We start from the raw sequence: 228461 nt of genomic DNA, 5'->3' as shown, positions 1-228461 counted from the left end.
CGCGACCTGGGCCCCGGCCGCGATCGCGGCCACGGCCAGATCGGTCGGACGTCCCGGCGCGGCCAGGTTGCCGGCCGCGGTGCCGCGGTTGCGCACCTGCGGGTCGCCGTTGGCGGCGGCGGCCTGGGCCAGGGCTGGGTGGGCGGCGCGGACCCGCGGGTCGCCGGCCAGGTCGGCCAGCAGCGTCAGCGCCCCGATACGCAGGCCGCCGCCGGGCATCGTGGTCACACGCGCCAGGCCCGGCAGACGGCCGATGTCGATCAGCAGGGCGGCCCGGTCCGCGCCGGTCTGCAGATCCACCAGCAGGCTCTGTCCCCCGGCCAGCAATCGCGCCCCGGGGTTGGCCGCCAGCAACTCCACCACCTGGGCCGCGCCGGCGGGCACCGCGTACGCGAACGGCGTGGTGATCATCGGATCGCTCCCTGCTGCACCTGAGCCCGCACGTGCCCCTGCGGGTCGTGGGGGGCCTGGGGGTCCTGCGGGTCATCGGGGTCCTGGTCGCGCTGGTTCAGCCGCCGCCAGACCTTCTCTGCGGTGAACGGCATGTCGATGTGGGTTACCCCGTGGTCCTTCAGCGCGTCGCACACCGCGTTGGCCACCGCCGCAGCCGGCGGCACGGTGGCGATCTCGCCGGCGCCCTTGAGGCCCAACGCGTTGTGCGGCGAGGGCGTCACCGTGCGGTCCAGCTCGAAGAACGGCACGTCCACCGCCCGCGGCAGGGCGTAGTCGCGTAGGTCCGCCGAGATCAGGCGGCCCTGCTCGTCGTAGATGGCGGCCTCCATCAACGCCTGGCCCAACCCGTGCACGATGCTGCCCTCGATCTGCCCGGTCACCACCAGCGGATTGCCCACCGTGCCGGCGTCGTTGACCGCGATGTAGCGCACCACCTCGACCTGCCCGGTGTCCTGGTCGACCTCCACGACCGCCACATGGACCCCGAAGGGGTAGTTGAAGTCCGGAGGGTCGAAGTACGCGGTCTCATCCAACGCCGGCTCGATCTCCCGCGGCAGGTCCCAGCCATACCACAGGGCCATCGCCATCTCCGCGAACGTCTTGACCTTGTCCGGGTCCCCCGGCACCGACACCACACCGTTCGCATACACCACCTCGGTCTCCTTGACCGCGAACATGTGCGCTGCCGCCTTGCGGATCTTGTCCTTGACCTTGCCCGCCGCCAACGCCACCGCCGGCCCGCCGACACTGTAGGAGCGGCTGCCGTACGTGCCCTGCCCGTAGGGCGCCTTGGTGGTGTCCGAGTGCAGCACCTGCACCGTGGCCGGGTCGATGCCCAACTCCTCGGCGGCGATCTGCCCGAACGTGGTCTCGTGGCTCTGCCCGGTGGACGCCGAACCGATGATCACGGTGACCTCACCGGTGGGATGCACCCGGATGTTCGCGCTCTCCCACGTGCCCCCGAGCATGCCCTCCTTCGACATCCGGGTCGAGGGACCCACCCCGCAGATCGCCACGAAACAGCCCAGGCCCACCCCCAGCAGCTTGCCGCGCGCAAGCGCCTCCACCCGCGCGGCCTCGATCTCGCCGTAACGGGCCAGCTCCAACGCCCGGTCCAGCGCCGGCTCGTAGTTGCCCGAGTCGTACGTCCAGCCCAGGCCGTTGTCGTAGGGGAACGCATCGGGCGGCACCAGGTTGATCCGGCGCACCTCGGCTGGGTCCATGCCGATGGTGGCCGCGAACCGGTCCACCAGCCGCTCCACCAGAAAGGTAGCCTCCGCACGCCCCGAACCGCGCTGCGCGCCCAGCGGCACAGTGTTGGTGAACGCCGCATACACCTCGCAGAACGCGTGCTCGATGCGGTACATGCCGCTGATCGAGCGGCCCATCAACGCGGTGGCCACCCCCGGCCCGATCGTGGAGGGATACCCGCCCAGGTTCGCGTAACTGGTGCACCGCAACGCGGTGATACGCCCGTCCCGGGTACCGGCGATGGTGCCGTGCTGGCGGTGGTCACGGCCCTGGACGGTGGAATTCATCAGCCCGGTGCGGGTGTCGACCCACTTGACCGGCCGCCCCAACTCCTTGGCCAGCACAAGCACCAACGGCATGTCCGGATACAAGTAGCCCTTGGTGCCGAAACTGCCCCCCACCGTCGGCGCGATCACCCGTAGCTTGTTGAACTCGATCCCCAACACCAACGCCGCCAGCAGGAACCGGTGGTTGTGCGGAGACTGCGTGGTGGCCCACAGCGTGTACTCGCCCGAGACCGCGTCGAAACTGCCCACCGCCGCGCGCGGCTCCATCGGGTTGTTGATGGTGCGCTGGTTGTACAAGTCCAACTCCACCACCACCGGCGCCGCCGCAAGCGCCCGATCGGTACCCTCCCGGTCACCACACGTCCAGTACGCGTTCAGGTTGTTCGGCACCGCCTCGTGCAACTGCGGAGCCCCAGCGGCCACCGCCTCATCCGCGCGCACCACCGCCGGCAGCACCTGGTAGTCCACCCGGACCGCCGCCAGCGCCGCACGGGCCTGCGCGGGCGTCTCCGCCACCACCGCCACCAACGGATCCCCCACATGGCGAACCCGGTCCCCGGCCAACACCGGCCGTGCACCAGGCACCCCGTAGGGATGCGGAGGGAAATGACTCTCCGCGCCACCGGGAATCCACACACACGGCAACGGCATCACCTTGCCCTCCAAGTCCGCCGCGGTCACCACCCGCAACACCCCGGGCATCGCTGCCGCCACCGCCGTATCGATCCCACGCACCAGTGCATGCGCGTGCTCACTACCCAGCAACGCCATATGAGCCATACCAGGCAAAGACAAGTCAGCCGTATACACAGCCTCCCCGCGCAACAACGCGGGATCTTCGCGAGCCGGCAGCGCCGCACCCAAGATCTTGGAATCCACCGTGATCCTCCTCCATCACCTCACTCAGCCTCAGACAGCCACGGACACGGCAGCGCAACCAGCACAAACCACACCCGCACCACCAACAGCGGGGGCAGGGGCAGGGGCAGGGGCAGCGGCGGCGGGAACAGCAACTGCAACGTCCAGGCCGATGCCAACGACGCCGTCAGCAACAGGTGCGGCAGCCGCGGGCGCACCGGCGGGTACGGCAGCGCCATCGGTGCCGTCGGCGCTGGGGGCGACAGGATCGGGCGCGTCGCTGCCGTCGGCGGCGGGCGCGGCAGGATCGGAAACACCGCCGACCGGCACGAGGTCAGCCGCGGCACCCGTACCCGGCCCGCCTGGCACAACACCCCCGGCGCCGACACGCTGAACCGCGCGCACCACACTCTGGTAACCCGTGCACCGGCACAGGTTCCCCGTCAACCACGAACGCACCTCACCCTCCTGGGGCTGCGGACAACGCTCCAGCAACTCCGAGAGCGCCATCACCATCCCCGGCGTGCAGAACCCACACTGCGTGCCGTGCTCCAACCGCAACGACTCCTGCAACGCAGTCAACTCCCCAGGCGCGCCCACCCCCTCGATCGTGGTCACCACCTGCCCGTCCGCCTGCACCGCCAACATCAAGCAACTCTTGACCGAACGGCCTCCCACCTGCACCACACACGAACCACACTGACCCGTGTCACACCCCACCTTCGTCCCGGTCAACCCCCGATCCTCACGCAGGAACTCCACCAAAAGACGCTCCACCCCAACCCGGACATCCACCCCGGCCCCGTTCAACTCCATCGAGATCTCCACAACAGGTCCTTCCTCCTCCAAAGACGCCGAGTCCACGGACGCCACCAGACGCGACACCCGCCCAACACAACACAGCTCGATGGTGCGGGTGCGATGGTGCGGTGCGGGTTAGTGTGGGGCGTCGGCGCGCAGCGCCGCGTGTGCCTGTTCGGCGGTCAGCGGGTGGTTGTAGACCGCGCTGCCGGGCTGCTGGCGCACACTGCCGCCGTGCAGCGCGCCGGTGTCGACCACCACGAAGCCCAACGACTCGATCAGCGTGGCGACCTGGTCCTTGGCCGCCTGGTCGTCACCGGCCACATAGTGCGCCAGCCGCGCATCGCCGCTGCGCATCGCCGAGGCGCCCAGAGTCTTGAAGTTCATCGTGTTCAGCGCCTTGACCACCCGCGCCCCCGGATACCAGGCCGCCACCAACTCACTGGAACTGGGCCCGGCCCCGGCACCCCGGCCGCCGCCCGCTCCGTAGGCGTTGGTCGCGTCCACCAACACCTTTCCCGCCACCGCATCTGCCGCGAACAGATCCTTGACCTGCCCGAATGGCACCATCAACACCACCAGGTCACCCTCACGCGCCGCCGCCTCAGCCTCCCGGGCCTCGGCCGCCGGGCCCAACTCGGCCACCAGGGGCGCCAATGACTGCGGACCACGTGCGTTGGCCAGCAACACCTGATGACCCGCACCGACCAGCAAACGAGCCAACACCGACCCGATATGACCGGTACCGACAATCGAAACCTTCATGAGACAAGCCCCTTCCTCGGGCGGCGCGTCACAGACCCGCCCCCACCCCCACGCCCCTCCTTCGAGGGCCACGGCAGCCGAGACGACACACACGAACGAACAGCGAACCGTCAAACAACAACCAAACCAACTACAACAAGCCAGGTCGCGGCGGGATCAACCAGACCGGGACACAGCGGACCAGCATCCACTCCGAGTCGGATGCGAGTCCGGGTCGAGGGTGAGTCGGGGTCGAGGGTGAGTTGGCGTCAGTCGGGCCGGGGGTGATGCGGCACCGGGACCGGGGTGGTGCGGGGTGGTGCGGGTGAGGTCAGGACAGGTCGACCCACACGGACTTGAGCTGGGTGTAGTTCTCCAGCACCTCCGAGCCGCTCTCGCGCCCAAAGCCCGAGGCCTTGTAGCCGCCGAACGGGGTGGTGGTGTCGAACTGGTTATAGGTGTTGATCCACACCGTTCCCGCCTTCAGCCCCGCGGCCACCCGGTGCGCCTTCTTGATGTCGCGGGTATGCACCCCCGACGCCAAGCCGAACGCAGTCCCGTTGGCGATCTGCAGAGCCTGCTCCTCGGTATCGAACGGGATCACGCACAACACCGGCCCGAAGATCTCCTCCTGGGCGATCCGCATCGCGTTGTCCACATCCGCGAAAATCGTCGGCAGGTAGTACAGACCCCCGTCGGGCGTGGCGGTGGGATGGAACGGGCGCCCGCCGGCCACCAGCTTCGCCCCCTCGCTCTGCCCGATCTCTACATACGAGGACACCTTCTCGAACTGCCCACGATGCGCCAACGGCCCGAAAAACGTGGCCGGGTCCAGCGGGTCACCGGGCACCACCGCCACCGCCTGCGCCACCAACGCTTCCAACACCTGGTCATAGACCTCACGCTGGACCAGCAGACGTGAACCGGCCGTGCAGATCTCACCCTTGTTGTAGAAGATCCCGAAAAACGCGTGCTGGACCGCCGCATCCAGATCCGCGTCCGCGAAAATAATGTTGGGGGACTTCCCCCCCAACTCCATCGTCGTCTTCTTCAACGTATCCGCGGACTTGCGAATGATCGACTTACCCACCTCGGTTGACCCCGTGAACGCGATCTTGTCGATACCCGGATGCACCACCAAGGCCTCACCCAACTCCACCCCCGGCCCGGTCAACACGTTCATCACCCCATCGGGAAACCCTGCCTCCGCGAACAGCTCCGCCATCTTCAACGCCGTCAACGGCGTCGCCGGGGACGGCTTGTGAATCACCGTGTTACCCGCCGCCAACGCAGGAGCGATCTTCGTCAACGACAGCAACAACGGAAAGTTGAACGGAGTGATCGGCGCCACCACCCCCAACGGCTCACGCAACGTGTAGTTCAACGTACCCGTCGCCGCCCCACGCACCGACCCGTCAAGACGCGCCACCGCACCCGCGAAGTAATGCAGGATCTGCGAAGCGATCGGCGCGTCCACCGTCGAGGAGAACATGATCGGCTTACCCATGTCCACACTCTCCAGATACGCCAACTCCCCCTGGTCACGCTCCGCCAACTCCGCCACCCGAGTCAACAACCGCGCTCGCGCATGCACATCCAACCGCGGCCACGGACCCTCAGTGAACGCGGCCCGCGCCGCAGCCACCGCCGCATCCACATCCACCGCAGTAGCCTGCGCCACCTGCGTAATCTCCGACCCGTCAGCCGGATTCACCGTCGCCCGAGTGGAACCATCACTCGCATCGCGCCACCCACCCGCGATGAACAACTTACCCTGCGGAACCCTCGGAGCCACGGCCTTCGTCGCCTGCGACATAACAACGAACCTTCCTCGTCAAATCCGCCGACAGCACTCACACAACCACCGACGGAAAACGGAAAACTAAAACCGGACGACCCACCTCAACCTCATCCACCAAGAATCCGAGCAGGACCAGCAAATCTGCCGGGTCCACCAGGTCCAGCGGTCGAGCGGTCAGGCAGGTCCAGCGCGACGAGCGGGCGAACGGTCAAGGCCGGCGGGCCGTTCCCCGGACGCCACGGAACCCCTGCGCGGTGTCCGCACCGGCCCAGGGAACCGGCCCTGCGTACACGGACCCCGAACCCGCACAACCCGAGGCGCCCACACCGAGTCCAACACGGATCCCCGCGCACACCGACCCCCCGCCCGCGAAACACCACACACTGCGTCAGGTCGCGCCAACAACCGGAACTCCCCCAGCCCACCCCTCCTCCCCCGCCCCCGCTCCGGGTCGGCAAAACCACGACACCGCGCACAGGGGGAGGGCACTACGTGGCCCTCTACACGCACACCCTCGGCGAGCCCGCTACCCGGCGTGCGGATCCCAAAGGGGGGCCGATATCGGCGTACAGGAGCCGATCATGGGCCGCGACCTGCCCGAGAGGCGCCTGGACTTGCCCGTGAAACTCGCTCCGGGACGGCTGTGAGGCCGCTCAGCACCAAGCCGCCCCGGAGCCCAATCCGCCGATCGGAGGGACATCATGGCGGCGAACCCGCCCGCTGCGCCAGAGCCGTGCATGCAGCGCGGAACAGCCGAGGCTGCCACCAGCTGATGGCACAGTCCACCATGGCGTGTCGGGCGCAGTTCCAGGCCAATGCCGACCGGGACGCACGCCGGTGCACGCGGCGCGCCCGCACACCACCGGAGAGCGGCTAACCCATGGTCACGACCAAGCCGTCCGTGAACTCGATCGTGCATCGTCCTCTCGCGGTAGTCGGCTCACATGACGCTTGGGGATTGCCACGTGCGTCCAGGCTCACGTCGATGTTGTAGTCCGCGTCCCTGCCCTGGTAGGTCGCGGTCGAGTGCTCGGAGAAGGTGACGACGGAGGTCCATTGGAACGGCAGGTCTTCGGCGAACGTGGCGTTTCCCGTGTGCGACAGCAGGTGCACCGTGTCGAATCCGGTCCGAATCGCCACTACCTTCTCGGCTGGCGGAAGTGTGACGCCGAGGCCGGGGGCCGCGTTGGTTCCGTCACCCGAGCCGACGATGTTGTCGTGACCGGCGTTGAAGATGTCCCCACCAGCGAGCTGGTTGCTGTTGCCGAAGATCATGACCTGGCCGGCCCCGGGGTCCGCAATCGCGGTTCCGGGCAGGCAGGACACGCCGAGCACAGTGAGCAGAACGGCCGCGCGCTTCATGCTGCGATTCACGTTGATCCCCTTTTTGGCTAGGTCAGGGCGAGGGTAGGTTCCACACTGGCGCAGGCTGGGGATCTTGGGCCGGTCGCGGCGTGTTGACCGGCATCCCGCCTACTGGGGCCGCCGCAGGCTGGATCTGAAGCCCTCGCCGTCTCCCCCGTCGGCGGCGCTTCACCACGCTTCGAGACGTGAACCCGGCACGGCCCGTGGCGTGCGTACCAGTGCGATCCGCCCCACACTGAAGCTATGGAAGAGCACGGCAAGACAACCATGGAAGCCCGGTTCAAAGCTGCGACCGATGCTGCCGTAAAGCGCATCAGGGTCTGGCACGAGGCCGAGGTCTACTTCATCGAGGCTCAGAAGATCGACGATCGAGACCCCCAGCTCCAGACGTCCGCCACGGTTCGGTTCGAGGGGGCATGGCTCCACCTGAAGCTGGACGAGGATCAGTCGAAGGTCGTCACGGTTCCGGCCCACAGGGTCAGCCGGGTCGAGTGGACCGGGCCCTGAGGCTTCCGCCAGGGTGAACGCGCGGCCGACGGGCCGGTGTCAGATCTCGACATGCCTGTTCGGCGGGCGGTCGGACCGGGCGGGTCGGTGGTCAGGACTTCGAAGCGACCGGGCTCACCGCATGGGGCTCATCCCGTCGCTGTTGGACGTCCCAATGGGCAGGTCAAGTCGGCTCGCAGCAGACCTTGCGCGTCAACGCTCACCACTCGCCTGCGGACCAGGTGCCAAGATCTGGTCGAGTACGTTCCTGACCGCGACCAGCGCTACCACCTCCATCTGCACGGAAGTCCGCACTGCGACTTGTCGCCATATGTCGGCGGCCTGGCTCTCGTGTGCGGCGCTCTGCCTGCTGCCCTCAATGAAGAGCTGTTCGGCTCGGCTGTGCGCCCACTCGCGGGCCCTTCGGATGCGCTCCAGCAGTTCGTCTGCATCGGCCATGCCAACAGGCTCACCCACGCGCGCTGCTCCCGCCACTGCTGGCCTTGTTCGAGGCTCCTCGCACAGAGAGACCCGTCTGAGCAGGAGGTGCGCCGCACCGATCCCGGAGTGAGGCTGATGGCATGACCACACCGCCGAACGCCGCAGCAGCACCCGTCCACATCTCGCAGTTCTTCCCCGAGGGCCGGTTCCGGCAGGTCCGGATCGTCCGCCATGACGGCGTGGAGCTCACCGAGCCCTGCGCCACCCAGGCCCAGTTCGAGGCACTCGTCGAGCAGTACCGGCCCGGCACTGACCTTCACGATCCCGCGCAGGTCTACTGGGTTGACCGGCCCGGGGAATGGTCCGGGCTCTGAACGGCGCGGATACGTCTGCCGCAGCCGTAACCGTCGTGGCTATCAGGGTCGGCCTCATATCGAGGATCGAACAACGAAATCAGTAGCAGAGTGGCAATGTCTCAACCGAATCCCTTGACGGATGATGCCCGCCCAGGCACAGTTTGCGGCATCTCCAATCGCAGCGATCACGGAGCAGCCGCCCTGAACCGAGACGGAACCAGACGTGGGGTACCCGATGAATGCGGACCTTTTCAAGACCGCCCACGACCATCCCCCGCCTGTGCCCGCTCGGGTGGCGACGGCCGCTGACGTTGACGCGATCGTCGCTGCTATGACCACCGCGTTCTTCGACGACCCGATGTGGGGTCCGGCCTTCCCGGACATCGACCGTCGCGCACAGCAGGCGTCGGCGTTGTGGCGACTAGCCGTCACGTCGTCGCTGCGGTACCCCTGGATGCTGGTGACGGGGAACGTCGAGTCAGCGGCTCTGTGGATCCCGCCGGGAGGCAGCGAGTTGACGTCCGAGGAGGAGAGCGCTTTCGAGGAGTTCCTGGTCGGCATCACTGATCGAACCGTCGCCGACGGCATCCTCCAGATCTTCGGCAAACTGGAGGAGGTACACCCGAGCGAGCCGCACTTCTACCTGAGCCTGCTCGCCACGCACCGCCACCACCGCGGACACGGCCTCGGAATGGGTCTGCTGACGGAGAACCTGGCGCGCATCGACGCGATCGGCGCCCCCGCCTACCTGGAGTCGTGCAACCCGGCGAACGACAAACGGTACGCCAGCGTCGGCTTCGCAGCCCGAGACACGATCACCCTGGCCTCCGGCCACGTTGTGACAACCATGTGGCGCCCGGCACGCGCCTGGTGACGCTTCGTCAATGGCAGAACCTGGAACCGGGTTACGCGAGGAGTCTGTCCCGACGCCCGTCAGGCGTGCTGCTTGGCGAAGTCCAGCGCCATGTGCGCGACGTCCCGCCAACCGCTGTCGAAGACCAGGGAGTGGCCGCGACCGGGGATCTCCCGGACCTCAGTGGTCGCGGGGTTGCGCTTCTGCCTGCGATAGGAGGCCTCGGCGATCGCCCTGGGCGCGATGTGGTCCCTCTCTCCGGTGATGAGCAGCATGGGGCCGCGGCGGGGGTTGGCAGTGTCGACCTTCGCCTCGGTGCCGGGGTTGATGTTCGCCGTGGCGGCCTGGAACAGCGGAATACCGGAACCCGCGACCGGATAGGTCTCGTAGAGGCGCCTGGCCTCGCTCTCGCTGACGGCGTTGGCGAAGGCGTAGCGGAACTGTTCGTAGGTAAGGGTGATGGACCGCCGGTAGTTGGCGGGGTTGCCGATGACCGGCAGAGCGGACTTCAACGCCGAGAACGGCAGCGGCAGCACTCCCCGAAACGGTGCGGAGTCGATCGGCACCGATACGGCCGCCAGTCCGCGGCCGGCGAGTTGCTGGGTGATCAGGCCGCCGAAGGAGTGGCCGATGACCACGGGCCGCTGGTCGAGTCCGGTGATGGCTTCGGCCATGTGATCGGTGACCTGCTTCACCCGCTTGCCGGCGAAGACCTCGGGGTGCGCGCGGGCCTCGGCGACCGTTTCTGGATCGTCGGGCCACGCGGGGGCGAGGGTGCTGTAGCCGTTCTCCTCGAAGAGTGAGCGCCAGGGCTGCCAGCTCGAGGCCAGCATCCACAGACCGTGCACGAAGACGACTGGCTTCAGGCCGGACGCGTTCGCCTTGTCGATCTCCTGCTGTTCACGAGCACCGAGACTCATCGCTGTACCACCGTTCGGAGTATGCGGAGTAGGAGCGCGACGCCCACCCACCGGCCCATGTACGCGCCCGTGCACCTCGCACGGTGTGGGAATCGCCCTTGTTCGCCGTAATTCTCCTGTCTGGCCGCCTTGGAAGTCGATGTCCAGACGAACACGGCATCTTCCTTCCGATTGTTGCTGGGAACAATCCTGCTTCGCCGTGGCCCGGGAATGCCCGGAGATCCCTCTCATGGAACCGAGTAGCATTGGTTCGTGCGACAGCCATCACCGGAGGACGGTCTCGGCGCCCAGGTCGAACGACTGGGTGCGCGGATGCTGGACCGGGCCGAGGAGATCGCCGACGCGCTAGTCGCCCGAATCCAGGCGGCCGTGCCCGTCTACCGCACGGATGCCGTGGTCAGCAGCGGGGAGTTGCGTAGGACCTGCCTCGACAACGTCACCTACGTCTTCGGCCCCCTTGGCCGTGCCCCGGCGCTCTCGTCCCCCGAGTCGCGTGAGAACGGGCGGCAGCGGGCGAAGGCCGGCGTGCCGTTGACGGCGGTGATGGAGGCGTACCGTGTCGCCGCCCGCTTCCTGTGGGACTGCCTGGCCGAGGAAGCCACCCGTGGTGGTGTTCCGGCGGAGGTCACTGTCCGGGCCGCGTCCGAGATGTGGCTGGTGCTCGACACCTACACCCAGCACATGGCCGAGGGCTACCGCGAGGAACTCACTGCACAGGCTCTCAGTCGCGAGCAGCAACGCTCGGCCGTGGTGCGGGCGTTGGTGGAGGGCCGGCTGGCGGGCACCGACGGCTGGGATGCCGCCGCGGTCCTGCGCATCCCACCGCAAGGACCCTATGTCGCCGTCGCGGCCCAGGTTCCCGAGGTCGGACGTCACGCGGTCCGCGGAGCCGAGGAAGCCCTCAGGGCAGTCGGCGCGGCCTCGGCCTGGCACCTGCTGCACGACATCGAGGTAGGAATCGTCCGGCTACCCGAGCCTGCCCGGAACGTCGAACGCCTCGCCGGCATCATCGGCTCCAACGCCGTCGGCCACGTCGGGATCAGTCCGCCGTACGACGACCTGATGAACACCGCTCCTGCCCTGCGACTGGCCAGAATCGCGCTCCTCGGTGCCTTCGAGGGCCGCAGGGTCACCGTCTTCGACCGTGACCCCCTGGCCGTCGCCGCCGCGAGCGCCCCGGAGATCATGCAACGCGTCGCCCGCACCGTCCTGGCGGAGCTGGACCGGCTCCCCCCGGTTCAGCGGAGCCTGCTCCTGGAGACCTTCGGCGTCTGGCTCGACAGCGGAGGTTCGGCCGACCTGGCCGCCGAAACCCTGTTCTGCCATCCCAACACCGTGCGCCATCGCCTGCGTCGCCTGGAGGAGCACACCGGACGCTCCCTCGGGGAACCCCGCGAGGTCGCCGAACTGAGCCTTGCCTTCGAAATCGACCGCAGAATCAGCCCAGCACCTCCCTCGGCCGGGTAGGGATGACGACTGTCGGACGAGACTTCGGGCCCGTCTTCACCGCCAACGAGATGGAAGTGCTGCTCAGCCTTCCGCGGGCGCTGCGGCGGTGAGCGCCACCTCCGAGCGCGTGCACAGTGCGGCCGTCGAAGTCGCTGGAGATCCGCAGCCGCATCTGCTCCGGCTCCGCCCACACCCGCGCCACCTGCACCGTGCCGGCCGGCAGCAGGTCCCGGCGCCACCCGCAGCACATTGCCCGGCAACGCGTGCCGGAACACCGACGGCGCCACTACAGCCGTCCTCAGGCCCATTGGAGGAGGTCGTCGGTGTGGGTGATGCTGGTGCCCGGGGGCACGTTGGACAACCGGGGGACGCTGAGCCGGGGATAGATGCTGACGCGCTCCAGACTGGTACCTGCCCGGAGTTGGACGCCGTCGCCGACCGCCGTGAAGCCCTCCAGGCGAACCGGCTTACGGCGCTCGGACTGGACCTCGACCATGGGACCCACATAGGAGTCGCGGATGTCCGCGTAGGGGCCGATGACGGACGAGTCCCCGCAGGAGGCACGGGACAGCCGGGCCCCTTCACGGAGTTCGGCGCCGTCTCCGATGTCGCAGTACTCCAGCCGCACGCCGGGGCCGATCTCCACGTGGCGACCGATCCGCACCCCAGGGCCGATGACCACGCTGCCGCTGCTGATCTTCTCGGCCAGGGTCGTGCCCGCGAGCTCGTCCTTGGTGTTCAGGCTGCTCTCGTGGACCCAGCAGCGCGGCGAGCGGGTGTGCGGACGCGGCATCAGACGGTCCATGTGCGGATAGCCGCCGCCCAGCACGTCCCTGAGGGTGAGCAGGTAGTCCTGGACGTTGCCCAGGTCGCCCAGCCTCGCGATCTCGTGCGCCGCGACCGGGAGGTCGTGGCTGACCAGATAGGGCAGCAGGTCCGCGCCCCAGTCCAGGCGTTGGTGTGCCTGGCGCATCAGCTCGGGTTCGCGTGCGGCAAGGCGCAGCCCGCGGCTGTCGATGAGGTACATGCCGGCGTTCGTGGGGAGCGTGGCTCCGCTCTGCGCCACGGTGTGGGGGAAGAGCCGCCGGATGAGCCCCATGGTCGGCTTCTCCACGAAGCCGGTCACCCGCCCGCCCGCTCCGGTCTGCATCACCCCGTACTTGCCGGCCACCTCCTCGGCCGAGCGGGCCACTGCCGCCACGGTGACCACAGCGCCGGTCGCCCGATGGGTGGACTCCAGCTCCGCCAGGGAAAACTCGAACACTGAGTCGACGGGCAGGACCAGGGCCTGTTCGCCCAGGTCCCACTGCTCGAGGTTGTGCAGCGTGGCTGCGCCGGAGCCGACGTTGTAGCGGTCGAACCGGGCCCGCGAGTACTGGACCTCGACCCCGTGCCGCTCCCCGTGGCCGAGCAGCAACTTGATCTGGCTGCGGTTCTCCAGGCCCTGCGCGACCACGAAGAACCGCCGGATCCCCTGCTCGCAGCAGGCGTCCACCACCCACTCGATCAACCGGCGCCCCGCGAACGGGATCAGCGCCTTGCTTCGTATGTAGTCCGCGCTCTCCAAGGTGATCGGCTTCGCGCGCTCCCCGCGACCGCCCGCCAGGATGATGCCGACAGTTTCCCGTCCTCCCCCACCCATCCCCACTCCTTCGGTCTTGCGCTCCAAGCCACCGCCATACAACAACCTCTGTCAAATATAGTCAACAGCAATGTAATGCAGCTGGCTCCGAACCCACCACCCCCACCGGCGGGGGCGTCCCAGAGTGGGATCTGCCACGTGACCGGTCGAGCACGGGCGGAGTCCCCAGCCGGCAACACGCCGACCGAGCACGGGCAGGAGCGCGGACGCGGGAGCGCGGTGGGTCACTGAGCCGCCTCCCGGCTCTGGAGCGCGTGGCCGCCGAACTGGTTGCGCAGGGCGACGGTCATCACGATCGGCGAGAAGGGCGCGGACCCTATCCTGGCTCGCCGGACACTGGCTCCCGCGCGAGGCGCGCTGATCAGGACAGGGCCGCCGGTGGGCGGATCGTGTTGAGCAGGGCCGCGATGTGGGGGTCCGTCAGGCGGTAGCGAACGACGCGTCCGTCCTTGTCGGCGGTGACCGTACCCGAGGCCCGGAGCAGACGCAGGGCTTGGGACACGCCCGTGTCGTTGATGCCAGTGGCGATGGCCAGGTCGGAGACCGCGATCGGGCCCGCCCGGTGGATGGCCAGCAGCAGGGAGAGTCTGCCGGGCTCGCCGAGCAGGGCGAAGCGGGTGGCCCACACGCCGATCTGCGCGGTGTCGCCGATGCCCTCGATGGCTTCGCAGACGGTGTGCTCGTCGATCGCGCGCCGGTGTGCGCGGTCCTCGGGAACCAGGTGCATGCGCTCATCTTCGCCCCTGCCTCGGGGTGATATGCAACACCTGCGCATCTACGCAGGCTTGTCGATGTGCACGGCTGCCCCCTACGGTGGGGCCTGCCGTGGTGTTCGGGAAGACCGGTTCGCTGTGCTCGTCGCAGTAGTCCGGAGCGGCCCTCGCCACTGTGATCGGGAAGTTGCCGCACCACCCCCGCCCCTGAGGGCGGGAGGCCACTGGACACTGCAGGTGTCTGGGAAGGCCGGTTGCGGCAGCGTTCGACCCGTCAGCCAGGAGACCGGCCACGGCACCGCACGATGACCTCCCGGCCTCCGGTCGGGGGGACCCCCTTCACGAGGTGCTGGAGAGGCTGCCCTGAGATGACCCTGCCCAAAAACGCCACCCCGCCGTCCGCCACTGCTGAGCGTGGGACAGCGACAGCGGCCACCCTGCCGATGCGCTGGGAGCGCAAGGACTGGCTCCGTACCGGCGGCCTCCTGGCGGTGATCGCCGCCCTCCACGTCGTCGCCTTCGGGATTCTGGCCGTCATGGTGGCCCCGCACCACTACCAGGTCGGCACCCAGGTGTTCGGTCTGGGCCTGGGGGTGACCGCCTACACCCTGGGCATGCGGCACGCCTTCGACGCCGACCACATCGCGGCGATCGACAACACCACCAGGAAGCTGATGGCCGACGGCAAGCGCCCCGTCTCGGTCGGCTTCTGGTTCGCCCTGGGGCACTCCACGATCGTGGTGGTCCTGGCCGGAGGCATCGCGGCCGGGGCCCACTTCGTCACCACGCTGACCGATGACAAGTCCAGCGCCCACCAGGCCCTCGGCGTGGTCAGCACCAGCGTCTCCGGCGGCTTCCTCTACCTGATCGCAGCCCTCAACCTGGTCTCACTGGTCGGCATCCACCGTGTCTTCAAGGCCATGCGCGCGGGCCAGTTCGACGAGCACGAGTTGGAGAAGCATCTGGACAACCGGGGCTTCATGAACCGCATCCTGGGCCGACTGACCAAGTCCATCACCCGACCCGGCCAGATGTACCCGATCGGACTGCTCTTCGGCATCGGCTTCGACACCGCCACCGAGGTCACCCTGATGGTGATGGCCGGTTCCGGCGCCGCCGCCGGGCTGCCCTGGTACGCGATCCTGTGCCTGCCGCTGCTGTTCGCCGCCGGGATGAGCCTGTTCGACACGCTGGACGGCACCTTCATGAACTTCGCCTACCACTGGGCGTTCTCCAACCCGGTGCGCAAGGTCTACTACAACCTCACCATCACCGGCCTGTCGATCGCCGTGGCGTTCCTGATCGGCACGATCGAACTCGTCGGCGTACTGCACGACCAGCTCGGCCTGGACGACCCGGTCAGCAACTGGATCTCGGGGGTGAACCTCAACAACGTCGGCTTCGTGATCGTCGGCCTGTTCGTCGCGGTCTGGGTGGTGGCCCTGGGCTACTGGCGCCTCGGCAGAGTCGAGCACCGCTGGAACCACAGGGCAGCCATCAGCGGCCGGGGCGAAGCGGGTTGATGACGCCGCCGCGCCGGGCGTAGGCATACGTGTCCCGGGGCCGGCGGCGGAGGCCCGGGTGAGCCCGGACGATAGGCTTGGCCGGCCTGGACGTCAGCTGACCGTCCAGGCCGCCGCCGTACGCACCGAACCGTCCCCGATACCAGCAGGAGACCACGCACGTTGTCCGAGAAACCCGAAGACGCAGAGCCGGCCCCCGTAGGAGGCCACCTCGATCTGCGGGCCGACTGCGGGAACTGCTTCGCGCTGTGCTGCGTCGTACCGGCCTTCGCCGCCTCGGCCGATTTCGCGATCAGCAAATCCGCGGGACATGCCTGCCCCAATCTCCAAACGGACTTCCGCTGCGGAATTCACACAGGTCTCAGGCAGCAGGGTTTCAAGGGATGCACCGTCTACGACTGCTTCGGCGCGGGGCAGAAGGTCTCCCAGGTCACCTTCGGCGGACAGGACTGGCGACAGGCTCCGCACACCGCACGGCAGATGTTCGACGTTTTCCCGGTCATGCGGCAACTGCAGGAATTGCTCTGGTATCTGACCGAGGCGCTCGCACTCGACCCGGCCCGCCCCCTCCACCGCGAGCTCGGCCTCGCCCGCGACGAGACCGAACGCCTGACCCGCCTCGCCCCGGACGCCCTGACGGCGCTGGACCTGGCGGCCCACCGAAGCGACGTCAACGAGCTGCTGCTGCGCACGAGCGAACTCGTGCGTGCCGCTGCCGGGCACCGGCGGAAGGAGCGCAGGGGAGCCGACCTCATCGGCGCCAGGCTCAAGGGCACCGATCTCAGAGGAGCCAATCTGCGAGGCGCCTACCTCATCGGGGCCGACCTGAGGGGAGCCGATCTGCGCGTGGCCGACCTCATCGGCGCGGACTTCAGGGACGCCGACCTGGGCGGCGCCGACCTCACCGGGTGCATCTTCCTCACCCAGTTCCAGCTGAACGCGGCGAAGGGCGACACCTCCACCAAGCTCCCGCCGTCCCTGACCCGACCCTCTCACTGGTCGGCGTCAAGCAGGCGCTGAGGTTCGCCGGACGGTTCAGCCCTCGGTGCCTGACCCGTGGCGACGAGAGCTGGTCCCTTCGTCCGGACATGATCTTCCTGACGGCGCAACAGGGCGCAAGCAGGACACGTGCTTTCAGCACTGTGATCATTCACGCGCGGGAGACGTAACAGAAACCGGGTGCGAGGGAGTGAGGAACAGTGAGCGCGTCGCCCTCCCGCACGCGGCAGATGATCGACTCCCGGGTTGTCGACGTACACTGACGGGCATGGCATGCCGCATCAGTGAGCTGGTCCTCGACGCCGCCGACCCCGACCGGCTCGCCGCATTCTGGAGCGAGGTCCTCGGCTACGTCGAACTCGGCCGGGAGGACGACGGAAGCATCGAGATCGGGCCGCCCGACGCCGGCTTCGGCGGCCCGCAGCCCACCCTCGTCCTCAGCCCCACCAGCGCCCCCCGGACCGCGAAGCTCCGACTGCACATCGACGTCAATGCCACCGACCGCGACCAGGACGCCGAGTTGGAGCGGCTGCTCGCTCTCGGCGCCAGGCCCGTCGACGTCGGCCAGACCGGCACCGAGAACTGGCATGTCCTGGCCGACCCCGAAGGCAACGAATTCTGCCTGCTGCACACCCGGCTCCAGCCCCTCTGACCACGTGCGTCCTGGCGCCGAGCCGCTCGACTGAACCGGGCCGGGCCGGTGTTCCTACGCTGACGTCGTGGCACGCCCGCCGTCGGCGAGCAACCGGGCCACAGGGAGCGTCGCCGCGCCCAACGCCACTGCCTCCGGCCCCAGTTCGCCCTGCTCGATCCGGGTACGGCCGTGGAGGTAAGGCAGGGTGTGCCGGCTGACGGTGTCCCGGACGGCGGGCAGGAGCGCCGGGCCCAGGATCGCACCCGCCCAGCCCGAGAGGACCACGCGGTCCGGGCCGAGCAGGTTGACCAGGTTGCCGATGCCGATGCCGAGGTAGGTGACCACAGAGCCGAGAGCCTGGTCCACCGCCCTCGCCGCCGCCCTCGCCCCCGCTGCGCCCCCGGGGGCGGGGGTGCGACGGCGTCCCACCAGTTCTGCCAGCTGGTCCTCGGTCCCCACCCCGATGAAGGGTTCGCTTCCGGCAAGGCCCTGGTAGTGGCGGAGGATCGTCTCCGCCCCGATGAAGGTCTCCAGGCAGCCGCGCGATCCGCAGCGGCAGGGGGGGCCGCCCACCTCGATGACGGTGTGACCCCACTCGATGGTGATGCTTCTCGCCCTGCCGCCTGGCTCGGCGGCCATGGTGAGGGCGGCTCCGGCGCCGACGCCCAGCAGGACGGTCACCGCTCGCTCCGCGCCCCGCGCCGCTCCGCGCCAGGTCTCGGCCTGGCCCAGCGCCATGGCGCCGTTGTCGATGTGCAGGGGTGTGCCGATCTCCCGTGCCAGCATCTCGGCCAGTGGCACCTCGGACCAGCCGAGCGTCGGCGCGTGCACCAGCGTCCGCTCGGGGGTGAGGGCGTCCGCCTGCACGGCGCCAGGGACACCGACACCGACGCCGAGGAGGTCGTCGGGGGCGATCCCGGCCTCGGCGGTGAGCCGGTCGATCCCGGCGAGTACGACCTCCACCACCCGCACCGGCTCCAGCCGGGTGGCGACGACTGGATAGACCTCCTCGGCGACCAGGGCCAGGGTCCAGTCGAAGAGTCCCACCTGGATCCGGGTCTCCGCGATGTCGACGCCGACCACGTGTCCGAAGTCGGGGCGCACCCGCAGCAGTGCCCGCGGGCGGCCACCGGCCGAGCTGACCGAGCCGACCTCGGCGACCAGGCCCTCGTTGATCAGATCGGACACCACGTTGCTGACGGTCGCCGGGCTCAGCCCCGAGGCGCGAGCGAGATCGTTCCGACTGGTGGACTCCCCGAGGTACAGGCGCGCGAGCAGGTCGGAGCGATTGTGCCACCGCAGGTCACGCGTCGTTTGTTGCGCCAGGGGAGTCACAAGCCGGATTCTGCCAGACCGTCACCTCTGACACGGGTGACATCGTGGCGACATACCGACGACATACCGGCGGGTACCGGAATTGGTCCAGACCCTTGACGCGGCCATGCTGGCACGAGTTCAATCACGTCTTGAACTAAGAAGTGAAAGAAGGGGCTTTCGTACTTCAAGCCCTGAACGCAGTCCCACGCGCCCTCTGCGCGGTCCTTGCCCATCTCCCGCCCCCACCCCCGGGATCCGAAAGCGGTACCCCCCATGCCTGCTTCCCCCTCTCGCGCACTCCCGCTCCGCCGCCTGGCCTTCGGTACCGCCGCAGCGGTGCTCACCACCACGGGCCTGCTCGCGACCACGCCCGTCCCCGCGCACGCCAGCGGCGAACCGGTCTCCATCTGGCTCACCAGCACCAGCGACTCGGGCGGACGCACCGTCACCAGAGGTCTGCAGCAACAGGCTCCGATCGCGTTCAGCGCGGGCGCCGGCAGCAGCGGGCAGGTCGTGAACGTCAACGAGAACACCCGCTACCAGCAGTTCACCGGCGCCGGTGCCTCCTTCACCGACACCGCCGCCTGGCTGATGAACAGCAGCGGCGCGCTCACCAGCGCTGCCCGCACCACACTGATGAACAACCTGTTCAATCCCACCACGGGCATCGGCCTGGACTTCCTGCGCAACCCGATGGGCGCCTCGGACCTGGCCCGATACAACTACACGTACGACGACATGGCGGCCGGCCAGACCGACCCCAATCTGGCCAACTTCTCCATCAGCCACGACCTCGCCGACGTCCTGCCGCTCACCAAGCAGGCGCAGCAGCTCAACCCCGGCCTCAAGGTCATGGCCACCCCGTGGACCGCGCCGCCGTGGATGAAGGACAGCGGGGCGTACAGCCAGGGCTGGCTGCAGTCGCAGTACTACAGCGCCTACGCGCAGTACTTCGTGAAGTACATCCAGGCCTACCAGGCCCAGGGCGTGCCCATCGACTACGTGTCCGTCCAGAACGAGCCCACCTGCTGTTCCGGCTACCCCTCCATGCAGTGGAACGGCTCCGGTCTCGACTTCTTCACCGGCACCAACCTGCTGCCGGCCTTCCACGCCGCCGGGCTGAGCACCAAGGTCCTCGCCCTGGACTGGAACCCGGATTCGTACGCCTCCTACGGCGCGCCGACCGTGGACGACGCCACGGTCCGCAACGACCCGCTGTTCGGCGGAATCGCCTGGCACGGCTACGCGGGCAGCGTCACCGAGCAGACCACGATCCACAACCAGTACCCCACCGTGAACGCCTTCGACACCGAGCACTCGGGTGGCACCTGGATCGCCAACCAGCAGCAGGAAGACATGAACAACATCATCGACTACACCCGCAACTGGGGTAAGTCAGTGGTGAAGTGGTCCCTCGCGGTCGACCAGAACATGGGCCCGCACAACGGCGGTTGCGGCACCTGCACCGGCCTGGTCACCGTGCACAACGGCGACAGCCGCAGCGGACAGGTCGACTACAACATCGAGTACTACGACATGGGCCAGCTCACCAAGTTCGTGAAGCCCGGCGCGTACCGGATCGACTCCACGGCCAACAGCAGCGTCCCCAACGTCGCCTGGCTGAACCCTGACGGCTCCAAGGCCCTGGTCGCCTACAACGAGTCGGGCTCCACCCAGTCGCTGACGGTCAACTGGGGCGGCGAGCACTTCACCTACTCCCTCCCGGCGCAGACCAGCGCGACCTTCACCTGGAACGCCGGGCAGAGCACCGGTTCGCCGACCGGCCAGATCAGTGGCTACGGCGGCAAGTGCGTGGACATCGCCGGGGCCAACAGCGCCAACGGCACCGCCGTGCAGCTCTACGACTGCAACGGCACCGCCGCGCAGAGCTGGACGGTCGCCTCCGACGGCTCGCTGCAGGCGCTCGGCAAGTGCATGGACCTCACCTCCGCCGGCACCGCCAACGGCACCCAGGTCCAGCTGTACGACTGCAACGGCACCGGCGCCCAGAAGTGGCAGCACCAGAGCAACGGCACCCTGCTCAACCCCGCCTCGGGACGCTGCCTCGACGCCACCGGACCCAGCTCCGCCAACGGCACCCGCCTGCAGATCTGGGACTGCTCCGGCGCAGCCAACCAGCAGTGGAACCTGCCCAGCTGATCCCCCGACCGTTTTACCCCAACCCCCACAGCTCCTCCTGGAGGACAGCTATGCCCCGACTCGACTCGCACACCCCTAGCTCGCGCACCCGAAAGTCGCTGACGGCAGCCGCCATCCCGCTCGCCTCGACGGCCCTGCTGCTCGGCGGCAGCGCCACCGCCCACGCCGCGGCCAACCCCGGTCCCGGCTTCCCGGCCCACTACGCCGCACCCTACGTCGAGACCTGGGCCTCCCCCTCGGCGATGGCCGCGGCGCAGTCCGCCACCGGCCTGAAGTACTTCTCGCTCGCCTTCGTCATCAGCGACGGCAGCTGCAACGCGACCTTCAACGGCAACACCTCGATCAGCGACGCCGGTTGGACCAGCGCCATCAACAGCCTGCGCGCCTCCGGCGGCGACGTCATCGCCTCCTTCGGCGGGGCCTCCGGCACCGAGCTGGGCCAGGCGTGTACGTCGGTCTCCTCGCTGCAGGCGCAGTACCAGCGGGTCATCGACACCCTCAACCTGACCAGGATCGACCTGGACATCGAAGGCGCCCCGCTCAACGACACCGCCGCCAACGACCGCCGCAACCAGGCGCTGGCCAACCTCCAGCAGCAGTACGCCGCGAGCGGGAAGACCCTCGCCGTCGACTACACCCTGCCGGTCAACCCCACCGGCCTGGACTCCAACTCGCTGAGTCTGCTGAACAACGCCAAGAGCCACGGCCTGAACGTCAATCTGGTCAACATCATGACCATGGACTACGGCGCCTCCATGGACATGGGCCAGGCCGCCGTCAACGCCGCGAGCGCGCTGCACTCGCAGCTGGGTCAGATCTGGACGACCAAGAGCTCCGCGCAGTTGTGGGCGATGGAGGGCAACACCCCGATGATCGGAGTCAACGACTCCACCAACGAGGTCTTCAGCACCGGCAACGCCTCCACCCTGGAGAGCTTCGCAGCCGCCAACGGCATTCAGGAGCTGTCGTTCTGGGCGCTCGGCCGGGACAAGGCGTGCTCCAGCAACGGCACCCTGTCCGACACCTGCAGCGGCACATCGCAGAGCGCGTACCAGTTCTCCAGCACGTTCAACGCCCTGACCGGCGGCAGTACGGGCGGCGGCGGGGGCACGGCGACCGGCCAGATCACCGGCTACGGCGGCAAGTGCGTGGACATCGCCGGGGCCAACAGCGCCAACGGCACCGCCGTGCAGCTCTACGACTGCAACGGCACCGCCGCACAGAGCTGGACGGTCGCGTCCAACGGCTCGCTCCAGGCGCTGGGCAAGTGCATGGACATCACCGCAGCGGGCACCGCCAACGGCACCCAGGTCCAGCTGTACGACTGCAACGGCACCGGCGCTCAGCAGTGGAAGCACCAGAGCAACGGCACCCTGCTCAACCCCGCCTCGGGACGCTGCCTCGACGCCACCGGACCCAGCTCCGCCAACGGCACCCGACTGCAGATCTGGGACTGCGCCGGATCCGCCAACCAGCAGTGGAACTTGCCCAGTTGAGCACTCGCACCGGTAGTGCTCGAATGACGGAGGAACAGATGCACAAAGCACCACGCCTGCGGCGGCGGAATGTCGCTGTCGCGGGAGCAGCAGTATCAGCCCTGGTGGCGGGTGGCCTCGCGTTCGCCATGAGCCCCTCGGCGTCGGCAGCGGCCACGCCGGTCACGTCTGGCACCACGTACACGGTCACCAACGCGAACAGCGGCAAGTGCGTGGACGCGAAGGCGGCGGCCACCGCGAACGGCACCGCCGTCCAGCAGTACGCCTGCAACGGCACCACCGCCCAGCAGTGGACGTTCACGGCGACCAGCGGCGGCTACTTCCAGGTCGGCAGCGCCGGCAGCGCCGCCCAGGTGTGGGACGTGACCAACGTGTCCACCGCCGACAGCGCACTGATCCAGCTGTGGACGTACGGCGGCGGCAACAACCAGCAGTGGCTGCCGGTCGCGGAGTCGAGCGGCGGCTACCACTTCGTGAACCGCAACAGCGGCAAGTGCCTGGACACGCCGAGCGCCTCGACGGCGGACGGCGTGCAACTGCAGCAGTACACCTGCAACGGCACCGCCGCCCAGTCGTTCACGCTGTCCGCCAACGGCGGATCCACTCCCCCGCCGGGCACCCCCGACCTGGGCCCGAACGTGCTGACCTTCGACCCGTCGATGTCCAGCGCCTCGATCCAGAGCCAGCTCGACACCATCGACAACGCGCAGCAGAGCAACCAGTTCGGCACCCAGCGCTACGCCCTGCTGTTCAAGCCCGGCTCCTACAACGTGAGCGTCAACGTCGGCTACTACACCCAGGTGCTCGGCCTGGGCCAGTCACCGAACGACACCACGATCAACGGCGGTGGGGTCAACTCCGACGCGCAGTGGTTTGGCGGCAACGCCACCCAGAACTTCTGGCGCTCGGTCGAGAACCTGACCGACAACCCCTCGTCCGGGACCACCAAGTGGGCGGTCTCGCAGGCCTCGCCGATGCGCAGGGTGCACGTCAAGGGCAACATGGTGCTCGACGACAACGGCGGCTGGTCCAGCGGCGGCTTCCTCGGCGACTCCCAGGTCGACGGGCAGGTCAACTCGGGCAGCCAGCAGCAGTGGCTGTCGCGCAACGACCAGTGGGGCAGCTGGACCGGGTCCAACTGGAACATGGTCTTCGTGGGCGACACCAACGCCCCCGCGACGAGCTTCCCCAGCCCCCCGTACACCACGGTCGCCCAGACCCCGACGATCGCCGAGAAGCCGTACCTCTACGTCGACTCGTCCGGCGCCTACCAGGTGTTCGTCCCGTCCGACCAGACCAATAGCAGCGGCACCACCTGGGCCGGCGGCCAGACGCCCGGGACCTCCCTGCCGATCAGCCAGTTCTACATCGCCAAGCCCGCCGACACCGCCGCGACCATCAACGCGGCGCTGGCCTCGGGCAAGAACCTGCTGTTCACACCGGGCGTCTACCACCTGACCGACACCATCAGGATCACCCGCGCCGACACCGTGGTGCTGGGTCTCGGCCTGGCCACGCTTGAGGCCGACAACGGCGTGACCGCGATGTCCACGGCCGACGTGAGCGGCGTCCGCATCGGCGGTCTGCTCTTCGACGCCGGGACGACCAACTCGCCCGTCCTGCTCCAGGTCGGGCCGACCGGCTCGGGCGCGGACCACTCCGCCGACCCGACCGTCCTGTCCGACGTCTTCGCCCGCATCGGCGGTGCCGCCGTCGGAAAGGCGAGCGTCAGTGTCCAGGTGAACAGCAACAACGTGGTCGGTGACGACTTCTGGCTGTGGCGCGCCGACCACGGCAGCGGCGTCGGCTGGACGTCCAACACCGCCGCGAACGGACTGGTCGTCAACGGCGCCAACGTCACCATGTACGGACTGGCGGCGGAGCACTACCAGAACTACGCAGTGCTGTGGAACGGCAACGGCGGGCGCACGTACTTCCTCCAGAACGAGCTCCCGTACGACCCGCCCAACCAGTCGAGCTGGATGAACGGCAGCACCAACGGCTACGCCGCCTACAAGGTGGCCGCGGGAGTGACCAGCCACGAGGGATGGGGGCTGGGCGTCTACTGCTACTTCAACGTCAACAACTCGATCGTGGCCGACCACGCCATCGAGGTGCCCAACACCTCCGGGGTGAAACTCCATGACATGGTGACGGTCTCCCTGGGCGGCGTGGGCACGATCAGCCACATCGTCAACTCCACCGGCGGACCCTCCAACTCGGGCAACAGCGTCGCCAAGCTGGTCAACTACCCGTAAGCACCACCGAGCTGAACCACGCCGGGCCCCGGCGACACCTGGACGGTGTCGCCGGGGCCCGGCGCATGGAACGTCAGACCTGCGGACCGGCCGGGTCGAACAGGCCCGGGTTGGATCCGAGCTGCGTGCGCGGCGCGGAGGGTCCGGCCGGTGCGGACGGCGTCGGCTTGGGAATGCCGTGCGCCTCCTGAGTGGCGGCCCAGGTCCACACCTCGATCAGGGCGTTCGGGACCAGCTGCACCAGGTGCGAGGGCGCGAAGTAGTGGTACCCGTAGTCGAGTCGGGCGTGGTTGTGGCCGTCCACCGTCGCCTCGGCGGTGTCCGTCGCGGCCTGGGCGACCAGGCCGGTGTGGCTCTTGGTCCCCCCGGGGCCCGCGTAGGTGACGACGATGTCACCGGGGAGGGCCTGCTCCGGATGGTCGCCGATGTCCTTTCCTATGCCGCTGTCCATGAGGTAGTCATAGAGGTTGTGGTACTGCGGCAGGTCGGAGATCAGCAGCAGGTCGTAGACCTTGCCGTTGGGCGCGGCGTAGGTGAAGTAGTCGCTCTGCGGAGCGTCCGGTCCGAGCCCCGGTATCAGCCCCGCCGCGGCGAGGGACCGGGCCACGTACTCCGCGCACTGGTAGTTGGGCTGGTCCCCGCCGAAGGCGACCGGCGTGCTGTCGTTCCACGCCGTCCAGCTCCAGTGCGCGTCCGCGTAGCGGACCTCGGTCGCGCGGGTCAGGGCGTCCAGCGGCGACTGCGCCGCGGTCGACCGCGCCGTCGCCGGCTGCGCGGCGAACGCGGGCGCGGCCAGCGTCGGCGCCCCGGCGGCGAGAAGACCCGCGACTATCGCGGCGGAGGCAAGGCGCCTCCGAAGTGCATACGTCACTGTCGATGTCCTTGCTCTCACGTCCCGCGCGGCCCGGAGGGCCGATCCGCACTGCCGCGCGATGGACGACATCCATATCCACAGCCCCCCACGCAACAAGACGCACCGTCAGCCCCATGACGTTGCATCATCCGCGATCTTCTTCGATCCCGTGCGGGCCAGGATGTGGGTTTGCCCCCGAGCGAGCGCTGAGAGGACGCGGGCCGGGGGAAGCCGGTCAGGACGCAGAGGTGCCGATCACGCGGCCCGCCGCGTAGGTGACGCCCGCGGCCAGCGCGCCCACCAGCACCTGCCGGACGCCCGAGCGCCACACCGAGCGCCCGTTGAGCGCGCCGATCCCCGCACCCACGGCGAACATCGCGAGCACGGCCAAGCCGACAGCGGTCAGCAGCGCCGCGGTGCCTGCGCCGATCAGGTACGGCAGCACCACCACGAAGGCGCCCAGCGCGAACGCCAGCAGGCTCGAGCCCGCAGCCGACCACGGCGATCCGAGCGCGTCCGGATCGAGGCCGAGCTCCTCGCGGGCGAGCGTGTCCAGTGCCACCGTCCGGTCAGCCATGATCCGGTCGGCGACGCCCTCCGCCTCGGCCCGCCCCAGACCCTTGGCCCGGTAGAGCAGAGCGAGTTCGGCCTGCTCCTCCTCCGGGTTCTCCTCGAGTTCCCGAGCCTCCAGCGAGATCTCCCGCTCGTACATCTCGCGCTGGCTCGACATCGACACGAACTCGCCCGCCGCCATCGAGAACGAGCCGGCCAGCAACCCGGCGACGCCGGCAAGCAGGATCGCGCTGTGCGAGGCGCCGGACCCGGCGAAGCCCATGACCAGGGCGGTGTTCGAGACGAGGCCGTCGCTGACCCCGAACACCCCGGCCCGCAGCGCCCCGGAGCGGTCGCCTCGGTGCCAGCCCTCGCGGTGCGCGATCTGCTCGCGCGGATCGGGCTTGCCACCCTCCACCAGCTTGGCCAGGGTGCGGGCGTGCCCGCGCTCGTCCGCGGCCATACCCGGTGCGGCGTCGGGATCGCGGTCGTAGACGCCGGCGTCGGAGCGCTCAGTGCGCTCGATCATCGGGAGGACCGTCTGCGTCGACACCCGCCGCGCGACTGCGCTCAGGAGCCTGGTGCGCAGGCTGGGCCGCCCGGGCGGTGGCACCTCCGCCCCTGCGTCGCGCAGCTTCGTCTCCCAGTGGGCCGCGTGCCTGCGCTCGATGCGGGCGAGCTCTTCGAAGATCTCGCGCCGCTCGCCCGAGTCGGCCTCGGCCAGCCGCGTGTACAGCGCCTCGGCGTCCCGCTCGCTCGCGAGCAGGTCCCGCCAGTGGCGGCGCCGGTCGGCGTCGGACTCCCGAGCCGTGTCCATCTCCACTTCACCTCCGCTTCCGAGCCGACGCTCGTGCGCAGCCCGTCATTCCGCGTGATCATCCATCAACTAGCGACTGAGGCCGCACATCGCCGCGTCCACGATCGCGTCCGCAGCCGTATCGGTCAGCGGGGCGTGCCCGGCCATGAGGCGGTACATCGCCGGGCCGAAGATCAGGTCCAGGCCCACCTCGGGATCGACCTGCGCCGGTAGTTCACCTCGGGCCACCCCGCGCTGCCAGATCGGCGCGACCAGGGACCGGCGCTCGGCGACCAGGTGGTCACGAAGCTCGGCGGCGACCGCCGGATCGGTCTGCGCCTCCGCTACCAGCTGGGCGAACACGCGTCCGCTCGCACCGGAGTAGAACCGCATCAGTCCCCGCAGTGTCAGCCGGAAGTCCTCTCGTGCCGAGCCGGTGTCCGGCGCCGGCGCCGTACCCGCCATCTCCGACAGGAACGCGTCCACCGCGACCGCGTACTTGCTCGGCCACCACTTGTAGATCGTCGCCTTGCTGACCCCGCTGCGCGCCGCGATCCGGTCCGCTGTCGTCGCCCGCAGACCGACCTCGTCCAGCAGTTCCGAGGCGGCCTGGATCACCGCCTGGCGGGCCCGCTCGCTGCGGGGCCGTCCCGGGCGGCGCGGCGGCGAGAGCTCCGTTTCGGGTGATGCCGCTGCGGACCGTGCCGTCGTGCTGGGGACCTGCCTGGGTGTGCTCACCGCTCCACAATACTGAACTCTTGGTTCGGAAACAATACTGTACTCCCGGTTTGGAAACGTGCCGGCTTCTTCGATCGAAGGGGGGTAGCGGGAGGGCCGTGGGGGCATTTTAGAAACTACACGTTCAGTTTTGCTCGTCGGGCGGCGGCTCAAGGCAGTGGCCGATCGTTGCGGGGGCGGGGTCGGAGCTCTCCGACGAGGATGTGAATGAGATCGAGAACCGGACAGGGACACGGAAGCCGAAAGGACAAGGACGATGACCACGATCGGATTCATCGGCCTCGGGGCGATGGGCGGCCGGATGGCCGGCCGCCTGGTCGCCGCGGGCCACGAGGTGTACGGGACCAACCGCACCGCGTCGAAGGCGGCCGGGCTCATCGAGCGCGGCCTGCGGTGGCGCGACACGCCGCGCGACGTGGCCGAAGCGGCGAGCGTCATCGTCAGCATGGTGGCCGACGACACCGCGCTCGACACGATCACCACGGGCCCGGACGGGATCCTGGCGGGCCTCGGCCCGGGCAAGATCTACATCGACATGAGCACTGTGAGCCCGCACGCCAGCCGCGAGCTGGCGGAGCGGGTGCGGTCGCTCGGCGCGAACATGCTGGACGCCCCCGTCTCCGGCAGCGTCCCAGCCGCCGAGGACGGCAGCCTCGCCATCATGGTCGGCGGCCCGCAGGACGCCTTCCGTACGGTCGAGCCGCTGCTGCGGCAACTCGGCCATATGATCACCTACGTCGGCGGCAACGGTCAGGGCCTCGTGCTGAAGCTCGCCATCAACATCAGCCTCGGCGCCCAGACACTCGCCTTCAGCGAGGGCCTGCTGCTCGCCGAACGTGCTGGAATCGATCCCGCATTGGCGGCCGAAGCGATGGCGGCCAGCGCGATCGGCTCGCCGGCCGTGAAGGCGCGCAGCCCACTCATGCTGGACCTGCCCGAGGAGGCGTGGTTCGACGTGCTCCTGATGCAGAAGGACATCCGCCTCGCCCTGCAGGCGGGCGAGGCCCTCGGTGTGCTGCTACCTGCGGCGGCGACCACGGACGAGATCCTGAGCGAGGCACGCGAGCAGGGCTATGGCGGGCGCGACATCGCCGCCCTGTTCCAGGTGCTCGCGCGGATGAGCGGTGCCTCTGTCAGCGCGGGCGCCTCCGCCGACAGCGGGTCGGCGTAATCAACTGACCTCGGGGCCGTCGCGCGGGCGCGAAGCCGGAAGGCCCGACCAACCCCCACCGCTACGAGACATGTAGGAGACATGACGGGGCGATGCGCCCGCTCAGTGCCGGTGGGTGTGGTCGGGTTGGGTGGGATCGCCGGGGTGTTCGAACCCCGGCGCAACGCGCACGGACTGCGCCCGGCGCAGGTCCAGCCAGCGCGCGAAGGCCCGCAGGTCAGGGCCGGAAGGTGCCAGGGTGGGCGCCGGGACCGGTGCGGCGGCCGGCCCGAGGGCGTCGACGCGCAGCCTGTGCCAGGTGTCGCGGGAGCGCAGGGGCCCGACCGGGTGGCCGACCGCGGCCGATCGGGCGGCTGCGGCCAGTTCCGGCGGCAGGTCCTGCAGGGTGCTCCAGCCGATCGAGGCGAGGGGTGCGCCACGCGCGGCAGCGGGGGTCGGGCCGGAGGCGAGGCTGAGGTGCCACCGGGGTGCCGCGGTGGGTTCGGACCCGCGCTGTCCAGCCAGACGCTCAGTGCCGCAATCCGCGCCGCCGAAATCCGCGCGGAAGACCGCGCTGACGGCGGGGTGCGAGCGCCAGGCCATGGCCGTGATCGAGCCGAGCTGGACGGCGCCCAGGGCGTCCAGCTCCACCGGCGTCGAGGTGTCCAGGCCGCGCCGCGCCGCCTCCTGGGCGCAGAGCTGTTCGGTCAGCAGGGCGTGGGCGGTCCAGCGGACCAGTTGCCGCCCCTCGCGGCTGCCGGGTACCGGCAGCGCCGCTGCGAGCGGTCCCCCGCGCAGCGCGGCGAGCCGCGCGTCCAGCAGGGCCCGGGGCACCGGCTCGCTGTCGATCCAGCCGATGTACTCCGCGAGTTGCTGGGTACGGGTCGTCACCGCCGCGGTGTCGTTCACCGCACACGCACCCGCAGCGGCACGGACGCGCTGTACTGCACCCGCCCGAACCACATCAGCTTCACCATCACCCACCAGGTGCCCGGTTCGGCGTCGGCCGGCACCCGGACCGCGAAGCGGATCTGCGACGACTCCCCGGGTGCCACCCGGAAGCCCTGCGCATAGGGCCCGACCAGACCCCAGGTGCCCCAGGGGCCCGCCACCATCGCCTCGCCCGCGATCTCGCTCGCGGCCTGGCTGCGCGCGGCCACGGCGAGCGTCCCGCACTCGCCCGGTGCCAGGTCGAGCGACCGGGTGAGGGCCGACAGCTCCAGTCCGACCGGTCGCGCCTCGTTCGAGCCGGTGCCCTTGACCGGGTTACGGCGGCGGCCCCTCACGTCCGGGGGCGGCGGCAGGATCGCGTCGGACGCACTGCCCGGCACCAGCAGCGTCACCACGTCCTCGAGGACGTCCGCGCCGGTGGGGAGCTGGATCCGGGCGAAGTACAGCCCGGGTGACGCATCGTCAGGCACGGTCAGGGTCAGCGGGAAGACGGTGTGGCCGTCGGCCGCGAGTGACAGCGGCCGCAGGGCCGGATCGGCCGCCCAGCCCTCGGGCGCCAGGACGCGCAGCGTGGTGTCGAAGCGCTCGTCGGCGAGGTGGCTCGCAACTGTGACGGCTACGGTCACCGAGGCACCGGGGGCGATCCGGTGAACTGTGTCCCGGACCGTGACGCTGACGGGCAGGAAGCCCATCGGGGCGGGCCCCCGGTTGTGCAACCAGTAACGGCAGTACACCGGCTGGGCGATCTCCGCGCCCACGCCGAGCAGTTCGCCGCCCGCCGGGTCCGCGCCGTCCCCGGGCACTCCGCGCACGGTGGCGATCCGCGCGCCGTCGAGTTCGAGGCGCATCGTCGCACCGGTTCCCCCGGTTCCCCCCGTCCCGCCGGTGCCGATCTGGGTCCGTCGCTCCTGCTCCAGCAGGTCCGTCTCGTAGGCGTCGGCCCAGCCGAAATGGCTGTTCACCGTGGCGGTGACCGGCAGACCCGTGGTCTCGACCAGACGCACCGTCACCCCGGCGCGGGTTCGCTCGGTCGCGGAGATCCCGACCGCGTGCGGGTTCCCGGCCGGTTTGAGCGCCTGAACATGGACCCGGCGCTCGGGGGTCACCGACAGCAGCGAGTGCCGGTCCGGCAGCCTGCCCGGGTGGGGGGCACCGACCCGGGCCAGCAGCGGCGTGCTGAACTCGTGCCCGCGCGAGACCAGATCCGCCGCCCGCCAGTCCCCGGCTCCGGAGGCCAGCGCGTAGTCGAAGTCGTGGGTCCAGTGCTGCAGTTGGAACGCGGAGCCGTCGGGGGCACGGCGCAGCGGCGGGTCGAGCCAGACTCCCGAGGGCCAGCCGGTGCAGGAACGCATCAGGGAAAGGTGCATCCCGCCCTGCGGATCGACGGCGAAACCGGGCAGCCCGCGGTTGAGGAGCCCCACCGTGTGCTCGTCGAGCAGGCTGAGCGCGCCGAGGTCGGCGGCACCGGCTGCGGCGACCACGGCGTCGGCGGCGGTTTCCGCGCCGAACTCCGCGGCGACGGCGGCGATCTCGGCGGCCAGGCGGGCCGGGTCCGCCCCGGCGATGAGCAGGGCGGGCAGTGCGCCGGGGTCGCGCAGGTCGGCGTTCGGCACCCAGGCGTCCTCGACGCTGCTCGCGCCGGGGACGAGCAGCCTGGCGGCTCCGCGGTCCGCCAGTTGCCGTCGCAGCTCCTTGCGGTGCTGGGGGTCTGCCTGCCGGAGGATCTCGTCGGCGAGCGGGTTGGTTTCGGGGCCGCCGAGGACGATGCGGAGGTCGGGGAGGTTGGAGTCGACGTGCAGCCAGCCGTAGCGGGCTCCGTCGGCGGTGGACGTGGTGGCGGTGACGCCGACCCGGGCCAGCGCGACGACCAGCTCGCGGGCGTCGCGGGCGGCGTCCGCGAGGTCGGCGACGACCACTTCGGCGATGCCCAGCGCCGTCCTCGCGAGCGGCACTCCCTCCGGCGTGGCCAGGCGCAGGTGGGCGGTGCTGCTGAGGGCGAAGAAGGTGTTGCAGGGGTTGTCCAGGGTCCACGGCGCCCGCGCGCTGTCGACGTCCACGAGCCCGTAGCCGCGGCCGACGACCGCGCCCGCGACCTCGGACACGGGCCGCGCACCGGGCACCTCGCAGGCGAACTTGACCCGGAGCAGCCGGTCGGCGCCGTCGAAGCCGAGGACGCGGGTGCGCAGGTCCAGCCGGTCCAGGCCGTGCCACAGGGTGATCCGCTGCTCGTAGCGGACCTCCCCGAGGGTGCCGGTCACGACCAGCCGCTGCCCGGCGGGGCTGTGCTCGACGCGCACCGCGTCGGCCGGGGCGTCCGCCGAGCTCAGTACCCGTCCGGACGGGACCAGGTGCCAGGGGCCCTCCCCGAACTGGGGGTGGGACGAGTACTCGTGATAGAGGCGCAGTTCGTTGCCGGCGCCCCCGTCTCGCAGCAGGTCCCGCCCGGTGGCGCGTTCGCGGATGACCGACAGCGCGCCGCCGCGCTCCGGGTCCGCGACCACCTCGAAGCAGGCGTTGGCTATCTCCGCGGGTCCGGGCCGCTGCTGCCACCGCGACACGGCGTCGTCCCGGTCGGTGAAGTGAAGTCGCCATGTCCGCCAGCCCATCGAGGGGACGTCGCGGGCGACGAAGGCGATCGACACCCGGGCGCCGTCGCGTGCTTCCACCAGCACGGGTACGTCCGCGCCCTGATCGTCCGTCAGCCGCACTCCGGCGTCGGTGCCCGGGGCGGTGACCGTGACCCGGGCCAGGTCTGTTCGACGGAAGGCGAGGGTGTTGGTGAGGGTGAGCGGGACGCCCGCGCCGGTGGTGTCCACCTGGTCCAGGATCGCCGCCAGCGAGAGGTCCCGTACGTGGACGGACAGGTCGTGCGCCTCGCGCCAGCCGGTGACCAGGTCGATGTAGACCTGGTCGGACTCGGAGCCGGTGATGGCGTCGTGGTGCGCACCGAAGGCGAGTTGCCGCCACACCTTGTCCAGGGCGGCATGCGGGTAGCGTCCCGCGCCGAGCAGGGCGGCGAGGGTCGCGAGCTTCTCGGCGTCGGTGGCCGCGGTCTCGGCGGCACGCTGGGCCTGCTTGGTGTCGATGTAGGAGACGTCCTTGCCGGTGTAGACCGGGTTCATGTCCCGGGTCTGCGGGCTGGGTGCCTCCCCACGCCGGTCGAGCTCGGCGCGGACGGCCCGGAAGAAGTCGCGGGGGACGGCGCAGACGAAACGGGGCCACAGGTAGCGGGCGTTCCAGTCGCGGTGGATCTCGGTGACCCATTTGTTGGGCGGCGCGTAGTCGGTGCCCACCGGCAGCAGCGTGTTCCTGGTCGCGGCGGCCGGCTTGAGCGCCTGGAACAGCTCGTACGCGCGTTGCTCCGCCTCGTCCAGGGTCGCGGCCGAGTCCAACCGCCAGCCGGCCGAGTAGTGGTTGGGCATGTAGTGGGTGAGCACGCCGCGCCCGGACGGCGAGAGCCATTCGAACTCGGCCGGGAACTGCATGCTGCGGGCGTCGCCGCCGATGTTGTTGAACCGGGTCAGGATTGGCCCCCACTGGTGGAATGGACCGCGCGCCCAGGACGAGCCGGTCAGCCTCGCCTCCGCGGCCAGGCCGGGGAACTGCGGGTCGTGGCCGAACACGTCGAGCTGCCAGGCGGTCCGCGGGTCGGCGCCCATGACGTCGCGCTGGTAGCCGATCCCGTAGACGAGGTTGCGGATCGTGGTCTCCGAGCCGGTGAGGTTGGTGTTGGGCTCGTTGTAGGTTCCGCCCATGATCTCGACCCGTCCGGCAGCGACCAGGTCGCGCAGGACCGACCGGTATTCGGGGTACAGGTCCCAGAACGGCTTGAGGTAGTCGACCTCGGCGAGCACGAAGGTGTAGTCGGGGTCGCTCGCCGCCAGTTCCAGGTGGGCGCGCACCAGGTTGAGGCCGTTGTTCTCCCAGATCGGGCGGGTGCTGCCGTCGTTGCCCTGGAGCTCCCAGGTGGTGGTGTAGGCCGCCTGGGTGTTCCACCACACCGGGTCGTAGTGGAAGTGGGAGACCAGGTACATGGTCCAGCCCGGCTCGGCGACGACCAGCTCTCCCCGGGCGCGGGACGAGGAGCTGTCGCCGGTGGCGAGGACGTCGACCGCGACGGTGTCGCCCGGCGCCCGCTGGTCGGAGAGTTCGACGGCGACCTCCACCGTCGCCCGCCCGCGCCCGGCGGGTATCACGGCCGCTCCGTTCACGCCGGACCCGCTGACCAGCACCGTGCCCGCGCGGCTGAGCGAGCGCTTCAGACGCACCCGGAGTACCTGGCGCGGCCGGTCCGCGTCACCCACGAAGCACTCGGTGGACTCGACGCCGCTGACGGAGATCATGTGCAGGACCAGCCTTTCACGGCGCCCTCACGGCCAGGTGTCTGACAGTCCAGAATATTCTCTTCGCTGCGCGCGGGGCCGTGGCGCGCGCGGCAGATCCACTGATCCCATGATTCCCCGATTCCCTTGCAGGGGCACCTGCCCATTGGCGGCAAGCGCCGGCCGAAGATACCGCTGGCGTTCAACTGAGCGGATCAGGAAGGGCCTTGCCCCACTTTTGACATGCTCGGAAAATATGAGCACCGCTCTTGTTTTGTTACCCGCTGGTACCTAGCATCTGAGGCCGATCAACGCTGCTCTCCCGCTCCGCGCCGCCCGGTCCACCCACCGGGCGGTTCCCCTGCTTTCACAGGAGCTACGCGTGACCAGATCAGCACTCTCCCGGGCCGCGGTCCTCACCGCGGCCGCCGTCATCGCAGCGCTCGGCCTCGCCGGGACGCCTGCGGTCGCCGGCACCCCGGCGCCGGCGGTCGCCGCCGGCACAGCGGACCGCACCCCCGCCATCGTCGCCCTCGGCGACAGCGCCATCTCCGGCGAAGGGGCGGGCACGGACACCAGCGACGGCTACTTCGCCGGAACCGACGGCCCCAAGAACTACTGTCACCGTCACCCGCTCTCGGAGATCTACGACACCGGGTTGTCCGGCGTCACCGCCGTCGACCTCGCCTGTTCCGGAGCCCAGACCGGGGACCTGACCAGCGACCCGACCCTGGCGAAGACGACCGGCCCCGGCAGCGGGGACTTCGGCGAGCCCAAGCAGGACGTCCAGTTGGCGCAGACCGCCGCCAAGTACCAGGTCAAGATGGTGGTCGTCACGATCGGCGCGAACGACGACTTCGACTTCAGCGGAATCATGGAGAGCTGCCTCGGGCAGTACTTCCCCATCCCCAAGTCCCAGGGCTGCCGCGACACCATCGGCAGCGCCACCATCGCGGCCCGCGCCAAAGCGGTCATCCCCAAGATCCAGGCCGCGCTCACCGACGTCCGGCAGACCATGCGCAACGCCGGCTACGCCGACGGCGACTACCAGCTGGTGATGCAGTCCTACTTCACCCCGCTCACTCCGGACATCCGCAGCAACCTCTACGCGACCAAGGTCGCCCAGGGCTGCCCGGCCTTCCCGGAGGACATGGCCTGGGGCCACAACTGGGTGGTGCCCCAGCTCGAGGACGCGCTGCGGACCGCCGCCGAGGCGGTCCCCGGAGTGCGCTTCCTGGACCAGCGCCGGGTCAGTTACGGCCACGAGGTCTGCGCCGAGATGACCAGTTCGCCGTACGAGTACACCAACGGCGACGTGATCGACCTCAGCGAGAACACCCGCAACGGCTGCGACTACTCCATCGGCATCCTGAGCCTGTGCGAGAACGAGATCCGGCAGTCGTTCCACCTGCGCGTCGCCGGATACAAGGGCGAGGGCGCCTGCCTGGGCCAGTTCTACAACGCCCCGGTCCAGCAGGAGGCGTACTGCACCCTTGACCAGGCCGACGGCACCACCATCGAGCCGCTGACGGCCGGTCAGCCGTTCAACGACGTCCCCGAGGACGGCGCCTGGTACCAGCTCACCAATCACGCCACCGGGCAGGTGCTGGACATCTCCGGCGGCGGCAGCTACGGCGACAGCACCAACGGCCGGCCCGCCATCACCTATACGGCCGACGGCGGGCTGAACCAGTCCTTCGTCTTCGAGGCCAAGTCGGGTGGCAGCTACGAGCTGGACTTCAGCGGCAACCGCGGCATGTGCCTGGACGCCACCGGTGCCTCCACCGCGGCCGGCACGCGGATCGAACAGTGGGGCTGCAACGGCCAGGGCAACCAGCACTGGGTACTCGAGCCCGCGGGCAACGGCCTCTACAAGGTGGCCGACTCCCAGAGCACCGGCATGGTCGTCACCCTCGGTACCTCCGCCGCCACCGACTCCGCCGGAAACCCGGTCACCGAGCTACAGTCCGACACCGGAGCCGACGGCCAGCTGTGGCAGCTGACCAAGCTCGGCATCGTCTACCTGCACGGCTGACCGATAGGTGCACGGCTGACCGAGTCGGCCAACCGCACCGCGGCGGCGCAGGGGCCCCTCTCCCGCGCCGCCTCGGTGCCATGCGGTGCCGGCGGAACAGTTGTCAGCGGAACCGCGTATCAGCGGAACCAGGTACGGATGGCCTCGGCGCACTGGCGGACGTCGGCCTGCCCGTCGCGGATGCGCAGGGCCAGCTCCACGGCCTGCTTGGCTTCGGCGACCACCACCACGCCGGAAGCGGTGAGGTAGGAGGCGGCCACGACCGCCGCGAACTGCTCGTTGGCGAAATCCAGCGCGGGCACCCGCACCAGCTGGTGCATCAGCGCCGCCGCGCGGTGGTGGACGTCGGCGTACACCGGCACGTCCATGACCGCGTCCGCGTGCCGGGCGACAGCTGCGGCGAGCGTGCCGAAGTCGGTGACGTCGGGGTCGGCCGGAAGGAACTGCTGTGCGGTGTCCAGCAGCCAGCCGCGGTCCACGTGGAGGATCACGCGGCGCTCCGCCCGTCCTTCGCCCTGGCGGGGTTGGCGGGGTACGGACCGAACTCCGCCTCGAAGGCCGGTCCCCAGGTCTGGGAGAAGTGCGCGGCAGCGGTCAGGAATCGGGCCCGCTGCTCGTCCGCCTCCTGCGCGAGGATGGTCCGGGCGAACTCCGGCAGGCTCATGCCGAGGGCCTGGGCCCGCTGCTCGAGGTGGGCCGCCGTCTCGTCGTCCAGGCGCACGTTCAGCTGCTTCATACCGGCGAGCGTAGCGACATGTACGGCGCGCTACAAGGCCGGTCGGCGTCCACGCCGGGCGAAGTACCAGACCGCGCCCGCGAACATCAGACCCCAGAGCAGGAAGGACATGTCCCAGACCCACAGGTGCCACCACAGCGGCTTCCACGCGACGGGCGTCGTCGGCTTGATCACGCCGGCCGCGACCAGCGCGCCCCCGGTCACCCCGTACGCGCCGTACAGCGTCAGCAGCGCCGCCGCGAAGCCGCCCGCGAAGACGAGCAGTCGGGCCGGTGGCCGTACTCGCTGTGGCCGGACCAGCGCGAGCGCCAGTGCCGCGCCCACGACCTTCAGCAGTCCGACGATCCACACCACGACGAGGATCCCCACCTCGTGGGCGCGGGCCTGCTGCTCGATGGTCCCGCCGACGGTGTCCAGCCCGAGCGTTCCGCCGCACCCCCAGTAGAAGCTGATCAGCGCGAAGACCAGGCCCCAGACGCACGCCGCGTATCCCGCACGCATCGCGCACCACGCACGCCGATCCTTACGGCCTGGGCCGATAGCGCCCGAGGCGTCGTTCGCCGTCATCCCCATGCCGTGAGCTCTTCCCCGCTCACCTGATCGGGAAGCGCGGGACCTGCGTCCGGCGCTGACTCCAGCCGTCCGGCTCGGCGTCGTCCGCGCGTGACGGCGGCGACCCGTCCCGTTCCTACCGACGGGGCGTCAGCGCGTCCGCTTCGCCCTCGCCGAAGAGCGGGCCCAGGACGAGTCCGGCCGCGCCGAGGGCCACGGCCCGGTTCCCGGCGCGGGCCACGGAGACGGCGACCTGCTGCCAGTGCGGGTCGGGCAGCCGCTGCTGCAGCACGGCGTCGACGCGGGTGCGGTAGTTCTCCGGGGCGGCGAGCACGGCCCTGCCGCCGAGGACCACCTCGTCGACGTCGAGCAGCCGGACCAGATTGGCGACGCCCTCGCCGAGGAGGTCGGCTGCGCGGTCCTGGTCGGCTGCCGCCAGTGCCGCGCGGCACAGCGCCTCGAGGCAGCCCCGACTCCCGCAGGCGCAGTGCGGCCCGAGCGGATCGAGCACCTGGTGGCCAAACTCGCCGGCGTTGGTGCGCGCGCCACGCTGCACCCGTCCACCCAGGACGAGTCCGGCACCCAGGCCGTCGTCGAGGTAGACGAAGGCGCGGTCCGCTGAGCCGGGCTGGCTGAGCACGCCCGCAGTGGTGTCCTTGTCGACGGCGACGGCCAGGCCGAGTCGGGCGGCGAGTTCGGCGCGCAGGGATATGCCGTCCCAGCCGGGACGGCCGGTGACCTGGTGCAGCACGCCGGTCCGCTGGTCCAGCGGGCCGGGGCAGGCGACGCCGACGCCGAGGACGTGCTCGCGGGGAATCGGCGCGAGCAGTGCCTCGACCTGTTCCGCCAGCCGGTCCATCACCTCCCGCGGTGCGCTGCGCGGGTCGACGGGGAGCGTCACCGCTTTCTCGACCCGGCCGCCGAGGTCGACCAGCAGCAGGGTCAGTCCGCTCCGGTCCAGCTGCACGCCGACCACCCAGCGGGCCTGCGGCACCAGGCGCAGCAGGGTGCGGGGCTTGCCACCGGTGGAGCGGCCGCGCCCGGCGGCGGTGATCATGCCCTCCGCGGCGAGTCGCTGGACGATCTTGCTGACGGCCTGCGCGGTCAGTCCGGTGGCTGCGGCCAGCTCGACCTGGCTGATCTCCTCGGCGATGCGGATCCGCCCGAGGACGGCGGCGGTGTTGTGGTCACGCAACGCGGTGAGGTTGGCCATCGGTTCAGTATGCCGGAGCTTGCCACTTAATCCACACTGTTGTTTAACTAGAGGCATGGCTACCTCCTCCCCCCTTCGTGTCGGACTGATCGGCTACGGGATCGCGGGTTCGGTGTTTCACGCCCCGCTGATCTCCACCACTCCCGGCCTCGTACTCGCCGCCGTCGTCACCGCCAACCCGGAGCGCCAAGCGCAGGTCAAGCGCGAGCATCCGGACGCCCTGGTGCTGGACAGCGTGGAACAGCTGTGGCTCCAGGGCCTGGACCTGGTGGTCGTCGCGTCTCCCAACCGCACCCACGTCGCGCACGCCATCGCCGCCCTGGAAACGGGCTCCGCCGTGGTCGTGGACAAGCCGCTGGCCGCCACCGCAGCCGAGGCGGAGGCACTGGCCGCGCTCGCAGAGGAGCGGGGCCTCCCGCTGAGCGTCTTCCAGAACCGGCGCTGGGACGGCGACTTCCGCACCGTCGCCGAGCTGGTGCGCTCGGGCGCCCTCGGCGAGGTGCACCGCTTCGAGTCCCGCTTCGAGCGCTGGCGCCCCGAGCTCAAGGGCGGCTGGCGCGAGCTGGGCGACCCGGCCGAGGCCGGCGGGCTGCTGTACGACCTGGGCAGCCACCTGGTGGACCAGGCGCTTACGCTGTTCGGCCCGGCTATCGAGGTGTACGCCGAGGTGGACTGCCGCCGCCCCGGCGCCCAGGCCGACGACGACTCCTTCGTGGCACTGCGGCATGCCAACGGCATCCGCTCGCACCTGTGGATGAGCGCGGTCGCGGCCAGCCTCGGCCCGCGCTTCCGGGTCCTCAGCAGCAGCAGCGCATATGTCTGCTACGGCCTGGACGGACAGGAGGCGGCGCTGCGCGAGGGCCGTACCCCTGAGGACGAGGGCTGGGGTGTCACCCCGCCCGAGGCCTACGGGCTGCTCGGCGCAGGGGACGAGGCCGCGCCCCACCCGACGAAGCCCGGTGCCTACCAGCGCTACTACGCGGAGGTCGTGGAGGCGCTGCACGGCCGGGCGCCGGTGCCGGTCCACGCACGGGACGCGGTCGCCGCGCTCACCGTGCTGGAGGCCGCGCGTCGCTCGGCCACCGAGCAGCGGACGGTGACGCTGTGACGGCCGAGGCGGCCATGCAGGCAACGGCGGCAACGGCGTCAGCGGCGGCGGAGACCGCGGAGCTTCCCGGAACGTCCGAGCTGGAGGCCGAGCAGCAGCGGCTTCGGCTGGCCCGATTCGACAACGACGACGCCTGGCGGCTGGGCTGTCTGCTGGTGGAACTCGCCCGCGAACGCGGACATGTGGTGACCGTGGACGTCCGGCGCGGCGAGCAGCAGTTGTTCCACTGCGCGCTGCCAGGCACCAGCGCCGACAACGACGCGTGGATCGAACGCAAGCTCCGGGTGGTGCGCCGCTACGGCGAGAGCTCCTACCTGGTGGGGCAGCGCTTCCGGGACCAGGGCAGCAGCTTCGAGGAGAAGTCGCGACTGGACCCGGACCGTTTCGCCGCGCACGGCGGCGCGTTCCCGATCCTGGTCGACGGCGTCGGCGCGGTGGGGACGGTGGCGGTCTCGGGGCTGCCGCAGCTGGAGGACCACCGGCTGGTGGTCGAGGCGCTGGAGCGTTTCATCGCGGCCTGAGCCGGGGTCCGCCGACTCGCTGAAACCTCGTCGGGTCCATGCTTGGGCATGGGCCCGACCGGTCACTGCACCGGCGGGCCTCATACCGGTTCGCAGCTGTCGTCGTCGCCAAGCGCGGCGGACAGCCCCTTCCAGCAGGAGAAGGTCCTCATGGCCAAGTCCCCCGAGGTCGGCAGCCCCGCCCCCGACTTCACCCTTCCCTCGGTCCACCTCGTCGACGGTGAAGCCGTCCGCGGCGAGCGCACGCTGTCCGAGGAGCGCGGACACCCGGTCGTGCTGGCGTTCTACCCGGGCGACGACACCGCGGTGTGCACCAAGCAGCTGTGCTCGTACTCCTCCGACATGGAGGCGTTCACCGATCTGGGCGCAACCGTCTGGGGCATAAGCCCGCAGGGCTTGGACAGCCATGAGAGCTTCGCCCGCAAGCACGGCCTGCGCATGCCGCTGATCGCCGACACCGAGCGCACGGCCGTCGCGGCCTACGGCATCGGCCTGGGCGGCATGCTGCGGCGCGCCGTCTTCGTCATCGACGCCGAGGGGATCGTGCGCTGGAAGCACGTGGCCGCACTGGGGCTGACCTTCCGCGACGTCCCCACCCTGACCCGGGAGCTCGCGGCGCTCACCAAGGTCTGACCGAAGCCGGCGCCCTGTCGACGCCGGAGCGGCCGTGGGCAGCGAGCAGGCCCGCGACCGACAGGGCGCCCCAACCGACGGACACGGCGACAGCCTTGAGCCGCCTGCCCCGGCCCGGCAGGGTTCCGCCGAGGAGTACGGCGTCCCCGAAGTCCGCAGCGACGCGCAGGACCGTGGCGGTCGCAAGAGGGGCGCCGGCCGGCGCGGTCATCATCGCGATCCCGCTCGCGGCGTCCCGCCAGCCCAGGGGTCGCAGCGACACCGCGGTGGCGTCGGCGGTGCGCCCGTCCGCGTCGACCAGCCCTGACGGCCGGGCCAGGAGTTCCGGACGCAGAGCGACCGCAAGACCGTAGACCGCAGTTGCCGCGCCCATTCCGCGCAGAAACCTGACGTTCACAGAAGCCTCTCAGCCATCCTTAAAGTGCGCATACATAGCATAGGCGCGATGGCGTCGAATCACACCGGTGCAGAGGGTGGGCATCTCAACTGATTTAACGTCAGTGTCGCATCTCCCTTCTGTGCCTGCCGACTATGATTCGGAGCCACTTCCCGGGTGGATTGGTCGAGACGGAAAGCTGGCAACAGTTCCCTCGACTGGCTCAGCATGACGGCCTTCACCTGCGGCGAAGTGCCATCCACTCGGTCGACGCCCGAAGTCGACGGGCGCGGCGTCTTGACGGGCCCCGCTGACGGCGATTCACTTCCCTTTGGCCGCAGGTCGTCTGCCACGAACCGGCCGTGCGCTCTCGCGCACATTCAGCGGAGTGGGATTCCGGAGCGGAATCCCGAGAGCCTCCGTCAGTTCCCCGGATTCGACTACCGGCGACCCTCCCCACCCAATCGTCAAAGGAGCAACCATGTCCGTCGACGTTCCCCTGCCCGAAACCGACGCCATGTCAGATCTGTCCCGGCGCGGCCTGATCAGGAACGCAGCCGGGGCCGGGGCGGCCGGCCTCGCCGCAGGGGTACTGCTCAACGCGGCCGCGGGGACCGCACAGGCCGCCGAGCCGCGCAGCGCCGAGCCCAGCTTCGAGTCCCGGCCGGGCGAGCGCCCGGTGACGAGCGCCGAGACGCTGATCGTGCACGTGCGTGACGCGAAGACGGGTGAGCTGGACATCTACCACGGCCACCAGCACCGCGTTGTTCGGGACCGCAAGCTCGCGGCGGCTCTGCTGCGCGCCGCGGGCTGAGCCGATCCGCTCGGCCGCACCCCGCGCGACTGCCCGACCGCCCCTTTCCCGCCCTACACCCCCTGTGAGGACCCCTCATGTCGTCCCACCGCGAAGCCCCCGAGATCTCCAAGGACCCGGTGGCGGACAGCACCGACGTCTACGCCTTCGTCAGCCCCGACCGCTGCGACACCGTCACCCTGATCGCCAACTACATCCCCCTGCAGGGCGCCGCGGGCGGCCCGAACTTCTACGAGTTCGGCGACGACGTGCTCTACGAGATCCACATCGACAACGACGGCGACGGTCGCCCCGATGTCACCTACCAGTTCCGGTTCACCACGCACCTGCGCAACCCCGACACCTTCCTCTACAACACCGGCCCCATCCTCTCGCTGGACTCGCCCAACTGGAACCGGCGCCAGACCTACACCCTCACCCGGGTCGAGCACGGCGGCCGCACCACCGTCCTGGGACGGGACCTGACCTGCCCGCCGTGCAACATCGGCCCGCTGTCCACCCCTGACTACCCCACCCTGGCCCGGCAGGCCGTGCACTCCGTCGGCCGCGGCCGCAAGGTCTACGCCGGACAGCGCGCGGAGGGCTTCTACGTCGACCTCGGCTCCATCTTCGACCTGGCCAACCTGCGCCCGTTCCAGACGCTGCACAACCAGTTCGGTATGAGCGTGTTCACCAGCGACGAGCCGGGGGTGAACACCACCAAGGAGCTCAACGTCCACAGCCTGGCCCTGCAGGTGCCCATCACCGAGCTCACCCGCCGCGGCTGGAACGGCAGCGACGTCAACGACCCGCGGGCCACCATCGGCGTGTGGACCAGCGCCAGCCGCAGGCAGGCCCGGGTGATCCAGGCCGAGCACGGCACCGAGCACGAGTCCGGCCCGTTCGTGCAGGTCTCCCGCCTGGGCAACCCGCTGTTCAACGAGGTCCTGGTGCCCATGGGCAAGAAGGACTTGTGGAACTCCCTGCCCCCGGCCGACGACAAGAAGTTCGCCACCTACGTCGCCCACCCCGAGCTCGCTCGGCTGCTCCCGGTCCTCTACCCGAACGTGTTCCCCAACCTGGACGCCCTCAACATGTCGGGCAAGCCCCGCGCCGACCTGCTCGCGATCCTGCTCACCGGCATTCCGGCCGGGCTCGTCCCCGGCTTCCAGAACTTCACCGGCACCACCGAGGCGGACATGCTGCGCCTCAACATCGCGGTCCCGCCGGCCACCTCACCCAACATCCTCGGCCTGGTCGCCGGTGACCCGGCCGGCTTCCCCAACGGCCGCCGGGTCTTCGACGACGTGGTGACCGTGGAGCTCCGCGCGATCGCGGGACTCACCTACGCGCTGGTCGACAAGACCTACCCGGTGGACGCAGCCGCCAAGGGCATCACCGACGGCCTGGACAACCACTCGCCCAAGAACCCCTACCTGGACCACTTCCCCTACCTGGGCGTCCCCTACGACGGGTACCACAACCCGTCGTCCTGACCCACCCCGGTGCCGGCGGCGTGCCGCCACGCCGCCGGCACCGACCCGCGCCCCAGACCCGGAAGGATTCGCGATGCCGCACACTCACCCCCACGCCCACCCCGACGCCCATCCCGACACCCACGCCCACGCCCATCCGCACGCTCCGCTGCCTGCCCCCTCCCGCGAGGGCAGCGTCGTGCTGGAAATCGGCGGCGAACTCGGCGCCCTGATCATCCACACCGGCCCCGAGCAGGACGGACTGGAGATCGAGGTCAGCCCGGTGGGCGACACCCGTCACCGCACCCACGCCGCCGTGCGACCCCGGCACCTGGCGGGCCGTACCCTCCACTGCGCTGTCATCTCACCGCTGGCGGCAGGCGAGTACACCGTATGGCGCGACGCGCAGACCGCCGCGGCGACCGTCGGCGTCCCCCCGGGCGGCGTGGGCGAGCACCGCTGGGCCTGAGCTCCCTCCCTGATGCCCTCTGCCTGGTACCCCTGGCGGAATAGTTGAAGTATCAACTATGTTCGAGTCCACAGCGGTGCGACAAAACACCGCCAGGACACACAGAGAGGGCCTCGTGATGAGCACCACCGGAATTCGCCCCCAGATCGACGTCCGCCGCTCCGGCGATCGCTTCGCCACGAAAATCGACTGGCTGGACTCCAAGCACTCCTTCTCCTTCGGTAGCCAGTTCGACGCTGCGAACACCCACCACGGCCTGCTGCTGGTGAACAACGACGACATCGTCCGACCGGGCAGCGGCTTCGAGACCCACCCGCACCGCGACATGGAGATCGTCACCTGGGTGATGCAGGGCTCCCTGGTCCACCAGGACTCCACGGGGCACTCCGGCGTGATCTACCCCGGACTCGCGCAGCGGATGAGCGCGGGCAAGGGCATCCTGCACTCGGAGAAGAACGACTCCTGGCGCCTGAGCGGCGCCGACGCGCACACCGACCCGGTCCACTTCGTCCAGATGTGGGTCGCCCCCGACGAGAGCGGCATCACGCCTGGCTACGAACAGCTCGAGATCGACAATGAGCTGCTGTCCGGCGGCTTGATCCCGGTGGCGTCCGGGATGGACAAGCACGACGGCGAATCCGCCATCCGCATCAAGAACCGCTACGCGGCGCTGCACGTCGCCCGGCTGCAGCCCGGCCAGAGCGTCGAGCTGCCGGACGCCCCGTTCGTCCACCTGTTTGTCCCACGTGGCGACGTCGCCCTCGAAGGCGTCGGGCCGCTGTCCGCCGGCGACGCCGTGCGCTTCACCGCGGTCGGCGGGCAGAAGGTCACCGCGGTCGAGCCCGCCGAGATCCTGGTGTGGGAGATGCATGCCACCATTGCCCGCTGACTGCCGAAGCCGAAGAAGGAGAAACCATGGCCACGCCTGACCTCGCGGCTGTCCAGGCCGAACGCGACCGGATCCGCGCCACGCACCTGCGCCCCGCCCACGAGCGCCCGGCGTCCTCGGCCCGCGGACTGCACCACACGGCCCTGATCAGCAGCGACGTGGAACGCACCGTCCAGTTCTACCAGGACGTCCTGGAGTTCCCGCTCACCGAGCTGATCGACAACCGGGACTACCCGGGCTCGTCGCACTTCTTCTTCGACATCGGCAACGGCAATCTGCTCGCGTTCTTCGACTTCCCGGGCCTCGAGGTCGGCCCCTACGCGGAGGTCCTCGGCGGCCTTCACCATGTCGCCATCTCCGTGGAGCCGGAACGCTGGCGGCACCTGGTCCGGAATCTGGAGCAGGCCGGTGTGGAGCACGTCGTCCACAGCGAGGTCTCGGTCTACTTCCGCGACCCGGACGGCGCACGGCTCGAACTCATCGCCGACCCGCTCGGCGAGATGTACGGGTCCCAGGTCCTGTAGTCGGTCCCCGTTCAACGCGAGGCTAAAGGTCAGGTCTAGGGTTATGGTCGGGGTCGGCGCGGGGGCAGCGGGAGGAATCCGCTGGTGCGCGCGACGTAGGCGGGGTAGCCGGGCTTGGTCGATCCGAGCTGCCGTTCGAGCATGGGTTTTCCGCTGCCGTTGACCAGCAGATAGGTCATCAGCAGCGGTGAGACCAGCGCCGCCCAGCCGATCGGCACGTCCGTAGCGAGCAGGAACAGGCCCCACCAGACGCAGGCGTCGCCGAAGTAGTTGGGATGCCGGGTGTAGCGCCACAGCCCGCTGTCCAGGACCCGGCCGCGGTTGGCGGGGTCGGCCCGGAACCGGCTCAGCTGGCGGTCGCCGACCGCTTCGAACAGCAGGCCGACGGCCCACAGCGCGGTGCCCGTCCAGGCCAGGGCCCCGGGTGCCCGGGGCACGAACAGGGCGACCTGGACCGGGAGCGCGACCAGCCAGACGATGCCCGCCTGCAGGCCGTAGACCATCCGCAGGGCATAGCGGGTACGGCGCTCCGGCGGGACACGGGAGAGCATCCGGGCGTAGCGGGGGTCCTCCGGGTGTCCCCTGCCCCGGTGCCAGATGTGCGCGGACAGCCGCAACCCCCAGACCAGCACCAGGAGTAGCGCGAGCAGCCGGCGGCCCGGGTCGCCGTATCCGGCGGACAGCGCGTACCCGGTTCCGGCGACCGCGCAGAAGGCCAGGCCCCAGGCGACGTCGACGACGCGGTGGAGTCCGGTGCGGGCGCCCACCGCGAATGCGGCGAGGAGGACGGCCACGGCGGCGCCGAGGCCGGCCGCCAGGGAGGTGAGCAGTGCGGCGGTGTCGATGCCGCTCATCCCGGGTCGCCCTCCCTGGCCAGCACCAGGTGCTGGACGTCGAGGTAGCCGCTGCGGAATCCGGCCTCGGAGTAGGCCAGGTAGAGCGTCCACATGCGGCGGAACACGCTGTCGAAGCCGAGTTCGTCGACGGCGGTGGCGCGGGCGGTGAAGCGCTCCCGCCACAGCCGCAGGGTCTCGGCGTAGTGCGCGCCGTAGCCCTGGCGGTGGGTCAGGCTGAGCGTGGTGTGGGCGGCGAGGGTGCCCTCGACCGCTTCGACGGAGGGGAGCAGGCCGCCGGGGAAGATGTACTTCTGGATCCAGGTGAAGGTGTGCTCGGTGGCGAGCATCCGTTCGTGCGGCATGGTGATGGCCTGCAGCGCGATCCGGCCGCCGGGGGCGAGTACCCGGTCCAGGGTGCCGAAGTAGGCGGGCCAGTAGTCGCGGCCGACCGCCTCGACCATCTCCACGCTGACGACTGCGTCGTACTGACCGGTGGCCGCCCGGTAGTCGCACAGCCGTACGTCCACCTGGTCCTCGTGTCCGGCGGCGGCGATGCGGTTCTGCGCGAGCCTGCGCTGCTCCTCGGAGAGGGTGAGGGTGACCACGGTGGCTCCCCTGGCCGCGGCGCGCAGGGCGAGTTCGCCCCAACCGGTGCCGATCTCCAGGACGCGACTGCCTGCGCGGACGCCGGCCAGGTCGAGCAGCCGGTCGATCTTGCGATGCTGCGCGGCCTCCAGCAGACCCGGCGAGGCGAGGGGCGCGCCGTGGGCGTCGGTGGGGAACAGCGCGGCGGAGTAGGTCATGGTGGGGTCGAGGAACAGCGCGAACAGGTCGTTGGAGAGATCGTAGTGGGCGGCGATGTTGCGCCGGGTGTTCTCGGGCGTGCCGAGCTGTTCGGCGGGCCGCCGCGCGGCGTACCAACGGCGGAGCCACTGCAGGCGGGGCGGGACGAGGGTCTGCGGGGAGCGGGCGAGCGCGGTGAGCAGCGCCACCAGGTCGGGTGAGTCCCAGTCGCCCGCCTGGTAGGACTCGCCGAACCCGATGAGGCCGCCGGTGCCGACGCGCCGGAAGAAGTCCTCGGGCGCCTCCAGCCGCAGCACGGGCGCGCCGGGCGGCGGAGCGGGGGTGAGGAGTCGGCCGCCGGGGAGTTCCACTCGTAGTCGGAGCCGCCTGGCCACGCGGCGCAGCAGTGCCTCGGCGAAGCGGGCGCGGACGGCCGAGCTGGGGACGGTCGCGACGTCGGGCCAGCGCTGGGGGTCGGCGGTCCGGGCGTCAGCGGTCCGGGCGTCGGCGATCGGGGCGTCGGCGGTGCGGGCGTCGGCGGTCCGGTGGAGGCCCTGCCCGGCGGATGGTCCGGCCGTGGCTCGGTCTGCGGCTCGGTCTGCTGTCTGGGTCATGGCGCGGAGACTCCTTCCTGGTGGGAGTGCTGCGGGCGGGGCTGGACGGGGAGTCCGCGCGCGAACAGGCGGACGCCCTGGATCCGGATGTGGGCGGAGACCGCAGCCGTGGACCAGGGGTGCCGCACGGCCGCGCGCAGCAGGCCGCTTGGTCCTGCGGGTCGGCGGACGCCCTGCACCGTCGCGGTGAACGGGCGGGCGCCGTCGTGTTCCAGATGCATCGTCAGGCGCAGCCGGCCGTCGGGCGGCGGCAGCAGCATCCGGTAGCGGCCGTCGACGGGGAAGAACGGGGAGACATAGAACTCCTTGGTGGTGTCGGCCCGTCCGTCCGGGTCGGGCCGGAGCAGGTAGCAGTGGCGTTCGCCGTAGGTGTTGTGGACCTCGGCGACGGTGCAGACCGGCCTGCCGTCGGGGTCGTGGCACCAGTAGAGGGTGATCGGGTTGAACACGTGGCCGAGCGAGCGGGCGTGGGAGAGCATCAGGACCTGGCCGCCGTCGAGGTCGACGCCATGGGTGGCGAGGTAGCCGTCGAGGTTATCGCGCAGGCTGCGGGCGGGGTCGCCGAGGTGGTCGCGGGCCTGGAAGCGGGCAAGCGGGCGCAGCGGCGGAGGGAGGCGCGGGAGCCGGTCCAGGTCCACCAGCCAGAGGTAGGTGCGGTGCTGGAAGGCGTGCCGGACGGGCCGGGTGCGGACGTGGGCGATGCGGCAGTCGTAGAGCGCCGCGCCCCACGGTCCGGGCAGCGGCCGTCGCGCTGCTGTCCGCGCCTGGGTGAGGGTCATGAGCGCACCAGCGCGTTCAGCGCGCGGGCGGCGTCCACGCCCGAGCGGCAGCCGTCCTCGTGGAAGCCCCAGCCGTGGTACGCGCCGGCGAAGGCGGTGCGGCCGGTGTTGAGTCCGGGCAGGCGGAGCTGGGCGGCCCGCGAGTCGCGGGTGTAGAGGGGGTGCTGGTACACGGTCCTGGAGATGACGTGTTCGGGGGCGACCTGGTGCAGCGGGTCCTCGTTGAGGGTGACCAGGTAGTCGTCGGCGGTATCGAGGCGCAGCAGCCGGTTGAGGTGGTAGCTGACGCGGACCTGGTCGGAGCGGTCCACGCAGGAGGCCATCAGGTAGTTCCAGGAGGCGCGGGCGCGGGGCGCGCGGGGCAGCACCGAGGTGTCACGGTGCAGCACGGTGGGGTTGTGCGAGTAGCCGAACGCTCCCAGGACCTGCTGCTCCTCCCTGGTCGGGTCGGCGAGCAGCCGCAGTGCCTGGTCGGGGTGCGTGGCAAGGACGACGCCGTCGTACTCGTCCGGGGCCGCGGACGGGTCGGCGACGGTGATCCGGACGCCGTCGGGGTGCCGGTGCACGGCGCGGACGGGGGTGCCGGTGCGGACGGTGGCGAGGCCGGCGGCGATGCGTCGCACGTAGGTGCGGGAGCCGCCGACGACGGTGCGCCAGGTGGGCGAGTCGCGGACGGAGAGCATGCCGTGGTTGTCGAGGAAGGCGAACAGGTAGCGGGCCGGGTACTCGCCGGCGAGGTCGGGGGCGCAGGACCAGACCGCCGCCACCAGGGGTGTCAGGAAGTGTGCGGTGAAGTAGGGCGAGAAGCCGCGCCCGCGCACGAACTGGCGCAGGGTCAGCTCCTCGGCGGCCGGGTCGTCCGAGGCGAGCAGCTGCCGCGCGCTGCGGTGGAACAGGGTCACTTCCGCGAGCATCCGCAGGTAGCGGGCCCGCAGCAGCGACCGTGGTTGCGCGAGCAGGCCGGACAGGCCGCGCGCGCCCGCGTACTCGAGGCCGCAGCTGAGGCAGCGTACGGACATGCTCATCTCGGAGTCCTGCGTGGTGACTCCGAGCTCGGCGAAGAGCCGCAGCAGGTGCGGGTAGGTGCGCTCGTTGTGGACCAGGAAGGCCGTGTCCAGGGCGAGCGCCGGACCGCGGGCCTGGGCGACGTCCTGGGTGTGGGCGTGGCCGCCGAGGCGCGCGTCGGCCTCGTAGAGGGTGACCTCGGCGCCGGACCGGGTCAGCTCGTGGGCCGCGGTCAGTCCGGCGACGCCGCTGCCGACGACGGCGATCCGGCGGCGCGCGCCGCCGTCCAACGGATGGTCCGCGACCCCGGCACGGGCCCCTCGGTGACGGCCGGTTCCCGGCCCCGGCAGGGTCGTCACATCGACGTTCTCGGTCATACCCGCACATCCCAACGATCCCGGCGGGCCGCGCACGCGCGGACCGCACCCACGTCTCCCGGACACGGGGTATTCGTTGCGGCTCGGCATGCGGATTGGTCGGGCTTGGCAGGAGTTGCGGGTGGGGCACGCGGTGTCAGCCGCTCTGGGCCACTGCCTGGTTGTAGAGGTTCTGGACGTCCTCGTCGAAGTAGGGGCTGTACGAGACGTCGTCGGTGTCGCCGCCCTGCTGGTAGCCGCCGATGACGCCGATGACGGTGCCGGTCCGGGTGGCTTTGTCGAACGCGGTGAGCCAGGGGCTGCCGCTGGTGCCGCCGGGGTAGCCGGTGCAGGCGATCCGCATCTGGTACTGGCTCTGCTGGGTGGTCCGGTTGAAGCAGGAGATGGGGGCGGCGGCGGTGGACGGGTATCCGGTGACCTGGACGATCCGGTCGAAGCCCATGTTGACGCCCAGAGTGTTGGCGCCCAGGACGTCCTCGATGTTCTTGCCGCCCACCGGGCCGAGGGTGACGAAGGCGACGTCGAGGTCGGGGTCGGAGGAGTCGATCCAGCGCTGGTCGACGGCGATCCGGGTGACCGGCCACTCTCCCTGCGGAGCGCTGCCGTCCCGGTAGTCGGGGACGAAGACCAGGTCGGCCGAGTAGTTGCCGCCCTGGCCGCCGTGGACGCAGTGCGCCGCGGTGATCAACAGGTTCCGGCCCGGACTGTGGACGACGCTGGCGGTGCAGAAGTGGTCACCGGTGACGTCGTGGTTGAAGATCGCACCGACCCGGGCGTTGCTGTCGGTGGCCTTCGCCGGGTGGGAGGTTCCGCCGTGCTTGGACAGGGCCCGTTCCAGGCGCTGCTGCGACCAGGCGCTGGGGCTGGCACCGACGGGAAAGGAGGTGGACGTGCCGGCCGACGACCCCGGGGAACCGGTGGCGGGTGCGGCCGCCGGTGGGGCGGACATGCCCGCGCTACCGCAGCCTGCCGCACCCGCGCCCACCAGCAGTGCGGCCAGCACCGCGAGGGCGCCGACCGGCGCGCGGCGGCGCCGGCTGGTGGTCCGCGCACCCCAGGTGTCCTGCATCGTCGTCCGCCTTCGCTCCTCGCCCGACCCGTTGATGACGATCATCGTGCGGGAGCCCCGCCTGTGCCCGCACTGTCCGGCGAACGGGTGAAGCGGCGTGTCAGTGCGTCAGTGCGCCAGTACGTCAGCACATCGATGTGTCGAAGTATCGATGCGTCAACGGCTGGCGAAACGCAGCAGGGTGACGGAGGGTCGCTTGTCCCACACGACGGGAATGCGGTCGGCCAGCGGAGCCAGCACACTCCAGACAAGTCCCCGGCCGCGCGGCAGCGGCACGTCCCGGATCTCGGCGATGCCGGGGTGCGCGGTGGCGAGCTTGTGCCGCTCCCCCGCGTCCATGCGCCAGGGCATCGGCGGCAGGCGGTAGCCACTGGAGAGGTGGATCCGCCGCGGGTGGCCCGGCCGGTTGAACCAGCGCGGCACGGCGTCGAAGACCAGGCCGCCACCGGGGAAGTGCTCGGCGCAGTTCGCGATCAGATCGCGCACCTCCGGCGGCCGCAGGTACATGAACAGTCCCTGGGCCACGACGAGCACCCCGTCAGCGGGATCGACCTCCGCGATCCAGGCGTGGTCGCGGGCGTCGACGGCCAGCGTGCGCTGTCTGGGCCCGTGCGGCAGCAGGGCGTGGCGCAGGGCGAGAGATTCGGGCAGGTCGACGGTGAGCCACTGGACCCGGCCGTTGTCCACCCGCCAGAAGGAGGTCTCCAGACCCTCGCCGAGCGAGACGACGGTGCCGTCCGGGAAGACATCGAGGAACTCCCGGATGACGGAGTCGAAGCACGCCGCACGGAGGGCGATGGCCTGGGCCGCGAGGGCGTGGGCGTGGCCGAAGCGCTGGAGGAAGGGGAAGTCGACGGCTTCCGCGAGGGCGACGGCCTGAGGGTCCGCCAGCACCGTGTCCGGTCGGCGGGCCTCGGCGGCGCGGTGGTGCAGCGTCCACAGCATCGTCTCGGGGACGCCGTCGAGGGCGGCGCTGCCCGCCGCACAGGGGCCGGGTGCGTCCTGCGGGGTGCTCGCGCTGCCGTGCATGCACGCTCCTTGGCTGCCAGGACTCGTCCCGCCGGGGCTCGTCCTCCCATCGTGACGGATGAGGCCTGGAGTTACGCGGGATAGGCGTGCGTCTGGGTGGCCTTGACGGCCGCCCACACTTCGTTGCCCTCGGCGAGGCCGAGGTCGGCGACGGCGGCCGGGGTGAGGTCGGCGGTGATCCGCAGGTCGCCGGAGAGGTCCAGGCGGACCTGGTCGCCGTGCAGTTCCATACCGGTGATGGTGACCGGCCACAGGTTGCGGGCGCTGGTGTCGGGTCGGCTGCGGTGGACCGTGACGGCCGCTGGGGGGAAGGCGACGAAGACCGGTCCGTCCTCGCTGTCGGCGGTGGCGACCACGGTGTCGTCCACCCGCACCTCGTGGCCGTCGGCGGTACCCCGGTAGAGGTTGAGACCCACCAGCCGGGCGATGTAGTCGCTGCGGGGGTGCCGGGCGATGTCGGCGGGCGCGCCCTGCTGGACGACGCGGCCGTCCTCGATGACGGTGAGGCGGTCGGCGAGGACCATCGCGTCCAGGGGGTCGTGGGTGACCAGGACGGCCACGGCGTCGAAGGCGGCGAGGTGGCGGCGCAGTTGGGTGCGGACGTCCAGGCGGGTACGGGCGTCCAGCGCGGCCAGCGGCTCGTCGAGGAGCAGCAGACGTGGGTGGGGGGCGAGCGCGCGGGCCAGGGCGACGCGCTGGGCCTGACCGCCGGACAGGGCGCGCGGGCGGGCCCCCGCATGGTCGGCGAGGCCGACGCGGTCCAGCCAGACGGCTGCCTGGGCACGGGCAGCGGCCCGGCGGACGCCGCGGGTGCGCAGGCCGAAGGCGACGTTGTCGAGTGCGCTGAGGTGCGGGAAGAGCAGGTAGTCCTGGAAGACGACGCCGACGGGGCGCTCCTCGGGCGGCACCCGGAGCCGGGCGGCGGGCTCCTCCAGGGTGTGCCCGTCGAGGGTGAGCCGTCCCGAGGTGAGCGGGGTGAGCCCGGCCAGGGCGCGCAGCGCGGTGGTCTTGCCCGCGCCGTTCGGGCCGAGCAGGGCGAGGACCTCGCCGGGGCGCGCGGTGAGGGTGATGTCGAGTTGGAAGGGTGCGGCGCTCGTTTCACCGCGGCCCGCCGGGGCGCGAGGGGCGCGGTCGACGACGAGGTGGGCGTGCAGTCCTTCAGCCTCCGGTCGTTCGGTGGGCGCGGCGGCAGGAAGCGGGGTGGTCATGCCGGGCCTCCGGTCCAGCGTCCGCGCAGTCCGACCAGAACCAGCACGGAGACGACGAGCAGCACCAGGCTGAGGGCGATCGCGGAGGCCGGGTCGTCCTGCAGGGCCAGGTACACGGCCAACGGCATGGTCTGCGTGGTGCCGGGGAAGTTGCCCGCGAAGGTGATCGTCGCGCCGAACTCGCCGAGGGCCCGCGCCCAGGCCAGGACGCTGCCCGCGGCGATGCCGGGGGCGACCAGGGGCAGCGTGACCCGGCGGAAGGCGGTGAAGCGGGAGGCACCGAGGGTCGCGGCCGCCTCCTCGTAGCGGGAGTCCGCGCTGCGCAGCGCGCCCTCGACGCTGAGGATGAGGAAGGGCATGGCGACGAAGGCCTCGGCGACGACCACGCCGGCCGTGGTGAACGGCAGGGTGATGCCGAAGGCGGAGTCGAGCCAGCGGCCGACGAGGCCGTTGCGGCCGAACACCAGCAGCAGCGCCACGCCGCCGACCACCGGGGGCATCACCAGCGGCACGGTGACCAGGGTGCGCATCAGCCTGCGTCCGGGGAACTCGGTACGGGCGAGCACCCAGGCCACCGGCACGCCGAGGACCAGCGACACCGCCGTGGCGGCGGTCGCGGTGACCAGCGACAACCTCAGCGCCGGCCACACGGCGCCGCCGCTGAGGGCGCTGGGCAGGCTGCTCCAGGGCGCCCTGACCAGGAGTCCGACCAGAGGCAGCACCAGGAAGGCGAGGCCGGCGACGGCGGGGAGCAGCAGGGCGGCCGGGACCGCGCCGACCCGGCGGCGGCGCGGCCGTGTGCGGGCTCCTTCGAGCAGGTCGGGACGGCCCGGGCGCTCGGTGCGGCGGGAGCGGTCGGGCGCCCCGCCGCGCCCCCCAGCGGCGGGAGGATTCTCCGCCGCCGGGGGGTCCGATCCGGTCACGGGGCTGGTCACGGGGCCTGGAAGCCCGCTGCCGCGAGTTCCTGCTGGGCCGGGGCGGAGAGCACGAAGGCGGTGAACGCCTGCGCTGCGGCGCTGTTGCTGCCGTGGGCCAGCGGGGCGATGGGGTAGGTGGTGATGGCCTGCTGGGCGGCGGGGAAGTCGACGCCGACGACCTTGCCCTTGGCGCCCAGGACGTCCGTGCGGTAGACCAGCGCCGCGTCGACCTCCTTGAGCTCGACCTTGGTCAGCGCGCTGGTGACGTCCTGCTCGTAGGTCACCGGGGTGACCTTGACGTTGGCGGCGCCGAGGGCCTTGACGGCGGCCGCACCGCAGGGGACGGTCTTGGCGCAGAGCGCGACCTTGGTGCCCGGCGCGGCGAGGGCGCTGAGGCTGGTGATGTTCTTGGGGTTGCCGGGGACGACGGCGATCTCCAGGGCGTTGCGTGCGAAGTTCGCGGGCGCAGCGGCGTTGTCCGACGCCTTGGTGACGGTCGTCATGGTGGCGAGGCTCGCGGAGGCGAAGACGTCCGCGGGGGCGCCCGAGACGATGCTCGCCGCGAGGGTGTCGCTGCCGCCGAAGTTGAAGGTGACGGTCACCCCCGGATGCGCCGCTTCGAACTCCTTACCGAACTTGGTGAAGGTGTTCTTCAGGGAGGCGGCGGCGAAGACCGTGAGCTTGCCGCTCAGCGCGGTGCCCGCGGAAGCTGTCGCCGAGGGGGCGCCCGAGGAGGAAGAGGCTGCGGACGCCGCCGGGGTCGTGGCGCTGGAGCTACAGGCAGTCAGGGCGACGAGCGCGACGCCGGCTGTGGCGACGGCGAGCGCTGAGCGCCGGGCGGAGCGGGTACGGGTGCTGGTCATGATGGAAAACCCCCAGGTGACGGGCGCGTTCGAGCACGCGCGCTACAAGTGCTGACAGTGAACGGCTACGGGCGTTCGACGACGACGTTGGTCGACTTGATCACGGCTACGGCGGGCACCCCGGGCTCCAACTTCAGCTCCTCGGCCGACTCTCGGCTGATGAGCGACACGACCCGGAAGGGACCCGCCTGGATCTCCACCTGCGCGGCGACGTCGCCGAGGATCACCTCGGTGACGATGCCCCGGAAGCGGTTGCGCGCGGAGGAGGGCGTCCCCTCCGCCCCGGCGTTCTCCGACCGGGCCAGTTCCCGGGCGAAGGCCGCGAGTTGGGAACCGGGCACGATCCGGTGGCCGTGCTCGTCCCGCTCGGCGACGAGCCGACCCGCATCGACCCAGCGACGCATGGTGTCGGCGCTGACGCCCAGCAGGGCCGCAGCCTCGCCGATTCGGTAGCTGTTCACAGGACGATCATCTTGTCGCATCTGCAATCCCCTCGTCACTCGTAGCATTGCACAAGCCAGGGGTGAACTGTAGGACACCTCGCATGTGCGAGGGCCCAGTAGTCAAAGCGTAGCCAACACCCCATCAGCGCACTTCTCGTGCCGAACCCTCTCACTCGGGGATGATCCGCACCGCCGTCGAAGCACCTGAGTCGCCGACCTCCAGGACCTGACGCACCGGGCCGTCCGAGGATAAGTTGATCCTTCACACAAAGGGGATCTGACCATGGACCAGCAAGCCGTCCGCCGGGCCCGACGCTCGGTGGCCGCCGTCTTCGCCGTGCACGGAGCAGTCGCCGGGAGCTTCGCCACCCGGATCCCCTGGATCAAGGACCAGCTGCATCTGAGCGCGGGTGAACTCGGCCTGGCCCTGGTCGCACCGGCCCTCGGCTCGTCCCTGGCGATGCCGCTCGCCGGCCGCCTGGTGCACGCCTGGGGGCACCGGGCCGCCGTGCGGTTGCTGATCTCCTTGTGGTGCGCCTCCCTGGTCCTGCCGGCGCTGGCGCCCAACCTGCCGGTGCTGGCCCTCAGCCTGCTGCTGTTCGGCGCCTGCGCCGGTACCGCGGACGTGGCGATGAACGCGCAGGGGGTCGAGGTCGAGCAGCGGATGGGCCGCTCGATCATGTCGGGGCTGCACGGCATGTGGAGTGTCGGCGGGCTGCTCGGCTCGGCGGTCGGCGCCGTCGCTGCGGGCCAGGGCTGGGACGCGCGGGTCCACCTGGCCGTCATGGCGGTGCTGCTGATCGGGATCGGGGTACTGGCCTGCCGGGGGCTGCTCGACGTCCGCCCCGAGCCGGAGGCCGAGGCGCCGCCGAGGTTCGCGCTGCCGCCGAGGTCGGCGCTGGCGATCGGCCTGGTGGGGTTCTGCGCGGTGTTCGCGGAAGGGGCCAGCGGCGACTGGAGCGGCGTCTACCTGCACGGGACAGCGGGCGCCTCGGCCGGGGTGGCAGCCGCCAGCTACACGGCCTTCGCCTGCACGATGGCCGCGAGCCGGCTGGCCGGGGACATGGCCGTGCGGCGCTTCGGTCCGGTGCGGACGGTGCGGCTCGGCGGGGTCGTCGCCGTGCTCGGCGGGATGCTGGTGGTGATCTCCCGGACGCCGGTCCCGGCCATCGCCGGTTTCGCTCTGCTCGGCATCGGCATCGCCGTGGTCGTCCCGGTGTGCTTCGCGGCGGCCGGACACAGCGGGGAGAATCCCAGCCGGGCGATCGCCGGGGTCGCCACTGTCACCTATACCTCGGGCCTGGTCGCGCCCGCGACGATCGGTACGATCGCGCAGGCCAGCTCGCTTCCGGTCTCCTTCGCCGTCGTCACTGTGCTGGCAGTCGGCCTCATCGTCGGCGCGGGCGTGCTGGCCCCGGCCGCCCGAACCGTGAACCCGGGCAGGGCGAACGCGGCAACGGTCGGGCTCCAGCCCGGCGAGCGGGACCAGGAGTCGACCGCGACCGGATGCTGACGGGTGCCCAGGTCGGATCGCGCCCCACCCGTCCGTCCCGGGTCACATCCCTCCCGCGACCCGCAGCACCGCCCCGGTGGTGTAGGAGGAGTCGGGCGAGAGCAGCCACGCCACGGCCGCCGCGATCTCGTCGGGCTCGCCCGCGCGGCGCATGGGGATGCGGGTGGCGGCGGCCCGATCCACCCGGTCCGGGTCCCCCGCGGCCGCGTGCATCCCGGTCAGAGTGATGCCGGGAGCGACCGCGTTCACCCGGATCCCCTCCGCCGCGAGCTCCTTGGCGAGGCCCACGGTCAGCGCGTCCGTTGCGGCCTTGGTCGCGGCGTAGTGGACGTACTCCCCCGGGCTGCCCAGGGTGGCGGCCGCCGAGGAGATGTTGACGATGGCGCCTCCGCTCGTCATGACCTGGGCGGCGCGACGGGCGCAGAGCAGGTATCCGAGCAGGTTGACGTCCAGCACCCGGCGCAGCACGTCGGTACCGGTGTCGGCGAGCCGGCCGAGCGGGCCGGTCACGGCCGCGTTGTTGACCAGCCCGGTGACCGGGCCGAGTTCGGCCGCGGCGGTGTCGAACAACCGGGTGACGTCGGCTTCGACCGAGGTGTCGGCCCGGACGGCGACGCAGTGCGCACCGCCCTTCCGTACGGCGGCGACGACCTGCTCGGCGGAGTCGGCGTCGGAGAGGAAGCCGAGCAGCAGGTCGTGGCCCTCCGCGGCCAGGCGGCGGCAGACGGCGGCGCCGATGCCGCGACTGCCGCCCGTGACGATCGTGACGGGTCGCGGCACGGTCGGTCTCCTTCGTCTTGATCGGTAAGGACGCGCGGCCGACACCCTACGTGGTCGGCGGAGCGGCCCGGGCATGGGGTTCGCGGGACGCCTCATCACCTCCGGCGGGCAGCTCCGCGAAGAGCACCGGGATGGATCGTCCGGATTCGACGGTGCGTCATCCGGGAGTCTGTGAAAGTCCGGTGATGGGAAATCCGGTGGCCCGGGATTCGGCGAGCCGCGATGATGGTCACGCGGGGGCGAACACGGGGCGAACAGATCCGCGAAGAAACCGTCCTGCAGAAGGCGATTGGGCAATACTTCCCCTGTCTGACATGGCAAAACCGGCCTCGTTGGAAACTCAGCAGAACCAGTGAACGCCTATTCGTACGTCTGTGCGAATGGAACCGATCGAATCGATCCTGCGTCCGAACAGAACGTCAGATCGGTTGACACTAACGGCGCGCCGACACGACCAGACGGGTGCTTTGTCGGTGATCAATGCGATACTCGGACAGCACGGTGGGACAGTACCGAAACACTCTGCACGGAAACACCATCGTGCACATCACGGGGCAGCAGGACGGATGGGGAGGCACGGCATGGGAGCAGCACTGCGTGACGACTACCGCGGATGGCTGGCGCCCTCCGGGAACTATCCGGTGGCGGTGCCCGACTACGAGGAGCCGTGGGACTCCCCCGAGCTCGTCCCGGCCCCGCACGCGCCGCAGATCACCTCGATCCGGCCGACGGGCTTCGAGTCGGCACGGATCATCGGCGAGCACGTTCGCGTCGGCACCCCCGTCATCATGGACCTGACGGGTATGACGGACGCCGACGCGAAGCGCCTGGTGGACTTCGCCTCCGGGCTGACCTTCGGTACCCGGGGCAGCATCGAGCGGATCGCGAAGCGGGTGTTCCTGCTGGCTCCGCCCGAGGTCGAGGTCCTGGTGATCGACAACTCCGACGACGGCTCGGGGTTCTACAACCAGAGCTGAGACATCCCTCCACAGCGGCCGCGGGCCGTTGTCAGTGGTGCTCCGTAGGCTGGTGGTCCAGGGTACTCACCCTGGACCACCAGCCTTTTCGCGTCCCATGGACCTTGGAGCACACGGAGCAGGAGTCGACCGACCCATGTTCGTTCTGCACGGCCTGTGGCAGGCCGACCAGCGGCTCGCCCTGTGGGCGGAGGACGCCCGGCCTCGGGCCGAGGCGCCGCGGGCCCGTGCGCGGACACGGGGCGTCCCGGTCCATCCCCAGGGTTGCGACCCGGCAGTGCTGCGAGGCCTGCTGGGTGCGGTCGGCCCGGGGCTCGAATGGCTGGCGGGGCACGCCGAGGCGGCGTCCGCGACCCTGCTGCTGCCCACCCGGGAGGGGACCCCGCTGCCCTCACCCGAGCTGGCCGCCCCGTCGCCCACGACCACGGGCGTGCGGCTGCGGCCCTGGCGGGTGCCCGCGCTGCTGTTCACGGCGGCTCAGGCGGCCCAGCTACTCGGCGAGCTCTACGACCCGCACCGCTCGGCGATCCAACCCGAACTCCCGGACGCAGGCCTGGTCGAAGCCCCCTACGGAGCCTCGCTGCGCTGGCTGACCCGGGTGCACGACCTGGCCTGGCGGCTGGTCGGGCGGGGGCGGGTACTCCCTTCGCTCGACCTCGACTCCCCAGCGGCCCAAGCCCGCTGGGTGCCGATGCCGGACGGCCCGGCCCGCCGCGAGGCTGCGGCGCTCGCGGCCGACTGCCCTCCGATCTGCCGGGCCGAGCACGGCGTTTCGGCAGGCGTCTCACCCGAAGCCGCACCCGGCGCCCCACGGAACGGCGCCAAGGAGTCGGAGCGCACCGGCGTCGAGCTCGTCGCGGAGCTGCTCGCCGCGCTCGTGGACGGCGAAGTCCGGGCCGTGCTCGCGGAACAGCCTCCGCTGCTGCCGCAGAGCCGGGGACGGCGACGCCCGCCGGCCACCGTAGCCGAGCACTGGCTGGCCGCCCTGAGCTCGGAGAGCGGGCTGCTCCGTGAGGACGGCCCCGACCTGGGGGCCGACGGCGACGCCGCCGAACTCGCGGTCCTGCAGGACCGGCTGACGGTGTGGCACCGCTCGGCGACCGCTGCCCCCGGCCCCCTGCGACTGGGCTTCCGTCTGGTCGAGCCGCTGGGGCCGGACACCCTTGCCGCCGGGGACGACCCCGCCGCCGACCGCTGGCGGTTGGAGTTCACGCTCCAGGCCGCCGACGACCCCTCGGTGCTGGTCGAGGCAGCCGAACTGTGGGCGGACCACCCTGCCGCCGCGCCGCTGCGCCGAGTCGTGGACCACCCCGAGGCGGCGTTCACCGCCGAGCTGGAGCGAGCTGCCCGCTGCCGCCCGGAACTGGAGGCCGCCCTGCTCGCGCACCGGCCGCACGGCCTCGACCTGGACCGCGCCGGCGCGCTGGACTTCCTGCGGGACGCGGCCCCGGCCCTCGCCGCCGCCGGGTTCGGCGTGCTGCTGCCCACCTGGTGGCGCCGTCCGCCGTCGCTCGGACTGGCGCTGACGGCGCAGACGGTCCAGGCAGGTGTGGTCGAGCAGGAGAGCCTGGTCGGCAGGGAGGACCTGGTCGCGTTCCGCTGGCAGGCGGCACTGGGCGGCCGGCCGCTCAGCGAGCAGGAGTTGAAGGAGCTGGCGGCGGCGAAACAGACCCTGGTACGGGTCCGGGGGCAGTGGTTCGAGGCCGACCATGCCCGGATCGCGGCGGCCGTGGCGTTCCTGGCGGACCGGGCGGAGGGCGTCACGTCCGTCGCTGAGCTGCTGCGGACCGCCCTGGCCGGCCGGGAGCCGGGGACGGGGCTGCCGGTGCTGGTCGCGGAGGCGGACGGGCGGCTCGGCGAACTGCTGCGCCGGGTCCGGTCCACGGTCGAGCAGCAGGAGGCTCCGGAACTGGAGCCGGTCGCCGTGCCTCCTGGCTTCGGCGCGGTCCTGCGCCCCTACCAGGAGCGGGGGCTCGCCTGGCTGGTGTTCCTGACCCGCCTCGGCCTCGGCGGGGTGCTCGCCGACGACATGGGCCTCGGCAAGACCGTGCAGACGCTGGCCCTGCTGGCCGTCGAACAGGCGGCGGGTCCGGTGGCCGGCCCGACACTGGTGGTCGTCCCGATGTCACTGGTCGGCAACTGGACCCGGGAGTGCGCGCGCTTCGCTCCCATGCTGCGGGTCTACGTCCACCACGGGGCCGGGCGCCCGGGCGGCGCGGAGCTGCGCCGCACGGTCGCCGGAGCCGACGTGGTGATCACGACCTACGGCCTGGTGCAGCGCGACTTCGCCGCGCTGCGATCGGTTGACTGGCACCGGGTGGTCGCCGACGAGGCCCACCACATCAAGAACAGCGCCACCCAGCAGTCCCGCGCCGTGCGGGCGCTGCCCGCCGCGCATCGGCTCGCGTTGACCGGCACACCGGTGGAGAACCGCCTCGCCGAGCTCCACTCCGTCCTGGACTTCGCGAACCCTGGCCTGTTCGGCTCCGCGGAGCGCTTCAAGGAGCGCTACTCGGTGCCGATCGAACGCAATGCCAGCGAGCGCGCGACGGCCGAGCTGCGGCGCCGGACCCGGCCTTTCGTACTGCGCCGATCCAAGAGCGACCCGGTCGTCGCCGCCGACCTGCCGCGCAAGCAGGAGATGACCGTGCTGTGCAACCTGACGGCCGAACAGGCCGCGCTCTACCAGGCGGTCGTCGACGACCTGCTGGCCCGGATGGAACGCGCCAGACTCGACCGGAGCCACACGATCCAGCGCCGTGGCTTGGTACTGGCGGCGCTGACCCGGCTCAAGCAGATCTGCAACCACCCGGCCCACTACACCGCTGAACGGGGCCGACTGGGGCGACCGCGCCTCGAAGGCCGCTCCGGGAAGCTGGCCCGGCTGGAGGAGACCCTGGAGGAGGCCGTCGCCGAGGGCGACCGCACCCTGTGCTTCACCCAGTACACCGAGTTCGGCTCGCTGCTCCAGCCCTATCTCGCGGAGCGCCTGGACAGCGAGGTGCTGTTCCTGCACGGCGGCATGAGCAGGCGTCAGCGCGACGCAGCCGTGGACCGCTTCCAGGAGCCGGACGGACCCTCGGTCTTCCTGCTGTCCCTGAAGGCGGGCGGTGTCGGGCTGAACCTGACGGCGGCCAACCAGGTCGTCCATCTGGACCGGTGGTGGAATCCGGCAGTCGAGGAGCAGGCCACGGACCGGGCGTTCCGGCTCGGCCAGCTCCGGGACGTGCAGGTGCGCCGCTTCGTGTGCGTGGGCACCGTGGAGGAGCGGGTGGACGCGATGATCGAGGCCAAACGGGCGCTGGCGGACGCCGTGGTGGGCTCGGGCGAGAGCTGGCTCGGCGACCTGTCGACGGACGCACTGCGCGAGGTGCTGGCACTGACGGAGGACGCGGTGAGCGAAGCATGAACACTCCAGGACCAGGACCAGGACGAGGACCAGGGGCCGCAGGTACGGGCGCCGCGCCGGACCCCCGGGCGTGGTCGGCCCGCTTCCTCGCGCGCCTGGACTCCCTCGGACTGCTCGAGCTCGGACTCCCCCAGCTCCAAGCCCAGGCACCTCCTTCTGCCTCTCCCTCTCCGGTGTCCGAGCTGACCGTCTCCGCCGGGTCCACCGGTGCACGGGTCGCGGGCTCGGGCGGACGGTCCTACGACGTCTGGGTGGAGCTGGCGGTATTTGACCCCGCGCAGTGGGCACGGGCCGAACAGGCCCTCGCCGCCGACGAGGACGTCCGCGAGGCACTGTTCGACGGCGAGGTGCCGCCGCGGCTGGAGGGCGTGCTGGCCAGATCGGGCCTGTCGCTGCTCCCTGCCCGGGCGACGGATCTCACCCTGGAGTGCTCCTGCCCGCAGTGGTCGCCCTGTGGACACCTCGCGGCCGTCCTCGGCGCGCTGGCGGCAGCGCTCGACGACGACCCGTTCCTGCTGCTCGCCTGGCGCGGCCGCGATCGGGGACGGCTGCTGCGTCATCTCGGCGCGCTTCGCTCCGCAGCCGAGGAGAGCCGAGCGGAGGCAGAACCGGCTGCCGCCTCCGAGCGCCCGCTGGCGGAGCGCCTGCACGACTTCTGGACCGAGGGCGACCGGCATCGGTCGCTGCTCAGCGGCCAGGAACGGAGCCAGGAGCCCGGGACCGCCGAGGCAGCGACCGCGCCACTCGGCGCGTCCGGCATCGTGATCCGGGGGCGCTCCCTCGAATCGCTACTGCAGCCCGCCTACGAAGCACTGATCGACTGAGAGCCACTAGCTGCAAACGAGAGCCTCAACTATCGAATGAGACATGACTGTCTCACATCAGGTATCCTTGCGTCATGGCAACGGATCGCGACTCGGTACTCATGGCAGCTGTAGGCGTCCTCTGCAGGCAGCCCACGGCCGCCCTGGACGAGATCGCCCGCGCCGCCGGGATCAGCCGTGCCACTCTGCACCGGCTCTTCCCCGGCCGCGACGCACTCGTCCACGAGGTCGCCGGACTGGCGCTGCGCCGCATGTCCGCCGCCCTGGACGCCGCCTACATCGAGCAGGGCGACCCCGTCGAGGCCGTCCGCCGGCTGGCGGACGCGGTGATTCCCGACGCGACCACCGCAGCCTTCCTCACCGGCGAGAGCCGGCTGTTCGAAGACAGTGAGGTCACCGCGGCCTGGGACCGGATGGACGCCCGGGTCACCGCGCTCTTCCTCCGCGGCCAGCAGTCCGGCGCCTTCCGGGTCGAACTCCCCGCCGCCTGGCTCAGCGAAGCCTTCTTCGACCTGCTCGCCGGCGTCGGCTGGGCCGTCCAGGAAGGACGCCTCGCCGCCCGCGACAGCACCCACGCGCTGGTCGAGCTCTTCCTCGGCGGCGCCCTCCGAACCTCCTCACCCTCCTGAGACCGCTCCTCAGCCCTCGTCTCGGACCTCTCTCAGGCTTCCCGCAGACTTCCCAAAAGGCACATCATGACCGCCGTCCCGACCGTCCCCCAGACCACGTCCGCTTACCGAAGTCCCCAGCCCGCCACCCACCGCGCCCGGTGGGTCGCGCTCTCCGTCCTGGTCCTCGCAGTTCTGCTGGTGGCCGTCGACGCCACCGTCCTCTTCCTCGCCATCCCCTTCATCAGCCAGCACCTGAACCCCTCTCCCACCCAACTGCTGTGGATCGGCGACAGCTACTCCTTCGTGCTGGCCGGACTGCTCGTCAGCATGGGCTCGCTCAGCGACCGCATCGGCCGCAAGCGCCTGCTGCTCATCGGCACGGCGGCCTTCGGCGCTGCCTCGCTGGTCGCCGCATACGCCCCCGGCGCGGGCTGGCTCATCGCGGCCCGGGCCCTGCTCGGCGTTGCCGGGGCCACGATCATGCCGTCCACTCTCTCCCTGATCCGCAACCTCTTCCCCGACGACCGCGAGCGCGCCAAGGCGATCGGCATCTGGGGCGCCGCCGCCACCGCCGGTGCGGCGGTCGGTCCGCTGCTGGGCGGGCTGCTGCTGGAGCACTTCTGGTGGGGCTCGGTGTTCCTGATCAACATTCCGATCGTGGCACTGCTCCTGGTGCTCGGCTGGCGGCTGCTGCCCGAGTCCCGTGACGAGAACGCCGGAGCCTGGGACCTGACCAGTGTCGGGCTGTCCCTGGTCGGCATCATCGGCGTGGTCTACGCGGTCAAGGAGGCCGCTGTCGGCTCCGCGTTGCACCCGCAGGTCATCGCCGCCGCCGTGCTCGGCGCGGTCTGCCTGGCCTGGTTCGTGCGCAGGCAGCTTCGCCTGCCGGTGCCGCTGCTCGATGTCCGCCTGTTCGCCAACCCCCGTTTCACGGCGGCCGCCCTTGGCGCGCTGATCGCGCTGATCGGTCTCGCCGGTGTGGTGTTCTTCCTCTCCCAGTACTTCCAACTGGTGCGCGGCTACTCACCGCTGCAGGCCGGGCTCGCCGACATGCCCGCGTTCGCCGGCTCTGTCATCGGCGGCCTCAGCGCCGCCTACCTTGCCCGACGCTGCGGGCACCGGGTCACCCTCGCGGGCGGGCTGCTCGCCATGGGCATCGGCCTCGGCGCGCTGGGATGGGCGCACGAGGAGACCTCGTACCTGCTGATCGCCGTCGCCTTCATGGCCACCGGCGTTACCGAGGGCGTGGTCTACGCACTGTCCACAACGCTGGTGCTGGACGCGGCTCCGCAGGAGAAGGCAGGAGCGGCCGGAGCCGTCTCCGAGACCGCCTACGAGTTGGGCACCGCACTCGGCATCGCTCTCGTCGGCTCGGTCCTGACCGCGGTCTACCGCTCCGGTCTCGTCCTCCCCGCTGGACTGACCGGAGCGGAGGCCACCGAGGCGGCCAACTCGCTCGGCGGCGCGGTCCACGCCGCGTCCACGCTGCCCGCAGCGACCGGCGAGGCGCTGCTGGTCAGTGCCCAGCACTCGTTCGTGCACGGGATGAACCTTGCGGCGCTGCTGTCCGGCGCGCTGCTGATCGGGGCCTCGGCCCTGGTCTGGGTGCTGCTGCGGCGAGGTCGCAGCGCAGCGGCCGGGACCCGCACGGACTCCAGCCGCGACCGCGGCTCGGCCGACGCCCCGGCCGACGACGGCAGCTCCGCCCGCAAGCTGCCCCGCGCCGCCTGAGCCGGGGCCTGCTCCGTGGGGCGCCGAGCCGGCCGTCCGGTTCACTGTGACGAGATGTCACCGGACCGGCTCGGCCACGGCTCCCGTCCCCTCGCGCAGACCCTCACCAGCCGACGAGCGTGTCGCGACGGGCATCGCGAGTCCGGCCACGAGGAAGACCGCCGCCAGCACCACCCAACCCAACTGGCCTCCCTTGACCACCGCGATCAGCGCTACCGGAGCCACCACATTGGTCGCGCCCCGCCCCATTGCCAGCACTCCCTGGTACTGACCGGTGGCACGCTCGGGCGCAAGTTGGAAACTGAGCCCCCACTCGCCCGCGACCTGGTACATCTCCCCTCCAGTGTGCGCGACCATAGCGAGGACGAGGACCCCGGCTGCGACCAGGGCGTTGCCCCAACCAGCGGTGCCGTAAAGCAGACACGCGCCCCCGAGGAGGAATCCCGCTCGGCGTGAGGCCCGCCCCCACGCCCCCCGTTCCACGTCGCTGCCCCTTGAACTGATCCTGACCTGGAAGAGCACCACCAGCAACGTGTTCATCACAATCAAGGCGCTGAACAGCCACGCCGGTGCCCTGGTGCAGGTAACCAGCCAGAGCGGCAGGGCGATTTCCATCAGGCCGCCGTTCAGCGACAGAACCGCGTTCAGCCCGGTGAACCTCAGGTATCGGAGGTCCCTCAGCGCCGTCCACATCCGCGGCCGCTCGGCGGGCACCGGGGGTGGCAGCCGGACCGGAATGCGGTTCAACACGACTGCTGAACCGGCATACGCCAGCCCGGCGCCGACCACCAGTGCCTCGTACGCGGTCCGGGTGTTCAGGTACAGCGCGATCCCTGCGGCACCTGCACCCAACGCGATGCCGATGTTGCTCACCACTTGTTGATGAGCGCGGGCGACCACTCGCTCGTCCGCCGACGCGATCACAGCGATCAGTGCGGGAAGTACCGTTCGACAACCGCGCTGCACGATCCCGACGACGCAAGCGACGACGACGAACGGGACGAAGGAGCGCACCGCCAGGTAGCCGAGGACGGCGGGCCCCGCCGCAGCGGTGAGGACGAGCAGTACGCGACGTGCGCCGTGCCGGTCGGACAGATGTCCGACCGGCACGGCTGCGACCAGGCCCGCCAGGCTCGCGAGCGTGAGGCCCAATCCGACGTCGACCATTCTCAGTCCCACCACACGGGTGAAGAAGAGAACACTGACGGTGGCGAAGAGACCGTCCCCGAGCGTCGTCAGGAAGGTGGACAGGGTCAGGCCCCGCACCGGTCCCGCGGGAGGCAGGGCCGCCTGCAGCCAACGCCGAGCCGCACCCGTACCCGTCGTCGTACTCGGCGGAGTTGTGGCCACTACGCGTCGGCGGTCTGGAACGAGACCGGCAGCGTCGCGAGGTAGCGCATGGTCGCCGTACGCTGGCGGAGCGGCTCCCCTGCCTGGCGCATCGCCGTGGGCCGCCGGAGGACTGCCCTGATCAGTGCCTGCAGGGTCACCTGCGTGAAGAGGTTGCCCACACAGGTGTGCGGTCCACGGCCGAACGCCATGTGCTGGTTGGGCGAGCGGTCGAGTACGAGTTCGTCGGGGCGCGGGAACTTCTCCGGGTCGCGGTTGGCGGCGCCGAAGAGCACGACCACGACGTCGCCCCTCTTGAGCGGGATATCACCGATCACCGCGGGTTCCGTGAGAATGCGACTGGTTCCCTGAACCGAAGCATCGTATCTCATGAGCTCGTCGAAACCGCTGGAGAGCAGCTTCGGATCGCGCATGGCCTCAAATGCGCCGGGGTTTTCCAGCAGCGCCAGCATGGCATTTCCCGCGCCGGCCACGATCGAGCTGTATCCGGACTGGAAGACCACCCGCACGGTATTCCGAATGAAGCTGTCAGGAATATCCATACCGCCGCGGTTGCCGGCGATATGGGTGAGCAGCCCGGGCCGCGGATTGGCGATGAACCACGACTCCACCATTTCGCTCAGCCGACCGCGTGCCGCCACGCCCTGCTTTTTGAGCTCGGCGCCCGTCTCGACTCCGGGTTCTGCGGCCTCGGGGGCAAGGGCGGCGTCCATGCTGCGCACAATTGCGTCTGATATCGCCGCGAAGGTGCCGACCTCGGGGCAGTCGATACCCATGAGCTCCGATATCGTCGCGAGCGCGAGCGGCGCGACGACCTCGGACATGAGGTCGAACTGCGGCTTGCCTTCCAGTGAGTCGAGCAGTTCCGTCACGAGGACCTCGCCGTACTCGCCGATCGCATCCAGATCCTGGGCGCGAAGCGCGTTCATGAACAGGCTCCGCAGCGGTGCGTGGTCCGGCGGGTCCAGCGTCTGCAGGCTGAGCCACGGCTCGGACACGGACTCACCGGCCCTTCGCCAGTCGGTGGCGAACACCTCGGGGTTCTGCAGCACCGTCTGGCAGTCGCGGTAGCGGGTCAGAACCCAGCTCTGCATCTTCTCGTGCCAGTGCACGGGCTCGGCCTCGCGGAGCGCCGCGTACACCGGGTAGGGGTTGGCGAGAGTCGTACTGCCGAGGGGGTCGTACCGAATGGGGAGGTTCATCGGGAATTCCTAGGGACGTGAATTGCTGGCGAGGTCCAAGCAGTCGGGAACAGCAGCACTCGGAGATCGGGAGTGCGCCGGGCTCGGACAGTTCCGAGCCCGGCACTGCCTCACATTGTCGAACTGGCTCCAGCCGGAGTTCGACCTGCCATAATTAGTCGTTGTAACGCATGTGAATTCACCGCCTCCGACTTGTGCCCGCTGTATTCCGAGCGCCTGGTCCATGGGCCGAGGATGCCGGTGCAATCGGCATCTGGTATTTCAGTCGTTGTAGCGCATGAAAACCCCCCAAACATCTCTTCGTGATCGAAGCCCTTGCGCCCCTCTCAATGATCATCAATCTAGCACCGCCACTTTGACCGTGTCCACACCATCGCGCGAACTGGTTTTCTCCGTCCACAATCGAAAGGATTTCTGCCAAATTCCTTGGTTCAGGCGGGGATGTGCGGTCTATCCGAATTTGGCACTATTGAGAACGTGCATGAGGTGTGATAGAGACCGGTGCATCGTGAACCAATTGCCCGAATCGTGTCGGCTGTGGGCAGGTCACACAGCCAGGGGCATTGCGTGTTGGTGATCTGTCATGGTCTGTCAGTACGCACCGCCATCGGACGGAGCGTCGCACCGCGTCACCTCGCGCGGGCTACATCGTGGCTGACGGGTCCGCGAGTTCGGCTTGGTTGTCAGCGGCCCACCGGGCCAGCAGTGCCAGGGGGCCGTTCGCGAAGGACTCCCCGAGCGGCGAAAGCCGGTAGACCACGCCCGGATGGGCAGACGCCTGCCTCGCGCCGTGAACTTTCGTCACGAGCCCGCGCGACTGAAGCCGCTGGAGCACCTGGGTCAGCACCTTGTCGCTGACTCCTGCGATGCGCCGGAGCAACTCGTTGCGCCGTGTCGGCCCCAGGCGCAGCGCGGAGAGCACGACGGGGTCCCAGGTGTGGCTGATCAGGTCGGCTGCCGCGCGCACGTGGCAGTCGGACACGAAGGTCTGACAGGTCTCCTCGATCACACGGTCCAGTGTGGCACCGCTCGCCTACCGATCGGTAGGAGCCGCGTTCATAGCGTTTCTTCCGGCACCGTTTCGAATGAAGGAGATCGCCGTGAACGTAGGAATCCTGGGCACCGGCAATCTGGCCGTGACCCTGGGCCGGGCGTGGGCCGCAGCCGGCCACTCGCTCCTGGTGACCGGGCGCGACGCCTCACGTGCAGGTCAGGCCGCCGGCGACATCGGTCACTCGGCCAAGGCCGTCGAGCCCACGACCTTCGCCGAGCAGGCCGACGTGATCGTGGTCGCGGTCGCCTGGGAAGGCCTGGAGGCGTCGCTGTCCCTCGTCGGGGGCCCGCAGGGATCGCTGACCGGCATGATCGTGCTCGACTGCACCAACCCGGTGGACTACCGGAGCGGGCAGCTCAAGCCGGCGACCGGCTCGGCGGCGGAGCTTGTGGCCCGCTTCGCTGCGGGCGCGCAGGTGGTGAAGGCGCTGCACCTGTTCGCGGGCGCCTCGTGGCCGTACACGGGACCGCGGGTCGCAGCACCGGTCGTGGCGATCTGTGGCGACGAGCCGCGTGCGCTCGACAGCGCGGCGGTGCTGATCGCCGACCTCGGCGGGTGCGGCGCCGTGGTCGGCGGCCTGCAGAGCGCACGGCAGTTGGAGGAGACGGCGGGATTCGTCATGAGGGTGGTCGCGGCGGGCCACAACCCCAGGCTCGCAGTTCCCGACGTGGACCCCGCGGCCCTTCGGGCTGAGCAGGCCACGACCGGCTGAAACAACTGCAGGCCAGCGCCCCCCGCTGGCTTGCACTCTGCCGCTACAGCACCGGCAGGTTCTTGCGAAGCTCGAAGGCGGTGACCCCGGAGCGGTACTCCTCCCACGCTTGACGCTTGTTGCGGAGGAAGTGACGACCCGCTTTCCTGGTCTGCGGGTTAGTCACTCACCATGCTCCTGCTGCAGTTGAGGCCGAAGGCTTCTAGGGGACGGTGGTAGTCGCGGCCGATTCGCCGTAGGGCGGCGGCGATGTTGGTGTCGCCGCCCTGGCGGAACGTGCTGATGGCGAGGTTGCGCAGGCTCGCCATGGTACGGGGTAGCGCCCCGCTGCGGATCTTGGAGTCGTCCTCGCGGAAGGTGCGGTCGCGCACGTGGTGCAGGAGGTTCTCGATGCCCCAGTGCCCCCTGATCCAGGCGGCGAGCTCGGCCGGGGTGGCATCGAAGACGTCCAGACTCGTGATCAGGTAGACACGCTCGATGGTGAGTTTGCCGGTGCCCAGGTCGCGGCGCCACCGGACGACCTGAATGGCCTGGCGGGCGCCGGGGTAGTCGATGTCGCGGTAGCCGGCGACCTTCAGGCGGCGGACCTCCTCACGATGGTGGGCACGGTCGCGGATGCGGTGCTCTAGTGGTATGTCCCGCCAGGGCAGCTCTTTGACCTGCGCATACAGACCAGGATGGTTCTTCTTCACGATGGCCAGGTAGTGCGCTCCGCGGCCTATGAGGTAGCGGCCGTGGCCGTGCTGGGTGTGCAGGGCGTCGGTGGTCAGCACGGCGTCGGTGAGGTCGAGGCCGTTCAGCAGCGACGCGAAGGCGGGGATCTCGTTGCTCTTGGAGCTGATCTGGCGCTGAGCCAGGACCACACCGTGGTGATCCATCGCGGCCAGCAGCTGGACCGCGGTGGCCGTCGCGGTGCGCGAGCCGCGCACGGTCTTGCCGTCCACCGCGATCACCCGTCGGCCAGGCGCTCGCGGGTGCCGGTCGGCTTGGCGCGCTTGCAGGTAGGCGCCGATCGCGGCGTCCAGGGCATCGGCGTCGACGCGGTGGAGCAGACGGCGCACGGTACCGGCGTGGGGCGCCTGGTTCCAAGCGGTGAGCGGGTCCGGCAGTAGGCCGAGCGAGGCGCGCACCTGCTGCGGGGCGTCGGCGATCCACTCGCCGACGGCGGCCAGCGACCTGGCGCCGGCCAGCACCGCCGCGGCTGCCACGGTCAGCAGCGCGGCCGCGGGGTAGCGCCGACCGCGCAGTCCGCGCGGATCGGGTACAAGGTCAAGGAATCGGCGCAGGTCAACGACCTCGCCAGGGCTGAGGGCGACGGCAGCGCGGACCAGTGGCTCCAGCGCCGAAGAGATAGGAGATGATGTCCGGCAGGCACGGTCTCGCTCGGTTCTCATGGGTCTCGACAACCACATGATCACCGGCGCCGTGCCTGTTCTGCGCCCCAGGGCCCCATCCACCAGATACTCATGACGTCACGTCACGAAAGAGCCCGGCAAATCGGGCCAGTTCGTGATCATGCAATGCCCCTGGTCACACAGCCGCGATCGGCAGGACCTCGACGAGTACCGTGCCGAGGGGTATCCGGTCGGTGACTAAGCGTCAGCGAGCAGACGGGCGCCGACCGCGCCGCCGCCCGTCCTGGCCCCTGGGCCGGGACGGTGCAGGAACCACTCGGTGCCGAGGCACAGCTCGCGCAGGTGCGGCTCCTCGAAGGCCGCGATCCGAGCACCCCGGGCGAACTCGGAGGCGTGCGACCGGACCGCCTCCCACTTGACGTCCAACCAGGGCCGCACATCGACCGCGGCGGCGATCCGCGCATCGGGCGTGGAGGGCATCGGCGACTCCAGCCCGAGCACCGTCAGCCGGCGGACCAGGGATTCGGGAACCGTGGCCAGCCACAGCGACTCGACCTCCCACGCCGCCCCGGCCTGCGGCCACTGGTACGGGCAGGCGGCCGCCTCGACCGCGACGAGGACCGCGCGGTGCACGCGGACGTGGTCCGGGTGCCCGTACATGCCGAAGGCGTCGTAGGTAGCGACGGCGGACGGCCGGAAGGAGCGGATCCGGGCGACCAGGTCGGCCACCAGCTCATCGAAGGGCGCGTCGCACAGGCTCCCCCGCCCCCGTCCGAGATGGCCGGAGTCACGGTAGGGAAGGACACCCGACTCGGCGACGCCGAGCACGCCCAGGGCCTGGACCAGCTCCTTGACGCGAGTGCCGGGGCCGGCGAACGAGGTCCCGTCGGCAAGCTCGCCATCGGTGCAGGTCAGCACTGCGGTGGGCCGCCCTTCGGCGGCGTGCTGGGCGAGCACGCCGCCGGTCCACAACGACTCGTCATCGGGGTGGGCATGCACGGCCATCAGGCCCCGCTGTCGGTCCATCAACGCCCTCCCGGCTGTCCGGCCCGTACTGTCCCCAGTGGGTACGCGGATCCCTCAGCGTAACCAAGACCGCTGGAGGGCGATCGCGCGCACCCCCGTCCGTTCCTGGCGCGTCGCGGTCACAGGCCCGCCGCCGCACTACCAATAGCCCTCGACGGTGGCGGCGGGCCGGGCCGTGCTCTGCCGGGCCGGACCACGGGCACGGGACCGTTCTCCACGAAGGTGAACGCCTTCCAGTGCCCGTCCGTCCTCGGGTCACCCCTGCGAGGGCCGCCGCGTCGTGCAACGTGCCGGTCTTGGCGTGCACCAGGCCGACCGCGAATCAGGATGACAGTGCGTCAGTTTCCGGCGCGGATCAACGCTCCGAAGCCTCCACCTGCTGGACGATCCACTCGCACAGCTCATGGGTCCGCAGCGCGTCCTCGGCCGAGAGGGTCCTGCCCTGGCGGACCGCGTCCAGGAACAGGTGGCAGACCTGCTCGATTCCGCGCTGCCGCGCCACCGGCACCCAGTCTCCGCGACGGCGCACCGTCGGCTGACCCCGGTGGTCGATCACCTCCGCGAGATTGACCACCTGCCGCTTGGAGTTCTGCCCCGAGACCTCGAGGATCTCCTCGGTCGAACCGCTCAGCCGGTTCATGATGCCCAGCGCGGTGAAACCGTCACCCGAGAGCTCCAGCACGAGATGGTGCAGCAGACCGTCCCGAATTCGGCAGCGGACGTGCATCTGCTCGATCTCCCCGGGGACGAGGAACCTCAACGAGTCCACCACATGGATGTAGTCGTCGAAGACGAAGGTGCGCGGGGCTTCTGGCAGGCTCTCGCGGTTCTTCTGCAGCAGGATCAGATCGCGCGGCCGTTCGAGGGCCTGGGCATAACCGGGGGCGTGGCGGCGGTTGAAACCCACCATCAGCGAGCGCCCGCTGGACTCGGCGAGCTCGACCAGCTTGCGGGCGCCCTCCAGGGTGTAGTCGAGCGGCTTGTCGACATACACGTCCACCCCGGCGCCGAGCAGCGCCTCGACAATCGGCACGTGGACGCTGGTGCTGGCGTGCACGAAGGCGGCATCCAGTCCGGAGCCGAGCAGCGACTCCAGGCTGGTGTGACGCTGCGTCAGCCGGTACTGGTCCCCGATGCGGTCCAGCTTGGCCCGGTCGCGGGTCATCAGTCTCAGGTCGAGCCCGGACTCGGCAGTGAGGACGGGCAGGTACGCCTTCTGCGCGATGTCGCCGAGGCCGATGACGCCGATCCGAAGATCGCGGCTCAGCGGATCGCGGCTCAGTCGATCTGTGCCTATCCGGTCGCCGCTCATCCTTGCACCCAGTCCTGGTAGGGGATCCGGGCCAGCTCGCGGACGCCCTCGGTGGTTCCCCACTCGTTCTTGCCCAGGCGGGACAGCGGGCGCAGCCGCCGGATCTCGGGATGACCGTCGACGAGCGCGTCCTCGTCCACCGCGGCATGCAGCACCCGACCGAAGACGACGGTGGAGTTCCCCAGGCACAGGGTGCTGTGCAGCCGGCACTCCAGCGCGACCGGCGAACCCGCCACCCGCGGCGGCTTGACCCGCAGCGACGGCTCCCGTTCGATCCCGACAGCCTCGAACTCGTCCACACCGTGCGGGAAGTCCGTCGCCGTCGCATTGATCTGCTCGAACAGCCGCTCGGGCGCCAAGTTCACGACGAACTCGCCGGTCGCCTCGACATTGTTGAGACTGTCCTTGCGGCCCACCGAGGTGAACTGGACGATCGGGGGCTCGGTGCAGGCGACGGTGAAGAAGGAGTGCGGGGCAAGATTTGCAGAAAATGGGTACGCCGCCGAGACCGTGGAGACCCACGCGATCGGCCGGGGTACCACCACTGCCGTCAGCAGCTTGTAGAAGGCTTGCGGGTCCATGCCCCGCGGGTCGAATTCGGTTCGCATGACGATCAGTATCCCGCGCCGAGCCCACCACCGAGATATCCGTGTGGGACGCCTACCAGGTCCCTGTTCAGGCCCGCCGGGGCAGGTGCCCTCAGCCTCCACGACCACCTCGCCACCTACATCCCCAAGCGGCCAGCGGCATACCTGCGCATCTCCTCCGACCGCTTCGGCTTGGAGAGCGGCGTGGACCGTCAGCAAGGGGACGCCGACGACACCCGCAAGCGACCTTGCAGAGCGGCGACCACCGCGCCGCCAAGGCCGCACCGGCACGTCTGGAGGAGCGCGAACCAGCCAGCGGTACCTCGTGGGCGCTTGGCCTCCTCGCTCGCTGCAGGGCCCTGATGGCCGACGACGAGCACGCCGACCCGTTCTTCCGCGAAGCCGTCGAGTTGCTCGGCCGGACTCGAATCGTCACCGAACTGGCCAGAGCTCACCTCCTCTACGACGAGTGGCTGCGGCACCGGAGACGCCGCGCCGACGCCCGCGTCGAGCTGCGGGGCGGCCTACGAGATGTTCACGGAGATGGGCGCCGCGGCCTTCGCCGAGCGGGCGCGCGCCGAGCTGTCGGCGACCGGTGAGCGCCCTCGCGGCCGGACCGTGCAGACCGGGAGCGTTCTGACACCCCAGGAGACGCAGGTCGCCGCCCTCGCCGTCACGGGCGCGACCAACGCCGAGATATCGGTGCGACTGTTCATCACCACGTCTACCGTGGAGTAGATGGACCTGTTCCAGCACGAGGGCTACGCCCCGTCCGCGCGGGCCGGCCCGGCGACCCCGACACCGTCGCCGGCACTCCGACGCGGTCACGGACATCACCGACTTCCCCGACCGCGGGCACTCGCTGACGATCGACGGCGGCTGGCGCGAGGTCGCCGACACAGCAGTGGACTGGTTGCTCAGCAGACCCTCTGAGCTGCTCGCGACAGACGACCGACACCAATCGAAGGGCACTGGCATGGATATGCACCTGACCGGCAAGACCGCCATCGTGACGGGCGCCAGCCGAGGCATCGGACTGGCAGTCACCCGGGCCCTCGTCGCGGAAGGTGCGCGGGTGGTGGCCGGGGCTCGGGAGATCACTCCCGAACTGAAGGCGCTCGTCGCTCAAAGCGATGTCCTCGCGGTCGAGGTGGACCTGACCGCGTCGGACGGGCCGGCCGAGTTGGTCTCCGCGGCCACCTTCGCGTACGGCGGGTTGGACGTCCTGGTCAACAACGTGGGGGCCGTCCGGCCGCGGGTCGACGGATTCCTCGCGGTGACCGACGACGACTGGGCCGCGACGCTGGCCGTCAACTTCCTGGCTGCCGTGCGCACCACCCGTGCCGCACTCCCGCGTCTGCTGGAGCGCGGCGCGGGAAGCATCGTCACCGTCAGCTCCGTCAACGCTTTCCTGCCCGACCCGCTGGTCATCGACTACAGCGCCGCCAAGGCCGCGCTGTCGAACTTCTGCAAGTCGCTGTCCAAACAGGTCGGACCGCAGGGCGTCCGAGTCAACACCGTAAGCCCAGGACCGGTCACCACCGGCCTTTGGCTGGCCGACGACGGCGTCGCCGCGACGGTTGCCCTGGCCACCGGCGCGAGCGCCGGCGACGTGGCCGAGCAGGCCGCCGGCCAGGCCGCCACCGGCAGGTTCACCCACCCCGAGGAGGTCGCCGACCTCGTCCTCTTCCTGGCGAGCGACCGGGCCGCCAACATCACCGGGGCCGACTTTCGCATCGACGGCGGGCTCGTCAGCACCCTGTAGAGCCCGAACAATGCACGACCCTCACGAATGGGGGTCCCTGTGACGATCCGTGTGGTGACCCGGTCCAGTGCCTCGGCCGCCGTTCGCCCGGACGGCCCTTGATGGCCACCCGCGGCCCGCGACGGCGCGAGGATTCAATGGTGGCCGTTTTCATTGGAATTGTTCAACTCGCAGGCGAGGCTTGGCCTGAACGCGCCGTTGCGTCGGCTACGTTCGTGTCAGAACCATCGCGCTGCCAAGTCTGACCGACACGGACTTCCTGCTGACGAGGATACCGCCAGCACTCATCAACAACCATCGCCATCCTGGCGACATGGCCTGGTCGGATTCAGCTGGCTATGGTCTGGCGGATCTCGTCGTCAAGCTGGCCCGATGGGTGTAAAAAGACCGGACTCTCCGTGATTCCTGTCATGAAAAATGTGATGGACAGGCTAGCGTCCGATCGAGTTGTCGTGATCTTCGGGCCGCTACGCGCGCTGGTTCCCCGGCAGTCGGGCGCCCATGGCCGAAAAGGGACGCCCATGCACTTGTCTCCCATTCGCACTCGCCGGGCCATCTTGGCGATGTGCGGAGCATCGGCACTCCTCGTGCCATCCGCGCTCAATGCCGTCGCCTCCGAGCTGCCACCCCGTACCAGCGCCGCCGCTCCCAGCAGAGGCGACGTGATCACAGTGACGACCGCCAAAGTCGGCGCTCCTGGCAATCCATCGGTAGGCATCACCCCGTTCAAAGACGCCATCTACCGGTCGTGCTCCCATGCCCCCAAGCCCTCCCGCGGCTGTTTGATGGTCGGCGGCGTCAACTACCGCTACGAGATCGGCCAGCTCGAGGTGACCGTCGGCCAGTGGGTGGCATTCCTCAACACGGCCGACCCCCGCGGCGTCGATCGCCGTCATCTCTATGACGCGACCGAGAGCTCCTCGATGTGGCCCAAGTACGGGCAGATCAACTTCTCCGCCACTGCGCGTAGCGGCTCCCACTACTCTGTCGCGTATCCGGAGTGGGCGGACAAGCCGTATGGCGCCGCGAACTTCCTGAGGGCGGCGCGGTTCGTCAACTCGCTCTACAACGGTCGACTGATCTCCAAGCGAGACAGCAACGACGGCCGCTTCCACTACGTCACCTACACGATCGAATTGTCGAGGCAGACCGAGCGCGGGATGTACGAGCTCACCCGGCCGGACGCCACCAGGGCCCACAACTCCGGGTTCGTCGTGCCGAGCCAGAATGAGTGGATCAAGGCGGCCTACTACGACCCGAGTGGGGGCGGCACATACTCCTACTGGAAGTACCCCACCAACCCCGGGGTGTTCGGCGACGGCGAACAGACGGCCCCCAACCCCACCGTCCTCAACCCCACCACCGGCGACGTCACCAACGCAGCAAACCAACCACTCGCCTCCTACCACGCTTCCGGCCAGCCGGCACCGAGTTGGTGCCCGGGACAGGTGCAGCCAGTCGACTGCTCCACCGTCAACCCGTTCGGACTGGACCCGAGTGCCTACGCCTCGCTCTACCAGGGCAGCCTCAGCACAGTCGGCCAGGCCGGAACCCGCTCGCCATGGGGCACTCTTGACCAGGGCGGCAACGCGGTCGAGTGGACCGACACCATCACCGCGGCTCCGGCAGGAGGCGACTCCGGGCGGGTCTGGCGGCGATTGCACGGCGGGATCTCCAACTCGAGCGCCTACCAGATGTGGCTTTCCGCTGTCGGACTGCAACCGCAGGACAACCCGTTCTTCACCCTCACCTATCCGTGGCTCGGCATCCGGATCGGGGTGATCGGTGACTTGAAGTTCGGCCAGCGCTGATCCGTGCGCGACACCGCGGCCGCCCAGCAGTTCGGCTGCCCCCAGCCACTCCCAGGCCAACCCGTCGGCAAAGGAGTCCTCCTGGGCGTGCTCATCGAGGACAACGCGACCAGGGACAAGCAGACGCTCGCCGCGACCGCGCTATTCATATTCATCGGCGTGGACTCCTGCACGGGTTGGCTGGCCGATTCGATCGTCGATGCTGTAAACCAGCACGCCGGGGGTGTACGCGGTGGGCGACGTCCGCAGCGGGTCGATCAAGCGAGTCGCCTCAGCGGTCGGCGAAGGCTCGATGGCGATACGTCTGGTGCACGAACATCACGCGCATCACGGCGCCCGCTGAGTTGGGCTTCGGCCGATCAGATCCCGGTGTGCTCGGCCCGGACCGGATCCGGGTCCGGAACATGCGGCATCAGGGCATTCGGCGGGATGGACCCGAACCGGCCGGCCTGGAAGTCCAGCATCGCCTGCCCGATCTCCTCACGGGTGTTCATCACGAACGGGCCGTAATGGCTGACCGGCTCACCGATCGGCTTGCCGCCGAGAATCAGGATCTCGAGGGCGGCGCCGCCGTCCTGACGATCGTCGGCGCGCACGCTGATCCAGTCCCCATCGCCGAACACCACGAGTTGACCGACATGCACCGGGCGGCCCTGGCCGCCGACCCGCCCGTTGCCGGCCAGGACGTAGACGAGGGCGTTGAAACTTGTGTCCCACGGCAGCCGCAACTGCGCGCCCGGCGACACGCTCGCGTGCATCAGCGCCATCGGCGTGTGAGTCGATCCCGGCCCCGCGTGGCCAGCGACCTGTCCGGCGATGACACGCACCAGCGCGCCCCCGTCGGTCGAGGCCAGCAAGGTGACGTCGTCGGCCTCCAGACCCTGGTATGCCGGCGCGATCATCTTGTCCTTGGCAGGCAGATTCACCCAGAGCTGAATACCGTGGAACAGGCCGCCGCTGGTCACGAGATCTTCAGGCGGCGTCTCAATGTGCAAGATCCCGCCCCCGGCCGTCATCCACTGTGTCGCACCATCGGTGATGAGGCCGCCGCCACCGTGGGAGTCCTGGTGCGCGAACGTCCCGTCGATTATGTAGGTCACTGTCTCAAAGCCCCGATGCGGATGCCACGGAGTGCCCTTGGGCTCACCGGGCGCATAGTCGACCTCGCCCATCTGATCCATGTGCACGAACGGATCCAGCGCGGCCATGCTCACGCCCGCGAAGGCCCGTCGGACCGGGAAGCCCTCACCCTCAAAACCGCTCGGCGCCGTGTTCACCGACCTGACCAGACGTTCGGCCGGCGAGGACTGGCCGGGATCGGGAATACGTGGCAGCAGCGACAGATCAGCAACGCTCACAGCAGGCATGCGAACCTCCAGGGGACGAGTCGCCGTCGGCGACGGGTCAGTCATTCATCGGTCGTGCCACTCCAGGGTCATCTCCGTGACAGCGAACCGGCTTCGAGTCGGCGTTCTGTGAGACCTTCTAGTCAAACTCCGCTGACCGCAGACCGGCAACTTGGCCGGCTTCGGAGAGCAGGAACGACGCGTCAGAGAAGGGGCCGTCCGTGAGCGGGTACGATTGCGACGCGAAATCGAAATGAGTGCCGCGGTACTCGATGAACTTCCTCTGCCCCACTTCGCTCGCCGCCCCGAACGCGCTTACGGAACGCCGTGATCCCCAGCCGCCCACCTCATCATCGGGGTTTGCAGTGAAATGAAACGTGGCGACGCAATTCCGGCGAATGGCGCCGAGCGCGCTTTCCGCCATCTTCGCACGGTCCGGAGCGCGCATTTCGACGAAGACTTGGGGGATATGCGGAGAATCCAAAGCGCCGTAGCAGATCGTGTAGTTACGCGTACCAGTCGTGGTCGCAGGGTTCATATCATGATGCTGGCACGGGGTGGCCTCCCCAGCACGGCGGACTGACGCTGCCCTGCGCGCAGCGCCTCGGCGACGCGACGCGACCTGAGCTTCGCTTCGCCATCGGAACTCCCAGCTGCTACGGTGCAATTGTTCCATTGTGTGCAGTATTGCGCCGTTGTGCGGCCGAGACCACGGGAGCAGGGATGAACGGAGAACCCGAGCCGATCAGCGACGCCGCTCTTCGGGCGCTGGAACAGGATCTCGCGGACCTGCGCGCCGAACGCGAGAAGGTCGCCGCGACATTGCGGGACCCGGACGCGGACGAAGTCGGCGACACGGCCGACCAGGCCGACGAGTTGCAGCGCGCCAATGATCTCACCCACCTGGACACCCGCATTTCCGCGATCACCACCCGGCTACGCCAGGCCGTCTTGGCCGGGCCGCCTCGCACGGACGTCGTCGGCGTCGGAAGCACCGTCACGGTGCGCTTCGGGGACAACTCGACGGTATCGATCCAGATCGATGAGGTCGCCGAGGAACGGGATGAAACACTGGTGACGGCCGACAGTCCGCTCGGCCGCGCGCTACTCGGTCGCCGCGTCGGAGCGACCGTGGCATACGACACGCCCGAAGGGCAGGGAACGGCGACGGTACTGTCCATCGGCGGCTGACGCAACAGGACATGAGCTGATGCAACAGGGCATGAACAGGTGAACTTGTTGACCGATGCTCGGAGACACCGGTATTCCGTTGCTCCCGAGCGTCCGTCTTCATTACTCCCTTCGCCACTGCTGGTTCACCTGTCGGCTGCCGGTCGGGTCGGCTGTGACCCCCTGAACGGCCGAGTGTCGCGCGCCGGCGGAATGCGATCAGTCTCTGGATCTGGGTGCGCCCGAACGGCGTAAAGCTGGCCGACTTGGCGGCGGTCGTCGACCGAGGCGCTCTGACCGTCGAGGTCGCCGAGACCTTCTCGCTGGATGAGGTGGGCGCGGCCTTCGGCGCCAGCCGTACTGCACACACGCGGGGCAAACTCGTGATCACCCCATGACTGATCCCACCATGACGCGGGTCTTCGCCGTGCCCCGGGCGGTGACCGTGGCACGGCAGCCGACCGTTGAGCGCAGCCGCCTCGGCTCGCGGACACCGACCCGTTCTGCCAGGCGCGCGCCGTATGGTTTATTCCTCGCGGTCGAAGGCCGCCTCCGACTCTGCTTCGTGGAGCGCGCGCTGAGCGGCGAAGTAGAGGTCCCGGACGAAGTCCCGGGCCTGCTCGGGCGACAGGACCGGCGCCTGCGTGAGCAGCCGCTGCGTCCATGCGGAGATGACGTCGTCGTCCTTCATGTCACCAGCTCACATCCTTCCCACGGTCACCGCCACCGCAACCCGCCGGACGGCGTCGAACGGCCCAACGAGTTCACCCCATGGCCTTGCCCTTTGCCGCCCCGCCCGAGGCCGCGCCACATCCCGGGTCCGGTTCGCCTCAGGGCAGGGTGCGACGTCCGCGGAGAGAAGGAGAGTTGACGCGCCGTCGGATGGATCAGATACCGGCCATGTCGAGGGCGCTCTGGAGCGACTTCTTGTAGCCCGCGCTGGTGTAGCTGGCGCCTGACACGGCGTCGATCTTCGCGCTCTGTGCGGCCACGGCCTCCTTGGTGAGCACCGGGAGAGTGCTCGCCGCGAGCTGGATGCTTCTGCCACTGTTGTTGGGGTACTGCACCAGGGTGGTTCCGGTGAGGCGCTTGCCACTGACCGTGATCTGGACCTGGACCGGGCCGTACTGCGTCTGGACCGTGGTGCCGGTGACCGTCCGGGTCTGCGCCGGGGCTGCGGCTGTGGTCTGCTTGGGGCCCGTGGAGGTGGACGACCGTGACGTTGTGCCCTTCGCCGAGGCGGACGCCGCGGGCAGCCCCGCCGCCGTGGTCGCCGGGGCCGAGGTCGGCTTGAGCGCCAGCAGCAGGATGACACCGGAGACCGTGGACACCGTGGCCATCAAAACGCGGCGGAGTGGGTGCTTCTTTTTCATGAGGAACCTCCAAGGAAACCACGGCCCTTGGGCCGGGGAGGAATTGGATCAGCTGCGAGCGGGGCAGTGGTAGGCGATTCGCCGTCAGGCGGACGGGCCGTTGACCGTCTGCCGCCCTGCGGATGGTCACAAGGCGCAGTGATGGTTTGTGATCCATGGGAACCACTTCCGTGAAGCGGGCGTTCAAGTACCGCTTCTATCCGACCGATGCGCAGGCGGCTGAGCTGTCGCGCACGTTCGGGTGCGTGCGGAAGGTCTACAACATGGCGCTCTCGGCCCGTACCGAGGCGTGGGCGCTGCGGCAGGAGCGGGTCAACTACAACGCCACCTCGGCGATGCTGACGGCGTGGAAGAAGACCGAGGAGCTGGCGTACCTGTCCGAGGTATCGTCGGTTCCGTTGCAGCAGTCGCTGCGGCACCTGCAAGGGGCGTTCACCAACTTCTTCGGCAAGCGGGCGAAGTACCCCACATTCAAGTCGAAGAGGAAGTCCCGCCGCTGCGCCGAGTACACCAGCTCCGCGTTCCGCTTCCGCGACGGTGAGCTGACGCTGGCGAAGATGGCGCAGCCGCTGGCGATCACGTGGTCCCGTCCGCTGCCGGAAGGCGCTGCGCCGACCACGGTCACCGTGTCCCAGGACAGTGCCGGACGCTGGTTCGCCTCCCTGCTGTGCGACGACACCCCCGCCCCGATGCCCGTCACCACCGGGGCGGTCGGTATCGACGCTGGGATCACCAGCCTGGTGACGCTGTCCACCGGGGAGAAGATCACCAACCCGAAGCATGAGCGCAAGGACCGTCAGCGTCTGGCCAAGGCCCAGCGCGAGCTGTCCCGCAAGGCCAAGGGCTCCAACAATCGGGCCAAGGCCCGGCTCAAGGTCGCGCGGGTGCATGCCCGGATCGCCGACCGGCGCAGGGACTTCCTGCACCAGCTCACCACCCGACTCGTGCGCGAAAACCAAACGCTCGTGATCGAGGACCTGACGGTGCGCAACATGGTCAAGAACCACACGCTGGCACGCGCCATCAGCGACGCGGCCTGGACCCAGATGCGCAGCATGCTGGAGTACAAAGCCGCCTGGTACGGGCGGAACCTGGTCGTGATCGACCGCTGGTTCCCCTCCTCCAAGCTGTGCTCCGCCTGCGGCACCATCCGAAGCAAGATGCCCCTCAACGTTCGCCAGTGGACGTGCGACTGCGGAGCAGTCCACGACCGGGACGTGAACGCGGCACGCAACATTCTGGCCGCCGGACTGGCGGTCAACGTCTGTGGAGACGGTGTAAGACCTCAACGGAGCACTCCGAGCGGGCAACAGTCAACGAAGCAGAAAACCCAACCCGCGAGGGTTGGAACCCCCTCCCATTAGGGAGGGGGGGAAGTCAAGTCAGCTCGATCTGTCCCCGGGTCGGGTACGACTCCGTCAGAACTGGAAGGATTCGTGGTGGATGCGGCGGTCCGGGACTCCGGCCCCCCGCAGCGCGCTGTACATCTCCTCCGCGAGGCCCGGTGGCCCGCACAGGTAGACGTCGTGGAGGGCCACGTCCGGCAGCATCGCGCGCAGACTCTCCGAGGTGATCTCGGGACGGGCGCCGCCGGGGCCGTTGACGGCGTGGACCAGTCTGGCTCCGCGCTCGGTGGCGATCCCCGTCAGTTCGTCCCAGAAGGCCAGGTCCTCCCTGGCCCTGGCCCGGTAGAGCAGGGTCAGGTCGCCCGGTGCTGCGGGCAGCGTCTCGAACAGGGACCGCATCGGCGTGATCCCGACGCCGCCGGCCAGCAGCAGTACCTTGCCGCGACTGCGGCGGGCAGCCGTCATCGCGCCGTACGGGCCCTCGGCCCAGACCCGGGTGCCGGGCCGGAGCCCGGCGAGCGCGCCGCTGTGGCCGCCGACTGCCTTGACCGTGATCCGGACGAGGTCCGGGCGGGGTGGGGCGGACAGCGAGTAGGGGTTGGCGCTCCACCGCAGGCCGCCGGTGAGGAAACGCCAGCGGAAGAACTGTCCGGACTCCGCGCCCAGGCGGTGCAGCCGTCGTCCGCTGATCAGTACGGAGACCACACCGGGCGCCTCCTCCACGGTCCCCTCGACCCGCATCCGATGCCGGAGGTTCAGCCGGAGGGGCACCAGCAGTCGGTACCACACCAGCAACGCCGCGGCCGAGCCGTAGAGCACATACCAGGCCGAGCGCGCCACCGGGTTCGCAGCGAAGTCGGAGCCGTTGCTCAGCTGGTGCCAGAAGGTGAGGTAGACCCCGACGTAGGTGAGCAGGTGAAGGTAGTACCAGGCCTCGTAGCGCATCCTGCGGCGCAGGGCCCCGGCCGAGACGACGCCGACCAGGATCAGCGCCGAGGTACCGATCGTCGCCTTGATCATGTCGGGGTCGTGCAGCACCACGTCCAGAGCCTGCTTGACGACCCCGGTGTGCGCTTCCGCCGCGTAGCCCAGGAGGATCAGTACGATGTGCGCGGCCAGCAGCGACAGCGAGTAGCGGCCGGTCATCGCGTGCCAGCGGGCGACGCGGTCGGAGCCGACGCGGCGTTCCAGTGCCGGGACCCGGGCCATCTGCAGGACTACCAGCGCGATCAGGTACCCGGCGAGGAGTCCGGTGATCCGGCCCGCGCCCTGCAGCCAGTCGGAGCTGGTCCGCATGACCGCGGGGGTGTCCCGCCACCACTGCCAGACCACGAGGCCGGCACCGACCCAGGCCAGAAATAGTAGTGGGCCGGCGGGATTGCGCCGCGGCCGTATTCGTCGCATTGCCTGCCGCCTACCGGCGCGGCTGTTCTGAATAGTCGTCAAGAGCGCACCTGCTTCCTGCCATCGGGACCATAGCCCGTGCCCGCAGGGTGCATACAGCCGCACAGAGGAGAGGACATGATTTCGTAAGGAGAGCCCAAGACTGTGTGCGCTCCCCACCCGAGGGCCCCCCTTCGAGTGCTTCCGGAAGGTCCCGCAGGAGAATCCCAGCGCGACACGCCTTCGGCACACCTCCCTCCGCGCGGGCCGGCGGGACCTCAGGCCGGCCCTGCTCGCGCTCGGCGTCCTCGCGGCGAGTCCGGCGCGTCTCCCGCATGGCGGCTCAACCTGTCGGGATACCCCGTCGTCCTGGCACCCCTGGCGCTGGTCCCCGAGCCGGTGGACGCGATCCTGGTCACCGCGGCGACCTTGGGCCTGTTGGCCGCCACCACGGCGTTGATCCTTCCGCTGGCCGCCCTGTTCGAGCCGATTCGCCGAGTTTTGTCTCGCTGGGTCCTGACTGCCAGGCTCCAGCCGCCACGTCAGCGTCGACCGGCTGGCTGATCGAAGCCGTTGTTCCAGCCTGCGGTTGGACGTCGCATCTCCAGCGAGAATCCAGGCTGGGGGCATCGACGCCTCCACGGTGAACTCACGTGCCTCGGCCGCAAGATGGTCACCTCCACGGTGTGGAGGATCCTGAGCCGGGCAGGGATCGATCCTGCGCCGCCTCGCAGCGGACCGACCTGGAAATAGTTCCCTGCGGCCCAGGCCGACCGATCCTCAGCGGGCCCGTCAACGAGTACCAGGTTGCCCGTTGACCACCAAGAACCCGCGACACCCGCAGCCTGACCCACGCCGAGATCCACGCACGGCGCCAGGCGCGCACCTACCTCGACGTGCTGCGCGCCCTGCCCGGCTGGGCACATGCCTATATCGCCAGCACCGGGCCCGAACTCGGCACACGCGAGTCCCGGCATGTTGTCACCCGCCGCAGACTCGACCGCGACCACGTCCTGCACGGGCTGCGCGACCCGGACGCGGTCGCCGTCGGCGCCTGGCCCGTCGAGTACCACCCGGGCGCCGGCGTGCCCTCGACCTGGCAGTACATCGCCGACGGCGGGACATACGACATCCCGCTGCCCGCCCTGGCCAGCGCCGACACCGCAAACCTGTTCGCCGCGGGCCGCCTGCTCGACGGCGAGCTCGGCGCCGCCGCGTCCCTGCGCGTGATGGGCACCTCCTTCGGCACCGGCCACGCCGCCGGAGTCGCTGCCGCACGCACCTCCACCCACCCCGCGACCCCGGCCCGTACGCAGGAAGTGCGCACCGAACTCCAGCGCCAGGACGCGCGCCTCCCAGACCTCCACCTGGCTTCCGGTCGGTCTGGACTGTCGCAAGATCAGTCCTACCAGGGCTCCACGGCTGTTTGACGCCACGCCCGTTAGTGGTGGCGAGGAAGTTCCGGGTAGCGCTCGCTGACGAGGTCGACCAGTGCCTGGGCGGCGGCGGAGAGCGGCTGGGCGTTTGCGGTGATCATCGAGACCACGAACTCTGGACCCGGGCGTACTCGCCGAAGCACCAGTCCCTTCCTGCGCGTGATCATGGAGGGACTGAGGAACGCAAAACCGAAGCCGGCGGTGACCAGGTCGGTCACGTTGGGGATGTCGGCGACCTCGACCGCGATCTCCCGTTGGAGGCCGCCCCGCAGGAACAACCGGTCGGCGGCGACACGGGTACCCCAACCGGATGGGAACTCCACGAAACGCTTGCCGTCGAGTTCGTGAAGCTCGATGACTCGGCGCCTGCCGAGGGCATCGCCGGGCGGGCACGCGAGCAGCATCTGCTCCGAGGCCAGTGCACGCACGGCCAGCCCGCTCGGATACCCGTCGGGCAGGGCAGCAAAGGCCAGATCGAGGCGCCCTGCGGCGACCTCGTTCGCCAGCTCCGACGAGCCGCCCTGAGCAGCCTGGGGGATCAACCGGACCTCGGGCCAGTCTCGATGGAAGTCAGTGAGCAACCCGGCCAGATCGATCAACGACAGCGAGTGCATGATCCCGATCCGGATCGTGCCGCGCAGTCCGCCCTGGACGGCGGCAACCACGTCGCGCGCGGCGTCCGCTGCAGCCAGGGTGCGCCGGGCCGCGGGCACCAGGGCACGCCCGGTATCGGTGAGCTCGACGCGGTGGGTATTGCGATCGAACAGCCGCACCCCGAGCTCTCGTTCCAGCGAACGGATCGACACTGACAGTGCGGACTGCACGAGGTGAAGCCGGGCCGCCGCCCGCGTGAAGCTTCCCTCCTCGGCAACAGCCAGAAACTGTTCCAGATGCCGCAGCTCCACGTCATGCCCCAAATGAATGACCGCTATCACAGGCTTTCGTTGGACAGCATAACGCTGCGGTTGCACTGTGAGCTATGTCAGCGCATCGATCAGGAGAGCACCCGACATGACCTCAGCACCGCCAGTCACCCACGCTGGTACCCGTCGTCGCGGGCAGCCCGCTGTTGTGCGCTCAGCCCGGCATCACTCGTTCGGCTTCTGGGTCGCCGCCCTTGCCTTCCTGGTGAACATGGGATTCTCGGCGGTCCCAACCCCGCTGTACGCTCTGTATCAGCAGCGCGATCACTTCTCGACATTCATGGTCACGGTTGTCTACGCCGTCTACGCGATCGGGGTGATCGGCAGCCTGTTCCTCGGTGGCCACGTCTCCGACTGGGTCGGGCGCAAGCAGGTGTTCGTGCCGGCACTGCTCATCAACGTCCTGAGCGCGCTCGTCTTCCTGCTCGTGCCGAGCCTGCCGGGCCTGCTCATCGCGCGTGTCGTCACTGGCATCTCCGTCGGGCTCACTACCGCGACCGCCACCGCGTACCTCGCGGAGTTGCACGTCGGGATCTTCGGTTCGGAGTCCCCGCGCTCACCCAGGCGCGCCCAGGTCGTCGCTACCGCCGCGAACCTCGGCGGCATCGGTATCGGCCCGCTGGCCGCAGGCCTGCTGGCCCAGTTCGCGCCGCAGCCGCTCCGCCTGCCCTACATCGTGTTTGGCGGCGTGCTCATCCTGCTGGCCCTGCTCGTGGCAGCCGCACCGGAGACCACTGTCCGGGCGGACCCGGCCCCCGCCTGGCGACCGCAGCGAATCGCTGTCCCGTCTGCTGCACGCGGCGCGTTCTTCGCCGCCACTGCGGCCGGTGTGGCCTCCTTTGCGGTATTCGGCGTCTTCAACTCGCTCGCGCCGAGTTTCCTGGCCGGGACCCTGCACGAACGTTCCGCGGCGGTGGCCGGTGCGATCGCGTTCGCGGCGTTCGCCGCGGGCGCCGTCGCGCAGATTCTCCTCAGTCGCCTGGGTGTGAACGCGACCCTGCGCATCAGCATGGCCATCCTGACTCCGGGGTTGGGCCTGCTGATCGGCGGGATGTGGCTGCCGAGCCTGGCCATGTTCGTCGTCGGCGGCGTCCTCACCGGCGCCGGGGCCGGCCTGGTGTTCCGCGGTGCACTGGTCGCGGCCGGCGCCGCGGCACCTCCGGGGTCGCGTGCGGAGGTGCTGTCCGGCTTCTTCCTCGGTGCCTACGTGGGCCTGTCGGTGCCGGTGGTCGGGCTGGGCATCGCCACCCAGTACGCCCCAGCCCGCGACGTGATGCTGGTCTTCGTCGCCATTGTCATCGTTGCCCTCGTGGCATCGCTTCGAGCGGTCATCGGCGCGAGCAGCGCGAAGTAGGAATTCGGACCGACCAGAGATATGCGATGGCACAGGCACACCCTCGATGACGGAGACGTCCGTGATTGAGCGCGCGTCCCCGCCCGGCGCGAAACCGCTCGGCACCAGGCTGGTGATCGGGCTGTTGCTCACGATGACTGCGGGAGTCGCCTCCGCCACTCGGCGCCGGTTGGTTCAACGTCAGGTCCGCCCAGGTCGGCCTGTCCAGCACATCGGGCCCCCGCACGTCGGGCTCGACCAGCGCCGACAGCGCGCCCCGCAGCGCGTAGTCCGGTTCCACGACACGCTTGCAGCCACAGCCCAGCCGCGGCACCCGGACCAGCGGTGCCACGGCGGAGTCGGGCTCACTCACGAATTAGTCGTCTGGGTCCGGACGTGGCCTCGCTGCGCAGCGCTTTCCGGAGCGTTCGGACTCTGCTGCTCTATTCGGTCATGCCGTGAGTCGGTAGCTGAGGCGGGTGAGGCGGCTGGTGTGTGCCAGGGCGGGCGGGGCGGCTTCGGTGCTCCAGTGGGCGTCGAGGCGGATGATGTTGAGCGCGGTCGCGGGGAACGCGTGCTGGAGGCGGACCTTGGGCAGGCCGCGGTAGCGGGCGCGGCGGATTCCGGTGACCTCCAGGGGCTGATCTCGCTGGCCCCGAACCTGGCCGTCACCGGCCTCGCGGCCCCGGTGCTGCGCGCCCGCCGTGGCGCCGAGCCCGCCGTCGCGGCGGCGGAAGTCGGCTGACCGGCGCGAACACGAACGGCCGACCGGGCGGGCGCCCGGTCGGCCGTCGTCCTTGCGGACCAAGTCAAGCTCAGTGACTAGGGAGCAGATCAACGTTGCCGTCAAACTGCCACAGCGGATTCGGCACAACCCTTCCCTGGGTGACGATCAGGAAGTACCCGTTCACTTGCACCGGTCCGTCTCCGTCGGCGATGTACCGCCCATTCGGGGTGACATTGAGCTGGTAGACAGCTTGCGCGGTGACGTTGTAACCGGGGACGTTCCAGTAAACCGTGCAGCGCCAGTCGTTCCCCGGTCCCTCCTGTGCGCCGAGCCCTTCGCTCTTGGTACACGTCGCGGAGGTCTGCAGCTGCGCTTCGGTAACCGGCGGTTGGTGCATCTGCGCTTGCTGGAGCGGGTAGAGGTGAGCGAACGCTGTGGCCACCGACCGCTGGACCTTGTCCTGGTCGATGCCGGAGCCGCCCGCCCCGGTCGCGACGGCGGTGACCCCGGCCGTGGCGGCCAGCACGCCGGCCAGCGGGAGAACGCCCAAGGCCAGCACCCGGCGTCCGGTGCCGTCGTTGGTGAGGTTGGTGAAGTCCCGGCGGAGGAACAGCAGATAGGCCAGCGCCGTCGCGACGACCGCCCACACCAGGCTGACCCCGACGCCGATCAGCAATGGCCCCAGCTGCTGGGGATCGGTGAAAAGGCCGTTCCAGGAGATGAAGGCGTAACCGGGCAGCGCCAGACGCACCGCGACCGGCAGCGGCAGCATCTGCGCCGTCTGCATCCCGAGGGCGGCGAGCATGGGCAGGAGCAGGCCCATCGGGGATCGGCCCAGGGCGACGGAGCCGAGCAGCCCGATGGCCGCGAGGGCGAGGGTCGGCGCCAGTACGCAGACCCAGGCCAGCAGGACCTTGCCGGCCGCGTCCCCGCCGGTGAGCAGGTGGCCGTCCAGGCCGACCAGCGGCTGGTCCCCCTCCGTGAGCAGTCCGCCGACCACGCTGGAGGTGGCCAGGCCGGCCACCAGCAGCAGGATCACGGTGACGCTGGCGATCGCCTTGGCCGCGAAGATCCGCCGGTGCGAGCGGACCGCGATGAGCAGGTGGCGCCAGGTGCCCAGCCGGTCCTCGGAGGCGAACACGTCGCCGGCGACCACGGACGTGACCAGCGGCAGCGCCCAGGTGCCGGCGACGCCGAGCACCACCAACGACCCGGCCCAGCCGGTGGCGTGCATCCACCGGCCGAAGAGGGTGTCGGACGGCAAGGTGCTCTGCTGGCCTATCGCGAAGACCAGCAAGCCCGGACCGAGCCAACAGAGCAGGATCAGCAGGCGCACCCGCCAGGCAGAGAACTGCTTGACCAGCTCGAAGCGGAGGATGCGGGCCACCGGGACCGGGCGCCGGCCCGCCGTCCCAGCTCCAGCCGCGGCGGCGGGGGCGTCAGCGACGGTCGCGGTCATCGGCCGGCCTCCTGCTCGGTCTCGGTGAGGGCGAGAAACGCAGCTTCCAGCGGCGAGACAACGGGCGCCAGCTCACGCACTGCGATGCCCGCGCGCACGATCCGCGCCACGAGTTCGTCCAGGGCCGCCACCCGGGCGCGTACGACGATCACGTCGGTGTCCGGTCGCGCCGCAGGGTCGGGGCCTTCGATGACGGTTATGCCGGGCGTTTCGACCGCGACCGCGCGAGCGGCGGACGGATCCGGGGCACGCAGCCGGTAGTCGAGTTCGCGGTTCTCATCGGAGAGCTTTTTCAACGGGCCGGAGAAGACCACACGCCCGGCGGCCAGGATGGTGACCTCGGAACACAGCATCTCGAGATCGTCCATCCGATGGCTGGACAGGACGACCGTGGCGCCTTCGGCCGCGAGCCGGCTGAGGACACCGTGCACCTGCTTCTTACCGGCCGGGTCCAGGCCGTTGGACGGCTCGTCGAGCACCAGCAGCCGAGGCCCGGTCAGCAGCGCCGCGGCCAGCCCCAGCCGCTGGCGCATGCCCAGGGAGAAGCCGCGGACCTTGGCATCGGCGACGTGGGTGAGCCCGACCTGCTCCAAAGCCTCGTCGACATCCGCGGCAAGCGCGTCACCAGGGCGCAGCGTGACAAGCGTGGCAAGGTTCTGCTTCGCAGTGAGAGTGGGGTAAAGGCCGGGCCCGTCGACGAACCCGGAGACACCGTCAGGCGCGGCCAGCCCGCGTCCCACCGGAGCGCCGAGGATCTCCAGACTCCCCTCGTCGGCGACGGCCAGACCCAATAGCAGGCCGAGAAGTGTGGTCTTGCCGGCACCGTTCGGGCCGACCAAGCCGTGGATCTGACCCTGCGCCACGTTCACATCGACGTGGTCGAGCGCGACGACGTCACCGAAGACCTTGGTGATGCCGTGGCCCCTCACCGCGATGGTCGTATCCATCCGTGCCTCCCTCAATAGCGATCATCTGACTCCGAAGGACCTGCCCCTGGAGCGACGCTCAGCCCCGAAACGGGGCCTGCACGGCCCCCGTCCCGCTGGGGGGACGGGGGCCGGCCACGGGCTGTCGCCGTTCAGCTCACGTTGACGGCGGTGTCGTCGATGACGAAGGAGGTCTGGTACTCGAAGTCCTCCGCGCCGGTGAACTTGAGCGTGACCGTCTGGCCCGCGTACGGGGAGAGGTCGAAGGTGTGCTGCGCGTATCCGGTGAGGTGGTCGAGGTTGGAGTAGGTGTGCAGGGTCCCCAGCACCGTTCCGGAGCTGTTCAGGACCTGCACCTTGAGTGTGTCGTAGGCCGTCGTGGTCGAGGTCTCCGCCGTGTCGACATGCAGCCAGAAGCTCAGCTGCTCCGAGGAGCAGCCGGTCGGCAGGGTCACCTTCTGCGACAGGGTGTCGGTGTGGGTGCTGCCGTAGCCGTCCAGCCAGGCGTCCCAGCTGCCGCTGTGCGGCGGCTCGGTGGAGGAGTTGCTGATCACGCCGGAGGACGCGGTCCACGGCGAGGCGGTGCCGGTCTCGAATCCGGGGTTGCCGAGCAGTTGCTTGGCCGTGCAGCTGGAGGTGGGCACGGTCGCGCTCGCCTCGTTGCTCTGCGGGCCCTCGCCGATCGCGTTCACCGCAGTGACCTTGTAGTAGTAGGTCTGGCCGGCCGTGAGCCCGCTGTCCGTGCAGGACAGGGTGATGCCCAGGCTGGAGCAGCCGCCCGAGGTGAGCAGCGTCTCGCTGCCGCTGGAGGTGCCCCGGTAGACCTTGTAGGAGTTGATGTTGACGCCGCCGTTGTTGGCGGGCGCCTGCCAGCTGAGCGAGACCTGTCCGGTGCCCGGTGTCGCGGCCAGACCCGTCGGCGCTCCGGGGGCCGTGCCTGCGATGGGCGAACCCGTCACCGAGACGGTCGAGGTCGCGGAGTTGGCCGGATTGGCGCTGTCGGTCACCGTCAGCGTCGCCGTGTAGGTGCCGGCGTTGCTGTAGGTGTGGTTCGGGTTCTGCGCCGTGCTGGTGGCCGAGCCGTCACCGAAGTCCCAGCTGTAGTTGTAGGCCGGGGTGCCGCCGGTCGCCGTGCCGGTGAAGTTCACCGTCAGCGGCACCTGACCGGAGGTCGGAACCGCCGAGGCGCTCGCCGCCAGCGGCTGGCCCACCGCGCTCACGTTCACTGCGACCGTCGAGGTGGCGGTCTTGGCGGGCGAGGAGCTGTCCGTGGCGGTCAGCGTGGCGGTGTAGCTGCCCGCGGCGCTGTAGCTGTGGCTCGGGTTCTGCGAGGTGCTGGTCGAGCCGTCGCCGAAGTTCCAGCTGTAGCTGTACGGCGCGGTCCCGCCCGAGGCGGAGCCGGTGAAGTTCACCGTCAGCGGCGCGTTGCCGGTCGTGGGCGAGGCCCCGGCGGAGGCGGACAGCGGCGTGGTCCCCTGGATCCACAGATCCTCCAGCGGGTCGCCGAGGGCGGCCTGGTCGTTGGAGGTCATCGGGAAGGTGCCCAGCCCCAGATTGTCGTTCGGGTCGATGATCCCGGGGTGGACGTTCTGCATCGTCCGCTCCATCGCCGCGAGCACGTTGTTCGTGGTGTACGCGACGTGGGACATGTAGCCCTGCTTCATGTACTTGGGCGAGGCGACGACGACGAGCGGGACCCGGTAGGTGTTGCTGACGTGGTCCGAGCCGTTGTTGCCGTTCTGGGTGTCGTCCTCGGAGATGACGATCAGGGTGTTGTCCTTGTAGGACGCGTTGCCCATGATCGAGTCGACGATCTGCTTGGTCGTCGCGTCATTGGTGGGGATGTCCTGGTAGGTGCCGGGGTGGTCGTTGAACAGCTCGACGTAGTTGTAGGTCGGCATACCGTTGGTGTTGACGAAGCTCAGGTAGTCGTTGGCGATCGTCGTGTCCGGGATGTTCTGCCCGCTGACGGTGTACTCGTTGTAGTGCAGCTCCTCCGGGATGCTGGTCCCGGGACGGTTGACCGGCAGGGCCTCGATGTTGTGCGTGGCCGGGTTGCGCCAGTAGCCGCTGCCCGTGTTGAGCATCCAGTAGAAGTCGCCGTTCATGATGAACGGATAGGTGTTGCCGCCCGCGCCGTTGAGGAACCGGTCGAACTGGGTGCCGCCGGCGGTCGGGTAAGACTGCTGCTGCGAACTGGAGGAGGACTGGGCCGAGAAGAGCCACCAGTGGTTCGGGCCGCTCGGCGGCTGCGTGCCGGTGCTGTAGGAGTCCAGCAGGGAGTACTGCTTGGCGAGGGCGTGCAGGTTGGGCACCGAGCTGATGTGGTTGGTGCTCTGCACCACGCCGTTGCAGCCCGCGTGGATGGTGGTGGCGCAGTCACCCAGGTAGTCGTCGAAGGTGTGGTTCTCGCGGTAGAGCATCACGAAGTGCGTGAACGGCGGGAAGTACGGCGCGAGCGGGTTGACCGAGGCGCCGGCCTGCGTGGTGGAGCCCGTCGTCTTCGTGGCCGTAGATCGGGCGGGGTAGTTGTGCGGCTGCGGGAACTTGGCGAACTCCGCACCTGGTGCGGCGAAGTGCGCGCCGGTGCAGTTGTAGTCGTCGGGCTTGTAGGACTGGTGACGCTGCCCTGCGGGCAGGTACTTCGCGTTGTCGGGATCCTGGCTGGGGTTCCAGCCCTTCAAGGTGCAGGAGCCGACCCCCGTCGCGGGGTTGGCGGCGTCAGTGGTCCCGACGCCGTGAGCCGCGCTCTCCAGCCCGGTAAACAGTACGGCGAGGCTGACGATACCGGCCAGCCATAGCTTTCTGGATCTCTTCATCGGCACTCCCGTGTCGAGGGCGCGCGCAAGGGCGCGCGAGTCTACGCGCGATGCATGGAGCCATACGGGATTGTGACGACGAGTCAAGGTCATGACAAGTGGGCAGGATTGAGCCACTTTTGATTTCCTGTGACGGTCGTCTGTCGTTCGCCTGGCGTTGCCTGCGCCTCGGCTGGGACCGGGCGCCTCTATGGATCTATCCAAGTCGGCCCCAATACTCGGAGGACTGCCCATGCACCGCCCTGAATCCGCTGCCGCATCCGTCCGGTCTCCGCGGCCGCGCTCGTGCACGAGCCCGACCCAGCGCTGCCCCGGACGCTCCTGCGCCACGCCCGGGACCGGATGAACCTCACCGAGACCCCGCTCGGACGCCCGGCTGACGACGCCGAACTGCGGGCCTCGCTCAAGGGCCTGCTCGGCCCGGACGGCAACGACCCGGCCGAGGTCCTGCGCCGCTACTCGGAGCAGATCGAGCCGTCGGTCATCTCCTGCGACAGCCAGGTCGCCACGCCCGAAGCCTTCGCGCAAACCTGGCTACGCCCCTCCGTCTCCTTCCGGCGCAGCCAGGCGTTCACCGTCCACGAACCGAACACGGCTCAGAGGCTGTGCCTGCTCGAACGCTCCGCCCGGGATCTGCCGGTCGAGCCGTTCAACCCCCGGAGACTGCGCGCCGTCGCGAAGGCCATCCCGACGATGACGACGATGTCTGTGCCCAACGGTTTCGTCGCGGCGCGTGCCGCGCTCGCCGGGGCAGGCGTCGCCCTCAGCTTCACGCGCGAAGTCCCCGAACCCGAGTATGTGCGGCCACGCGGTGGATCAACGGCGAACGCCCCGTGATCGGCATCACGGAACCGCGCCGCACAAACGTTCTCGACCTGGACGTCAAGCGCGATGCCACCGACCCTGCCGAGGACGAGGCCGACGCTTTCGCCGTCGACACACTCTTCCCTGACGACAGGGGCGATTTGATCGTCCGTGCCACATGCAACCGCGCGAGCTGATCATCATCGCCGCACGGCTCGGTATCCGGGTCGCGCTGGTCGCCGGGCGCTACGGCAACCAGACCGGAAAATGGCACCTGGTCAACCGCTGCGCAAGCCGATCACCGTCGACGACATTGCAGCACTCGAAGCGATTGTCGACGACACTGCCGCATCGAAGGACCCCAGCCAGCCACCCTGGACCAGGTGACGCCCTGCACGGCACCACGCACCGGAACCAGAGTCGGGTGCGGTTCCTGGCTCATCCAAGATTTTCGTAACCGTTGATCGCCGACACTGACGGGGAGTGACATCGTGGTCGCACGGCGGGATGCTGGGGCATGCCCGACGAGGTGTTGATCCTGCTGCTTCCCCAACGATGCCGCCACGCGCATCGACCGCACACGCGCGGCCCTGCACCTCGCTTTGACCATGGCCCTGGTCGAAGCCGGATGCCGGGTCACCGACGACCCCACCCGCCAAGAACGCCAGATCAGCGACCCCGCGGCCCGGCGCGCCTGAAATGCCGCTGGCAGACCGGTGCACGCCCTGGCCCGCCTCCGCCGCTGCGCGCTTGTCGACAGCAACGATCTCCCGTTGTCTGCCTTGAGCCGCAACCGCCACCTCAGGTCGGCTTCCGGCGCTCGGAACGCAACTGGTGGGCAGGCCCCTGCTGGTCCCTGGTCCTTCGCCGCGGTCAACTGGGCGTGCGGGGAATCAACCGGCTCTCCTTGGCTGGGGCTGTGTCAGATCCGCGCCGTCTCGCGCCCGGCGGTTGAGTGGGGTAGGACGCGTGCGATGACCAGCGCTGGAGCTGTCTGTCCCGCGTTCTCAACCAACCCGACGGGGGCTGGGAACTGTCCGGTCACCTCCAGGACGTCGAAGGGGAGGTACTGGCCGTGCTCGACGAGGAGCAGAAGATCCGGCAGCACCGTCGCCCACGGCTGGCTCAGCTTTGATGACGATGGGTCCCCACGTGCCGCTGTGGATCCGGTCGAGCACCTCGTTGACGATGGCCCCGCGGATGTCCGCCTTGATCCGAAGAGGGCGCTCCTGGCAGGCAATGTAGAGCATCACCGGTGCCTCGATCGCAGCGAGGGCCGACTCCGGGTCGTCGTACAGATCCCGCAGGCCGTTGAGGCTACGGGACTTGACCTCGATGGCGAGGTTGGCCCGGCGCAGAAGAGTTTGGGAGGCGTCAGTACACCCAGGGGCTCAGGACGATCTTGCCGTGGGTGTGGCGGCGTTCGAGCTCGGTGTATGCCCCGCGGACTTGCGCCAGCGGGTAGACGTTCGCGACCGGCACGTCGAGGTGTCCGTCGGCGATCAGGGCGGCAAGCTCGGCGAGCACCTTGGCGCCCGGCCCGGCCGCAGTCCCCCCGTCAGTCTTCACCCCGTACTTCTCGGCGGCCGCGAAATCGGCGATGGTGTCGATCCGATCGGTCGCGACGCCGAGGGAGAGGGCGAGCTCGACGTACCCGTCGCCGAAGGTGTCGATGAAGGCGTCCACGCCGCTGGGCGCGGCGGCCCTGATGCGGTCCGCGACGCCCTCACCGTACGCGACCGGGATCACGTCGTGGCTCTTCAGCCAGTCGTGGTTGCTCTCGCTCGCCAGGCCGATGATCGTGGCCCCCGTACGGCGCGCGAGCTGGACGGCGAGCGAGCCGACTCCCCCGGCGGCTCCGGAGATGACGACGGTCTCGCCCTCCTTGGGCTGGACGGCGTGTACCGCCCCCCATGCGGTTACGCCGACGACGTACAGGCTGCCGGCCACCTCCCATGAGACCTTCTCCGGCTTGCGCGTGAGGTCACCGGCCTCGACCAGGACCAGCTCGGCCTGAGAGGCCCGCTTCTGGGTGAAGCCGATCACCTCGTCGCCGGGCGAGAATCCAGCAACCCCGGCGCCGATCTCCTCGATGACCCCGGCGAGGTCGCTGCCCTGCCCGGACGGGAACGTCGACGGGAACAGGTGGGCCAACGCCCCCGTGCGGATGACCGCCTCACTGGGGTTGATGCCGGCCGCTTTCACGCGTACGAGGACCTGCCCGTCCCCGGGCACCGGACGTTCCACCTCGTCGACCCGCAACACGTCGATCCCGCCGAACTCGTCGTACCTGACCGCCTTGGGCATGATCTCTCTCCTTCGACTCGCTGAGGCTGACAGGGGTGTGGGCTACGCCCGCCGGAGTTCGAGCACGGGAATGATGCGGATTCCGGCAGTCTGGCGTGCGTACTCGGCAAAGCCGGGGTAACGCCGCGCTTGCTCGGCGTAGACGCGGTCGCGTTCGGCGCCGATGAGTTCGCGGACGGTCACCTGGTAGGTCGCGGTGCCGCGTTCGATGGTGCCCTCACCGGCGGCGGTCAGGTTGCGGTACCAATCCGGGTTGGTGGGTGCTCCGCTCTTGGTTGCGAAGACGTAGACGATGTCCGGCGCGGTGTCCTGCGGGAGGTACATCATCGGACTGACGTGCTCCTGCCCGCTCTTGCGGCCGCGGTGATGGACGAGGACCAGCGGAGCGCCCTCGAAGACCCCGCCGACCCTGCCCTCGTTCGCTCGGAACTCTGCGATGGTCGTCGCGTTCCAGTCGAGTGCTTCGGTCATGTCGAACTCCTGTCGATCACGATCCGGGTTATGCGCTGGGAGGATGAGCTGTAGGGACAGTGCGGGTCCTGCCTTGCGCTGGGCGGTGACGCGAGCTGCGCCGGAGAGATGGGCTGACAGGAGCAAGCCGGTGCCGGAGAAGCCGAGCGCACGCTGCACATGCGGCAACGCCACATTGACGATGGTGGAGTCGAGTACCACCATGAGCTGCTGGGCGGTGGCAATGACCAGCGAAGCCAGGTCGAGGCGACGGTTGCCGCTGTCGGCCGTGGCGCCGGGTGGGACAGCTCGTCCGGTCACGGATTGCGGGACCGACGCCGGCCGCGAGGTGGTCGCGTAGCCGGACGGATCGGCGGCGTCGTCCGCGCCGGATGCTGGTGACGTCACGGTATCTCCCTGGGCCTCGGAGTACGTCCCTCGCGGCCGTGCAAGCTTTGGCGATGGACCCAGGCTCGCTGCCAGCACGGTGAGAGGGCCTCACCGGATTCCGGTGATTCGCCACCCGGACGACGCGGGACGGGCCGGCCACGCGGACGCCGGCGCCTGGGACCGCCCGGCCGGGGCACTCCCTCCTCGGTGGGCCCTGTCGTTCGGCCGCGGAGGCCGTGACTGCGGACGCGTAGTCCGCACTGGAAGTTGGGAGCAGGATGTACAGGTGGCGGAGCGCGGGGTGGTCGTGCCGGCGGGGATTCGCCGGCACGACCGTCTCCGGTGGCTCAGTGGTACGGCGGGGTTCTCACGCCCACGGAGAGGCGACAATCCAGCTCACGTCGTCGGTCCACGAAATGGCGCTGTCCCATGCGCCGGATCCCCCGTCGCTGGCGTTGTACACGGTGTAGTTGAAGTGGCGGATGTAGTTGTCCTGGTAGTTGAGGGACTGGAACGAGTAGCCCCGGCCCTTGATCCCGGGCTGCGGGCAGAACGTGGCGTCCCGGGAGAACAGGGTGGTGCCGTCATTGGGCTCCAGCCAGAGTTCGAATCCTGCGTGCCTGAGGTACTGGCCCGACTGGTTGGCGGACTCCAGGGAGATGCAGGAGCTGTTCGCCAGGCCTGCGTGGACGATCCAGGTGGAGTCGGCCTTGTCGGTGGCTGAACTGGTTCCACTGATGGGCGAGATGACGGCCTTCGTGTCGCTGTCGTCGTGGCGGATGTAGTCGCCGGTGCAGCACGCGGTGGTGGCCTGCAGCGAGATGCGTGCACCGGGTGCCAGCGCGCTGATGGGGGCGAGAGCGTACCCGGCCGCGACAACGTTCGCCTGAACGGCGGCGTCGACGGCGTCGGAGGGCAGGCTGGCGGTCATCACGCCCTCGAAGAACGAGCCGGCGGAAGCGTTGCTGTTGTCACCACCGCAGCACGGGGTGGATGTTAACGCTAACAAATGCGACCGCACGAAAAAGGGAAATCTCCCCATTGCCAGGCAGCGGTCATCCAGGGACTCGCCCCGGAGCAGAGGCGGAATTGCATTTCCTGCACTCACGGATACCGCTCCAGGGTGACCGCGTGACCGGTCTTCGTCAACGGATCGGACAGCTGTTCTTGATTGCGCATAACTCCTGGAGTGCAGGTACGGCGAAGCAAATCCGCAGAGCGCAGGACGGAGCGCCTGACCTGCAGGTGATGGCAGGTCAGTCGCTCCGGAGCCAATGAGTGATGGTTCAGACTCTCCTTGGATCAAGCCGTCGCGTATCGCCTGTCGGCACAGTTCGAAAGAGCGACCCAATAGCACTCAGCGGATATAGAAGTCAGCTGGGCGGCGTCGACTCAGTGACCGGGCGTTCCGCGCTGGGCCCCGCCCGCGAGTGGTCGTCGTGGGTAGGGCCGGCGAGGGTCCGGTCGGGGCGGTCATGCCTTGCCGGTCAGGCGCCAGATCTGGTTCCTCTTGGTGGCCAGGGCGCTTGCCGTGTCGCAGGTCCACTGGTGGATCAGGGCGCCGGGGGCGGTGGAGACGGCGGTGACGTCGACGCACTTTCCGCTGTTGGCGGCCACGAGCTGGTAGTCCTGGCTGTTGCCGAGCACGGTGACGGGCCGGAGGGTGAACTCCTGGTTGCTGCCGCCGTTGCAGGTCCATTGGTCGACGCTGGCGCCCTCGGCGGTGGAGGCGCCGAGGATGTCGAGGCACTTGCCGCTGAGTTCGTTGACGACGGTGTAGGTGTTGGCCAGCCCGGCGACGGGCTTGAAGTCGAGCATCTGCTGGTATCCGCCCTCGCAGTAGTACTGCTGGTACTGGGTGCCGTTGGTGGCGCTGAGGTTGGTGTCGTCCAGGCACTGGTTGCCACCGTTCTCGCTGATGGCGACGGTGGAGACGGTGGTGTTGGTCGGCGGCAGCAGGGTGATGGTGTAGCCGTCGCGGGCGTCGGTCCACGGGACGGTCAGCGAGGCGTTGTTGGAGGTGACGGTGAGGTTCTGGTCCGAGACGGTGACCGGGCCGTTCATCGCCCCGCCGCCGACGTAGGGCAGGCGCTGCAGGATGGCACGGACCTGTCCGCCGGACACCACCGAGGTGGTGTTGAGGCCGGTGAGGTTGACGGTGACGTTGCCGGTGTTGCGGTTGCTACCCAGCAGGATCTTCGCGTTGCCGGCCGTGTTGTCCTTGGTGGCGAAGCCGTCGGTGTTGGTTCCGGGGATGAGGTTGACGATGTTTCCGGTCTGGGAGCCGTAGAAGCGGTAGGTGAACCACTCGCCCTTGGGCAAGTACTGTCCGGCGCTGTTCTTGGTGAGCAGGCCGGCCTCGTTGTCGTGCAGGGCGGTGCCGGAGGCCCAGTTGCCTCGCAGGCCGTCGGCTCCCGCGCGCTCCAGGCGGGAGATGAACCAGCCGCCTCCGCCGGGGGTCTGCATGGAGACGGTGGCGTACTCGTTGATCTGGTAGGGCCGGGTGTTGGTCAACCCGTAGCTGGACAGGAGGGTGCTGGCTGCTGCGGCGTCGGTGACCGGGTCGCCGGGTTCGTCGTGCCAGCTGTAGATGTCGGGGGCGGCATTGTTGGCCTTGACGTAGTCCAGGTAGGTCTTCCACCAGGTATTGGTGGAGCTGGGCTGGCCGGCGCTGCTGGGGCCGACGATGAGCTGGGCGGGGAAGGCAGCGCGGACGGCGCCGTAGAAGCGGGACCACATCGCCAGGTACTGGCTCTGGGGGGCGCCCCAGAAGTTGCTGCCGTCCGGCTCGTTCCACAGGTCCCACTGGACGGTCATGTTGTTGGCCTTGACGTCCCCGATGAGCTGGCTGAGGAAGGCGTCGAAGGCGGTCCAGTCGCCGTTGTCGCCGGGGAAGGCCTGGCTGGTGGTGCCGTCTGCGCCCCACAGGTCGTGCGGGAGCAGGACGAAGGTGCCGCCCAGGGCCGCGGTGCGCTTGTACTGGGCCAGGGTGGAAGCCCAACGGGTCTGGTAGTCGGCCAGGCTGGTGGCGTAGCCGCCGCTGTTGAGCTGGGCCCCGCCGGCGCGCTCGAAGTGCCACTTGGTGTCGGTGTAGAAGTGGTCCTGGGGCAGGGACCCGTTGGGGGTCATCCCGTAGATGGTGCCCGAGGCGTGGTAGCTGGGGGCGGCGCCGGCGGTGGCGAAGCCGACGGTGACGCTGGTGTCGGCGGCGTGCGCGATGGTCGCGGGCAGGAGCCCGGCTGCCGGAGTGGCGAGCAGGGCAACAAGGGCGACGGTCAGTCTGCGGCGGTGCGGATGCATGGCGGCTCTCCCGACTGGGTGGTGGGGTGGGGTCGGCGTCGGCGGACCTATCGGTGCAGAGCGCTCCGTTGGCCCTCGTTCTGGGGGTGGCTGCGGGTGGTGTGGTCCTCGGCGAGCAGGAGGTAGCTGCTGGCGGTCCAGGTGTAGGCGCGGTCGCGCAGGCCTTCGCCGGTCAGCGCGTCGAAGTTCTCCGCGAAGCCGGAGGTCTCGCACAGGCCGCGGAAGCGGGTGCTGATCTCGTCGGCGAGGTGGTGGTGGCCGGCCCGGCGCAGGCCGTCCTCGATCAGGACGGTGACGGGTGCCCAGATGGGGCCGCGCCAGTAGCCGTCGGCCTGGTAGTGGGGTGAGTCCGGGTGTTCGGTGGCCAGGCCGTGTGCGGTCAGATGGGTCTCGATGTGTGCGGCCAGGCGGGTGCTGATGTCGGCGGGCAGGTGCTCGCCGAGGACGATGGGCATCAGGTCCAGCAGGCCCAGGCTGCTCGTGGCCTGGCCGGTGTGCGGCGAGCGGGCCTGGAAGCGGTCACCGGTCCACAGCTGGTCGATCATCGCGGCCTGGATCGTGTCCGCTGAGAGCGACCAGGAACGGGCCTGCTCGCCCAGGCCGAGTTCGTCGGCCAGGTCGGCGAGTTCGTGCAGTTGCAGAACCAGGAAGGCGGACAGGTCGGCGGTGGTCTGCAGGCGGCCGGGGTCGAAGGTGGTGGCGTTGTCCCAGCCGCTGTCGTTGCCGTGTTGGTAGTACGGCAGGACCTGGCCCGGTACGCGCCTGGCTGTGAGCCAGAACGTGGTCCACCGCTCCAGCCGCCGATAGGTCTCGGTGAGTTCGGCGTGGGTCAGCGGGCGGCCCAGGCGCTGACGCAGCCGGCCCAGGGCCCAGCCGTGGACGGGGGGCTTGACGAAGTTGTACAGGATCTCGGAGTGGGTCACCGAGTCCGGCAGGGCGCCACTCTCGTCCTGGTGGTCGAACATGACCTGGAACTGGTCCCAGGCCAGGTCCGGGGCCCCGGGCGCCAGAGCCAGGGCATTGAAGCAGTGGTCCCAGCTCCAGACCTTGTCCATCCAGTGCTTGGACATCAACACGGCCGGCCGCCCCAGGAACCCCGCCGGGCGTACGGTGGCGGACCACACCACGTAGGCGGCCAGCTCGGCAGCGGGGGTGTCGGCGGTGCGCCAGGGGGCGACCGCGTCGGCGAACCGGGTGAAGGCCTGGTCGGCCCGGGTCGCGACCTGCTCGTACGTGCCGCTCGGGGCATAGGGCGTCCGGGCGCTGTCGAGTTCCTCGATGGCGGCCTCCCAGACGCCGCCGTTCGGGGCTGCTGTCAGGGTCAGGCCCCGGTGGGCTGTTCCCAGCGTCTCACGTCCCCGGACGTCGGCGGCCTGCCCGGCCAGCACGGTGACGCGGTAGCGCCGGCCGGTCTCGTAGGAGGTGAACACGTAGGAGCCGTCGACCGGGTCGTGCAGGAAGAACGTGCCGCTGAACGGTGTGAGCTGCTGCGCGCCGGCGATGACCTGAAGGCTCAGTCCGGCGCCCCGCAATCGCAGGATGTCCGGGGCCTGGTAGGTCAGCTCGATGTACCTGTCCCGGTCGGTCCATCTCAGCTGTCCCGGTGTGGCGCTCCAGTGCGTCTCGATCCGCTCGCCGTGTGGACCCGCCAGGGCGACCAGGCGCAGCACAGGGTGCATGCCGCTCTTGTGCGAGACCAGGTACAGGTCCGTTGCGCGGGTGCGCTCGGCGGTGACCGGTGAGATGTCGAACCAGGAGCCGTAGGTGCTGAAGGGGATGTCGTGGATGTTGAAGGCCGGGCCAGTGGGGGCGTCGGTCATCGCAGGGCACTCGTTTCTGGTGCGGGACGTGAGCTGCCTACGCCGTGACGGGCCGCGGAGCGGGCGCGGAAGGCCAGGCGGGCAGGGGTTTGGGCGCGCGAGGGTGAGGTGGGGGGTGGGTGTCAGTCCTTGACGGCTCCGGCGGTGACGCCGGCGGCGACGTAGCGCTGGGCCAGGACGAGGATCAGAGCGGTGGGGACAGAGGCGACGACGGCGGTGGCCATGATGGCGTTCCACTGCTGGTTGTTGTTGCCGATGTAGTGGTAGATCCCGAGCGTGATGGGCTCGTTGGCGCCGCCGCCGTCCAGGGTGCTGGCGAAGACGAAGTCCGACCAGGACCACAGGAACGCGAACAGTGAGACGGTGACGATGGCGTTGCGGCTCATGGGCAGGACGATGGACCAGAAGGTGCGCAGGCCGTCAGCTCCGTCGGTCTTGGCGGCCTGGAGGAGTTCGTCGGGGATGCCGTCCATGAACGCGGTGAAGATCAGTACGGCGAAGGGGACGGCGATGGTGGAGTCAGCGATGACCAGACCGGGTACCGACTGGAGCATCCCGAGCTTGAGGTAGATGGTGTAGAAGCCCATCGCCATGATGATGCCGGGGATCATCTGCGCGACCAGCAGGACAAAGCTCAGCACTCCCCCGCCACGCGGGCGTAATTTGGCCAGCGCGTATCCGGCCGGAGCGGCCAGGGCCACGGTCAGCACGACGGTGCCAAGGGCGACGACCAGGCTGGTTCCCAGATAGGGCAACTGCTGCTCCAGGACCGCGCGGTAGCCCTCCAGGGTGCCGTGCAGGGGAAACCAGTTCGGTGGGCTCTTGCGCATGTCCTGGTCGCGGGTGAAGGACACGTTCAGCATCCAGTAGACCGGGAAAAGCATGACCGCGGTCAGCAGCACGCCGATCGTCGTCTTGGTCCACCAGCGCCGGTTGGCGGGGGCGCGGGTGGTCACGGGTGCGGGTATCGAGGTCATGACGCCTGCTGCTTTCGCTGGACGCGGATGTACACCATGCCGAAGACCAGGGCGATCAGGACCAGGAGGTTGCCGACGGCCGCGCCGGGCCCGAAGGCGGGAAGCAGGTTCCCGAAGCCGAGCCGGTAGGACCAGGTGGCCAGGGTGGTTGAGGAGTCGACCGGCCCGCCCCTGGTCATGATCCAGATGATGTCGAAGACCTTGAGTGTGTAGACCAGTCCGAGCAGCAGGGTGATCGCCGAGACCGGGCGCAGCAGCGGGAAGGTGATGTGGCGGAAGCGCTGCCAGGCGTTGGCGCCGTCCAGGGCGGCCGCCTCGTAGAGCGAGGCGGGGATGGTCTGCAGGCCGCTGTACAGGACGACCAGGTTGAACGGGATCCCGATCCAGATGTTCGCGATCGTCACCGAGGCCAGGGACCAACTGGGTGAGGTGAGCCAGTTGACCGGGCCGATGCCGATCGAGTGCAGGAGGGAGTTGACCACGCCGGAGTCGCTGTTGAGCATCCAGGACCAGGTGGAGGCGGACACGATCAGCGGCAGCAGCCAGGGCACCAGGAACAGGGCGCGCAGGGTGGCGGACAGGCGGAAGTGCTGGGTGAAGAACACCGCCAGGGCCAGGCCGATGCCGTACTGCAGGGCCAGGCTGGCGGCGGTGAACAGCACGGTGTGCTCAAGGGCAGGCAGGAAGGTGGGGTCCTTCAGGACGGTGCGGTAGTTCGCGAGCCCGGCGAAGGGGGCGTTGCCGTCCACGAAGGAGCGCACGGTGTAGTTGCGCAGGCTCAGGTCGACGTTGCGGTACAGGGGGTAGGCGTAGAACACGCCGAGGTAGATCACGACCGGGGTCAGGAACCCCCAGGCGGCCCACTGCTGCGAGCGCGGGCGGCGTGGTGGCGGTTCGGTGCCGGCGCGTACCGTGGACGGGGCAGCGGCGGCCGCCCGGTCCTTGCCGCGCGCAGCCCGGTTCTCCGGTAGCTGTGCTGTGTCGTTCATCGGCGTGTCCTGGTCCTTGCGGCTGATGGTGCTACTTGGCGGCGGCCGACTGTGCTGCGGACAGCGCGGCCTGCGGCGACTTGGACCCGGTCAGCGCGGACTGGAGGGCGGTCCACAACTGCTCGGAGATCTTGGGATACTTGGTGCCCAGGTTGTCGCTGGTGCGGCCCTTGGCTGCCTTGACCGCGTCTGCCCACACCTTCAGGTCGGGGTCTGCGGCGGCCTGCTTGTCCTGCACTGCGGTGGTGGGTGCGATGTAGGACAGCGTGGTGTCGGTGGCGTAGGAGTTGTCCGCGCTGGTCAGGCAGGTCACGAGCTTGTCCGAGACGCTGTAGCGGTCGGCCTTCTTCTGGACCGGGACGGTGACGAACTCGCCGCCGGTGGGGGCCGGGGCGGTGCCGCCGGTCACGCCGGGGACGGGGATGATGCCGTAGTCGAAGCCGGCCTTCTTCGCGTTGGCCAGCTGCCAGGTGCCGTTCTCGGCGAAGGCGTACTGGCCGGTGGCGAACTCCTGCCAGCTGGTGGTCTGGGTGTTGTTGATGACCGAGTTCGGGGCGTAGCCCTGCTTGACCCAGCCGGTCCACAGTGACAGGGCGTCAGCGGCCTGAGCCGAGTCCAGGTGTGTGAGCTGCGCGCCGGCGCCCCAGAGCCAGGGCAGGAACTGGAAGCTGCCCTCCTCGGTGCCGATCGCGGAGAAGGTGATCCCCTTCTTGCCCGCGGCCTTGACCTTGGCCAGTGCCGCGGTCAGTGAGGGCCAGTCCTTGACTGAAGCGATGTCCACGCCGGCGGCCTTGAGGACCGCCTTGTTGTAGTACAGCGCCAAGGTGTTGGCGCCGATGGGGGTGCCGTAGGTGTCTCCGCCGCTCTGGCCGGCCGCCAGCAGGTTGGGCGAGACCGCCGAGGTGTCGATCCCGTTGTCCTTGGTCGTGGTCAGCACGCCGGCCTGGGCCAGAGTGGAGACCACCGGGTTGTCGACGATCAGCACGTCCGGAGAGTTGCCCTGCTGGGCGGCCAGCAGTTCCTTGTTGGTCAGGTCGCTGGTGTCGAACGCGGTCCGCTTGATCTTCACGCCAGCCGTGGTGCCACAGCTGTCAAGCAGCTTGGCCCACGCAGAGGCGCCGTCGAACTGCGGGTACGGGTCCCAGATGGTGTAGGTCCCACCGGCCGAGGCCGCGCCGCTGCCAGCGGCAGGGTTTCCGGTCGAAGAGGACGCACACGCGGCCGTGCCGGAGGCGACGACGAGGGCAGCGAGCGAGGCGGAGGCGAGCCGCAACGCGGTGGGTCTGTTCATGGCACCGAACCCTTCGGTCCTGCGGAAGAAGCGCTGAGGGTGGAGAGGGTGCGACGGGGACGCCGTCTCCGTGTTACGCACTGATGTCGAATCGATTGCTCGAATCGGTTCGACAGGAACATAGGTCCGCCGGTTGCGGCCGTCAACACTTCCGGGGAACTTCATCGAGCATTGCCTACAGGCCGCTTCGCCTGACCGGGTAGGCCTCAGGTGGTACACGGGTTGTGGGACGTGGCGATGCGCACTATGGTCGTCCGAATCGGTTCGACGTCCGAGTGCGGAGCGGATGCGCACCCCATGGCGGCCACGGCCGCCCACCCCTGTGAGGACCGCGATGAACATCGGAGAGATCGCCAGCCGCGCAGGCGTTTCGCGCAGCACCGTCTCCTACGCGCTCAGCGGCAAGCGCTCGGTCTCCGAGGCCACCCGCAAACGCATCCAGGACGTCATCGACGAACTCGGCTACCGCCCCAACGCCGCCGCCCGCGCCCTGAAGGAGGGGCGCACCCGCACCATCGGCATGGTCATCCCACCCGCCAGCACCCGCCTGACCCACATGCAGCTGGGCTTCGTCGCCAGCGTCGTCGAAGCCGCGGCCCGTGCCGACCTGGACGTCCTGCTCTCACCATCCGGAGGGGAGCACGACCGGTCCTTCGAGCGCCTGCTGTCCGGCGGCCGAGTGGACGGTGTGATCCTCATGGAGATCCGCCTGGAGGACTCCCGCGTGCGGCGCCTCCAGGACGCCGGGATCCCGTTCGTCGGCATCGGACACACCGCCCGCGCACAGGAGATGTGCTGGATCGACGTCGACTACGCCACCCTGATCAACCAGTGCGTCCACCACCTCGCGGACCTGGGCCACACCCACGTAGCCCTGATCAACCGCTCGGTGGAACTGGTGGCAGCCGGCTACGGACCGGGCCACCGGGCGCGCCAGGGATTCACCGCCGCCCTCGCCGAGCGCGGTATCCACGGCGTCGACCTGCAGTGCGGGGACGACGCCCGCGCCGGCCAGGAGTGCACCACCCAGCTTCTGCGCAACCACCCCGACATCACCGCGATCGCCACCATCAACGAAGCCGCACTGCCCGGGATCCAGCGCGGCCTGGAGGAGGCGAACCTCACCGTGCCCAAGGACTTCTCCCTGACCGGCGTGGTCGGCCGCACCTGGGCCGAGGACTTCCGCCCCCCGCTGACCGCCGCCGACGTCCCCGCCCAGGACATGGGCGCCCAGGCCATGAACCTGCTCGCGGAACGCATCGCCGACCCCACCACCCCCTTCCGCAACATCCTGCTGGCGCCACCCGTCTCCCTACGCGCCAGCACCGGCCCAGCCCCCCACCGCGCGGCCAGCTGACCGCGCCGCCTGTGCGATGAGCAGCGCTCGGCACCCTGGCGTTACGACCCACCTCCTGCAACGAACCAAATGGGCACCACCACCGCCGTCAGCAGACGGTAGAACGCGCCCGAGTGCATGGCCTGTGGGCAGCCACCCACCTCTACGAGCAACTGCACGACCGCACCCAGACCGAAGGCCTGCGCCTGACCGAGCCGGCCGGACGACCCTGCGTCACGCCCTGAAGCACCGGGCATGACGTCACAACGGCGACAGGCAAGGACATCGTTGTGACCGTGACGGCCGTCGTGACCGTGGCGGACGAGGGTCCGACAGTGCGGTCATTCGGGCGCAGCGGTAGGCAGTGTGCCGAGCCTGCGGCCATTCACCAGTTCCGGACACATGCGGATTTGGACGTGACCGGACCCGTCGAACGGGACGGCAGCGACCCCGGCTTGGGGTGGGGCTTGGGGTCGCGGGGATTCGGTCGGACCGGGCTCCACGTGCGCGCGGCCAAGGACGGTGACGCTCCATCCGCTGCCGTCGGTGCCATCGACCTCGCCGGTCTCGAAGGCGATTACCGTGCCGTCCACTGCCCGCACGAGTTCCGATCCGGCGGTTGCGTCCAGGAGCAGGCTGCCGTCGCCGTCGAGGCGGAAGCGAACGGGCAGGACGGCGGGCATCGCTCCGAGGGTGTACACGACGCGACCCACCGGCATGTCCGCCAGCAGGCGCAGGCTCTGCTGTGGATCCAGGTGTTCACGGTCGGCTGTCATGAGTCCAGTCTGACTCGGATGTCCTGCCCGTGGTGAGGGCCGGTGGTCCCTGGTGCGGATTCCGACCGGCCCGCGCTTGCGGAGTGCACCCGGCGGGATGGGTCAGCGCTGGGACGACCGACGCCGTGTACGACCCTGTCGAGATCGCAGCCAACAGGCACTGGGTCTGTCGCGGAAGGGGTGGGGCCGTTCGGCCCTGCACAGGTGCGTCGGCAGCGACGGATGCTGGATGCGAGGCCGAGTGCGTGGTCCTCGAACATCCTGGGACCTCGCGCAGAACCGACGTGGTCCGCAATCCGAAGGAGCGGAACAAGACAGCAAGGCACTGGCGGACCGGGAGGTGCCCAGAATCCTCGCCGGTCTCGACGAGGGCCTGCACCCCTCGACTCCTGGACCCAGAGCATCGCCCGTTCGCTCTCCACTCCCCCGAAAGGCCTGAGCGCCATGTCAACCGTCAACACAGCAGTCGAGCCGGTCCGTTTGGAGGCGCGGTTGGACGAGCCGCTGTCGCGCTGGCTGTGGCTGGTCAAGTGGATCCTGGCCATCCCGCACTTCGTCGTGCTCTTCTTCCTGTGGTTCGCGTTCCTCGCGGTGAGCGTGGTCGCGTTCTTCGCGATCCTGTTCACCGAGCGCTACCCGCGGGCTCTGTTCGACTTCAACCTCGGCGTGCTGCGCTGGAACTGGCGCGTCGCGTACTACGCCTACGGCGCGCTCGGAACCGACCGCTACCCGCCCTTCAGCCTGGGTGAGGAACCCGACTACCCCACCCGCCTGGACATCGCTTACCCCGAACGGCTCTCCCGGGGCCTGGTCCTGGTCAAGTGGTGGCTGCTCGCCATCCCGCACTACCTGGTGGTGGGAATTTTCCTCGGCGGCTTCCATGCCGACTGGACTTCAGGGGGACTCGTCGGCCTGCTCGTGCTGATCGCCGCCGTGACTCTGGCCTTCACCAGCCGCTTTCCGAAGGACCTGTTCGACCTCGTCATCGGCCTCAATCGCTGGGCACTGCGCGTCGTCGCCTACGCAGCCCTGATGACCGACCAGTACCCGCCGTTCCGGCTGGACATGGGCGGCAGTGAACCCGAACCGCACGGCTGAGCGTCCGCTCGGACGCTTGACAGCCCCGGCGGGCTCTCAAAGAACGCGCCGAACTGCTCCCTACTCGCCCGCCGCTTCGCGGCCGATGAGGTGAGATTCGGGGTCGGCCAGGAGTTCGCTGACCGGCCGGCGCGGTGTGGCTGGACCCCGGGCCTACTCGCCAGGGACCTCGGGGGCCCACTCGCCGTACCCGGTCCGGGCCAGAAGGCCCTGACCGGGCGGCTCTTCCGGGGACGCACGGCGCCCGCTGCCGCCGCGCCGACGATGCACGGCACCGGGGAAGTCGGCCAACAGGACAAGGGCCTCGGAGAGCGCGCTCTGGCATTCCAGCGCTGACATCGCCGACGAGCCGCAACAAGAGAGAAGGGCTCTGTCCGCATCGCACGGAACCAAGCCCGCACGATCGAGGCTCCCTCGATGGTCAGCGCCCTGATGGGTGGCTGGCGCCATCCGGAGATTGGGGGCCCGGGAAATGTGGGAGGGCTTACGCATGAGCAGCAGCAACAAGGCAGTCCTTGAGGGCGGGCCCGACGAACTGACCGAGCGGATCGTTTCGATCACTCCGCCCGGGACCGAGTTGAAGGTTCCATTCCGCAATGGATACGAGCACTTCAAGGTCACATCACGGCACGAGGACACCCCGGCGGGCAGATTGCCCGTCTACGAGTGGTGGGAGAGGACAGAGATGCCCGGTTAGTGCGATTCTTCCCACATGACCGGTTCGGGCCGGCGTCGCGGGCAGAGCCGGGCGCGGGTGCGGTGGTCGCGGGCCAGTAGGGACGGCGGGGCGGGTACGGGTCATCGACCCGCCCCCGCCGGGTCCAGGGTAGTGGGGCCGGCGGCCGGTTGGGCCGACAGCACCCCGGCACCATGCAGGTGGGCACGGGCGAAGTCGATGGCCTCGGGGGTGCTGGGGAAGATGCGGCCGGTGTTGTGAAAGTCATCCAGGATCCCCAGGGCGTCCAGGCGGCTCTGGTGGTCCGCACGGACACCGGAGAGCAGGACGAGCGCACCACGGTGGGCGAGCCTGTCGATCGCGTCCCTCAGCACCCGTGCCCCTGAGGCGTCCATCGCGGTGACCCTGGACATCCGCAGGATGACCACCTTCACGTCGGCTGTCTCGGTCAGTTCCAGCAGGAAGCGGTGGGCGGCGGCGAACAGCAGCGGCCCGTCCAGGCGATAGGCCACGATGTGCTCGGCCAGCAGCGCCTGCTCCTCCTCGTGGTGGTCCGCCGGGGGAAGGTCTGCGTGCAGCGGCACCTGCTCGACCCGCGCCGCGTTCGCCACCGCGCGAAGGGCCAGCGCCCCGGAGACGACCAGTCCCGCGATGACCGCAGTGACCAGGTTGAACGCCAGGGTCGCGGCGGCGGTCAACGCCAGTATCAGCGTCTCGCCGCGTCCGCTTCGGGCCAGAGCCTTCAGGGAGCCGACCTCGACCATGCGGATCGCGGTGGCGATCAGTACGCCGGCCAGCGCGGCCAGCGGGATTCCCGCCACCAGCGGCGCGGCGACGAACACGATGACCGCGAGCACAGCGGCGTGCACCAGGGCGGCCAGGCGGGAGGCCGCGCCGGTACGGACGTTGACGGCAGTCCGGGCGATGGCGCCGGTGGCGGCCACCCCGCCGAACAACGGGACGACCAGATTGGCCAGGCCCTGTCCGAACAGTTCCCGGTTCGAGTCGTGGTGCTCGTTGACGCTCATCGCGTCGGCCGCCGTCGCCGACATCAGCGACTCCAACGCAGCGAGCGCGGCCACGGCCAGCGCGGAGGGAAGCAGCGCGGTGATCGCTGACGTGTCGAGGAACCCCACAGACGGGACCGGGATCCCGGCGGGCAGGTGCCCGATCGTGGCGACCCGCAGATGGGTGAACCGGACAACCAGCGTCGCGATGACGACCGCGATCAGGGAGAACGGGACGCCGGGACGCCGGCGCGCCCCCACCAGCATGATCGCGACCACGGCGCAGGTCACCGCGAGCGCGCCCCAGTTCGGATGCGCCGCGAAGTCGCCCACCGTCTTGAACGCGACCACCACCGGGTTGCTCCCCGTCGACGCCTTCACCCCCAGCGCGCCGGGGACCTGCTGCAGCGCGATGACGGCGGCGATGCCGACAGTGAAACCCTCCACCACCGGCACGGGCACATACGCCATACAGCGCCCGGCACGCAGCAGGGCCAGCAGCACCAACACCCCACCGGCCAGCAGACCCACCGTCAGCAGCCCTTTGGTGCCGTACCGGTGCACAATCGGCATCAGCACCACCGTCATCGCTCCCGTCGGCCCTGAGACCTGCACGTTCGAGCCGCCGAACACCGCCGCCACAGCGCCCGCGATCACCGCGGTGACCAGGCCCGCCTGCGCGCCCGCGCCCGATGCGATGCCGAAGCCCAGCGCCAGCGGCAGGGCGACCACGGCAACGGTCAGCCCCGCGAGGAGGTCCTTGCGCGGCGAGCGGCCCATGGTCGCCAGGACGTGCCGGTTGGGCAGCACCCCCAGAACCCGGTTCCGGAGGACTTGGCCGACGCCGATCGTCGGGTTCGTGGTTGTCACGTGCTTTTCGCCGCCGCTTCTCCCTCCGCCTCGCACAGCTGCGCGACGTCCGGGCCGGCCACGCCGGAGAGCAGAACTGGGAGCGCTACCGTATCCATCTATCCATGATGTGGTGAATTGAAGAATTCTTCAACTCTTGCATGATCTCGCTCAGCGCAGGTCGAAGACCAGGCGTGCGGACACCTTGCCCGCGAGTACCTCCTCGAAGCAGGCGTTGACGTGCTCCAGTCGGCGGCTCTCGCGGATCACCCGGGTACGGCCGAGCGCGTGCAGGTGGAACACCCCGGCGAGGTCCTGGCGGGTGCCGCCGCGGCGCAGTGAGGCGGCACCCTGACTGGAAGGACACGTTGCTGACGGCCAGGGAGACGGCAGCGTAGGCGCCGCCGAGTCTGTGCGTGCGAGCGGGCAAGCGCGTCGAGCCACTCCCCTCGGGTCGGGAGACACACCGCCGTCACTGCCGACCCGGCCCGCCCTCGAGTGCGAGAGCGAAAGCGGATGCCTCGGCGGCGTCGGGTTGGGCGGCGGTGCCGCCGGGGGAACGGGTGGAGAGTGCGCCGCAGGCGCAGCCCAGGCCCATTGCCTTGGCGAGGTCGCCCGAGTCCAGCCATCCGGCCAGGAATCCGGCGTCGAAGCTGTCCCCGGCCCCCACCGTGTCGACGGGCTGGACCTCAGTACCCCGGACCTCAAGGAGTTCGCTCTGGTGCAGCGTTGCGGCTCCGCGCCGGCCGCATTTGATCACCGGGGTGGGTCCGGCGGCGGTCAGTGCGGTCAGCGCCTCGGGAACGGTGGTGGTTCCGGTCAGCGCCAGCGCCTCGGCTTCGTTGGGCAGCACCAGGTCGCAGGCGGCGAGCAGGCCTGGGGCCAGCGTCCAGGTCCGGGCGGGGTCGTCGTTGGTGTCCAGTGACGTCGTGCTGCCTGCCGCTCGCGCCGCTCGGAAGTGCGAGGGGAGGAGGGGGGCGAGTGCGGGTTGCAGGAAGTAGGAGGCGGCGTGGACGTGCCTGGCCTGGGGCAGTGTTGCCGGGGCGAAGTGCGGAAGGCAACCGGGGGCGGTCAGGATGGCCCGGTCGCCACCGGGCTGGTTCAGGCAGACGGTGAGCGCGGTGGGGAGTGTGGGGTGCCGGACGCAGGCGCTGATGTTCACTCCTGCGGTGGACAGGGTGTCGAGTACGAAGTCACCGGCCGCGTCCCGGCCCACCATCGCTGCCAGCGCCGTGGACAGGCCCAGTCGGGCTGCTCCGTGTGCGACGATCGCCGCCGATCCACCCAGTGCGAGGGTTCCGGACTCGACGAGGGTCTCGGCCTGGCCGATCGGCGGTGTCTCGGGCGCTCCGGAGACCAGGACGTCCGGGTTGGCGTCGCCGACCACCAGCAGGTCATAGCGAGCCATCACAGGGCCTTGGCCGGAGGCGAGGTCCGCAGTTCGGGCGGCAGGGCGTCTCCGTGGGCGGCCACCATGTCGTCGCACAGCGACCAGATCTGGTCGACGGTCAGTGCGGCGGCGGCGGCCGGGTCGCACATCGCGGCGTGCCGGATGTGCCGGGGGTCCCCTTGGATGGCGGCGGCCACGGTCAGTTCCACGACGTTGAGGAAGCTGCGGTTGAGTGCGGCGAGCTGGGGTGGCAGTGCGCCGACGTAGTGGGGGTGGACGCCGAGTCGGTCAAGTGTGGCCGGGACCTCGACGGCCGCGCCTTCTGGCAGGTTGGTGATCAGGCCGGTGTTGGTGGTGGTCACCTGGATGGTGCGTTGCTCGCCGGTGACCAGGCTGTGGATGACCTGCGGGGCGTACTCGGCCGCTTCCTGCGCCTCGGGATCCTCTGCCAGGTCCTGACCGAAGGCCAGGGCGTCGCGGACTCTGGCGTACTCAGCCAGGTTATCCTCGCTGATCCCGGCGTAGCCGCGCACCGGGATGCGCAGCCGGTCGATCTCCTGGTCGTGGCGCAGGTACCAGGGCACGTACTCCGAGGAGTGCTCGCTGGTCTCGGTGGGAAAGCGGCCAAGCCGCCGGTACATGTCCACCCGGACCCGGCGCCGAAGTTCCGGGTCGCGGGCGATCGCCTCGTCCAGTGCGGGGTAGAGGTCGCGTCCCTGGTGTTCCCAGCGCAGGATCCATCCCTGGTGGTTGACCCCTGCCGAGAGCACGTCCACCTCCTCATGCGGGACGCCGACGATCGCGCACAGGTCGTGCACCGTCCAGAACACCGAGTGGCACAGGCCCACGGCTTTGACCTGAGGGGCGATCGCGGCCAGGAACTGGAGGTTCATCGCCATCGGGTTGGTGTAGTTGAGCAACCAGGCGTCCGGGCAGACATCGGCGATGTCCTCGGCCAGGCCGCGCAGCAGCGGGAAGGTGCGCAGGGCGCGGAAGATGCCGCCGATGCCGAGGGTGTCGCCGATGGTCTGCCGCAGGCCGTAGGCCTGCGGCACGTCGAAGTCGGTCAGTGTGGCCTGGTGGCCGCCGACGGCGACCATGTTCACCACCACGTCGGCGCCGTCGAGGGCCTTGCGGCGGTCGGTGCTCGCGGTGACGACCGGTTTGGCGCCATGCTGTTGTGCGGTCATCAGGGCGAGTCCCTCGGCGACGCGCAGCCGTTCGGGGTCGATGTCGTGCAGGGACAGCCGCACGTCGGAGAGTTCGGGGAAGGACAGGATGTCCCGTAGCAGCTGACGGGTGAACACTACGGATCCGGCTCCGACGAATGCGATGCGAATCACGGGTTTTCAGCCTTTCTGAAGGATCTGGATGAGACGGGCGGCCTCGGCGGTGATCGCGTCGCGGCCCGGGCCCAGGTACCGACGCGGATCGACGAGGGCGTCGTGCTCCAGTAGGGCGGCGCGAACAGCGGTGGTGAAGACCTTGTTGAGTTGCGTGCCGATATTGATCTTCGTCATCCCGGCGCGGACTGCCCGGACCAGGTCGGCGTCGGCGACTCCGGACGAACCGTGGAGCACCAGGGGTACTGGGACCGCGCTGCGGAGGGTTGTGATCAGGGCGAAGTCGAGTGCCGCGTCGCGGGCGGCCCTGGCGTGCGAGCTGCCGACCGCCACAGCGAGGGCGTCCACTCCAGTGGCCTTGACGTAGTCCGCGGCTTCGGCGGGGTCCGTGCGGGCCCCGGCTGCGTGTGCCCCGTCCTTGCCGCCGATCTCGCCGAGCTCGGCCTCGACCCACAGCCCGTGGGTGTGGCAGTACTCGGCGATGCCTGCGGTGGCGGTCACGTTGGCGTGGTAATCGAGCGCGGACGCGTCGTACATCACCGATCCGAAACCGAGCCCGGCCGCCTCCTTGACCAGATCGGCGTCGGTGGCGTGGTCCAGGTGCAGTGCCACTGGCGCGGTGCAGCGTTCGGCGATCGCGGCTGCGGCCTTGGCGACGGGGGCGAGTGCGCCGTGGTAGCGGACCGCGTTCTCGCTGATCTGCACGATGACCGGGGCACCGATGCGCTGGGCCGCCTCCGCTACGGCTTCGGCGTGTTCGATCTGGATGATGTTGAACGCGGCGACTCCCCGGCTCTCGGACCGGGCTGCCGCGATGATCGCCGCCGTGGGCACAATCGGCATGAGTTCTCCGTAAGGTGGTAGTCACAGGGTTTGGGCGACGATGCCCGGGCGCAGCCGGCCATGGACGGCCAGGTCGACATCGCCGGCCAGCGGGGCGCAAACGGCGGCGGCCGACAGGGCCACGGCGTCGGCGAGGCACTCGGGCCAGGGGGTGCCGCGCGTCATGCCCCTGGCCAGTGCGGCCACGGCGGCGTCTCCTGCCCCGGTCGGATTGCCCGTCAGGCGGCCCGGTGGCCGGGCCTGCCAGGAGCCGTCGGAGGTGAACGCGGTCATGCCCTGGGCGCCCTGCGACACCACGACGGCGCGGGCGCCCAGGTCGCGTAGCACCCTCGCACCGCGCACCACTCCCGGGTATCCGGTGGTGGTGGCGAGTTCGGCGGCATTGGGTTTGACGAGGTCGGGTCCGGCCTTGGCGCCTTCGAGCAGCGCAGGACCCTCGGCGTCCAGGATCACCATGGGGTCTCTGGCTGCGCGAATGAGCACCGCGTAGGCGTCGTCCGGTAGGCCCTGGGGAAGTGATCCGGCCAGCACCACCAACCGGGAGCGGGCTGCCAGAGCTCGGTAGCGATCCACGAAGGCCTCCCACTCGGCCTCCTGAACGTGCGGGCCTGCCTCGTTGAGCAGAGTGGCCTCGCCGAGTTCGGTGTCCACGACGGTGACCGTGTGCCGGGTCGCGTCGGCGATCGGGACCAGGTCCTCGGCGATGCCGTCCGCTCGTAGGGCGGCCCGGAGCGCGTCGCCCGTCGCACCGCCGGCGAAGCCGGTGACGCAGACGGCCTCCCCCAGCGCGTGCAGGACCCGGGCCACGTTGACTCCCTTTCCGCCTGCTCTGACCTGCGGGGCCGCGACCCGGTGCATCTCCCCGGGGGTGAGCTGCGGCACCTGGTAGGTGAGGTCGAGGGCGGTGTTCAGGGTGACGGCCAGGATGGTCATCGCACGCCGGCTGGGCGGAGGATGACCGCGCGGGTGAGGTTGCGCGGAGTGTCGGGGTGCACGCCCTTGATGCTCGCCAGTGCGACGGCCAGGCGTTGGGCGACGATGAGGGAGGCCAGAGGATCGAGGTCTTGTTCGATCCACAGCCCGCCGGTGGCGGTGACCTGTTCAGCCAGGCCTTCGGGGGCCGGTCCGAACATCCAGACCGCCGAGAGCTGGTCGGTGATGGCGATGGGGCCATGCCGGTATTCCATCGCCGGGTAGGACTCGGTCCAGCTGAGCGATGCCTCGCGCATCTTCAGCGCGGCCTCGGCGGCCAGGCCCACGGTCCAGCCGGAGCCCAGGAAGGTGAACTGGGACCGCTGGGTGACGCCTTCGGGCAGGGGCTGCGCCAGGGCGAGTTCGGCGTCGGCGACGGCTCGCGTCAGGTCTTCGCCGAGGTGCGCCCGCAGCAGCGTCAGTGCGGTGGTCGCGAAGCGGGTCTGTACGACCGAGCGCTCGTCGGCGAAGTCCAGCACCACGGACTGGTCGGCGGCCTTGACGGCCGGGGTCGCCGGATCGGCGGTGATCACGGTGCTGGGCTCCGGTGTCCGGTCCAGGAAGTCCAGCACCTCGGTGGTGGTACCGGAACGGCTCACTGCCAGGTACCGGTCGTAGCTGCGGCCGGTGGGCAGTTCCGAGGCCGCGAAGGCATCCGTCTCCCCGTGCCCGGCCTCCTCGCGCAGTCGTGCGTAGGCCTGGGCGATGAAGAACGAGGTTCCGCAGCCCACGACAGCGACCCGTTCATCCTGCCGGGGCAGGCCCGGCAGTCCTGTGGCGGCCAGCTGTATCGCTCGCCGCCAGCAGGCGGGCTGGTCGGCTATCTCGTTTTCGACATGGGTGGTCACGGTGGCTCCGTTCTGGGGTGCCTCGCGCGTCGGCGCGCTTGGTGGCGATGGTGGTGAAAGGGGGCTCGGCGAGGGAATCGGCCGGTCAGCCCTTGAGTCCGCTGAAGCTCATGGTCTGCACGAACTGTCGCTGCGCGAGCAGGAATCCGAGGATGAGCGGCGCGGTGGCCACGACGTTGCAGGCCATGAGTTCCTGCCAGTCGACATGATGGGCGCCCTGAAAATTGAGCAGTCCGAGCTGGATCGTGTACAGCTTCGGATTGTTGATCGCGACCAGCGGCCAGAGCAGGTCGTTCCACGAGTTCAGCAGGGTGAAGACAGCCAGGGTCGCCAGCGCCGGTTTGGCCAGCGGAAGCACGATCCGGAAGAACACCCCGAAGGTGCTCAGGCCGTCGATGCGACCCGCCTCCTCCAGTTCCTTGGGCAGGGAGAGGAAGAACTGCCGCATCAGGAAGATGCCGAAGGCGGAGGTGAGGAAGGGCACGAAAGCTGCGGCCAGGGTGTCGATCAGGCCCAGTTTGGCGAACATGAAGTAGGTCGGGATCATCAGCATCTGCGTCGGGATCATGATCGTGGAGAGCAGCACCACGAAGCCGACGGTCCGGCCCCGGAAGGACAGGCGTGCGTAGGCGTAGCCGCCGAGCGAGCACAGCACCAGGTGGCTGCAGATCGCGATGCCGGAGACGATCGCCGAGTTCATCATCCAGCGGGCCACCGGTGCGTCACTGAACAGGCGGACGTATCCACTGATGTGCAGTGCGGAGGGGATGAAGCGGGGTGGGAAGCGGTTGATCTCGCTGTTGGATGTCAACGAGGTCAGGAGCATCTGCACCAGCGGCGTCAGGAAGAGCAGCGAGAGCGGGGCGAGGAACAGGTGCCAGCGGCTGAATCGGGGCTTGTTTCGGCTGGCGGGCGCGGTGGTTTCCGAGGATGGGGTCACGACGTTGGGCGCCATCAGAAGGCCTCGCTCTTGGTGAGCTTGGAGTAGGCGAACAGTCCGAGTGTCAGGAGCAGCGTGGCCGCGAACAGTGCGTAGGCGATCGCTGAGCCGTAGCCGTAGCGGGACAGTTCGAACGCCTGGTTGTAGATGAAGTAGACGACGGTCTGGGAGGAGCCGAGCGGGCCGCCCTTGGTGGTGGTCAGGACCAGTTCGAAGATCTGCAGTACCGAGACGGTTTCCCAGACACCCACGAAAACGGTGACCGGCGCGACGGCGGGCATGATCACGTGTCGGAACTGCTGCCACCGGTTGGCGCCGTCGAGTTTGGCCGCCTCGATGATGTCCTGCGGGATGTCCTGGAGCGCGGCGAGATAGACGATGACCGAGAAGGCGAGGTCGCCCCAGAGGTAGATCAGGGCAATGATCCACATCACCTCGTGGCGATCGGTGAGGAAGCCCTGCTGCGGCAGGTGCAGTGCCCGCAGTGCGTTGTTCGCCAAGCCGAACTGCGGATCGAAGACGTAGTTCGCCAGGATCCCGGTCGCTGCGGCGGAGACCACCAGCGGCACGAAGATGGCTGTCCGGTAGAAGGCGATGAACCGGATGTTCCGGTTCAACGCGGTGGCGACGAAGATGCCCAGCACCAGGACGACCGGAACGTACAGGACGGTGAACAGCACGGTGTGGTCGACTGCCGACCTGAGGTCCGGGTCGTGGACCATGGTCTGGTAGTTGGTCCAGCCGATCGCCTGGGGCGCGGTGAAGCCGTTCCAGTGCTCGCGGGAGATCAGGAAGGCCCAGCCGGCCGGGAACAGGGTCAGGGCCACGATGATCAGTGTGGCCGGACCGGCGAAGGACCAGCCGGTGAGGTTCGCGACCACCCGCCGTCGCCGCCGGGTCCAGGTGCCCCGCGGGACAGTGGAGACGGTTTGGGCCGCACTGACTGTGCTCGGTCGGCGCTTCTTCGTCGTGCGGGCGCGCTCGTGCTCCGATATCAGGATGCCGCGCTTCATCAGTCGCCCTGCGCCAGCGCCGTGTCGGCTGCGTTCGCCGCGTTGTCCAGGACTGTCTTCGGGTCACCCTGGCCCTGCAGCACCTCGGCGATGGCCTTGCCGACCGCCTGCGAGAGCCCGTTGTAGCCGGGCACCGTCGGCCGTCCGATGGGGGCGTTCTTCAGGTTGTCCTCGAGTGTCTGCGCACCGGGGTACTGACGGGCGTAGGCGGCGAACTCCGGGCTGGAGGCCTCGCTGCTGCGAAGCGGGAGGTTGCCGGTGGTGAGGTTGAACTTGGGGTCGATCGCGGCCGAGGTCAGCCACTGGTCGAAGGTGTAGGCCCAGTAGGCCCGGTTGTCGTCGTGGTGGTCGTACAGCGTCCACAGGTCGGGCCCGGATATCGTCTGGTGGTTCTGTCCGTCGAACGCCGGCAGGTCGACCACCCCGTAGTCCAGGCCGGCCGTCACGTTGTCGGCGAGCTGCCAGGGGCCGGTCATGAGCATTCCGACCAGGCCGGACTTGAACAGGTCGGCGTACTTCTGGTCGTCCTGGGAGAGGTAGACCGACTTGTCGGTGACCGCCATCTGCTGCAGGAAGGTAAGCGCTGCGACTCCAGCGGCGGAGTTGAACGCCGCCTTCTTGTTGTCCGGGCTCAGGACGCTGCCGCCCTTCTGCCACAGCAGCGGCCAGAAGTGCCAGGTGGTGTCCTCCGAGCCGGACACCGAGTAGGCGGTGCCGAAGACGTTGTGGGCCGGGTCGGTCAGCTTCTTGGCGTCCGCCCGGAACTCGTCCCAGGTCCAGGAGCTCGTCGGCTGGGCCAGTCCGGCAGCCGCGAACAGCTTCTTGTTGTACATGACCGCAATGTTGTCGACGACGGCCGGGAAGCCGATCACATGTCCGTTGGGCGTCGCTGTCTGCCGGGCTGCGCCGGGGAACTCGTCCCACTTCACCGTAGGGTCGGCGACCTTTGCGGTGATGTCGAGGGTCCTGCCGGACAGCTGCATCTGGGTGGCCCAGCTGCCGTAGTTGTAGGAGACGTCGGGGTAGGTCCCGCTGGCGAACGCCGCGGTCAGCTTCGGCAGCAGGTCATCGACGGTCGGAGCGCCCGGGGACATGTTGATTGTCACATTCGGGTGCAGCTGGTGGAACTGTGCGGCCAGGCCCTCCAGGATCTTCTCCGGCCCCTGGTCCTGCCCGGTCCAGACCGTGATCGTGGTCGGCTTGGAGGTGTCCAGCGGAGCGCTCGCCGTGGGATTCGCGCTCGAACAGCCGGCCGTGGTGCCGAGCGTCATTGCCGCGGACAGGGCAACCGCGAAACCCACGCGGCGCCGGGTGGGTCTCGCTGATCTACTGGGCATGAGGTGCCCCTTCAAGTCGGTCCAACAGGGGAGGTGAGCCGTCATTCGGCCATCGGGCTGGGGTCATTCAACGTTGTGGCCGGTCACCGGGCAAGCAGCTGCTTGAATCACTCAGAGCGGCTGCTCGTTTCGATGCGTGCGCTCGAATCTCGATCATCACCACGCTTGAAGTGCCGCGTATCCGTTCGTTACGATCCCGGGAACGTCGGATTCAATCATTCGACGTCAGAGGTACACCCATCCGGTATGTGGCAGGCGCCGCGAGTCCGGACTGAGTCGCCAGGATCGCCGTGGGCATCCGAGGCGGGGATGTGCCCTCCGCCCTATGGAGCTCCGCGATGACTCCCGTCCGCGCTCGCACCCTGACACATCACGGTTCCCCCGGAGCCCTGAGCGCCCTGAGCTCCCTGCCGACGGCAGCCCGCGCCTGCCCGGCCGCGCCCAGCGCAGCCGGGCTTGCTGCCCTTGCTGCGGCGCCCACTCGCTGAGCGGTCTTCCCGCCTCGTGTACCGGCCTGCCGTGGGCGTGACGGGCTGCGTGCACGAATTCCCCCGAGACGGTGGACCGCGCCATCAAGGCGCCCGCGCGGTACGCGCATGCGTGCGCCCCCCAGTCGACACACGCGTTGAAGGAGCACCATGGCCGCAGGCGGCCGCCGCACGGGAACCGTGCGCCAATCCGACCGGGTCTCGGCGATCCTGGACCACCTCGCATCCAGCGGTTCGGTCGATGTCACCGACATCGCCTCTGAGCTGGGGGTCTCTCTCGCCACAGTCAGGCGCGACCTGTCGGCGCTGGAGGAGCAGAACCTGCTGACCCGCACCCACGGCGGGGCGGTGGCCTGTGATGCCACCCATGTGCTGCCGGTGCGCTACCGCGACAGTCAAGGCCGGGCGCAGAAGCAGGCGATCGCGCGCGCCGCCGTGCGCGGTCTTCCCTGCGGGCCCTACGTCGTGGCCGTCAACGGCGGCACCACCACCAGCGAGCTCGCCCGCCTGCTGGCGACCCGAACCGAGCTGACCGTGGTCACCAATGCGCTGAACATCGCACACATCCTGGTCAACCGCCCCCGGGTGAAACTCGTGGTCACCGGCGGTGTGGCGCGCTCCAACTCCTACGAGCTGGTCGGACCGTGGGCAGAGGGGACCATCGGGGGCATCAACATCGGCACAGCCTACGTCGGCATCGACGGGATCAGCGCCGCCGGCGGGCTCTCGACCCACGACGAGGTCGAGGCCCACATCAGCGCCGTGATGATCAGGCGTGCCCGCCGCGTGGTCGTGGTCGCCGACGGCTCCAAGGTCGGGCGCAGCCTGCTGGCGCACATCGTGGCCGTGGGGCACATCGACGAACTGGTCACCGATTCCAGCGCGGACCCCACCGAACTGGCCGCCCTACAGGCGCACGGTGTGAAGGTGACGATCGCCGACGCCACCGACCACTGACCAGCCGCCGCCCGGCCCGCCGACCGCCTGGACTGGCGCGAGTCGGGCTCAAAGACCCTGCAGGCGTGAGGCGTTGCCGGCGTAGAGGCGTTCCAGGATGTCAAGCGGCAGCCCCAGGGCGTCTTTGCTGAATACGTAGACGCCTCCAATATCGCCGAGCATCAATCCTGCAGCCCGCTGCACCGGCAGCCCCAGCCAAACACCGGATGCGCGGTGGGAACCGCGATGACCTCGGTCCGCAGTAGCGGATCGAAGCCCGGGCCGTTGATCAGCGCGGTCAGGATCTCCAGCCGATCGCGGGACTGTGCGGCGTCGAAGTGCGGATCGTGGATGTCGACGTGCGCGTAGATCTCATCGACCGTGCTGATGGACGACCAACCGCCGGCGCCCCGGGCGACCAGGAGGTTGCCGCTGAGGGCATCGAGGACCGCGGAGGCGAACTCGTGGGCGGAAGGCGCGGGGTTTCACCTTGCCCAGGCCGGGACCGCACCCCGGCCCAGCATCCGGCGGGCTCCCACCGTTGCCCACAGCTGGCCCTGGTCCGGTCCGTGTCGGTGAACACGATCAACACCCACATCCGCAAGGTCTGCGCCAAGCTCGGGGCCCGGGACCGCTCCTGGGCCGAGCAGTGCGCACGAGGGCCACGGCTGCTTTCGGCGGGCCTTCCACGCTGACCGGAGAATCACCAGGTCCTGGCGATGCCGGGTCACCAGCCATCCCGAGATCCTGGCCTCATGGAATTTTCCGCACGATGTCCTCGGGACGGCAACCGTGTCGCTCATCGGCTTCGGCGCGATGCAGCTGCCGGGTCCGGGGGTATTCGGCCCGCCGCGAGACGCGATCCAGATACGGGGGTGCAGCGATGATGTCATCGGCCGCGCAAGACCGCCGGGCGGCGCCGGCTGATCGGCGCTGGCTGGTCCTGGTGGTGGTCGCGGTTGCCCAGCTGATGGTGGTGCTGGATGCCACCGTGGTCAATATCGCGCTGCCCTCGGCCCAGCATGCGCTGGGGTTTTCGAACACTGACCGGCAGTGGGTGGTGACCTGCTACGCGCTGGCCTTCGGCAGCCTGCTGCTGCTCGGCGGCCGGATCGGCGACATGTTCAGCCGCAAGCGGGTCCTCATCGCGGGCCTGGCCGGGTTCGCCGTGGCCTCGGCCATCGGCGGCGCGGCAGTCTCGTTCCCGATGCTGGTCACGGCGCGGACGCTGCAAGGCGTGTTCGCCGCCCTCCTCGCGCCGGCCGCGCTGGGCACTCTGACCAGTACCTTCACCGACCCACGCGAGCGGGGGCGGGCCTTCGCGGTCTTCGGCTCGGTGGCCTCCGGCGGCGCCGGGGTGGGCCTGATCCTCGGCGGGGTGCTGACCCAGTACCTTTCCTGGCGCTACACCCTGTATGTCAACCTGGTCTTCGCCGCGTTCGCCATCGCCGGCGCCCTGGCCTGGATCCGCAGCAGTCGGCCGGCCACCCGGCCGCGGCAGGACTGGCCGGGTACCGTGCTGGCCTCGGCCGGGCTGTTCCTGATCGTGTTCGGCTTCTCCCGGGCCGAGATCGCCGGATGGGCAGCCCCGCTGACCGTCACCTGCCTGGTCGGCGGCCCACTGCTGCTGGCCGCGTTCGTGGCGGCCGAGCGGCGGTCCACGCACCCGCTGATGCCGCTGCGGGTGATCCTCGACCGGACCCGGGGCGGCTCCTACGCCGTGCTCGGCCTGACCGGGATCGCGCTCTTCGGCGTCTTCCTGTTCCTGACCTACTACCTGCAGGAAGTCAAGGGATACAGTCCGGTGACCTCCGGACTGTTGTTCCTGCCGTTCGTGGGCGGCATCCTGGTCAGCTCTACCGAGTCCAGCATCGTGGCGCTGCCCAGGGTCGGCCCGCGGGCGCTGATCGCCTCCGGCATGCTGCTCGGCACCGGTGCCATGGCCTACCTGACCCAGCTCACCGTGACATCCAGCTACGCTTCCGTCATCCTGCCCGCCATGATCGTCATGGGCCTGGGCTTCGGCGTGATCTTCGCCGTTACCATCAACACCGCCACCGCCGACGTCCGCCGCCAGGACGCTGGCGTGGCTTCGGCACTGGTCAACACGATGCAGCAGGTCGGCGGGTCGATCGGGCTGTCGGCGCTGAGCACCGTCGCACTGAACGCCACGACCCGCTACCTGGCCACCCACCACACCGGCCCGCTGGCGCCGGCGATCGCGGCCACCCGCGGCTACACCACGGCCTTCGCCGTTGCCGCCGCGATTCTGGGCCTGGGAGTGATCCTCGCCGTCGTCCTGCTGCCCTCCCGGCGCCGACTCGCCGAGCTCAGGACCGCCGCCGCCGAACCCACCCCGGCCCCCGAGCCGCAGCCGGCGCCGGCGCCGCAGGCGATTCCCGTCGCCCTCTGCGGCTGCTCGCCGGTGACACATCCCGTCTCCGGCGCAGCGGTCGCGGCGGGCCGACGGATCCCCCCTGGTGAGGTCGTGACGAGCCCCTGAACACCCGTCGGGGAGAAGTACAAGGTCTGACCGCGGTTTGTACCGCGGCCGCCATTCGTGACCTCCGACGTGCTGGACGCCCGGCGCGTCCTGGACCCCCGGTGGCGGTGCCTGGCGCTGACGCCGTCGACCGAGGGGCGACGGCGCGCCCCCTGGCGGTAGTGGCCGTCACGGTGAGCGGCGGTCACCTGATCCTGGTGATTCACGGTGCCGGGTGAGCTTTCGGATCTCGAGCAGGTCCAGGCCGAGCGCCTCGACATCGGCCAGTACGGCGTACAGCGCGGACTGGTCCAGGAGCCCGGTGAGCACGGTGTGCGCGCCGTGCCGCCGCGGCGTCATCGCCGGGAACGCGGACAGCACGGTTGCGCCGAGGTGCCCGTTTATCCGGATCATGTACAGGGCGGGTTCCGGGTCCATGACGCCATGGTGACGGGCCGGCAGGTGAAACCGCATCACCAGGATCCGGTGACCGTCGGGCTAGCGCGTGCGGCCGGCGGCCAGCAGCCGCAGCTCCCTTGCGCGCTGCACGGCCGAGGACCGGTCACGGACCTGGAGCTTGGCGTAGATGCTGCGGACGTGCGTGTTGACCGTGTTCACCGAGATCGACAGTTCGCCCGCGATCTCGGGCCGGGACAGGTTCGTCGGGAGATATCGCAGCACCCTTAGCTCGCCCGGGCTGAGCTCCTCCGCCGGCGGCAACGAGGACTGCTCTTTGGCCGCCGGGGATGCGCCGTGCAGGACATCGAGGATGTCGGCGAGCAGCGCGGCGTGCGCTGTCTCATGCCGGGGCAGCGCCTCGAGCAGTTCCTGGGCGCCCGTCATCGCGAACGGCAGGACCACCCGGTCAGACTCCGCCAGGGCCAGTGCGCGTTCAGCCGCCTGGTACGCCGCACGCTGGTCACCGAGCTCACGATAGGCAAGCCCGGCGAGCAGGTGCGCCTCAACGACCGTGACGTAACCGAGGACCGGTGCCGTGCCAGCGAGAACACCGTGCAGCACGCCCAGGGCACCGGCCGGATCGCCTTCCGCGAGGCAGATCACCGCGCGGGCATTGCGGATCTCACCGGAGCCGGCCCGCTCGTCATCGAGCGCGGCGAGGCAGGCGCGCGCTTCCCCGGGCCTCCCGAGGCGGGCTTGCGTGGCGAGCAGCCAGCCGGTCATCTGGCTCGCCAGCGCCTGCGATCCCTCGAGCTGCGATGCCAGGTGTTCGGCCGCGCCGAACTCCTCGAGCGCCTCCTGGCGGCGGCCGCGACCGGCGTGCAGTATCCCGGCCGCCTGGTGCAGCAGCAGTCTGACGTCCGGCCCGGTGTCTGTCTGCAGGGCTCGTTCGGTGCGCCGCAGCCATCGCTCGCCCTCATCGAACTCACCCAGCCACACCATCGTGCCGGCGAGCGTCATCAGCGCGGGTGCGATCACCGGTTCCGTGCCCCAGCCGTACCGTTCGGCGAGCGCGATCGCCTCGCGGCAGCGCCGCTGGGTAGTGGCGAACGCCTGGATCTTCGGCATGGCAGCACCGTGGAAGATATACGCGAAACCGAGCTGCGCGAGGCAGCCGACTTCCAGGTACGGCCGGCCGATCTCCCGGGCCAGGACGGCGCCCTCCCGGAGGTGGCGTTCAGCGTCTGGCAGCCCCAGGGACCACGCCTCGACGGTCCCCAGATTCATCAGCGCCACCGCTCGCAGGTCGCTGCCCAGCGCGATGTCTTCGTCGGACGGCCCGGTTACCGGGGAGGCCAGGAATCGGGCCTGCTCGATGACGCCGGCCAGGTGACCGCGCCGCCGGGCCAGCGACAGCTTCAGCGACGCGATCGCCACCTGGAGGCGGCGCCGGCGACCCGGCGACGTCGTCTCGGCGTACGTCTCGGCGACCGCCAGGTGGGCGGCCGCCTCGTCCAGGCGTCCCTGAGCAAGGTCACCCATTGCGCGCACCAGGGCCAGCTCGGAGTGGTCCGCTCCCGGCGGGAATGCCTGCACCAGCGCCTGCATGGTCTGCGCCTGCCCGTCGAGCGTCAGGCTGAACGAATGGTCGGCGAGCAGCCGGGCCGCATCAGGCCAGTCGCCGGCCGCCTGCGTGTGCCGGATGGCGTCGACCACCTGGCCATGCTGGATGAACCATCCGGCGGCCCGCCGGTGCAGCGCCGGCACTTCCGCGGGCAGCGCCCGGCGCAGCTCCAGCCGGAGCAGGTCCCCGAACAGGTGGTGGTAGCGAAACCAGGTGCGCTTGGGGTCGAGCGATTCGACAAACGCGTTCGCGTCCGCGAGTTCCAGCAGGATCGGTTCCGAGCCAGGGCGGCCGGTCAGCACGTCCGCCAGCTCGCCGTTGACGCGATCGAGCAGGGAGGTGCGCAGGAGCAGATCCTGGACGCCGGCCGGCTGGCCGTCCAGCATTTCCGCGATCAGGTACTCGGCGACGGTGCGGTCGCTGCCGGAGAACTCCGCGACGAAACGCTCCGGGTCGGGGTGACCGGCCAGGGAGATCGCCGCGAGCCGCAGGCCCGCGGCCCACCCTTCGGTCCGCTGATGCAGCAGCGCTGCCCCGGCCGCGGACAGCGCGATACCCGAGGCGTCAAGCAGCTCGCGGGTTTCGCGCTCGGAAAAGCGCAGGTCCGCCGCGCGGATTTCGGCCAGCTCGCCTGCCAGGCGCAGCTGATGCAGCCGCAACCGCAAATCGCGACGGGTGGCCAGTATCGCGTGCACGTTCGGGGGAAGGTTCGTCAATAGCCGGGTGAGCTGAGAGAGGGCCTCCGGCGAATTCAGCTCGTGCAGATCATCAATCACCAGTGTGATGCCGCCACGAGCATCGGCGAGCTCCGACAGCACCCGGTCGACCATCGCCGGTGCATTGAAGTCGGGCGTCGCCGCTTGCGGTTCCGCACGGCCGGCCGTGGCCGAAGCGTGACGGACCGCGTCGAGCAGGGCGAGCCAGAACTGCTGGGCGTCATGCTGGTCGCGTTGCACCGAGACCGCGGCGAGCTGGTGCGGTTGGCCCGGCTGGTGCGCCCAGGCGCGCAGCAGCGAGGTCTTCCCGCTGCCAGCGGGAGCCGAGATGATCGTCACCTTCCTCGCCGCCGCGCGATCCAGGGCCGCGAGAAGATCACCCCGGTCGATCAGCCGGGGAGCTGCCGGAGCTACCGTCATAGGCCTGCCTTGGTGCCTGCGCCGTACGTCCTGCCGCCGGCGACACAGTCCTCTCGCTATCAGGCCAGCGCACGTCCTGTCAACGCGCGCGAATCATCAGGGTCGGGTGACGATCGTCGAGCGCAACCCGGCCGATGTCGGCTTCGTGCCTCAACCCGAACGGTGGGTGGTCAAAAAGACCTACGGCATCCTGGTCCTGCACCGGCGCCTGGTCTGAGCTTCCCCCGCTGTGCGGGAGGTGCTGATCAGCTGGTCAGAACGGGTTAACGGGTTTTAGGTTCGCTTGTTCGGCCGCCGCCTGGTCGGCGTAGTGCTTCTCCTCGTACTCTCCTCGTACTCGATCGGGCTGAGGTAGCCCAGTCGCTGCTGGATGCGGTGAGCCCGGTATCCGTGCAGGAGAGCACAACGGCCAGGTTGCTGCAGCCGCCTGAGGTGAGCAGGGTCTCCGAGCCGCTGGAGGTGCCGCGGTAGACCTTGTAGGAGGTGATGTTGAACCCGCCGTTGCTCGAGGGTCCTGCCAGTTCAGCGTGGCCTGCCCGCTGGCGGGCGCGGCGGTGAGACTCGTCGGGGCGCCCGGGGGCGCTCCGACGATGGGCGAGGCCGTGATCGTCACGGTCGACGTGGCGGTCTTGGCGGGAGTGGAGCTGTCGGTCACCGTCAGCGTTGCCGTGTAGGTGCCGCCTGCGCTGTAGGTGCGGCTCGGGTTCTGCGCCGCGCTGGCGGCGAAGCGGTCACCGAAGTTCCAGCTGTAGCTGTAGGGCGCGGGGCTGGGGACACCGCAGGGGTGCTTCGCGCTCAACGGCTGCTGCGACCCGGACCCTCGCCCCACCCCGCGGCGTCGACATCGGTGGCGGCCTTGGCACTGGCCGCCCCGTTGCTGCCGTTCCTGTTCGCCTTCGCACCCGCCCTGCCCTGACAGCTCCGGGCCTGATCAAGCGCGCGATGGCCTGCGACACGCCTCCTGGACCTTGCGGAGGTGTCTCACCCGTGGATCAGTCGGACGCCATAGTGGTTGAGATAGGTAACCGGGCTGACGTCGGAGCCGTAGCCCCGACGGGCGCGAACCTCAAAGTGCAGGTGGGGCCCGGTGGCGTGGCCGGTGGCCCCGGAGTAGCCAATGCGGGTCCCTGCCGTGACCTGCTGCCCGGGGCGCACCGAGATCACCGAGAGGTGGGCGAATAGGGTGTAGTAGCCGTTGGGCATGCGGATGGTCACCGCTTTGCCGTAGGCGCCGGCTCTCCTTGCGAGCACCACGGTCCCGGAGCCCACGGAATATACCGGCGTCCCTGAAGGCACAGCGAGGTCGATCCCGGTGTGATGGCCGGCCAGCCAGGGGCCGCGCACGCCGTAGGGCAGCGAGACGCGGTAACGGATCGTCACCGGCTCGGCCCAGCTCAAAGCGGGCTTGCCCACCCGTGCGTGCGTTGCCCGCCCGGCCGCAGATCCGGATGCGGCCATCGCCGCCGGCGCGCCGCCGATCAGCAGCGTTGCCGCCAAGGCCATCACTGCCGTACCCCGTATTGGTCTGTGCATCATGTGTTCCTTCTGTCCAGTGGCCCAACCGGGCCGTGGGTATGAGGACATATCACTTCGCCACGGACCGCACCCGGGAGTGGCCACAAGGGTGAACCGGGCACTGCGGGTGCGCACTGGTGGGGCATCGAGGGCGCCCGTGAGTGGCTGCCGCCAGGGTGACCAAAGGGGTATGGGCGGCAAGCGTGACGGCTCCCAGGGGAAGCCTTGTTGAACCACCGTCGCACCTGCTCCTGCCGCTTCGGCAACTCACGCCGGTAGGGATGCCGTCGCGGGGTCGCAATGTACCCCCTGGGGTATGCTAGCGTGGCAGTGAAACACCCTAGGGGGTATCGATGGGCGACGGTCACCCCATCCTCCTCACAGTGACGCGCCGCGGTGGGCCTGGCGAACGCCAGGATGCCCGTCGCCTGTCCGACTGGAGCACGGCGTGGCGTTTGTTGAGTTCATGGGCGGCCAGCAGGGGCGGGCCACACGCAGGGGGATCGGCGTGGCCATGATCGGCGCTGGGGCGGTGCTGGGCGGGTCCGGGCGGGCGCTTGCCGCCGGCGGGCCCGTGCCGCTGGCCGTCGGACTCTTCGACGTGTGTCCCGCAGCCCCGCAGACAGGCCTGCCCTTCCGTGCCAGGGACGTGCGGGTCCGTGCCTGCCGGTGATCGCGCCGCCCCCCAACAGTCCACAAAATACCCCACCGGGTATCATTGCCGCCATATAGCTCGCCAGGAGAGGATTCGAAGTCATGTGCCAACGCACGACTTGCCGTACCTGCCGCAAGGCCACCTACCGCGGTTGCGGCCAGCACGTCGAGCAGGTACTCGCCGGCGTCCCGGCGTCGCAACGCTGCACGTGCCGCACCCAGGCGAAACGCGCCGCGAGCAAGGCCGAGGCAGGACCGGCCCAGCACGGCACGCAGGGGCAGAGCGCTGGTCGGCGCCGGTTCCTTGGACTGTTCGGTCGCCGGTAGCGCGAACCCCGGGTGCACCCTCGGCCCAGCGGCCCTAGCCATGAGGCTGCCGCGGCAGGACCGTTGACTCCTGCGCACCCGGTACGAGGTGCTCGCCGTGGACCGGAAGGTGCGCGCGGTGCGCATCCGCGACCTGGAACTGGGGCGCGAGTACGAGGAGTCCTGGGACCGTCTGGTTCTGAGCCCCGGAGCCCAGCCCTTCGTGCCTCTGATCTCGGGAGCCGAGCGCGGTCTGACGCTGCGTGATGTCTCGGACGCGGATCGGCTGCTGGAGCGGCTGCGGGCCGAGGCGCGCAGCGCCGTGGTGGTGCGCGCCGGCTTCGTCGGACGAGCACCGCGACGGCGCGATCCCCGGTGCGCTGCACATCCCGCTGGACGAGCTGGGCGGCCGACTCGGCGAACTTGACGCTCACCGACCGGTCCTCGTGTACTGCCGGGTCGGCCTGCGGGGCAACACCGCCACATGGCTACTTGGCCCGGCACGGATTCCAAACGACGAACCTGGACGGCGGCTGGCTGACCTGGAGCGCAGGCCGACAAAGCGCGGGCTGACGCCTCACAGCCGGGAGCTCAGCCGCCCACGGCGACAGATCACACCTGCATCGAAGGCCACCGGTGGCTTCCCTGCGCCGGAGCCGAATGGCCGACAGTTCGGCGATCGTTCGTCAGGCCAGGGTGAGGAAGAGCTTTTCGAGTTCGGCTTCGGTCATGGGCGGCGCGGTGCCGTCGGCGGTGCTCATGCACTGGCGCATGCCGCTGGCGATGATTTTGAAGCCGGCGCGGTCGAGAGCCCGGGCGACGGCGGCGAGTTGGGTGACGACGTCCTTGCACTCCCGCCCGGCCTCGATCATGGCGATGACTCCGGCGAGCTGTCCCTGGGCGCGTCGCAGTCGGTTCAGGACGGCGGTGCTGGCTTCCTCATCGACGATCACAGCGGTTCCTCCTCGGGGTCCTCTTGCCTTATCGTACCCCCTGGGGTATCTGCCCCTCTCCGCTCCCCCACACCGCACGGAGGCCGGGGTCACCACGGGCAGGAACGGAACCGGTCTGCATACTGCCGCGGCCCCGCGGCCTGCGCAGACACCTGCCAGTGGGGATCGCCCTCGCGTCGACCGCGATCATGCTGCTATTCCTGGTAGCCGCCCCGGCCTACGCCTCCTCTGCGGGATCGCCAGCGGCCTCGCCGTACCAGTTCGCCGGAGTCGTCCTGACGACCAGTCAGGATGACAGGGTGGCACAGGTTCGCACCGACTAGGGCACCATGGTGGAGGTGGTCGGCACCCCCGCCACCAGCGATGAGCGGACGACCGTCGATCGGACCTAGCAGGCAGGCGCGCGCTACGTCTTCGATCCGGCGAACGCCACCAGTCCGTATCAGGATCCTGGGGCTCGTGCTGGTGATGACGTGCGCGGCCGACTGCTGTGCCGCAACCGGTCGACTTTCGGCGCCGAGCCGCCCGGCCGACGGTGCACGTCGTGCACGTCGCGCAGGAGCGGACCGCGGATCCAGGCCGTACCGGCACCTGCGGTGGTCGGGCAGCGCATCGAGGTTGGCCGGCGGCGCCGTGGCGCCCCGCGCCCTCCTGCTACCGTCGAGAGCCAACTACAGGGGTACCGGGACGGGGAGAGGAAGCAACGGCGATGGACACCACGACGGCGCGAGCAGCGGGCCCGGCCCGGTGGATTGTCGTCCTCGCGGTCCTGGTCGGCCTGTTCCTCATGCACGGCGGCCCGGGCTCGGCGATGGGCGGCTGCCACGGCGCCATGCCCCTGGCGATGCCCGCACCCGTGCACCAGTTGACTGCACCGATTGCCCAGACCCACAACACCGTTCAGGTCCGGCAGGGCACCGCGGCGGGCATGGGAGCGGCAGGCGCGCTGTGCGTGTCCACGCCGGCCCGCGACCACCTCCCGCTCCTGCCCACCACACTCGCGGCCCTGGCCGTACTGATCCTGCTCGGTGGGATCACCGGATCGAGTGGGCGCGAGGCGGCCTTCGGCACGCGGTGGCGCGGTCCGCCCACCGCCGGGCGTCAGATACTTCTGCGGGTGTGCATCGCCCGGACGTGACAGGACCACCGGACCCCTCCCACACGCGAGGGGTCTGGGGCTGGTTCCTGCCCACATGCGCGCGCCGGCAGACGGCGCCCACCCGAAAGATCACTCCCATGTCTTCTTCCCTCCTGCCCGCACGCCGCCGCTTGGTGGCCGCCACCCTCGCAGCCACCGCCCTGGCCGTGACCCTGAGCGGCTGCGGTTCCGGCTCCGGCTCCGGCTCCGGGCCGGCCATGCCCGGGATGTCGGGGATGGCCAGCAGCGCCATGCCGTCCGCGAACTCGTCCGCGTCGGCGTCCTCGATGCCCTCGATGCCCTCGATGAGCGGCATGGGCGCCATGGCGTCCGGCGACGGCCTGGCCGCCGCCGGCAGCGGCTACACCCTCACCTCCTCCACCACCACGCTGCCCGCAGCGAAGGCGTCCGGCTACCGGTTCACGATCACCGGCCCGGACGGCAAGCCGGTCACCGACTTCGCCGTCGACCAGACCAAGAGGTTGCACTTCTACGCCATCCGCTCGGACCTGACCGGGTTCCAGCATGTCCACCCGACGATGGCCGCCGACGGCACCTGGACCGCGCCGCTGGCCGCCCTCACCTCCGGTACCTGGCGGCTGTTCGCCACCTTCTCCCCCAACACCGGCTCCGGTAAGGGCAGCGACTTCGTGCTCAGCCGCACGGTCACCGTCCCCGGTATGGCCATGGACAGCGCCCTGCCAGCCGCGTCGGCCAGCACCACCGTCGACGGCTACACCGTCACCCTGTCCGGGGAGTTGATGGCGGGCATGGCCCACCCGCTGACGGTCACCATCACCAAGGGCGGCAAGCCAGTGGCCGACCTGCAGCCCTACCTGGGCACCTACGCCCACCTGACCGCCTTCCACGCCGGCGACAGCGCGTTCGCGCACCTGCACCCCACCACGGCGATGGGCGGCGACCGCGGCGGTCCGAGCCTGGCCTTCCAAGCCGAACTGGCCAAGGCCGGTGGCTGGCGGCTGTTCCTGCAGTTCCAGACCGCAGGCACGCTGCACACCGCCGCCATCACCGTGCACGTGAGCTGACACGAGGGGCCGGAGCGCTGCTCGGGCAGTGGCGCCCCGGCCTCGCTTGTCACATCGTAGGAATACCCCTTGGGGGTATGTTGGTTCCCGTTCCCGACCGGCACGACGAGACCTTCCACACCCATCCAGGGGCGACGATGCACGCGATTTGGCACGCACTGTCCATCACCGGCTCGATGACCTGGGAGATCACCTGGGCGCTGATCCTGGGCTTCGCCCTGTCAGCAGTCGTGCAGGCCGTGGTCCGCAAGTCCACGATCATCCGGCTGCTGGGCGATGACCGGCCCAAGACCCTGGCCGTGGCCTCCCTGCTGGGCGCGGCCTCGTCCTCGTGCTCGTACGCGGCCGTCGCGCTGGCCCGCTCCCTGTTCCGCAAGGGCGCGAACTTCACCGCCGCGATGGCGTTCGAGATCGCTTCGACCAACCTGGTGGTCGAACTGGGCGTGATCCTGGCCCTGCTGATGGGCTGGCAGTTCACGGCCGCCGAGTTCGTCGGCGGCCCCATCATGATCGTGGTCCTGGCCGTCCTGTTCCGGATCTTCCTGCGCGACAAACTGCTGCGCGAGGCCCGAGAGCAGGCCGAGCGCGGAGTGGCCGGTTCGATGGAGGGCCATGCGGCGATGGACATGTCCGTGACGCGCGAGGGCTCCTTCGCCAAACGGCTCCTGTCCCGCGAGGGCTACACCTCGGTCTCGCACGTGTTCGTCATGGAGTGGGCCGCGATCCTGCGCGACCTGGTGATCGGGCTTCTGATCGCCGGCGCCATCGCCGCCTGGGTTCCCGACAGCTTCTGGAGCACCTTCTTCTTCACCGGCCACCCGCTCGCAGCCAAGCTCTGGGGCCCGATCGTGGGACCGCTGGTCGCGATGGTCTCCTTCGTCTGCTCGATCGGGAACGTGCCGCTGGCGGTGGTGCTGTGGAAGGGCGGCATCAGCTTCGGCGGCGTGGTGTCGTTCATCTTCGCCGACCTGCTGATCCTGCCCATCCTGAACATCTACCGGAAGTACTACGGGCGGCGGATGGCCGCGTTCCTCGCCGCGACCTTCTACGTCGCCATGGTGATCGCCGGGTACGTCGTGGAGTTCGTCTTCGGGGGCCTTGGTCTGATTCCCGACCAGGCCACCGCGAAGATCCCGATGGAGGGCGTGAGCTGGAACTACACCACCGTCCTGAACATCATCTTCCTCGCGCTGGCCGCCGCCCTGCTGGTCCGCTTCCTTCGCACCGGCGGACGCCAGATGCTTGCCATGATGGGCGGCTCACCCGACACCGACCACGCACACGACCACGCCCAGATGCACGGCGCAGACCACCACCAGCACACCGGCCACGCCCCGCACCCGGATGACGGCCACCCGCCCGACCACCAGGAGGGGCATCACCACTGACGCCACCCGGCCCGCAGGCGGCCCCGGCGTACCCGAGGGGCCGCCACAGCTCGGTGAGGAGGACCCCGGCGGGCGGCGTTCACCGTGGCACCCACTGCACGGTGAGGCCCTCGCGGGCAGCGAATCGCTCGATGTTGCCACTGATGATCTGTTGCAATCTCGCGAGCTCCGCAGGGCCTGCGGCCTCAACGGCGAGCACGAGGCAGTCGGATTCCGCGGTGATCCGGCAACTGCCCGCGCGGTCTGGGAACTCGATCACGCCGTTGGGCTCGGTCCACTGCGCGCGGGGCGTCTTCCAGGCGGCGTGACTGCACAGTTGCTTGGCGTAGCGCGCGCTCCTGGCCGTGGGGACACGCGCCTCCGATCTGACGACCGTGGCCTGGTCCACCGTGGCTGCCTTGGCGCGCCCGCGCAGTCCGGCCATGGAAGCCAGCCGCGCAGTCAGGGCAGTGAGGTGAGCAGTCATGGCGGACGTGTGTGAGCGGGGGCTGTGCATCCGGACCTCCCGGTGTCGTGGAACCTCGGATGCAGGCGCGCCCCTTGGTCAGGCGTCGCGGTGCTTCATCAGGGTGAATCCGATCGTCAGGGCAATGGCCGCGTACAGGCTGAGCACGCCGAGCCCGCCCGCGGGGCTGAGGCCGCTGGTCTCGCGGTGCAGCGAGTACATCGCGTCGCCCGCGTTCATCGGCAGGTAGGGGCCGACACTGGTCTGCCAGGAGTGCGGCAGCATGCTCAGCAGGATCACCGGCACGAACAGCAGTCCGAACAGGGCGGCGATCGCCCCGGCGCTGCTGCGCAGGATCGCGCCAAGGCCCAAGCCCAGCAGACCCAGCACCGCGAGGTAGACACCGCCGCCTGCCACCGCGCGAGCCACGCCCGGATCGCCGAGGGAGGACTTCAGTAGGCCGCTGGGCAGGAACGCCTGGAAGGCGAAGTAGGCGGCGAAGCATGCCACGGACCCCACGACCAGTGCGGTGGCGGCGAACGCGAGGGTCTTGGCGGCCAGCATCATCCGGCGGCGTGGCACGGCAGCCAGGGTGGCGCGGATCATGCCCGTGCTGTACTCGCTGGTGATGGCGAGTACGCCGAGGACGCCGATCGCGATCTGGGACAGGTGCAACCCGACCAGGCTGAGCCGGATGTGGTCGGCGCTCGCCAGTTCCTGGCTACTGAGCCGACTCACCAGGAAGAGGGCGGCGAGCGCCGCCAGTACGACGTTGGCGGCCACGGCGCCCAGCAGCGTCCACAGGGTCGAGCGGACCGAGCGGAGCTTGAAGAACTCCGAGGCCAGCAGATCGCCGAAGCCCGCGAACGGGCCCCTTCCAGCCGCCCCAGAGGCGAGTGAGTGCGGTGTTGCGGTGGCTAGCATTGCCGGCGGCGCCCTTCAGTTCGGAGCCGGGGCGAGCGGGCCGCCGGCCGTGCGGTAGTCGACAGAGTCGCTGGTGAGCTCCATGTACCGCTCCTCCAGGGACACCTGATGGGTGGACAGTTCCTGCAGTCCCAACTGGTTGACCCGGGCCAGCTCGCCGACCGCGTCACCGCTGGCGCCGGTGACCTTCAGTGCGTCCGGGCCCTCGGTGACGATGGTGGCGCCCTGCGCCTCAAGCAACCGGGCCAGTGCGTCGCGCTCGTTGGAGCGGACCCGCACGAAGCTCCCCGAGCCGCTCCCCACGAAGTCCTCGACTGTGGTCTGCGCGAGCAGCTGCCCGCGGCCGATGACGACCAACCGGTCGGCAGTCAGCGCCATCTCGGTCATCAGATGGCTGGACAGGAACACCGTGCGGCCCTCGGCGGCCAGCGCCTTCAACAGGGTGCGGATCCACAGCACACCCTCGGGGTCCAGGCCGTTGACCGGCTCGTCGAACATCAGCACCGGTGGATCCCCCAGCAGTGCGGCGGCAATGCCCAACCGCTGCCCCATACCGAGGGAGAAGCCGCCCGCGCGCTTGTCTGCGACGCTACGCAGCCCGACCTGGTCCAGGACCTGCTCCACCCGCGCTTTGCCGATGCCGTTGCTGAGCGCAAGGCATCGCAAGTGGTCGCGCGCGCTTCGGCCGCCGTGCACGGCCTTGGCCTCCAGCAACGCCCCGACCTCGAGCAGTGGTCGGCGGTAGCGGGTATAGGGCCGGCCGCCCACGGTCACCGAGCCCGAGGTCGGCGCGTCCAGACCCAGGATCATGCGCATCGTCGTCGACTTCCCCGACCCGTTCGGGCCCAGGAACCCGGTCACCTGGCCCGGCGGGACGGTGAACGACAGGTCGTCGACTGCCACGGTGTCGCCGTAGCGCTTGCTGAGGCCGATTGCCTCGATCATCGGTGGTCTCTCATTCTCGTACGCTCCGACTTCGAGCCCGCGCGGACAGTCCGGGCGGATAGTCCGGGGACAGCCGTTCCTAATGGGATCCGGGGCCGAAGACCCCGGCCAGGTGCAGGACCAGCATCAGCACGACCAACACGACCGCGACCGCGATCCCGGCCATTGCCTTTCGGCGCGGCCCGCCGGTCATCGCCGCACGGTCGGACCCCGTGCCTGGGCCGTCGGCGCTGTCGGGGTGGGCAGGCAAGTCAGCCATGGAGCTCTCCAGTTGTCGCGTGCGGCGCACGCCTCCGGTAGGAACACCTCCAGTTTTACGAGACATAGTGTCGCTGTCAAGTCGATATGTATCGATGGCGTCGACGTGTAGCATGAAAGCGTGCCAAAACTGTGGAACGAGACGATCGAGCAACACCGCCACGCGGTGCGCGACGCGATCATGGAAACCACCGCGGCCCTGGTCACCGAGCACGGCCTGGCATCGGTGAAGATGACGCAGATCGCTGAGCAGGCAGGCATCGGGCGCGCGACGCTGTACAAGTACTTCCCCGACGTCGACGCGATCCTGATCGCCAGACACGAGGGCCACGTCGAAGCCCACCTCGCGCAACTCACCGAGCTCCGCGACCGGCCAGGCACCCCCGACGAGCGGCTGCGCGCGGTCCTCGGGGCCTATGCGCTCATCTGCCACCACCGCGCGCGGCACGCCGGAACCGACATCGCGGCACTCGTCCACCGCGGCGAGCCGATCGCCCGCGCCGAGCAGCGACTCGTCGACCTGTTCCGCGACCTGCTAGCCGAGGACGCGGCCACCGGCACGCTGCGCGACGACGTAACACCCGACGAGCTCGCGACCTACTGCCTGCACGCACTCGCCGCAGCCGGCAGCCTGCCGGACGAGGCCGCGGTCCACCGCCTCGTCACGGTCACCCTGGCCGGGCTGCGCCCGACGGCCCAACCCTCCGTCTCAGCCCCCGCCGAACGGGCGGACGAGTACCACGCCCCCCATGACCATCACCGCCACGGTCGCCATTGAGCCGGCTGACGGGCGCAACGCGCCCTGCGGCAGCTCAGTGGTGGAAGGCTGTGGCCGCGTTCTTGTCGTGACTCAACGGGTGGGGCTGGCTGCGGAGTTCAGGGAGAGGAGGCTTGACGGCGGGGCGTCCTGACGTCCTGGGGTCGACGCGAAGCCCCGGTGACGACGCAGTCCACGGCCAGCACCGGCCCGGAGACGCTTGGCCCCGGCTGCGCCTGATCGGCGTAGCCGGGGCCGCCCGGCAGTACCCGCTGACGTGGCCCAGGGCTACCGGGCGTCTCGGAGCGTTCCCGCGCGAAGGGCCCAGATGCGCCGCTCGTCGACAGCGGAACATCCGGCTCCTCGACCTGACGTTCGCCAAGAAGGAGCCGGACGGATCAGTTGATCGCTGCCGCCACCATGGGCCTGCAGGCGGCGGGGCTACGCTCCGAGCTCGGTCTCGGCTTCGGCCACGGCGATGACGATTCCAAGTGCCTCGGCGATGTGGGTGGCCGCCGACATGACTCGGGCGGTGCCCACGATGGGTGCGATCGCGACCAGCACGTCCTGCAACTGGCTCGCGGTCAAGTTGGCCTTGATGGCCGGGTCGAGGTGGGCGAGGTACGACATCGGCGGCGCGTCCATGGCTGCGAGCGCGGCGATGCGGGTGAGGATGAGCATGTCCATGGGCAGCCCGCAGCGCTCGATCGAGTCGAGGGTCATGGCGGCCAAGGTGTCGAGGACAGGTGTTTCGGACGAGGTGGTCATGTGGGTCATCTCCTGAGGTTGTCCGGGAACCGAGGTATCCGAGGGGAACTGCGACTCCTGCATCGGATCGACATTCTCGACAATAGGGACCTTCCAACCCGCCTGCATCCCACCACCGGTCATGCGGTACCCGCATGACCGGTGGTGCGGGCGGCGGAGCCTGTTCCATGCATCCCCTTCGGCGCACCCATCGCCCCTGGCGGCGCCTGCACGTGCTGTGGCTGTCGCGGTGTCTGGCAGTGCCGCCTGGCTGCTTCCGTGTCAGGCTGGATCTGCAGGTCTGCGGCCAGGTCGCCCGCTTCGGCGACGAGGTAGTTCTCGAAGGAGCCCGAACATGGCCAGCAACGTCAGTGGAGCACCCATGGGTGCTCAGGTTTCCCGGCGGCCACTCGCAACCGGCTGGACCGTCTTCGCCGCTGTTCTGATGATCCTCGGCGGTGTCTTGGCGATATTCGAAGGGATCTCCGCCATCGCCAAGGACGACCTGATCGTCGTCACCCGCAACTACGCCTACAAGATGAACACCGCCGGCTGGGGCTGGATCCACCTCATCCTGGGGGTGCTCATCGTCGTGGCAGGTGTGGCCCTCTTCAGTGGCGCCGTGTGGGCACGCGTCGTCGGCCTCGCCCTCGTCGGTCTCAACATGATCGCCAACTTCCTGTGGCTGCCCTACTACCCGTTCTGGGCCATCGTGCTGATCGCCATCGACATCTTCGTCATCTGGGCACTCTGCGTCGGAACGACGAGAAAGGCCGGTGACTGACGATTCGCCGTTGCCGGCCGCCGGCTATCGGCTCGGGAAACCGGGCGGAAGGCGGCCGGCGAGGTCGGGCAGGAGCGTGGTGAGGGAGGCACCACACGGTCGCCGGCCCTGGCTCGACGCGCATGGTTCCTGTACCGGCAGGGGCGGACGGTACGGCCGCGCGGTGATGGTGCCGGACGCGCGGCGCAGTCGGCCCCGCCCGGCCGGGCGCTTCGGATTCTCCCTGGGTCGGCTGCAACGCCTTGCCGAGCGGCCGTGCCTGATGGCGTGTCCGCGCGCTGCGGCCATTCGACGGATCGGGCCCGGTGTTGGCGGCCCGCCCCACCAGGCGGCCCCGACTGCGCCGCTTATGTTGGGAAGATGAGCAGTCCAGTCGTCCCGCCCCGGGAAGGGGACCACGATGGGCCACCCGCAGCGGAGCACACGGACTACGCGGGCGCGGTCTACGGGTCCATGCTCGCCGCCTCGGTAGTGGCGACCTCGAGCGTCGTCGGCGGGTACCCGCGCCTCCAACTCGCCGTCATGCTGATCGTCACCGGCCTGGTGTTCTGGGGCGCCCATGCGTATGCGCGGCTGGCCGGTGAGAGGTTGGTCGGACAGGGGATCACCTGGCGCGAGACCCGGCAGGTCGCGGGGCACGAGTGGTCCATCGTGGAGGCGGCGATGCTCCCGGCGGCGGTGGTCCTGATCAGTCCGGCTCTGGGGTTGGGCCTGGCCGGGACGGCATGGCTGGCGCTGAGCATCGCCGTGGCCCAGCAGGTCGTCTGGGCGTTCGTCGGAGCGGTCCGGGCCGGCGCGAGCCGCCGTCAGGCGGCGGTCGAGGGGCTGGTCAACCTCGTCCTGGGCCTGGTCATCGTGGCCGCCAAGGCGGCCCTCGGGCACTGACCCGTTCTCCGGAGGGAGGCCCGACCGGCATGCGCCACCCGGACGGGTGCCGCTGCGGAGGCATCCGTCCGGTCGCCGCGGAGTGGTCATCGCGAGGCGATACACCTTGGCTGAGAGCCTTCGGCGATCCGCTATCCGCGCCCGGGAGGTGACGTCCGTGACACGAGGTGAAGGTCCTGTTCCGGTGAACGAGGCTGAGCATGCGATGCTGGATGCCCTGTTCACGCTGTCCCCGGCGGGCCTGCACATGCTCGACACCGAGCTGCGAGTCGTCCGGATCAACACGGCCACGTCTGCCATGCAGGGCGGCCCGGTACGCGCCCCGGCCGCGAACTCGGCGAACACGCCAGCAGAGTTCAGCCGCGCGCCCGGGAACCATGTCGCCCCGGGCATCGCGGCGTCGGCGAGCACCTCGTCGTAGCCGGAGACGGCGTCGAGGCCGTCGTACTCCCGCACAGCCGACCAGAACCCGGGCAGGTCGCCGATGCTTCACCGCCGGCCCAGGCCGGGCTCGGGGGCCGCATCAGGTCGGTGTGGGTGCTCATCATCGCCTTCCGGTGCTGCGGGTGGGAGTACGACGGGGAGTACGACGGTCTCTTCGCCGTCAGCCGAGGTCGAGTGCTCGGACGAGCTCCTCCGCCTGAGGCCACAGGCCGTAGCCGGAGGCCGGGTTGAGGTGTCCGACCGGGCCGAGCCCGACCACGCTGCAGCCCCATGCCTCGGCGAGTTCCGCTACCCGCTTGGGGTGGGCGAGCGGGTCGTCATCGCTCACCGCGACGATGCTGGGGAACGGCAGGGCATACCGGGGGGTCGGCGTCCAGCCGTTCTGCCGGAGAACCTCCGGAGTGGGGTAGCCCTCCGGCATGGGGGTGTCGAAGTCCGGCGGCGTCGCCAGCAGCGCGCCGTGGACGAGACGCCGGGTGCGCAGCGCCCAGTGCACCGTGATCATCACGCCGGCGCTGTGGGCGACCAGGACCGGCGGTCCCGGGATCTGCGCCACCACCTGTTCCAGGGCGCTGACCCGGGCTTCGCAGTCGAGCTGATCGCTGGTCAGCGGCGGGACGGTGCGGACGTCCCGGCCGGCGGCGGCGAGCCGTTCGGCGAGGATCGTCTGCCAGTGATCGGCGACGTGGTCGCGCAGACCGGGCACGATCACGACCGGGGGAAGGCCGGGGCCGCTCATGCGGTTGTCTCCCTTTCGTGGGTTTCCGCCGCGAGGAGCCCGCGCAGGCGGTTCAGATCGGTGGCGTAGCGGCTGCGGCCGAGCAGGAAGCACGCCGTGGCCAGGATCGCGACCAGCGGGACCAGTTGCAGGGCGCCGAGCAAGCCGGTCCGGTCGGCGATCAGGCCGGTCACGGCCGGCCCAGGGGCGAGGCCGAGGAGGCTGTTGGCCAGGGTGAGCGTGCCGAAGGCGGTCGCCGGGATGGCGCCGGGCGTCAGATTGGCGACCATGGCGGCCGCGGGGCCGGCGGTGGCCCCGGACATCAACGCGCCGGCGCCCAGCAGGAGGAGTTGCGGCGCCCCGGTCGGCAGGTGGAACGCGGCCAGAAGCAGGACCAGTGAGCCGAGGCTGCAGGCAATGGCGACGGTCCACTTGCGGACCGCTACCGTCCGGCTGATCCGGTCGGAGACCATTCCGCCGCCGATCATGCCGACGCCGATGAGCAGGGCGAAGATCCCCGCCACCGCGCCGGCCTTGGCTGTCGGCAGGTGGTAGTAGCGGTTGAAGTAGCTGGGCAGCCACGCGATGAGAGCGCCCGGGATGAACAACTGGAGCCCGCTGCCGACGTAGGCGCTGAGCACGGAGACCGAGGAGAACAGTTGCGGCAGGAGGCCGCGGAGCGGGGCGGCCTCCGCGCGGTCCGCAGCAGTCGCGGCCTGCCCGGGGGCGAGCCTCTTCTCCGTGACCACCAGGGCGAAGACCGCGGCCAGGACCAGGCCGAAGATGCCCATCGAGCCGAACGCCCAGCGCCAGCCCAGGTATTGGCCGACGAAGCCGCCGATCGCGACACCGAGGACCGAGCCGAAGGCCCCGCCGGCGATGAACGCGCCGGAGAGGGTGGCCCGCTTGGCGACCGGGAAGACGCTGAGGACCACGGCGATCCCGACGCTGCCGTACGCGGCCTCGCCGATCCCGACGAAGAGCCGTCCGACGAACAGTTGGCCGTAGCTCGCCGACACCGCGCAGCCAAGGGTCGCCACGCTCCACAGCGTTGCGGCGAGCACCAGGCTCCGGACCCTGCCCCACCGGTCGGCCAGGAGGGACATCGGGAAGGTGAGTACCCCGACCGCCAGCGCGACGACGCCGCTCAGCGAGCCCAACTTGGCGTCCGTCAGCAGCCATTGGGCCTTCAGCAGCGGGAAGACCGCGTTGAGCACCTGCCGTGACATGTAGTCCGACAGAAGAAGTCCGAAGCTCAGTGCGAAGACCACCCTCGCATAGCCTCGGGAGACCAGGAGTTGGGGGGCGGTTGCCGCCGTCTTGGACTCCGTAGTGCTGTGAAACGCCATTGTTGCCACCTCGCCTGTTCTATTCCGGGATCAGAAGGGTCTGTCTCCGACAATTCCGGCGCGCTCCATCTTGCGGACGGCGGGCCAGTAGTCCTGGACGGCGTAGTGCTGCGTGGAGCGGTTGTCCCAGATGGCCACGCTGTTGGGCTGCCAGCGCCAGCGGACCTGGTACTCGGGGATCGCGGCCTGGCTGGTCAGGTAGTTCAGCAGGTGGCTCGCGCCGGGCGCGTAGTCCTGGCCGAACCGGACGTTCTGCGGGGTGTGGAAGTTCACGAAGTGCGTGGCGAAGCCGTTGACGAAGAGGATCTTCTCGCCGGTCTCCGGGTGGGTACGCACCACCGGGTGTTCGGCGTCGGGGAACTGGGCCTTCAGCTTGTGGCGCGTCTCCATCGGCATGACTGCGCCGAAGGTCGCCTCGATGCTGTGCCGGGCGCGCAGTCCTTCGATCTGGATCTTGATGTGCTCGGGGAGCCGGCGGTAGGCCTCGACCATGTTGACCCAGACGGTGTCGCCGCCGACCGGGGGCGACTCCACGCAGCGCAGTACGGCGCCCAAGGAAGGGTTCTCGCGCCAGGTGCCGTCGGTGTGGAGGGCGTTCTCGTAGTGCTCCGGCTTGCTGTCCAGATCCTTGTAGATTCGGACCAGCCCCGGGTGATCCGGGTCGCTGCCGGCCACCGGGTGGTCCTCCAGCGGGCCGAGGCGCTCGGCGAAGGCCACGTGCTCGGCGCGGGTGATGTCCTGGTCACGCAGGAACAGGACCTTGTACGTGAGCAGGAGTTCCTTGATCTCGGCGAAGAGATCGTCGTCGCGCGAGGCGTCGCCGAGGCTCACACCGGACAGCTCGGCGCCGATCGTGCAGGTCAGCGGCTCGGCCTTGATCGAGCGGCGGACGGACGGACGCACCAGGGCGGGCACGCCGTCGGCCAGGCTGGAAGTCTGGCTGGTGGTCTGGCTCATGGTGATTCCTCCAGGGGAGGTTGGGGGTCCACGCGAGGCGTGGTCAGAGGACGAAGACGGAGGACCCAGTGGTCCTTCCTGCTTCCAGGTCGCGGTGTGCCTGCGCCGCGTCCTTGAGTGCGTAGCTCTGGTTGATCTCGATCTTGATCCGGCCCGCGGCGACGTGGCCGAACAGCTCGCCCGCGAGCTCGGCGCGCTCCGCCGGGTCTGCGATGTAGTCCGCGAGCGCGGGCCGGGTCACGAAGGCCGAACCGTGGATCGCGAGCTGCATGGCGTCGATCGGCGGGACCGGGCCGGAGGCGGTGCCGAAGCAGACCAGCAGGCCGCGGCGCCGGAGTGAGCCGAGGGAGCCGGCGAAAGTGGTCCTGCCGACGCTGTCGAACACGACCGGCACCCCGACGCCGCCGGTCAGCTCGCGCACCCGGTCGGCGACGTTCTCGTCCCGGTAGTACACGATGTGGTCGCAGCCGTGGGCTCGGGCGAGTTCGGCCTTCTGCTCGGTGGAGACCGTGCCGATGACGGTGAGTCCGAGCAGCTTGGCCCACTGGCAGACGATCAGGCCGACGCCGCCGGCCGACGCGTGGAGCAGGATTGTGTCGCCAGCCTCGAGCGGGTGGATCCTGCGCAGCAGGTAGGCGGAGGTGAGGCCGCGCATGGTCATGGCGGCGGCGGTGGTGAAGTCGATCGCCTCGGGCAGCCTGATCAGCGAGTCGGCGGGCATGACCCGTTCGGTGCTGTAGGCGCCGAGCGGGCTGCCGGTGTACGTGACCCGGTCGCCCTCGGCGAAGCCGGTCACGCCGGGGCCGACGGCTTCGACGACGCCGGCGGCCTCGACGCCGAGTCCGGCGGGCAGCGGGGCCGGATAGAGGCCGGTGCGGAAGTAGGTGTCGGCGAAGTTGAGCCCGACGGCGGCGTGGCGGAGCCGCACCTCGCCCGGGCCCGGATCACCGACTGCGACCTCCTCGTACCGCAGGACGTCGGGGCTGCCGGTCTCGTGGAAGCGGATGGCGTGCGCCATGGAGGTACTCCGTTGTTCGTCGCGGACGCGGGGACCCAGCGACGCGGGGACGCGCCGTCGGGCGGGTCGGGCGGGTCGGGCGGGTCGGGCGGGTCGGGTGGGCGCGTCCGCTGGTGTCGATCGGGGTTGCGGTCGCGGGACGCCGGTGGCTTCGGGATGCGGACCGGCGTCCCGCGCCCGCGGGTCAGGCCGACAGCGCGGAGTTCGCCGGGTTGGTGTCGCGCAGCATGGAGCCGCGCCGACCGGGCCGGCGGTTGGGCACCATGCCGAGCTGGGCCAGGGTCTCGTCGGCGCCCGAGTACCACTCGCCGATCTTGTAGATCTTCTTCGCCTCCTGCCCTGTGGCGATCTCGCGGCCGAGCGCGTCGGCAATCTGGACCATCTGCTCGACCTGCTCCACGGAGGACGTCCGCTCGCCCTTGCGGCGCCACAGGTTGTCTTCGTTGCCCACCCGGACGTGGGCGCCCAGGGCGATGCCGATCGCGTTCATCGGCGCCACCGCGCGCATGGAGGCCTCGATGGTGAGTACGGCGCCGTCCGGTACGCGACGGATGAACTCGATCAGGTCGGCCGGGTGCCGGCCGGCGAACCCACCGCCGATGGCCACGTAGTTGAGCACCAGGGGACCGCTGTAGACGCCCTTGCGGATCAGCCGTTCCACGGTCTCCAACTGCGCCGTGTTGGCGAGCTGGAAGTGCGGCTGGATGTCGTTGGCGCGGAGCCGTTCGAGATGTTCGAGGTAGAAGTCCGGCCCAGCCTCGACCACCATGTCCCGGTAGGCCTTGTAGTAGGCCGGCTTGGCGATCGAGGTGCCCTCGATGTCCTCGTCGTCGAAGAGTTCGACGATGTTCATCTGGTTGGTGTTGATCGCGATCGTCACCTGGTCCGGCCGGGGGGTGATCTCGGCCAGCATGTGGCGGGTGTCATAGCTGAGCCACTTGGCGCCGGCCCCCTCGTCCTCGGGGGCGAAGGAGATCGACCCGCCGATCTGCAGGACCATGTCCGGCACGGCCTCGCGCAGGCGGGCCATCAGCTCGTTGAACATCGACATACGCTTCGAGCCGTGGCCGTCGAGCTCGCGAACGTGGATGTGCAGCACGGTGGCGCCCGCGTTGTAGCAGTCGACGGCGGCACGCACATGCTCGTCCATGGTGAGCGGGAGGTCGTCGGCGTCGCCGGGCAGCCACTCCGGCCCGTAGGGCGCGGCCTGGATGACCAGCTTCTCCTGGTTCTCCGGGTACAGCGAGTCGTCGTGGAAGTGCACGGTCCGTCTCCTTCGTCGGATGGGTGGCACCGGCCGGGCGCGAGGTGCCGGCGGCGCGGGCCGCTGGGATGTGGGGGGCGATGGGCTGTCCGGGCCGGCCGAAGCGGACCCGGATGACGTGGCGATCGGCAGGAGCGGCGGTAACTGACGGGTCTGCCGCTCCTGCCGTTCTCGCGGGAGCCGCCCCTGCCGTTGCGGTGCAGCCACGGTAGGACTCGCCGAAGGTCGGTGCTTGACCTACGGTGACACGAGACTTGCCATCTGGGGACAGCCCGTCCCGATCACTACCCGGCGGACTGCCCCGGGCCGTTCCGCCAGTCCCTCGCACTGCAGCCGAACTGCCCGCGGAACCAGCGGGAGAAGGCGCTGGGCGCCGAGAACCCCAGCAGGTCCGAGATCTCCGTGAGCGACCGGCGCGGGCTCGCCACCAGCTGCTCGGCGAGCTGTACCCGGGTCTGGTTCAAGAGCGAGGAGAAGGTCTCGCCCGACTGCGCCAGATGCCGGTGCACCGTGCGCCGTTCGACGCCGAGGCTGCGGGCGATCTGATCGATCGAGCACCGCCCGGTCGGCAGCAGCGCCTCGATCAGCTCTCGCACCTGGCCGAGCATCCCGTTGTCCCTGGGCACGGCGATGGCTTTGAAGTACTGCTGGGCGTAGGTCCGCAGCAGCGGGTCGGACATGGCATTGGGCGAGTCGAGATCCCCGGCGTAGAAGACGATGCCGTTGAATTCCTGGTCGAACTCCACGGTCGAACCGAGAACCCGCCGGTGCTCGCCGACGCTCGCCGGCGCGGCGTGGGTGAAGCAGACCGCCAGCGGCTGCCACCGAGAGCCGAGGAAGCTGAGCAGGACACGGTGGAAGGCGGCCACGGCGAGTTCGATGGCTTGGCACTGCGCCATGGCTTCGCCCGGGTCCAGCTCGACCTCGAGGGTGGCGACGCCGTTGCGCTCGGAGAGCCGGGCGTGCATCGCCTCGTTGTACATGTGCTCGTGGCGCAGCAGCAGCCCGAGGGCGCTGCGGACGGTTGGTTCCTCCCGGACCACCAGGCTGATCGGACCGAGGTTGGAGAAGCGGCGGAGCTCCGACATCCGCAGGCCGAAATCGTCGCACCGGGCGGCTGCGGCCGACAGTTCCAACAACTGGACCACGGCGGCCGCGGGGATCCACCGGTCCTGCACAGCGAGCTGGGCGGCGTCCAGTCCCACGCGCTGCAGCATCGCCTGCGGGTCGACGCCGAGGGAACGGCTCAGCTCGACGTAGCCGTTCAGCGCCGCGGTGCGCACCAGAGGCCTCATGGCTCGACTCCCCTCCTCCTGTCCCCAAGTGGTAAGCCACCTGTCACCTGAAGTCAAGCGATGCGGCCGGTCGCGGCCTAGCGTTGCACCACCGCAGAGCCGACGGGCGCAGGCCTTGATCAGCACGCTGCGGTGAACACCCCGGCAGATCGTCCGGCCCCGTTCCTGGTCGGCAACCACGCCGTCCTGCACTCCCGCACCCAATACCAGGACCAGCCCGGCTACCAGCACCATCTGCTGCGACTGTGGCTGACGCTCCATCAGGGGCCGGCCCCTACCCCACAACCTGTGGGCGGATCCGTCCCGGATGGAGAGCGGCGACGGCGAGGCGGAGTTCCGCCGCTCGACGTGATCGCCCCACAGCGTCCACCAGGCCGCAGCAGCCTCCGCGTCCCGCACCCGACCCGCCACCGCGCCCGACCAAAGGAGTCCACGCCGTGACCAACCTTGCCTCCCTCCTGGCAGCCTCCGCCCGGACGCACGGCGGGCGCACCGCCGTCCGGCAGGACCGGACCGCCCTCACCTACGCCCAACTCGACGACGCCAGCGCCCGGATGGCCAGGCTGTTGCACGCCGACGGCGTCCGGCCGGGCGACCGCGTCGCGCTGGTCCTGCCAAACGTCACCGTGTTCCCCATCGCCTACTACGCCGTGCTGCGGGCCGGCGCTGTGGTGGTGCCGATTAACCCGCTACTGAAAGCCCGTGAGATGGCGTTCGTCCTGCAGGACTCCGGGATCCGTACGGTCGTGACGGCCCCGCCGCACGCGTACAAGGTCGCCGAGGCCGTGGCCGGCGCCAGGATCGGCAGCCTGGTCATCGGGGCCGCGACCCTCGACACCCTGGTCAGCTCCATCGCGCCGATGCCCGAGCTCGTCGACCGGTCGGCGGACGACACAGCGGTGATCCTCTACACCTCGGGTACGACGGGGACGCCGAAGGGCGCCGAACTGACGCACAGCAACCTGGTGGGCAACGCCCTCACCTCGGTCGAGACGCTGCTCCAACTCGGGCCGGACGACGTGCTGTTCGGCGGCCTGCCACTGTTCCACGCCTTCGGGCAGACCTGCGCCCTGAACGCCGCCGTCGCGGCCGGCGCCGCGCTGACCCTGCTGCCACGCTTTGACCCGCAGCTGGCGCTGGAGATCATCCAGCGGGACGGGGTCACCGTCTTCCTCGGCGTGCCCACGATGTACACGGCGCTGCTCAACACCGGGATCCCGGACGGCCTCGACGTCTCGCGGCTGCGGCTGGCCGTGTCCGGTGGCGCGGCGCTTCCCGTCGAGGTCCTCCATGCCTTCGAGCGCGAGTTCGGCGCCGTCGTGCTGGAGGGCTACGGGCTCTCCGAGACGTCCCCGGTTGCCTCGTTCAACCACCCCGACCAGCCCCGCCGGCCCGGCTCGATCGGCCTCCCCGTGCGCGGCGTGGAGCTGAAGCTCGTGACGGCCGACGGGACCGCCGTCGGGACCGGCCAGGTCGGCGAGATCGCTATCCGCGGCGAGAACGTCATGAAGGGCTACTGGAACCGACCGTCCGCGACCGAGGAGGCCTTCCACGACGGCTGGCTGCACACCGGCGACCTCGCCCGCGTGGACGAGGACGGCTCCTACTACATCGTCGACCGCAAGAAGGACCTGATCATCCGCGGCGGCTACAACGTCTACCCACGGGAGGTCGAGGAGGTGCTGTACGAGCACCCGGCGGTGGCCGAGGCGGCCGTCGTCGGCGTTCCGCACGAGATCCACGGGGAGGAGGTCGCCGCCGTGCTCACACTCCGGGACGGCGCGCAGGCGACCACCGACCAGATCCGCGAGTACGTCAAGGAGCGGGTGGCCGCCTACAAGTACCCCCGGATCGTCACATTCGTCGACCAGCTCCCCAAGGGGGCGACCGGCAAGATCCTCAAGCGGGAGATCGTCGTCGAACAGCCCGCCGGGGCCTGACCTCGGCGCGGACTGCCCGCGCCGGTCCGGGCGGGCCGCCATCAGGGGATCAGGCGCTCGTTGCCTGCCGCCCGGGCGGGCAGCACAGGGGTGCAGCGCCGCGTCTGGACCGCGCGGAGGTCAGACAGGGCCGACTGCGGTCGACACCAGTTCAGGGACGCGATTCAACGGCTGCATCAGCGCATCCGGGACTCCGTACCGCCGGCCCAGCTCCCGGACGTCCTGGTAGCTCACCCACACCCCGCCACGGCCGTCGGCCCACACCAACGCGCGCAACGGTAGCTCGAGTGCGAAGAGCCGGGAGGCCGTCATCGCCGCAGTCCCCACGCGTGGGTTGCCGAAGACGAGCAGTTGGGTCTCCCTCATCGGCACGCCGATGCCGCGTGCCGCCGAGCCGTGGTCCACCACCGCGAACAGGGCAAGCCCGCTCGCCTCGATCTCGCGTTCCAGCCGATTCACCGTGTCCGCGACCGAGAAGGGGCTGGCCACCGTGACCAGGCCAGTGCCTTCGGAGTCCTGCGTCATCACCACGGCATCAACCATCGTTTCCGACCTCCGGAGCAGGCGGGGAATGCCGCAGCGGGCAGTGAGTAACCAGGTGTACCACCGAGCCGTCAGTTCAGCTCAGTGATACACGCCGTTCAGATTCCGGCGCGGAGCGTAGGTGACGGCGAACCGCCGGCGACCGTCGTCCTGATGGCCCCCGGCCGACCAGGTGTGGTGCTGCGTAGTTGCCGTCACTCCTTCGCTCGTCCCGCATGGCGACGGGCTCAGCGGGCTCTGACGATGAAGGCGCAGATCCATGCCCGTGAAGAGATCGGAGATCGCACATGGCAACGTTGACGGTCTGGCGCTTCCCCACGCCTACGGGATCGGAAGCCGCCCTGAACACCCTGAAGGACCTGCAGAAGCAGCAGTTGATCACCCTTCAGGACGGGGCGGTGGTGACCTGGCCGGAGGGCGCCAAGAAGCCCAAGACCCGTCATCTGGTCAATCTCACCGGGGCGGCCGCCCTCGGCGGCGCCTTCTGGGGAATGCTGTTCGGACTGATCTTCCTCGTTCCGATCCTCGGCATGGCCGTCGGCGCGGCCTTTGGCGCGCTCGGAGGTTCGCTCGCCCACTCCGGCGGCATCGACGAGAGCTTCGTCAAGCAGGTGCGTGAGCGCGTGACGCCCGGCACCTCCGCGCTCTTCCTGCTCAGTTCCGACGCCGTGCTCGACCGGGTCAGGCCCGCCTTCGAGGGCTGGGACGCGGAACTGATCCAGACAAACCTCTCCACGGAGGAGGAGTCGCGGCTGCGGGAGGCGTTCGGCGAGGAGCAGGAGGCGCACTGAGCCCGCGGCACCCCACTCCGCCAGGGGGCCGGGCCGGACGCGCCGCAGGCGCCGCGCGGCCGGTGCCGCCGCACGACGCCGTGCAGGTGACACGCGAGCATCCGGATCGGAGGCGGGAAGCATGACGGCCGAGGCACACCCCGCGGGACAACAGCCGCCCGAGCGGACGGAGTGGTACTCCCGCTCCCCGGAGTGGGTCTCGCGGGCGCTCGACGAGCCGGGCTTCAGCGACGGACGGCTACCGCCGCACATCGCCCGCCATCCGAGTGGGCCACTCACCCGGACGGCGGCGCACGGCGGCGCCCCCGCGCCGGCGCAGTCAGGATCAGAAGCACACCCTCGTTGTCAAAGGAGCTGATGGCCATGCTGGAACGCACCCGGCACAAGAACACCACGCAGGTCACCTTCGTCGTTGCCGCCGACCACCCGTGCGGTGAAGTCAGTGTCGTCGGTGACTTCAACGACTGGCAGCCCGGAACCCACCCGCTTCGCGCCCGCAAGGACGGCACCCGCGCGATCACCGTCGCCATGCCGACCGAACAGCGCGTCCGCTTCCGCTACCTGGCCCACGGCGACTACTGGTTCGACGAGGACAGCGCCGACGGCCACGACGGAACCAACTGCTACGTGCACACCTGACCCGACCGCGCCGCCGCCCGGACGTTCCGGTGCACGACCGGACCCACTCCCCCACGCCGAAGCAACTATCCGGCAGCAGCCTGGTCGCCCACCGGGACGAGGCCACTGACGGCCGGTCAACACCTGGCCGTGGATCCTCGGCAGGCACGTCATGCTGCCTGCCGGACCCCTCACCCGCACCCTCACGACGACCAGACCATGTGCCCGGGTAGCCAACCATCAGATCAACGACTCGCCCCCGACAACCCAGCAGCCCTCCAAGGCGCCCCGCCTGCCGCAAAGGCCCTGGGGACGTACTACCGATCTCACAACCGCTGATCCGCCCGCGGGCGCGGGTGTGCGGGATGAGTCTCCGGGCAGGTGAGCAGCGAGTCCCTTCCCCCGCGACGGGGGACGGGACGGCAGGGAAGGACTGTGGGTGGTACGCCGAGCCCGGAACGTGGTGCGAGGCAGCCGGCCTGCCCGATCCCGGGTACCGGTCGGCCGGATCCGTACGGCTGGACAGCCGTCGGCCGTACGCGCCGGAGTACGGGTTCACCGTGCACTGCGCGTCGCTGCCGCCTACGCGTGGCGCCTCCTGGTCGTCGGGGCACTCGTGTTCGTCGCCTTCACGGCCCTCCAGCGGTTGCAGCTCGTCGCGGTCGCGGTGTTCGTCGGCCTGGTGCTGACTGCCCTGCTGCGGCCCCCGGCCGACCTGTTCGCGCGCCGGATGCCGCGGGCTCTGGCCGTCGTGGTGGCGATGGTGGGAGGTCTGCTTCTGTTCCTCGGTTTGCTGGCCCTGGTCGGCGACTCGGTGGCGAGGGAGGCGAGCAGTCTCGGGAGCGAGTTCCGGGGCGGTCTTGGTCAGATCGAACGTTGGCTCGAGCGCCGGCCCTTCCACCTCAGCCACGCGGCGGCCTCGGACCTGCAGGGGAAAGTCGGCACGTTCCTTTCGACTCACCGCTCCGTCCTGATCAGCCGGGCACTCAGCGGGGCCAGCCAGGTCGTCCAAGTGGCCACAGGCCTGGCACTGGCCGTGTTCTGCTCGGTCTTCTTCATCCACTCGGGCGAGGGAATGTGGCGTTGGGTCCGCGACCAACTGCCAAGCCGTGCCCGTTCCCCTTGGGACCGCGCGGGCCAGGCAGCCTGGCATGCCTTCGCCGGCTACACCCGCGGCATCATCATCGTGGCCGCTTCCAACGCCGCACTGGTCGGCATCGCCCTGGTCATCCTGCGGGTGCCGCTGGCCCTGCCGCTGACGCTGCTGGAGTTCTTCGCGACCTTCATCCCCTTGGTTGGCTCGCCAATCGCGATGGCCGTGGCCACCGTGGTGGCGCTGGCCGGACGCGGCCCCCTGACCGCCGCGCTCGTGCTGGTCCTCATCGTCGTCATCGGACAGATCGAGGGGCACCTGCTCCACCCGCTGGTGATGAGCTGGGCGGTCAAGCTGCACCCGGTGGTCATCGCCGTCTCGGTCATCTCCGGAACCATCGTCGCAGGAGTGATCGGCGCCGTCGTGGCGGTCCCCGTCATCTCGGTCGCCTGGTCCGTCATCCGTGAACTGCGCTCAGACGCGCCCGGCCGCCAGTGACAACCGGCGCCACTCCCGGTGGCCGCGCCAAGGCACCGCACCCTGGCGGAGATGGGTCCGGATGCCCGCTGGCGCAGTCATCTGACGAGTAGCCAAGATCTCTCCTGCACGCACCGGTGGCGCTCCGTGCCGGCTCAGCCCCGATGGTTCCAGCGGTTCCACTTCGGCTCGACCAGAGCCCACTCCTCCTCCCAGGAGCGGTCCACTCGCTTGTTCAGTGTGTGCCGGGCCCAGGCATGTCCGCCGGCCAGGAGCGTGGCGGCCCCGGCGAACGCCGCCACCGCGTACGACACGGCAGTGCCCGCGCTCTCGGCGGCCGCACGCGGGGCGGCCTGCGGGACGTCGTTTCGGTCGGCCCAGATGACCACGTGGTCGCCCGGCCCTGTGGAGTCCGGGACCGTAGCCTGCGCGGTGTGTTTGCCGGCGGCGTCGGTCCAGTCGACCGTCGCGGTCCTGACGCCGCGGTCCGCCGCGAAGGGGGGTGCGACCGCGACCGCGACGACCCGGTGCAGTTGTTCTGCCTGCCGCAGCGCGGACGCGCGGTCGGCGACGTAGAGGTGGAGGCCCAGCAGGGCGGACAGGGCGGCGGCGACGACCACACTCAGGGCCAAGAGCGCCGGCAACCAGTCCCGGACGGAGTCGCTGCGGCGCCTCAGCGGATTCCGCCGCCGGGGCTCGGGCCCCGGTGGGTGCGGTGCGATTGACGGCGTAGCCACCGCCTCCCTGGTCCTCCATGAGAGGCAACGGATCCGGAGGACCGAGGCTTCTCGAGCGAGGGGTTGCAGAACGTGGCGATTCCATCGTGCTGCCATCGGCCGACGTGTGCCTGCCGAGAAACGATTCCTGCAGGTCACAGCCTTGAATGAACGGTCCGCGGCGGGGGGTCAGTTCCCGGGCCGGTCGGCACTGGCGAGCGGCCGACGAATGCGGCCCGCAAGACGAGCCTCACGGCGACAGTTCCGCCCAGATGGTCTGCCCATCGGGGTGCAGCGGGGTGCCCCGGGCATCGGCCAATTGGGTGCTCGTGAACTGGCCTCCCCGCCCCCCGTGCTCGCCGCATGGCGCGGGTGCGGGGAGGTGCCCGAACCCTCGCAGACTTCCACGACGAGTTTGCGCTCTCGGATCAGGCGCAACTGGACGGGTGGGCGGCGTCGCGGGCCGGGTCGATCAGGGTGAGGGCTGCGAGAGCTCCCACCAGCAGGAGCACACCCGAGAGCAGGACCGCGGTCTGGTAGCCCGTCACGCCCTGACTGTCGACCAGCTTTCCGACGACGGCCGGGGCGATCAGGCCCGCGGTGGTGACCACGGCGTTCATCGTGCCCAGAGCACCGCCGCGCCGGGCGGGCGGAGCCAGTTCGGCGATTGTGGTGACGGCGACGGACGCGAAGGATCCGCCCAGCCCGAAGCCGACGACCAGCAGCGCGGTCCTCGCTGCGTTGCTGTCCGCCAGCGGAAAGGCCAGGCAGGCAGCGGCCCCGAGCGCCAGCAGGCCGCCGCCGACCCCGCCGCGCGCCCAGCGGCTGCCGACGCCGCGTCGCATGAGCCAGCCGGTGAGGGCTGCCTGGCCGAGGAGCACGACGGCGCCCAGGAGCCACGGCAGTGCGACGAGCCGTCCGGAGACGGCGGCGGAGTGACCGAGCCCGTTGCGCAGATAGGAGGGCATCCAGACGAGCATCAGTGCGACGCACCAGTAGGTGGCGAAGTAGGCGACGGTAGTGCCGATCCAGGTACGGCTGCCGAAGATCCGACGGTACGGGGGCCTTGCAGCGGACTCGGCGGATTCGGCTGACGGCGGCTCCGGGGCGTCGGCGCGGTACGTCCCGTCGCCGCCGAGCACCGCCCACAGCAGGGCCCACACCGCACCGGCGGCCGCGACCACCCACAGCGCGGCGCGCCAGCCGTGGTGGCCGATGACCCAGGTCAGGCCGGGGGCGGCGGTGATCACGCCGAGCGTGATGCCCAGGGTCACCAAGGCCCCGGGCAGGTTCCGTCGGTGGTTGGGGAAGAAGGACAGCGCCGTCTGCTGGGCGACCGGGTACGCGGGGCCTTCAGCAGCCCCGAGCACGATCCGCGAGCCGACCAGCACAGCCAGACCACCGCCCAGAGCCGCGGGCACCTGCGCGACCGACCAGAGCACGGCCATGCACAGCAGCAGCCACTTCGGCCGCACCCGGTCGGACAGCAGACCCACGGCGATCGCCGCCACCGAGAACAGCAGGAAGAAGGCACTGTTGGCGAGCCCGAACGCGGTCGCGGACAGCCCCATGTCCGCGCGGATCTCGTCGGCGGCGAGGCCGAACACGGACTTGTCCGCGAAGTTGACCATCATGAAGACCATGAGCAGGCCAGTGACCGTCCAGGCACGACCGCCTGATCCCGGATCCGCTGACGCGGCTGTGCTACGCGGTCTGGCAGGGGTGTCGGACGCGGTCACGGGAGTCCTCCGAGAAGGTGCTGGGGCTGGGGCGTGGACAAAGCGATCAGAGGTGCGCATACGCGGCCCTGCGCTGGTGCGAGGGCACCGCGGTGCCGCAGCGGTCCCGGCTCCGGACAGGGCAGCCGGGCCGTTGCGGCGCCCGGGAATTCAGGACAGCGGGACTCCGGCGATCGCGATGCGCTCCATGACCCGGCGCTGCGGGTAGTAGTCGTTGATCGCGTAGTGCTGGACCGCGATGTTGTCCCAGATCGCGACGGAGTCCGGCTGCCAGCGGAAGCGCACCTGGAACTCGGGGATCCGGGCCTGCAGGACGAGCTCGCTGAGCAGTTCCTGGCTCTCGGCGTCGGAGAGGCCGACGATCTGCGTGGTGAAGGGCTCGTTGACGTACAGCACCTTCCGGCCGGACTGCGGGTGGCGGACGACCACCGGGTGCTGCACGGCCGGCAGGTTCTTCCGGAGCCCGGCGATCTGCTCCTCCGTCATGAACGAACCCCAGGTGGGCACCCAGTCGTGCTCGGCGGTGAGCCCTTCGATCCGGGCCTTCATCTCGTCACTGAGGTTGTCATAGGCGACGGCCATGTCCGCCCACATGGTGTCCCCGCCGGCCGGCGGCACCTCGACGGCACGCAGGACCGAGCCCAGGGCGGGCGCGGCCATGAAGGAGTGGTCGCTGTGCCAGATGTTTTCGTTGCCGATCGCCATGGCGTCCTTGGCCAGCCGGGAGACACCCGGGGTCTCGGCCTTGGGGAAGAAGGGGTTCGCCTCCGGTTCCCCCCAGACCGCGGCGAGCGCGAGGTGGTGGTCCGGTCCGAAGTCGTGCTGGTCGCGGAAGAAGACCACCTTCCACTCGAGCAGCGCCTGCCGCAGCTCGCCGGCGAGGTCCTCACCGATCGGCTTCGAGAGGTCGACGCCGGTGATCTCGGCACCGATGTGCGGGGTGAGCGGCAAGACGTCCAGGAACCGGTACTCGGCGTCCGGGGCTCCAGGGGCAGTGCGGTCCAGAACGCGGCGCCCGAAGTGGATCAGGGGCTTGTCCAGGATGGACGCGGGCGAGACGGCAGACATGGCCATGGGTACCTCCAGGGGGGCGGCCACTGATTCGTTACCGGAAGTATCGATATCTGCGAGCGACCCGGCAAGGGTCTGCGGGCTTCAATTTCGTTACCTGCGGTATTCATTCTCGGGACGACGCGCCCCCATCGGCGCACTGACAGCAGGTCGCGCGGTGCGGCAGCGTCGGTGTCGGCGTCGGCCTTTATGCTCGGACCATGGTCAGCACACAGGCGCGCGGGGTCGAGCGGGGGCCGGGGCGTCCTCGGGAGGCACGTGTCACCGGTGCCGCCCTGAAAGCCGTGATCGAGCTGATAACCGAGCAGGGCGTCGCCGCCGTCACGATGGACGCTGTGGCTGCACGTGCGGGGGTGAGCAAGCCCGCGCTGTATCGCCGCTGGCCGTCCAAGCAGGCCTTGATCGTCGCGGCCGCCGAGACCCGCATCGGACCGCTCTCGGTGCCCAACCAGGGCGATCTCCGGGCCGAGCTGCGCGAAGTGTTCACCGCGCGGTTGGCATCATACCGGCTGCCGGGAACCGACCGGCTGCTGGCCGAGTTGATCGGCGCCGCCAGGAGGGACAGCGTCCAGCGGGAGGAGTACGCCGCGTACGCCGACCGTGTGACGAGTGAGACCCGGATCATTCTCGAGCGCGGCCTTGCCCGCGGTGAGGTGAGGTCGGACGTCGACATCCGGTCCGCGGCCACGCTCGTGGCAGCGCCGCTGGTCTATCGCCTGCTGGCGGAACGTGAGCTGCCCGACGCCCGCTTCGTCGACGACCTGGTCGAGCTCACTGTCCGTGCGGTCGCACCCTTGGACCTGCACGAGGCACTGCCCGGGGGAACGAAGGACTGACGTTCGGTCACACGCGGCCTCCTCGTGAGCCGTCGCGGCTTCGTGCCGCGCAACCGGCGCCACCGGCCGGATTCCTGGCGACTCTGCTGGTCGGCGCTCAGGGGATCAAGACCGACCCGGGTGAAGTCACCGGCTCGCCCGGCCGCCCTCGTCCCCGGCCGCCGGCTCACCGCCCGCCGACCGGGACGCCTCCGGCTCGGCGGCGGGTGCGGCGGCGGGTGGCGGGGTGAGCCTGAGCGTGAGGACGTAGGAGACCACGACAGCCACGATCACCAGCGGCATCACGGTGATCCCCTGCGTCCCCAGGAGCAGGGTGGCCAGCAGCACGGAGACCATCGGGAACTTGAGCATCGCGGCAGACATGGCGCCGACGCCCATAGCGAGCCCGGCGGTCTCGCCGAGCCCGGGCAGGTGGGAAAGCGCGATGCCGCCGGCTGCGCCGATGAACATGGAGGGGAACACCGGACCGCCGCGGAATGCCGACAAGGACACCGAGTAGGCGACCGCCTTGCAGGTGACGAGCACCACGAGGGCGCCTGCCGAATACTGTGCGCTGTTTTCGAGGAGGGGGCCGAGTCCGCTTTGCCCCGAGTACAGGACTCCCGATGCCGCGTGGCCGGTCCACTCCGCGTAGACGAGCGCGATCACACCGACAACGACGCCCGCGAGGACCGTCGCCGGCAGCCGGCGCGGCTCGACCAGTTTCAGCAGGTGGAGCGCGAGCCACCGGATCCCGGCGGCAACGAGAGCCGCCGCCACTCCGATCAGCAGCGCCCAGCCGAACTCGGCGACGTCCGGTTCGGCAGCATGGGGGACGTCCGGCAGCACCAGCGAGTAGGTGCCCAGACCGGTCCACGAGCCCAGGCCGGTGAAGATCAGCGCACCGATGCCGGAGGCCAGCAGGCCGGGCACCAGGACGACGCCGAGCAGCGGTCCGCCCAGGCCGGACATCTCCATCAGCAGGAACGCTCCGAGCAGGGGCGAGCCGAGCAGCGTGCTGATCGCGGCGAAGCTCCCGGACGATCCGACGACGGCTGTCGCCTGTTTCGGGAAGGACTTCCGCGTGAGCCGCAGCGCGGCCACGGCCAGGCCGCTGCCCAGGGCGATGAGCGGGGCCTCCGGACCGATGACCGCGCCGAGGCTCAGAGAGACCAGTGCGGCCAACGTGACACCGGGCAGGTAGGCCGTCGGGGTCGGGCCGGACGCCACGAACCCCCGGGCCGGTTCGTGTCCGCCGTTGCCAGGGAGGTATCGGATGATCGGGGCGACCAGGAGTCCGGCCACGGCGAGCAGCGGCACCGGCCACCAGTTCGGCGTGCCGTGGAAGCCCAGCGCCTTGGGCAGGTCCGTGTAGGTCAGCGACTGGAGCTCGTTGACGAGCGCGAGAAAGCCGAAAGCCGCCGCCGAGATCGGGATGCCGAGGACCGCGGCGATCAGGAGCAGCATCACGTATCCGCGGCTGCGGACGAGCGTGAGCGGGTCTGGGGCGGCTGCCGGAGGCTTGCCTTCAGGCTCGACCGGACGGCTCGGGGCGGTCACGCCGAGGACTCCACGGTCTCTGCCCGCAGCCGGCCGGCCGCGACCGCGTCGAGGAGCGCCTGGTGGTCGCGTTCGTTCTGGTCGGCGTAGGACTCAGCGAACGCCCCTACGGCGCGGTCGAAGGACACACCGCGGCCCAGGTAGGCGGCGATGGCGATCCGGTCGCCGGACCTGGCGTGCGCGCGGGCCAGGGTGGCGCCGCACATCTCGCCGAACGTTCTCATGCCCTCCGGCAGCATCTCCTCCGCCACGGCGATGCCCTTCCAGTCCCGCAGTTGGCGGATGTAGAAATCGCGGCGCCGGCCGTCGATGCCGTCCACCCGCTCCCAACCGAGGAAGATGTCGCTCGCGGCCTGCATCAGGCGCTGGCCGGAGACCACCCGCTCGCCCTGGTTGCGGTACTGGCTCGCACCGACGTGGGCCGCGAGTACCGAGTCGTCGGCCTCCTTGGCCTGCAGGAACAGCGGGTCCTGGCCGTCCCGGCCGAGCAGCAGCAGGATCCAGCACCGGGTGCCGACACTGCCGACGCCGACGACCTTGCGGGCCACGTCCACGAGCTGGTACTGCTCCAGCAGGGTGCGCCGGTCCGCCGACAGGGTGCGGCCGTAGCGTTCGATCAGGCCGCGGATCTCCTGTTCCAGTGCGCCGCGGGTCACGTCCGGGAGCAGGTCGGAGAGCGGTACCAGCAGCGGCGGGTCGGCGGCGATCCGGACCTGACCCTCCACCGTCTCGGTGAGCTTCTCGAAGGCCTGCAGGCTGTCGCGGGTGCGGGCCTTGGCCATCTCGTGCGCGAGGGTCTTCCGGCCGCGCTTGTGGATCCGGCTCGCGGCGAACTCCCGGAGCCGGTCCGCGTCCATCCGGGCGTACCAGACGTCGAGGTTGCGCATCGCCGCGAAGCGGGCCATGGCCTCGCGGTACGACCGCACGGCGGCCCGCACGATGTCCGCCCGCTCGGCGTCGTCGAAGCCGTTCGCACGTCCGGCGATGACCAGGCTGGCCGAGAGCCGTTTGACGTCCCACTCCCAGGGCCCGGGCAGGGTCTCGTCGAAGTCGTTGATGTCGAACAGCAACTGCCGCTCCGGGGAGGCCAGCAGCCGGAAGTTCAGCATGTGCGCGTCGCCGCACAGCTGGGCCCTGATTCCGGAATCGGGCGAGCCGGCCAGGTCGGAGGCCATGATTGCGGCGGCGCCCCGGTAGAACCGGAAGGGGGACTCACTCATTCGGCCATAGCGGATCGGCACGAGTTCCTGGACCCGGAGGGAGGACTGGGCCTCCAGGATGTCCAAGCAGTCGGGCCGGTCCTTCGACGGCTGGTACTCCGCGTGGCTCGACCGGGGAACGCGGCGGCGGGCCTCCCTACCGCGGGCCGCGCGCTCCTCGGGAGTGGCGTGCACCTCAGGGGGCGGGGCGGCGGCCGTTTCCTCGGACATCGAAGACCTCCTGACTGACCGGTGACTGGAATGGACAAGTACAAAGCCCTTTCGACCGATCATCGCGGCCGGGGCCTGATTCGGCATCACGGGACGCCTGAGCCGCGAGGCGCGGGGGCGGCGCGGCCATCAGAGGTGGAGGCGTAGCGCACGTCGGATGTGGCTGACGCTCCGTGCCGTCCTGTCCCCCACACCGGCCTTGAGCCCGTGCGGGGGAAACGGCGGACCCGTGCGGTGGCGGCGGCAGCTCATTTGGCCACGAGTGTCGGCGCGCCCTGCTGTTCCCGGGGCTGCTGCATGGCATGTTCGGGCTGGCGGGCACGAGCGCTCTCGGCTCCGGCCCTGTACGTCGGCCCCGCGTACGAGTGGCCCCGGCCGTCGGAAAGGACCTCGCGGTGACCGCAGCAAACACCCCCTCCACGCACTCGGCGACGCAGAGGCGTGTGCTCGCGCCGCTCGCGCTGGCTCAGTTCATCTGCAGCTTCGCCGGTTCGAACATGAACGTGATGATCAATGACATCAGTCACGACCTGGATACCACCGTGCAGGGCGTCCAGGTGGCCATCACGGTGTTTCTGCTGGTCATGGCGGCCCTGATGATCCCCGGCGGCAAGGCGACCGACCGCTTCGGCCGCAAGCGGTGCTTCCTGGCGGGTCTGGCTGTGTACGGGGTGGGCGCGTTGCTGAGCGCCGCCGCGCCGGGGCTGGGCGTGCTGATCCTTGGGAACTCGATCCTGGAGGGTGTCGGTACGGCCCTGTTGATCCCGCCGGTGTACATCCTCACCACGATGCTGTTCGGCGACCTCACCGCCCGCGCCCGGGCGTTCGGGGTCATCATGGCGGCGGGCGGGGTGGGCGCCGCGGCCGGGCCGCTGATCGGCGGGCTGATCACCTCCGGGATCAGCTGGCGGGCGGCATTCGTGTTCCAGGCCCTGGTGATCGCGGTGATCATGGTGCTGAGCCGCTCGGTCGTCGATCCACTTCCACCGGACCCCACGCGGTCGTTCGACGTCCGCGGCGCTGTGCTGTCCGCGGCCGGCCTGATCCTGGTGGTGATGGGCATCCTCGCCGCCGACAACAACCTGTGGCTGAGCGCCGGGCTGATGGCGGCCGGCATTCTCGTGCTGGCGTGGTTCCTGCACTGGGTGCGCACCGAGGAGCGCTCCGGCCGCGAGCCTCTGCTGTCCACCGAGCTGTTCCGCGACCGTGCCTCCAACCTTGGGTTGGTCACCCAGAACGTCCAGTGGCTGCTGCTCATGGGCACCTCGTTCACGGTGGCCACGTTCCTGCAGGTCGTTCGCGGCTACGACGCCATCCAGACCGGTGTGATCTTCACAGCTGCGACCCTCGGCGTGCTGTCCTCGTCCCTGGCGGCCGAGCGGCTGGCGAAACGCAGCCCGCAGCGGACCCTGATCATGGCCGGGTTCGTGGTGTCCATCGCCGGAGTCGGCATTCTCCTCGCTCTGGTGGCGGGTTCGCCGAGTCCCTGGGCCTTCGCCCCAGGGCTGCTTCTGATCGGGCTCGGCCTCGGGGTGATGCTCACCCCCTCTGTCAACCTGGTGCAGTCGGCCTTCCCCGAGGAGCGTCAGGGGGAGATCTCAGGGCTGTCGCGAAGCGTGTCGAACCTCGGCTCGTCCTTCGGGACCGCGATCGCCGGCACCATCCTGGTGTCCGGCCTCAGTGACCACGCGTATGGGGCAGCGATGGCCGTCCTCGCGGTAGCCGGTCTCCTCGGCCTGGTGTCGGCCGCCCTGCTGCCGCGCTCCGCGCAGCCCCGAGCCTGAGCGGGCCCGCGGGGCGATGGATCACCGTGCTGGCAGCGGTGGACGCTGGGCCTGTACGTCACACGCGGACGTCACCTCGGCTCTGCCCGGGAGTTCCTGCCGCGCCCGGGCGATGGCCACGGTGCTCGGTACCTGCGCACCCGGGCCGGCAGCCGTCAGGGTGCCGGAAGGATGGATCCTCCGGTTTGCGGAGTCGGCGGCGGGCCCGCGTCATCCAGGAACTCCACCACGGCGACGGCTGCAAGAACGACGACGGTCAGCCAGAACACCACCCAACCAGTGGGGTAGTTCCACAGTGCCAGGATCAGCGCTGCCACGAGCAGTACCGCCAGCAGTACCCAACGCTTGGCGCGGTGCACCCACGGCCCGACCGGACCGAGTCCGAAACCGGCGTGCTCTCGCAGCCAAGCGATCCCGGTACGGCACCACGTCCGTAGCTTCACCGCGTAGCGGCCGTGGCCGCCGAGGTACGCACCGAGTGCCACGACCAGGCCCAGGACTCCGACCGCTCGGATGGTATGCCGAAGGAAGAACACGAGCTGGTCAAAGATCGCTGCTGCTGCGGGTTGAGAGACGCTTTGGGGCAGGTGGGTGAGATAGATGTGGCGGGCCGCAGCGAGTCCGATGCCCAGCACCAGCATGCCCACGGCAACGCCCAGAGCCGCGGCCACCAGGGCTCGGCGACGACGGGCGGCGAGCCACACCCCGCCGGCAGCGATCAGCACGGTGATCAGAGGCAGCCAGTTGCCGATCGCGTTCAGCAATCGGTAGCCGGTTTGGGCCTTGTGGACGTCGGGGGAGGTGAGCAGCGTGAACTGCGCGTTCACCGTGGGAATGTGCGAGGCCACGCCGACTCCGTTTGCCACGAGTTGCTGCTTGACCTGGCTGACTGCCGGCCCCAGGTCGATGACCACGTTGTTTCCCACGGCCTGGAGCGCAGTTGACTTCTTCCCGGAGAGGAGGTTGTCCACCGCGGTGTGAGCCGCGCGGTTCGCAGCCGTCCAGACCGTGGCGAAGGCATCGCTGGTGACGACCTTCTGGGACACCGTGTGCACCAGATTGGTCACGCCGCTGGTCACGGGCCCCGCCAGCAGACTGTTGAGAGCTGCAGCGGCCTTCGGGGGCACCCTCGTGCCTGCGACGGCCTGACTGGCCTGGTTCACCAGCGAGGGCACGTCGATCTGCTGGATGACCAGGTCGGTGATCCGGTTGGCTGCGGCGTCCTGGATCGCGGGGTTCTTGGCGAGCGGGGCCATGGTGGCGACATACCGCTGCGTGTCGGTGATCTCGGAGTGCGCGTACACGGCCACCACGCACAGCGGGGCGAGCACCCAGGCCACCACCAGCAGCAGCAGCGAAGCGAGTGAACGCCCGCGGTGATGCGGCGGCCTGGACGGGGCGGACTGGCCCACGGGCTGCGCGGGTTCGTTCATTGTCACGTCTGGTTCTCCCTTGGGCGGTCCATGGATCCAAGGGAAACCCGCCGCCGACGGCTCCGCGACCGCACCGATGCAACCGGGCGACGGGACCCCTGCCCACGTGGTGGGAGTGTGGGGTCCCGTCGGGACTGCCGGACTCTCGCCGAGCAGGTCAGTTGGACCAAGGACAAGGTCCGGCGAGGATCCGGCGCAGTGGGTGATCGCCCGCCGGCTTTCGCTGCCCGCAGGCGACGCGCTTCTGCGAGGGGACCGCCGCCGTCCTTTCGACTTCAGCCAGCCGACTGCCGGCCGCTCGCGATGCCTTTTTGGATTGACGCGCTCACAATCGAGAACAACGAGACACATCGCCGTGGTTGAGGCGATGAGTTCGCCAAAGATCCCCTGCTACAGCGGTGCACACCACGACGGCACATCGGGCGAACATCCTGGCCATCACCCACACGAGGAGCCGATTTGGACCATCTCGATGGCATCGGACTGATCGACCACTACCCCAGGACGCCGGCCGTGGGCGGCAACGATGGTTGTTGACCTCCTCGTCATCGGCACGATGATCACCTTGGGGCCGTTGCACAACACCGCCTTCATCCTGCTGCTCACCGCGGACAAGGGTGTGCGCAAGGGGCTGGCATTCATCCTGGCATGGCTCGCCTGCCTCGTTCTGGTGATCGCCGTTGTGGTCCTGCTGACGGGTGGCCAACCCCCCGCGCCCAGAAGCGCTCCTTCCACCGCGGCTGAGGCCGTCAAACTGGCCCTGGGCGTCGGAATGGTTCTCTACGGAGAGCACAGGCGGCGCCAGGGCAGGCAGGGCAGCCGGCATCGCGAGTCCCCCAAGTGGATGTCGAGACTGGACCATGTCTCTGCATGGACGGCGGCCGGGTTCGGCGTCCTTCTTCCGCCATGGGCCATGGTTGCCGCAGGCGCTGCGACGGTGGTGCAGGCGAACCTCTCCTCCGTCGGGGCATATCTGGCTTTGACGGGATACTGCCTTCTGGCGACCTCGAGCCTGCTGGGGATGGAGTTGTACGCGACGTTCGCGCCCACCACCGCCGGGCCTCAGCTCAGTCGCGTGCGCACCTGGATCAACGGTCACCAGGACCAGGCGATCGTCGCCCTGTCGCTGATGCTGGGGCTGTGGCTGGCCGGGAAGAGCATCTACGAACTCGTCCGGTGACGTCGACGTCCCGGACGGTTCCGTCACCGCCGGGCAGCCCGCCCGCTGCGAATTCTGACCCGCCGCCAGATCGCCCGCTGACCCTTGAGCGTGACCGTGCCCACCGCGATCAACACGACGATGTTGACCAGCAGTTGAATGAGCGATCCGCGAACCTCGCTCCAACTGGTGAACGCGGTGGACACAGCGATGTCAGCGGCTGCCGGAATGGTGGTGACCGAGATGAACACCCCGAGCAGGGCGCTCGTCCTGGCTTCGGTCAGCGAGACGATTCCAACGATTCCAGCCAGTGTCGCAACGGCGAACGAGAAGAAGTTGGGCGTATTGATCAGGTTGGAGACCGGGCGCACTCCCACACTGAACGCCTTCGACTGCAGACCGAACCCGCGGATCAGCAGGCTGAAGAGGAACGTGGCGACGATGGCCAACAGGAAGCCGACGAGCAGCGCGAACAGCCCCTGCCGGATCCTCGACCAGTCGCCTCTGTCGATGCCCAGCGCGATGGCGACGATGGCGCCGTACTCGGGGCCGACAACCATCGCTGCGACGATCAGAATCTGGGAGTTGGTCACGATTCCCACCGCCCCGATGAGGCCCGCGACAACCAGGTAGAGGTAGAAGCTCGGCGCGTACGTCCCCTCCGCGCGGATGCGCGCCTCGACCTCCTCCCAGACAGGTGCACCGGCGAGGGCTCCGAGCTGACGAGCTCCGGCTTCGGCCGCCCTGCCGGAGAAGGCCATGTCCACCGGTTCGATGACGATGGAGCCGCGGCTGTCGAGGTGCAGCTCGCGGAGGCTGCGCAGGACTTCGTTCGCCGCTCCGGTCAGCACGTCGCACGCGATTGCGTCGCCGTCCGGGTTTCGGGCGATACCCGGCTGTACGACCAGATTGAGGACACAGGGATCCCCGGCGAGAATCGCGACGGCATCGTCGGTGAGGTCCGGGGGGCTTACCGCGCGGACATGGATCATGCCCATTCTGAACCTCCGAGAGTCCTGAACGTCCCTGCGTGCTCGCTCCGCTGCAGGAGAGCCCGGCCTAGATCTTCAGCACCCTCCTAGTGGTCATCTCCAGTAACACCGCGCGCGCAGTCATCGGCAAACCAAGGCCTGCGCGGCGAGCGGAGGGGGCGTCTCGAGCAATGGCATCACACCAGGCGAATGGATCGATCATGTCGGATAGTGGGTCGGGTGGGGGTTGATTCGAGATTGGATGCCCATGGACCGCTATCCACCCATCGCCGATCACGGCCTGGTAGGCGATCTGCAGACCTCCGCCCTGGTCTCCTCGCAGGGCGTCGTGGACTGGTTCGCCGCCCCCAGGTTCGACTCACCCAGCATCTTCGCCGCGCTGCTCGACCACGACGGCGGCGGGTACTTCCGCCTGGCAGCCGAGCAGCCCGAAGGCAGCTACAAGCAGCTCTACTATCCGGACGCCGCCGTTCTGGTGACGCGGTTCATGTCACCGGACGGGGTCGGCGAGGTGATCGACTGCATGCCGCCCAACACCAGCCGCACCCCGAGCGACCGGCACACGCTGATCCGAGCCATTCGCGCCGTGCGCGGGACCGTGCGGTTCGCGCTGGAGTGCCGACCGCGATTCGACTACGGCCGGGCCAGCCACGAACTCGACCTACGGCCCGAGGGCGCCGCGTTCCGGGCTCCCGGGATCACCGCGCACCTGCAGGCCTCGTTCCCCCTGGAGCGGGACGGCCACGACGTGCGCGGCACGGTCACCCTGAGCGCCGGCGAGACGGCGGCGGCCGTGTTCACCGTCTGCGACGCCGACGGAGCGGCACCGGCACCACCCACCTCCGACGGGATCACCCAGCAGCTGTGGGAGATCGTCGACTTCTGGCAGCGGTGGGTGCGGACCTCGAACTACCGGGGCCGCTGGCCCGACATGGTGCACCGTTCGGCCATCACCCTCAAGCTGCTCACCTACGCCCCCACCGGCGCCCCGGTCGCCGCAGCCACCATGGGCCTGCCCGAGCAGGTCGGCGGCGAACGCAACTGGGACTACCGCTACACCTGGGTCCGCGACGGCTCCCTGTCGGTCCGAGCGCTACTCGACCTCGGCTTCGCCGAGGAGGCGACCGCGTTCACGCACTGGCTCCGTAACCGCCTCCACGACCATGAGGGCAAGAACGGAGAGCCGCTGCAGATCATGTACCGGGTCGACGGGGAACCCCTGCTGACGGAGGAGATCCTCGAACACTTCGAGGGATACCGCGGCTCGTACCCCGTTCGCGTCGGCAACGCGGCTGCCGACCAGTTGCAACTCGACATCTACGGCGAGGCCATGTACGCCCTGTCCGAAGGGCGCGAGATCGGCCTGCAGGCCGACTACCGCGGCTGGAAGTCCGTCGCGCGCACCCTGGACTGGCTCGCGGACAGCTGGGACCGGCCTGACGAGGGCATCTGGGAGACCCGCGGCGGACGCAAGGACTTCACCTACAGCCGGGTGATGTGCTGGGCGGCCTTCGACCGCGGTCTTCGGCTCGCGGAGGAGTGGCGCCGCCCCGCCGACACGGCCAAGTGGACGCAGGCCCGCGACGCCATCCTGGAGCAGGTGATGGAACGGGGCTGGAGCGAGAAGGAACAGGCGTACGTCCAGCAGTACGACGGCGGCGTGCTGGACGCATCGCTACTGCTGATGCCCCGGGTCGGATTCGTCGGCCCCAAGGACCCCACGTGGCTGTCCACCCTGGACGGCATGGACCGCACCCTGGTCTCCGACAGCCTGGTCTACCGCTACGACCCGGCCGCCTCCCCGGACGGCCTGCGCGGCTCGGAGGGCACCTTCAGCCTGTGCACCTTCCTGTACGTCGATGCACTGGCCCGCTCCGGGCGCCTGCGCGAAGCCCGGTACACCTTCGAGAAGATGCACACCTACGCGAACCACGTCGGCCTGTTCGCTGAGGAGGTCGGCCCCAGCGGCGAGCAACTGGGCAACTTCCCCCAGGCGTTCACGCACCTGTCACTCATCATGGCAGCCACCACCCTCGACGACGCGCTCGACCGACAGCGCCACTGACCGGCGGCAGGGACTGCTTCTGATGCGCGCAGACACCGGACCCGGCACTGCACCACGTCTGAGCGAGGACGAGTTCCGCGCGCTGTACCGGCGGCTGCGCGCGGCGGCCGCCGGCGGCGGCTCCGGTCGCCGGGGAGCCTTGGACACGATCACACCGGAGAAGGTACGAGCAGCCGCCGAGGAGATACGCACCGGTCGGACCGTGACCCTGGCCGCGCCGGTGGAGACCGAGCCCGGACCCGACAACCCACAGCCCGCAGGTCACCGCCTCACCAGCCCGCCCGAGGAGGAGGCGGACGCCTGCGGGCTGCACTTCGCCACGGACCGCTTCAGCATGAACGTGCACGGCGACGCCGACAGCCATCTGGACGCTCTCTGCCACGTGGTCTACGACGGCACCCTGCACGGCGGCGTCCCTGCGGCAACTCTGACAGCGGCCGGGGCCACCGCGCTGTCGGTCGAGGTGGCCCGCGACGGGATCGTCGGCCGCGGCGTCCTGCTCGACATCCCACGGCTGCGCGGCGTGCCCTGGCTCGAACCGGGCGACCATGTGACCGCCGACGACCTGGCCGCCGCCGAGACGGCGCAGCATCTGCGGGTCGGCGAGGGAGACCTGCTGTTCGTCCGCGTCGGCCACCGCCGACGGCGCAGCGAATCCGGACCGTGGGACGCCGCACACGCCCGGGCCGGACTCCATCCCGCCGCCATGGAGTTCCTTGCCGAGCGGCGCGTCGCCGTGCTCGGCAGTGACAGCAACAACGACACGGCTCCCAGCTCGACGGAGGGCGTCGCCTTCCCCGTGCACGTGCTCGGGGTCCACGCCCTGGGGCTCCATCTGCTCGACTACCTCCAGTTCGAAGACCTGGTGCCGATCTGCGAGCAGGAGGACCGCTGGTCGTTCCTGTGCGTGGTCGCGCCGCTACGGCTGCCGGCGGCCACCGGGTCCCCCGTCAATCCGATCGCGATCCTGTGAACCTGGGCGTTCGGGTGAATGGCGAAGCCCGCTCGTCTGGTCGACTCGCCTCCAGGAGCGACGCCCGATACGTTGCGAATTGGCACTGATTGGCCGACGAAGACAGGCAGCTTCGACTGCGCGCGCGAGCCATGAGTGGGCCCTTTGGGGGGCATCCCCGCCGGGGCGACGACCAACGACTTCGAGGACGGTGGCCCGCGTGGCCGACGATCAGCACTACGACGTCATCATCATCGGGACCGGTGCGGGTGGTGGCACGCTCGCCCACCGGCTCGCGAGCACCGGCAAGCGGATCCTGATCCTGGAACGGGGAGGCTACCTGCCGAGGGAACGGGACAACTGGGAGTCCACCGCTGTCTTCGTCAAGGGCAAGTACCTCGCCCCCGAGTCCTGGTACGACAAGCACGGCAACGAGTTCCAGCCCGAGGTCAACTACTACGTCGGGGGGAACACCAAGTTCTACGGCGCCGCGCTGTTCCGGCTGCGTCCCGAGGACTTCGGCGAGCTCCGCCACCACGGCGGAATCTCACCTGCCTGGCCCATCCGCTACGAGGACCTCGAGCCGTACTACACACAGGCCGAGCACCTCTACCTGGTTCACGGACAACACGGCGAGGACCCGAGCGAAGGGCCGGTCAGCGCCCAGTATGCCTATCCCCCGGTGCAGCACGAGCCGCGGATCCAGCAGCTCAGCGACGACATGGAGAAGCAAGGGCTGCACCCGTTCCACTTGCCCATCGGGGTGAACCTCACCCAGGACGAGCACGGCAACGCGACCAACGACAGTGTCTGCATCCGATGCAACCGGGTGGACGGATTCCCGTGCCTGGTGCGAGGCAAAGCCGACTCCCAGGTCATCTGCGTCGAACCGGCGCTGGAGCACGCCAACGTCCGCATGGTCACCGGCGCCAACGTACGGCGGTTGGAGACCGACCCATCCGGACGCAGGGTCAGCAACGTCGTCACCGAGCTCGACGACGGGTCGATGACGGGTTTCAGTGCCGACATCGTGGTGGTCGCCTGCGGGGCGGTGAACTCCGCTGCCCTGCTACTGCGTTCGGCGAACGACCGACACCCCCGTGGCCTGGCCAACAGTTCGGACGTGGTGGGTCGCCACTACATGCGGCACAACAACCTCGCCCTGATGGCGGTTTCGAACGAGCCGAACGACACCCAGTTCCAGAAGACCCTCGCCGTGAACGACTGGTACCTGGGGTCGGACGACTGGGACTACCCGCTCGGCGGCATCCAGATGCTGGGCAAGTCGGACTCCGACCAGATCCGCGGCGAAGCTCCGCGCTGGGCCGGTCTGGCCTCCCCGGACATGCCCTTCGAAGTTCTCGCCCATCACGCGGTCGACTTCTGGCTGTGCGGAGAGGACCTCCCGCAGCCGGAGAACCGCGTCACCCTGGACGCCGAGGGCAATATCCATCTGGCGCTGGACGAAAAGAACAACATGGAGGGCTTGAAGCACCTGCAGCACAAACTGCAGGGCATGCTGGGGCATCTGGGCATGCACCCGCACCACCTGCTCCCGCACAGCATCTATCTGCACAAGGGGATGCCGATCGGCGCCACCGCGCACCAGGCCGGCACCGTCCGCTTCGGCGACGACCCGAAGAGCTCGGCTCTGGACGTGAACTGCAGAGCCCATGACCTCGAGAATCTCTACGTCGTGGACACGAGTTTCTTCCCGAGCATCGGCGCTGTGAACCCGTCACTGACCGCCATCGCCAACGCACTTCGGGTCGGCGACCACCTCGCGGAGCAGCTGCGCTGACGACGGTCGCGCCTACTCCCCCTCCGTGCTCCCGGCCACCACCTCCCCCGGCCGCTGCCCGGAGGGGGGACTCAGCACGATCGCAACGTCGCCGGCCTGCGGCGTCGGGCGCTCGGATGCGGTGACCGGGGCGAGCCGCCCGTCCGGGCGTACCAGGAACAACACCTCATACCCGGTGGGGATCTCACCGTCGACCTGGTGGGTCACGATCCTCGCTCCACCCTCGTACCGGCGGGCCAGCTCAGGCCGGCTCAGCTCAGCACCGAAGAGGGTCTCGCCCCCTGTGTAAGGGGCGACAACGCCATGGCTGCGGCTGGGCGGTCCGAGGCGGTGGACGGGACCCTCCACACTCCCCCGCAGGGTCATGGACGCGAGAGCATTGAAGTCGTCCTCCTCGGTGAGGAGCAGGACGCCGGTGATTCCTTCCAGCTCCGCGCCGGTGCCGGAGGCGGCCGCGAGCAGTTCCCCCGGTGCCAGCTCAAGTCCGGCCTCCGCGATCCGCTCGCGTTGCCGGTCGAGGCCCGCCCACATCAGCACGTCCAACCCGGCCGAGCGCAGGGCCCGTCCCAGGTCGACCGCCCACTGGTCGCCGCCCACGAGCAGCGGCCGCGAACGCGCCGATCGAAGGACCTCCAGGCGTCTGGCGACAGGTTGCGCGGTCAGGCCGTACACCATGACCGTGGCGACGATCACCACGAACGTGGCGGGCAGGATCTTCTCGGCGCCACCGATGCCTTTGCTGACCAGCGTGGGCGAGAACGTCGAGGCAGTGGAGGCGGCGACGATGCCGCGCGGTGCCATCCAACCGATGAACCATCTCTCCCCGCCCGGAACGTCCGTGCCCACGGTGGAGAGCCCGGCGACGAGCGGCCTGACCACGACAACCAGGATGGCGACGAGGCCCAGCGTCGGCAGCACCACGTGCCGCAGGGATTGCGGCGTGACGGTGGCCGAGATGGAGATGAACAACAGCCCGATGATCAGCGACACCAGCGTCTCGAAGAAGGGTCGGCGCGCCGGTAGATCCAGGCCGGGTAGGTTGGCCAGGGCCATCCCCATGACGACCGCGGCGATGAGGCCTGTGTCGTCACGAACCGCGTCGCAGGCGGCTGCCAGGCCGACGACGGCGGCGAGTTGCACCGTCGTGCCCAGCACCTCACCAAGCCGCAGGTGACGAAGAAGTAGCCACAGCAGCGCCGCGCCCACGGCTCCCCCCACCGCACCGACGGCCGCGCTGGCCGCGAACTGTCCCAGTTGGGCCCCGAATCCCTTCCGATTGCTCGCGACAACGGCATGGAAGACCAGGGCGCCCAGGATGCCGCCGACCGGGTCGATCAGTGAGCCCTCCCACACCAGGATGCGCTGGAGTCGCTCCGTCGGACGGACGAAGTTGAGCAGAGGACCGACGACCGTCGGCCCGGAGACGACAAGAATCGCTCCCAGCATCACGGCCGAGCGCTTGGACATGCCGAGCAACGGTGCCGCAAGAAGCGCAGCAGACACCCAGGTGATGAGCACGCCGAGCCAGATCAGCCTGATCACCACGCGGCGTGTGTGTCCCTGGAGTCTCCGCAGGTCCAGGCCGAGGCCGGCGTCGTAGAGGATCACCGCGACCGCCAGGGACACCATCGGGGAGAAAGCGGCGCCCAGCAAGCGGTCGGGATTGACGGTGCTCGTCAGCGCACCGGCGGTGAATCCGACTGGTAGCAGGAGGATGAGTGCAGGGATGCGAAGCAGGCTCGCCAGCAGCTGGGAGCCGACGGCGAGCACGACGATCAGTCCCAGACCTTCCAGAATCTGATTCGTTGTCACAGCTGTGCCTCCGGGCTCTCGACTCACTTGACGAGCTGACAGATGCTCTCGCCGACCAGCCATGGGCCGAGCCGTGCGAAGTGCGACGTCGGTGGCGGACGATGTCAGTGGCGGACGATCCGCCTCAGAGCGGGGAGGTGCCGGGGCGGCTCGCGCCGCCCTCGACGTCCGCGTCCGTCTGCGCTTCGAGGAGACCGCGCGTGTCGAGGCGGTAGAGCAGGAACAGCGCCGGTCCGACCAGGACGATCGCGATCGCGGTGACCAGCATCAGCCACTGCAGTGTCCTGGTCGCGCCGGCGGCCTGCTGCACGGTGAGGGAGGTCGGCACCAGGTAGGGGCGCTGCGCGGTGCCCCAGGCGGCGATGACCAGGGCGACGGCGGCGACGGAGGTGAACCGGGCCCATCCTGCTCTCCGCCCGGCGACCAGCCACGCGGTGGCCAGGGCGGCCGCCAACGAGAGGAGCACCAGCAGGAGTCCGAGTCCGTGGGTGAGTCCGTGGTAGACGTAGGAGGTGTGCTTGTGGGTGGTGGCGAGGCCGATCAGCGCCAGGATGCCCACAACGACCAGGGCGAACCAGGACCGCAGCCGGAAGTACCTCTCCAGGTCCGGGGCGTCGAAGCGGCGGGCGTCCGCGGTAAGGAACACCGCTCCCAGGAAGGCCGTGGCCGCGACCGCGAGCAGGCCGGCGATGATGGAGGTGGTGTTGGCCCACACGTCGGCCGATGCGGTGACGCCCGGAGCGGCCCGACCGGACGCCACACCGCCGACCGCGGCTCCCAGGAAGAACGGCGTCAGCAGTGAGGAGACCGCGAAGACGGCACCGTAGATCCGGCGTCGGGCCAGCCGCGTGGTGGGCTTGCGCAGCGCGAATCCCGCGCCGCGCAGCACCAGGCCGACGGCGGCCAGGGCCAGCGGCAGCCACATCGCGCTGAAGACGGCCTCGAAGAAGACCGGGAAGCCGGTCCACATGAGGATGAACACGAAGATCAGCCAGACGTTGTTGACTTCCCAGACCGGTTCCATCGCGTGGTCGATCAGCCAGCGCGGACGTTCTCCCCGCTCGGTCCCGCCGGCGACCAGGTCCCAGAACCCGGCGCCGTAGTCGACGCCTCCGCCGCAGGCGTAGGCAGCGACGGCCAGGAGCAGGATCCACGCCACCACACCGGCGGTCATTCGGTGCCTCCCTTCGACGGTCGGGGCCCGTGGTCGGGCCGCAACGCGGAGGACCCGGAGGACCCGCCGGAACCGGAGGCCCCGGGGGCGACTGCGGCCGGTTCCGGTCGGGGCCCGTAGGGGGTGTCGGTCTCCGGGCCCTCGCCGGGTGGCGGGACATGGCCCTGGTCGACGCGGCGCCAGCGTCGGCTCATCATCCGGACCACTCCCACGAACGCACCGAACACCAGCACATAGACCACCACCACGATGCCGAACATGGTCCAGAGCGAGCCGGCCTTGGTGGGTGTCACCGCGTCGGACACCCGCATGTACTGGTAGACGATCCAGGGCTGCCGGCCCACCTCGGTGGTGATCCAGCCGCATTCCACGGTGATCACGCTGGCCACCCCGGCGAGGGCGGCGCAGCGGAAGAACCACCGCGTCTTGGGCAGGTCCCGGCGCCACAGCCAGTACACGGCGTACCACAGGGCGAGCAGGATCAGCACGCTGCCGATCGTGGCCATGATGTCGAAGGTCCAGTGCACCAAGGTCGCTTCCGCCGCGGTGGGCCGGTCGGCGGCCGGGACCGAGGTCAGGCCCGTGACCTGCGTGTTCGCGCTGAAGCCGGCGAGGAAGGAGTCCAGGTCGGGGATCTTCAGGCCGCCTTTGACGCTTCCGTCGGACTCCAGTCGGCCGAAGAGGTACTCGGGGACATGGGTGCCGGTGTTCCAGACGATCTCGGCGGCGGCGAACTTCTCGGGCTGCTTGTGGTAGATCTGCCGCGCGATGTTGTCGCCGAGGAAGAACTGCACCGGGGTGAGGATGGCGGCGACGGTGAACGGCACGGTGAAGCCGAGCTTGTGATAGCGGTCGCGGCGTCCGCGCAGCCAGCCCACCGCGTAGATGCCGGCCACGACATAACCCGCCGTCAGGAACATGGCGGCCACGAAGTGCCAGTACTCGGGGCCGAACATCGGGGTGAACACGGCCTGCTGGACACTCACGTTCATCGGCTTGCCGCTGGCGTCCAGGGTGAAGCCCTGGGGGGTGTTCATCCAGGAGTTGGCGCCGATGATGCCGAAGGCGCCCATCAGCGCGGCGAACGGCAGCGGCACGGCGAGCCAGAAGTGCGTCCACGGCTTGAGGCGGCGCCAGCCGTAGAGGTAGATCGCGATGAGCACCGCCTCCAGGAAGAACGCCCACGCCTCGACCCCGAAGCCCAGACCGAAGACGTCTCCCCAGGTGCCCATCATCTTGGGCCACAACAGGCCGAACTCGAACGACAGCACGGTGCCGGTCACGATGCCGACGGCGAACTGGACGGCCATCACGGCTGACCAGCGCCGGGCCAGCAGCAGGGCGACCGGATCGTTCTTCCGCAGCGCCCGGTGGTGCATCACCAGGGTGATGAACGGCAGCGCCACGCCCAGCGGCACGATCAGGATATGGGTGCCCAGAGTGAAGGCCATCAGCTGGCGGGCGGGCGCCTCCTGCGCGGGGCTGCTCGCCAGCAGGGCCGTAAGGGTGTTCATGCGGGCCTCGGTGGATCGTGCCGGGTGACCGTGGGATCAGCCGGGGGGCCGGACAGGGACGCCGCGTCCGCCTCCGCGGTCTGCGATCGGGGTGAGGTGAAGGCGCGTTCGCGCCTTGAGCCGGAGGCGAAGACCACCGCCCAGCTGATCAGCGCCCCGAGCCGACTGCGGAAGCCGGTGAGGAAGACGATGTGGATGAACAGCCAGATCAGCCAGCCCGGCACGCCGGACGCGTGGAACCGGCCCATCTTCACCACGGCCCGGCCACGGGAGATGTAGGCCGCGCTGCCCAGATCCAGATAGCGGAACGGGCGCGGCCTCCGGGTCCGGCCCTCGACGGCGTGGCGGATCCGGCGGCCCGCATAGGCGCCGCTCTGCATCGCGACCTCGGCCAGGCCGGGCAGCTTGTTCAGGCTCATGAGATCGCCGACGACCCGGATCTCCGGATGGCCGGCGATGGTGAGATCAGGCTCGACCATGATCCGCCCGGCCCGGTCCTGCTCGGCTCCGGTAGCCCGGGCCAGCGCCGTGGCCAGGGGTGGGGCTTCGACCCCGGCGGTCCACAGGACCGTGCGCGCTTCGAAGCGTTCCGTGCTGCCGTCGTGCCGGCGGACCGTCAGGCCCCGCTCGTCCACACCGGTGGCGATGGAGCCGAGGCGGATCTCGACGCCGAGGCTGTGCAGCGTCCTGGCCGCACGGCGGGCCAGGACCGGGCCGAACGCTGCCAGCACCGCGTCCGCGCCGTCGAAGAGCAGCACCCTCGCCTGGCTCGGGTCGATGCTGGTGAACTCCCGGTCGAGGGTGTGGCTCGCGATCTCCCGGATCTGCCCCGCCAGCTCGACCCCGGTCGGACCGGCCCCCACCAGCGCGAAGGTGAGCCAGGCGGCACGCTCCTGCGGGTCCTCGGCAGCCTCCGCCATCTCGAACGCGCGATAGAGCTTTCGGCGCACGCCCAGGGCGTCCTCCAGGGTCTTCATGCCCGGGGCGTGCTGTGCGAACTCGTCGTGTCCAAAGTAGGACTGCTTCACGCCTACGCCCACGATCAGATCGTCGTAGGGAAGTGCGAGCTTTCCCCCGTCCGGGCGCTCGGCACGGACAATGCGCTCAGTGACGTCCACGTCGGTGGCCGTCGCCAGCAGGCAGCGCACATTGCCATGGCGGCGCAGGACGGCGCGCAGCGGCTGCGCGATCTGACCGCTGGAGAGGATGCCCGAGGCGCACTGGTACAGCAGCGGCTGGAACAGGTGGTGCGCGCAACGATCGACCACGGTCACCGCGACTGGCGCGTTGCGAAGCGCCCGAACGGCGAACAGGCCGGCGAAACCGCCGCCGAGGATCACTACCCGGCGAGGGGTGATGTGGTCGTCCACCGGGGGGTCAGCCTCCGGTGGCGAAGCCGGGGAAGAGGGTCATCCCGCCGTCGACGAAGAGCGTGGTGCCCACGACGTAGTCCATCAGGTCGGAGGCCAGGACCGTCACCGCGTCGGCGATGTCCTCGGGGTCGCCCACCCGGCGGTAGGGGATCAGCTTGAGGAGATCGGCCTCTGCTTCGGGGGTGTCCCAGGCGCTGCGGTTGATGGGGGTGCGGATGGCTCCGGGCGCGACGGCATTCACCCGGATCCCGTGCGGGCCCAGTTCCTGCGCCAGCGTCTGCATCAGCATCAGCACTCCGCCCTTGGACGCGGCGTAGTTCACGTGGCCCGACCAGGGGATGATCTGATGGACCGAGCTCATGCAGATGATCTTTCCTACCGCGCGGGACACCTCCGGGACGATGCCCCGGCGCAGGAACTCCTTGGCCGCCTCCCGGGCACAGAGGAACTGGCCGGTGAGGTTCACGTCCAGGACCTTGTGCCACTGCTCGACGGTCATCTCCGTCAGGGCGGCGTCCCGCTGCAAGCCGGCGTTGGCCACCAGCACGTCGATGGTGCCGAACTCCTCGAACATACGGGCGAACATGCCGACGACCTGGCCCTCGTCGGACACGTCCGCCTCATGCGCAAAGGCCCGCACACCGAAGCCCTCGATCTCCTTGACCACCTCGTCGGCCTCTTCACGGCCCACGACGTAGTTGACGACGACGTCGGCTCCTGCCCGGCCGAGCCCGATCGCGGTCGCCTTGCCGATGCCGGAATTCGCTCCGGTGACCAACGCCCTCTGCCCTCGGAGAAGCGGTAGCGAGACGAACCGCCGGTCGCTGTCCACACGTGAGGTCACTGCTGTCTCCTAGTCCTTGGCGTACCGCGTCGTCACCGCGACACAACCATCCCCGGTGGCAGTCGGCAGGGGACGACTCGCTTCGCTCGACCGTTGGAGGTACTCGTGTCCATCCAACGGCGCAACAGAGTGGAACCCGACCGCGCACCGCGCGGAGTGCCTCAAGAGGCGCGCGACACAGCGGCGTTGTCGAGCCGTTGGCCCGGGAGACACCGGTGCCTCGCGGTGCGGATCGGTCCACCCTTGGCCTTGCAGAGCACCAGACCCGGTGGCACGAAGGCAGGGAGGTGCACCCTGGACCAAACGGGTGTTTTGTGTGGACCTGCGGTGTCGGAAGGGGCGAAGGTGACGTCCTCGCACGCAGGATCTCCAGACATGGAGACATCCGGGCGGGCACCGACCATCGTCGTGGTCATGGGCGTCTCGACGTCGGGCAAGACCACGATCGGGCGGATGCTCGCCCAGCGCCTGGGCGTGCCCTTTGTGGAGGGCGACGAGCTCCACTCGGCCGAGAACATCGCCAAGATGACCGCGGGTCAGGCACTGGACGACTCGGATCGCGAGCCGTGGCTACAGGCTCTGGCGGGCTGGATCCGCGAGAGGACTCACGCCGGGAAGGGAGGCGTCGTCGCCTGTTCCGCGCTCAAACACGAGTACCGGGACCTGTTCCGCGAGGCCGGTCCGGGTGTCTGGTTCCTTCACCTTGCCCTGGACCAGGAGACCGCTCGCGAGCGAACCGCGCACCGCGCCGGGCACTTCATGTCGGCGCAATTGCTGGACTCCCAGTACGACACCCTGGAACCGCTGCGCGCAGGTGAACAGGGCCTGACCGTCGATGCGGCGGCCGACCTCGACGCCAACCTCGACCTGGTGCAGGCTGCCATCGCGCCTTTCGAATCCGACAGTTGACCGAAGGCGCCAGGAGCTTGCGCCTTGCCGGTCACGCGGTCGCCCTGGTGAGTTCGGCTTCGGCGAGGGCTTGTGTGCCCCAGCGCTGCGTGAACTGCGCGACCAGGAAGACACCCCGCCGTCCCTCGTCGGTCGTGCGAGCCCGATGCAGGTGGGGGGCAGTGTCGGTCGGCGCGAGTTGTCGCGACGTCCGCGCTCAAGCCCAGCCCTTGCGCGCAGCGTGCCAGCCGAGCTGGACCCGCGTGGTCACACCGGCCCTGGCCATGAGCTGGCCGATGCGGCGCTGTACCGTCCGCCTCGAGAGGCCGAGCTGCCTTGCCGCTGCCTGATCGGTCAACCCCGCGAGCACCAACGCCAGTACCCGCGCGTCGAGTTCGTCGATCTCGCCGGGGCGATGCGCTCCCGCATCGTCTCCGACAGTGTTCGCCGACATGGGATATGCGCGCTCCCATGACATCTCGAAGAACGCGACGAGCATGTCGAGCAGACCACTGGCGTGGACCAGGATCGAGGCGGCGGCCGTGTTCTGGTTGGAATGCAGCGGCACCATGGCGAGGTCGCGATCGACGATCACCATCTTGACCGGCACCAGATCGGCGATGCGCACCTGCTGACCTTGCGCGATGCCGGCGATCACCTCTCCGACCATGCCCGGCGCCAGCAGCGCCTCCCGCTGCAGGATCACCCGGTAGACCACCCCGCGGCGCAGCCCGTCATAGCCTGCCTGGTTCTGCCGGTGGGGTACCACGCTCAGATTGGCCACCATCATCGAGCGGACCTCGCTCCGCGCCGAGTCCTGGATCTGGGCGAAGCGTCGGCGCACAGCGTCGACGTCCGTGATCACCTCGATGACGCCGTCGGAGGCATAGTCGTTTCCGGTGGCGCGATGCTGCTCGACGAGGGCGAGCAGATCGATCTCCGCCGCACGCAAGTCATCGCGCCGCTGCCGAAGCATCGAGCCCAGCGCGACGGCCGGCGGTGCCGCGGTGAACACTGTGGTGCACCCGGCTGCGGTCGCGGTCTCCCTGGCAGCCGCGAGGCCGGAGCCGACCAGCGACGTGAGTATGCGGTCCACAACGGCCGGCGCAAGGTCGGTCAGCGCCGCGAGCTCATCTGCGCCGGAGTTCGGACGGGCAATGAGGAGGCGGTAGATCTCTTCTTCTGCGGTGCCGAGCCCAAGCGCGGTAAGCATGCGCTGCGCCTCCTCCCCGTTCGACTGTTGGTCCAGGGAGGATACGAGAAGCGGCCCCGATCAGCGAGACCGGGGCCGCGATGTCGTCGGTGACGGTTACCCGATGCTGCGTCCTCGACCGCTACCGCTCTTCAAACCGTACGCCCGGGTCACCTCCTGCGAGATGCTGTTGCCCGCGGTGTCCCACGAGGTCGCCTTGAGCGAGACGAATCCGTTGGACGGCGCGTTGAACTCGGCCGTCCAGCGCCCGGTCGCGGTTTTCTCCAAGGTGACGGGGTGCCAGGTGGCTCCGTCGTCGTACGACACCGCGAGGGTGCCACCTGCGATCATTCCTGCGCCCACCGCGCCCGGCAGATGGCCTGCGGACAACCCGATCGTCTGCCGTCCACCCTTTCTGTTGCCGGCGAGGTCCGTTGCTACCTGGTAGTCGAGCTGCATGAGCGCCATCCGGTCGATGGCCATCGGATCCGTCACTGGGGCCGACAGCACCTTCCACACCGTGTGGGTGCTGGGCGAGAGCCGGTACAGCGCCGGATCACGGTTGGCCTGAAGGTCGAGGGTGTACGTCGAGGTGACCGTCGGCAGCGGGTAGAGGGTCGCGGACGGCCAGGCCGAGGTCGAGACCAGAGTGCCGTCCTGATAGACCTTCATCAGTAGCGTGTCGCTGCCGTCCTGCATGACGCCGCCGTGGTCCGAACCGCTGTCGGTCCACGGTGGAACATTGATCTCCAAGAAACTCTGCTGCCGGTCGGACGACCAGAAACCGCCTCCGTTGCGCGGGTGCGCGACGGGAGCGAACCAGTTGTCCGTCACCTTGGTGCCGGGCCGGTACGTCACGTAGCCCGAGACGGACTCCAAGGCCATGGCCGGACCGGTGACCGCGGACTCCGCCCAGGTGGTGCCCGGCTGGGCGGAGACGTAGTCGGTGCGCGTCCCGGGCATCGAGATCTGCAGCGGGAAGCCGTACGAGTACGTGCGGTAGGGCCGGTAGTCCCAGCGGAATTCGCCACCGGCGTAGGCGGTGTCCCCGTAGAAGTTCATCTGCACCGTCGCCAGGTCCTTGGGGCGTGGGCGGTACGTCAGGTCCGTGGGGATCTTGCCCGGATGGGGGTCGACCAGGTCGTAGACGTAGGGCGAGTTCGGTACGCCCTCGACTCCGAGTCGCGAGCCGCCGCGCTTCGCCTCGGCGACCAGCGGCGCGCCGGTCAGAGCGGTCACCGACACCACGGGCACGGCACTGGCGCCACCGGCGTCGGTCCCCACCCATTCGTACAGCTTGCCAGGACCGTCGTTGACGACGACCAGCAGCTTCGCTCCCGCGTCCGCGGCCGCTTGTGCGCGCTGCGTCCCGGTGAGCGCATCCGAGCGGGTGACGATCACGGCTCTGCCCTTGACGTCGCGTCCCGCGTAGTCGGCCGGAGCCCCGGCGCCCGCGTAGACCGCGCCCAGGTGATCCGTGCCGTCGTACAGCGCGGATCCGGACTGCCCCAGCACCGTGACCGGCTTACCGTGATCGGTCAGGGTCAGCAGCGGGTACGCCTTGCGCCACCGCGTCTCGTACTCGAAGCTGCCGGTGGTCACCTTCTTGGTCGGCAGGACGAACAGGCTGTCGTAGCCGGGTGGCAGCAGGTACTGCTCGGCGATGGTGCTGTTGGCCCCGTCGGACCGGTACCAGTCCGCGTAGAGCATGCGGTCCTCGGTCTCGCGCGGTACCTGCGCGGTCGCCTCATTCGCCCTGGCTGCGTCCAGGTTCAGGCTTTGGTCCTTGTCCATGATGATCTCCGGGCTGCCGAGCACTGCCAGGCCGACCGAGTCGGGTCCATGGCTGCCCGCGACGGGCAGATAGCTCACCGCGCTGTACTCGCCCGCGGGCAGCCGTACATCTGCCAGGCCGGTTGCGCCCACGGTGATGAACGACGGGTCGGGGATGCCGAACTGCTGCAGCTCGACCGAGCCTGCGACCGGGGCACCGGAGCGGTCCTTGAGCGCGATGTGCAGCGTGTACCGCTGATCCTCCTTGTACAGGCCGATCTGAGTACGCACCTGCGCCTGGTTCGCGGCGTCTGTGGCAACGACCTGCCCCAGGTAGCGGCGGCCGTTCTCGCCCATCGCCGGTCGTCCGGTCGCGGTGACCGTCGCCTTGCCGTGCGCCGGCACGGTGACGGAGTCGCTGGAGAGCGTGAACATTCCGGCCGGTGCGGGCGCGCCGGCGCCGGCCGTCGGGTCCACGTCGTACGGGCCCCCGGCCACCTCAGCGGTTTCGGACAGCTTCAAGGTGACCGCCGCGCTACCGGAGTTGCTGTAGGTCAGCGTCTGCTGCACCGGCGCCTCGTGGTCGTGCGGCCAGGCGTCGAACCCGAAGTACGCCGAGCCGGTGCCGGCCACGGTGGCGTTGATCGAGGAGGAGATGTCGACGCGTCCCGCTCCCACCTGGTACGCGGTGTCAGCGGACAGTTGCTTGGACGTGCTCATCAGCTCGTCCTTGAGCTGCTGGCCGGTCCAGCCCGGGTGCTCCTGGGCGAGGATCGCGGCCGCGCCGGCGACGTGTGGTGTCGCCATCGAGGTGCCGCTCATCGTCTGGTAGTAGCCGGTCGCAGCGGTTCCGCCAGCCTTGGCGGCCAGGATGTCGACGCCTGGAGCAGCGATGTCAGGCTTGAGGGCATAATCCCCGAACCGTGGCCCCATGCTGGAGAAGGGGGCCAATTGGTCGCTGGAGTCCACGGCGGCCACGGTCAGGGCCGCGTCGGCCGCGCTCGGGGAGCTCATCATCGCCTCGGCTCCGGTGTTGCCGGCAGCGACGACGAACAGCGCTCCGCTCTGTGCGCTGAGGTTGTCCACGGCCTGGCTCATCGGGTCGGTACCGTCGCTGGGATCCGAGCCGCTGAGGCTCATGCTGATCACCCTCGCGTGCTGGGCGACAGCCCACTCCATCCCGGCGATGACCCAGGAGTCGTCTCCGGAGCCCGAGTTGGACAACACCTTGCCCATCAGGAGGTCGGCGCCGGGCGCAACTCCCTTCTCCAGGCCGCCGGAGGCCGCGCCGCTGCCGCCCACGGTGGAGGTCGTGTGGGTACCGTGACCGTTGCCGTCGTCCGCTGTCTCGCCCGGGACGAAGCTGACCGCCTGGCTGACCCGGCCGGCCAGATCGGGGTGGTTCTGGTCGACACCGGTGTCCAGGACCGCGACCTTCACGCCCTTGCCGTCGTACCCGGCGGCCCACGCGGCGGGGGCGCCGATCTGCGCGGTGCTCTGCGCCAGATCGGCGTGCACCCGGGCGTCCAGCCAGACCTTGGCCACGCCGTATCCCAGGGACGGCCTGACGGTGTTCTGCGCCGTCGAGGGCACCGGACGGTTCCCCGTGAGGGAGGTCCAGGCCTGTCGCGCCTGCCGCTTGGTCGCCTTGAGTGCGGCCCCGTGGATGCTGGGCAGCGCCCGTATGCGCGCGGTTCCTGGGAGAGCCGTCTGCGCGCTGCGGATCGCCGCGGAGGCGGACGAGTAGCCGACGATCACTGGGATGCCGTCGCTGTGCTGGTCGTCGTAGCCCTGACTGATCAGTGTGGTGACGTCGAAGAGCCGCCGGTCCACCTCACCGGCCGCGAGGTAGGGCATGACCTCGTCGGGGAGCACATACAGGTCCTTGCCGACGGTCTCGGTCCTGACGCCGCCCTTGGCACCGTGCGGGCGCTGCACGTCGACGGCCTGCCTCGCGCTGCCAAGGTCCACGACGCGCACGATGTCGCCGGTGATGAGGGTGACCGTGTGCGCGGTGCTTCGCGAGGTCGCCTGTGGCAGGGCGGCGTGGGGCCCGGCCGCGACCGCGGGGCCGCCCGGTCCGATCAGAAGCGCGAACGTGGCAGCGCCGGTGGCCGTGACGGCCACGGCCCTCCGAACGCGTTGGCGACGGCGTGCGAGAAGAATCATGGGTCGGGTCTACCGGCCCGGGCCCAGGCGATGGAATGTCAGGAACCTGGCGCCAAAGCGCAGCGGCGCACATGCGCCAACCGGACTCGGCCGACCGGCGCAGCGCATCTGCGGTCTCCCGAGAGGCGCCGCGTCACAGGCATGAACGCGAATCGTTGCGTGCCGGGGAAGCCCGATCGCGCGGGCAGTCGACGGTCAGGCCGAATGCCGCCGCCAACCGCTCGCCATGCCTCAGGCCGGCGTTGCGCCCACAATGATGGATAGGGGAAATACGGGCACCGGATCAACATCCCGCCAGATGGAATCCCCGCACCGTGAACAAATGAAGGAGTCGACGTGAGCGACGACCATGACGAAACGGGACCCATCGACTACCTGGTCGTCGAGTTCCCAGGAACAGGCATGAACGGCGAGGGCCTACCGATGCTCGTCGACCTGGTCGAGCGGGGCCTCATCCGGATCCTCGACCTGACGTTCATCAAGAAGGAATTGGACGGGTCGGTGGTCGGCGTGACCGTCGCCGACCTCGACCACGACGGCACACTCGACCTGGCCGTCTTCGAAGGAGCATCATCCGGGCTGCTCAACAACGACGACCTCGCCGAGGCCAGCGCCATCCTCAAGCCCGGCAGCTCCGCCGGCATCCTCGTCTACGAGAACCTCTGGGCCGCACCCTTCGTCTCCGCACTACGCCGCAACGGCGCCCAACTCATCGCCAGCGGACGCATCCCGGTAGCAGACGTCCTCACGGCACTCGACACCGCAGACGCCGCTCCCCCTGAGTGAGAGAGTTCGCGCGAACCAATCCGTCCGACGGACAGAGCGGCAAGGTGAGGGACATGCCAGGTCTCCTCCACAGCATCGTACGCAGAGCGATCGTCGCGGGGACCGCAACCGCGGTCTCCCACCACGTTTCACGACGACAGGCGGCCCGGTGGGCGCGGCGGAACCATGGTCGGCGTCACCATGCCGGTTCCGTGCGTTCGGAAATCATCAGTTCAGCTATTGAGGATCTGGTCCTTCTGGCACGCGAACTCAGACCCGGTCAGCAGGCCCTGGGTGGGACCGCGTGGGTTCGGTCGGGCTTTGGAGTCTTTCAATGGTCATGGAGTGTGCAGCACTCGAGAACGCGACGTCGCTAGGGGTGAGGCTGTGCCACGGCGCAGCCAACCGCGACACCCTAGCGTTGCGACCACTCTCCCGGATGGTCAGCCCAGTACACCTGCAGAGGGTCGGCGAGGTCCACATCCGGTCGGTGGCGGCGTACGTGCCCCTCGAACTCCGCCTGCGTGGCGATCGGCTCCCAGAACGCCGTGCCGTCCTGTCGCTCGATCTTCACCTGCCGGTACCGGACCATCCCGATGAAGGTGGACACCTCAACCTGGTAGGTCACCCACACCTCCCGGCCCCCACCGTCCCAGGACACCTGCGCCGGATCGTCGAGGTCCACCCGTAGGCCCGCGCGGGCGAGGTGGCGTTCCAGCTCGTCCAAGGAGCTCGCCTCGAGTGCCGTCGGCCCGGGCAGGAGCACGGGCCGATAAGGTGGCGGGCCCTTGACCACCGGACCCACAAACACGATCGGTTCGCTCATTCCCCCATCGTGTTCAGGGCAGAGCGCACCCCGCAATCCGGGGGATCACCACACCTGGCGACCGTCACGCCTCGTACCAGCCGGCACACAGGTCACGCACCCTCGGTTGGCGGACGCCACCGCGTGAGTTGTCCGAGCTCCCCGTAGCGTGATGACGAAAGAAGCCAGCCCACCGCGCGCCTGCCGGTGGACCGGATCGAGCAGGATCCTGATGATCATTGTGAGCAAAGCGGATGATCTTTGACCTCGTTCTCCTGGGTCTGGCGATCACGCTGGAGCCGGTGCCGATCACTGCGTTCATCCTGCTCGTATCCGGCGATAGGGGTGTGCGCAAGGGCCTTGCCTTCATCCTTGCCTGGCTCGCCGGACTGGTCGCGGTCCTCGCCGGAGTCCTGTCGCTCACGGGAGGCAAGCCGCCGCATCAGCACACGTCCCCCTCGACCACCGCCCTGGCCGTCAAACTGGCCGTCGGGGTCGGGCTGCTCCTCTACGGCAACCATCGGCGCCACCGTGCCGGCCGCCCCCACAAGACTCCTGCCTGGCTGGCGCGAGTGGATCGCGCGTCATCGTGGACCGCCGCCGGCCTGGCCGTCCTCGTCCAGCCCTGGGCGCTGGTTGCCGCCGGCGGTGCGACCGTTGTGGACGCCAAGATCTCCAGCATCGAGTCGTACCTCATGCTGGTGTTCTTCTGCCTGCTGTCCTCGGCGAGCCTCCTCGCTATCGAGCTCTACGCGACGTTCGCGCCGTCTGCCGCCCAAGCCAGACTCGCCAGGCTGCGCACCTGGATGGACGACCATCAGGACCAGGCGGTGGTCGCCCTGTCGTTGCTGGTGGGATTCTGGCTGGTGGGCAAGAGCATCTACCAACTCGTCCAGTGAGGCACGGCGCGGGCGGGCGCCGTAGTTCGGACAGACCTAGAGTTGGGAGGGTGGCGGAGCGCCCGGCGCCTGGCACGACCGGCAGGCGCGGCGCCGCCCGGATGGGAGATTGGCGGATGACCGCGAACCCAACAGCGGAGGTCGGGCGCGCCGGCGTCGTTTCTGCGGCGAGCAACATCACGCACGCATTCTGTATTGAGCTGCCGAACGAGGCCGTAAGCGGCATCTGAACGCCACTGGCATCTGGGCGAAGCCCGGTCGGCCCGCGACCCGACCGGCGAAAAACAGCCTCGGCGACACCCGGGGCTTCCAACGGGGCACGCTGCCAACGGCTACATGCAGGCAGGAGGGTCTTTCCATGACTGACACCACGACTGCGGGTGCGCACGAGCACCCGCACCCGACTGCTGCGGAGCGCGCAGCCCGGGGCAGGGCAGCCCGGGTGACTGCACCCCGGTCGGGTCACGCCGACTACACGCCGTCGAGCAACAGGTTCAATCCGGTCACACTCCTTGAGGAGCAGTCGGCGGCAAGGGTTCCCGAGCTCGTGCCGATCCGCTACGGCCGGATGACCGAATCGCCCTTCCGCTTCTACCGGGGCGCTGCCGCGATCATGGCCGCCGACCTGGCCGGCACCCCGACCAGCGGAATCACCGCCCAGCTGTGCGGCGACGCGCACCTGCTGAACTTCCGCCTGCTCGGCTCCCCCGAGCGGCATCTGATGTTCGACATCAACGACTTCGACGAGACGCTGCCCGGCCCCTGGGAGTGGGATGTCAAGCGGCTTGCAACGAGCATGGTGATCGCAGGGCGGGAGAACGGCTACTCCGACCGTGAGCGCGCCGCCATCGTGCAAGCCACCGTGCGGTCGTACCGCGAGCGAATGCGGAGCTTCGCCGGAATGCGCAATCTCGACGTCTGGTACGCCCAGATCGAGGCCGACAGCCTGCAGAGCCTGTTCGCCGACCAGCTCAACGCCCGTCGGCGCAAGAACCTCACGCGGGCACTGACGAAAGCGCGTACGCGGGACAGTCTGCAGGCATTCGAGAAGCTGACGGAGGTGGTCGACGGGCAGCGCCGGATCGCCGCCGCACCACCGTTGATCGTACCCATCGGCGACCTGCTCCCCGATGTCGAGCGCGGCCAGCTCGAGAGCACCATCCGCACGCTGATCGACCGGTACAGCCACAGCCTGCAGGACGACCACCGCTTCCTGCTCGATCAGTTCCACCTGGTCGACATGGCTCGCAAGGTTGTCGGCGTGGGCAGCGTCGGCACCCGCTGCTGGATCGTCCTCATGGTTGGCAAGGACGAGGAGGACCCCCTGCTCATCCAGGTCAAGGAGGCCGACCGATCGGTACTGGCGGAGCACGTGGGCGAGAGCGCGTACGCCAACCAGGGGCAACGTGTCGTCAGCGGGCAACGCCTCATGCAGGCCACGAGCGACATCTTCCTCGGCTGGGAGCGGGCCGAGGGCATCGACGGTCGCCAGCGCGACTTCTACGTGCGCCAGCTGCGTGACTGGAAGGGGATCATCGAACCCCAGACGATGGTGCCGGAGGGCATCCGGATGTTCGGGCAACTGTGCGGATACACACTGGCCCGCGCCCACGCCAGGTCCGGGGACCGGATCGCCATCGCCGCGTACCTGGGGAAGGGGGACAGCTTCGACCGGGCACTGTCGACGTTCGCGGAGAGCTACGCAGACCAGAACGAGCGCGACCACCAGGCCCTGGTCGACGCGGTCCATTCCGGCCGGGTCACCGCACAGGCAGCATGACCCCGCCAACGAACCAAGGAGAAACAAATCATGCCAGGTCTACTTCGCGGAGTCGCACGCACGGCCGTCGTGGCCGGAACGGCGACTGCGGTCTCGAACCGCGTGTCACGGCGGCAGGCGGGTCGGTGGGCTCAGCAGGGCCAAGTGCAGGCCCCACCGCAGGAATACCAGCAAGCCCCGCCGGAGCCCGCTGCCTATGCCGCGCCGGCCGCCGCCGCGCCGGCGCCCCCCACCATGGACAGCAAGATCGAACAACTGAAGGAACTGGGCGAACTGAAGGCCCAGGGTGTACTCAGCGATTCCGAGTTCGCGGCCCAGAAGGCCAGGGTTCTCGGCTCCTGAACAGCTCCGCCGCTCCACCTGGTCCAGCCCGCCGAAGCTTCCGTCCGCACAGCCCCTGAGGGCGTCCAAACGGACGGAAGCAAGGGCTGCGCAGGCCACCACCGGATGCGGCCGGAGGCTTACCGAGTTCTCATGGTCACATGGAACCGCATCCGGCCACTGCCTACACCAACGAACTGCTGGCTCTGACGAATGATCTTGAACAGGCCGCTGCGGCGGACTTTGTCCTCCGCGTGTTCGACGGCGGCGCCTACTACGGCTCTCACAACGCTCTCGTCAACGTCGCGGCCGAGGAGAACGAAAAGGACGCGCAGATCCGGAGGCTGGCGGAGCGCTTGGAGGCCCTGGGCGAAGACCCGCTCGCCATCGCGAAGCTGATGAGCGGGAAGTGACTGATGGAACGCGGCCTGCCCCGTCCGGGCCAAGCGGCATGGCATGGGTAGCGCGATCGGCCAGATGCCGGCTTCGGCCGTCGGCATCGCCGTCAGTCCGTCGGCGCTGATCGCCGCGGTACTGATGCTCGTGCGGCGTGGTCTCTGTGGGTAGAACTGGTTCTGGGTCTGCTCTTCCTGCTGGTGGCCCTCCAGCAGGAAGATCGCGTCCCCGGGAAGGCCAGGAACCGCGCACGCCGGCCTGGACGGACCCAGGCCATCGACTCGATCTCGCCTGGGAAGGCAGCGGGTCTGGCTGCCCTTCTCTCGGCCGCCAACGCACCGTTCCGACCGGGCGGTCCGGCCAGCGGACGTATCCCACAAACCGCCAGTTCACACGGATGGCAGGGCAGAGATCATGAAGACCATTCTCAACATCATCTGGCTCGTCCTCTGCGGCATCGAGATGGCCATCGCGTACGTGATCGCAGGCATCATCTGTTGCATCCTCATCATCACCATCCCGTTTGGCATTGCGGCTTTCCGTATTGCCGGGTACGCGCTCTGGCCTTTCGGGCGCACCGCGGTCAGACGCCGTGATGCGGGAGTCGGCTCGGCGATCGGCAATGTGATCTGGATCGTGGTGGCCGGCTGGTGGCTGGCCCTCCTGCACCTCATCACCAGCATCGTGCTCTTCATCACGATCATCGGCATCCCCCTTGCTCTCGCCAACCTCAAGATGATCCCAATCTCCCTCGCGCCGCTGGGCCGCGAGATCGTCTCCACCTCCAGACGCGGTCAGGTCTGAGCGACTGCACGGAAGGCGACCCTCGTGCACCTGCCACCGAGTTCCTGGCGGTCCATCAGCCCAGGTCTCGCACTCCAACGCGGCCGCCACGCAAGTGCGGTGCGCACCGACCTCCTCGCCGGACTCACCGTCGCGGCGGTCGCCGTTCCCGCCTCCCTCGGCATGGCCGAACTCGCCGGCGTCCCCCGGTGATCGGTCTGTACGCGAGCACGCTGCCCCCTGGTGGCCTACGCCTTGGTCGGTTCCTCGCGCGACCTGGTGGTCGGACCGGACGGCACTCTCTCTGCGCTGACCGCCACCACCGTTGCCCCGCTGGCCCTCGTTCCGACGGTTCGCTCCGGCGTCGCCGCCTACCTCGCTCGCAGCACCGAGCGGTCAGCCGACACCGCGCCGGACGACCCCGGGCACCAACCCGGCTGATGTCGGCGTGCGAAGCAGCGCGGGGTGCCGCATCGTGGCCCCATGAGCAACGACAACGCCCCCCTGTGGGGCTTCGAGATCAACACCCACCTCCTCACAGCAGGCGGCACGCTCGCTTTTGGCGGATCCCTGCTCGCCCTGGCCGGTGTCTCCCTCACCGGCCTGGCCCTGTTGTCCGCAGGACGCAAGCGAGTGCTCCGGATGGAAACAAGCCCGCGCGGCCTGACAACTCAGTGGTATCAGCAGGCCAAGCGAGCCTCAACGGCCAGCGCTCAGGCGTGGCACGACGGAGTCGGAGCCGGCTCGGCTTAGACCGACCGGCAAAGGGCGGATATGGCGACCCACCTCGATGTGCCTGGTCACGACCATGTCGGCGGCAGGCTGCACGAGCAGCAGCAGGTGGCCCGACGAGCATGGAGGTGGTTTGTCACACCCACAATTCATCAGTCCGGCGATCTGCCGTAGCGCCAGGGAGGGGCCACAGCAGGCCGGGGGCGACCGCCGCACCGAGCGTGGCTGCCGTGGCCGCCCCGGTGACGATCGCCCAGGCGCCGGGGCCCAGCGGGGTGCAACCGAAGAACTGGCTGACTCCCGGTGTCTCGACCACCGCGAACAACGCAACCGCCGAGACCGCGCAGGTGCTCAGCACCAGCGGGCTGTGCCAGCGAGTGAGCAGTGTCTGGCCGAGCTGGGCGCCGACCAGGGCGGTCAGGCCCATGGTGGAGGCGCGGCGCCTGCCACCCGGGACCAGCCGGGTGAGTCGGCCGAGCTGCCAGGCGGCCAGCGCGGCCAGCGCGGTGGCGCCGCCGCGTACGGCGAGCACCTGTGCCATGTCCTTGCCCGCGAAACCGCGGGCCGGGGCGCCGCTCAATGAGACATCCCCCTCATCGCCGCCGCGCTCTGCCGGAGTCAGCGCTACCGCCAAGGCGGGCAGCATGTCGGTGAGCAGGTTGACCAACAGAAGTTGACGGGTCGTCAGTGGTGCCCGCCCGCCGAGGGCGGTTCCCAACACCGTGAACGCGACCTCGCCCGCGTTACCGCCCACCAGGATCGCGGCGGCGTCCCGCACGCTCTCCCACAGGGCCCGGCCTTCGCGCAGAGCATCCAGAATCAGCGAGGTGTCCGCCGCAGTGAGGACCAGGTCCGCGGCGGTACGGGCAGAGCTGGAGCCCTGTCCGGCGACTGCGATTCCCACGTCGGCGCGGCGGATCGCGGCCGCGTCGTTGGCACCGTCGCCGGTCATCGCGACGACGCAGCCGCCGCGCTGCAAGTCCTTGACGATGCGCGTCTTCTGGGTCGGGGAGACACGGGCGAAGACCGTTGCCTGTTGCACGGCGGTGATGCGCTCAGCGGTGGACATGGCATCCATCTGAGTGCCGGTCATGACCCGGTCGGCGTGCGGAATCCCGAGTTCGGCGGCTACGGCAGCGGCTGTAGTGGGGTGGTCACCGGTGATCATCGTCACTCGGATGCCGGCCTCCTCCAGCCTGCGGACGGTTTCCTCTGCGGCAGGCCGAGGGGTGTCGGCGATGCCGATGAACCCCAGCAACGTCAGGTCCTCCACATGGTCGGCGACCCTCCCGCGCACCGACGCGGTGTCCGGAACCCTCCTCTCGGCGACTGCCAGCACCCGCAGGCCCTGCTTGGCCAGCGTGCGTACGGTGCCCTGTGCCGATCGGCGCCGTGCCGCAGTGAACGGCTGCTCCTCGCGGGCAGACCGTCGAGGCGCCTGGGCGCGCCCGGGCGCCTGTACTCGGACGCATCGGGCCAGGACCACCTCGGGAGCCCCCTTGACCTCCACCACGACCCGCTGGCCCTCTCTTCCGAGCGAGGCGGCGTAACCGCGGCTGGTCTCGAACGGCAGTTCCTCTTCGAGGGTCCAGCCAGGGCCCGTTCCATCGGTCCCTGCGGCCTGCAGGACCGCACGGTCGGTCGCATGGGGCAAGTGCCGGTCGTCAGCCTCCGTGGGCGGGCAGGCGCGGGCGGCGACGCGGAGCAGCGTCAGGCCCTCCTCGCTGCCCGGGACCAGCGGCTGGGCAGCCGGCCCCACCAGCCGTACCAGGTGCAGTCGGCCTTCAGTGAGGGTTCCGGTCTTGTCGAAGCAGATGGTGTCGACTCGGCCCAGGGCCTCCAGGGCCCGGGTGGAGCGCACCAGCACCCCGAGCCTGGACAGGCGGCGGGCGGCCGCCAGCTGCGAGAGGGTGGCGACCAGCGGCAGCCCCTCGGGGACGGCCGCGACCGCGACCGCGACTCCGGAATCCAGGGCACGGCGCAGCGGCAGGCCGCCGAGCATTCCCAGAGCGGTGACGGCGGCACCGCCGACCGCGGTGGCGGGCAGAGCGATGCGGGTGAGTTCGGCGAGGCGGGCCTGCATGCCCGCTGAGGCCTGGACGTGCCCCGCAACGGTGGAAGCCTGCCCGGCTTCGGTGGCTTCGGCGGTGGCCACCACCACGGCGAGGCCACTGCCGGCCAGGACTGTGGTGCCCTCGTAGAGCATGCAGCGCCGGTCGGCCATGTCGGCGTTGGGCGTCGGCTCCGGGGTCTTCTCCACGGGGACGGACTCACCCGTCAGGGATGCCTCGTCGACTTCCAGGGCATCGGCGAGCAGCAGCCGGGCGTCGGCCGGCACGACGTCGTTGGCTCGCACCGCGATCAGGTCACCGGCTCGGAGCCGGTCTCCGGGGACCTCCTCGGTCGGCGCCTCGCGGAGGTGGGCGAGCGGCGCCTGGTCGGCCGGTCCGGGGCGAGCGTCAGCATCAGCCTCCACCACCGCCGAGGCGTCCGGGTGCGCAGGGGTGGCCTGGGCCCGGTCAGCGCAGACCCGGCGCGCAGGGACCTGCTGACCGAGCAGCAGATCTCCGAGGGCCTGTTCGGCCCGCAGCCGCTGGGCCCCGCCGATGACCGCATTGCCGGCCATCACGCCGACGACGAGCAGTGCGTCGACGCTGGAACCGACGATCGCCGACGCTGCCGCACCCAGGGCGAGGACCGGCGTCAGCGGATCGTCGAGTTCATGCTCTGCCGCGACTGCCAGACGGATGGTCGCACCGATCGGGGTGACCACGGCACGCCTGATCAGCGGGCTCTCTGCAAACCTCTCCTCGGCCAGGTGGATCCGGTGCAGCACCGCCGCCGCCCCGGTGCGCGGCACGAGTTCGGGCTCGGTACGGCTGCGGTGCAGCCTGTTGTAGACCTCCTCCGCGCTGAGGGCGTGCCAGGCGTTGCGGACCACCGGCCGTGGCAGGGGTCGGTGCTGCAGCCGCCGGGCGGCGAGCGCGTTGGCGGCCATCGCAGTCAACGAGGCGGCGTGCGCCGGTGGCAGGTCCTGCCACGTCGTCAAGGGTTTCAACGGACCACCGCCACTTCGGCGTCCGGGTCCCCCGACGAGCAGCAGCGCGCCGAGCGCGGAGCCGCTGAATGACAGTTGCGCGGCTCGTTCGCTGGCCCGGTGCGCGGCCGGTACGGCGCTGAGGACCCGCCAGACCTCCGCCAGGCCGGGCCCGCACACCAGGTCGGCGCGCCAGTCGGCCACACCGGTTCCGCGCAGGACGCTGATGCCCACGTCAGCGGCGTCCAGCGCCTGGTCGCGGTCGTGCGCGATGGCCAGCACGCCGTGGCCCTCACGTTGCAGCGCCTGGATGTGGTCGGTCAACTCCTCGGCTCGGACCGAGGACTCGTCACCCCAGGCATGCAGTTCCCCGGTGCTCGCGTGCTGGGTGAGCACGACGTGCCTGGCAGCGTCGTGCGCTGCGGTGAGCAGGGCTTCGGCCAGCGGGTCGAGCGAGGCTCCCACCCGTACGCGTCCGCAGATGGTTCCGTGACGGTCGATCAGATCCAGGGTGAGGCCGGCGGGATCCGCCGGGCCGCTGCCGTCGGGAACGTCCGCGGCCCGCAGCAGCCGCCAGCCGTCGGCGCCACTCCCCCGGTGGGCGTCGCCACCGTCGCCGCTCTCGTCGCCGTAGCCCGCGTCGGCAGGGGTGCTGGACGGCCACGGTCCGGTACCGGACAGATCGGCCATACTGCATCGCTCGAGCAGTGCGGTGGCGAGCCGCCAGACGCCGGCATCGTCCAGGGCGTCGCCGGTCGAGAGGGCGGAGAGCATTCGAACGTCGCCGTCGCACAGCACCGAGGAATCGATGACGACGGCGCTGACCCGGTCCAGGCGCCGCAGCGCGGTGGGCTCGAGCACCACCACGCCGCGGCGCGCGAGGTCGTGGCCCAGGACGGCGGCGAACGATTCCCGTCCATGCCGGGCCGCCTTGGACACCGTGGCGAGGATGAGTTCGGCTGCGGCTGCCGGATCGCGGGTGCCCACCAGGGCGCCGACGCCCCCGAGCAGGTGTCCCATCGCGGTGCGATCGGCCGCCTTCTCCACCGGTCCGTCCGGCAGCGGGCAGGGACGCTCAGGTCGCTCCGCGTGCTCCTGGGGCTGCCCGACCCCGCCGGGCACCACCAGATGCTGCTCACGCCGGTTCCACGCCTCTCGCCGGGCGCGGACCTCGAAGAGCTGGAAGGTGCGGTGCGCAGCATCGGCGGCGAGCGGTACCGCACCCTGAGCCAACCCCTGAGCGGTCGCCCCCAGGAGCGCAAGCAACGCATCGGCGCGCAACGGGCCCAGGCGCTGTTCCAACGCTTCCCGGGCCCGCGGTGCGGTGTCCGCCAGCGTCACCGCGGCGTGCACCGGCCGTGGCAGCAGTGGCAGGTCGGAGAGTCGACCCAGCACGGCCGCGACCAGCCCCACGCCGTCGGCGGCCAGGGCGAGCCCGGCAGCCGCAACGGCAGTGTCGTCGTCCGGCGGCGCAGCGTGCACGCCCTCCTCCGCTCGGCGCGCCTCGTGGGCTTCCTCAACCTCTTCCACCGCGTCCACCAGCGAGTCCAGGTCGACGCCGCCTTCGGCGAAGTCGATCAGGATGTGCCCGGTGACCGCGTTCACCTCGGCCCAGTTGACGCCCTCGATCCGGCCCAGCATCTCGGTGAGCGCGTGCGCGTAGCGCTGGTGCTGCTCCCCCTTGCCGTGCAGGCCGTGGGCCTGGATGTGCGCGCGGCCGGCGCGGGACCATACCCGGCGGTCGCGGCGGCCGCGGGCCAGGGCACCGAGCGATTCAGTGACCCGCGCCGCGCCCTGCAGCTTGCGGTCGACTGTCTCGCGGACCGAGGACAGGCCCGGAACATGCGGCACTTCCGCTGGTGGGGACGACGACGGCGCCGAGGCGCGCGGCGACTGCGGCAGCTCTGCCGTGAGCGGGCGCCGCTGGAACGTGGCCGTGCCGGCCTGGGTGCCCGCGCGCAGTGCACCGACGGCTGCTCCGCCGACCGCGGACGCGATCCGTGCGGTCTCATCGACGCCCTCCACAGCGCCCTTGACTGCGAGTGCGGTCACCACACCCGCAGCCCTGACCGGCACGGTCAGCACCGCTCCGATCAGGGACACGCCCGGTACCTCCACACCACGCCCCGTCCCTTCCGCTCCCGCATCGTGTCCTGTGCTGCCACCGTTGGTCGGTTACGAGGCCGCCGAGCGAGCGGCTGCCCGCGCGTCACACTGCACCAGGAAGCCAGCGGGGCTCCTTGACAACGTACGCGCCAGGCCGGTTCCACACAGCGCAGCCGCTGCCATCCGGCGTGGCGTCGAGCCAGGCCAGGGGCCACATGGGTGATCCTCACCCGGCCGGGCGACGCTCCCGGCCGACTCCGGCCACCACGGCCACCACGGCCACTCGATCAGCGCAAGCCCCCTCGCTGTGCATCGTGAACCGGGCGAGGCTGCTGTCATGGGCCAGTCCTCAAGATTCACCAGGAGCCTTCCATGACTTCTCGTCGTACCCGCTGTGTGTACGCCGGGGCCGCTCTGCTGTCGCTGGCTCTGACGGGATGCAACGGCGGTGACACCGCCCTGGGGACCATTACCTTCGTCACGCCCATCGGCGTGGGCGTGACGGTCGCCAACCCCAGAACCGGGATCTGTCACCGCCTCGGCGATGTAGGTGTGCTCTCCGTCTTCAACCAGACCGGGGCTGACATCTTGATGTATCGCGGCGCTGACTGCGCCAATGACGACGGCTCGGCGGGGATCTATGTCGCAACCGACACCTCGGACCAGGTCGTGCCGAAGTTCGGGCTGTGGCGGAGCTACCGAACGGTCGTATGACCGGCGACACCCTTCGGACGCCGCCTCTGACGGCCCTGCTTGTGAACTGCATTTGTGCCGTGCCTGCGCCGCCGTGAATCGTCCAAAGGGGCGAACCTGCCGAGTAATTCCGGTCGCGAGATCGTGTTCGCCTTGTTGGGGCCCGCGCGGGCCCGCAGGCTGGGGATCGAGAGGGCTGCCGCGCGGGCCGCCGCGCTCGGGCTCGCGGGCTCTGCGCACCCTCAGGCAGAGCGAGGAGACCGCGAGTGCAGGAAAGCGCGACCGGACGGCAGCTGACGCTGCGTCATGGCGGACAGACCGCCGTCGTCGTCGAACTGGGCGCCGCGCTGCGGTACTACGCGATCGACGAACGCCCGTTGATCGACGGCTTCGCGGCTGGCGACCGGATCACCGGCGGCCGCGGCCAGCTCCTCGTGCCGTGGCCCAACCGGGTCAAGGGCGGCCGCTACCGGTGGCAGGGCGAGGACCTGCAACTGCCGTTGACAGAGCCGGAGAGCGGCAACGCGATCCACGGACTGCTCCGCTGGACCTCCTGGCAGGTCGTGGATGTGGACGACAGTCGAGCTGCCCTCGAAGTCACGCTGTGGCCGCAGCCGGGCTACCCCTTCCACCTGGGGGTTCGAGCGGAGTACTCCCTGGGCGACGAGGGCCTGGAGGTGACCGTGACCGCACGGAACCGGGGCGAGCGGGTCGCACCGTACGGCGTGGGCCACCACCCCTACCTCACCGTCGGCACCGCCACGGTGGACGAGGCGGTGCTGACCGTCCCGGCGCAGAGCTGGCTACGCACCGACGCCTCGGGTCTACCCGTGGCGACCGAGGCGGTCGACGGCACGCCGTACGACTTCCGCAGGCCGCGGGCCGTGGGCGCGCAGCACTTGGACACCCCGTTCGGCGACCTCGAGCGGGACGCCCGCGGTCGTACGGTCGTACGCCTCGCCCACCCCTCAGGGAGGCAGGGTACGGATGTGTGGCTCGGCGAGGGCGCGGACTTCTTGCAGGTCTATACCGGCGACACCCTGCCGGAGCCGGAACGACGTCGCGCGGTCGCAGTCGAGCCGATGTCATGCCCGCCGGACGCCTTCCGCAGCGGTGCTTCGATCGTCGCCCTCGGGCCTGGACAGCAGCACAGCGTCCGGTGGGGCATCACGCCGTGGGTGAGGTGACAGCGCGCCGATGACTCGGGTCGGCGACGGATGCAATCGAGGCTCGTCACCCCCAACGTTACCGGCCCCCTGGGCGAAGAACAGGGACAGGACCAGCAGGCCGCCCACGTTGGTGACGGCGAACAGGCCCGCCTCCTGTCCCACCAAGCCCACGCCCACGACTGCCTCTTTCGCCGCTACTGCCATCGGCTCGGCGCACTCGAATCGCCTGCGGGACCGGGGCCGCTACCGGGTCGGGGCGGCGGCGCCGAAACCGAGGAACGTGACGCTCAGCACCGCGAACGGGTCGCGTGCGGCACGATCGGCAGTGGGTCGATCGGCCACGGCGGCCGCGAGCCTGCGATCGCTCCGCTCAGGCGAGGACCTTGGCCTTGGCCTGCTGGAACTCCGCATCTGTGATGTCACCGCGGTTCTTGAGGTCGGCGAGTCTGGCCAGCTCCTCCGCATGGCTGCCCGTCCCCGCGCTTTCACGCACGTAGGCGCGGAAGTCCTCCTCGTTCTTCTGGGTCCGCTTCAGTTCGCGCTCCCCCATCCCGCGGCCACGGGCGATCAGGTACACGAAGACACCGAGGAACGGCACGATGACGACGAAGACCGACCAACCCGCTTTCACCCAGCCACTCAGCGTGTCGTCACGGAAGATGTCACCGATGACGCGGAAGAGCAGCATGAACCAGAGGAACCACAGGAAGATCACCGCGATGGTCCAGAACAGGTTGAGCATCGGATAGCTGGCTGCCAACTGCGAATGCACCATGGTCCTACTCCTGCCGGTTGATGATGGGCCCCGTGTGGGGCTCACCGGAATACCGCCTTGGGTCCAGCCTGCGAGAACTGCTCGCGCTGCCGCTTCACCCGGAGCGGGTGACGGCCGATCCTGCGGCGGGACTGTCCCCTGCATGGGCAGGACCGCTCCTGCCGCGAACGCGTCCACGTACCCTCCGTCGGCCGCCGGGAGCATCTGGAACAACGTCGTAGCCGAGCGCGGCGCGGCGACCGGGCCGGCCGAGCCCGACACTCGGCGCGACCCGGTCGCCCGGTCGCTCCCGCTACTCGCGGGACAGCATGGCGGCAGCTTCCCGTTCCAGGTCGACGAACGGTTCACGTCGACGCCCACCCGCTTGAGCGTTCCGCCGGTGAAGGCCCAGGGCCTGGTGCCGGGATAGTCGTCGGTGACGGCATCGCCGCCGTCGCGGCCGGCGTTGAGACCCTCGCCCGCGATGCTGAACATGCCTGGCTGGGTCCTGACCAGCCCCTCGCCGACCTTGTGGTCGCCGTAGTAGAGGCTCAGGATGCCTCGAGCAGTACCGGGCGGGTCCTCGCCGACCTTGTCGAAGGAGGCGGCCAGGATCAGGTTCCGACCAGTCGGCAGGAGCACAGCGCGGTGGTGTGCCACTGGCCGTAGCAGGCCGTTCGCTGCGATCCGGTCGATGTTCGGCGTGTCGATCGGGCCGCCGTAGCAGCCCAGCGCTCCGAAGCCCACGTCGTCGAGCACGATGTACAGCACGTTCGGCGAGCCAGGCGGGGCCTTCGGCTGCTCGTAGGGACCCCAGTCCGGAACCGAGTCGCGGATGTCGAGGTTGACGACACCCCGGAAGGGCTTGGCCATGGCTTGTCTCCTCACATCTGGCCCAGCCTCCAGCGTCAGGAGCCGCAGGGCCCGGAGGCGTCACCCGGGGCAGGTGACCGCAAGTGGTGATCACGAGGCAGCAGGGGTTCAGTGGAGGTGTCGACCGTTCACATGTCGCCCCTCTCGTGAACCCCGGTGACCCCATGCCGAACCGTGCCGTCCTCGAAGCCCACGGACCCCCCGAACACCGACGTCTGGGCCCCTCCGGCGACCCGCTGCTCGCGTCCCGGTTCGCCGTCCCGGCGATGCCGAAGATCCTTGTTCAGCGCCCGGCGTTGCTGCAGCGCCTGACGGCCGGGACGCAGGGGCCGCTCACCCTCGTCAACGGCCCGGCCGGCGCGGGCAAGACGATGCTCACCGCCCATTGGGTCACCCGGGGCCTGGCACCGCATGCGGTCGTGTGGCTGGCTGTGGAACCGGGCGACGCGCCCGGTGCCTTCTGGGCCTACGTCCTGGAGGCGTTCGACCGGCGCGGCGTACGGCTTCCGGCGGAGGTGGGCAGGCCGACGCGTGCCGACGGCGTCGACCGGTCGCTGCTGACGCGCTTCGCCGCAGGCCTGGCGGAGTCACCAGAACCGGTCGTCCTGGTGCTCGACCAGCTCGATGCGGTCTCGTCCGACGAGATCGCCGACAGCCTCGCCTTCGTGCTCCGCCACTCCGCATCCGGGCTACGCCTGGTGCTCACCGCTCGCAGCGACCCGCTGCTACCCCTGCACCGCTACCGGGCGGCGGGTGAGATCACCGAGATCCGCAACGACGACCTGAGGTTCACCGGCACGGAGGCCGAGCTGCTCTTGCGTGAGCACGGCCTGGACGTCTCGCGTGCGGGTCTGCGGATACTGGTCGACCGCACCGAGGGCTGGGCGGCAGGCCTGCGGCTCTGCGCCCTGGCCATGCAGCGCAGCGCCGATCCCGAGACGTTCATCCGCGAGTTCGCCGCCGATCGGACCACGATCGCCGACTACCTGCTCACCGAGGTCCTGGATGCGCAGCCGCAGACCACGCAGGAGCTGCTACTGCGCAGCTGCATCACCGATCGCATCCACCCCGACCTGGCGAACGCCCTGACCGGCAGCCAGGACGCCGAGTGGACGCTAGCCAGGCTCGCCCGCGCCAACGCCTTCCTGGAACAGATCGACGGCTCCGCCTGGTACCGACTGCATCCACTGTTCGCCGAAGTCCTGCACGCTCATCTACGGCACCGCCATCCGGAGTTGGAGCCTCGGCTGCACCAGCGGGCGGCACTCTGGTTCGCCGAATCCGGACGGCTCACCGATGCCGTGGCACAGGCGGCCGCCGCCGGCGACTGGCAGTTCGCGACGGGGCTACTGGTCGACAACCTCGCGATCGGCCGACTCTTCACCGGCCTGGACACGGTGCGGCTGGGCCGTGCGTTCTCCGCCCTGCCCACCGACCTGACGGGCGCAGCCCCGGCCCTGGTCACGGCGGCGTGCCGACTGGCCGACCACGACCTCGACGGCTGCACAGCCGGGCTGCGGCGCGCGGACGAGTACCTGACCGACGCCGCCGGCCCGGCGCCCCAGCTCAGCCGCGCCTTCGTCATGGTGCTGGCCGGGCGGCTGACGGGCGATCTGGAAGCTACCGAACAGGCCGCGGTAGACGCCGACGGCCTCCTGCGCGAGGTCCCGCAGCGCCTCCTCGGGCAGCACCCCGAAATCCGCGCGATGATGCTCGCGGGCCTCGGCTCGGTGGAACTCGGCGCCGGGCGTCTCGACCGCGCCGACGCCGGGCTCACCGCCGCCATCGAGGCTTGCGGGCAGCCGGGGACGGAGTACCCGCTCTGCGATTCGCTCGGGTCACTGGCCCTGGTCGACCTGCTGCGCGGGAGACTGCGGCTGGCGGAGGAGCACGCACGCGGATCGCTCGCCGTCGCCGATCGGTCCGCACTGCCGCCGGAGCACCGGGCGGGGCTTGACCACCTCGTCCTGGCGGGAATCGCGGCCGAGCACGACGATCTGGAAACGGCCCGGGCCCAACTCGACCTGGCGACCAAATCGGCCGGGCCGTTCCGGACGTCCGTCGCGGTCGTGGAAGCCGCTGTCATAGCTTCCCGGCTGGCTACCGCCTCGGGTGACTCGGAGGAAGCGCTCGAGATTCTGCACGCCGTCGGCTCGTCCTCGGCCTCCGCGCAGCTGCCCGACTGGACCTTGGACGAGCTCGCCATCGCCGAGTCCATCGCGCATCTGGCGCGCGCCGACCCAGACGCGGCCCTCGACGTACTGGACGCCGTGGCCTGCGACCGGCGCGAGCACGCCGTGGCCCGGGCCCGCGCGCTGCTGGCGAAGGGGCGCGGCGACCGCGCGCTGGAGGTACTGGCCGGGCTGCCGGCCGACGAGTCCGCGTCAGCGACCAGCCTCGCGCAGACGTGCCTGCTGCGGGCCCAAGCTGCCGCCGAGGGCGGTCGCCCCGAGGAGGCACTCCGCCTGCTGCGCCGGGCACTGGGCCTCGGTCGGCCCGAGGAACTGCGGCGAGTGTTCATCGAGAGCGGCCCCTGGGTGACACGACTGCTCCGGCAGGACCCGCTACTGGCGAAGGCTCACGCCTGGCTGCTGGACGACGCCCCCGCGAATCCGCGGGGGCGTGCCCGCGAGCAGCTGCCGGCGGTGGTCGAGCCGCTGACCGAGCGGGAGGGCGAGGTGCTGCGCCAGGCCGCCCAGATGCTCTCGACAGACGAGATCGCGGCCGCCCTGTACCTGTCCGTCAACACGGTCAAGACGCACCTGAAGAGCATCTACCGCAAGCTCTGCGTGACCCGACGCGGCGAGGCCGTCCACCGGGCCCGCGACCTCGGGATGCTGTGAGCCCCGATGCCGCGAGCCCGAAAGTCCGCGCCTCGCCTGAATCGGGCGATGCCACGCGCGGCGACGTGGCCCAGGATGGCTGGGGTAAGCAGCAAGCATCCTGCCTCGGCTCCGAGAGAAGTGCTCGCATGCGCTACGAATTCCGCGTGGACGGCGTCGTGTCAGAGACACTCACCGAAGCGTTCCCCGAGCTCGATCGCATCGCCTTGCCCGATCAGACCCTGTTCCTCGGAGTGGTGACTGACGAGGCCCACCTGTACGGGCTGCTGGTCCGGTTCCAGTCCCTGGGCCTGCACGTGCTCGAGATGCGGCAGTTGCCCGAGTGACGAGCTGGTTCACCCCCGGCGGGTGAGCAGACTCCCAGGTGTCGCAGGCGACTGTGGAGGCCCAGCAACAGAGGAGGAGAGATGGCGGAGCTCCTTCGCCCGCCGACGGCGGACCAAGATCTGCGCACGGCGCTGACAGCGGTGGAGGCGGCATACGACCGTCGGATGGCCGCTCCGCGACCGGACCCGCACCTGCTGCTCGAGCTTCGGAGTCGTGCTCGTGAACTGACCGACGCCGCCGTCAGGCCGCTGAACGGAGTCCCCCGCGGCTGACCGGCGCGGATCCGGCATCGCTGTGCGGGCGCCGATCGCGGTGCGCGGTGGATCATGCGGCACTTCCACTGACTACGACCACACCGCCCGGGTCGGCTTCCCACGCTCTGGCATTCCGACTGAGAGCACCCCGTTCAGCGGTAGCGGTCGGCGACAGCGAGTACGGCAGCGGCGCTCGCGATGCCGAGCACAGCTCCGGCCGCTACGTCGCCGGGATAGTGGACGCCGGTATGAACCCGGGAGTAACCCACCGCGCAGGCGAGCAGACCGAGCGGCAGGGAAGTCGCGGGCAGTGCAGTGCCGACGGCAGTCGCGAAGGCCACCGCTGAGGCGGTGTGGCCGGAGGGGAACGATGCGGACTGTGGCATCGGCACGTGGCGGCCGGGCACGACCAGGGACGTCCGGTCGGGGCGCGGGCGGCGGACCAGTCGCTTGCCCACCAGGTTGGCGGTGGCCGACGCGACGGCGACCGCGGCGCCACCGAGCAGCGCCGCTTGCCGCGTGCGCCCGGGGCGCAGTGAGAGCAGTCCGGCGACGGTGAGGGAGATCTTGGAGTGGTCGGCTGCGGCGGACAGGCGCCGCAGGCTCGTGTCGAGCGCCGGCGTCTCGGTGGCGGCCACCGCGGTGTAGACGGCAGCGTCGACCGCCTTGAGGTCGCGCAGCACATCGCGGGCGCTAGGCATCGTCAGGTCCCTCGGTCGACCCCCCGGATGGTTCCGCAGCACTCGGTGTCGGCCGGTGACGGCCCAGCGCGAGGGCGATGACCCGCCGCCAGTCCAGAGGCGGACTGGTCACCGGGGCACCCGGGCGGCCTCGGGGCACCCGCACCCGCAGCGCACCGGCCCGGACGCTGCAGATGACGGGGGTCGACAACTGCAGCGCCTCGCCATCGACAGCGACGGGGATGGTCGCCGCGTCGGAGTGGACCACAACCGTGCGCGCGGTCAGCACGTTCATGCCTGACGCCTGAGTGCCGCGCAGTGCGAGCTCGGCCGCCTGAGCCGGGCCGTCCACCCGTACCCCGAGTACGCCCAGGGTTCCCAGGTCCAGTCGGGGTCTGCGGCCCGCAGTGATCGGGTCGACCGCGGCGGCGTAGGGGTTGTTGCTGACCAGCAGCGCCTGCTGGGACTCCAACCGGATGCTGTCCGCCTGCGCTTCGAGCCGCCCGGCACGGTCGGCGAGCAGCAGGTCGGGCAGCGCGTCCAGGGCGGTACCGGCCTTGGCGTCGCGGTACTCCGAGCTCTGCACGATCTGCGCGTAGGCCCCGAACGAGACGGTGTTGACGAAGGCGTGCTCGGCGACCATGCCGAGGTCGACCCGGAGTTCCTCGCCGTCGGTGAGCGCGTCCAGGCAGCGGGAGGGGTCGGTACGGTCCAGGCCCAGGTCCATGGCGAAGTGGTTGCGGGTGCCTGCGGAGACCACCAGGAAGGGCAGATCGTGTTCGGCCGCCACTGCCGCCACGAGGGCCTGGGTACCGTCTCCGCCCGCCACCCCGAGCAGGTCCGCGCCCTCGGCTGCCGCCCGGCGGGCCACGGCGGCGACATCGGTGTAGGTGGAGGTATCCAGCAGCACCACTCTCGCGCCCAACTGCTCCGCCTTCTCCACCAGGCCGAATCGGCCGACCTTGCCGCCGCCGGACTTCGGATTCATGATCAGCACGGGATGCCGAGGGAGCGGACCAGCAACCGCGTGCATGCCGTGCGGCTCCCGCACCCGGCGCAGCGCCGAGCGCGCACAAGCCAGTGCGGCACTCCAGAGCACCAGCGCGCCGAGCGCCGCTGACCACAGGCCCGTGCGCGTATAGAACACCAGCACCGCGACCGGCGCCCCCACTGCGAGCACCGCGCCCGCCCAACGCACCACACCCCGGTGCGCCAGCAGCAACCACACCCCTGCCGCCGCGGCCGCCAGGCCCGCCAGCCCGATCGGCAGGATCAGCAGACCGCCCATCCCCGTCACAGCCAGCAGAACCACCACCGCTGCCAGCGCGCAGAGCAGTGCCACCCGGGCCAGCAGACCGGCCCGCGACGACTCGCGGGAATCGCTCGCCTCCATCCGGTTCCCTCCTGCTCACCTCCGCTGAGGACCCGCTGGCGGATCCGCGGCCTGAAATCCGATGCGGGAGTCGCCGCACAGCACGCCATCGTCAGAGTCCGAGCAGTTTCGACTGCTCCCAGTTAACGGATGCGGAGTCCCGGCGGTCCACCAGGACACGCCGGAATTCGACTATCTGGCATATCACCTGTTTTGGTCTGTGCTCGGCCGCGAGGCGGCGCTGAACGGCGGACCAGCAGGCCCGAGGGTCACTCGTTCGCCCGCCCGGATGTGCGATCAAGGATGCGCGCGTGTCGTCTGGTGAAGTTCGACCAACCCCAAACCGGAGGTTCCGATGACCCAGACCACAAGCGGCGTGTCCGTGCAGGTGCAGCAGTGCATCGACGCGTGCAACGAGACCCACAGCGTGTGCGAGCAGACCATGACGTACGCCCTGCAGAAGGGTGGCGACCTTGCCCAGCGCCAAGTGGTGATGGCGCTGATGGACTGCGCGGAGAGCTGCCGGCTGTCCGCTGACATGATGATGCGGCAGTCCGGCATGGCCGCGCAGATGTGCCGGATGTGCGCGCAGGTCTGTATGTCGTGCGCGGAGATCTGTTCGGGATACGACGATCCGATGATGCGCGCCTGTGCGGAGGCGTGTCGCCTCTCGGCAAGCCTGTGCGCGCAGATGGCGGACGCACGCATCTGAGGTACGCCGCGGTGCGAATCGCCGTACCGTTGTACTGGAGCCCTCGCCGTCTCCCCCGTCGGCGGGGGCTTCGCCGTGCCCTCCCGGCTACTCGGCAGGTCCCGACTCCGAGGTTTATTGAACGTTCATTCGTCGGCGACCATGCGTCCCGCAACCGGTCGGCCTCCGTCGTCTAGCGTCCGGACGAACGAACTCCGCCGAAGGGGATGCCCGGATGACGCACGGCCACGACCACATTCACGACACGGACGAAGACCAAGGCTGCCCGAGAACCGCCGCGTTCGACTCCCCGGCCCCGGCTGCCGCGAACCGCCGCTCGTTCCTGCGCACCACCGGACTCCTCGGTGCCGGGCTCACCACGCTCGGGCTGGGCACCGCCGGCACGGCCGGCGCGGCGACCCCGACCGGCCCGGTCGCCTCGGCGGATGCCTTCGACGGCGGGGAGTCCCCCGACCACGGTGGCGGCACGTGGTCACCGGACGCCGACAACCCCCGCTTCACGGTGGTCGTGATGCCCGATACCCAGTACCTGTTCGACCAGGACCGGATCCACCCCGCCCCGCTGGAGGCCTCCCTGCGCCATGTCCTGAACGGCGGGAGCGGCGGGACCGGCGAGAACTACGTCTTCCTGGCCCACCTGGGTGACGTGACGCAGAACGGCGAGCCAGGCGAATTCGCCGCCGCAGGCCGGGCTTTCGACCTCCTCGACCGCCACCGCGCCGCCTACAGCGTGCTGGCGGGGAACCACGACATCCACTCGTCCACCGACGACCAGCGCGGCCGGACCCCATACCTGGACACCTTCAACCCGACGCGCTTCGGCCACTCCGACACGTTCAAAGGCGCCAGCCCGGACGGCTACAACACCTACCACATCTTCCGCGCGGCGGGCCGTGACTGGATGCTTCTCTCGCTCGACTGGCGGCTCTCGGACAAGGGTTTCGCCTGGGCCAACTCGGTCATCGCCGCGGACCCCACCGTGCCGGTCATCCTCACCACGCACGACCTCGCCTCGGCGGACGACAACGGCGCGGCCCAACTGTCGGACAACGGGCAGGCCTTGTGGCACAGGCTGATCAACGGAAACGACCAGATCTTCCTCACCCTGAACGGCCACTACTGGCCGCCCGGCAGCACCACGCTGACCAACAAGGCGGGCAACGACGTCCACGTGCACATCACCAACTACCAGAACCGGTACTACGGCGGCGCCGCGATGATCCGCGCCTATCGATTCGATGTGGACCGCAACACCATCGACGTGCAGACGTACTCGCCGTGGATCCGGCAGCTCGCGGCCGACCAGCTCAGTGCCAACGAACTCGCGAGCCAGGAGCTTGAGTTGACCACATCGGTCGACTACTTCTCAGTGCCGATCGACTTCGCCCGGCGCTTCGAGGGCTTCGCGCCGACGCCGGTCCGCAGCCCGCGCCCCGCCCGTCAGATGCTGGTCCCCGGGACGGTGGCCTACTGGCGCTTCGACAGCGGGAACGCCGACGGGAGCGCCGTGACGGCCTCCCAGAACATCAAGGACCTGAGCGGCCGCGGCAACGACCTGGCCCTGCAGCTGGCTCCGGGCACCCCGGACGGCACGCTCACCTGGTCCACCGACTACCACCCCGACCAACCCGGCCACGGCAGCCTCCGATTCGCCGGCCAGGGAAACCCCCTCAAGGGCGCCTACCTGCAGACCGTCGCCAACGCGCCGCTCAACGCCGACACCTTCAGCCGCGGCTACACCTTCGAGGCCTTCTTCAGGCTGCCGTCCACCTGGGACTCCGGTCAGAACGGCTGGTCCGCGCTGCTCAGCCGCTGGGGTATGAGCGGCGAGGCGGGGAAGACCGGGCCGAATACCGACCCGCAGGAGCCGATCGCCACCCTCAGCCTGTCCGGTGACCGGGAGTTGCAGTGGTGCATCTACCCGACCAACCAGACGGGATCGGCCACCAACTGGGGCCACGAACTCCCGCTGGACAAGTGGTGGCACGTCGCGGTCGTCAACGACGGCAGGCTGACCCGGATGTACGTCGACGGCTGCGAGGTCGTCCGCAACCCCTCCACGCCGTCCGTCGGCATCACCAGCCTCGACCACGCGTGGCTGCTCGGCGGCTACGAGTACGCCGGCGTGATCAACCAGGTCTTCCATGGCTGGATCGGAGACGTCCGCATCGTCGGCCGGGCGCTCCCCACCCGGGAGTTCATGCTCGCGTAGGCGACGAGTTTCCAACTGGGCGGCGGGTGGTGCGCGTCAGTACTCGACTGCGCGCACTGCCAGGCGCGCTCGACGCGCGCTCGACGGACTGGAGTTCGGCCCACTCGGCATCCTCCCCACCGCGGGCTCCAGGTGGTCGCCGCAGGACCGCCCGGACCGCCTACCGGCCACCTACCACCGAATCCACGGGGTGACGGCGTACTTCCACGGCTGCCACTCGGTCGGCGACGACACACCTGGGACCTTCCCGGCCAGGCGCCCGGCACGCGTGCGTTCGGGCGAACCGGCCCCACCGTGACGGCTTCAGGTGAAACGCCCGATATATCGGGTTAGCCTGGATGGGCGGGAGCGGATCCCGGTATGGCCGGGTCCGGCGGCGGCACCGCATGGGGAGAAGGGAGCGATCCTGCGCCGCGAGCGACTGGACCACTCGCACCTCATCGAGTAGCGGCCGCGAGAGGGACATGGTCACCAACCCCCTGGTTCAACTGGCCGCTTGGGTGTCGTTCCGTACCGTGCGGCGAACAGAATCCCGCCGACCTGCGGCTGCGGTCACTCGCACTGGCCAAAACCATGGCCGGAACCAACCGGCCCGGCGGAAGGAGCAGATCCATGTCAACCACGGCATGGCGGTTCAGGGGCACCGAAGGGGCCGATGACGCAGTCCTCAGGGTCAAGCAGCTGGGTGATCAGGAGCTCATCGATGTGCGTGATGTCGCGGTGATGCGCTGGCCGCAGTACGCAGCGGGGCCCCAGGTTCAGGAACACGTGACCGATGAGGGCAGCAAGGCCTCCGCGTTCGCCAAGAAGCTGAGCAAGGCCGGGATCGACAGCTCGATGATCGAGTCGGTGAAAGGTGACATGACACCGGGGACCTCGGCGCTTGTGCTGCTGAGCGCCGACGCCGTGATCGACACCGTCGCACAAGCGTTCGAGGGACGCGCCATGGAGTTGATGCGCTCTGACCTGTCGGTGCAGCAGGAGGATCAGCTGAGGGCTGCCTTCAGCGGCCCGTCCGAGGCGGAACGGGGGCCAGCCGCCGGGCAATGACCCGGGGGCAAAGCGAAGACCTCCTCCGCCCGTTTCCGCCGCCGCCAGCGTGCGGCCGCCGTCGCGCCGGGCCGGGCCGAGGGCCGCGCCGGGCCGGGCCGCGCCGGGCATCAAGGTGGTGCGGTGACCCGATGACCTCGCCGGCCCGGCGGGCTCCGGCTACCCGCAGGCCCTCACCGGGAGCGCCCTGACAAACGGAAGGGCGGCTGCTGGCCACCGCCGACTGCGACCACGCGCAGACCGAGCCGGAGCCGCACCGGCCCGCGGGGACCGCGGACGAAGCGGCTGACCGCTTGCGGGCCGAGACCCGAGCCGGCCGGCTGGACGGCGATGCGTTCACGTGTCGGACCTGACCAGGCCGAGCGTGGTGCGGTGGACCTGGCCGAGGAACTCGCCGTTGCCGGCGCTGCGGACCGGCACACGTACGCGACAACTGGAACCACACAGCTGTCCGGCTGGGTCGTCGTACCTGGATGCGGGCTTGCGGCTGAGAAAAACGCTTGGACTCCGCGGGCGCTGTCGCGGGACACTACGGTTCCTGGCCTCCCTGTACTCGCACATATGCGTCGCCCTGAGCTGCGCGGGGGCTCCGCCGTCATGCCCTGGCTGTCGGAAGGTGACCTGAGCGAGGGCACTCACTCGAACCAGAAATCAGCACGGCCGGTGAAGCAACGGGCTTCTGCCCGGCGAGCACGCGGCGGACAGCCGCACGACAACACGGGGGTGGGATGCGATCGCCTGAATCGCGCGAGTCGTCGTCCGGCAGGGGCCCGGTGCTCCTCGCACTTAGGTATTACGGACGGGAGTTGGCCCGGCTCCGGCGGCTGACGGCGCCGGCGATGCTGCTGCCTGCCCTCGGCAACATCGGCATCAACTACATCGCGCCGCTCATCGTGGCGAAGCTCGTCGGCCGAATCGCCGGCGACACCGGCATCGCGATCGGTTCAACGCTGCCCTACGTCCTCGGCTTCGCCGGCGTCCTGCTGCTCGCGGAGACGCTGTGGCGGATCGGCCTGCACTGCCTGAACCGCCTCGACGCCCTCGGGATCGAGCAGCTCTACGTGATCGGCATGGACGAGCTGTTCGCCAAGGACACCGCCTTCTTCCACGACAACTTCGCCGGGTCGCTGACCAAGCGGGTCCTCAGCTTCGCCTCCCGCTTCGAGGAGTTCGTCGACACGCTGACGTTCTCGGTCGTGGGCAGTCTCGTGCCGCTGGTGTTCGGGTCGGTGGTGCTGTGGACATACGACCCGCTGCTCGTTGTCGGGCTCCTGGGGATGATCGCGCTGACGGCGCTGTGCACGGCGCCCCTCATCCGTCGCCGCCAGGCGCTCGTTGACCAGCGCGAGGCGGCGATCGCCCGGGTGTCGGGCCACGTCGCCGACAGCCTGATGAACATGGACACGGTCCAGGCGTTCGCCGCCGAGGAAGGCGAGGCGGCCGAGCACCGGTCCCGCGTCGCGGAGTCGCGGCGGCTCTCGCTGCGGTCGTGGGACTACGGCAACCTGCGCATCGACACGCTGGTCGCGCCGATGTCCGTGCTCACCAACGCGCTCGGCCTGCTGCTCGCGGTCGCACTCGCAGGGAGCCGGCACGGCGTGGAGGCGGTCGTGGTCGCCTTCACGTACTACTCCAACGCAACGCGGATCATGTTCGAGTTCAACCAGATCTACCGCCGCCTGGAGAGCTCGATGACGGAGGCTGCACAGTTCACCGAACTGCTGCTGACGCCGCCGACCGTGGTCGACCCGGCGTCGCCGGAGCCGCTGCTGTCCCGGGCCGCCGACGTCCACTTCGAGCAAGTGACCTTCTCCCACGCGGGCGCGCAGCCGCTCTTCGAGGGCCTCGACCTGGCTGTGCCCAGCGGGTCGAAGATCGGTCTCGTCGGGCGGTCAGGCGGGGGCAAGACCACGCTCACCCGCCTGCTGCTGCGGATGACGGACATCGACGCCGGCCGGATCCTGATCGGGGGTCAGGACATCAGCAGGCTGCGCCAGGCCGACCTGCGCAGCCTGATCGCCTACGTGCCGCAGGACCCGGCGATGTTCCACCGCACGCTGCGGGACAACATCGCCTTCGCCCGGCCGGACGCCACCGACGCCGAGATCCGGCGCGCGGCCGAAGCGGCGCACGTCAGGGAGTTCGCCGACGCGCTGCCGGACGGCTTCGACACCATGGTGGGCGAGCGAGGTGTCAAGCTGTCCGGCGGACAGCGCCAGCGGGTCGCCCTCGCCAGGGCGATCCTCCGCGACGCGCCGATCCTGCTGCTCGACGAGGCGACCAGCGCCCTGGACTCCGAGAGCGAGATCCTGGTCCAGGAGGCCCTGTGGCGGCTCATGGAGGGGCGGACGGCGCTCGTCGTGGCGCACCGGCTGAGCACGGTGGCCACCATGGACCAACTCGTCGTCCTCGATCATGGACGGATCGTCGAGCAGGGGACGCACCAGGAACTGCTCGCATCGGACGGCGCCTACGCGACGCTGTGGCGGCACCAGTCAGGCGGATTCCTCGACGACACCCCCGCGCAGGCCGACCTCCACTGAACGCGGGCCCGGTGCCCTTGTGGGTGCCGTGCGGTCCGTCCGTACAGGTCAAAGCGCACGGCTCAACACCGACGAGAACGAGACCGGCAGCGCCAGCAGCCCCCGGGCCCGCATCGACGGCCGCCAGCGGAGCTCGTCCCGGGGGGCGTCCAGGGCCAGCCCCGGGAGGCGTCGCAGCAGGGTCGCCAGTGCGATCTCCGTCTCCAGACGGGCGAGCGGGGCGCCCAGGCAGTAGTGGATGCCATGTCCGAGGGCGAGGTGGCCGGTGTCCGTCCGGGCCAGGTCGAGACGCTCGGGGCAGCCGAACTGCTGCGGGTCCCGGTTGGCGGAGGCGAGCGAGAGCAGCACTGTCTCACCGGCCGGGACAGTCACGCCCCCGATCACGACATCCACCATCGGGAAGCGGCGCAGCGCGAGCGGCGCCGGGCCGTCGTATCGGGCGAGCTCCTCGACCGCCGCCCCGATCCGGGCGGGGTCGGCCCGTAGCGCCGCCAGCTGGTCCGGGTGGTCGAGCAGTGCGAGCACGCCGTTGCCGATCAGGTGGACCGTGTTCTCGTAGCCGGCGAAGAGGATCAGGAACGCGAGGGAGGTGAGTTCGTCCTCCGTCAACCGGTCGTCCTGCTGGTCGTCGTTCCTGTCCCGGACGGCGATGAGCGCGGAGAGCAGGTCCTCCTCGCCCGGATTCTCCCGCTTCTGCTGGATCAGGCCGCCGAAGAAGTCGAGCATTGCGCCGACCGCCGCCTTGGCCGCCTCCGGGCGGGCGGGGTCAGGGGTGATCAGCACGTCCGTCCAGGCGCGGAAGTCGCGGCGGTCCGCCGGCGCCACCCCGAGCAGGTCGCACACCACGGCGATCGGCAAAGGCGCGGCGTACTCGGAGATCAACTCCACACCGCCACGCGACTCCAGCGCATCCACCAGATCGTCGGCCAGCCGCTGCACCGGCTCTCGCAGCCGGTCCACGCGTCGCGGGGTGAACGCCTGCGACACCAGTCGGCGGATCCGGGTGTGCTGGGGCGGATCCATGTTCAGCAGGTTCGCGTCCAACGCCGGCGGCAGGGCCAGGCCGCGGTAGTTCCCGGGCAGGGCATTGCGCTTGTCCAGCGAAAACCGGGAGTCGGCCAGCGCCTGGCGCACATCCTGGTACCGCGTCACCAGCCACACCGGCAGCCCGTCCGGCCCCGCCATTCGGTGCACCGGCCCTGACTCCCGCAAACGCGCGGCAACCCCGTACGGATCCGCAACCAACTGGGCGGGTGAAACGCTTGACGACGGCTCAGCAGCGACGGACTCCATGCGGCCCACCCTATCCGCCGGCGTTCACCCGACCGCGGGCGGCGGCGCCCGCGGCAGCCGGATGCTCAGATACACCCCAGATAACGAGGACAATATCTGACCTAGTTGCCGTGTACGGTCGGAGCATCGGCCGGGATCGGGTATCCGTGACCTCGTATCCGTGACCTCAACGAAGGGACCACCCATGTTGCGAGGACTCACCACCGTCAGCTTCTGGGCCGCGGATCTGCCGGCGGCGACGAAGTGGTACACCGAACTGCTCGGTCTCGCACCGTACTTCACGCGACCGGGCTACGCGGAGTTCCGCATCGGCGACTACCAGCACGAACTCGGCCTCATCGACTCCAGCTACGCCCCCGCCGGCCAGTCGACCGCTCCGAGCGGCGCTGTCATGTACTGGCATGTCGACGACGTCGGTGCGGCACTGGAGCGACTGCTGTCCATGGGGGCCAAGGAGTACCAACCGCTCACCGAGCGGGGCTCCGGGTTCGTCACCGCCGCAGTGACCGATCCCTTCGGCAACATCCTGGGCGTCATGTACAACCCGCACTACCTGGAGGTCCTGGGCTCGCGCTGACCGAGTGTCGCACCGGCCGAACGGTCGGGCACTGGGACTGATCGTGATGCTCGATCCAGCCGGCCACTCGTTCTGCATCGCAGCTCGCAGCTGATCGTCCTGTGCGCGCCACCCGGTCGCCCACCGACTCGCCTGACGTCACTGCTGCGCCCTGCGAGACTGGGCGGGTGGATGCGATGAAGCGGTTCCGCCTCGCGGCCGTCGAGTGGGCGGCCGGCGGCGTGGGCGCCCCGGCTGCCGCAGCGGTCGCGCAAGAGCTGGCCAACGGCTCCGGCCTGCGCACGGCCGTACTCGTCGAAGGGGTCAGCGACCAGGCCGCCCTCGAAGCGCTCGCGGCGCGACGTGGCCGCGACCTCGCCGCTGAGGGCATCTCCGTCGTGCCGCTCGGCGGCGCCACCAGCATCGGACGCTTCCTGGGTCTGCTGGGCCCGCAGGGGCTCGACGTCGGGCTCGCGGGCCTGTGCGACGCCGCCGAGGAGAGCTACTTCCAGCGCAGTCTGGAACGGGTGGGCCTCGGCTTTGACCTGACCCGCGCCGAGATGGAGTCGCTCGGCTTCTACGTCTGCGTGGCGGACCTTGAGGAGGAGCTGATCCGCTGCCTCGGTACGGACTCCGTGGTGCGGGTCGTCGAGGCGCAGGGCGACCTGCGATCGTTCCGCACGTTCCAAAATCAGCCCGCGCAGCGGGGCCGGGCCGTCGAACAGCAGCTTCGGCGCTTCATGGGCACCCTCAGCGGCCGGAAGATCCACTACGCCCACGCGCTCGTCGACAACCTGGAACTCACCCGAGTACCGCGGCCTCTGGACGCGCTGCTCGCACACGTCTGAGGAGACCGCTCCACTCCGCCAGCGGTATCCGTCCAGCTGATCGAATGCCCGGCCCTGGTCCAGCGCGCGAGCATGCGCGGTCGCAGCGGATCCGGGCTCGGACTGGGCCAACCTGGCCGGAACAGGGCCGCAAATCCGCTGGAGCAGTGGGCGGTCAAAAGTGCATAAATTCGGACATTAAGCCTGGTCAGGGGCATGTGGGGTACACCACTAAAACGCCCATTTCCTTGCACGGCAGGACAAAGCCGTGTGACGGTGACGAAGCGTTCAACGACGCCGCAGCCGGGCACGGCGGCGCAGGGGTCCCACGCCCCAGGGTGATCCGCACCCACTCAGCAACACGAGTCGGCAGGTGCGACTGCCGCGCAGGGCGGACACCCACGCTTCTCCCCGTCCGGAACATCTGCATATCCCACACGTGGCACCCGCCTGCCTCCGGCAGGTCCGATCGCTCGACTTCGGGCGTCGCCGCCACTCCCCCTGTCCATTGGAGTGACATGCGCATCAGCGCCCTTAAGCACCGCCGCACCGCCACCCGCCTGCTGGTCGCCGCCGCCATCGTCGGCGGGGCCGCCGCCGCCACGGTCGGCACCGCGTCCGCCGCCACCCCCTCCTTCGCGACCACGTCCGTCGCGCAGTACAGCTCCGCGAACAACCTCTACGGCTGGATCGCCCAGGCGCAGTCGGTGCTCGCCGCCCACGGCGACCACGTCCCCCCGGCCAACGCGATCGCTGCCCGCGCCATGACCGAGTCCTCCGGCAACCCGTTCGCCGAGAACCACTGGGACGGCAACCAGGCCCTCTACGGCGGCACCTACGGCCTGATGCAGATGATCCCGCCGACCTTCAACACGTGGGCACTGCCGGGCCACACCAGCATCATGAACCCGGTCGACAACATCGTCGCCAGCGTCCGCTACGCCAACCACACCTACGGCGCGTTCGAGAACATCGCCTACGGCACCAACGGCTACTGACGGTTCGTCAACGCCCCGCGACACAACTGCACACCGAAGCCCCGCGCCCTCCGCATGCCCTGACACATGCGCCAGGGCGGCGGGGCATCGGCGCGTGCGAACGGCACTTTCCCCACGGGCGTCCAAAATCACCGCATATGCGACGTGGGACGCAGACCCCTCGACCGCCACCGGCAGCCGGGGAGTGGTCCCCCGCAGTAGCAGGCCCTGGAGGTTCGGGGGTGCCAGCCACAGCACGCTGTCCGCCGACGGCTGCGACCGTTGCACCGTCTCCCACAGTTCTTGACCCCAGGGCCTCTTGACGCAGGGTATTGGTCTGGACCACGGTAGGGGGGCCGCGGTCGATCACCCCCACATTCCTCGGCAGCGCGAGCTCTGCGCTGCCCCCACGCCGAGGAGGACCCGCCCGTGAGGCGCGTCACCTTGCACGTCATGACTGCTGCGGCCTTGATCGCCGCGCCCCTGCTCACCCCTGCCACGTCCAACGCCGCCACCGGGCTGACCGGGCTCATCGCGAACTTCGCGGTCACCCAGACCTGGACGGGCGGATTCGAGGGCGGGTACACGATCACCAACGACACCAACGCGACCGTCAACTCCTGGACCCTCGTCTTCGACCTCCCCGCGGGCGAGGCCGTCACCAGCGCCTGGAACGGGACCCTCACCCACAGCGGCACCCACTACACCATCGCGTCACCGAGTTGGGCCTCTGCACTGGCCCCCGGGGCCACCGCTGCCGTCGTCGGGATGGACATCTCCACCGGCTCGACGCAGACCTTCCCGAGCAACTGCGTCATCAACAACGAGCCGTGCCAGGGCGTCCCCGCCGACACCACCCCGCCGTCCACCCCGACCGGCCTCAAGGTCACCGGCACCGGGCCTGGCAGCGTGGCCCTGGCCTGGACGGCGTCGACCGACAACGTCGCCGTCATCGGTTACCACGTGTACGAGGGGACGTCGGTCGTCGCGACGGTCTCCGGCACCACGGCAAACCTCACCGGGCTCCTGGCCGGAAGCAGCCACACCGTCAGCCTCACCGCCTTCGACGCCGCAGGCAACGAGTCGGCGCACTCCGCTTTGGTGACCGCGACCGCCGGTAGCGGTGCGGTGGCCGGCACGGCGGCACCCTACGTGGACCTCGGCGCCTGGCCCACGCCCAGCCTGCCCCAGATCGCCTCGGCGACCGGGCTCAAGCAGTTCTCCCTGGGCTTCATCATCAATGGCAGCACTGCCTGCACGGCGAGCTGGTTCGGCGCCTACGACCCGGCCGCCGGCTGGGACAAGGCGGACTTCGACGCCGTCCGAGCAGCGGGCGGCGACGTCCGGCCCTCCTTCGGCGGAGCCAACGGAACCGAACTCGCCCAGTCCTGCACGACCGTGGCCAGTCTCGCCGCCCAGTACCAGAAGGTCGTCGACGCCTACGCGCTGGACCGGATCGACTTCGACATCGAAGGCGCGGCGGTGGCCGACCACGCCTCCATCGACCGCCGATCCGCTGCCGTGGCCGCCGTCCAGGCGGCGCAGCGCGCCAAGGGTCGGGACCTGAAGGTGACGCTGACACTGCCGGTCCTGCCCACCGGACTGACCGCAGACGGCCTCTACGTCCTGCAGTCCGCCAAGAGTGCCGGCGTGGTAGTGGACGCCGTCAACGTCATGGCCATGGACTTCGGTGACTCAACGGCTCCCAGCCCGGCCGGAAGGATGGGCGCCTACGCGATCCAGGCTGCGCAGGCCACCGAGGGTCAGATCGCCCAGACCTGGACCGGCCTGACCGCCGCCCAGGCCTGGGCCATGGTCGGCGTGACCCCGATGCTCGGTCAGAACGACGCGACGGACGAGATCTTCGGCATCTCCGACGCACAGCAGCTGATCGCGTTCGCCAAGCAGAACCACCTTGGCGAGCTGGCCTTCTGGGAGGTCACCAGGGATGCCAACGCCTGCCAGGGCGGCCTGTCGCAGTGCACGAACATCACCCAGACGCCGTATGAGTTCTCCAAGCTCTTCGCCGCCTACAACGGCTGACAAGCCACGGGTGGCGGGGCGACGCCCCGCCACCCAGCCGCTCAGCGACACCTCGTGGAGGGTGCTCTGGCGTCGGCGGGGTGCGCCTACGTACGCGTGAGTGCGAGGGTGGCCCAATTGCACGCCGAAGCGAGGAGCGGGTCAGTCGAGCTTGTGCAACCCGTCGGGCGTGGGCTGATAGGCGCCCGAGTCGAGGGAGGTGTCGGCGGCCAGGGTCGCGACGGCCGCACCGACCTGGGCCGGAGTGAGGGTTGGGCCGAGGCGACGGACGAACTCGTCCACTTCGGTGTCCGACCGCTGCGCGTAGGCGTGGACGCCCGCGTTGCCCACGCCCGTTCCGGGAGTCATCGGCGGCAGGATGCTTCGGAAGCTGATGCCGAGTCCGCTCCTTGCGGACTCCTCGGCCGCATAGGAGGTCAGGAACCTGATGGTGGCCTTGGCACCGGCGTAGCCGCCGCTCACCGGCGAGCCCCGCAGGGCGGCGCCGCTGGAGAGCGCGACAACGATGCTTCCGGGCTCCAGCGGCCGGGTCAGTGCCTGCCGCATCCAGTGGAACGCGTGCTGGACGTCGACCAGCCAGTGCCGGCTGAAGCTCTCCCAGTCGTACTCCTGGATCGGGCGGCCCAGCGGCACCGCTCCCGCGTTCAGCACGAGCACGCGCGGCCGGTACTCCGCGACGAGCCGCTCGGCCACGGCGGGGTCGGTCGCATCCTCGGCGACGGGGACGAAGGCGTCGCCGAGCCTGGCCCGCAGCTTCTCCAGGTCGTCCTTGTCGCGAGCCACGCCGACGACGCGGGCTCCGGCCTCGCACAGCGCGGCTGCCGTCTCGCTGCCGAAGCCGCGACCCGCCCCGGTGACGATCGCGGTGGTGCCACTGAGGTCACGTACGGTCATTGCCACTCCTCTTGTCGGCCTCGCGCGAGCCTGCCGCACGACGGAAAATCATTCAACCTCTTGGTTGAATGTACCTCTCGCGCTAACATTCAGCAATATGGTTGAGCGTTCTTCGGCACCCCTGGATCTCACCTACATGGCCCTGGCCGATCCCACCCGGCGGGCCATCCTGCAACGCCTGCGTCACGCCGAGGCCCGGGTCACCGAGATCGCCGAGCCGCTGCCGATGTCCCTCGCCGCCGTCTCCAAACACATCATCGTGCTGGAACGGGCCGGACTGGTCCGCCGCGAGATACGAGGGCGCGACCACTACCTCAGTGCGAACCCGCAGCCGCTCGCCCAGGCCGAGGAGTGGATCACCGAGTACACCCGGTTCTGGGAGCGCCGCGCCGACGCCCTGGCATCGCATCTCGAAGAGCGCGCCCTCGCGCAGCACACCGAAGAGAGGAAGAGCAAGTGACCAAGGCCGTCGTCCAGGTCACCCGCAGCCTGAAGGCCGGCGCGGAGGACGTCTTCGACGCCTGGACCGACGCCGGTCGGCTCCAGCAGTGGCTCTGCCCCGACCCGGGCATCGTCGCCGAGGCCGCCTGCGACCCCGTGGTCGGCGGCCGGTACCGCATCGTCAAGGTCTTCGAGAGCGGGGCCGACACCGTCACCGGCGAGTACCTGGTGGTCGACCGCCCGCACCGCCTGGTGTTCACCTGGACGGCCGACAGCACCCAGGGGCAGACCACCCAGGTCACGGTCACCCTGCGGCCCGAGGGCGATACCACCGAGATGACGATCACTCACGAACGCCTCCCCAGCGGTGACTTCCGCGAGCGCGCGACGGTGAACTGGGGGTCGGTGGCGGACAGACTCGCCGCCCTCCTCTCCTGATGCCGCTCACCGCCGCTCAGCCCGGCCCTGCACGGTGAACTGCTCGTGCTCGGGGTGCATGCGGCAGGTTGCCCGGACACCTCCCGAACCACACGTCGTCGCCGCCGCTCCTGAGGTACCGTCAGCAAGACGGATCTTGTGGGCGGACGAACCGCCCTCCGCCTGGCCTTCCTGGAGTTCACCGTGAAGCTCGGCCTGCACTACTGGAACTACTCGACCCCCGCCGACTCCGCACAGATCGCACCCACCCTGGCGCGAACGGCGCAGCTCGCCGAGCAGGCCGGGATCAGCTCGTTCACCGTGATGGACCACTACTTCCAGATGGAGTTCCCGCCCGCCACCGCTGAGGAGCCGATGCTGGAGGGTTACACCACCCTCGGGTATCTCGCGGCGCTGACCGAGCGGATGACACTCGGACTGATGGTCACCGGGGTGATGTACCGATACCCCGGACTGCTGGCCAAGATCGTGACCACCCTGGACGTGCTCTCCGGCGGCCGGGCCCGGCTCGGTCTCGGCGCCTCCTGGTACGAGCGGGAGCAGCGCGGGCTCGGCGTTCCGTGGGTCCCGGTGGCCGAGCGGTTCGAGCGGCTGGAGGAGACGCTGCAGATCTGCCTGCAGATGTGGAGCGAGAACAACGGCCCCTACCAGGGGCAGCACTACCAGCTCGCCGAGACCCTCTGTGTGCCCGCCCCGCTGAGCCGGCCCCGCCCGCCGATCATGCTGGGCGGCGGGGGCGAGAAGAAGACCCTGCTACTGGTCGCCAGGTACGCGGACGCCTGCAACCTGTTCGGCACCGGCATGGACGAAGTCGCCCACAAACTCGCCGTCCTGCGCACCCACTGCTCCACCGAGGGCCGCGACTACGAGGCCATCGAGAAGACGGTGATGTACAGCCGCCGCCCAGTGCTCACCCAGACGGACGAGTTCCTCGCCGAACTCGCCCAGCTCGCCGCACTGGGCGTCACCGAAGTCCAGTTGACGCCGGAGGGGCACCCGGCTCAGTACGTCGAGAAGCTCGCGCAGCGGATCATCCCCGAGGCGGCGGAGATCAGCTAGCCACCGCACCGGCAGGCCCTGTCCACTAGTACGCGGCTGCGGGCACGGGGATCGTCGATGTTGTGCGGTCTGCGTGGACCGCATGAGCTCACTGGGAGGTGGTCAATGTTCCGCAAGAAGGACTGGGAGCTCGGCGAGGCGGTGATCGTCGAGAACCACATCAAGCACCACGGGGGCGGGCAGGGGCTGAACAACCTCCGCGAGTGGGCTGCCGACGTGCACCCCGTGAACGGCCAGCCCTTTCGAGCCGTGCTTCAGACGCCCAACCTCGCCTTGGACTTTCGCGAGCCCGGAGTGGGGGACGTCGTACGGGTCCTGATTGATCCGAAGAGCGGCAAAGTGAAGTTCGACAAGTCGGACCCGAGGATCAGCCTCAAGGCCGCCCGGGCTCGAGAGCAGGCGCACTTCGAGGATGCAGCGGCCGGCCGACCCGGCTCCCCGGCCGTGCCGCCCAATCCGAACCACGACGGCGCGACGTCTTCAACCACCGAAATCGAAGGGGTACGGGTCATCGGCGTGGCTGACGCGGCTCCGATACTCCAGGCGTTCCTCTCCGGTGATCCCAGGATCACCGACGAGGCGAACTCTCAGCTGCGGCAGCACGCGGCGGCCCCGAGTGTCGCGGAGCGACTCTCCACGCTCCAACTCCTCAGGGACGCCGGTTCGCTGACCGACGTGGAGTACGAGGAGCAGCGCCAACGGATCATCAGCTCGATCTGAGGCGCGAGGACTGACGGAGAGCGGCGCTCAGGCAGTCTCCTCGCGGCGCCCCGGTTCGGCCCAGAGTGTGTGGAATACGCCTTCACGGTCGACCCGGCGGTAGGTGTGCGCGCCGAAGAAGTCCCGCTGGCCCTGGGTGAGCGCGGCGGGAAGGCGCGGGGCGCGCAGCGTGTCGTAGTACGCCAGCGCGGTCGAGAACGCCGGTACGGGGACGCCCTGCCTCGCGGCCCGGGCGACGACCTCGCGCCAGGCATCCTGGGCGCCGGCGATCTCCTCGGCGAAGCCCTTGTCGGCGACGAGACTCGGCAACTCGGGTTCGGCGGCGTAGGCGGCACGGATCCGGTCGAGGAAGGCGGCACGGATGATGCAGCCACCCCGCCAGATCCGGGCGATCGCCGCCTGGTCGATACTCCAGCCGTACTCCTTGCTGCCGTCCAGGATCATCTTCCAGCCCTGGTCGTATGCGATGATCTTGGAGGCGTACAGAGCCTGCTCAACCTGGTCGGCGAAGCGCTGCGCGTCGCCGGGCGACAGCGGCTGGGGGGCGGGGCCGGGCAGCCCGCGGTAGGCGTCGCGCAGGTCCGTGTGACCCGACGAGGAGCGGGCGAACACGGCCTGGGCGATGGCGGAGACCGGCACGCCGAGGTCGAGGGCGATCTGCACGGTCCAGCGGCCGGTGCCCTTCTGCTCCGCACGGTCCTGAACGACGTCGACGAAGGGTTTGCCGGTGGCGGCGTCGGTGTGGCCGAGCACGTCGGCGGTGATCTCAACGAGGTAGGAGTCGAGCCTGCCCCTGTTCCAGGTGCGGAAGACATCGCCGATTTCCGCGGGGCTCAGGCCACCCACCTGGCGCAGCAGGTCGTAGGCCTCGGCGATGAGCTGCATGTCGGCGTACTCGATGCCGTTGTGGACCATCTTGACGAAGTGTCCGGCGCCGTCCGCCCCGATGTGAGTGCAGCACGGGTCTCCGTCCACCTTCGCGCTGATGGCCTCCAGCATGGGCCCGAGCGACGCGTACGACTCCACCGAGCCGCCGGGCATGATCGAGGGGCCCTCCAGGGCGCCTTCTTCGCCGCCGGAGACGCCGGTGCCGACGAAGTGGATGCCGCGTTCACGAAGAGCGGACTCGCGGCGGCGGGTGTCCTGAAAGTGGGCGTTGCCGCCGTCTACGATCATGTCGCCGGGCTCCAGGAGCGGGGCGAACTCCTCGATCACCGCGTCCGTCGCTTCCCCCGCCTTGACCATGATCATGATCCTTCGCGGCCGTTCCAGCGCCGCTACGAGGGCTTCCGCGGACTCGGTGGGGACAAAGCTTCCCTCGTGTCCGAATTCCTCAACCAGGGACCGGGTGCGGCTGGACGTCCGGTTGTGGAGGGCGACCGAATAGCCGTGACGGGCGAAGTTCCGCGCCAGGTTGCGGCCCATCACCGCAAGCCCGGTGACACCGATCTGTGCGGTCCCAACCATCTTGTGGGTCCTCTCATTCTTCAGCGCCGGAAGAAGGCGGGTCTCATTGGGGGCGACTGGTCGGTGACGTGGGCGTCTGCCTGGGCAGGCCGTCCTCAGGTGCCGCCTGTGGTCACTTTCCCACCAAGTCCCACGCGACGCGATCCGGCTGCGCCGTTGTCCAGGGCTCGCGCCCGCCCGCACGTCGCCGAACGGTAGTTGCCGCGAGGTCGGCTGAGCCCGTCAGCCGTCCCGGCGTCGCCGCCCGAGGAGCCAGTACGCCGCCGAGCCGAGAGTGTTCACAGCGCTTGCCACCCGCCAGATCCTCTTGTCGCCCCGTACCTGCCTGGCTGTCCTGGCTCGCAGGTCGCGCCAGGTGAACGCCGCGGCCGTCACATGCACCACCGCTACGGCGGCGAGCACCAGCTTGTTCGGTTTGCCTTTCACAGCCACCGCCACTCCCCCATTCATTGATCTCACGAGTTGGAACGTTACCAACATTGAGATTGAACTGCTAGGTTAAGCACCGTGACCAGCGCTGATCTCCTTCTCCACCCGGTCCGGCTGCGGATCGTGCAGGCCTTCCTCGGCGACCGGGCGCTGACGACCAGCGGCCTCAAGGCCGAACTCGCCGACGTTCCACCCGCCAGCCTGTACCGCCACGTGGCCCGCCTGGTCGATGGCGGGGTACTCGCGGTCGTAGCGGAGCGACGGGTGCGCGGCGCGGTCGAGCGCACCTACATGCTCCGGGTGTCCGCTGCCGGCATCGGGCCGGACGAGCTCGCCACAATGAGCACCGACGACCATCGCCAGGCGTTCATGTCGTTCGTCGCCGGGCTCCTCGGCGACGCCGACCGCTACCTCGCCCGAGGCGACATCGACCCCGTACGCGACGGGGCCGGCTACCGCCTGGCCGGGATGTGGCTCGACGACGCCGAGTACGCCGAACTCATGCAGGAACTCGTGCGGGTGCTCCAACCGCGCGTGGCGAACCCGCCCGCGCCGGGCCGCAAGCGGCGCATCCTCGCGACCGTGCTGCTGCCCGGCGACTGACCAGTACCGCCGTCATCGGCTGGGCGACGAGTGCCGCACGATCGCCCACGGCCGCCCCTCGGTTGTGGGTATCCTCCAACAACGCCCGGCTCGGCCGTACGCTCAGGATATATTCGGTATACAACGTGTATGGATGCGAGAACGAGGGAGCGACCTCTGTGCCAGGTCTTTCGGGACGCAGCAAGGCCTACGAGTTCATCCGGGACACGGTGCTCGCCGATCCCGAGATGCTGGGCCGGTTCGTCAACGAGCAGGCCGTGGCGGACCGGATCGCGGTGTCCCGTACACCGGTCCGCGAGGCGCTGCTGCTGCTGGCCGCCGAGGACCTGGTCCAGCTCGTTCCCAGACGGGGCGCGTATGTCGCGCCGCTTTCCGGGCGCGAGGTCTCCGAGCTGATGGAGCTTCGGAGCATGGTGGAGAGCCACGCCGCCCAGCGGATCCTGGATCGCGGACTGGTGCCGGTCGAGGAGATGCAGGGGTTCGTCGACCAGCAGGCCGCGCTGCGCAGCCCGGAGGCGTCCGCGGAGTTCATCAGGCTTGACCACGACTTCCATATGGCTATGGTCCGGGCGGCGGGCAACAGCATGATGACGAGGATGTACGAGGGGCTGCGCGCCAAGCAGGTCCGGTGCGGCCTGGTGGCCGTGTACCGGTCCGTCGGCCGGCAGGACGCGGTGCTCGGCGAGCACCGCGCCATCCTCGACGCGCTCGTGGCGGGCGGCAGCGAGGCCGCTGTGGACGCCATCAACGCCCATCTCCAGGCCACCCAGGCGGTGTTGCTCGCCTCGTGAAGCGAGGCCCACGAGGGCCGTCCTTAGACCCTCGCCCTCATCGCGGCCGGTAGCGGATCTCGAGCATCAGGCATCCGGTGCTCGTACGGTACGGACCGTGCGGCATGCCCGGCGGCCGGGACGCGTAGTGGCCGGCGGTGAACGTCCTGCCGAGCGAGAGATCCTCCAACTCGCCTTCGAGCAGGAAGACTTCCTCGTAGTAGGCGTGCCGGATCACCCCGGCGGAGGTGGTGTCGAGCCCCGGCGCCCAGCGGGCCAGCCTGGTGAGTTCTGCCGCGTCGCCTGACAACGCCGCGCTCAGGACGCGTTCCGACACCCCGGGCGCTCCCTCGGCCTCCGTCCAGGGCACTTCGTCCACCGCGAAGAACTCGTGCGCGTCCTTCAGTTCAGGCTCCCCATCAGGGACCATTCCAGACTTCCCTCCGTGTTCAAGTGACGCCGTGTCAACTCCGACCGCGCTCGGTACGTCACGGTGCTGACCCTCATCGGCTGCCAGGCCGTTCACCGTCCCGCAGGTCCGCCCCTCCGTGGCCCCCGGCAGACATCCGTGATACTCATTGTATACAACGAATATACTGATGACGGAGACCGGTCGTGTCAACACTGAGCTTCACGCTGCCCGACGGCACGAACGTGCCGGTCACGGTGACTGCACTGCTCAACGCGGGCTACTCGGGACGCGACCGGCGGCAGGTGGCCGCCCACGTAGCCGAGTTGGCCGCGTTGGGCGTACCGGCCCCCGGCAGAACTCCGGCGGTCTACCCGGTCGCGCCTTACCTGGCCGTCCAGGACGGCGTGGTGCCGGTGCAGCACGGCCGGACCTCCGGCGAGGCCGAGTGGGCGATGGTGATCGCCGGGCCCGACCCGCGCGACGTCCTGCTGACCGTCGCGAGCGACCACACCGACCGCGACCTGGAGACGTACGGAGTGGGGTGGAGCAAGCAGGCCGGGCCGGACGTCCTGGGTCGCGGAGCGTGGCGTCTGGCCGACGTGTGCGACCGGCTGGACACGCTGACGCTGACCGCGTGGGTCGCGTCAGGGGCCGATCCCTCACTCCGTACTGCGGACTCTGCCGCGGTACGGAACGAGGGATCGGTCATCCAGCGCGGCACCCTCGCCGACCTCCTGCCGCCCCACTACTGGCTGGCCGAACTCGCCAAGCGCGGGCTGCACCAGCCGGGCACGGTGTTGCTGTCCGGCACCATCCCCATGCTGCGGGGCGTGGACCAGTTCGCGGACCACTGGCGCGTCGCGCTCGCTGATCCCATGACGGGCCGGACCCTCGAGTGCGCCTACAGCGTTGTCGCCATGCCGGAGTTCACCTGACGGCCCGCCCGCCCGGCAGGACTTCCCGGAGATCATCCTGGGCTCGGCCCGGTCCGAGTAGCAGCGGCGACCGGATGCCTCATCCAACATGATGTTGGTGCCGTCGTAAGGTCCTGTGAGTTCGCTGGTATTCCCGGGGGTGCCCTTGGGCCGGCGGTGGCGACTACTCGCCCGCTGAGGCTTGGGGCTTGGGCGATGGGCCGGCGGGAGGTCCTGGGTTGTCAGCCAGTTCCCAGACTCCGTACAGGGCTTCGATTGGGGACCGGACCAGGCTGCGTCGCTATGAAGGTGCTCCCCCAGCGGCGTAGGGCCGCTCTGCTGAACCCTGCTCTCGCAGTGCTGCTCGTCGCCGGTTCGGGAGCGGCTTATGCCGCCGTGAAGACCTCGACAAGTAGCAGCGCGAGCAAGTCCAATACCACCACCTACACGGTCGCCAAGGGGCTGGTGCTGGCGACGGTCGGTGGCACCGGCTCGCTGTACTCGCCGAGCGACGCAGGTGTGAACTTTGCGACCGGTGGCACCGTCACCCAGGTGAATGTGCAGCCGGGCTCCAAGGTCACCAAGGGCGAGGTGCTCGCCAAGGTCGATCCCACCGCGGCCAACGAGACCCTCTCCACGGCCCAGGCCAAACTGACCGCCGCGCAGGCCAACCTGACTCAGGTCGAGAACCCGACAGCCACCAGCAGCAACGGTGTGACGTCCACCCCGACGGTGAATGCCTCCGAGCTGACCTCGGCCCAGGCTCAGGTCACCGCGGCGCAGAACTCGGTGACTGCCGCGCAGGCCGCCGTGGCCGGAACAGTCCTCACAGCCCCGATTTCCGGCACGGTCAACTCGGTGACCGGCAAGGTCGGCGACGCGGTGTCCAGCGGCAGCTCCAGCACCTCCTCGTCCACACCCAGCGGTTTCGTGGTGATCGCCAATCCCGGTGGCATGGAGGTCTCGGCGGACTTCGCCGAGGCCGACGCGCTCAAGGTGAAGGCCGGTCAGTCCGCCTCGGTCACCCTCAACGCCGGGACCAGCACCGAGCTCAACGCCAAGGTCCTTTCCATCAGTTCACTGCCCGCCAGCAGCTCCGGCAGCGCTGTCACGTACGCCGCTGTCCTCGCCATCACCAGCGACACCAGCAGTCTTAGGACTGGTCTGAGCGCGACTGTGTCGGTGCTGACCGGTGAGGCGGACAACGCCCTCTATCTGCCGACGGCCGCGCTCACCGGTACGGGCACCACCCGCACGGCGACCGTGGTCGAGGCGAACGGCACAACGCGGACGCAGAGCGTCACGGTGGGCCTGGCCGGAGACAGCGACGTGCAGATCGCCAGCGGCCTCACGGAGGGGCAGAAGGTGCAGGTGACCACGGTGGCAACAACCGGAGGGTCCGGCGGCGGCTTTGGCGGGGGTGCCGGCGGCTTCGGCGGTGCGGGTCGCGGTGGCACTGGCGGGGGCGGGGGTGGGGGCGGACGAGGATGACCCGGCGGTAGCCGTCGCCTCGCCGGAGAGACCCGACGGCACCAGCCGGCACCGCCGGCACCCGGGCGACGGGTACCACGGCAGCCGAAACCCGCAGCAGAAACCCCAGGTTGGGCGGTACCGGAATGCCGGTACCGCCCAACCTGGGGTTGCGCTGGTGAAGCCGGGACGGTCAGGAGCTGGGGGTCGCCGTCGGCGCCGTCCCAGGGCCCCCGGTAGGCAGCAGGGCCTTGCAGACCTTCAGTGCGGCGACGGTTTTCGAGTCGGTGCTGGTGCTGATGCCGCGGACCTGTTGGGGCGTCACGGTCACGCCGTTGTCCTTCATGCAGCTGATGAAGGCCGCCGACGCGGTGGTGCCGGCGCCGCCCCCGCCGCCGAATCCACCTTGGCCCTGGGGGCGCAGCGACGCGCATGCCTGCATGGCCGCGGCCTGGGACGGGTTGGCCGAAGCGCCGCCGAATCCACCGGCACCACCGCTCGGACGCCCGCTGGGACGTGCCGCGCCGGAGGGACGCCCACCTGGGCGTCCGCTGGGCAAGGTGACGCCGTGGGACTTCAGACAGTCGCTGTACTGCGTGAACTGCGACGAACCGCTTGCGCCGGCGGATGCCGCGGCACCTGCGGCGGGTGCTGTGGAGCCGGAGGAGCATCCGGTGAGCAGCAGTGCCCCTGACGCGAGGAGGCCGGCTGCGGCGAGGACCCGTGGGGTCGTCGTCCTGCTGGTGCTTCTCATCATGACCGGTGGTTCCTCCGTACTGTTGCGGGCTGTGCAGGGCGTGATGGTGGCGGGTTCGGGTGAGCATGCGACCACCTGCAGGAGACCCAACCGCACGGGTGTAGGGGCGCCCTGGGCGAAGACTGCTGATTTCCTGGGATCTGATTCGCGAAAGATGTGATCGACGCGCTGAATAACCAGCTACCGCCCGATATGCACAGGTTGGTGGGTGGCTTCGGGCCGCAACGGCCGCAGCGAACTCCCAGATTCGGGGCAGGCACGGATAGGAAGCCGGTTCAGGCTGCGGCGCTATGAAGGTGCTTCCACGGCGGCGCAGAGCCGCCCTGTTCAATTCCGCACTGGGCCTCGTGCTGGTGGCGGGCGCAGGTGCCGCGTACGCGGCGGTGAACCAAGGCAGTTCCGCCACCAAGGCCGCGGCTGCGAAGACCGCAACCGTGGCCCAGGGGACGGTGCAGGCGACGGTCTCCGGCTCGGGCTCGCTGGTCTCCCCCTCCAACGCGGGAGTCAACTTCGTCACCGGTGGCACGGTGACCGAGGTCGATGTCGCGGCAGGCGCCCATGTCACGGCCGGGCAGGTGCTGGCGAAGGTCGATCCGACGTCCGCCAACCAGACGCTCAGCACGGCGCAGGCCACGCTGTCGTCCGCGCAGGCGAACCTGACCAGTGTGGAGGCGGGCAACAGCTCGACCACCAGCACCGGGTCGGGATCGGGCTCGGGCTCGGGCTCGGGCAGCTCCAGTGGGTCCGGCGGTTCCAGCGCGACCACGTCCCCCTCGTCGAGTCGCGTGCCGAGCCCGGCCCCCACGGCCGGCTCCACTCCCGCCAGGACGGCGACGCCTACGACAAGTCCCTCTCCCTCGGCGAGCGCCTCCTCGACGGCGAAGGCCCGTGCGGTGAGCTCTGGCAGTGTGGTCGTGCAGCCCGCCTCCTATGTCGCCGCCAGCACTCCCAGTGCGACGCCCACGCCCACGCCGACGGTGAACGCTGCCCAGTTGGCCCAGGCGCAGGAGCAGGTGACGGCGGCAGAGAACGCGGTCGCCGCAGCTCAGCGGGCGGTGGCCGGCACGGTGATCATCGCGCCGGAGAGCGGCACGGTCGCCTCGGTGTCCGGAAAGGTCGGCGACACGGCCTCCGGCACCGGCTCCGGCTCGTCGGGCGGTGGTTCCAGTGCTAACTCCTCTTCCTCCTCCACTTCCAGCTCCTCCTCAACACCCAGCGGATTTGTGGTCATCACCAACCCCACGGGCATGGAGGTTTCGGCGGACTTCTCCGAGTCCGACGCGTTGAAGCTGCAGTCCGGTCAGGCCGCCACGGTCACCTTGAACGCCGAGGCCGGCACCACGCTCAACGCGAAGGTGCTGTCGATCAGTTCGGTCCCCGTGAGCAGCAGCTCATCCTCCGGCGGCGGTTCCTCCTCCAGTGCGGTCCAGTACGCCGCGCTGCTGGCCGTCACCAGCGACACCAGCAATCTGCGGACCGGGCTGAGCGCCAGCGTGCAGGTGACGACCGCCGAGGCGACCGACGCGCTGTATGTGCCGACCACCGCGATCAGCGGTACGGGTGCCAACAGCTCGGTCACCATCGTCGGCGCGAACGGCGCCACCACCCGCCAGACCGTGACGGTCGGCGTGCAGGGCGACACCGAGGTACAGATCACCAACGGGGTCACCGTGGGTGAGAAGGTCCAGCTGACCGTGGTCTCGGCCGGCGGCGGCAACGGCTTCCCGAGCGGCGCCTTCCCCGGCGGCGCGGGCGGCGGGCGCACCGGTGGCGGCGCCGCGGCTGGTGCTCTCGGTACCGGCGGGGGTGGTCGAGGATGAGCCATTCCCTGCCGACCCTGGCGACCCTGCGACGTCGCGGCATCGCGGCGCGCCGAGTCCCCGAGCAGTCCCACCAGGCCGATGAGCCGGTCCCGGTGATCACCGTGCAGCGGTTGGTGAAGTCGTACGGCGAGGGCGAGGCGGCGGTCCACGCGCTGGCCGGCCCGCCGGACGACCGGGGGCGGCCCCAGGGAGTGGACCTGACGATCCATGAGGGCGATTTCGTCGCCATCATGGGTAGTTCGGGGTCCGGCAAGTCGACCTTGATGAACATCCTGGGCTGCCTGGACGCACCGACCTCGGGCCGATATCTGCTGGACGGCATCGATGTGGGCGGCTTGGACGAGCACCAGCTGTCGCTGGTGCGGAACCGCAAGATCGGGTTCATCTTCCAGTCGTTCAACCTGGTGCCGCGCACCACGGCGGTCGCCCAGGTCGAGCTGCCGCTGGCGTACGCGGG

At 69.8% G+C, this 228461-nt stretch carries 202 protein-coding genes, 7 pseudogenes and 1 riboswitch (2 of these 210 only partly in view); of the genes and pseudogenes, 97 read left to right on the top strand and 112 right to left on the bottom strand.

All coding sequences use genetic code 11. The features are described from left to right. The 6 genes from ABIA33_RS12040 to ABIA33_RS12015 form a co-directional block, all read right to left on the bottom strand. Nucleotides 1-411 carry the start of a xanthine dehydrogenase family protein subunit M gene (locus tag ABIA33_RS12040; RefSeq protein ID WP_370080303.1) on the bottom strand. It extends 447 nt beyond the left edge of the window, so only the first 411 of its 858 coding nucleotides appear in the window; the start codon lies at nt 409-411; the stop codon falls past the left edge of the window. Continuing rightward, nucleotides 408-2801: a xanthine dehydrogenase family protein molybdopterin-binding subunit gene (locus ABIA33_RS12035; protein WP_370080418.1), complete on the bottom strand. Its 2394-nt coding sequence runs from the start codon at nt 2799-2801 to the stop codon at nt 408-410. The genes ABIA33_RS12040 and ABIA33_RS12035 overlap by 4 nt, the downstream gene beginning before the upstream one ends. A gap of 99 nt (nt 2802-2900) precedes the next feature. Further along, nucleotides 2901-3677: a (2Fe-2S)-binding protein gene (locus ABIA33_RS12030; RefSeq protein WP_370080301.1), complete on the bottom strand. Its 777-nt coding sequence runs from the start codon at nt 3675-3677 to the stop codon at nt 2901-2903. A 108-nt stretch (nt 3678-3785) separates the two neighbouring features. Further along, entirely contained in the window at nt 3786-4487 is a 702-nt protein-coding gene (locus tag ABIA33_RS12025) for an NADPH-dependent F420 reductase (protein ID WP_370080299.1), read from the bottom strand. A gap of 238 nt (nt 4488-4725) precedes the next feature. Then, the gene (locus tag ABIA33_RS12020) at nt 4726-6210 is read right to left on the bottom strand and encodes an aldehyde dehydrogenase (protein WP_370080297.1); all 1485 of its coding nucleotides are present in this window, start codon (nt 6208-6210) and stop codon (nt 4726-4728) included. Nucleotides 6211-7068: 858 nt separating this feature from the next. After that, a complete protein-coding gene (locus ABIA33_RS12015) occupies nt 7069-7569 on the bottom strand; it encodes a hypothetical protein (protein WP_370080295.1) in 501 nt (166 codons plus the stop codon). 234 nt (nt 7570-7803) lie between these two features. Here ABIA33_RS12015 and ABIA33_RS12010 point away from each other — a divergent pair, with 234 nt between their 5' ends. Further along, nucleotides 7804-8067 carry a hypothetical protein gene (locus ABIA33_RS12010; protein ID WP_370080293.1) on the top strand — a complete coding sequence of 88 codons (264 nt, stop codon included), beginning with the start codon at nt 7804-7806 and terminating at the stop codon, nt 8065-8067. A 192-nt stretch (nt 8068-8259) separates the two neighbouring features. Here the strand turns inward: ABIA33_RS12010 and ABIA33_RS12005 are convergent, their stop codons facing one another. Further along, a complete protein-coding gene (locus ABIA33_RS12005) occupies nt 8260-8505 on the bottom strand; it encodes a hypothetical protein (RefSeq protein WP_370080291.1) in 246 nt (81 codons plus the stop codon). Between the two features lie 122 nt (nt 8506-8627). On the opposite strand from ABIA33_RS12005, the gene ABIA33_RS12000 reads away from it, so the two are divergent. Further along, nucleotides 8628-8861 carry a hypothetical protein gene (locus tag ABIA33_RS12000; RefSeq protein ID WP_370080289.1) on the top strand — a complete coding sequence of 78 codons (234 nt, stop codon included), beginning with the start codon at nt 8628-8630 and terminating at the stop codon, nt 8859-8861. A gap of 313 nt (nt 8862-9174) precedes the next feature. Further along, entirely contained in the window at nt 9175-9717 is a 543-nt protein-coding gene (locus tag ABIA33_RS11995) for a GNAT family N-acetyltransferase (protein WP_370080287.1), read from the top strand. Between the two features lie 59 nt (nt 9718-9776). Here ABIA33_RS11995 and ABIA33_RS11990 read toward each other — a convergent pair whose 3' ends face one another. After that, entirely contained in the window at nt 9777-10616 is an 840-nt protein-coding gene (locus ABIA33_RS11990; protein ID WP_370080285.1) for an alpha/beta hydrolase, read from the bottom strand. A gap of 252 nt (nt 10617-10868) precedes the next feature. On the opposite strand from ABIA33_RS11990, the gene ABIA33_RS11985 reads away from it, so the two are divergent. Continuing rightward, nucleotides 10869-12083, top strand: a complete 1215-nt coding sequence (locus ABIA33_RS11985; protein ID WP_370080283.1) for a PucR family transcriptional regulator — start codon at nt 10869-10871, stop codon at nt 12081-12083. A 280-nt stretch (nt 12084-12363) separates the two neighbouring features. Here the strand turns inward: ABIA33_RS11985 and ABIA33_RS11980 are convergent, their stop codons facing one another. Together ABIA33_RS11980 and ABIA33_RS11975 are read right to left on the bottom strand one after the other, a co-directional pair. Then, entirely contained in the window at nt 12364-13707 is a 1344-nt protein-coding gene (locus tag ABIA33_RS11980) for a sugar phosphate nucleotidyltransferase (RefSeq protein WP_370080281.1), read from the bottom strand. Between the two features lie 361 nt (nt 13708-14068). Next, nucleotides 14069-14434 carry an ArsR/SmtB family transcription factor gene (locus ABIA33_RS11975; RefSeq protein WP_370080279.1) on the bottom strand — a complete coding sequence of 122 codons (366 nt, stop codon included), beginning with the start codon at nt 14432-14434 and terminating at the stop codon, nt 14069-14071. 82 nt (nt 14435-14516) lie between these two features. Then, nucleotides 14517-14730, top strand: a riboswitch (cobalamin riboswitch). A gap of 58 nt (nt 14731-14788) precedes the next feature. Between ABIA33_RS11975 and ABIA33_RS11970 the strand changes: the two genes are divergently transcribed. The 3 genes from ABIA33_RS11970 (at nt 14789) to ABIA33_RS11960 (ending at nt 17594) form a co-directional block, all read left to right on the top strand. Further along, the gene (locus ABIA33_RS11970) at nt 14789-15943 is read left to right on the top strand and encodes a HoxN/HupN/NixA family nickel/cobalt transporter (protein ID WP_370080277.1); all 1155 of its coding nucleotides are present in this window, start codon (nt 14789-14791) and stop codon (nt 15941-15943) included. Between the two features lie 162 nt (nt 15944-16105). Then, complete coding sequence (locus tag ABIA33_RS11965) at nt 16106-16963, top strand: pentapeptide repeat-containing protein (RefSeq protein WP_370080275.1); 858 nt, start codon at nt 16106-16108, stop codon at nt 16961-16963. Nucleotides 16964-17210: 247 nt separating this feature from the next. Next, entirely contained in the window at nt 17211-17594 is a 384-nt protein-coding gene (locus ABIA33_RS11960; protein WP_370080273.1) for a VOC family protein, read from the top strand. 54 nt (nt 17595-17648) lie between these two features. Here ABIA33_RS11960 and ABIA33_RS11955 read toward each other — a convergent pair whose 3' ends face one another. Then, nucleotides 17649-18911: an ROK family protein gene (locus tag ABIA33_RS11955; protein ID WP_370080271.1), complete on the bottom strand. Its 1263-nt coding sequence runs from the start codon at nt 18909-18911 to the stop codon at nt 17649-17651. Between the two features lie 255 nt (nt 18912-19166). Here ABIA33_RS11955 and ABIA33_RS11950 point away from each other — a divergent pair, with 255 nt between their 5' ends. The 3 genes from ABIA33_RS11950 to ABIA33_RS11940 are packed head-to-tail and all read left to right on the top strand — an operon-like array spanning nt 19167 to nt 24807. Beyond that, nucleotides 19167-21053: a ricin-type beta-trefoil lectin domain protein gene (locus ABIA33_RS11950; protein WP_370080269.1), complete on the top strand. Its 1887-nt coding sequence runs from the start codon at nt 19167-19169 to the stop codon at nt 21051-21053. 50 nt (nt 21054-21103) lie between these two features. Next, entirely contained in the window at nt 21104-22549 is a 1446-nt protein-coding gene (locus ABIA33_RS11945; RefSeq protein WP_370080267.1) for a ricin-type beta-trefoil lectin domain protein, read from the top strand. 38 nt (nt 22550-22587) lie between these two features. After that, on the top strand, nt 22588-24807 hold the full coding sequence (locus tag ABIA33_RS11940; protein WP_370080265.1) for an RICIN domain-containing protein: 2220 nt from the start codon (nt 22588-22590) through the stop codon (nt 24805-24807). A 73-nt stretch (nt 24808-24880) separates the two neighbouring features. Here ABIA33_RS11940 and ABIA33_RS11935 read toward each other — a convergent pair whose 3' ends face one another. The 3 genes from ABIA33_RS11935 to ABIA33_RS11925 all read right to left on the bottom strand — a co-directional run bounded on the left by ABIA33_RS11935 (nt 24881) and on the right by ABIA33_RS11925 (nt 27746). Next, complete coding sequence (locus ABIA33_RS11935; protein WP_370080263.1) at nt 24881-25678, bottom strand: hypothetical protein; 798 nt, start codon at nt 25676-25678, stop codon at nt 24881-24883. 217 nt (nt 25679-25895) lie between these two features. Next, a complete protein-coding gene (locus ABIA33_RS11930) occupies nt 25896-27029 on the bottom strand; it encodes a VIT1/CCC1 transporter family protein (protein ID WP_370080261.1) in 1134 nt (377 codons plus the stop codon). Between the two features lie 69 nt (nt 27030-27098). Then, nucleotides 27099-27746 (bottom strand): TetR/AcrR family transcriptional regulator, encoded by a 648-nt coding sequence (locus tag ABIA33_RS11925; protein ID WP_370080259.1) that lies wholly within the window; start codon nt 27744-27746, stop codon nt 27099-27101. Nucleotides 27747-28002: 256 nt separating this feature from the next. Between ABIA33_RS11925 and ABIA33_RS11920 the strand changes: the two genes are divergently transcribed. Next, nucleotides 28003-28917, top strand: a complete 915-nt coding sequence (locus ABIA33_RS11920) for an NAD(P)-dependent oxidoreductase (protein ID WP_370080257.1) — start codon at nt 28003-28005, stop codon at nt 28915-28917. Nucleotides 28918-29019: 102 nt separating this feature from the next. On the opposite strand, the gene ABIA33_RS11915 is transcribed toward ABIA33_RS11920, so the two are convergent. Together ABIA33_RS11915 and ABIA33_RS11910 are read right to left on the bottom strand one after the other, a co-directional pair. Continuing rightward, nucleotides 29020-29805, bottom strand: coding sequence for a hypothetical protein (locus ABIA33_RS11915; protein WP_370080255.1), 786 nt, complete (start codon nt 29803-29805; stop codon nt 29020-29022). Then, the gene (locus tag ABIA33_RS11910; protein WP_370080253.1) at nt 29802-34190 is read right to left on the bottom strand and encodes an NEW3 domain-containing protein; all 4389 of its coding nucleotides are present in this window, start codon (nt 34188-34190) and stop codon (nt 29802-29804) included. The genes ABIA33_RS11915 and ABIA33_RS11910 overlap by 4 nt, the downstream gene beginning before the upstream one ends. 361 nt (nt 34191-34551) lie before the next feature. Here ABIA33_RS11910 and ABIA33_RS11905 point away from each other — a divergent pair, with 361 nt between their 5' ends. Further along, the gene (locus tag ABIA33_RS11905; protein WP_370080251.1) at nt 34552-36204 is read left to right on the top strand and encodes an RICIN domain-containing protein; all 1653 of its coding nucleotides are present in this window, start codon (nt 34552-34554) and stop codon (nt 36202-36204) included. A gap of 119 nt (nt 36205-36323) precedes the next feature. Here the strand turns inward: ABIA33_RS11905 and ABIA33_RS11900 are convergent, their stop codons facing one another. From ABIA33_RS11900 to ABIA33_RS11885, 4 genes are all read right to left on the bottom strand, one after another. Then, entirely contained in the window at nt 36324-36695 is a 372-nt protein-coding gene (locus ABIA33_RS11900) for a fic family toxin-antitoxin system, toxin component (RefSeq protein WP_370080249.1), read from the bottom strand. Then, nucleotides 36692-36940 carry a ribbon-helix-helix protein, CopG family gene (locus ABIA33_RS11895; RefSeq protein WP_370080247.1) on the bottom strand — a complete coding sequence of 83 codons (249 nt, stop codon included), beginning with the start codon at nt 36938-36940 and terminating at the stop codon, nt 36692-36694. The genes ABIA33_RS11900 and ABIA33_RS11895 overlap by 4 nt, the downstream gene beginning before the upstream one ends. A 30-nt stretch (nt 36941-36970) precedes the next feature. Continuing rightward, on the bottom strand, nt 36971-37441 hold the full coding sequence (locus tag ABIA33_RS11890) for a DUF3995 domain-containing protein (RefSeq protein ID WP_370080245.1): 471 nt from the start codon (nt 37439-37441) through the stop codon (nt 36971-36973). 187 nt (nt 37442-37628) lie between these two features. Next, nucleotides 37629-38705 (bottom strand): ROK family transcriptional regulator, encoded by a 1077-nt coding sequence (locus tag ABIA33_RS11885; protein ID WP_370080243.1) that lies wholly within the window; start codon nt 38703-38705, stop codon nt 37629-37631. Nucleotides 38706-38760: 55 nt separating this feature from the next. On the opposite strand from ABIA33_RS11885, the gene ABIA33_RS11880 reads away from it, so the two are divergent. From ABIA33_RS11880 to ABIA33_RS11870, 3 genes are all read left to right on the top strand, one after another. Further along, a complete protein-coding gene (locus ABIA33_RS11880; protein WP_370080240.1) occupies nt 38761-39813 on the top strand; it encodes a Gfo/Idh/MocA family oxidoreductase in 1053 nt (350 codons plus the stop codon). A gap of 14 nt (nt 39814-39827) precedes the next feature. Beyond that, on the top strand, nt 39828-40334 hold the full coding sequence (locus ABIA33_RS11875) for a heme-degrading domain-containing protein (RefSeq protein WP_370080416.1): 507 nt from the start codon (nt 39828-39830) through the stop codon (nt 40332-40334). Between the two features lie 150 nt (nt 40335-40484). Beyond that, complete coding sequence (locus ABIA33_RS11870) at nt 40485-40967, top strand: peroxiredoxin (RefSeq protein ID WP_370080238.1); 483 nt, start codon at nt 40485-40487, stop codon at nt 40965-40967. On the opposite strand, the gene ABIA33_RS11865 is transcribed toward ABIA33_RS11870, so the two are convergent. Next, nucleotides 40954-41364: a hypothetical protein gene (locus ABIA33_RS11865; RefSeq protein WP_370080236.1), complete on the bottom strand. Its 411-nt coding sequence runs from the start codon at nt 41362-41364 to the stop codon at nt 40954-40956. The genes ABIA33_RS11870 and ABIA33_RS11865 overlap by 14 nt on opposite strands. Before the next feature lie 460 nt (nt 41365-41824). Between ABIA33_RS11865 and ABIA33_RS11860 the strand changes: the two genes are divergently transcribed. From ABIA33_RS11860 to ABIA33_RS11840, 5 genes are all read left to right on the top strand, one after another. Further along, nucleotides 41825-42157, top strand: a complete 333-nt coding sequence (locus ABIA33_RS11860; protein ID WP_370080234.1) for a hypothetical protein — start codon at nt 41825-41827, stop codon at nt 42155-42157. A gap of 77 nt (nt 42158-42234) precedes the next feature. Further along, entirely contained in the window at nt 42235-43632 is a 1398-nt protein-coding gene (locus ABIA33_RS11855; protein WP_370080232.1) for a DUF4331 domain-containing protein, read from the top strand. A 73-nt stretch (nt 43633-43705) separates the two neighbouring features. Then, a complete protein-coding gene (locus ABIA33_RS11850; protein WP_370080230.1) occupies nt 43706-44080 on the top strand; it encodes a hypothetical protein in 375 nt (124 codons plus the stop codon). Between the two features lie 118 nt (nt 44081-44198). Then, a complete protein-coding gene (locus ABIA33_RS11845) occupies nt 44199-44969 on the top strand; it encodes a pirin family protein (protein WP_370080228.1) in 771 nt (256 codons plus the stop codon). Nucleotides 44970-44995: 26 nt separating this feature from the next. After that, a complete protein-coding gene (locus ABIA33_RS11840; protein ID WP_370080226.1) occupies nt 44996-45493 on the top strand; it encodes a VOC family protein in 498 nt (165 codons plus the stop codon). Nucleotides 45494-45534: 41 nt separating this feature from the next. On the opposite strand, the gene ABIA33_RS11835 is transcribed toward ABIA33_RS11840, so the two are convergent. The 10 genes from ABIA33_RS11835 to ABIA33_RS11790 form a co-directional block, all read right to left on the bottom strand. Continuing rightward, complete coding sequence (locus ABIA33_RS11835) at nt 45535-46347, bottom strand: DUF1295 domain-containing protein (protein WP_370080224.1); 813 nt, start codon at nt 46345-46347, stop codon at nt 45535-45537. Further along, nucleotides 46344-47726, bottom strand: coding sequence for a class I SAM-dependent methyltransferase (locus ABIA33_RS11830; RefSeq protein WP_370080222.1), 1383 nt, complete (start codon nt 47724-47726; stop codon nt 46344-46346). The genes ABIA33_RS11835 and ABIA33_RS11830 overlap by 4 nt, the downstream gene beginning before the upstream one ends. Continuing rightward, nucleotides 47723-48505, bottom strand: a complete 783-nt coding sequence (locus tag ABIA33_RS11825; protein ID WP_370080220.1) for a DUF1365 domain-containing protein — start codon at nt 48503-48505, stop codon at nt 47723-47725. Before ABIA33_RS11825 ends, ABIA33_RS11830 begins: the two co-directional genes overlap by 4 nt. Continuing rightward, nucleotides 48502-49887 carry an NAD(P)/FAD-dependent oxidoreductase gene (locus ABIA33_RS11820; RefSeq protein WP_370080218.1) on the bottom strand — a complete coding sequence of 462 codons (1386 nt, stop codon included), beginning with the start codon at nt 49885-49887 and terminating at the stop codon, nt 48502-48504. The genes ABIA33_RS11825 and ABIA33_RS11820 overlap by 4 nt, the downstream gene beginning before the upstream one ends. A gap of 136 nt (nt 49888-50023) precedes the next feature. Beyond that, nucleotides 50024-50956 carry a serine protease gene (locus ABIA33_RS11815; RefSeq protein WP_370080216.1) on the bottom strand — a complete coding sequence of 311 codons (933 nt, stop codon included), beginning with the start codon at nt 50954-50956 and terminating at the stop codon, nt 50024-50026. A gap of 156 nt (nt 50957-51112) precedes the next feature. Further along, on the bottom strand, nt 51113-51985 hold the full coding sequence (locus ABIA33_RS11810) for a class I SAM-dependent methyltransferase (protein ID WP_370080214.1): 873 nt from the start codon (nt 51983-51985) through the stop codon (nt 51113-51115). Nucleotides 51986-52056: 71 nt separating this feature from the next. Continuing rightward, on the bottom strand, nt 52057-53193 hold the full coding sequence (locus ABIA33_RS11805; protein ID WP_370080212.1) for an ABC transporter ATP-binding protein: 1137 nt from the start codon (nt 53191-53193) through the stop codon (nt 52057-52059). Next, a complete protein-coding gene (locus ABIA33_RS11800; RefSeq protein ID WP_370080414.1) occupies nt 53190-54011 on the bottom strand; it encodes an ABC transporter permease in 822 nt (273 codons plus the stop codon). The genes ABIA33_RS11805 and ABIA33_RS11800 overlap by 4 nt, the downstream gene beginning before the upstream one ends. A 113-nt stretch (nt 54012-54124) precedes the next feature. Then, on the bottom strand, nt 54125-54973 hold the full coding sequence (modA, locus tag ABIA33_RS11795; RefSeq protein WP_370080210.1) for a molybdate ABC transporter substrate-binding protein: 849 nt from the start codon (nt 54971-54973) through the stop codon (nt 54125-54127). A gap of 65 nt (nt 54974-55038) precedes the next feature. Further along, the gene (locus ABIA33_RS11790; protein ID WP_370080208.1) at nt 55039-55455 is read right to left on the bottom strand and encodes a molybdopterin-binding protein; all 417 of its coding nucleotides are present in this window, start codon (nt 55453-55455) and stop codon (nt 55039-55041) included. Between the two features lie 244 nt (nt 55456-55699). Here ABIA33_RS11790 and ABIA33_RS11785 point away from each other — a divergent pair, with 244 nt between their 5' ends. After that, nucleotides 55700-56929 carry an MFS transporter gene (locus ABIA33_RS11785; RefSeq protein ID WP_370080206.1) on the top strand — a complete coding sequence of 410 codons (1230 nt, stop codon included), beginning with the start codon at nt 55700-55702 and terminating at the stop codon, nt 56927-56929. A 42-nt stretch (nt 56930-56971) separates the two neighbouring features. Here the strand turns inward: ABIA33_RS11785 and ABIA33_RS11780 are convergent, their stop codons facing one another. Further along, complete coding sequence (locus ABIA33_RS11780; protein ID WP_370080204.1) at nt 56972-57709, bottom strand: SDR family oxidoreductase; 738 nt, start codon at nt 57707-57709, stop codon at nt 56972-56974. A gap of 581 nt (nt 57710-58290) precedes the next feature. Here ABIA33_RS11780 and ABIA33_RS11775 point away from each other — a divergent pair. The 5 genes from ABIA33_RS11775 (at nt 58291) to ABIA33_RS11755 (ending at nt 65261) form a co-directional block, all read left to right on the top strand. Continuing rightward, nucleotides 58291-58686, top strand: coding sequence for a cell division protein SepF (locus ABIA33_RS11775; RefSeq protein ID WP_370080202.1), 396 nt, complete (start codon nt 58291-58293; stop codon nt 58684-58686). Between the two features lie 136 nt (nt 58687-58822). After that, on the top strand, nt 58823-62095 hold the full coding sequence (locus tag ABIA33_RS11770) for a DEAD/DEAH box helicase (RefSeq protein WP_370080200.1): 3273 nt from the start codon (nt 58823-58825) through the stop codon (nt 62093-62095). 173 nt (nt 62096-62268) lie between these two features. After that, nucleotides 62269-62919, top strand: coding sequence for a hypothetical protein (locus ABIA33_RS11765; protein WP_370080198.1), 651 nt, complete (start codon nt 62269-62271; stop codon nt 62917-62919). Between the two features lie 74 nt (nt 62920-62993). Beyond that, nucleotides 62994-63548 (top strand): TetR/AcrR family transcriptional regulator, encoded by a 555-nt coding sequence (locus ABIA33_RS11760; RefSeq protein ID WP_370080196.1) that lies wholly within the window; start codon nt 62994-62996, stop codon nt 63546-63548. A gap of 66 nt (nt 63549-63614) precedes the next feature. Next, nucleotides 63615-65261 carry an MFS transporter gene (locus tag ABIA33_RS11755; RefSeq protein ID WP_370080194.1) on the top strand — a complete coding sequence of 549 codons (1647 nt, stop codon included), beginning with the start codon at nt 63615-63617 and terminating at the stop codon, nt 65259-65261. Nucleotides 65262-65318: 57 nt separating this feature from the next. Here ABIA33_RS11755 and ABIA33_RS11750 read toward each other — a convergent pair whose 3' ends face one another. The 3 genes from ABIA33_RS11750 to ABIA33_RS11740 all read right to left on the bottom strand — a co-directional run bounded on the left by ABIA33_RS11750 (nt 65319) and on the right by ABIA33_RS11740 (nt 68822). Next, entirely contained in the window at nt 65319-66527 is a 1209-nt protein-coding gene (locus tag ABIA33_RS11750; RefSeq protein WP_370080192.1) for an MFS transporter, read from the bottom strand. An 83-nt stretch (nt 66528-66610) separates the two neighbouring features. Next, nucleotides 66611-67753 carry a cytochrome P450 gene (locus ABIA33_RS11745; RefSeq protein WP_370080190.1) on the bottom strand — a complete coding sequence of 381 codons (1143 nt, stop codon included), beginning with the start codon at nt 67751-67753 and terminating at the stop codon, nt 66611-66613. 703 nt (nt 67754-68456) lie between these two features. Continuing rightward, nucleotides 68457-68822 carry a winged helix-turn-helix transcriptional regulator gene (locus tag ABIA33_RS11740; RefSeq protein WP_370080188.1) on the bottom strand — a complete coding sequence of 122 codons (366 nt, stop codon included), beginning with the start codon at nt 68820-68822 and terminating at the stop codon, nt 68457-68459. A 91-nt stretch (nt 68823-68913) separates the two neighbouring features. Here ABIA33_RS11740 and ABIA33_RS11735 point away from each other — a divergent pair, with 91 nt between their 5' ends. Then, the gene (locus tag ABIA33_RS11735; RefSeq protein WP_370080186.1) at nt 68914-69579 is read left to right on the top strand and encodes an NADPH-dependent F420 reductase; all 666 of its coding nucleotides are present in this window, start codon (nt 68914-68916) and stop codon (nt 69577-69579) included. Between the two features lie 43 nt (nt 69580-69622). On the opposite strand, the pseudogene ABIA33_RS11730 reads toward ABIA33_RS11735, so the two are convergent. From ABIA33_RS11730 to ABIA33_RS11710, 5 genes and pseudogenes are all read right to left on the bottom strand, one after another. After that, nucleotides 69623-69709 (bottom strand): annotated as a pseudogene (locus ABIA33_RS11730) (glutamine synthetase); the annotation flags it as partial. A gap of 28 nt (nt 69710-69737) precedes the next feature. Further along, complete coding sequence (locus tag ABIA33_RS11725) at nt 69738-70973, bottom strand: ISAs1 family transposase (RefSeq protein WP_370080184.1); 1236 nt, start codon at nt 70971-70973, stop codon at nt 69738-69740. Nucleotides 70974-71171: 198 nt separating this feature from the next. Continuing rightward, complete coding sequence (locus ABIA33_RS11720; RefSeq protein ID WP_370080182.1) at nt 71172-71960, bottom strand: PIG-L deacetylase family protein; 789 nt, start codon at nt 71958-71960, stop codon at nt 71172-71174. A 355-nt stretch (nt 71961-72315) separates the two neighbouring features. Then, nucleotides 72316-73272 carry a Gfo/Idh/MocA family protein gene (locus ABIA33_RS11715; RefSeq protein ID WP_370080180.1) on the bottom strand — a complete coding sequence of 319 codons (957 nt, stop codon included), beginning with the start codon at nt 73270-73272 and terminating at the stop codon, nt 72316-72318. Beyond that, entirely contained in the window at nt 73269-73880 is a 612-nt protein-coding gene (locus tag ABIA33_RS11710; RefSeq protein ID WP_370080178.1) for a flavin reductase family protein, read from the bottom strand. Before ABIA33_RS11710 ends, ABIA33_RS11715 begins: the two co-directional genes overlap by 4 nt. Nucleotides 73881-74390: 510 nt before the next feature. Here ABIA33_RS11710 and ABIA33_RS11705 point away from each other — a divergent pair. The 3 genes from ABIA33_RS11705 to ABIA33_RS11695 all read left to right on the top strand — a co-directional run bounded on the left by ABIA33_RS11705 (nt 74391) and on the right by ABIA33_RS11695 (nt 77435). Beyond that, entirely contained in the window at nt 74391-74597 is a 207-nt protein-coding gene (locus ABIA33_RS11705; RefSeq protein ID WP_370080176.1) for a LuxR C-terminal-related transcriptional regulator, read from the top strand. Between the two features lie 238 nt (nt 74598-74835). Beyond that, nucleotides 74836-75624 (top strand): oxidoreductase, encoded by a 789-nt coding sequence (locus ABIA33_RS11700; RefSeq protein WP_370080174.1) that lies wholly within the window; start codon nt 74836-74838, stop codon nt 75622-75624. A gap of 662 nt (nt 75625-76286) precedes the next feature. Beyond that, on the top strand, nt 76287-77435 hold the full coding sequence (locus tag ABIA33_RS11695; protein WP_370080172.1) for a hypothetical protein: 1149 nt from the start codon (nt 76287-76289) through the stop codon (nt 77433-77435). Nucleotides 77436-77794: 359 nt separating this feature from the next. On the opposite strand, the gene ABIA33_RS11690 is transcribed toward ABIA33_RS11695, so the two are convergent. Further along, nucleotides 77795-78802, bottom strand: a complete 1008-nt coding sequence (locus tag ABIA33_RS11690) for a pirin family protein (RefSeq protein WP_370080170.1) — start codon at nt 78800-78802, stop codon at nt 77795-77797. A gap of 118 nt (nt 78803-78920) precedes the next feature. After that, nucleotides 78921-79319: a hypothetical protein gene (locus tag ABIA33_RS11685; RefSeq protein ID WP_370080168.1), complete on the bottom strand. Its 399-nt coding sequence runs from the start codon at nt 79317-79319 to the stop codon at nt 78921-78923. Between the two features lie 185 nt (nt 79320-79504). Here ABIA33_RS11685 and ABIA33_RS11680 point away from each other — a divergent pair, with 185 nt between their 5' ends. After that, the gene (locus ABIA33_RS11680) at nt 79505-79972 is read left to right on the top strand and encodes a GreA/GreB family elongation factor (protein ID WP_370080166.1); all 468 of its coding nucleotides are present in this window, start codon (nt 79505-79507) and stop codon (nt 79970-79972) included. Nucleotides 79973-80160: 188 nt separating this feature from the next. Beyond that, a pseudogene (locus ABIA33_RS11675) lies at nt 80161-80349 on the top strand (zinc-binding dehydrogenase); the annotation flags it as partial. 128 nt (nt 80350-80477) lie between these two features. Here the strand turns inward: ABIA33_RS11675 and ABIA33_RS11670 are convergent. After that, nucleotides 80478-80642, bottom strand: coding sequence for a hypothetical protein (locus ABIA33_RS11670; RefSeq protein WP_370080164.1), 165 nt, complete (start codon nt 80640-80642; stop codon nt 80478-80480). 196 nt (nt 80643-80838) lie between these two features. After that, nucleotides 80839-81324, bottom strand: coding sequence for an FMN-binding protein (locus ABIA33_RS11665; RefSeq protein ID WP_370080162.1), 486 nt, complete (start codon nt 81322-81324; stop codon nt 80839-80841). A gap of 155 nt (nt 81325-81479) precedes the next feature. Here ABIA33_RS11665 and ABIA33_RS11660 point away from each other — a divergent pair, with 155 nt between their 5' ends. After that, nucleotides 81480-82688, top strand: coding sequence for an RNA-guided endonuclease InsQ/TnpB family protein (locus ABIA33_RS11660; RefSeq protein ID WP_370080160.1), 1209 nt, complete (start codon nt 81480-81482; stop codon nt 82686-82688). A gap of 54 nt (nt 82689-82742) precedes the next feature. Here ABIA33_RS11660 and ABIA33_RS11655 read toward each other — a convergent pair whose 3' ends face one another. Then, on the bottom strand, nt 82743-84074 hold the full coding sequence (locus tag ABIA33_RS11655; protein WP_370080412.1) for a ferric reductase-like transmembrane domain-containing protein: 1332 nt from the start codon (nt 84072-84074) through the stop codon (nt 82743-82745). 824 nt (nt 84075-84898) lie between these two features. On the opposite strand from ABIA33_RS11655, the gene ABIA33_RS11650 reads away from it, so the two are divergent. Next, on the top strand, nt 84899-85483 hold the full coding sequence (locus tag ABIA33_RS11650) for an FAD-dependent oxidoreductase (protein WP_370080410.1): 585 nt from the start codon (nt 84899-84901) through the stop codon (nt 85481-85483). Between the two features lie 11 nt (nt 85484-85494). Here ABIA33_RS11650 and ABIA33_RS11645 read toward each other — a convergent pair whose 3' ends face one another. After that, complete coding sequence (locus ABIA33_RS11645) at nt 85495-86394, bottom strand: LysR family transcriptional regulator (RefSeq protein WP_370080158.1); 900 nt, start codon at nt 86392-86394, stop codon at nt 85495-85497. 106 nt (nt 86395-86500) lie between these two features. Here ABIA33_RS11645 and ABIA33_RS11640 point away from each other — a divergent pair, with 106 nt between their 5' ends. Further along, nucleotides 86501-87766, top strand: coding sequence for an MFS transporter (locus tag ABIA33_RS11640; RefSeq protein WP_370080156.1), 1266 nt, complete (start codon nt 86501-86503; stop codon nt 87764-87766). A 430-nt stretch (nt 87767-88196) separates the two neighbouring features. Here ABIA33_RS11640 and ABIA33_RS11635 read toward each other — a convergent pair whose 3' ends face one another. The 4 genes from ABIA33_RS11635 to ABIA33_RS11620 form a co-directional block, all read right to left on the bottom strand. Further along, nucleotides 88197-88553 carry a hypothetical protein gene (locus ABIA33_RS11635; protein ID WP_370080154.1) on the bottom strand — a complete coding sequence of 119 codons (357 nt, stop codon included), beginning with the start codon at nt 88551-88553 and terminating at the stop codon, nt 88197-88199. 7 nt (nt 88554-88560) lie between these two features. Beyond that, nucleotides 88561-89931: an ABC transporter permease gene (locus tag ABIA33_RS11630; protein WP_370080152.1), complete on the bottom strand. Its 1371-nt coding sequence runs from the start codon at nt 89929-89931 to the stop codon at nt 88561-88563. Next, entirely contained in the window at nt 89928-90878 is a 951-nt protein-coding gene (locus tag ABIA33_RS11625) for an ABC transporter ATP-binding protein (RefSeq protein WP_370080150.1), read from the bottom strand. The genes ABIA33_RS11630 and ABIA33_RS11625 overlap by 4 nt, the downstream gene beginning before the upstream one ends. Before the next feature lie 131 nt (nt 90879-91009). Beyond that, complete coding sequence (locus tag ABIA33_RS11620) at nt 91010-93676, bottom strand: PKD domain-containing protein (RefSeq protein ID WP_370080148.1); 2667 nt, start codon at nt 93674-93676, stop codon at nt 91010-91012. A gap of 285 nt (nt 93677-93961) precedes the next feature. Between ABIA33_RS11620 and ABIA33_RS11615 the strand changes: the two genes are divergently transcribed. Next, on the top strand, nt 93962-94513 hold the full coding sequence (locus ABIA33_RS11615; protein ID WP_370080146.1) for a hypothetical protein: 552 nt from the start codon (nt 93962-93964) through the stop codon (nt 94511-94513). After that, nucleotides 94510-94677 (top strand): hypothetical protein, encoded by a 168-nt coding sequence (locus tag ABIA33_RS11610; protein ID WP_370080144.1) that lies wholly within the window; start codon nt 94510-94512, stop codon nt 94675-94677. The genes ABIA33_RS11615 and ABIA33_RS11610 overlap by 4 nt, the downstream gene beginning before the upstream one ends. Nucleotides 94678-95854: 1177 nt before the next feature. Here the strand turns inward: ABIA33_RS11610 and ABIA33_RS11605 are convergent. The 8 genes from ABIA33_RS11605 to ABIA33_RS11570 all read right to left on the bottom strand — a co-directional run bounded on the left by ABIA33_RS11605 (nt 95855) and on the right by ABIA33_RS11570 (nt 106004). After that, entirely contained in the window at nt 95855-96787 is a 933-nt protein-coding gene (locus ABIA33_RS11605; protein WP_370080142.1) for an NADP-dependent oxidoreductase, read from the bottom strand. 42 nt (nt 96788-96829) lie between these two features. Continuing rightward, nucleotides 96830-97645 carry a nitroreductase family deazaflavin-dependent oxidoreductase gene (locus ABIA33_RS11600; RefSeq protein ID WP_370080140.1) on the bottom strand — a complete coding sequence of 272 codons (816 nt, stop codon included), beginning with the start codon at nt 97643-97645 and terminating at the stop codon, nt 96830-96832. 349 nt (nt 97646-97994) lie between these two features. Further along, the gene (locus ABIA33_RS11595) at nt 97995-98669 is read right to left on the bottom strand and encodes an AbfB domain-containing protein (protein WP_370080407.1); all 675 of its coding nucleotides are present in this window, start codon (nt 98667-98669) and stop codon (nt 97995-97997) included. Nucleotides 98670-99100: 431 nt separating this feature from the next. Then, the gene (locus ABIA33_RS11590) at nt 99101-100927 is read right to left on the bottom strand and encodes an RICIN domain-containing protein (RefSeq protein WP_370080138.1); all 1827 of its coding nucleotides are present in this window, start codon (nt 100925-100927) and stop codon (nt 99101-99103) included. A gap of 47 nt (nt 100928-100974) precedes the next feature. Beyond that, on the bottom strand, nt 100975-102747 hold the full coding sequence (locus ABIA33_RS11585) for an amylo-alpha-1,6-glucosidase (RefSeq protein ID WP_370080136.1): 1773 nt from the start codon (nt 102745-102747) through the stop codon (nt 100975-100977). A gap of 122 nt (nt 102748-102869) precedes the next feature. Beyond that, a complete protein-coding gene (locus ABIA33_RS11580; RefSeq protein WP_370080134.1) occupies nt 102870-103724 on the bottom strand; it encodes a carbohydrate ABC transporter permease in 855 nt (284 codons plus the stop codon). Then, the gene (locus ABIA33_RS11575; RefSeq protein WP_370080131.1) at nt 103721-104713 is read right to left on the bottom strand and encodes a carbohydrate ABC transporter permease; all 993 of its coding nucleotides are present in this window, start codon (nt 104711-104713) and stop codon (nt 103721-103723) included. The genes ABIA33_RS11580 and ABIA33_RS11575 overlap by 4 nt, the downstream gene beginning before the upstream one ends. 31 nt (nt 104714-104744) lie before the next feature. Next, nucleotides 104745-106004 carry an extracellular solute-binding protein gene (locus ABIA33_RS11570; protein WP_370080129.1) on the bottom strand — a complete coding sequence of 420 codons (1260 nt, stop codon included), beginning with the start codon at nt 106002-106004 and terminating at the stop codon, nt 104745-104747. A 334-nt stretch (nt 106005-106338) separates the two neighbouring features. On the opposite strand from ABIA33_RS11570, the gene ABIA33_RS11565 reads away from it, so the two are divergent. Next, complete coding sequence (locus ABIA33_RS11565; RefSeq protein WP_370080127.1) at nt 106339-107361, top strand: LacI family DNA-binding transcriptional regulator; 1023 nt, start codon at nt 106339-106341, stop codon at nt 107359-107361. 320 nt (nt 107362-107681) lie between these two features. On the opposite strand, the gene ABIA33_RS11560 is transcribed toward ABIA33_RS11565, so the two are convergent. Beyond that, nucleotides 107682-108116: a pyridoxamine 5'-phosphate oxidase family protein gene (locus ABIA33_RS11560; RefSeq protein WP_370080125.1), complete on the bottom strand. Its 435-nt coding sequence runs from the start codon at nt 108114-108116 to the stop codon at nt 107682-107684. A gap of 444 nt (nt 108117-108560) precedes the next feature. On the opposite strand from ABIA33_RS11560, the gene ABIA33_RS11555 reads away from it, so the two are divergent. Together ABIA33_RS11555 and ABIA33_RS11550 are read left to right on the top strand one after the other, a co-directional pair. Further along, nucleotides 108561-109214, top strand: coding sequence for a DUF4389 domain-containing protein (locus ABIA33_RS11555; protein WP_370080123.1), 654 nt, complete (start codon nt 108561-108563; stop codon nt 109212-109214). 490 nt (nt 109215-109704) lie between these two features. Continuing rightward, nucleotides 109705-109911, top strand: a complete 207-nt coding sequence (locus ABIA33_RS11550; protein WP_370080121.1) for a DUF5988 family protein — start codon at nt 109705-109707, stop codon at nt 109909-109911. A gap of 101 nt (nt 109912-110012) precedes the next feature. On the opposite strand, the gene ABIA33_RS11545 is transcribed toward ABIA33_RS11550, so the two are convergent. From ABIA33_RS11545 to ABIA33_RS11500, 10 genes are all read right to left on the bottom strand, one after another. Further along, a complete protein-coding gene (locus ABIA33_RS11545) occupies nt 110013-111677 on the bottom strand; it encodes a SulP family inorganic anion transporter (RefSeq protein ID WP_370080405.1) in 1665 nt (554 codons plus the stop codon). Between the two features lie 240 nt (nt 111678-111917). After that, complete coding sequence (locus ABIA33_RS11540) at nt 111918-112049, bottom strand: hypothetical protein (protein WP_370080119.1); 132 nt, start codon at nt 112047-112049, stop codon at nt 111918-111920. Nucleotides 112050-112218: 169 nt separating this feature from the next. Further along, a complete protein-coding gene (locus ABIA33_RS11535; protein ID WP_370080117.1) occupies nt 112219-113154 on the bottom strand; it encodes a carbohydrate kinase family protein in 936 nt (311 codons plus the stop codon). After that, complete coding sequence (locus ABIA33_RS11530) at nt 113154-114476, bottom strand: alpha-glucosidase/alpha-galactosidase (protein ID WP_370080403.1); 1323 nt, start codon at nt 114474-114476, stop codon at nt 113154-113156. Before ABIA33_RS11530 ends, ABIA33_RS11535 begins: the two co-directional genes overlap by 1 nt. Before the next feature lie 9 nt (nt 114477-114485). Next, nucleotides 114486-115322 carry a ketose-bisphosphate aldolase gene (locus tag ABIA33_RS11525; protein ID WP_370080115.1) on the bottom strand — a complete coding sequence of 279 codons (837 nt, stop codon included), beginning with the start codon at nt 115320-115322 and terminating at the stop codon, nt 114486-114488. Between the two features lie 21 nt (nt 115323-115343). Continuing rightward, entirely contained in the window at nt 115344-116255 is a 912-nt protein-coding gene (locus ABIA33_RS11520; protein WP_370080113.1) for a 1-phosphofructokinase family hexose kinase, read from the bottom strand. Next, a complete protein-coding gene (locus tag ABIA33_RS11515; protein WP_370080111.1) occupies nt 116252-117142 on the bottom strand; it encodes an SIS domain-containing protein in 891 nt (296 codons plus the stop codon). The genes ABIA33_RS11520 and ABIA33_RS11515 overlap by 4 nt, the downstream gene beginning before the upstream one ends. Before the next feature lie 85 nt (nt 117143-117227). Then, a complete protein-coding gene (locus tag ABIA33_RS11510; RefSeq protein ID WP_370080109.1) occupies nt 117228-118082 on the bottom strand; it encodes a carbohydrate ABC transporter permease in 855 nt (284 codons plus the stop codon). Nucleotides 118083-118096: 14 nt separating this feature from the next. Continuing rightward, the gene (locus tag ABIA33_RS11505) at nt 118097-119095 is read right to left on the bottom strand and encodes a carbohydrate ABC transporter permease (protein ID WP_370080107.1); all 999 of its coding nucleotides are present in this window, start codon (nt 119093-119095) and stop codon (nt 118097-118099) included. Further along, complete coding sequence (locus ABIA33_RS11500) at nt 119095-120432, bottom strand: ABC transporter substrate-binding protein (RefSeq protein WP_370080105.1); 1338 nt, start codon at nt 120430-120432, stop codon at nt 119095-119097. Before ABIA33_RS11500 ends, ABIA33_RS11505 begins: the two co-directional genes overlap by 1 nt. 638 nt (nt 120433-121070) lie before the next feature. Between ABIA33_RS11500 and ABIA33_RS11495 the strand changes: the two genes are divergently transcribed. Then, nucleotides 121071-121877 (top strand): DeoR/GlpR family DNA-binding transcription regulator, encoded by an 807-nt coding sequence (locus ABIA33_RS11495; protein ID WP_370080103.1) that lies wholly within the window; start codon nt 121071-121073, stop codon nt 121875-121877. Nucleotides 121878-122739: 862 nt separating this feature from the next. Further along, nucleotides 122740-124359: an MFS transporter gene (locus tag ABIA33_RS11490; protein ID WP_370080101.1), complete on the top strand. Its 1620-nt coding sequence runs from the start codon at nt 122740-122742 to the stop codon at nt 124357-124359. Between the two features lie 168 nt (nt 124360-124527). Here the strand turns inward: ABIA33_RS11490 and ABIA33_RS11485 are convergent, their stop codons facing one another. Together ABIA33_RS11485 and ABIA33_RS11480 are read right to left on the bottom strand one after the other, a co-directional pair. Next, nucleotides 124528-124776, bottom strand: a complete 249-nt coding sequence (locus ABIA33_RS11485; protein WP_370080099.1) for a hypothetical protein — start codon at nt 124774-124776, stop codon at nt 124528-124530. A gap of 60 nt (nt 124777-124836) precedes the next feature. Continuing rightward, nucleotides 124837-127497, bottom strand: a complete 2661-nt coding sequence (locus tag ABIA33_RS11480) for a LuxR C-terminal-related transcriptional regulator (protein WP_370080097.1) — start codon at nt 127495-127497, stop codon at nt 124837-124839. A 106-nt stretch (nt 127498-127603) separates the two neighbouring features. Here ABIA33_RS11480 and ABIA33_RS11475 point away from each other — a divergent pair. Next, a pseudogene (locus ABIA33_RS11475) lies at nt 127604-127711 on the top strand (IS5/IS1182 family transposase); the annotation flags it as partial. A 39-nt stretch (nt 127712-127750) separates the two neighbouring features. Here the strand turns inward: ABIA33_RS11475 and ABIA33_RS11470 are convergent. Both ABIA33_RS11470 and ABIA33_RS11465 read right to left on the bottom strand, forming a co-directional pair. After that, nucleotides 127751-128326, bottom strand: a complete 576-nt coding sequence (locus ABIA33_RS11470; RefSeq protein WP_370080095.1) for a PKD domain-containing protein — start codon at nt 128324-128326, stop codon at nt 127751-127753. Nucleotides 128327-128478: 152 nt separating this feature from the next. After that, entirely contained in the window at nt 128479-129033 is a 555-nt protein-coding gene (locus ABIA33_RS11465; RefSeq protein ID WP_370080093.1) for a M23 family metallopeptidase, read from the bottom strand. A 427-nt stretch (nt 129034-129460) separates the two neighbouring features. On the opposite strand from ABIA33_RS11465, the gene ABIA33_RS11460 reads away from it, so the two are divergent. The 3 genes and pseudogenes from ABIA33_RS11460 to ABIA33_RS11450 form a co-directional block, all read left to right on the top strand. Further along, a complete protein-coding gene (locus tag ABIA33_RS11460; RefSeq protein ID WP_370080091.1) occupies nt 129461-129685 on the top strand; it encodes a hypothetical protein in 225 nt (74 codons plus the stop codon). 396 nt (nt 129686-130081) lie between these two features. Further along, nucleotides 130082-130309 (top strand): annotated as a pseudogene (locus tag ABIA33_RS11455) (CoA-disulfide reductase); the annotation flags it as partial. Beyond that, nucleotides 130239-130406 (top strand): annotated as a pseudogene (locus tag ABIA33_RS11450) (hypothetical protein); the annotation flags it as partial. The pseudogenes ABIA33_RS11455 and ABIA33_RS11450, both read left to right, overlap by 71 nt. Before the next feature lie 252 nt (nt 130407-130658). Here the strand turns inward: ABIA33_RS11450 and ABIA33_RS11445 are convergent. Then, nucleotides 130659-130925 (bottom strand): metal-sensitive transcriptional regulator, encoded by a 267-nt coding sequence (locus ABIA33_RS11445; protein ID WP_370080088.1) that lies wholly within the window; start codon nt 130923-130925, stop codon nt 130659-130661. A gap of 709 nt (nt 130926-131634) precedes the next feature. On the opposite strand from ABIA33_RS11445, the gene ABIA33_RS11440 reads away from it, so the two are divergent. The 3 genes from ABIA33_RS11440 (at nt 131635) to ABIA33_RS11430 (ending at nt 134497) form a co-directional block, all read left to right on the top strand. Beyond that, entirely contained in the window at nt 131635-132063 is a 429-nt protein-coding gene (locus ABIA33_RS11440) for a hypothetical protein (RefSeq protein WP_370080086.1), read from the top strand. Between the two features lie 98 nt (nt 132064-132161). Then, on the top strand, nt 132162-133109 hold the full coding sequence (locus tag ABIA33_RS11435; protein WP_370080084.1) for a hypothetical protein: 948 nt from the start codon (nt 132162-132164) through the stop codon (nt 133107-133109). A 137-nt stretch (nt 133110-133246) separates the two neighbouring features. After that, the gene (locus ABIA33_RS11430) at nt 133247-134497 is read left to right on the top strand and encodes a permease (RefSeq protein WP_370080401.1); all 1251 of its coding nucleotides are present in this window, start codon (nt 133247-133249) and stop codon (nt 134495-134497) included. A gap of 79 nt (nt 134498-134576) precedes the next feature. On the opposite strand, the gene ABIA33_RS11425 is transcribed toward ABIA33_RS11430, so the two are convergent. The 4 genes from ABIA33_RS11425 to ABIA33_RS11410 all read right to left on the bottom strand — a co-directional run bounded on the left by ABIA33_RS11425 (nt 134577) and on the right by ABIA33_RS11410 (nt 137070). Beyond that, nucleotides 134577-134963 carry a DUF2218 domain-containing protein gene (locus ABIA33_RS11425; RefSeq protein ID WP_370080082.1) on the bottom strand — a complete coding sequence of 129 codons (387 nt, stop codon included), beginning with the start codon at nt 134961-134963 and terminating at the stop codon, nt 134577-134579. A 78-nt stretch (nt 134964-135041) separates the two neighbouring features. Further along, nucleotides 135042-135866, bottom strand: coding sequence for an ABC transporter permease (locus tag ABIA33_RS11420; RefSeq protein ID WP_370080080.1), 825 nt, complete (start codon nt 135864-135866; stop codon nt 135042-135044). A gap of 15 nt (nt 135867-135881) precedes the next feature. Then, complete coding sequence (locus tag ABIA33_RS11415; protein WP_370080078.1) at nt 135882-136811, bottom strand: ABC transporter ATP-binding protein; 930 nt, start codon at nt 136809-136811, stop codon at nt 135882-135884. A gap of 79 nt (nt 136812-136890) precedes the next feature. After that, nucleotides 136891-137070, bottom strand: a complete 180-nt coding sequence (locus ABIA33_RS11410) for a hypothetical protein (protein WP_370080076.1) — start codon at nt 137068-137070, stop codon at nt 136891-136893. Between the two features lie 120 nt (nt 137071-137190). On the opposite strand from ABIA33_RS11410, the gene ABIA33_RS11405 reads away from it, so the two are divergent. Further along, nucleotides 137191-137847: a TetR/AcrR family transcriptional regulator gene (locus ABIA33_RS11405; protein ID WP_370080074.1), complete on the top strand. Its 657-nt coding sequence runs from the start codon at nt 137191-137193 to the stop codon at nt 137845-137847. A gap of 420 nt (nt 137848-138267) precedes the next feature. Here ABIA33_RS11405 and ABIA33_RS11400 read toward each other — a convergent pair whose 3' ends face one another. Then, nucleotides 138268-138594, bottom strand: coding sequence for a carboxymuconolactone decarboxylase (locus ABIA33_RS11400; RefSeq protein WP_370080072.1), 327 nt, complete (start codon nt 138592-138594; stop codon nt 138268-138270). A 334-nt stretch (nt 138595-138928) separates the two neighbouring features. Between ABIA33_RS11400 and ABIA33_RS11395 the strand changes: the two genes are divergently transcribed. The 3 genes from ABIA33_RS11395 to ABIA33_RS11385 all read left to right on the top strand — a co-directional run bounded on the left by ABIA33_RS11395 (nt 138929) and on the right by ABIA33_RS11385 (nt 140663). Then, on the top strand, nt 138929-139357 hold the full coding sequence (locus tag ABIA33_RS11395; protein WP_370080070.1) for a hypothetical protein: 429 nt from the start codon (nt 138929-138931) through the stop codon (nt 139355-139357). A gap of 360 nt (nt 139358-139717) precedes the next feature. Next, nucleotides 139718-140242 (top strand): hypothetical protein, encoded by a 525-nt coding sequence (locus ABIA33_RS11390; RefSeq protein WP_370080068.1) that lies wholly within the window; start codon nt 139718-139720, stop codon nt 140240-140242. Between the two features lie 184 nt (nt 140243-140426). Further along, entirely contained in the window at nt 140427-140663 is a 237-nt protein-coding gene (locus ABIA33_RS11385; RefSeq protein WP_370080066.1) for a hypothetical protein, read from the top strand. Here the strand turns inward: ABIA33_RS11385 and ABIA33_RS11380 are convergent. The 7 genes and pseudogenes from ABIA33_RS11380 to ABIA33_RS11350 form a co-directional block, all read right to left on the bottom strand. Continuing rightward, nucleotides 140654-140698: pseudogene (locus ABIA33_RS11380) on the bottom strand (hypothetical protein); the annotation flags it as partial. The gene ABIA33_RS11385 and the pseudogene ABIA33_RS11380 sit on opposite strands and share 10 nt — an antisense overlap. 148 nt (nt 140699-140846) lie before the next feature. Then, entirely contained in the window at nt 140847-141425 is a 579-nt protein-coding gene (locus tag ABIA33_RS11375) for an RBBP9/YdeN family alpha/beta hydrolase (protein WP_370080064.1), read from the bottom strand. After that, nucleotides 141422-142753 carry an MFS transporter gene (locus tag ABIA33_RS11370; RefSeq protein ID WP_370080062.1) on the bottom strand — a complete coding sequence of 444 codons (1332 nt, stop codon included), beginning with the start codon at nt 142751-142753 and terminating at the stop codon, nt 141422-141424. Before ABIA33_RS11370 ends, ABIA33_RS11375 begins: the two co-directional genes overlap by 4 nt. A gap of 30 nt (nt 142754-142783) precedes the next feature. Next, nucleotides 142784-143710, bottom strand: coding sequence for a TauD/TfdA dioxygenase family protein (locus ABIA33_RS11365; protein WP_370080060.1), 927 nt, complete (start codon nt 143708-143710; stop codon nt 142784-142786). Nucleotides 143711-143753: 43 nt separating this feature from the next. Continuing rightward, nucleotides 143754-144728, bottom strand: a complete 975-nt coding sequence (locus tag ABIA33_RS11360) for a quinone oxidoreductase (RefSeq protein ID WP_370080057.1) — start codon at nt 144726-144728, stop codon at nt 143754-143756. 184 nt (nt 144729-144912) lie between these two features. After that, nucleotides 144913-145992, bottom strand: a complete 1080-nt coding sequence (locus tag ABIA33_RS11355) for a 3-keto-5-aminohexanoate cleavage protein (RefSeq protein ID WP_370080055.1) — start codon at nt 145990-145992, stop codon at nt 144913-144915. A gap of 284 nt (nt 145993-146276) precedes the next feature. Then, nucleotides 146277-147287, bottom strand: a complete 1011-nt coding sequence (locus ABIA33_RS11350; RefSeq protein WP_370080053.1) for an AraC family transcriptional regulator — start codon at nt 147285-147287, stop codon at nt 146277-146279. A gap of 437 nt (nt 147288-147724) precedes the next feature. Here ABIA33_RS11350 and ABIA33_RS11345 point away from each other — a divergent pair, with 437 nt between their 5' ends. Then, nucleotides 147725-149227, top strand: a complete 1503-nt coding sequence (locus tag ABIA33_RS11345) for a long-chain fatty acid--CoA ligase (protein ID WP_370080051.1) — start codon at nt 147725-147727, stop codon at nt 149225-149227. Nucleotides 149228-149347: 120 nt separating this feature from the next. On the opposite strand, the gene ABIA33_RS11340 is transcribed toward ABIA33_RS11345, so the two are convergent. Beyond that, complete coding sequence (locus ABIA33_RS11340) at nt 149348-149770, bottom strand: DUF302 domain-containing protein (protein WP_370080049.1); 423 nt, start codon at nt 149768-149770, stop codon at nt 149348-149350. A gap of 287 nt (nt 149771-150057) precedes the next feature. Between ABIA33_RS11340 and ABIA33_RS11335 the strand changes: the two genes are divergently transcribed. From ABIA33_RS11335 to ABIA33_RS11325, 3 genes are all read left to right on the top strand, one after another. Then, complete coding sequence (locus tag ABIA33_RS11335; protein WP_370080047.1) at nt 150058-150561, top strand: DUF1269 domain-containing protein; 504 nt, start codon at nt 150058-150060, stop codon at nt 150559-150561. Between the two features lie 363 nt (nt 150562-150924). Next, on the top strand, nt 150925-151200 hold the full coding sequence (locus ABIA33_RS11330; protein ID WP_370080045.1) for an isoamylase early set domain-containing protein: 276 nt from the start codon (nt 150925-150927) through the stop codon (nt 151198-151200). Nucleotides 151201-151618: 418 nt separating this feature from the next. After that, nucleotides 151619-152770 carry an AI-2E family transporter gene (locus tag ABIA33_RS11325; RefSeq protein WP_370080043.1) on the top strand — a complete coding sequence of 384 codons (1152 nt, stop codon included), beginning with the start codon at nt 151619-151621 and terminating at the stop codon, nt 152768-152770. 134 nt (nt 152771-152904) lie between these two features. Here ABIA33_RS11325 and ABIA33_RS11320 read toward each other — a convergent pair whose 3' ends face one another. The 3 genes from ABIA33_RS11320 to ABIA33_RS11310 form a co-directional block, all read right to left on the bottom strand. Continuing rightward, on the bottom strand, nt 152905-153381 hold the full coding sequence (locus ABIA33_RS11320; RefSeq protein WP_370080041.1) for a hypothetical protein: 477 nt from the start codon (nt 153379-153381) through the stop codon (nt 152905-152907). 512 nt (nt 153382-153893) lie between these two features. Continuing rightward, nucleotides 153894-155108: an MFS transporter gene (locus ABIA33_RS11315; RefSeq protein ID WP_370080039.1), complete on the bottom strand. Its 1215-nt coding sequence runs from the start codon at nt 155106-155108 to the stop codon at nt 153894-153896. Nucleotides 155109-155354: 246 nt separating this feature from the next. After that, on the bottom strand, nt 155355-156278 hold the full coding sequence (locus tag ABIA33_RS11310) for a TauD/TfdA dioxygenase family protein (protein ID WP_370080037.1): 924 nt from the start codon (nt 156276-156278) through the stop codon (nt 155355-155357). A gap of 197 nt (nt 156279-156475) precedes the next feature. Between ABIA33_RS11310 and ABIA33_RS11305 the strand changes: the two genes are divergently transcribed. Continuing rightward, nucleotides 156476-157111 carry a TetR/AcrR family transcriptional regulator gene (locus ABIA33_RS11305; RefSeq protein WP_370080035.1) on the top strand — a complete coding sequence of 212 codons (636 nt, stop codon included), beginning with the start codon at nt 156476-156478 and terminating at the stop codon, nt 157109-157111. A 126-nt stretch (nt 157112-157237) separates the two neighbouring features. On the opposite strand, the gene ABIA33_RS11300 is transcribed toward ABIA33_RS11305, so the two are convergent. Beyond that, on the bottom strand, nt 157238-158557 hold the full coding sequence (locus ABIA33_RS11300) for a chloride channel protein (protein WP_370080399.1): 1320 nt from the start codon (nt 158555-158557) through the stop codon (nt 157238-157240). 89 nt (nt 158558-158646) lie between these two features. Beyond that, a complete protein-coding gene (locus tag ABIA33_RS11295; protein ID WP_370080033.1) occupies nt 158647-160080 on the bottom strand; it encodes a DUF2252 domain-containing protein in 1434 nt (477 codons plus the stop codon). Nucleotides 160081-160475: 395 nt separating this feature from the next. On the opposite strand from ABIA33_RS11295, the gene ABIA33_RS11290 reads away from it, so the two are divergent. Continuing rightward, entirely contained in the window at nt 160476-161864 is a 1389-nt protein-coding gene (locus ABIA33_RS11290; protein ID WP_370080031.1) for an MFS transporter, read from the top strand. Between the two features lie 155 nt (nt 161865-162019). Here the strand turns inward: ABIA33_RS11290 and ABIA33_RS11285 are convergent, their stop codons facing one another. Next, nucleotides 162020-163303, bottom strand: coding sequence for a hypothetical protein (locus ABIA33_RS11285; RefSeq protein WP_370080029.1), 1284 nt, complete (start codon nt 163301-163303; stop codon nt 162020-162022). A 520-nt stretch (nt 163304-163823) separates the two neighbouring features. On the opposite strand from ABIA33_RS11285, the gene ABIA33_RS11280 reads away from it, so the two are divergent. Further along, entirely contained in the window at nt 163824-164477 is a 654-nt protein-coding gene (locus ABIA33_RS11280; protein WP_370080027.1) for a GAP family protein, read from the top strand. A gap of 23 nt (nt 164478-164500) precedes the next feature. Here the strand turns inward: ABIA33_RS11280 and ABIA33_RS11275 are convergent, their stop codons facing one another. Then, nucleotides 164501-165454, bottom strand: a complete 954-nt coding sequence (locus ABIA33_RS11275; protein WP_370080025.1) for a DUF389 domain-containing protein — start codon at nt 165452-165454, stop codon at nt 164501-164503. A gap of 235 nt (nt 165455-165689) precedes the next feature. Here ABIA33_RS11275 and ABIA33_RS11270 point away from each other — a divergent pair, with 235 nt between their 5' ends. From ABIA33_RS11270 to ABIA33_RS11260, 3 genes are all read left to right on the top strand, one after another. Continuing rightward, nucleotides 165690-167513: a glycoside hydrolase family 15 protein gene (locus ABIA33_RS11270; RefSeq protein ID WP_370080023.1), complete on the top strand. Its 1824-nt coding sequence runs from the start codon at nt 165690-165692 to the stop codon at nt 167511-167513. 22 nt (nt 167514-167535) lie between these two features. Further along, nucleotides 167536-168486 carry a cyclase family protein gene (locus ABIA33_RS11265; RefSeq protein ID WP_370080021.1) on the top strand — a complete coding sequence of 317 codons (951 nt, stop codon included), beginning with the start codon at nt 167536-167538 and terminating at the stop codon, nt 168484-168486. 199 nt (nt 168487-168685) lie between these two features. After that, a complete protein-coding gene (locus ABIA33_RS11260; protein WP_370080019.1) occupies nt 168686-170266 on the top strand; it encodes a GMC oxidoreductase in 1581 nt (526 codons plus the stop codon). Nucleotides 170267-170278: 12 nt separating this feature from the next. Here the strand turns inward: ABIA33_RS11260 and ABIA33_RS11255 are convergent, their stop codons facing one another. The 5 genes from ABIA33_RS11255 to ABIA33_RS11235 form a co-directional block, all read right to left on the bottom strand. After that, complete coding sequence (locus ABIA33_RS11255; RefSeq protein ID WP_370080017.1) at nt 170279-172078, bottom strand: cation:proton antiporter; 1800 nt, start codon at nt 172076-172078, stop codon at nt 170279-170281. Between the two features lie 124 nt (nt 172079-172202). Then, a complete protein-coding gene (locus tag ABIA33_RS11250) occupies nt 172203-173252 on the bottom strand; it encodes a cytochrome d ubiquinol oxidase subunit II (RefSeq protein WP_370080014.1) in 1050 nt (349 codons plus the stop codon). Then, complete coding sequence (locus ABIA33_RS11245) at nt 173249-174766, bottom strand: cytochrome ubiquinol oxidase subunit I (protein WP_370080012.1); 1518 nt, start codon at nt 174764-174766, stop codon at nt 173249-173251. The genes ABIA33_RS11250 and ABIA33_RS11245 overlap by 4 nt, the downstream gene beginning before the upstream one ends. Further along, nucleotides 174763-176136, bottom strand: a complete 1374-nt coding sequence (locus ABIA33_RS11240; RefSeq protein ID WP_370080010.1) for an NAD(P)/FAD-dependent oxidoreductase — start codon at nt 176134-176136, stop codon at nt 174763-174765. Before ABIA33_RS11240 ends, ABIA33_RS11245 begins: the two co-directional genes overlap by 4 nt. A 7-nt stretch (nt 176137-176143) precedes the next feature. Further along, nucleotides 176144-176983, bottom strand: coding sequence for an SDR family oxidoreductase (locus tag ABIA33_RS11235; protein WP_370080008.1), 840 nt, complete (start codon nt 176981-176983; stop codon nt 176144-176146). Between the two features lie 375 nt (nt 176984-177358). On the opposite strand from ABIA33_RS11235, the gene ABIA33_RS11230 reads away from it, so the two are divergent. Beyond that, a complete protein-coding gene (locus ABIA33_RS11230) occupies nt 177359-177892 on the top strand; it encodes a gluconokinase (protein ID WP_370080006.1) in 534 nt (177 codons plus the stop codon). Between the two features lie 196 nt (nt 177893-178088). On the opposite strand, the gene ABIA33_RS11225 is transcribed toward ABIA33_RS11230, so the two are convergent. Beyond that, nucleotides 178089-179084 carry a helix-turn-helix domain-containing protein gene (locus ABIA33_RS11225; RefSeq protein ID WP_370080004.1) on the bottom strand — a complete coding sequence of 332 codons (996 nt, stop codon included), beginning with the start codon at nt 179082-179084 and terminating at the stop codon, nt 178089-178091. A 96-nt stretch (nt 179085-179180) separates the two neighbouring features. Further along, entirely contained in the window at nt 179181-182963 is a 3783-nt protein-coding gene (locus ABIA33_RS11220) for a S8 family serine peptidase (RefSeq protein ID WP_370080002.1), read from the bottom strand. A gap of 378 nt (nt 182964-183341) precedes the next feature. Here ABIA33_RS11220 and ABIA33_RS11215 point away from each other — a divergent pair, with 378 nt between their 5' ends. Then, complete coding sequence (locus ABIA33_RS11215) at nt 183342-183791, top strand: DUF6325 family protein (protein WP_370080000.1); 450 nt, start codon at nt 183342-183344, stop codon at nt 183789-183791. 394 nt (nt 183792-184185) lie between these two features. Here ABIA33_RS11215 and ABIA33_RS11210 read toward each other — a convergent pair whose 3' ends face one another. Next, nucleotides 184186-184596 carry a hypothetical protein gene (locus ABIA33_RS11210; RefSeq protein ID WP_370079998.1) on the bottom strand — a complete coding sequence of 137 codons (411 nt, stop codon included), beginning with the start codon at nt 184594-184596 and terminating at the stop codon, nt 184186-184188. Nucleotides 184597-184829: 233 nt separating this feature from the next. Between ABIA33_RS11210 and ABIA33_RS11205 the strand changes: the two genes are divergently transcribed. The 8 genes from ABIA33_RS11205 to ABIA33_RS11170 all read left to right on the top strand — a co-directional run bounded on the left by ABIA33_RS11205 (nt 184830) and on the right by ABIA33_RS11170 (nt 189507). Continuing rightward, the gene (locus tag ABIA33_RS11205; protein ID WP_370079996.1) at nt 184830-185474 is read left to right on the top strand and encodes a GAP family protein; all 645 of its coding nucleotides are present in this window, start codon (nt 184830-184832) and stop codon (nt 185472-185474) included. A 358-nt stretch (nt 185475-185832) separates the two neighbouring features. Further along, nucleotides 185833-187254, top strand: a complete 1422-nt coding sequence (locus ABIA33_RS11200; protein ID WP_370079994.1) for a DUF2252 domain-containing protein — start codon at nt 185833-185835, stop codon at nt 187252-187254. Between the two features lie 30 nt (nt 187255-187284). Further along, nucleotides 187285-187596 (top strand): SHOCT domain-containing protein, encoded by a 312-nt coding sequence (locus tag ABIA33_RS11195; RefSeq protein ID WP_370079992.1) that lies wholly within the window; start codon nt 187285-187287, stop codon nt 187594-187596. Nucleotides 187597-187736: 140 nt separating this feature from the next. Then, the gene (locus ABIA33_RS11190; RefSeq protein WP_370079990.1) at nt 187737-187988 is read left to right on the top strand and encodes a hypothetical protein; all 252 of its coding nucleotides are present in this window, start codon (nt 187737-187739) and stop codon (nt 187986-187988) included. Between the two features lie 397 nt (nt 187989-188385). Next, nucleotides 188386-188775, top strand: coding sequence for a YccF domain-containing protein (locus tag ABIA33_RS11185; RefSeq protein ID WP_370079988.1), 390 nt, complete (start codon nt 188386-188388; stop codon nt 188773-188775). A gap of 99 nt (nt 188776-188874) precedes the next feature. Beyond that, the gene (locus ABIA33_RS11180) at nt 188875-188967 is read left to right on the top strand and encodes a SulP family inorganic anion transporter (protein ID WP_370079986.1); all 93 of its coding nucleotides are present in this window, start codon (nt 188875-188877) and stop codon (nt 188965-188967) included. Nucleotides 188968-188997: 30 nt separating this feature from the next. Beyond that, nucleotides 188998-189195 (top strand): hypothetical protein, encoded by a 198-nt coding sequence (locus tag ABIA33_RS11175; protein ID WP_370079984.1) that lies wholly within the window; start codon nt 188998-189000, stop codon nt 189193-189195. Between the two features lie 42 nt (nt 189196-189237). Beyond that, on the top strand, nt 189238-189507 hold the full coding sequence (locus ABIA33_RS11170; protein WP_370079982.1) for a hypothetical protein: 270 nt from the start codon (nt 189238-189240) through the stop codon (nt 189505-189507). A 115-nt stretch (nt 189508-189622) separates the two neighbouring features. On the opposite strand, the gene ABIA33_RS11165 is transcribed toward ABIA33_RS11170, so the two are convergent. Beyond that, nucleotides 189623-194626: a cation-translocating P-type ATPase gene (locus ABIA33_RS11165; protein ID WP_370079980.1), complete on the bottom strand. Its 5004-nt coding sequence runs from the start codon at nt 194624-194626 to the stop codon at nt 189623-189625. 375 nt (nt 194627-195001) lie between these two features. Between ABIA33_RS11165 and ABIA33_RS11160 the strand changes: the two genes are divergently transcribed. Together ABIA33_RS11160 and ABIA33_RS11155 are read left to right on the top strand one after the other, a co-directional pair. Beyond that, complete coding sequence (locus tag ABIA33_RS11160; RefSeq protein WP_370079978.1) at nt 195002-195343, top strand: hypothetical protein; 342 nt, start codon at nt 195002-195004, stop codon at nt 195341-195343. A 245-nt stretch (nt 195344-195588) separates the two neighbouring features. Next, nucleotides 195589-196509, top strand: coding sequence for an aldose 1-epimerase family protein (locus tag ABIA33_RS11155; protein WP_370079976.1), 921 nt, complete (start codon nt 195589-195591; stop codon nt 196507-196509). A 352-nt stretch (nt 196510-196861) separates the two neighbouring features. Here the strand turns inward: ABIA33_RS11155 and ABIA33_RS11150 are convergent, their stop codons facing one another. Continuing rightward, nucleotides 196862-198118 carry an SHOCT domain-containing protein gene (locus ABIA33_RS11150; protein WP_370079974.1) on the bottom strand — a complete coding sequence of 419 codons (1257 nt, stop codon included), beginning with the start codon at nt 198116-198118 and terminating at the stop codon, nt 196862-196864. A gap of 164 nt (nt 198119-198282) precedes the next feature. On the opposite strand from ABIA33_RS11150, the gene ABIA33_RS11145 reads away from it, so the two are divergent. From ABIA33_RS11145 to ABIA33_RS11135, 3 genes are all read left to right on the top strand, one after another. After that, on the top strand, nt 198283-200961 hold the full coding sequence (locus ABIA33_RS11145; protein WP_370079972.1) for a LuxR C-terminal-related transcriptional regulator: 2679 nt from the start codon (nt 198283-198285) through the stop codon (nt 200959-200961). Nucleotides 200962-201089: 128 nt separating this feature from the next. Continuing rightward, a complete protein-coding gene (locus tag ABIA33_RS11140) occupies nt 201090-201287 on the top strand; it encodes a hypothetical protein (protein WP_370080397.1) in 198 nt (65 codons plus the stop codon). An 81-nt stretch (nt 201288-201368) separates the two neighbouring features. Further along, complete coding sequence (locus ABIA33_RS11135; protein WP_370079970.1) at nt 201369-201560, top strand: hypothetical protein; 192 nt, start codon at nt 201369-201371, stop codon at nt 201558-201560. Between the two features lie 134 nt (nt 201561-201694). On the opposite strand, the gene ABIA33_RS11130 is transcribed toward ABIA33_RS11135, so the two are convergent. Both ABIA33_RS11130 and ABIA33_RS11125 read right to left on the bottom strand, forming a co-directional pair. Further along, nucleotides 201695-202243: a phosphatase PAP2 family protein gene (locus ABIA33_RS11130; RefSeq protein ID WP_370079968.1), complete on the bottom strand. Its 549-nt coding sequence runs from the start codon at nt 202241-202243 to the stop codon at nt 201695-201697. Next, entirely contained in the window at nt 202236-203615 is a 1380-nt protein-coding gene (locus ABIA33_RS11125) for a diacylglycerol kinase family protein (protein ID WP_370079966.1), read from the bottom strand. The genes ABIA33_RS11130 and ABIA33_RS11125 overlap by 8 nt, the downstream gene beginning before the upstream one ends. A gap of 334 nt (nt 203616-203949) precedes the next feature. Here ABIA33_RS11125 and ABIA33_RS11120 point away from each other — a divergent pair, with 334 nt between their 5' ends. The 5 genes and pseudogenes from ABIA33_RS11120 to ABIA33_RS11100 all read left to right on the top strand — a co-directional run bounded on the left by ABIA33_RS11120 (nt 203950) and on the right by ABIA33_RS11100 (nt 210111). Beyond that, a complete protein-coding gene (locus ABIA33_RS11120) occupies nt 203950-204306 on the top strand; it encodes a four-helix bundle copper-binding protein (RefSeq protein ID WP_370079964.1) in 357 nt (118 codons plus the stop codon). 214 nt (nt 204307-204520) lie between these two features. Next, the gene (locus ABIA33_RS11115; protein WP_370079962.1) at nt 204521-206518 is read left to right on the top strand and encodes a LamG-like jellyroll fold domain-containing protein; all 1998 of its coding nucleotides are present in this window, start codon (nt 204521-204523) and stop codon (nt 206516-206518) included. 91 nt (nt 206519-206609) lie between these two features. Beyond that, nucleotides 206610-206753: pseudogene (locus tag ABIA33_RS11110) on the top strand (IS630 family transposase); the annotation flags it as partial. A 377-nt stretch (nt 206754-207130) separates the two neighbouring features. Further along, nucleotides 207131-207568 (top strand): DUF1269 domain-containing protein, encoded by a 438-nt coding sequence (locus tag ABIA33_RS11105; protein WP_370079960.1) that lies wholly within the window; start codon nt 207131-207133, stop codon nt 207566-207568. Between the two features lie 728 nt (nt 207569-208296). Continuing rightward, nucleotides 208297-210111 (top strand): ABC transporter ATP-binding protein, encoded by a 1815-nt coding sequence (locus ABIA33_RS11100; protein ID WP_370079958.1) that lies wholly within the window; start codon nt 208297-208299, stop codon nt 210109-210111. A gap of 48 nt (nt 210112-210159) precedes the next feature. On the opposite strand, the gene ABIA33_RS11095 is transcribed toward ABIA33_RS11100, so the two are convergent. Continuing rightward, nucleotides 210160-211404 carry a cytochrome P450 gene (locus ABIA33_RS11095; RefSeq protein WP_370079956.1) on the bottom strand — a complete coding sequence of 415 codons (1245 nt, stop codon included), beginning with the start codon at nt 211402-211404 and terminating at the stop codon, nt 210160-210162. Between the two features lie 184 nt (nt 211405-211588). Between ABIA33_RS11095 and ABIA33_RS11090 the strand changes: the two genes are divergently transcribed. The 4 genes from ABIA33_RS11090 to ABIA33_RS11075 all read left to right on the top strand — a co-directional run bounded on the left by ABIA33_RS11090 (nt 211589) and on the right by ABIA33_RS11075 (nt 215807). After that, the gene (locus tag ABIA33_RS11090; protein ID WP_370079954.1) at nt 211589-211981 is read left to right on the top strand and encodes a VOC family protein; all 393 of its coding nucleotides are present in this window, start codon (nt 211589-211591) and stop codon (nt 211979-211981) included. Between the two features lie 167 nt (nt 211982-212148). After that, nucleotides 212149-212808, top strand: a complete 660-nt coding sequence (locus ABIA33_RS11085; protein ID WP_370079952.1) for a TOPRIM nucleotidyl transferase/hydrolase domain-containing protein — start codon at nt 212149-212151, stop codon at nt 212806-212808. Between the two features lie 497 nt (nt 212809-213305). Further along, on the top strand, nt 213306-213785 hold the full coding sequence (locus ABIA33_RS11080; RefSeq protein WP_370079950.1) for a transglycosylase SLT domain-containing protein: 480 nt from the start codon (nt 213306-213308) through the stop codon (nt 213783-213785). Nucleotides 213786-214217: 432 nt separating this feature from the next. Further along, a complete protein-coding gene (locus ABIA33_RS11075; protein ID WP_370079948.1) occupies nt 214218-215807 on the top strand; it encodes a cellulose binding domain-containing protein in 1590 nt (529 codons plus the stop codon). Between the two features lie 141 nt (nt 215808-215948). Here ABIA33_RS11075 and ABIA33_RS11070 read toward each other — a convergent pair whose 3' ends face one another. Next, on the bottom strand, nt 215949-216701 hold the full coding sequence (locus ABIA33_RS11070; protein ID WP_370079945.1) for an SDR family NAD(P)-dependent oxidoreductase: 753 nt from the start codon (nt 216699-216701) through the stop codon (nt 215949-215951). Between the two features lie 97 nt (nt 216702-216798). On the opposite strand from ABIA33_RS11070, the gene ABIA33_RS11065 reads away from it, so the two are divergent. The 4 genes from ABIA33_RS11065 to ABIA33_RS11050 all read left to right on the top strand — a co-directional run bounded on the left by ABIA33_RS11065 (nt 216799) and on the right by ABIA33_RS11050 (nt 219359). Then, nucleotides 216799-217161, top strand: coding sequence for an ArsR/SmtB family transcription factor (locus ABIA33_RS11065; RefSeq protein ID WP_370079943.1), 363 nt, complete (start codon nt 216799-216801; stop codon nt 217159-217161). After that, nucleotides 217158-217580, top strand: a complete 423-nt coding sequence (locus ABIA33_RS11060) for an SRPBCC domain-containing protein (protein WP_370079941.1) — start codon at nt 217158-217160, stop codon at nt 217578-217580. The genes ABIA33_RS11065 and ABIA33_RS11060 overlap by 4 nt, the downstream gene beginning before the upstream one ends. Before the next feature lie 183 nt (nt 217581-217763). Beyond that, entirely contained in the window at nt 217764-218639 is an 876-nt protein-coding gene (locus ABIA33_RS11055) for an LLM class F420-dependent oxidoreductase (RefSeq protein ID WP_370080395.1), read from the top strand. A gap of 105 nt (nt 218640-218744) precedes the next feature. Next, nucleotides 218745-219359, top strand: coding sequence for a hypothetical protein (locus tag ABIA33_RS11050; protein ID WP_370079940.1), 615 nt, complete (start codon nt 218745-218747; stop codon nt 219357-219359). A 27-nt stretch (nt 219360-219386) separates the two neighbouring features. Here ABIA33_RS11050 and gndA read toward each other — a convergent pair whose 3' ends face one another. Next, nucleotides 219387-220826 (bottom strand): NADP-dependent phosphogluconate dehydrogenase, encoded by a 1440-nt coding sequence (gene gndA, locus ABIA33_RS11045; protein ID WP_370079938.1) that lies wholly within the window; start codon nt 220824-220826, stop codon nt 219387-219389. A gap of 222 nt (nt 220827-221048) precedes the next feature. Continuing rightward, nucleotides 221049-221252 (bottom strand): hypothetical protein, encoded by a 204-nt coding sequence (locus ABIA33_RS11040; protein WP_370079936.1) that lies wholly within the window; start codon nt 221250-221252, stop codon nt 221049-221051. Nucleotides 221253-221333: 81 nt separating this feature from the next. Between ABIA33_RS11040 and ABIA33_RS11035 the strand changes: the two genes are divergently transcribed. Together ABIA33_RS11035 and ABIA33_RS11030 are read left to right on the top strand one after the other, a co-directional pair. Then, nucleotides 221334-221858, top strand: coding sequence for a helix-turn-helix domain-containing protein (locus ABIA33_RS11035; RefSeq protein ID WP_370079934.1), 525 nt, complete (start codon nt 221334-221336; stop codon nt 221856-221858). A gap of 158 nt (nt 221859-222016) precedes the next feature. Beyond that, nucleotides 222017-222649: a GntR family transcriptional regulator gene (locus ABIA33_RS11030; protein WP_370079932.1), complete on the top strand. Its 633-nt coding sequence runs from the start codon at nt 222017-222019 to the stop codon at nt 222647-222649. A gap of 37 nt (nt 222650-222686) precedes the next feature. Here ABIA33_RS11030 and ABIA33_RS11025 read toward each other — a convergent pair whose 3' ends face one another. Continuing rightward, nucleotides 222687-223058, bottom strand: a complete 372-nt coding sequence (locus ABIA33_RS11025; protein ID WP_370079930.1) for a cupin domain-containing protein — start codon at nt 223056-223058, stop codon at nt 222687-222689. Nucleotides 223059-223243: 185 nt separating this feature from the next. On the opposite strand from ABIA33_RS11025, the gene ABIA33_RS11020 reads away from it, so the two are divergent. Together ABIA33_RS11020 and ABIA33_RS11015 are read left to right on the top strand one after the other, a co-directional pair. Next, complete coding sequence (locus ABIA33_RS11020) at nt 223244-223975, top strand: DUF2848 domain-containing protein (protein ID WP_370079928.1); 732 nt, start codon at nt 223244-223246, stop codon at nt 223973-223975. Between the two features lie 282 nt (nt 223976-224257). Further along, nucleotides 224258-225445 carry an efflux RND transporter periplasmic adaptor subunit gene (locus ABIA33_RS11015; protein ID WP_370079926.1) on the top strand — a complete coding sequence of 396 codons (1188 nt, stop codon included), beginning with the start codon at nt 224258-224260 and terminating at the stop codon, nt 225443-225445. Between the two features lie 172 nt (nt 225446-225617). Here ABIA33_RS11015 and ABIA33_RS11010 read toward each other — a convergent pair whose 3' ends face one another. Then, the gene (locus ABIA33_RS11010; RefSeq protein WP_370079924.1) at nt 225618-226181 is read right to left on the bottom strand and encodes a hypothetical protein; all 564 of its coding nucleotides are present in this window, start codon (nt 226179-226181) and stop codon (nt 225618-225620) included. A 290-nt stretch (nt 226182-226471) separates the two neighbouring features. Between ABIA33_RS11010 and ABIA33_RS11005 the strand changes: the two genes are divergently transcribed. Next, nucleotides 226472-228001: an efflux RND transporter periplasmic adaptor subunit gene (locus ABIA33_RS11005; protein WP_370079922.1), complete on the top strand. Its 1530-nt coding sequence runs from the start codon at nt 226472-226474 to the stop codon at nt 227999-228001. Next, on the top strand, nt 227998-228461 hold the 5' portion of the coding sequence (locus ABIA33_RS11000; protein ID WP_370079920.1) for an ABC transporter ATP-binding protein. It continues 439 nt past the right edge of the window; 464 of the gene's 903 nt are visible here — the first part of the coding sequence; its start codon is at nt 227998-228000; its stop codon lies off the right edge, out of view. Before ABIA33_RS11005 ends, ABIA33_RS11000 begins: the two co-directional genes overlap by 4 nt.

It is taken from the genome of Streptacidiphilus sp. MAP12-16, from assembly GCF_041262165.1.
Taxonomy (GTDB): Bacteria; Actinomycetota; Actinomycetes; order Streptomycetales; family Streptomycetaceae; genus Streptacidiphilus.
The sequence above is the reverse complement of the archived record's forward strand: the minus strand, read 5'-3'. Positions and strand labels throughout refer to the sequence as shown.

Excerpts from the sequence above, each read along its gene's own strand:
- ABIA33_RS11305 (WP_370080035.1), top strand. The coding sequence starts at position 156,476 with ATGGTCAGCACACAGGCGCGCGGGGTCGAGCGGGGGCCGGGGCGTCCT.
- ABIA33_RS11670 (WP_370080164.1), bottom strand. The coding sequence starts at position 80,642 with ATGAAGGACGACGACGTCATCTCCGCATGGACGCAGCGGCTGCTCACG.
- ABIA33_RS11370 (WP_370080062.1), bottom strand. The coding sequence starts at position 142,753 with ATGGCGTTTCACAGCACTACGGAGTCCAAGACGGCGGCAACCGCCCCC.
- ABIA33_RS11835 (WP_370080224.1), bottom strand. The coding sequence starts at position 46,347 with ATGAGCGGCATCGACACCGCCGCACTGCTCACCTCCCTGGCGGCCGGC.
- ABIA33_RS11575 (WP_370080131.1), bottom strand. The coding sequence starts at position 104,713 with ATGAACGACACAGCACAGCTACCGGAGAACCGGGCTGCGCGCGGCAAG.
- ABIA33_RS11280 (WP_370080027.1), top strand. The coding sequence starts at position 163,824 with ATGGTTGTTGACCTCCTCGTCATCGGCACGATGATCACCTTGGGGCCG.
- ABIA33_RS11145 (WP_370079972.1), top strand. The coding sequence starts at position 198,283 with ATGCCGAACCGTGCCGTCCTCGAAGCCCACGGACCCCCCGAACACCGA.
- ABIA33_RS11770 (WP_370080200.1), top strand. The coding sequence starts at position 58,823 with ATGTTCGTTCTGCACGGCCTGTGGCAGGCCGACCAGCGGCTCGCCCTG.
- ABIA33_RS11275 (WP_370080025.1), bottom strand. The coding sequence starts at position 165,454 with ATGGGCATGATCCATGTCCGCGCGGTAAGCCCCCCGGACCTCACCGAC.
- ABIA33_RS11140 (WP_370080397.1), top strand. The coding sequence starts at position 201,090 with ATGCGCTACGAATTCCGCGTGGACGGCGTCGTGTCAGAGACACTCACC.
- ABIA33_RS11550 (WP_370080121.1), top strand. The coding sequence starts at position 109,705 with ATGAGCAGCAGCAACAAGGCAGTCCTTGAGGGCGGGCCCGACGAACTG.
- ABIA33_RS11700 (WP_370080174.1), top strand. The coding sequence starts at position 74,836 with ATGGATATGCACCTGACCGGCAAGACCGCCATCGTGACGGGCGCCAGC.
- ABIA33_RS11190 (WP_370079990.1), top strand. The coding sequence starts at position 187,737 with ATGGAACCGCATCCGGCCACTGCCTACACCAACGAACTGCTGGCTCTG.
- ABIA33_RS11420 (WP_370080080.1), bottom strand. The coding sequence starts at position 135,866 with ATGCTAGCCACCGCAACACCGCACTCACTCGCCTCTGGGGCGGCTGGA.
- ABIA33_RS11970 (WP_370080277.1), top strand. The coding sequence starts at position 14,789 with ATGACCCTGCCCAAAAACGCCACCCCGCCGTCCGCCACTGCTGAGCGT.
- ABIA33_RS11775 (WP_370080202.1), top strand. The coding sequence starts at position 58,291 with ATGGGAGCAGCACTGCGTGACGACTACCGCGGATGGCTGGCGCCCTCC.
- ABIA33_RS11070 (WP_370079945.1), bottom strand. The coding sequence starts at position 216,701 with ATGACCGTACGTGACCTCAGTGGCACCACCGCGATCGTCACCGGGGCG.
- ABIA33_RS11270 (WP_370080023.1), top strand. The coding sequence starts at position 165,690 with ATGCCCATGGACCGCTATCCACCCATCGCCGATCACGGCCTGGTAGGC.
- ABIA33_RS11890 (WP_370080245.1), bottom strand. The coding sequence starts at position 37,441 with ATGCGTGCGGGATACGCGGCGTGCGTCTGGGGCCTGGTCTTCGCGCTG.
- ABIA33_RS11490 (WP_370080101.1), top strand. The coding sequence starts at position 122,740 with ATGATGTCATCGGCCGCGCAAGACCGCCGGGCGGCGCCGGCTGATCGG.
- ABIA33_RS11790 (WP_370080208.1), bottom strand. The coding sequence starts at position 55,455 with ATGCGACAAGATGATCGTCCTGTGAACAGCTACCGAATCGGCGAGGCT.
- ABIA33_RS11685 (WP_370080168.1), bottom strand. The coding sequence starts at position 79,319 with ATGAACCCTGCGACCACGACTGGTACGCGTAACTACACGATCTGCTAC.
- ABIA33_RS11340 (WP_370080049.1), bottom strand. The coding sequence starts at position 149,770 with ATGGTTGATGCCGTGGTGATGACGCAGGACTCCGAAGGCACTGGCCTG.
- ABIA33_RS11495 (WP_370080103.1), top strand. The coding sequence starts at position 121,071 with ATGGCCGCAGGCGGCCGCCGCACGGGAACCGTGCGCCAATCCGACCGG.
- ABIA33_RS11655 (WP_370080412.1), bottom strand. The coding sequence starts at position 84,074 with ATGCGACGAATACGGCCGCGGCGCAATCCCGCCGGCCCACTACTATTT.
- ABIA33_RS11075 (WP_370079948.1), top strand. The coding sequence starts at position 214,218 with ATGACTGCTGCGGCCTTGATCGCCGCGCCCCTGCTCACCCCTGCCACG.
- ABIA33_RS11525 (WP_370080115.1), bottom strand. The coding sequence starts at position 115,322 with ATGCCGATTGTGCCCACGGCGGCGATCATCGCGGCAGCCCGGTCCGAG.
- ABIA33_RS11680 (WP_370080166.1), top strand. The coding sequence starts at position 79,505 with ATGAACGGAGAACCCGAGCCGATCAGCGACGCCGCTCTTCGGGCGCTG.
- ABIA33_RS11810 (WP_370080214.1), bottom strand. The coding sequence starts at position 51,985 with ATGCACGGCAGCGCGAGCACCCCGCAGGACGCACCCGGCCCCTGTGCG.
- ABIA33_RS11630 (WP_370080152.1), bottom strand. The coding sequence starts at position 89,931 with ATGACCGCGACCGTCGCTGACGCCCCCGCCGCCGCGGCTGGAGCTGGG.
- ABIA33_RS12005 (WP_370080291.1), bottom strand. The coding sequence starts at position 8,505 with ATGGCCGATGCAGACGAACTGCTGGAGCGCATCCGAAGGGCCCGCGAG.
- ABIA33_RS11390 (WP_370080068.1), top strand. The coding sequence starts at position 139,718 with ATGAGCAGTCCAGTCGTCCCGCCCCGGGAAGGGGACCACGATGGGCCA.
- ABIA33_RS11090 (WP_370079954.1), top strand. The coding sequence starts at position 211,589 with ATGTTGCGAGGACTCACCACCGTCAGCTTCTGGGCCGCGGATCTGCCG.
- gndA (WP_370079938.1), bottom strand. The coding sequence starts at position 220,826 with ATGGTTGGGACCGCACAGATCGGTGTCACCGGGCTTGCGGTGATGGGC.
- ABIA33_RS11350 (WP_370080053.1), bottom strand. The coding sequence starts at position 147,287 with ATGAGGCCTCTGGTGCGCACCGCGGCGCTGAACGGCTACGTCGAGCTG.
- ABIA33_RS11520 (WP_370080113.1), bottom strand. The coding sequence starts at position 116,255 with ATGACCATCCTGGCCGTCACCCTGAACACCGCCCTCGACCTCACCTAC.
- ABIA33_RS11545 (WP_370080405.1), bottom strand. The coding sequence starts at position 111,677 with ATGGGCCGCTCGCCGCGCAAGGACCTCCTCGCGGGGCTGACCGTTGCC.
- ABIA33_RS11885 (WP_370080243.1), bottom strand. The coding sequence starts at position 38,705 with ATGGCCAACCTCACCGCGTTGCGTGACCACAACACCGCCGCCGTCCTC.
- ABIA33_RS11095 (WP_370079956.1), bottom strand. The coding sequence starts at position 211,404 with ATGGAGTCCGTCGCTGCTGAGCCGTCGTCAAGCGTTTCACCCGCCCAG.
- ABIA33_RS11360 (WP_370080057.1), bottom strand. The coding sequence starts at position 144,728 with ATGGCGCACGCCATCCGCTTCCACGAGACCGGCAGCCCCGACGTCCTG.
- ABIA33_RS11120 (WP_370079964.1), top strand. The coding sequence starts at position 203,950 with ATGACCCAGACCACAAGCGGCGTGTCCGTGCAGGTGCAGCAGTGCATC.
- ABIA33_RS11480 (WP_370080097.1), bottom strand. The coding sequence starts at position 127,497 with ATGACGGTAGCTCCGGCAGCTCCCCGGCTGATCGACCGGGGTGATCTT.
- ABIA33_RS11785 (WP_370080206.1), top strand. The coding sequence starts at position 55,700 with ATGGACCAGCAAGCCGTCCGCCGGGCCCGACGCTCGGTGGCCGCCGTC.
- ABIA33_RS11505 (WP_370080107.1), bottom strand. The coding sequence starts at position 119,095 with ATGAAGCGCGGCATCCTGATATCGGAGCACGAGCGCGCCCGCACGACG.
- ABIA33_RS11135 (WP_370079970.1), top strand. The coding sequence starts at position 201,369 with ATGGCGGAGCTCCTTCGCCCGCCGACGGCGGACCAAGATCTGCGCACG.
- ABIA33_RS11950 (WP_370080269.1), top strand. The coding sequence starts at position 19,167 with ATGCCTGCTTCCCCCTCTCGCGCACTCCCGCTCCGCCGCCTGGCCTTC.
- ABIA33_RS11855 (WP_370080232.1), top strand. The coding sequence starts at position 42,235 with ATGTCGTCCCACCGCGAAGCCCCCGAGATCTCCAAGGACCCGGTGGCG.
- ABIA33_RS11825 (WP_370080220.1), bottom strand. The coding sequence starts at position 48,505 with ATGACCCTCACCCAGGCGCGGACAGCAGCGCGACGGCCGCTGCCCGGA.
- ABIA33_RS11065 (WP_370079943.1), top strand. The coding sequence starts at position 216,799 with ATGGTTGAGCGTTCTTCGGCACCCCTGGATCTCACCTACATGGCCCTG.
- ABIA33_RS11875 (WP_370080416.1), top strand. The coding sequence starts at position 39,828 with ATGCAGGCAACGGCGGCAACGGCGTCAGCGGCGGCGGAGACCGCGGAG.
- ABIA33_RS11230 (WP_370080006.1), top strand. The coding sequence starts at position 177,359 with ATGGAGACATCCGGGCGGGCACCGACCATCGTCGTGGTCATGGGCGTC.
- ABIA33_RS11435 (WP_370080084.1), top strand. The coding sequence starts at position 132,162 with ATGTCTTCTTCCCTCCTGCCCGCACGCCGCCGCTTGGTGGCCGCCACC.
- ABIA33_RS11815 (WP_370080216.1), bottom strand. The coding sequence starts at position 50,956 with ATGCAGGACACCTGGGGTGCGCGGACCACCAGCCGGCGCCGCCGCGCG.
- ABIA33_RS11265 (WP_370080021.1), top strand. The coding sequence starts at position 167,536 with ATGCGCGCAGACACCGGACCCGGCACTGCACCACGTCTGAGCGAGGAC.
- ABIA33_RS12000 (WP_370080289.1), top strand. The coding sequence starts at position 8,628 with ATGACCACACCGCCGAACGCCGCAGCAGCACCCGTCCACATCTCGCAG.
- ABIA33_RS11205 (WP_370079996.1), top strand. The coding sequence starts at position 184,830 with ATGATCTTTGACCTCGTTCTCCTGGGTCTGGCGATCACGCTGGAGCCG.
- ABIA33_RS11100 (WP_370079958.1), top strand. The coding sequence starts at position 208,297 with ATGCGATCGCCTGAATCGCGCGAGTCGTCGTCCGGCAGGGGCCCGGTG.
- ABIA33_RS11860 (WP_370080234.1), top strand. The coding sequence starts at position 41,825 with ATGTCCGTCGACGTTCCCCTGCCCGAAACCGACGCCATGTCAGATCTG.
- ABIA33_RS11015 (WP_370079926.1), top strand. The coding sequence starts at position 224,258 with ATGAAGGTGCTCCCCCAGCGGCGTAGGGCCGCTCTGCTGAACCCTGCT.
- ABIA33_RS11335 (WP_370080047.1), top strand. The coding sequence starts at position 150,058 with ATGGCAACGTTGACGGTCTGGCGCTTCCCCACGCCTACGGGATCGGAA.
- ABIA33_RS11115 (WP_370079962.1), top strand. The coding sequence starts at position 204,521 with ATGACGCACGGCCACGACCACATTCACGACACGGACGAAGACCAAGGC.
- ABIA33_RS11005 (WP_370079922.1), top strand. The coding sequence starts at position 226,472 with ATGAAGGTGCTTCCACGGCGGCGCAGAGCCGCCCTGTTCAATTCCGCA.
- ABIA33_RS11130 (WP_370079968.1), bottom strand. The coding sequence starts at position 202,243 with ATGCCTAGCGCCCGCGATGTGCTGCGCGACCTCAAGGCGGTCGACGCT.
- ABIA33_RS11945 (WP_370080267.1), top strand. The coding sequence starts at position 21,104 with ATGCCCCGACTCGACTCGCACACCCCTAGCTCGCGCACCCGAAAGTCG.
- ABIA33_RS11665 (WP_370080162.1), bottom strand. The coding sequence starts at position 81,324 with ATGAAAAAGAAGCACCCACTCCGCCGCGTTTTGATGGCCACGGTGTCC.
- ABIA33_RS11250 (WP_370080014.1), bottom strand. The coding sequence starts at position 173,252 with ATGACCGCCGGTGTGGTGGCGTGGATCCTGCTCCTGGCCGTCGCTGCC.
- ABIA33_RS12020 (WP_370080297.1), bottom strand. The coding sequence starts at position 6,210 with ATGTCGCAGGCGACGAAGGCCGTGGCTCCGAGGGTTCCGCAGGGTAAG.
- ABIA33_RS11050 (WP_370079940.1), top strand. The coding sequence starts at position 218,745 with ATGTTCCGCAAGAAGGACTGGGAGCTCGGCGAGGCGGTGATCGTCGAG.
- ABIA33_RS11365 (WP_370080060.1), bottom strand. The coding sequence starts at position 143,710 with ATGAGCCAGACCACCAGCCAGACTTCCAGCCTGGCCGACGGCGTGCCC.
- ABIA33_RS11940 (WP_370080265.1), top strand. The coding sequence starts at position 22,588 with ATGCACAAAGCACCACGCCTGCGGCGGCGGAATGTCGCTGTCGCGGGA.
- ABIA33_RS11415 (WP_370080078.1), bottom strand. The coding sequence starts at position 136,811 with ATGATCGAGGCAATCGGCCTCAGCAAGCGCTACGGCGACACCGTGGCA.
- ABIA33_RS11660 (WP_370080160.1), top strand. The coding sequence starts at position 81,480 with ATGGGAACCACTTCCGTGAAGCGGGCGTTCAAGTACCGCTTCTATCCG.
- ABIA33_RS11920 (WP_370080257.1), top strand. The coding sequence starts at position 28,003 with ATGACCACGATCGGATTCATCGGCCTCGGGGCGATGGGCGGCCGGATG.
- ABIA33_RS11080 (WP_370079950.1), top strand. The coding sequence starts at position 213,306 with ATGCGCATCAGCGCCCTTAAGCACCGCCGCACCGCCACCCGCCTGCTG.
- ABIA33_RS11330 (WP_370080045.1), top strand. The coding sequence starts at position 150,925 with ATGCTGGAACGCACCCGGCACAAGAACACCACGCAGGTCACCTTCGTC.
- ABIA33_RS11225 (WP_370080004.1), bottom strand. The coding sequence starts at position 179,084 with ATGCTTACCGCGCTTGGGCTCGGCACCGCAGAAGAAGAGATCTACCGC.
- ABIA33_RS11910 (WP_370080253.1), bottom strand. The coding sequence starts at position 34,190 with ATGATCTCCGTCAGCGGCGTCGAGTCCACCGAGTGCTTCGTGGGTGAC.
- ABIA33_RS11440 (WP_370080086.1), top strand. The coding sequence starts at position 131,635 with ATGGACACCACGACGGCGCGAGCAGCGGGCCCGGCCCGGTGGATTGTC.
- ABIA33_RS11195 (WP_370079992.1), top strand. The coding sequence starts at position 187,285 with ATGCCAGGTCTACTTCGCGGAGTCGCACGCACGGCCGTCGTGGCCGGA.
- ABIA33_RS11245 (WP_370080012.1), bottom strand. The coding sequence starts at position 174,766 with ATGAACACCCTTACGGCCCTGCTGGCGAGCAGCCCCGCGCAGGAGGCG.
- ABIA33_RS11705 (WP_370080176.1), top strand. The coding sequence starts at position 74,391 with ATGTTCACGGAGATGGGCGCCGCGGCCTTCGCCGAGCGGGCGCGCGCC.
- ABIA33_RS11840 (WP_370080226.1), top strand. The coding sequence starts at position 44,996 with ATGGCCACGCCTGACCTCGCGGCTGTCCAGGCCGAACGCGACCGGATC.
- modA (WP_370080210.1), bottom strand. The coding sequence starts at position 54,973 with ATGACCAGCACCCGTACCCGCTCCGCCCGGCGCTCAGCGCTCGCCGTC.
- ABIA33_RS11570 (WP_370080129.1), bottom strand. The coding sequence starts at position 106,004 with ATGAACAGACCCACCGCGTTGCGGCTCGCCTCCGCCTCGCTCGCTGCC.
- ABIA33_RS11755 (WP_370080194.1), top strand. The coding sequence starts at position 63,615 with ATGACCGCCGTCCCGACCGTCCCCCAGACCACGTCCGCTTACCGAAGT.
- ABIA33_RS11830 (WP_370080222.1), bottom strand. The coding sequence starts at position 47,726 with ATGACCCAGACAGCAGACCGAGCCGCAGACCGAGCCACGGCCGGACCA.
- ABIA33_RS11850 (WP_370080230.1), top strand. The coding sequence starts at position 43,706 with ATGCCGCACACTCACCCCCACGCCCACCCCGACGCCCATCCCGACACC.
- ABIA33_RS11375 (WP_370080064.1), bottom strand. The coding sequence starts at position 141,425 with ATGAGCGGCCCCGGCCTTCCCCCGGTCGTGATCGTGCCCGGTCTGCGC.
- ABIA33_RS11560 (WP_370080125.1), bottom strand. The coding sequence starts at position 108,116 with ATGACAGCCGACCGTGAACACCTGGATCCACAGCAGAGCCTGCGCCTG.
- ABIA33_RS11590 (WP_370080138.1), bottom strand. The coding sequence starts at position 100,927 with ATGCATCCGCACCGCCGCAGACTGACCGTCGCCCTTGTTGCCCTGCTC.
- ABIA33_RS11565 (WP_370080127.1), top strand. The coding sequence starts at position 106,339 with ATGAACATCGGAGAGATCGCCAGCCGCGCAGGCGTTTCGCGCAGCACC.
- ABIA33_RS11430 (WP_370080401.1), top strand. The coding sequence starts at position 133,247 with ATGCACGCGATTTGGCACGCACTGTCCATCACCGGCTCGATGACCTGG.
- ABIA33_RS11410 (WP_370080076.1), bottom strand. The coding sequence starts at position 137,070 with ATGGCTGACTTGCCTGCCCACCCCGACAGCGCCGACGGCCCAGGCACG.
- ABIA33_RS11425 (WP_370080082.1), bottom strand. The coding sequence starts at position 134,963 with ATGACTGCTCACCTCACTGCCCTGACTGCGCGGCTGGCTTCCATGGCC.
- ABIA33_RS11295 (WP_370080033.1), bottom strand. The coding sequence starts at position 160,080 with ATGTCCGAGGAAACGGCCGCCGCCCCGCCCCCTGAGGTGCACGCCACT.
- ABIA33_RS11845 (WP_370080228.1), top strand. The coding sequence starts at position 44,199 with ATGAGCACCACCGGAATTCGCCCCCAGATCGACGTCCGCCGCTCCGGC.
- ABIA33_RS11995 (WP_370080287.1), top strand. The coding sequence starts at position 9,175 with ATGACCACCGCGTTCTTCGACGACCCGATGTGGGGTCCGGCCTTCCCG.
- ABIA33_RS11595 (WP_370080407.1), bottom strand. The coding sequence starts at position 98,669 with ATGGGGAGATTTCCCTTTTTCGTGCGGTCGCATTTGTTAGCGTTAACA.
- ABIA33_RS11960 (WP_370080273.1), top strand. The coding sequence starts at position 17,211 with ATGGCATGCCGCATCAGTGAGCTGGTCCTCGACGCCGCCGACCCCGAC.
- ABIA33_RS11125 (WP_370079966.1), bottom strand. The coding sequence starts at position 203,615 with ATGGAGGCGAGCGATTCCCGCGAGTCGTCGCGGGCCGGTCTGCTGGCC.
- ABIA33_RS11535 (WP_370080117.1), bottom strand. The coding sequence starts at position 113,154 with ATGGCTCGCTATGACCTGCTGGTGGTCGGCGACGCCAACCCGGACGTC.
- ABIA33_RS11620 (WP_370080148.1), bottom strand. The coding sequence starts at position 93,676 with ATGAAGAGATCCAGAAAGCTATGGCTGGCCGGTATCGTCAGCCTCGCC.
- ABIA33_RS11010 (WP_370079924.1), bottom strand. The coding sequence starts at position 226,181 with ATGATGAGAAGCACCAGCAGGACGACGACCCCACGGGTCCTCGCCGCA.
- ABIA33_RS11465 (WP_370080093.1), bottom strand. The coding sequence starts at position 129,033 with ATGATGCACAGACCAATACGGGGTACGGCAGTGATGGCCTTGGCGGCA.
- ABIA33_RS11105 (WP_370079960.1), top strand. The coding sequence starts at position 207,131 with ATGTCAACCACGGCATGGCGGTTCAGGGGCACCGAAGGGGCCGATGAC.
- ABIA33_RS11605 (WP_370080142.1), bottom strand. The coding sequence starts at position 96,787 with ATGCCCAAGGCGGTCAGGTACGACGAGTTCGGCGGGATCGACGTGTTG.
- ABIA33_RS11400 (WP_370080072.1), bottom strand. The coding sequence starts at position 138,594 with ATGACCACCTCGTCCGAAACACCTGTCCTCGACACCTTGGCCGCCATG.
- ABIA33_RS11300 (WP_370080399.1), bottom strand. The coding sequence starts at position 158,557 with ATGCTGCTCCTGATCGCCGCGGTCCTCGGCATCCCGATCTCGGCGGCG.
- ABIA33_RS11500 (WP_370080105.1), bottom strand. The coding sequence starts at position 120,432 with ATGCCCAGTAGATCAGCGAGACCCACCCGGCGCCGCGTGGGTTTCGCG.
- ABIA33_RS11555 (WP_370080123.1), top strand. The coding sequence starts at position 108,561 with ATGTCAACCGTCAACACAGCAGTCGAGCCGGTCCGTTTGGAGGCGCGG.
- ABIA33_RS12010 (WP_370080293.1), top strand. The coding sequence starts at position 7,804 with ATGGAAGAGCACGGCAAGACAACCATGGAAGCCCGGTTCAAAGCTGCG.
- ABIA33_RS11315 (WP_370080039.1), bottom strand. The coding sequence starts at position 155,108 with ATGGTCTTCATGATGGTCAACTTCGCGGACAAGTCCGTGTTCGGCCTC.
- ABIA33_RS11585 (WP_370080136.1), bottom strand. The coding sequence starts at position 102,747 with ATGACCGACGCCCCCACTGGCCCGGCCTTCAACATCCACGACATCCCC.
- ABIA33_RS11310 (WP_370080037.1), bottom strand. The coding sequence starts at position 156,278 with ATGGCCATGTCTGCCGTCTCGCCCGCGTCCATCCTGGACAAGCCCCTG.
- ABIA33_RS11690 (WP_370080170.1), bottom strand. The coding sequence starts at position 78,802 with ATGCCTGCTGTGAGCGTTGCTGATCTGTCGCTGCTGCCACGTATTCCC.
- ABIA33_RS11395 (WP_370080070.1), top strand. The coding sequence starts at position 138,929 with ATGGCCAGCAACGTCAGTGGAGCACCCATGGGTGCTCAGGTTTCCCGG.
- ABIA33_RS11980 (WP_370080281.1), bottom strand. The coding sequence starts at position 13,707 with ATGGGTGGGGGAGGACGGGAAACTGTCGGCATCATCCTGGCGGGCGGT.
- ABIA33_RS11975 (WP_370080279.1), bottom strand. The coding sequence starts at position 14,434 with ATGCACCTGGTTCCCGAGGACCGCGCACACCGGCGCGCGATCGACGAG.
- ABIA33_RS11820 (WP_370080218.1), bottom strand. The coding sequence starts at position 49,887 with ATGACCGAGAACGTCGATGTGACGACCCTGCCGGGGCCGGGAACCGGC.
- ABIA33_RS11625 (WP_370080150.1), bottom strand. The coding sequence starts at position 90,878 with ATGGATACGACCATCGCGGTGAGGGGCCACGGCATCACCAAGGTCTTC.
- ABIA33_RS11880 (WP_370080240.1), top strand. The coding sequence starts at position 38,761 with ATGGCTACCTCCTCCCCCCTTCGTGTCGGACTGATCGGCTACGGGATC.
- ABIA33_RS11805 (WP_370080212.1), bottom strand. The coding sequence starts at position 53,193 with ATGACCACCCCGCTTCCTGCCGCCGCGCCCACCGAACGACCGGAGGCT.
- ABIA33_RS11150 (WP_370079974.1), bottom strand. The coding sequence starts at position 198,118 with ATGGCCAAGCCCTTCCGGGGTGTCGTCAACCTCGACATCCGCGACTCG.
- ABIA33_RS11930 (WP_370080261.1), bottom strand. The coding sequence starts at position 27,029 with ATGGACACGGCTCGGGAGTCCGACGCCGACCGGCGCCGCCACTGGCGG.
- ABIA33_RS11580 (WP_370080134.1), bottom strand. The coding sequence starts at position 103,724 with ATGACCTCGATACCCGCACCCGTGACCACCCGCGCCCCCGCCAACCGG.
- ABIA33_RS11200 (WP_370079994.1), top strand. The coding sequence starts at position 185,833 with ATGACTGACACCACGACTGCGGGTGCGCACGAGCACCCGCACCCGACT.
- ABIA33_RS11170 (WP_370079982.1), top strand. The coding sequence starts at position 189,238 with ATGAGCAACGACAACGCCCCCCTGTGGGGCTTCGAGATCAACACCCAC.
- ABIA33_RS11895 (WP_370080247.1), bottom strand. The coding sequence starts at position 36,940 with ATGAAGCAGCTGAACGTGCGCCTGGACGACGAGACGGCGGCCCACCTC.
- ABIA33_RS11025 (WP_370079930.1), bottom strand. The coding sequence starts at position 223,058 with ATGGTCCCTGATGGGGAGCCTGAACTGAAGGACGCGCACGAGTTCTTC.
- ABIA33_RS11640 (WP_370080156.1), top strand. The coding sequence starts at position 86,501 with ATGACCTCAGCACCGCCAGTCACCCACGCTGGTACCCGTCGTCGCGGG.
- ABIA33_RS11210 (WP_370079998.1), bottom strand. The coding sequence starts at position 184,596 with ATGAGCGAACCGATCGTGTTTGTGGGTCCGGTGGTCAAGGGCCCGCCA.
- ABIA33_RS11185 (WP_370079988.1), top strand. The coding sequence starts at position 188,386 with ATGAAGACCATTCTCAACATCATCTGGCTCGTCCTCTGCGGCATCGAG.
- ABIA33_RS11720 (WP_370080182.1), bottom strand. The coding sequence starts at position 71,960 with ATGGACCGACAGCGGGGCCTGATGGCCGTGCATGCCCACCCCGATGAC.
- ABIA33_RS11725 (WP_370080184.1), bottom strand. The coding sequence starts at position 70,973 with ATGAGAACCGAGCGAGACCGTGCCTGCCGGACATCATCTCCTATCTCT.
- ABIA33_RS11715 (WP_370080180.1), bottom strand. The coding sequence starts at position 73,272 with ATGAGCGGCGACCGGATAGGCACAGATCGACTGAGCCGCGATCCGCTG.
- ABIA33_RS11760 (WP_370080196.1), top strand. The coding sequence starts at position 62,994 with ATGGCAACGGATCGCGACTCGGTACTCATGGCAGCTGTAGGCGTCCTC.
- ABIA33_RS11990 (WP_370080285.1), bottom strand. The coding sequence starts at position 10,616 with ATGAGTCTCGGTGCTCGTGAACAGCAGGAGATCGACAAGGCGAACGCG.
- ABIA33_RS11870 (WP_370080238.1), top strand. The coding sequence starts at position 40,485 with ATGGCCAAGTCCCCCGAGGTCGGCAGCCCCGCCCCCGACTTCACCCTT.
- ABIA33_RS11485 (WP_370080099.1), bottom strand. The coding sequence starts at position 124,776 with ATGGACCCGGAACCCGCCCTGTACATGATCCGGATAAACGGGCACCTC.
- ABIA33_RS11710 (WP_370080178.1), bottom strand. The coding sequence starts at position 73,880 with ATGCGAACCGAATTCGACCCGCGGGGCATGGACCCGCAAGCCTTCTAC.
- ABIA33_RS11160 (WP_370079978.1), top strand. The coding sequence starts at position 195,002 with ATGACTTCTCGTCGTACCCGCTGTGTGTACGCCGGGGCCGCTCTGCTG.